Raw genomic sequence first — 214681 nt, forward strand, 5'->3', positions numbered from 1 at the left:
TCGGCGCCTTCGACGAAACGCGCGAGCTGAACCGGATCGAACACGTCGGCTTCGATCACGTCGATGGGTAATAGCGTGAGATGGCGCGCGTTGTAGCGCCGCCGGGTGGCGATGCGCACGTCTTTGCCCATTTCAACGAGCAAATTGACGAGATGACTGCCGATAAAACCGGAACCGCCAATGATCGCAACGGCTTGATGTCGCATTTTCGACTCCCTGGTGGAAGCCGCGGCAAGGGCTGGCGTGGCGCGCCGCTGCTCCGGTCGAACGCGGACCCGAGCGGCGGCGGCACGGCGCTTACGGTGCGATATAACCCAAACGCGCCTTCAGCGATTGCGGACGGCCTTCGAACAATGCCGCGTAGTAGACCGTGTTGGACAACACATTCTTGACGTAGTCGCGGGTTTCCTGGAACGGAATCGCCTCGGCGAAGATCGCGCCTTCCACCGGACGCTGCAACGATTGCCGCCAGTTGCGCGGCCGGCCCGGACCGGCGTTGTAGCCGGCGGTGGCGAGCACGGCGGACCCGTCGAACTGATTGTAGATCATGGACAGGTAGTTCGTGCCCAGCAGGATATTGGTGTTGATGTCGTTCATCTGCTCGCGCGAAATCGTGCCGAGGCCGATTTTCTTGGCGACCAGTTGCGCGGTACCCGGCATCAACTGCATCAGACCGCTCGCGCCGACTTCGGAGCGCGCGTTCATGATGAAACGCGACTCCTGACGAATCAGTCCATAAGCCCATTCCACGTCGAGCCCGTTCGACTGCGAATCGCGTTCGACGATATCGCGGAACGGCGACAGATAACGCAACGAGAAGTCGTGCTCGCTCTTCGTACGGTCCGCCGTGTTGACCGTGCGGTCGTACAACTGGATGCGGCGCGCGTATTCGGAGGCGGCGATCAGTTGCCGGTCGCTCATGTTGCGCAGCGGCCAGTTCCATTCGCGATTGCCTTCGAGCCGCAGATTCAGCGCATAGAAACGCTGAGCCAGATCGAAGCCCGGCGTGTTACCCGCCTGCTGCACTTCGGCGTCGGTCACCGCGGTTTTCGGCGGCACCGTGATCTTCTGGCCGAGCTCTTCCATGGCCAGCTGGCCATAGAAATTGAAGCCCTGCGAGATCGATTCGAATTCTTGGTTCGCGGTGGCCGTGTCGCCGGCCTGCTTCAACGCGCGCGCATGCCAGTAGATCCACGAAGGCTGATTGCGCAGCGCCGCCGGCATCTGCTCGATCGACCAGCGCACCATGGTCCAGTCGCCGGCGAGCAGCGCGGTGCGGGTGCGCCATTCATACGCGGGGTTCGACAGCGGCGCATTCACCGACAGGCGATACCAGTCCACCGCGCTCGGCATCTGCTTGGCGGCGGCCTGATAGGCAATCGTGCCCCAGCCGATCGCGCGCTCGGGCGAACTCAGCGACGGCGCCACCGACGCGAACGTGGCCGCGGCCATGGCCGGGTCGTTGCGCGCCATGCGCGTGATCGCCAACAACGCCAGCTGATGCGACTGCGCATCGGGTCCGACGCCGCGCGCCAGCAGCAACGGCGGCGTGCTGGTGGCTTGGCCGAACAGCACCGGATCGGGCGGCTGGTTGCTGAGTGCGTCGACGAGCTTGCTGCCGGTCGACGTGTAGTTCTGTTCGTAGGCAAGACGGATCTGCTGCCAGATGTCGTCGGTACTGAACTGGCGGCTCACGCCCAGCGAGGTGATCAGATCGACGCAGCCGTCGCCGTACCACTTCGGATCGACCAGCAGTGCACGCGCCGCGTCGGCGACATTTTCGCCACGCGACGCCCGCGATTCGAGCGCATAGCACTTCACCTGCGTGTCGTCGTTCAGGACGAAGCGCGCGTACTGCTGGTCGAAGTTGCGCCAGTCGTGACGCGCGCCGAGCACCGTCAGGTAGTCGTTGCGCAACCGGTCGGCGATCGCCTGGCCGTCGTACTGCTGCAGGAAGGCCAGCACGGGCGCGTCCGGCGCGTCGACGCGGGCGTGGCCGCTCGAATCGAACAACTGCGGCTTGAGCTGGAAGTACGCCAGATAAGAAGGCGCGGGATAGTTCGGGATCATGCTCGCCAGCTGGGCTGCACGGGCCGCGTCGTTATTGCGGGCGGCCTCGCGAAGCTGGACGAAAATCTGGTCGTCGTTCGAGAGCTGCGAAATGGGAATGGGCTTGACGGCGGAGGCCGTGCTGCACGCGACGAGCGCCACAGCGGCGAGCGCCAGACCGGCCGCGCGATATACTCGGTAAAGGCGTTTTGACATCGTTGTTTCTGGAGCGCGAATTGAACCCAAGCATAGCATGCAACCCCGTCGCCGAATCGAAAAAGGCGCTGCGTCGAATGCTATTGGAAGCCAGGCTACAAGCGGCTTCCGAGCCGGCTCACCAGGCCGCGCTCGGACGTCGCATGCTCGACGTGTTGAAGCGCCATGACGTGAACAGCGTGGGGTTCTACTGGCCGCTCACCGGCGAGTTCGACGCGCGCGGCGCGATCACGCTGTGGCTCGCGGCGGGCGCGCAACGCGTGGCCAGTTTGCCGGTGGTCAGGGAGCGCGGCGTGCCGCTCGAATTTCACGCATGGACGCCCGATACACCGATGAAGCTCGGCCATCACAAAATCGCCGAGCCGACTTCCGGGCAGGTGGTGATTCCGGATCTGCTGTTCGTGCCGTGCGTCGGCTTCGACGCGGAAGGCTACCGGCTGGGTTACGGCGGTGGCTATTACGACCGCACGCTGGCGGCGTGGCCGGAGGCGACACCGCCGCTCACGGTCGGCGTCGCTTATGAAGCGTGCCGCACCGACGCATTGCAACGCGAAGCTCACGACATGCCGCTCGACCTGATCGTGACCGAGGCTGGGCTTTATCCGCAGCCGGTGAAGTGAGCATTGCGCTGGCGCGGCGAGAAACGTGAGCGTCGCTCAGGCCGGCGCTCAACGAGAAAGTGATCTGTCAGGCGCTGCCCCGTCCAATCGCCCGCATGCTTAACGCACAACTATAAAGAAGCCGCCGCCCGCGCCGCCGTGTCGTACAAACCGGACGCGTTACGCATCAGTTGCGCGGCCTCGCCGATCTGCTCGTTGGTCAGCCCGCTCTCCTTCAACGTCGAAATCAGGCAGCTCTCGCGCACCTCGCGATACCGCATGCACAACTCGCGACCGGCATCGGTTGCCGAGAAGAACACTTCCTTGCCGGTCTTTTCGCTTTTTACATACCCTCTAGCTACGAGCTTTTTCAACGCGTAGGTCGCGACGTGCGTGTCCTCGATGTTCAGCACGAAGCAGATGTCCGCCAGCTTCTTGCGCCGCTCGCGATGACTGACATGGTGCAGCAGCGAGACTTCGATGGCGGTCATGTCCTTTTCACCGGCCGCCGACATGCAGCGCACCATCCATCGGTTGAATGCGTTGCCCGCCATGATCAGCGCGTATTCAAGTTCGGACAGTTCCGCGCTGCTGTCGGACACGAGATGCTCCGACGAAACGATCTTGGTGGGATGGCGCGACATGATGACGATTCTCGGCAAACAGGATGGGAAGGTGTCGGGAGTGTACGACGAGCCATCGGTCCCGGCGAGCCTGGCAAAAACGCTTATTGAGAAATTGTTGATATTTTATTGATAATGTACGCTTCAATCATCGCGAACCCGGTGCCGTTAATAGGGGCAGCAGGTCCGCCAGATGTTCGACTTCTCCGACTCGACCTGGGCCGTTAAGCCATGAGCCAACCAAGAATCTTCCCGCTCGGCGATGCCGCGCTAGTCTGCGAAGCGCCGCCGCCCGCCACGCTGGACTGCCAGCGGCGCGTGTGGGCCGCCGCCGCGGCCGCAAGCGACTGGCCGCACGTGCTGGAAGTCGTGCCGGGCATGAACAATCTGACGCTCGTGTTCGATCCGCTCGAAGCCGACCCCGACGCGCTCGCCGGCCAGTTGCAGGCGGCCTGGGACGCGGCGGCCGAAGCGCCGACAGCCGGGCGTGAGGTGGAGATTCCGGTGCAGTACGGCGGCGAGTTCGGTCCCGATCTGCAAGCGGTGGCCAATCACACGGGGTTGAGCGTGCGCGAGGTCGTCGAACGTCATTCGAATGCCGAATACGTGGTGTTCTTTCTGGGCTTTCAGCCGGGCTTCGCCTATATGGGCGGACTCGACGCCGCGCTGCACACGCCGCGCCGCGCGTCGCCGCGGCTCGAAGTGCCGGCCGGCTCGGTCGGGATCGGCGGCGAACAGACCGGTATTTATCCGGCCACGTCGCCTGGCGGCTGGCAGTTGATCGGCCGCACCGAGTTGCCGCTCTTCGATCCGGCGCGCCGGCCGCCCACGTTGTTGCAACCGGGCGACCGGGTGCGCTTCACCATCGCGGGGATACACGCATGATCGATGTGATTCGCGCGGGTCTGCTGACCACGATTCAGGACCTCGGCCGTCACGGCTACCGGCATCTCGGTGTGGCGATGGGCGGGGCGCTCGACCGGCTGTCGCTCGAAGTCGGCAACCGGCTGGTCGGCAACCGGCCCGACGCGGCCGGTCTGGAAATCACCTTCGGCCCGACCGTGCTGCGATTTTTGCGCGCCACGCGGGTGGCGATCACCGGCACCGAATTCGGCGCGACGCTCGACGGCAAGCCGGTCTATTCATGGTGGAGCCTGCCGGTCCAGGCCGGTCAGGAACTGGTGCTGAACGCGGCCAAGCGCGGCATGCGCGGCTACGTGTGCGTGGCGGGCGGCATCGACGTCTTGCCGATGCTCGGCTCGCGCAGCACCGATCTGGCCGGCCACTTCGGCGGGCTCGGCGGCCGCGCGCTGCGCGACGGCGACCGCCTGCCGGTCGGCGCCCCGCCGCAGAAAGGCCATCTCGGCTTCACACCCGAGGCGCCGGAATTCGGCGTAAAAGCGCCCTCCTGGTGCAAGTTCGTGCTGGTTCAGGAGCCGCTGCGGCGCGGGCGGCATCCGTCGGGGGTGCCGTGGGCGGTGCCGATCCGCGTGCTGCGCGGCCCCGAGTACGACAACTTCACCGAAGCCGCGCACGAATCGTTCTGGTCCGATGAATGGCTCGTCACGCCGAACAGCAATCGGATGGGTTATCGCCTCGCCGGCACCGAGCTCAAACGCACGCGGAAAACCGATTTGCTGTCGCACGCGGTGTTGCCCGGCACGATTCAGGTGCCGCCGAACGGCCAGCCGATCGTGCTGATGAGCGACGCGCAAACCACCGGCGGCTATCCGAAGATCGGCGCGGTGATCCAGGCCGATCTGTGGAAACTGGCCCAGGTGCGCCTGAACGCCGCCGTCCGCTTCATTCCGACGACGCCTTACGAGGCGCGCCACGCCTTACTGGAAGAACGCACGTATTTGCGGCAGATCGACGCCGCGATCGCGATGCATGAAGAACGCTGCGCGCGCCAGATGGCCGTCGCGGCGCTGTAAAAACGGGTGCCCCGAGTCTGGCGCTGCGAGGAATGGCCTTCGTCGCGACAAACCTGGCGCGGCCCGGCGTTGTCTTGAGAGTAGAGGAACACCATGGAAATCGATTTGAACGCCGACCTCGGCGAAGGCTGCGGGTCCGACGAAGCGCTGCTCGATCTCGTCAGTTCGGCGAATATCGCGTGCGGCTGGCACGCCGGGGGCGCCAATGCAATGCGCGATTGCGTGCGCTGGGCGGTGGAAAAAGGCGTGTCGATTGGCGCGCATCCGAGCTTTAACGATCCGGAAAACTTTGGCCGGAAAGAGATGGACCTGCCGGCCAACGACATCTACGCGGGCGTGCTGTATCAACTGGGCGCGCTGTCCGCGATTGCCCAGGCCGAGGGCGGCCGCATTGCGCACGTCAAACCGCACGGCGCGCTGTATAACCAGGCCGCGCGCGATCCGAAAATCGCCGACGCGATCGTCTCCGCTGTGCACGATTTCGATCCGTCGGTGGCGGTGTTCGCGCTCGCCAACAGCGGACTCGTCACCGCCGCGCGCAACGCGGGCCTGATCGCCGTCGAAGAAGTGTTCGCCGACCGCGGTTATCGGGCCGACGGTTCGCTGGTGCCGCGCAAGGAGCCCGGCGCGCTGCTCGACGACGAAAACCAGGTGTTGGAACGCACGCTCGCGATGGTGCGCGAACAACGCGTGCAAGCCGTGGATGGCCAATGGGTGCCGCTCAACGCGCAGACCATCTGCCTGCACGGCGACGGCCCGCACGCGCTCGCCTTCGCGCGGCGGATTCGCGGCGCGCTGGAGGATGCCGGCATTGAAGTGCACGCAGCCGGCGCGGCGCGCGTCTGATCGGCTGCGCTCCGCGTTGATTCGGGCTAAGCCGATTTAAGCGCCGATCGAGGAATCAACCGGACAGCGCGGATCAACCGTTGCACAACGACCGTTGTCATGCCCTGAACGCCCCGCTCCGAGCGGGGCGTTTGCCAGGCGCACGACGCATCGCAGTATCCGCAGTCAGTCTGCGTCAGCAGACGTAGTAGGCAGGTGTAGCGCAGATGTTGTCGTTCGAAGCAACGCGGCCATGAAGAGCCGCGGCAACAAAACGGCGCGTGAATCACGACGCGCCGGCACACGTTAGCCGTCACAAGCGGCAAGGTTGAAACCCTGTTTGGAGATCCAGATGCAGACAACCGTCAGTCTATGGCCGCTCATCGGCGTGGCCGTCATCATCGTCGGCTTTTTATTACGGTTCAATCCGATGCTGATCGTGGCCGTCGCCACGATCGTCACCGGTGTGGCCGCGCACTTCCCGCTCGAAAAAATCCTGGCCGAAATTGGCACCGGCTTCATCAAAACCCGCAACATCCCGCTGATTATCTTTTTGCCGCTCGCGGTGATCGGCCTGCTCGAACGGCACGGTCTGCGTGAGCGCGCGCAAGCGTGGATCGGCGGTATCAAAGCCGCTACGGCGGGACGTCTGCTGATCGTCTATCTGCTGATTCGCGAATTGACGGCGGCGGTCGGCTTGACCGGCCTCGGCGGTCATCCGCAGATGGTGCGGCCGCTGATCGCGCCGATGGCCGAAGGCGCAACGGAAACCCGCTTCGGCAAGATCAGCGACGCGGTGCGTTTCCGGTTGCGCGCGTTCTCCGCCGCCACCGACAACGTGGGCCTGTTCTTCGGCGAGGACATCTTCGTCGCGTTCGGCGCGATCGTGCTGATGACCACCTTCCTGAAAGAAGCCGGCATTGTCGTCGAGCCGATTCACGTCGCGGTCTGGGGCATTCCCACCGCGATCTGCGCATTCCTCATTCACGGTTTCCGCCTTTATCTGCTCGACCGCAAGCTCGAACGCGAATTGCGCGGCAATGCCACGGCCGCCGCGACGGTCGCACCGACGCAACCCGCCGCAGGAGACAAAGCATGACGCTCACGATCAACTATCTGTTCTGGCTGCTGGGCGTGGTGCTGCTGGTGATCGGCGGCATGATCGTCACGGATAAGGAACACCCGCGCCGTTTCACCGCCGGCGGCTTCTGGATTCTCTATGCGTTGATTTTTCTGATCGGCGACAAGCTGCCGCCCGCCGTGGTGGGCGTGGCCGTGATCGTGATGGCGTTGATCGCGGGCTTCGGCGGCGTCACGGCGGGCAAGGCAAAAACGCTGTCGCTCGAAGCACGCAAGGCTAGCGCCGCGCGTCTCGGCAACAAGCTGTTCATCCCCGCGCTGACCATTCCGGTGATCACCGTGACCGTCACGCTGTCGGCAAGCCATTTGATCTTCGGCGGCACGCCGCTGATCGAGAAGGCCAACGTCACGTTGATCGGCTTCGGCATTGGCTGCATGATCGCGCTCGCGATTGCCTGCGTGCTGACACGCGACACCGTCGGCCAGTCGATGAAAGAAGCGCGGCGCCTCGTCGATGCGTTGTCGTGGGCCGCAGTGCTGCCGCAGATGCTCGGCATGCTCGGCCTCGTGTTCTCGGACGCCGGCGTCGGCAAGGCCGTCGCTCACGTGACCACTGCTTACATCAGTCTCGACTACCGCTTTATCGCGGTCGCCGTGTACTGCATCGGCATGGCGCTTTTCACGATGGTGATGGGCAACGGTTTCGCCGCCTTCCCGGTGATGACGGGCGGCGTCGGCGTGCCGATCCTGGTGGGCGTGTTTCACGGCAACCCGGCGGTGATGGTTGCCATCGGCATGTTCAGCGGCTACTGCGGCACGCTCATGACGCCGATGGCCGCGAACTTCAACATGGTGCCGGCCGCGCTGCTGGAGCTGCCGGATAAGAACGCGGTGATCAAGGTGCAGATTCCGACCGCGTTGTCGCTGTTGGTCGTGAACATCCTCCTGCTGAATTTTCTGATGTTCTTGTAGGGCGGCTGCGTTTCCTGCGCTAGATAGCGATGTATCGCGGAATCTTTCCGCGATACATCGCCAAGCTGATCCGCAGCGCGTGACGAATACGCGTCCCAATTGGGACGCTTCCGACACCTGCTCAACCGAGTGGAACCTAGGATGGTGGATTTGTTTTCCCGCCACGCTTGCCGGCGCGTGCAACGCGCGCCGGCGGCACTCCCGAGCAGGTTTCCATGGATCAGTCTTCCCACGTCGACAACGCGCGTACCCACTCGCCGCCATTCCATCTCGCCGCGTTGATCGACGCCGCGCTCGCCGCACATCGAACCGGGCAGCCGCGCGCCGCCGAATCCCTGTACCGCCAGGCGCTCGCACTCGACTCCGCCAATCCACGCGTGCTGCACTACTTCGGCGTGCTGCACTATCAGCGCGGTGAACATGAAACCGCCGCGCGGTTGATGGGCGAGGCGCTCAGGCTCGATTGCAACGACGCCGCCTGCTGGAGCAACCGGGGCCTCGTGGCTGCCGCACTCGGCCATACCGACGAAGCGCTGATCTGCTACGACGAGGCGCTGCGACGCCAGCCGGATTTCGCCGATGCGCACAACAACCGCGCCGTCGCGTTGCAAGCGCAAGGCGCAGTCGGCGAAGCGATCGACCACTACCGGCAGGCGCTGGCGTCGAATCCGGCGATGGTCGACGTTCATCTGAACCTCGGCACGGCGCTGGCCAGGCTCGAACGTTTCGACGAAGCGCTGGTGTGCTATGGCAACGCGCTGTCGCTCGAACCGCAATCGGCGCAGGCGCACTTCAACGCGGGAAATGCGTACAACGCGCTTGGGCGTCACGAGGCGGCCATCGCCAGCTTCGAGCGCGCGCTGGCGCTGCGGATGGATTACGTGGAAGCGCACATCAACCTGGGCAGCCTGATCGGAAAGCGCGGCGACTATGCGGGCGCCGAATCGCACTACCGGCACGCGGTGGCGCTCAAACCGAATCCGGCACACCTGGTGTGCCTCGGCGGTTCACTTGGCGCGCAGGGCCGACTGGATGAAGAGGAAGTTTTTTATCGCCGCGCGTTGGCGCTCGATCCGGATTACGCGGACGCGCATCAGAATCTCGCGTGGCTGTTGCTCAAGCGTGGCGACTACAAGCAGGGCTGGGCCACCTTTGCGCGGCGCTGGCGGCACAGCGACTACGACGCGCTCGCGATTCCCGGCGTGGCCGAATGGCGCGGCGAGCCGCTCGCCGGGCGCCGTCTGCTGGTGGTCGGCGAACAGGGTTTCGGCGACCACTTCCAGTTCCTGCGCTTTGCGCGCGTGCTCGAACAGCTAGGCGCGACGGTCGACCTTCGCGTGCGCGAACCGTTGCTGCCGCTAGTGGCGCGCATACCTGGCGTGCATCGCGCGTTCAGCGGCGAGCCCGCTTCCCGGCCCGATTCTCACTATGACTTCTGGGTGCCGATGATGAGCGTACCGTCGTGCCTCGGCACGGAGTTATCCACCGTGCCCGCCGAGGTGCCCTATCTATTCGCCATGCCGGCAAAGATCGAGGCGTGGCGCGAGCGCATGGGCGCCGCCGGTCGGACGCCGCGCAAGGTCGGCCTGGTCTGGGCCGGCAGCCCGACGTTCGGCAACGACCGCTACCGCTCAGTCACGCTGACCGAGTTGCGCCGGCTCGGCGATCTGGACAATCTGGCGTGGTACGCGCTGCAGAAAGGCCCGGCGCACGCGCAGCTGGCCGACGCGCCGGCCGCTTTTCGCGCGCACGATTTCACCGCGGAATTGGCGAGCTTCGAAGACACGGCGGCGCTAATCATGAATCTCGATCTGGTGATCGCCGTGGACACGGGCGTTGCGCATCTAGCCGGTGCGCTGGGCAAGCCGGTGTGGTTGTTGCTGCCCGCCAATTCCGATTGGCGCTGGCTGGAGACGCGCAGCGATTCGCCGTGGTATCCCGGCATGACGCTGTTCCGGCAGACGACGCTGGGCGATTGGACGCCAGTGGTCGAGCAAGTGTCTGAAGCGTTACGCAACGGTCGCCACGCCCCCCCACACTGAGTCCGGCACACGCCCGCCCGCCACGTCTATCGACACGCCGCCCAGCCCCACGCGAAGTCAAGGCCGCCGACCCGGCTTAGGATGCCACGTCAATCAGCGATATTTCGCGCCCAGAGCGTGGCGCGAATTCAGTAGGCGTCCACGACGAAACCGTGTTGCCGCAACAATTGCAACACGCCTTCGCGGCCTCCCAGATGCAACGCGCCAATCGCCACGAACACCGGTTTGTTCGGTGCGGCAATCAGCAACATGCGCGACACGAAACGCCGGTTGCGTTCGTAGACGATGCGGTTGTCGATCGAATCGGAGACGCGCTGGTCGCGCGCGAGTTTTTCGGATTTGGCCGCCTGCCAGGCAGCGATCGCATCGGCGTCGCCGACGCGCCACAGGCGGTGCAAGGTCCGCACGTCTTCGACGTTTTCCGCGGGTGTCTGCACGAGATCCTGCGCCAGCATCTCGCGCTGCTGCGCGAGCGAGAGCCCGGTGAAGGCGCGCATCTGTTGCGGCAGGGTTTCGAGTCCGACGATCTTGCCGCGCGTGCGGATATACACGTTCTGCAATTGCGCTTCCGTGCCGTACTCGGTTTGCAATCCGGCGCTCAGCGAATCGTAGGTTTCAACCACCAGCGACGCGAGCCACGGCCGCATCTTCTTGATCGCGTCCAGCGCGGCGGGGTTGCCCCGCAGACGAAAGGCCAGTTTGCGCCACAACGGCTCAGGCAACAGACCCGGCAGACAGTCGCGCCGGCACACGCCGTACTTCGACACATCGTCTTGCGAGACCAGCAGTTCGTCGGGCGAGAGTTCGAGCGCCAAGGTAGGCGACGCCGCCAGAGCGCCGAGGATCGGCGCGCGGAACGGCTGTTTGGCAGGATAGTCGGCGGGGTCGCCGACGTGTAGCGTGCCCAGCACGTAGATCGTCGTGGTGCCGCGTGTCGCCACGTAGAACGGCATGCGAGCCGGCTGCTGACGCACCGGGCCGCTTGCCGTGGTGCCCGGCGAAGCGGGCGGCGAATTGAAACCGGGCAAACTGGCGCGGGGAGGCGCCGGCATGCTGGGCAGCGGCGCCGCCGGACGCCCCGCCTGGCCGGGCGCATTGGCGGCCGCGCCAGCTGCGTGCGCCAGACCGATCGGCACCAAATTCAGCGATATGCCCGGCGGCCAGATCGAGCCGAGGCCGAATGCCGAACAGGCCAGCGCGGCGCCGATCAGCACACGCACCCTCCAGCGCCGCGCGACAGCGGCACGGCGGCCGCCATCACGCGAGCGGCGCGTAAGACGACGCGCCGCCACCCCATCAGGCATCCACGTCCCCCACCTCCTCGGCGCGGTGACACGACACCTGGCGGCCATCCACTTCACGCAGCTTCGGTTCCTCGCTGCGGCAGCGGTCGATCACATACGGGCAGCGCAGGTGAAACGTGCAACCCGACGGCGGATTCAGCGGCGACGGCATCTCACCTTGCAGCTTGATCTTGATGGTGCGATCCGCTTCGAAGATGGACGGCGTGGCCGACATCAACGCGCGCGTGTACGGATGCCGCGGGTTCGAGAAAATCCGCTTTTTGTCGCCGAGTTCCGCCACGCCGCCGAAGTACATCACCATCACGTCGTCGGCGATATGCTCGACCACCGAGAGGTTGTGCGAGATGAACACGTAGCTGGTCTTGAACTGTTCCTGCAGATCCATGAACAGATTCAGAATCTGCGCCTGGATCGACACGTCGAGCGCCGATACGGGTTCGTCGGCAACCACGATTTGCGGGTCGAGAATCATTGCGCGGGCAATCGCCACACGTTGGCGCTGGCCGCCGGAGAACATATGCGGATAACGCTTCGCGTGTTCCGGACGCAGGCCGACGGTACGCATCATCTGCGCGATCCGTTCGGCGCGTTCGGTGGCGCTCAGTTGCGTGTTGATCGCGAGCGGTTCGCCGAGCGTCTGCTCGACGGTCTTGCGCGGATTCAGCGACGCAAAGGGATTCTGGAACACCATCTGCACGCGCCGCCGCAACGCGGCGATCTTCGCGTGATCCGCGCCCGCCACATCTTCACCGTCGATCATAAGGCGGCCCGCGCTGGGTGCTTCGATCATGGTGAGCTGGCGCGCCAGCGTCGATTTGCCACAGCCGGATTCGCCGACCACGGCCAGCGTCTTGCCGCGTTCGAGCGCGAACGACACGCCGTTCAACGCCTTCACGGTGCCCGAGGAGAACATGCCGCGCTTAACGGAGTAGTGACGCGCGAGCTGGTCGGCCACCAGCACGTGATCGCCCGCATGGTTCGACTGGCGCCGCGTTTCGGGTACTGCGTTCATCGTGCGCCTCCATGGGTGTGAACGTTGGCGTCGCCGCTCAGGTTCAGGGGTTTGATGCAGCGCACGCGCGCCACCTCGGCGTGGCCTTGCAGCGGCGCCAGTGCGGGGCGCGCCCTGGTGCAGTCGTCGACCACGTACTTGCAGCGCGGCGCGAACAGACAGCCTTTGGGCCGGTCGTCACGCCCCGGCACCATACCCGGCAACGCGGCCAGCCGCACCGCGCCGACGTTGTGCTCGGGAATCGCCGCCAACAGCGCTTCCGTGTACGGATGATGCGGCGCGGCGAAGATATCGGGCACGCGGTTCGTTTCGATCACTTCGCCAGCGTACATGACCGCGACGCGTTGCGCGACCTCGGACACCACCGCCAGGTCGTGCGAGATCAACACCAGCGCCATGCCGCGCTCTTTCTGCAGCTTGATCAGCAGTTCCATGATCTGCGCCTGGATCGTCACGTCGAGCGCGGTGGTCGGTTCGTCGGCGATCAGCAGCTTCGGGTTGCAGGCAATCGCCATCGCAATCATCACGCGCTGGTTCATGCCGCCCGACATCTGATGCGGGAACGAGCCGATGCGGCCTTTCGGGTCGGGAATGCCGACCTGATCCAGCAATTCCAATGCGCGTTTGTCCAGCGCGCTGCCGCGCAGGCCTTCGTGCAGCTTCAGCACTTCCTTGATCTGATAGCCGACCGTGTAGCTCGGATTCAGACTGGTCAGCGCGTCCTGGAACACCATTGCGATGTCTTTGCCGATGATCTTGCGGCGTTCCTTCGCCGAAGCTTTCAGCAGATCGTGGCCGTTGAAGGTGACTTCGTCGGCGGTGACTTTGCCGGGTGCGTCGATCAGGCCCATCAGCGCCATCATCGTGACGCTTTTGCCCGAGCCGGATTCGCCGACGACGCCGACGACTTCGCCCGGCGCCACGTCGAGGCTGATCCGGTCGACCGCCGGCAGTCCGTTGAAATTCACCGCCAGGTTGCGAATGGTCAATAGATTCGTCATATCACGCCATCCGTTTCAGTTTGGGGTCGAGCGCATCGCGCAGCCCGTCGCCGAGCAGGTTGATCGCCAGCACCGAGATCACGATGGACAGGCCCGGCAAGGTGACGATCCACCAGGCGTTGTCGATGTAATCGCGTGCCGACGCCAGCATCGCGCCCCACTCCGCCGCGGGCGGTTGCACGCCGAGGCCGAGAAAGCCGAGCGCGGCCGCGTCGAGAATCGCCGACGAAAAGCCCAGCGTGGCCTGCACGATCAGCGGTGCGGTGCAGTTCGGCAGCACTTGCGAGAACATCAACCGCAAGGTGCCGGCGCCCGCGACGCGCGACGCCGTCACGTATTCCTTCTGCAACTCGCCCTGCGCGGATGCGCGCGTCAACCGTACATAACCCGGCAACGCCACGATCGCGATCGCCAGCATCGTGTTGACGAGACCGGGACCGATAATCGCCACCACCGCGACCGCGAGCAGCAGCGACGGCAACGCGAGCAGCACGTCCATGATGCGCATGATCGGCGTATCGGCCCACTTCTCGAAGAACGCCGCGATCAGGCCGAGCACGATGCCCGGAATCAACGCGAGCACCACGGAAACGAAGCCGATCCAGAACGACAGCCGCGCGCCGTACATGAGGCGCGAGAGGATGTCGCGGCCCGCTTCGTCGGTGCCGAGAATGAACTTCCAGTTGCCGCCGTCGAGCCAGGCGGGCGGAATCTTCACGTTGTCGCGGTACTGCTCGATCGGGCTGTGCGGCGCGATCAACGGCGCGAAGATCGCGATGAAGATCAGCGCCAGCACGATGATGCCCGCGCCGACCGCACCGCGGTTGCGCGAGAAATTCGCCCAGAATTCACGGACGGCGAGAGCGCGGCCACTGGGCGGCGTCACGGCTTGGGGGACGGTATTTTGAATGTCAGCCATAGTGATTTACCTCGTATGGCGGATGCGTGGATTGAGCACGCCGTACAACAGGTCGACGAACAGGTTCACAACGATCACCAGCGTGGCGATCATCAGGATACCGCCCTGCACCACCGGATAATCGCGCCGGCTGATCGCGTCGATCAGCCACTTGCCGATACCCGGCCACGAGAACAGCGTTTCGGTCAGCACGGCGCCCGCGAGCAGCGTGCCGACCTGCAGACCGATCACCGTCACGACCGGAATCAGCGCATTGCGCAACGCATGCACGACGATCACGCGTGCCGGCGACAAGCCCTTCGCGCGTGCGGTGCGGATGTAATCCTCACGCAGCACTTCGAGCATCGACGAACGCGTCATACGCGCGACAACCGCCAGCGGAATCGTGCCGAGCACGATCGCCGGCAGGATCAGATGGCTCAGCGCGGATTTGAACGCGCCTTCGTCGGTGGACATCATCGCGTCGATCAGCATGAAACCCGTGACGTGCGGAATGTCGTATTCGACCGCGATGCGGCCCGACACCGGCGTCCAGCCGAGCTTCACGGAGAACAGCATGATGAGGATCAAACCCCACCAGAAGATCGGCATCGAGTAGCCGGTCAGCGCCGTGCCCATCACGCCGTGATCGACCACCGTGCCGCGCCGCAACGCCGCGAACACGCCGGCGGGCAAGCCCACGATCAGCGCGAACAGCATGGCGCAAATCGACAGTTCGATGGTGGCGGGAAAGCGCGCGAGGAATTCGCCCATCACGCTGGTGTTGGTGATGATGGAAGTGCCGAGGTCGCCATGCAGCGCGCGGCCGACGTAGTGGACGTACTGCATCGGCAGGGCTTCGTCGAGCCCGAGCCGGTGCAGCGCCGCGGCGTGCATGGCGGGATCGACGCCGCGCTCGCCCATCATCACTTCGATGGGGTCGCCCGGAATCAGGTGAATCAGCGCGAACGCAAGGATCGTGATACCGATGAAGGTCGGAATCACCATGCCGATGCGGCGCAAAACAAAGCGGAACATGGTTTTGTCCCTATGGTCTTGATGAAGAAAAAACGCAACCGGCGACGAGGGCTTGTGACCCCGGTCGCCGGACCATTTCGACCAGTTTTCTAACCGTGCGAAAAGCGTACTGCGTAACTATTACGATTCGCCTGGCGAATTACTTGACGCTGACGCCGTCGAAGCGCGCGTAGCCGAGCGGTTCGATGCGCATGTCGACCACCTTCTTGCTCACCGGTTGATACACCGTGGAGTGAGCGATCGGCGAGAACGGCAGTTGTTGCGCGAAGATCTGTTGCGCCTGCATGTAAGCCGAGGTGCGGCCAGCCTGATCCGACGTGACGCGGCCCTTCTGGATCAGATCGTCGAACGGCTTGTAGCACCACTTCGAGAAGTTGTTGCCGTTCACCGCTTCGCAGCCGAGCAACGTGCCGAGCCAGTTGTCCGGATCGCCGTTGTCGCCGGTCCAGCCGATCAGCATCGTGTCGTCTTCACCCGCGTGCGCGCGCTTGATGTACTCGCCCCACTCATACGTGACGATCTTCGCCTTCACGCCGATCTTGGCCCAGTCGGCCTGGATCATTTCCGCCATCAAGCGGGCGTTCGGGTTGTACGCGCGTTGCACCGGCATGGCCCACAGCGTGATGTCGAAGCCGTTCGGGAAGCCGGCCTTGGCGAGCAGCGCCTTGGCCTTGTCCGTATCGTAGGACGCGCTCTTCAGGTTCTTGTCGTACGACCATTGGGTCGGCGGCATCGGGTTCGTCGCGGCCTGGCCGGCGCCTTGATACACCGAGTCGATGATCGCCTTCTTGTTGATCGCCATGTCCAGCGCCTGACGCACTTCGAGCTTGTCGACCGGCTTGTGCGTGACGTTGTATGCGAGGTAGCCGAGGTTGAAGCCCGGCTGCGACGGCATGTCGAGGTTCGCTTCAGCCTTCAGCGGAGCGATGTCGGCCGGACGCGGATAGCTCATCACCTGGCATTCGTCGCGCTTGATCTTCTGCACGCGCACACCGGCGTCCGGTGTGATCGAGAAGATCAGCTTCGAGATCTTCACCGCGTTCGGCTTCCAGTAATCCGGATTGCCGTCGAAGCGGATCGTCGCGTCTTTCGTGTAGCTGCGGAAAATGAACGGACCCGTGCCGACCGGGAACTGGTTGATGTCGGCGGCTTTGCCGGCCTTCATCAACTGGTCGCCGTATTCGCTCGACAGGATCGACGCGTATTCCATTGCCAGATTCTGGATGAACGGTGCGTTGACTTCCTTCAGCGTGAACTTGACCGTGTACGGGTCGACCTTTTCGACGCCGGTGATCAGCTTGTCGAGGCCCATGTCCGTGAAGTACGGGAACTGGACCGGATAAGCCTTATGGAACGCCGAGTTCGGGTCGAGCATGCGCTGGAACGTGAACAGGACGTCGTCCGCGTTGAATTCGCGCGTCGGCTTGAAGAACGACGTGGTCTGGAATTTCACGCCGTGACGCAGATGGAATGTGTACGTCTTGCCGTCCGGGGACACTTCCCATTTTTCGGCGAGGCCCGGCTCGACCTTGGTGCCGCCGCGCTCGAATTCGACGAGGCGGTTGTAGACGGTGAACGTGTTAGCCGTGAAATCGGTGCCCGTGGTGTATTGGGCCGGATCGAAACCCGCGGGACTGCCTTCTGAGCAGTAAACCAGGGTTTTATTCGGAATCTCGGCGCGCGCGACACTGGCGCCCACCATCGATGCCGCTGCGGCGGCGACGAGCGTCGTAACACGCACGGCGCGCAACAGATTGTTTTGCTTCATGTTTCCTCCAGGATCGGGGCTGGCTATCGCCAGCGTAGCGCGATCTTACTTGAGCTTGGCTCGACGCAACAAGCGGAGGAAATTACCCGTGTTGACGATCGGAAACCTTTAGGGCATAAGGCGCGCCGCCCGTCGGCGCTGTGCGGTGGGCGAGTTGCAGAGGGTGGGATCAGCAAAAAAACGGCCCGGTCGTGCTATTTCAGGGCGACGGCAATAGATCGGAACTGCCGCAGCCAGTCGCGCTGGGGGCGACCGGCCCCGGTGGACGGGCGTCTCCGGCGGTTGGTGCGGCGCAAAAAAACCGCGCGGCTTGCAGCGCCGCGCGGTTTTTCGTCCCCATTCAGGTCAATCGAATCTTATGCGTTCAAGCGTTCGCAGATCGCTTTAGTCGCCGCAGCGCCATTCAGCGTGTAGAAATGCAAACCCGGTACTTTGGCGCCGAGCAGGCGCTCGCACAGGTCCGTCACCACATCGAGCCCGAACGCGCGAATCGACTCGCGGTCGTCGCCAAAGCTTTCCAGCCGGCGCGCGACCCAGCGCGGCACTTCCGCGCCGCACATCTCGGAGAAGCGCATGAGCTGCGAGTAGTTCGTGATCGGCATGATGCCCGGCACGATCGGCACATCCACGCCGAGTTTCTGCGCGTCGTCGACGAAACGGAAGTACGCGTCCGCATTGAAGAAATACTGCGTGATCACCGAATTGGCACCGGCCTTCACCTTGCGCACGAAATTGTCCATATCGTGACGCGGCGAGCGCGATTGCGGGTGGTATTCCGGATAGCCGGCCACCTCGATCCAGAACCAGTCGCCGAATTCGGCGCGGATAAAGCTCACCAGTTCCGACGCATAACGCAGCTCGCCGACTTCGCCCATGCCGGACGGCAAATCGCCACGCAGCGCGACGATATGGCGAATGCCATGCGCGCGGTACTCGTTGAGAATCGCGCGCAGGCTGTCTTTCGACGAGCCGATGCACGACACGTGCGGCGCCGCTTCGATGCCCTCTTTCGCGATATCGACGACGGTGTCGAGCGTGCCCTGCTGCGTCGAGCCGCCCGCACCGAACGTGACGGACACGAACTTGGGCTTGAGCGGCGCGAGCTGCGCACGCGTGGCGCGCAGCTTGTCGACGCCTTCCGCCGTTTTCGGCGGGAAGAATTCGAATGAAAGTTCGATGGGGTTCATGATTCAGTAGGTCAACCGAGACTGCGGTTGCCGAAAATAATCGCGGACAGGATCCACGAAACGATGCTGTACAGAATCGAGCCGATGAACGCCGACCAGAAACCCGACACTTCGAAGCCCTTCAGCAGCGACGCGCACAGCCAGAAGCACAGCGCATTGACCACCATAATGAAAAGCCCGAGCGTCAGAATCGTGACGGGCAACGTCAACAGGATCAGCACCGGCCGCAGGATCGTATTGATCAATCCGAGCACCACGGCGACGATCAGGGCGGTGCCGAAACTGCGGATATGGATCGACGGAACGAGGTAGGTAATGATCAGGAGCGCGAGCGCGTTGATCAGCCAGGTCAGCAGCACGGTCATGTAGAGCTCCTTTTATGCAGGATGTCCGGTAACGGGGAAACGCGCGGTGAACAAGCGCGCAACAGCGAGAAACAGCGCGAAAAAGGCGGCGATGGCGAACAAAGCGGCGCATGATGCGCCGCCCCGTCGTCAAACTGTCATGCCGTCAAACCGCCCGCGTGCTTAATAGCGGTAGTGGTTCGGCTTGAACGGGCCGTTCTTGTCGACGCCGATGTAGCCGGCCTGCTCGTCCGACAGCACGGTCAGGTTTGCGCCAATGCGCGCCAGATGCAGGCGTGCGACCTTCTCGTCCAGATGCTTCGGCAGCACGTACACCTTGTTCTCGTACTTGTTGCCCTGCGTGAACAGTTCGATCTGTGCGAGCGTCTGGTTCGTAAACGAGTTCGACATCACGAACGACGGGTGGCCCGTTGCGCAACCCAGGTTCACCAGGCGGCCTTCAGCCAGCAAAATCACGCGCTTGCCGTCCGGGAAAATGATGTGGTCGACTTGCGGCTTGATGTTGTCCCACTGGTACTGACGGGTCGACGCAATGTCGATTTCCGAATCGAAGTGACCGATGTTGCAGACAATCGCGTTGTGACGCATGGCCGCCATGTGATCGTGGCCGATCACGTGGAAGTTGCCGGTTGCCGTCACGAAGATGTCGGCCTTGTCAGCCGCGTATTCCATCGTCACGACGCGGTAACCTTCCATCGCCGCCTGCAGCGCGCAGATCGGATCGATTTCAGTCACCCACACGGTGGCGCCCAGACCGCGCAGCGATTGCGCGCAACCCTTGCCCACGTCGCCGTAACCGGCCACGACTGCGATCTTGCCCGCAATCATCACGTCGGTCGCGCGCTTGATGCCGTCGACCAGCGACTCACGGCAACCATACAGGTTGTCGAACTTCGACTTGGTGACCGAATCGTTGACGTTGAACGCCGGGAACGGCAGGCGGCCTTCCTTTTCCATCTGATACAGACGGTGCACGCCGGTGGTGGTTTCTTCCGTCACGCCCTTGATGTGCGCGAGGCGCGTGGAGTACCACGTCGGGTCCGCATCCAGATGCGAAGCGATCGACTTGTACAGCGCGATTTCTTCTTCGTTGGTCGGCTTCGAGATCACCGACCGGTCTTTCTCCGCCTTCGAACCGAGGATCAGCAGCAACGTGGCGTCGCCGCCGTCGTCGAGGATCATGTTGGCGAATTCGCCGTTCGGCCATTCGAAAATGCGGTGCGAGAACTCCCAGTATTCGTCGAGCGACTCGCCCTTGAACGCGAACACCGGCACGCCGGCCTTGGCGATCGCGGCGGCAGCGTGGTCTTGCGTCGAGAAGATGTTGCACGAGGCCCAACGCACGTCGGCGCCGAGCGCGGTCAGCGTCTCGATCAGCACGCCGGTCTGGATCGTCATGTGCAGCGAGCCGGCAACGCGCGCGCCCTTCAGCGGCTGCTGCGCCTTGTACTCTTCGCGCGTTTGCACGAGACCGGGCATTTCCGTCTCGGCGATGGTCAGTTCCTTGCGGCCCCAGTCGGCAAGCGACATGTCGGCAACAACGAAGTCTTGGGAAGCTTGGGAATCGATTACTGCGGCGTTCATCACGCCCTCCTTTCTAAGAAATTGACTAGAAATTTGACGTGAGCGCGGTTCGATGCGGCGGTGGCAAAAGCGCATGGCGCATTCGCCCCTCCGATTGAAGCCTTCGAGCCTGGCGGGCGGCCGGCGAATAGCATGATTCGCGGTACCCGTCGCAACGCTCCTCGAAGACGAACGGCGATTGTAGCAAATCGAGATGGCTTGGTGGCGAGCTTCGGTTTTTCGCACGGGCCAGTTTCGGCGAGCGGAAACCGGCGTGCGGCGCGGTGCTTTTTGTGCCTTCGGCGTGCGATTCAGGAGGCGTTGGCCGAGGTGGCTGATGGGGCCGGTATGGTTTGCGTCGCCTTCACGTTCGCGACGAAAGCCGCGCGTAATTGATCGACGCCTGCCCGCGCGCGATCGACGAAGCGCTTTGAAAAATGAAACGCATCGGCGACATCGGCGGGATCCGGCCGCTGCAAGCCCAGCGCGATGCGGAAATAGCGTTCGGCGTGAATGCCCGGGTGGTAATGCATGCGCACGCGTGGCCGGCCGTCGAGACGCCGGTTGCCGAACATCTCGCGCAGCGCCCACGAAAAAGCGCCGTCTTCCCCGCCAATGCGCTGAAACACCGGATCCATCGGAAAACCGCCGAGCGCCGCGAACGCCGCGCGCCGGATGATCAGGCTGCTCGGCACCGTATTGCTGAGCGTCGCCGAGTGCGCGGCGAAATCGGGATGCGTGGTGAGATCGGTGGGGAAACCGGCGTACTCCACGTCGAGGCGCACGGCCATGTCCGCCGGGTTCCGCGCGAGGAAATCGGCAGCCGCCGCGAGCGCGCCGGGCAGGTACTCGTCGTCGGCATCGAGAAAAGCGAGCAGATCGTGCGACGCGTGCAGCGCGCCCCAGTTGCGCGCCCGCGCGGCGCCGCCATTACAAGGCATGGACAGCAGGCTCACGCGCGGGTCGAACGATGCGCAATAAGTCACCATGTCGGCCGACGCATCCGACGAACCGTCGTCGACAACAATGATCTGCGCCGCTTCGGGCTGGTTCAGGCAGCTTTGCAGCGCGCGGGCCAGCGTCGGCGCGGCGTTGTAGCACGGAATGATGATCGAAATCGGTGTCATGGATCGAAACGGAGCCCAGCCGGCTGTCGAAAAAAGAGCCGCCGATGGTATCCCGCTTGCCGCAACGTTCATCCCGAAATCCCCGCGCGTCAACTCGGCGACCCGCGCCCGCTTTTGACGAGCGTCATACAACTTGCGTCGCCGCATAAATGGCATGACTTACAATCCTCAAGATCATTCCAATTTGGAATTCTGGAGCTTGAGATCGTGGAACTACGTGCGTTGCGGTATTTCGTCGAAGTGGTTCGTCAACAGAGCTTCACCGTCGCCGCGGAGCAGATGTTCGTCACGCAGCCCACCATCAGCAAGATGGTGAAGTCGCTGGAAGACGAAATCGGCTCGCCGTTATTGCTACGCGACGGGCGTCAGATGGTACTGACCGACGCCGGCCGGATCGTCTACCAGCGCGGTCAGGACGTGCTGGCGGCACACGCGCAATTGCAGGCCGAACTGAACGATCTCGACACGCTCGGCCGGGGCGAACTCACCATCGGCATACCGCCTATGGGCGGCTCGCTGTTCACGCCCGCCATCGCAGCGTTCCGCCAGCGCTACCCGAAAATCGAACTGAAGCTCTTCGAGCAGGGGTCGCGCGCGATCGAGGCGGCACTGATCAACGGTGAACTGGAATTAGGCGGCGTGCTGCAACCGGTCGATCCGGAAAACATCGAGGTGCTGCCGATCACGCGCCAGTTGCTGTGGCTCGTCGCGCGGACCGGCTCGCGTTGGGACGAACTGCACGAGGTGCCGCTCGCGCAACTGGCCAACGAACCGTTCGTGTTCTACGGTGAGAGTCTCGCGCTCAACGACGTGGTGCTGAGTGCTTGCCGCGCGGCTGGTTTTGCGCCGACTATCGTCGGGCGCAGCGGGCATTGGGATTTCATGGCGGCGCTGGTGCAGGCGGGCGTCGGCATTGCGTTGTTGCCGGCGCCTTATTGCCGGCGGCTCGATCCCACGCAATTCACCTGCCGCCCCGTCTCGGAGCCCGAGATTCCGTGGGAAATGGCGATCGGCTGGCGCCGCAACGGTTATCTGTCGCATGCGGCGCGCGCCTGGCTCGACGTCGCGCGCGAAGCGTTGCCGGGTCAGGCCGCCGACGACTTCATGCTGGGGCCGGGCATCGGCGTGAGCGGTATTACGGTGCCGGTGCCGACGGGCAAGTGACGCTCAACGGCCTGCGCTCTCCGATTCACGCCGCCGAAGCCGCCACCCCGCTCGCCCGCGTTGTTGTCGCGGTGTGCAATGTCTGCCCCGCCTGCGCTTCGCGCCGGCTAGCCGCGATCAACTCGGCCGCGCGCTCGCCTATCATCACCGTCGGCGCATTGGTGTTGCCGCCGATCAGCGTCGGCATCACCGACGCATCGACGATGCGCAACCCCGTCACGCCCCGCACCCGCAATTGCGGATCGACCACCGACCGCGCATCGCCGCCCATCCGGCAAGTCGCCACCGGGTGATAAATCGTGTCGGCATGCTCGGCGATGGTTTGCCGCAGCGCCTCGGCCGTCTGTCCAGGATGCGTGTACAACTCCGTGCCGCCATGTAACGCCAGCGAAGGGGCATCGAGAATGCGCCGCGCCATCTGCGCGCCTTCCATCAGCAGATCGAGATCGCGCGAATCGCTGAAGAAGCGCGGATCGATCACCGGCGCCGTGCGCGCATCGGCGCTCGCCAGCGTGACGCTGCCGCGACTATGCGGCCGCAGCACGCACACATGCAGCGAATAGCCGTGGCCCCAATGCATATGCCGGTTGTGATCGTCGACCAGCGCCGCGCAGAAATGCAGTTGCAGATCGGGGCGCGCCAGCGTCGGGCTGCTTTTCAGAAAACCACCGGCCTCGGCGACATTGCTCGACAGCATGCCGGTGCCATGGCGCATGAAAGTGGCGAACTGCGGCAGCATTCGCGCGATGCCGCGCAGCGAAAAACCCGTCGGTTCAATCGACGACACCCGCTTGTTGATCGTGAAATCGACGTGGTCGATCAGGTTCTGCCCGACCTCGGGCGCATCGTGCAGCACCGGAATGCCGAGCGACTGCAAATGCGCGGCCGGTCCGATGCCGGAACACATCAGCAGTTGCGGCGAATTGAACGCGCCGCCCGCCAGCACGACTTCGGCGCGCGCTTCGAGCGTTTCGCGGCGACCGCCCCGCACGATCTCGACGCCGCTCGCGCGCTTGCCGTCGAAATTCACCCGCATCACCGTCGCATCCGCGATCAGATGAAGATTAGGCCGCTCGCGATCGTAGATATAGGCGCGCGCCACGCTGCAACGGCGTCCGTCGCGTTGCGTCACCTGGTAGAAGCCGATTCCTTCCTGATCCGCGCCGTTGAAATCGCGATTCGGCTTGTAGCCGGCTTCGAGCGCGGCCTGCACGAAGCGCTTCGAAAACGGATTCTGATAACGCAGATCGGAGACGGTGAGCGGGCCGTCGTCACCGTGCCATGCATCCGCGCCGCGCTCGTTGCCCTCGGCGCGACGGAAATACGGCAGCACTTCCGCCCATGACCAACCGTCGCAGCCGAGTTGCGCCCATTCGTCGTAATCGAGCGGATGGCCGCGCGTGTAGATCATCGCGTTGATCGCGCTCGACCCGCCAAAGCCGCGTCCACGCGGCTGATAGCCTTGTCGCCCGTCGAGGCCGGGTTGCGGCGTGGTCAGGTAGCCGTAGTTGGTCTTGAGTTTGTTCGGCACGACGACCGCGACGCCGACCGGCATGTTGACGAACAGATTGCCGTCCGTATGCGGTCCGGCTTCGATCAGGGCGATTGTCGCGTCGGGGCAGCTGTCCGCAAGACGGCTTGCCAGCGTGCAACCGCCCGAGCCCGCACCGACGATGATGTAGTCGTATTGCATCCGCTCCTCCTGTCGACCCGCGCCGGGGCCGCATTGGGGCCGCGTTGCTCGCGGACCCTGTCTCGTGCACACTTGTCTACGTGTGTTTCAACGGCATTGTAGGGAGCGTTGGGAGGTGGCGGCAGCTTCGCGCCAGAGCGATTACTCTAAACGGAAGGCCCATCGCGCCCCTATGATGAAAGACGCGCGACGGTCCGCCGGACGGCCGCGACAGCACGCCACGACGCATTCAAACACGGCACGGCGAGCAACGTCCTCATAGCGTGCGGCACGACACGCGGCGCTCAAACAGCACCCCGCCGATCGGCACCGGCGAACCCGCGGTGAACGGAGACAGCAGATGGAACGGCATAGCTTCGGCCAGACTCACGAGGTGACGAATCAGGTCCCGCCGCTGGCGGACTACAACCTGTTCGCCAGCGACGCCGCGTTGTCCGCCGCCCTCGAACGCGACGGCGCGCAGTGGCATCGCGATGCGTTGCTACGGCACGGCGCCGCGCTCACCACGCCCGACACGCTCGCCCTCGCCGAACTGGCCAACCGCCACACCCCGGAACTGTCCACGCACGATTCGCGCGGCGAGCGTATCGACGCGCTGGAGTTTCACCCGTCGTGGCATACGCTGCTGTCGCTGCTGCGCCGTGAAGGTCTGCACGCGCTGCCGTTTTCCGATCCGCGGCGCGGCGCGATGGTCGCGCGCTGCGCCGGGTATTTTCTGCACGCACAGATCGAGTCCGGCTCGCTGTGTCCGCTGACCATGACGTTCGCGAGCATTCCGGTGCTGCAGCGCGAACCGGCGCTGTTCGACAGACTGCGCGACAAGCTCTACGCCCGCGACCATGATCCGCGCGACGTGCCGCTCTCGCATAAGGGTTCCGCGATGATCGGCATGGGCATGACCGAGAAGCAAGGCGGCTCGGACGTGCGCAGCAATCAGACGCGCGCCTATGCCACCGGCGGTAGCGGCCGCGGCGCGGCGTACCGGTTGATCGGCCACAAGTGGTTTTTTTCCGCGCCGCAATGCGACGCGCATCTCGTGCTCGCCCGCACCGACGAACACGAAGGTCTGTCGTGCTTCTATGTGCCGCGCTTCGCACCGGACGGCCGCAAGAACACCGTGCAGATCCAGCGCCTGAAAGACAAGCTCGGCAACCGGTCGAACGCGAGCAGCGAGGTCGAATTTCTCGACGCGTTCGGCATTCTGATCGGCGACGAAGGGCGCGGCGTGCCGACCATCATAGAAATGGCCAACTACACGCGCCTCGATTGCGTGATAGGCAGCGCGGCGTTGATGCGCGCGGCGCTGGTGCAGGCGATTCATCATGCGCGACACCGCAGCGCGTTCGGCCGTCAGTTGGCCGACCAGCCTTTGATGCGCAACGTGCTGGCCGATCTCGCGCTGGAGTCGGAGGCCGCCACGGTGCTGTTCATGCGGCTCGCGCGTGCGTTCGAATCGACGGCGGATGCGTCGTCCACGTCGTCGGTCGAGCGCGCGTGGCGGCGCATCGTCACGCCAGCGTCGAAATACTGGGTGTGTAAGCGCGCACTGGCATTCACTGGCGAGGCGATGGAAGTCTGGGGCGGCAACGGTTACGTCGAAACCGGTCCAATGGCGCGCTTCTATCGCGAAGCGCCCGTGAATTCGATCTGGGAAGGCTCCGGCAACGTAATGTGCCTCGACGTGCTGCGCGCCATGGAGCGCGAGCCCGACGCGGCGCAAGCGCTGTTTGCCGCGTGGCAGGCGGACGCGCACGCGCAGCCCGCCTTGCGCGCCGCGCTGGGCAAACTCGCCGCCGTGCTCAACGGGCCGGCCGGGCAGCGTGAAGCGTCGGCGCGGCGGATCGCCCAGCAGATCGTGCTGATCGCGCAGGCGGTCTTGCTGGTTCAGCATGCCCCGGCCGAAATCGCCGACGCGTTCATTGCCACCCGACTCGGCGACGGCAGCGGCGAAAGCGGCCGCGTGTACGGCACGTTGCCGGCGAGCGTCGACCACGCGGCGATCATCGAGCGGGCTTTTCCGGCCTGAGAACCGGCAAGGCGCATTCAGACACGCCTCACCGACAGCATCAAAAAACCAATAAAGCGCGATGCCAACGCGCACCGACATCATCAGGGAGTGGACACATATGAAGAACGATCTGCCGGAGGTCGCCGCGCTCGAAGCGCTACTGCGCGAGCAACGTCACGCTTATTTGCGCGCGCCGTATCCCTCATGGGAGAGCCGCGCCGCGCACCTCAAGGCGTTGCGCAAAGTCATGCTCGACAACCGCGACGCGCTCGCCGAAACGATGAACGCCGACTTCGGCAATCGGGCGAAGCAGGAAGTGCTGCTCGCCGAATTCCTGCTGGTGAAAGAGGAGATTGACGCCGCGCTGCGCCACGGCAAGCGCTGGATGAAGGCGCAACGCCGCAGCACCAACAAATGGCTGCTGCCCGCTCGCGCGAAGGTGGTGCCGCAACCGCTCGGCGTGGTCGGCATCATCGTGCCCTGGAATTATCCGGTGCTGCTCGCCGTCGGGCCGCTGATCAGCGCGCTGACCGCCGGCAACCGCGCCATCGTCAAGATGTCGGAATTGACGCCGCGCACCTCGGCGCTATTCGAACAGCTGATCGGCCAGACTTTCGCGCGCGATCACGTCGCGGTGGTGAATGGCGACGCCACGCTCGCCGCCGCGTTCAGCGCGCAGCCGTTCGATCATCTGCTGTTCACGGGTTCGACCAAGGTCGGGCACGAGGTGATGCGCGCCGCCGCCGAGCATCTAACGCCGGTCACGCTGGAACTCGGCGGCAAATCGCCGGCACTGATCGGCGCGCACGCGCGCTTCGACAACGCGGTGGACAACCTGATCGCCGGCAAGACGCTCAATGCGGGTCAAACCTGTATCGCGCCGGACTACGTGCTGGTGCCGCGCGGCAAGGAGCAGGCGTTCGTCGAACGGGCCCGTGCGCGAATGGCGAAGATGTACCCCGGTTTTGCCAGCAATCCGGATTACACGTCGATCATTTCGGCGCGCCACTTCGAACGTCTGGAACGTCTCGCGGACGAGGCCCAGGCCGCCGGCGCGCAACTGCACCCGCTCACCGACAGTTCACCCGATCCGGCGAGCCGTCGTTACCCGCTGATCGCCGTGACGAACGCGCCCGACGCGTGCGCGTTGATGCAGGAGGAGATTTTCGGGCCGCTGCTGCCGATCGTCCCGTACGACACGCTCGACGACGCGATCTCGTGGATCAACGCCCGGCCGCGTCCGCTCGCGCTGTATCTGTATGCGGACGACGCCGCCACGATCGAACGCGTGACGCATGAAACGATTGCCGGCGGCATGGCGATCAACGAGACGCTGATGCATTTGGCCTGCGAAAGCCTACCGTTCGGCGGCGTCGGCGCGAGTGGGATGGGCGCGTATCACGGTTACGAGGGCTTCGTGACGTTCTCGAAGATGAAGCCGGTGCTGACGCAGGCGCGTTTGAACGCGCGCGGATGGATCTCGCCGCCGTACGGCAAGCGGGTAAACGCGTTGCTCAAGCTGATGATGCGGTTTTGACGCAGGCGGATGACTGGGTGAGCAGGCGAGCGAGTGGCCACCATCCACCGGCCGCCTCGAATAAGCCACCCTCAACGCCCTGCCGTGCCGCCTTCTACCTCGGTAGCCACCACATCGGTGACATCGCTCGCGTCGTCGCCCCCGGCGCCTGGCGCGGATTCACTCTCCGCGCCGCTTTCCAACCGGTGCAGCCACGCGAGCATTTCCGCCACCGCCTGATAAAGCTGCGGTGGAATGCGCGAATCCAGATCCACCTGCATCAGCAGCGACACCATCTCCGGCGCTTCGTGAACATACAGGCCGGCTTCCTTGGCGCGCTGCACGATCATCTCGGCCAGCATGCCGTAGCCCTTCGCGATCACGCGCGGTGCGGGATCGCCGCCTTTGGCGTCGTAGACGAGCGCTGCCGCACTGCGGCGGTGTTTGCGGCTCATCACATCTCCCAGTCGAAATCGTCGAGCGCGGGGCTGTTCGACGCACGGCGGGCCGCCGCTTTATCCGCGGCCGCCGACGCCGACGCCGAGCGCGCATACGCCGACGCTGCCGCCTGCGCGGCCGCCGCGGCACCTGGCGGGTTGGCGCCGGTCGACGGCGCGCCGCCACCAATCTCGCGAATCGTCAAACCGTTCAATTCGATCCCCGCCGCCGCCAGCCGCTGACGGAAGCTCTCGCCCTGCATCGCCAGCCGCGCCGCGCCGACCGGGCTCGCCTGCACGCGCGCCACAAGGCGCGTACCGGTCAGCGTCAGTTCCGCGTCGACGGTGCCGAGCGTGGGCAGCGACAACGTCAGACGGGTGCGCCACGGCTGGTCGTCCTCGCTCGCCGCGCCGCCGCCGCTGCGGTCCCATTCGTCGCCGTCCTGTTCGATGGTCCAGTCGAACTTGGCGCCCGGCCACGCCTCGCCGGTCCAGCGGAATTGCCCGGTCGCGAGCATATCCAGTTGCTGGCGCACCAACGGCACGGTCGCGGGATGCACCGCCGCCGCCATCGATTGTGAGTTCTGCGACGCGCTGCCGTCGGCTGCCGGCGACGTCCCGCTATGCAGATTCGCATGCGCCGATTGGCCGTTCAGGTCCGACAACGAGCTGGCCAACACCTCGCCGGCCACGAAGCGCGCGGTTTGTGCATTCGGAATAGGTTGCTGCGCGCGGGCGGCATTCGCATCCTGCGCGCCGTTCGGCTGGCCATTGTTCGGCGCGGCGCCCATGCCCTGGCGGGTCGACGCCGTCGACGCGCTCGCCTCGCCGCCGTCGCTCGCCCAATCGAGCGGCAATTGCGCGGCGGCCACCAGCTTGTTTTGTGCCTCGTCGGCCAGGCTCGCGGGCGAACGCTGGCCCGCCAGCCATTGCGCGAGATGGGCTTCGTAGAAGAGTCCGCTGTCGCCGACCGTCTGCTGGAGCGCGGCCGCGAGCGCCGCGACAGGCACCTGCGCCGCCGCCACATTGGCGGTGGCCACGGTTCCAGCGGTATTCGGATTGGGATTGGCCGTGCCGGAAGCGGCCGGCGTATCGAACAGCGGCAAAGCGCCGACTTCCACATCGAGCGCCGGCGCGGCGGGCCAGATCGGCATCTGGCCGAGCACGGCGGGGGTGGCTTCGCCGCCGGAGCGCACGATCGCGCTCAGGGTCAACGCCACGGCGGACAGCGCGGTTTGCGCGGAAGGCTGCGGCGCGGGTGTCGCGACGGGCGCGGCGGTGGTCGGCGCGTCATCGACGCTCGCCGCACCGGTTTGCGACGCGGTCGCACTGCCGGGGGCGATATTGAGCAGGCTGTCGATCCGGTTCGCTAGCAGCGAAGCGACGGCCGTGTCGATTCCGTTCATGCCGATTCCTTGGTCACAGTGGCGGCAGCGCGCTCAAATACAGTCAATCAGGCGAAGCGGTGAAGAAACCAGCGCAGGCAGGCACACGGACGACAAGTCGGCACGCGGGCGAATTCAGCGCGCCCCGTACAGTTCCTTGAGCACGCGCGTCGGCCGGCCGGCGAACAACGCCGACAGATTGGCCATGCGCGGATTCGCCAGGTCGCGGATCGCGGCGTCGTCGGCGAGAATCTGCCGGATCAGCGCGTATTTGCGTAATCGCTCCGATTCGTCGAGCCTGACGCCGGTCTCGGCGTCCTTCAACGCGTCCACCAGATGGCGGTATTCCTCTTGCAGGTGGACCAGATCGTTCCACAGTGCCCGCCGCGCAGCCGTCAGCATGCGGCAGGAAATCGCTGCGATCGCCTCGTAGCGGGCGAAGTATTCTGCGTTCGATGTCATCTCATGCTTTCCGCGGCCGGCTGGGCCGCCATCCGCGCGATTTCCGGGGCGATCCCGATCCATGCCTCTTCGAGTGTCGCCAGCAGGCCGTCGACCTCGACCAGCATCGCCTCGCTCTGTTTTACGTTGGCTTCGAGCAGCCGGCGCGACATATAGCCATATAGCGCGTCCAACCGCTCTGCAATCTCGCCGCCCGCATCGACATTGAGCGACTGCTGCAGCCCGCTTTCGACGATCTGAATCGCCTTGCCGATCGCCTCTCCACGAGCCGGCACATTGCCCTGCTGCAAATGCATGCGCGCTTGCGCGATCGCCTGACGGGCGCCCTGATACAACATCACGATCAGACGATGCGGACTCGCGCCCATCACCCCTGTCTCGACGCCCACGCGTGCGTACGCATTGGCTCCAGAGTGTCCTGGGGAAAACATCGGCGCTCCTCCTCTCTTGCACAGCGGTTGGTCATGGCATCCCGTCCGGGCACGTTGTCGCACCCGGATTTCTGCCTGTATCTGGTTATCGGATACGCAGCGGGAAAGCTTTAGGCCGGTGTAAGGAGGATTAAGGCGCCAGATGGCGCGGCCCGCCAGGGCCACACGGCAAACGGTGGTTCGGGCGGGCGGGTAAGCCTTGCCGCCCGAACGCGCTTAAACCTGCATCTGCATGATGTCGTTGTAGGCGGACACCAGCTTGTTACGCACCTGCAAGCCGAACTGGAAGCCGATATTGGCCTTCTGTCCGTCGACCATCACGTCGTTCAGCGAGACGTTCGACGCGCCGAGTTCGAACGCTTTCGATTCGTTGGCGGCGGTCATCTGATCGCCGCTGATCTTGTCCAGCGACGCTTTCAGCGCGGACGCGAAGCCGCCCGCCGTAGCCGCACCGGACTGGTCGGCCACCGTGTTATTGCTGCCGGCCGCTTGCGCCGCCATCGACTGCATCTGTTGCAGCGCCGACGAAAGCGCGTTCACGGGCATAGTCATGTTCTCTCCAGGAATGACGACCGGCATGCCAGAACCGTACCGATCTGGGATGAAAGCATAGCAGCGGCGCATACGGGAAAGCCCCGAAACTAGGGGGGAAACCCCGCTCTATTCAAGCAATCGGGTTGAGCCGCGCTGCGGATAATTTCAATGGTGAAAGTCTCTGTCCGTACGCCCGCCGACCTCGGTGCGGTAAAGCGGCAGAACGCAAAGGCATCCCGGAGATACCCGACGCATGGATTCGTCAGCCAACTCTTTGATCAACCCCGACGCCCGCATGGGCCTCGCCGGCGCGCAGCCCGGCGCCGGTGTCCCCGGTGCAGGCCAGGCCGGCGGCGCGGACCTCGGTGGCCTGGGGGGCAACCTCGGCGGCAATTTTGGTCAGCGCCTGTCAGGCCTCGCGCAAATGCGCGGCAACCCGCGTGCCCCGCTGATTTTCGCGGTCGCGCTGCTGATCGCCGTGGTCGCGGGCCTGTTCCTGTGGTCGCGGGCGCCGGACTACAAGGTGCTCTACAGCAACCTGTCCGACCGCGACGGCGGGGCCATCATCACCGCGCTGCAGGCCGCCAACATTCCCTATAAGTTCTCCGACTCCGGTGGCGCGATTCTCGTGCCGTCGGAGCAGGTGCACGAAATGCGTCTGCGGCTCGCGTCGCAGGGCCTGCCCAAGAGCGGCTCGGTCGGCTTCGAACTGATGGACAACCAGAAGTTCGGCATCAGTCAGTTCGCCGAGCAGATCAACTACCAGCGCGCGCTGGAAGGCGAACTGGAACGCACGATCGAATCGATCTCGTCGGTGAAGTCGGCCCGCGTGCATCTGGCGATTCCGAAGCCGTCCGTGTTCGTGCGCGACAAGGAAGCACCGTCGGCTTCCGTGCTCGTCAATCTGTATCCGGGCCGCGCGCTCGACGAAGGCCAGGTGCTGGCGATCACCCATATGGTGTCGTCGGCGGTGCCGGACATGCCGGTCAAGGGCGTCACCATTCTCGACCAGGACGGCAACCTGCTGACGCAGCCGTCCGGCGGCAGCGGTCTGGACGCGTCGCAGCTCAAGTACCGCCAGCAGATCGAACGCAACACCCAGCAGCGCATCGACTCGATCCTGTCGCCGCTGTTCGGCGCCGGCAACGCGCATTCGCAGGTCAGCGCGGATATCGACTTCTCCCGAACCGAACAAACGTCGGAAAACTACGGCCCGAACGGCAACCCGCAGCAGGCGGCGATTCGCAGCCAGCAATCCAGCAGCGCCACCGAAATGTCCCAAGGCGGCGCCTCGGGCGTGCCGGGCGCGCTGTCGAACCAGCCGCCGCAACCGGCCTCGGCGCCGATCAACGCGCCGAACGGCGCGAGCGGCGTGACCACCACGCCGGTCAGCGACCGCAAGGACTCGACCACCAACTACGAACTCGACAAGACGGTGCGTCACCTCGAACAGCCGATGGGCGGCATCAAGCGTCTGTCGGTGGCGGTGGTGGTCAACTATCTGCGGGTGGTCGACGCCAAGGGCCACGTAACGATGCAGCCGGTCACCGCCGACAAGCTCGCGCAGGTCAATCAGCTGGTGAAAGACGCGATGGGCTTCGACGCCTCGCGCGGCGACTCGGTCAACGTGGTGAACAGCTCGTTCAGCACCGAAGTCGATCCGAATGCCGACCTGCCGTGGTGGCGCACGCCGGACATGATCGCGCTCGCCAAGCAGATCGCGACCTACCTCGGCATCGCCGCAGTGGCCCTGTTCCTGTACTTCGTGATGGTGAAGCCGGCCGTGCGCCGCGCCTTCCCGCCGCCGGAGCCGGTCGCGGTCGCGGCGCTGAACTCGCCTGACGAGCCGATCCTGCTGGACGGCATCCCCGCCGCCGAGCGCGCGGGCGGTGTGAGCTCCGTGGCTGAACTGGAAGGCGACGCCGAGATGATGGCGCTCGAAAACGCCAAGCACAAATATGAGCGGAACCTGGAATTCGCCCGCAGCATCGCGCGCCAGGATCCGAAGATCGTTGCAACCGTCGTGAAAAATTGGGTGACCGATGAGCGCTGAAGGCGTAATGAAGAGCGCGCTCCTGCTGATGTCGATTGGCGAGGAAGAAGCCGCGCAGGTATTCAAGTTCCTCGGGCCGCGTGAAGTCCAGAAGATCGGCGTGGCGATGGCGGCACTGAAGAGCGTGACCCGTGAGCAGGTCGACGAAGTCCTGCAGGAGTTCGTGCGCGAGGCGGAACAGCACACCGGCATGTCGCTGGATTCGAACGAGTACATCCGTTCGGTGCTGACCAAGGCGCTCGGCGACGACAAGGCCGGCGCGATCATCGACCGGATTCTGCAAGGCAGCGATACCAGCGGTATCGAAGGCCTGAAGTGGATGGACTCGGCGGCCGTCGCGGAACTGATCAAGAACGAGCACCCGCAGATCATCGCGACGATCCTCGTCCACCTGGACCGCGATCAGGCGTCGGAAATCGTCGCCTGCTTCACGGAACGGCTGCGCAACGACGTGCTGTTGCGGATCGCGACGCTCGACGGCATCCAGCCGGCCGCGCTGCGCGAACTCGACGACGTGCTGACCGGCCTGCTGTCCGGCAGCGACAACCTCAAGCGCAGCCCGATGGGCGGGATCCGCACGGCAGCCGAGATTCTCAACTTCATGTCGAGCAACCATGAAGAAGGCGTCATCGAGAACGTGCGCCAGTACGACGCGGAACTTGCGCAGAAGATCATTGATCAGATGTTTGTGTTCGAGAACCTGCTCGATCTGGAAGACCGCGCGATCCAGCTGCTGCTGAAGGAAGTCGAGTCCGAAGCGTTGATCATCTCGCTGAAGGGCGCGCCGCCCGCGCTGCGCCAGAAGTTCCTCTCGAACATGTCGCAGCGTGCTGCCGAACTGCTCGCCGAAGACCTCGATGCGCGCGGCCCGGTCCGCGTCTCCGAAGTCGAGACGCAGCAACGCCGCATCCTGCAGATCGTGCGCAACCTGGCGGAAAGCGGCCAGATCGTTCTAGGCGGCAAGGCGGAAGATGCATATGTCTGATCAGAACTCCTCGGCGAAGGAAAGCCTCTCGGCCTACCAGCGCTGGGAGATGGCCTCGTTCGATCCGGTGCCGCCGGCGCCGCCCGAACCCGAGGTCGACGACGGCGCGTTCGAAGCCGAACTCGAACGCCTGCGCGACGCCGCTCATGCACAGGGCATCGCTTCCGGTCATGTGGCCGGGCAGGCGCTCGGTTATCAGGCCGGTTACGACCAGGGTCATGCGCAGGGTTTCGAGCAAGGCCAGAGCGAAGCGCGCGAAGAAGCGGCGCGGCTCGCGGCACTGGCCGAGACCTTCAAGGTGGCGCTCGAAGGCGCTCAGGGGGCGATTTCCGAAACGCTGGTCGCGCTAGCGCTGGACATTGCGCAACAGGTGGTGCGCCAGCACGTGCAGCACGATCCGACCGCACTGATCGCCGCCGCGCGTGAGGTGCTGGCCGCCGAGCCCACGCTGATCGGCGCGCCGGCCTTGATCGTGAGTCCCGCCGATCTGCCGGTCGTCGAAGCCTATCTGATGGAAGAACTGCAAACGCGCGGCTGGACCGTGCGGACCGACCCGGCGGTGGAACGCGGCGGCTGCCGCGCGCAAGCCGCGACCGGCGAAGTGGATGCCGGCATCGACACGCGCTGGGAGCGCGTCGCCGCTGCGCTCGGCAAGGTGAGTACGTGGTGAAGCCGACGCTCGAGGATATCCGCGCCAGCGACCTGACGCCGCTTGAGCGCGAACTCGCGCTCGCGTCGTTCGGCGCCGAGGCGCTGAAGGATGGGCCGGTAACGGGCGCCGCTGATGGCGCCTCGGCCGGTTCGGCGCAGCGCGATCCGGCGCTTGCGCATCCGGCGACCGGCGCGGCGGCCAGCCGCGAATCGGCGGCGGCTGCGAAGCTAGCCGCCCATGCCGCGTCCGGATCGGCCTCGGCCGCTGCCGCCGCTCAAGCTCACGCCCCTTACGACCCCGCGCTCGACAGCAACCCGCACATGCAGGCCTGGCGCGGCCGGCTCGACGCACTGCGCGCGCGCAGCGCGATCGCCAAGCCGATGCGTGCCTGCGGAAAGTTGACGCGTGCCGCAGGACTCGTACTGGAAGCCGTGGGTCTGCGCCTGTCGGTGGGCGCCGAAGTGATGATCGAGCTGCCGCCCGGCAGTTCGCTGCCAATGGCAGAAGCCGAAGTGGTGGGTTTTTCCGGCGACAAACTGTTTCTGATGCCGACCACCGAAGTGATCGGCCTGCTCCCCGGCGCACGCGTCTATCCGCTCGAAAGCGCGCCGATCGCCGATCCGATGGCGGGCGCGAAACGCCTGCCGGTCGGCTGGGAGTTGCTCGGCCGCGTGCTGGACGCGTCCGGCCGTCCGCTCGACGGACTCGGCCCGCTTGGCGCGCACGCCGACGCGCCGCTTTCCGCGCCCGTCATCAACCCGCTGCACCGCGAGCCGATTCACAAGGTGCTCGACGTCGGCGTGCGCGCGATCAACTCGCTGCTGACCGTCGGCCGTGGCCAGCGCATGGGGTTGTTCGCCGGCTCGGGCGTCGGTAAATCGGTGCTGCTCGGCACGATGGCGCGCTACACCAGCGCCGAGGTGATCGTGATCGGCCTGATCGGCGAACGCGGCCGCGAAGTGAAGGAATTTATCGAACAGATTCTCGGCGAGGAAGGTCTGGCGCGCTCGGTGGTGATCGCCGCCCCGGCCGACGTCTCGCCGCTGCTGCGAATGCAGGCCGCCTCGTATTCGACGTCGCTGGCCGAATATTTCCGCGATCAGGGCAAGCACGTGCTGCTGCTGATGGACTCGCTGACCCGCTACGCGATGGCGCAGCGCGAGATCGCTTTGGCCGTGGGCGAACCGCCTGCCACCAAGGGCTATCCGCCTTCGGTGTTCGCCAAGCTGCCAGCGCTTGTCGAACGGACCGGCAACGGCCCGGCGGGCGGCGGATCGATTACCGCGTTCTATACCGTGCTGACCGAAGGCGACGACCAACAGGATCCGATCGCCGACTCCGCGCGAGCGATTCTGGACGGCCACATCGTGCTGTCGCGCTCGCTCGCCGAGGCCGGCCATTATCCGGCGATCGACATTGAAGCGTCGATTAGCCGGGCAATGACCGCGCTGATCGACGATAACCATCTGGAAAAGACGCGTATGTTCAAGCAGATGCTGTCGCGCTATCAGCGCAACCGCGATCTGATTAACGTCGGCGCCTATTCGAGTGGGCGCGACGCGCTGCTCGACCGGGCGATTGCGCTGTATCCGCGGATGGAAGCCTTTTTGCAGCAAGGTTTCCGCGAGTGCGCGAACTTTGAACCGAGTCTCGAGATGCTGGACGCGCTGTTTGCCCAAGGAGGCTGACGATGGCGAAACACTTTCCGATCAAGACCCTTATCGGCCTGGCTCAGGACGATGTCGACGCCGCCGCGCAACGTCTGGGCCGCGCGCAGCGCGAGCGCAACGACGTGCAGGCGCAACTCGACGCACTCGTGCAGTACCGCGACGAATATCACGCGCGTTTCACGGCGACGGCCCAGACTGGCATGCCGGCCGGCAACATGCGTAACTTCCAGGCCTTTATCGACACGCTCGACGCCGCCATCGACCAGCAGCGCAATCTACTGGTGACGGCCAACGCGCGGGTCGAGACCGCCAAGCCCGACTGGCAGCGTCAGAAGCAGAAGCTCGGCTCGTACGAAGTGCTGCAGGCACGCGGCGAAGCGGCTGAAGCGAAGACCATGGCGCGGCGCGACCAGCGCGACGCCGACGAACATGCCGCCCGAATTCTGAGGATGCGTGCCGAAGGCGTATGACGCGTCCCGGCACGCTAACCACCTCGACTGACCGAACACCCCGTTTGACGGATTGACAGGATTCCCTATGTCGCCACTTTCACAGATCGGCTCACTGCTCGGCACCGCCAGCAGCTCGTCCACGAATGCGGCAATCGCCGCCGCGGCGAATGTTCAGCCGTTCTCGCAAACGCTGCAGCAGAGCATCGACCAGCAGAGCAGCGCGGCTGCGCAGAGCGCCAAACAGCAGGCCGCGGCGCAACAGGCTGCCCAGCAAGCGGCGCAGCAGCAACAGGCCGCTCAGCAGCAGGCTGCGCAACAGCAAGCCGCGCTGGCCGCGAGACAGCAACAGGCCGTTCCGACGCCGGCTTCCCCGCCGCCGACTCCGCCCGCGTCGACGTCGACGTCGAGCGTGCATGACGCTCCGCCGCCGCCCGATCCGTCCACGAAGAGCGCGAGCGACGCCAGCAGCGGCAGCGGCAGCAATTCGACGGGGACGACGTCGTCGGCTTCGTCGTCGGGCAATGCGCAGCAGGCATCGACGGGCAACACGACAGGCACGCCGGCCAAGTCCGGCAATGCGGCGAACCAGGCCAATTCGAGCACGGCGGCCGCAGCGGCGGCGGCTCAAGCGCAAGCGCAAGCTCAGGCCAACGCGAACGCCGCGGCCACGCCGACCGTTCCGGATCCCACGACGGCCACGACCGATCTGCCGGACACGCTGGCGGGCACACTCCCTGACGGCACGACAACCGGCACGCCGGGCAAGAAAGCGGGCGCAACGGATTCGAAGGCGACGCAGGACGCGTTGCAGGCGGCTTTGGCCGCCCTCGCGAGCGGCCAGGGCGTGGTCCCGCAACAGGCATTGGCCAGCGGCGCGGCGGCTGGTGCGGCGGCGATGGCGGGCGGCACGGCTGGCGCGAACGGCGAGGTGAATGGCACGACGGACGGCAAGTCGCTGGCCACGGGGCTGTTTGGCGACGGCAAGGGATCGAGCGCCTCGAAAGCGGCGCTGACGGCGGCGACAACCGCGGACCCTGCCGCCACGACCAAGGCGGCGGCCGATACGTTGGGCGCGACCGCTGCGGGTGCTGGCGCTCAGACTGACGATTTGAGTTCGTTCAAGAGTGCGGCCGACGCCGCGACGGCGGCGCTGACTGCGACGCAGGCGGCAGGTGCGGCGAGCGCGACGACGGCGTTGCAGAGCACGGCGAACGCGGGTGCGGCGCAGGTCGCGAATGCGTTGGCGCCGCAGGTCGGCACGACGGATTGGGAAGATGCGTTGAGTCAGAAGGTGGTGTTTCTGTCGAATGCGCACACGCAGAGTGCTGAACTGACGTTGAATCCGAAGGACCTGGGTCCGTTACAGGTGGTTTTGCAGGTTGCTGACAATCACGCGCATGCGCTGTTTGTTTCGCAGCATCAGTCGGTGCGGGAGGCGGTTGAGGCTGCTTTGCCGAAGTTGCGGGAGGCGATGGAGCAGAATGGGATTGGGCTCGGCAGCGCTAGCGTGAGTGATGGGTTTGCCCGGCAGCAGAGCGGGCAGCAGTCGGGGCCGTCCGGCGGTGGGGGGGGTGGGCGCAGTGGCGCTTCTTTTGCCTCCGGCAGCGCCGATGATTCCGCTTCTAGTGTCGTTTCTGTTCCCGTTAAACGGACTGTTGGGCTTGTTGATACGTTTGCCTAGGTGGCTGCTTTTTTGGCCTTTCCTTGGTTTCTTAGTGGTCTATTAGCGTTCCCCCTGTGCGGGGGGCACCTACTTTTCTTTGCCTGCCGCAAAGAAAAGTAGGCAAAAGAAAGCGGCTCACACCGCTAACTCTTAAGCGGGTCCCCCGCGCAGTCACGGTAGTGGCTCATCTGGAATCCGTCTTCTCGCGCACTCCGCGCCAGTGACACAGCAATCATTCTTCCCGTCTCGCGCTTCGCGCTCACCGGAACGGTTCGGCCGGTAGCGTTGGTGTCTCCGCGGGGCCATCGGCTTCGCCTCGGCGGGGCGCCGTAAATACCGACGGCCAAACCCGGCCGCCGGTTTGGAAAGTGTCCCGGGGGCGCGCGTAGCGCTGCCGGAAGAATGACTGCTGTGTCACTGGCTTTGAATGTGCGGGGGCACGGATTCCAGATGCACCACTGCCGGTGGTGAGTCACGGGGGCCGCTTAATGGTTAGCGGTGTGAGCCGCTTTCTTTTGCCTACTTTTCTTTGCGGCAGGCAAAGAAAAGTAGGTGCCCCCCGCACAGGGGGAACGCTAATAGACCACCAAGAATGCAAGGAAAGGCCAAACCCAAAGCCAAACAACCCAAAGGCCCCCGCCAAGGCGCTCAACTCTAAAAACCAGAGATAGCCCTCAATAACCCTTCTTTTCGACCCATCGCGCACCGCCCAAATCAACAACAATCACCATCACCAGCACTAAAGGCAAGCAAAGCAAACCTCATGGCAACCACAACCGCAAACCAGCAAGCCGTGCCCGCTTCCCCGGGCCCCTTGAAGCGCATCATCCTGATCGTCCTCATCGCGATCATCGCCGCTGGCGCCGCCGGCGCGGGTGTGTGGTTCTTCATGTCCAAACGCGCGCCCGTCGCCGCCTCGCGAGAAGCCGCCGCGCCGACGCCGCCCGCCGTGCCGCTGTTCTTCCCGCTCGAATCGATGACCGTCAACCTGCAATCGGACGACGGCCAGCAGCACTTCCTGCGCATCGGCCTGACGCTCAAGCTCGGCGACGCCCGCACGCAACAGGAACTCACCGACCATATGCCGGAAGTGCGCAGCCACATCCTGCTCGCCCTGTCGAATAAACACCCGGACGATCTGGCACCGCTCGACGGCAAGCGCGCACTCGCCACCGAACTCAAGACGCTGATCGAACAGCCGACCGACAAGGGCGCCGCGCCGATCCACGTCGACGACGTGCTGTTCACCGAATTCGTCGTGCAGTGACGTTGCATAGCGCTGCCACCATCAACCGCCACGGTACGCACGAGGAATAAGGAATGGGCCACGAAGAGTTCATGTCCCAGGAGGAGGTCGATGCCCTCCTCAAGGGCGTAACCGGCGAAACAGATTCAGAAGCCGACACAAGCGAACGTGTGGGCGTACGCCCGTACAACATCGCGACGCAGGAACGCATCGTCCGCGGCCGGATGCCCGGCCTCGAAATCATCAACGACCGCTTCGCGCGTCTGCTGCGCGTCGGTATCTTCAACTTCATGCGGCGCTCGGCGGAAATCTCCGTCGGTCCGGTGAAGGTGCAGAAATACAGCGAATTCACCCGCAACCTGCCGATCCCGACCAACCTGAACCTGGTCCACGTGAAGCCGTTGCGCGGCACCTCGCTGTTCGTGTTCGACCCGAACCTGGTGTTCTTCGTGGTCGACAACCTGTTCGGCGGCGACGGGCGTTTCCATACCCGCGTCGAAGGCCGCGATTTCACGCAGACCGAACAGCGCATCATCAACAAGTTGCTGAACCTGGTGTTCGACAACTACACGGCGTCGTGGAAAAGCGTGCGTCCGCTGCAGTTCGAATACGTGCGCTCGGAAATGCACACGCAGTTCGCCAACGTGGCGACGCCGAACGAAATCGTCATCGTCACCCAGTTCTCGATCGAGTTCGGCACGACCGGCGGCACGCTGCACATCTGCATGCCGTATTCGATGATCGAACCGATTCGCGACGTTCTGGTGTCGCCGATTCAGGGCGAAGCACTCGAAGTCGATCGCCGCTGGGTGCGCGTGCTGTCGCAGCAGGTCCAGGCCGCGGAAGTGGAACTGACTGCGGACCTCGCCCAGGTGCCGATTACGTTCGAAAAGATTCTGAACATGCGCAAAGGCGATGTTCTGCCGATCAACATTGCCGAACACATCACCGCGAAAGTGGATGGCGTGCCGGTAATGGAATGCGGCTACGGTATTTTCAATGGTCAGTACGCGTTGCGGGTCCAGAAAATGATCAGCGCAGCCGACACGATGAAGGAAGGTGGATATGAGTGATCTGAACGCAAAGCCTGAGACCGAACTGGCCGGCACTGCGCCCCAAATGGCGGCTGACGACGTCTCGGCCGACGATGAAACGGCCATGGCGGACTGGGCCAGCGCGCTGGCCGAGCAGAACGACAACGAAGAAATCAGCCCGACCACGGCGGGCGTGTTCCAGCCGCTGTCGAAGGTCGAACCGACCACGACGCGCAACGACATCGACATGATCCTGGACATTCCCGTCCAGATGACCGTCGAACTCGGCCGCACCAAGATCGCGATCCGCAACCTGTTGCAACTGGCACAGGGTTCGGTGGTGGAACTGGACGGCATGGCCGGCGAACCGATGGACGTGCTGGTCAACGGCTGTCTGATCGCGCAGGGTGAAGTGGTGGTGGTGAACGACAAGTTCGGTATCCGTCTGACCGACATCATCACGCCGTCCGAACGTATCCGGAAGTTGAATCGATGAAACGCCTTGCCGGTCGCGCGTCGGCCTCGATCGCCCTGCTGGCCATGCCGTTCGCGGCGTTCGCGGCCGACATGAACGCGGTCAACAACGCCGCGAAGATCGCCTCCGGCGTCGGTGCCGGCACCGCCGTCCCGGCACTCGGCGTCGGCGCGGTATTGCAAACCATCTTCGCCTTGCTGGTCGTGATCGGCCTGGTGTTCGCGTGCGGCTGGCTCGCCCGCCGCTTCGGCTTGCAGCCGGCCAGTCGCGGCGGCCTCGTGAAAACGGTCGGCGGCGCTTCGCTCGGCGGCAAGGAACGCGTCGCGGTGGTCGAGATCGGCGATACGTGGCTCGTGCTCGGCACGGCGCCCGGCAATGTGCGACTCCTTCATACGATGCCGGCGGGTTCCGCCGCGCTCGATCCCGCCGGCGCCACGGCGCCGGCCGCGCCCGGCGCCAGCGCCGCATTGCCCGGCAGTTTCGGCCAGCGCTTTCGCGATGCCTTGAAAGGCGAAGTGGGCAAACGTTTCAACGGGCAAGGCAACGGGGTTCGTTAATGCAGTTCAGTCTTTCTTCGGCGCGTCACGCGCAATACGCTCGCATGCACTGCACCGCGTCGACAGTCATGGCCGCGCTCGGTCGCGTTGCGCGCCGTGTCGCGCCAGTCGCACTGCCTGCGCTGCTGCTCGCGCTGCCGACGCTGTCGTTCGCGCAAGCCGCCGGCTTGCCGGCCTTCAACACGAGCCCCGGTCCGAACGGCGGTACGACCTATTCGCTGAGCGTGCAGACGATGCTGCTGCTCACGATGCTGTCGTTCCTGCCCGCGATGGTGCTGATGATGACGAGCTTCACGCGCATCATCATCGTGTTGTCGCTGCTGCGCCAGGCGCTCGGCACGTCCACCACGCCGCCGAACCAGGTGCTGGTCGGCCTCGCGCTGTTCCTCACGCTGTTCGTCATGTCGCCGGTACTCGACAAGGCCTACAACGACGGCTACAAGCCCTTCTCCGACGGCACGATTCCGATGGAAACGGCCGTCAATCGCGGTCTCGCGCCGTTCAAGACCTTCATGCTTCGGCAGACCCGCGAAACCGATCTGGCCTTGTTCGCCCGCATCTCGCACGCGGCGCCCATGCAAGGTCCGGAAGACGTGCCGCTGTCGCTGCTGGTGCCGTCGTTCGTCACCAGCGAACTGAAGACGGGTTTCCAGATCGGCTTCACGATCTTCATTCCGTTCCTCATCATCGACATGGTGGTGGCGAGCGTGCTGATGTCGATGGGGATGATGATGGTGTCGCCCGCCACCATCTCGCTGCCGTTCAAGCTGATGCTGTTCGTGCTGGTCGACGGCTGGCAGTTGCTGCTCGGTTCGCTCGCGCAGAGCTTCGTTTAAGCGCGCTATTTAATCGGGGCTAGCGCCCTCCACGTTTTCCGGTTCTCTCGCCATGAATCAAGAATCCGTCATGACGCTCGCGCACCAGGCCATGTATGTCGGCCTGCTGCTCGCCGCACCGCTGCTGCTGGTCGCGCTGGTGGTCGGCCTGGTCGTGAGCCTGTTCCAGGCCGCCACGCAGATCAACGAAACCACCCTGTCGTTCATTCCGAAGCTGCTCGCGATTGCCGTGACCATGGTGATCGCCGGTCCGTGGATGCTGACCACCATGCTCGACTATCTGCGCCAGACGCTCACCAACATTCCGACGCTCGTCAACTGAGCGCGGCACCGGTCCTCGCTCGCCCTTTCCCGCCGTCATGTTCTCCGTCACCTACGCGCAACTGAACGGCTGGCTCACGGCCTTCCTGTGGCCGTTCGTGCGGATTCTCGCGCTGGTCGCCACCGCGCCGGTGCTCGGCAACAAAGCCCTGCCGATGCGCGTGAAGATCGGCCTCGCGGCTTTCATCACGATCATCGTTGCGCCCACGCTCGGCGCGATGCCGCAGTTCACGGTGTTTTCCGGCGCGGGCGTGTGGATCATCATCAACCAGTTTCTGATCGGCATCGCGCTCGGCGTCACCATGCAGATCGTGTTCCAGGCCATCAGTGCGACCGGCGACTTCGTCGGACTCGGCATGGGGCTCGGCTTCGCGACCTTCTTCGACGCGCAGGCGAGTAGTTCGAGCCAGGTGCTGTCGAGCTACATGAACACCATCGCGATGCTCGTGTTTCTCGTGATCGACGGCCATCTGCAAATGATCAGCGCGCTGCTCGCCACATTCCAGTCGGTGCCGGTGTCGGCGAATGTGCTCGGCGCGCCGGGCTGGCATACGCTGGCAATGTTCGGCAACACGGTGTTTTCGGCGGGCCTGCTGCTGTCGCTGCCGGTGGTCGTCGCGCTGCTCATCACCAACCTCGCGCTCGGCATTCTGAACCGTGCGGCGCCGCAAATCGGCGTGTTCCAGATCGGTTTTCCGCTGACCATGCTGATCGGCATGCTGCTCCTGCAACTGATGATCCCGAACATGATTCCGTTCTTCATGCGGCTGTTCGACATCGGGATCGATCAGATGGGACGCGTGGCGGCCGGGCTTCGATAACGAGCGGCACCCGACCGAAGCGAAACGAAACGTCGCCACAAACAGAAAGGGCGGATCCCGGTTCACACCGGGTCCGCCCTGCTTCGTTTCAGACTACCTTGACGCTTAGTTCAGGTACTGGAACAGCGAGATGTTCTGAATCTTCGCGAACGCCTGCTGTGCTGCTTGCAGCGCGTTCTGCGTCAGCGTGTACTGACCGATCGTCTTGACCATGTCGGTCTGCGTCAGATCCGCCAGGTTGCTGGCGGTCTGCAGCGTGTTGGTCTGCGTCACCGTCTGCAGCGCCTGCACTTCGTTCATGCGGCCACCCACGGTCGCCTGCGCCGTCTGCACGTTGTTCATCGTGTTTTCGAGCTGCGTCATGCTGGTGGTCAGCTGGCTCTGGAAGCTGGCCGTCTGCGCGCCGGGCGTGAGCGGCGTTTGCAACGTGGTGATCAACTGGCTCAGATTGGCGAACACGTCCATGCTGCCCTGCGTCGCCGGCGTCACCGTGAAGCTGTCGCCCGAGTTCGGCGCGCCGCTGATCGACACCGACTGGCCGCCGATCGTAATCGCCGAACCCGCCGTGAACGGCTGCGCGCCGCCCGTGGTCGTCGTACCGGTAGCCGGATTGGTCTGGCTCACGGTGTACGTGGTCGCCGACACGAAGTTGATCTTGTAGGTGTCCGCGTTGGTCGGATCGGTCGGATTGGTCAGGCTGACGCTGCTGACCACGCCGGTACCGGTGTTGCCGGCCGTCGCCGCCGGCACCGCGCTGGTGCCGATCGACGCGACGCTGCCGAAGATCGCGAGGCCGTTATCGCCGGTTTGCAGGGTACGCGAGCCGGTGATCTGCATGGCCGGCGCGCCGGTGTCGCCCGAGTAGGTCACGGCGCCGGAGGCGGTCGTCGAGTACGGCTGGGCGCCGCTTTGATAGCCGGCGAACAGGTAGTTGCCCTGCGGGTCGGTGGAATTGGCGAGCGTCATCAACTGACTGCGCAGGCTCGTCAATTGCGTGGCGAGCGCGCCGCGGTCGCTGTCGGTCAGCGAACCGTCGCCGGCGCGCAGCACCAGCGTGTGAATGGTCGTCAGCACGGTGTTGACGCTGCCGAGCGTCGAGTCTTCCTGCTGCATCGACGCAAGCGCGGTGGTCTGGTTCGTCGTGTACTGCGCAAGCGTGGTGGCCGTCGAGCTCAACTGCACGGCCTGCGCCGCGCCGAGCGGATTGTCCGACGGCGTGGACAGACTCACGCCGCTCGAAATCTCGGCGTAGATCTGCGACAACTGAGCTTGCTGGTTGCTCATTGTCTGCACGTTCATGTTGAAGTACTGCGCGCTGGAGATACGCATGTTCAACGCCTCACTGGAAGATGCCAAGCAACGTCTGGAACAGGGTCTGCGCGGTCTGAATGACCTTGCTGTTCGCCTGATAGAGCTGCTGATACTGAAGCAGGTTGGCTGCTTCCTCGTTAATGTTCACACCCGAGACCGACTGCTGCGCGGTGGTGATCTGCGTCACCAGCGCGGTTTGCGCCGTGCTCGCCGTCTGCACCTGGTTGGTCTGGTTGCCGATCTGGTTGACGTAATTCGCGTACGCGCCGCTCAGCGTGACCGTGCCGCCCGCCAACGCCTTCGCGGTGGAGAGGTTCGACAGCGCCAGTGCGTTGCGGCCGTCGCTGGTCGCGCCGGTGTTCGGACCGATCGTGAACTTGTCGCCGGCAGCGGGTGTGCCGCTGATGGTCATCGTGACCTTGTTCATCTGACCGGCGGTCGGATTGGTGATCGTCAACGTCGCGCCGTTGGCCGTCGAATACGGCACCACCGTGGTCGCGTCGGTAATCGGATAGCTGGTCGGCGGCGTGCCGGCCACGGTCACCGTCGAACCTGCCGGGAAACCGGTCAGACCCGTGCCGTTGTACGCCAGCGTGGTCGTCGCGTTCGGCATCGTGTAGCCGGCCGTCACCGACGGCGAGGTGATCGTCGCGGTGCCGGTGTTGCCGGTCGAAGCGGCCACCTGCAACGGCAGCGCGGCAGCGATCGCCGACGGATCGGTCGTCGCGGTCGCGAAGCTGTTCAATGCGCCACGGGTCGGCTCGACCGTGAACGAGTCGCCGGCGTTCATCGTGCCGGTGGTCGAGAAATTCAGACCGTTGATCGGCTGGCTCAGATTGGTTGCCGAGCCCACCACTGCGCCGCTCGAATTGTCGGTCAGCGTGTAAGTGGTGCCGTTGAAGGCCAGCGTGTAGTCGCCGGTGGTCGGCTGCGCGGGGTTCGCGAACGAGACGTTCAGCGACGCGTTGCCGGTGTTTTGCGTGTTTGCGTAGACCGTCGGACTGCCCACCGAGAACAGCGCGCCGCCCTGCGTGCCGCCGAGCGTAATACCCAGGCTGTTTTGCGCGTTGACCTGCGCGGAAAAGCTCACGGCGATCGCGCCGAGTTGCGCTTCACCCGGATCGAGCGTCTGGCTGCGGAACTGCAGCAGGCCGCCCAGCGAGCCGCCTGTGATTTTGCTGTCCGGCAGGTTTTGCGGCTTGGCGGCCGGATTCGCGCCGGCCTGCCCGAGGTACTGCACCGACAGTTCGCTGGAGTCGCCCGTCGACGGCGCGGTGCCCAGGTTATAGCTGTTGGTGGACGACACGAGCGGCTGCCCGTTGCCCATGAACACGCTATAGCTGCCGTTGCTGTTGACGACCTGCACGCCCACCAGTTGCGACAGATTCGACACGGCGAGGTCGCGTTGATCCAGCAGCTGGTTCGGCGGCTGGCCCTGCGTGCTGGCCTGAGCGATCTGGCCGTTCAACTGGGCGATCTGCTGCGTGTAACTGTTGATCTGCGAAACGGTGTTGGTGAGCTGCGTGTTGACGCTCTGGCGCAGCGAGTCGTATTGCTGACCCGCGGCATTGATCTGGTTCACGAGCGTCTGCGCGCCGCTGATCGCGGTCTGACGGGTCGACAGCGTCGATGGGCTGTTCGAGACGTTCTGCAGGCCGGTGAAGTAGCTGGTAATCGCGCTCGAAATCCCGGCGGTCGGGCTACCGATCAGATTGTTCAGCTGCGAGATCAGCGTGTTGTAGGTCGACAGCGAGCTACCCGACGCCTGCGCGTTGTTCAACTGGGTGGTCAGGTACTGGCTGTACTGACGCGTCACCGTGGTGGTCGAGACGCCCTGCGGCAGATAGCCGGAACCCGTGTACTGGCCGCCGCTTTCCGCGTAGACCGGGGTTTCGATCGTGTAGCCGGGCGTCGACGCGTTGCTGATGTTCTGGCCGGTCGTCGTGAGTCCCCACTGGGCTGCGTTCAGTCCACTGAGGCCGAGATTGATGAGATCTGACATGCGTCATCCTGAAGGGCGACATCGACCGCCTGCCGCCGCGTTGCTTGAACAGTCTGTTTAACGGCCTCGATGCGGAAAAATTGAGGCCGTTCCGATGCGTGTTCGACGTTTGTTTCAACGTTTGCGAGGCCGCGCTGCCGGGGCTTCGTGATCCATCCGCGGCAGCTCAGCGCACCAGCGAGCGGCGCTTCATTTCGAGCTGCGTGATCAGGCGTTGCAACGTGTTTTCGGCGCTGCCCGGCAGCGTCAGAAAACGGAAGCCCAACTGGTAGCGCTGCGTGCCGTTCGGTAATGCGGTGGAGCGGTGCGACACGAGTTGCAGATCGAGCGAAAGACGGCCGAGCGCGCCAAGCACCAGCTCGCAATCCACGAGGCGCGTGCCCATCGGCAATTCGGCGACGCGTTCGTCGGTCGTGCGCATGCCGACGCCGCCCAGCGACAGGTCATGCACCTCGAAGCGGAACGTACCGCCCTCCGGCAAAAGGCCGGTACACATGTAGGGATCGAGAATCGGCGCATCGACGCGGAAATATTCGCGCCGCTGCACGTAAAACAGCACCTCGGGGAAGTCGGCTTCGAACGCCGGCAGCCCTTCGTAGCGGGTCTCGCGCGGCGTCGCGGTCGCGAACTCGACGCGCACGCCGTCCGGCTGCGCGTGGAACTGGCAGCGCGGCGCGGCCAGCAGGCCCCGATTCTGTTCGGCGAGCGCGCCCCAGTCGAACGTGAAGGTGCGCCCGCGCACGTCGACGTCGAGCAGCCGCGTGACGAGCTGACCGCCCGCGTATTGCGCAGTGAGGAAATCGCCGCGATTGACGAGATTGCGTAGCTGTACGCCGATCTCCAGCGGATTGCGACGACCGAAGTCGTTGGCACTTTCGTCTAGTGGAGCGTGCGGCTGGCCGGGCGCGTCGGTCTGGCCATTCGACTGGTTCATATCCATGGGCTTGCCGGTATGCATGTTCTTGCGGGCGCGTGCCAAGGCTCCTGCCGGGGCTTTCGCGCGGTCTTCATCGAAGCCGCAGCACGCGCATTCAACCGGACAATACTGCGCTTTCCGGTATCGGGTCTAACTGATTAGCGGCATCGTCAGGCCAAAATTTAGGGGCCTGTAATGAATTATTTGCCGCAAACGTTAAAACCGCCCCGTTCACCCCATCCGTCTCGCGCGGCTGGGCCGGCTGCCCGTGGACAACCGGCCTCGTCCGTCTTGTTATGCACCTGGCCCCGTCGCGTGCATGGGATATCGCTCAGCCCATCTTCTGCATGATGGACATCAGTTTTTTCGCGTAATGCGGGTCGGTCGCATAACCGGCGCGCTGCATGCCGTTGGCGAAACCGCTCACGTCATGCGCCGAGTTGATGACCTGCGCATAACGCGGGTTGCCCTTGAGCAGGCTCGCGTAGTCGGTCATCGCTTCCTGGTACGAGTCGTACGCGCGGAATTTTTCGACGGTGCGCTGCGGCTTGCCGTTCACATACTCGGTCGTGACCGTCGAAACGGTCTTGCCGGTCCAGTCTTTGGTTGCCTTGATGCCGAACACGTTGTGGCTGGTCGAGCCGTCGGTCTTCTTGATCTCGCTCTTGCCCCAGCCCGATTCGAGCGCGGCCTGACCGATGATGAAGCGCGCCGGAATGCCGGTCGCCGCGCTGGCTGCCTGAGCGGGTGCGGCGAGTTTGTCGACGAACGCGTCGACCTTCGGCGAGCTGCCGTCGCCCTTCAACGGCGGCGTCAGCGCGCTGTTGGCCGAATAACCCTTGCCCATGGCCAGCTGGCCGTTGGCTTGCGCATTGCCGTACGCTTTCGCGAGCGCGTTCAGCGCGGCGGTCTGACCTTCGTCGCCGCCGCTGCCGCCGCCGAGCGCGTTGGCCATGCCGGCGAGACCGCCCGCGCCACCGGCGCCGCCGGTCTGAATGCCCTGATTGCGCATCAGTTGCTTGAGCATCGCATCGGCCACGCCGATACCCTTTTGCGACATCTGCTGCGACAACTGCTGATCCATCATCGACGTGAAGGTCGCGCTGTCATGCGAATCGAATGGACCATCTTGCGGTGTCGCGTCGCGCATGCTTTTCAGCATCATCTGCGTGAAGACCGCGTCGAACTGCTGCGCGGCCATCTTCATGCCCGCTTGCGGCGACGCCTTCACCTGCGCGCTCAGCTTGCTGAAACCCTGGACGTCGAGCGCGAAGCGCTGGGTCAGCTCGTTGGCCGCATTGGCCGAGTTGGCGGAATTGATCGTGTCCGAATTCATCTGCTGTCTTCCTTAGATGATTTCCAGGTCGGCGCGCAAAGCGCCCGCTGCCTTCATGGCCTGCAGGATCGACATCAGATCCGCGGGCGTCGCACCCAGTGCGTTGAGCGCCTTCACCACTTCGGCGAGGTTCGCGCCGGCGGTCACCAGTTTCAGCGCGCCGTTGTCCTGCTTCAACTGAATCTGCGACTGCTTGGCCGCGACGGTCTGGCCGTTCGAGAACGCGCCGGGCTGGCTCACCACCGGCTGCGTATTGATCACCACCGACAGATTGCCGTGCGCGACCGCGCAACTCTGCAGCGTGACCATCTGGTTCATGACGATCGAGCCGGTGCGCGCATTCAGGATCACCTTCGCGGCGGCTTGCGCCGGCTTGACGTCGATATTCTGCAATTGCGCCATGAAGGCGACCTGCTGCTCCGGATCGCTCGGCGCGCGCAGCTGGATCGTGCGGCCGTCGAGCGCCATGGCCGTGCCGCTGCCGAACGTATTGTTCACCGCCGACACGACACGCTGCGTGGTGTCGTAATCCATGTCGTTCAGATCGAGCTGCATCGTGCCCGCTTGCGAGACCGACGTCGGCACCGCACGTTCGACGATTGCGCCCCCGGCGATCCGGCCCGCGGCCAGCGTGTTGACCTGCACCTTGCTGCCGTTCGCGCTCGCGCCGGCGCCGCCGACCGCGAGGTTGCCCTGACCAAGTGCGTACACCTGGCCGTCCGCGCCCTTCAGCGGGGTAAGCAGCAGCGTGCCGCCGCGCAGGCTCTTCGCATTGCCGAGCGACGACACCGTGACGTCGATCGCTTCGCCCGGACGCGCGAACGGCGGCAGCACCGCCGTCACCATCACCGCGGCGACGTTTTTCAGCTGAATGTTCGACAGCGACGACTGCTGATTGGTCGAGCCCGCCGCCTGGTTGTTGATCGAGATACCGAGGTTCGCCAGCATGTTGGCGAGCGTCTGCGTGGTGAACGGCGTCTGCGTGGTCTGGTCGCCCGTGCCGTCGAGACCGACGACGAGGCCGTAGCCGATCAGCGGGTTGTCGCGCACGCCCTGAATCTGCACGAGGTCTTTCAGACGCTCCGCGTGCGCGGGCGTCGCGGCCGGCAGCGCCGCGCAGGCGAGCGCGACGAAGGCCAGCGCGCGGCCGAAGTGAGCGAGTCGCGCGAGGCGGCCAGGGCGGGAGAAGACGGTACGCATGATTACCACGGTGAGACGTTGAGGAAGAACCGCTGCAACCAGCCCATGTTCTCGGCCTCGTTGAGATAGCCCTTCGCGGAGTATTCGATCTTCGCGTCGGCGACCTGGGTCGAGTACACGGCGTTCAGGTTCGAGATCGTGTTCGGATTCACCACGCCGGAGAAGCGCACGAACTCATCGCCCTGGTTGATCAGCATCTGCTTTTCGCCGCTCACCGCCAGGTTGCCGTTCGGCAGCACGCCGGTCACGGTCACGGTGATCGTGCCGTTGAACGTGTTCGACGCGTTCGCGCCGCCCGTGCCCTGGAACACGTTGGAACCGGTGGCGTTGATGTTCGCCCGGCTGAACAGGCCGGGCAGGAAACCGGCGGTCGGCACGTTAAAGTTGGTGGTGCCGGAACGGTTGGCGTTCGCGCCCGAGGACTTCGTCGCATTGACGTTTTCCTGGATCACGATGGTCAGGATGTCGCCCACATTGCGCGGCCGTTGATCTTCGAACAGCGGCCGGCCCGCGTAACCCGGGTTATAGATGGAGCCTGGCGCCTGCATCTGCGGCGGCATCGGCGGCATGGCCGTCATCGGCTGCTGCGTGATGGGCTGCTTAGGCACGAGCGCACAGCCACCGAGCGCGGCGAGCAGCGTGAGCTGCACGAGCGCCTCGGCGGTACGCGAATGAACCGGGTGACGAGAAGAGTGCGACATGATGATTACCGCCTTTTAATTCCCAACCCCTTAAACCTGCATCTGGCTCAAGGTCTGCAGCATCTGGTCGGACGTGGTCACGGCCTTGCTGTTGATTTCGTAAGCGCGCTGCGTCTGGATCATGTTCACCAGTTCCTGCACCACGTTCACGTTCGATGCTTCCACGTAACCCTGATTCAGCGAGCCGGCGCCGTTCAGGCCCGGTTGCGCGATGTTCGGCGCGCCCGACGAGGCCGTTTCCGAGAACAGGTTTTCGCCCTTCGCATCCAGACCGGCCGGGTTGATGAAGGTCGCGAGCTGCATCGAGCCGAGCTGCTGGCTATTGGTCGAGCCGGCCACGGTGATCGACACCACGCCGTCGCTGCCGATGGTCAGCGAAGTCGCGTTGGTCGGGATCGTGATGGCCGGAATCACCTGATAGCCGCTCGACGTGACCAGTTGGCCTTGCGCGTTGGTCTGGAACGAGCCGTCGCGCGTGTAGGCGGTCGTGCCGTCCGGCATCTGCACCTGGAAAAAGCCGGCGCCGTTGATCGCGACGTCTTTCGAGTTACCGGTTTGCGACAGGCTGCCCTGCGTGTACAGACGCTCGGTGGCGACCTGTTGCACACCGGTGCCGAGCTGGATGCCCGACGGCAGTTCCGTTTGCTGCGTCGAATTCGCGCCCGGCTGGCGGACGGTCTGGTACAGCAGGTCTTCGAACACCGCGCGCGAGCCCTTGAAGCCGTTGGTGCTGACGTTCGCGAGGTTGTTCGAGATCACGTCCATCTGCGCCTGTTGCGCATTCATGCCGGTCGCGGCGATATAGAGTGAGCGGTTCACTATTCTTCTCCTTGATGCCGGGCGAACCCGGCACACCCTGTTAGCTAAAGCTGAGCAGCTGGTTAGCGGACTGGTCGTTCTTGTCGGCGCTTTCCAGCAGCTTGGTCTGCATCTGGAACTGGCGCGCGTTGGTGATCATCGAGACCATTGCGCTGACCGGATTCACGTTGCTGCCTTCGAGCGAAGCCGGCGCCACCGTGACGGCCGGATCGGCGTCGGCGGGGTTGCCGTCGGCGGTCCGGAACAGACCGTCGTCGCCCCGCGTCATGGTTTGCGGATCCGGATTCACCAGCTTCAGCTGATCGATCGTCACCACCGCCGTCGGCGGATCGCCCGGGGTCAGGGCCGACACCGTGCCGTCCTTGCCGATGGTGATTTCCGCACCCGGCGGCACCGATACCGGACCGCCGTTGCCGAGCACGGTCTGGTTCATCGCGTTCACCAGCTGGCCGTTTTCGTCGACGTGCAGATTGCCGGCGCGCGTATAGGCCTCGTTGCCGTCGGCGGTTTGCACCGCCAGCCAGCCCGGACCCTGAATCGCGACGTCGAGCGGGTTGCCCGTCTGCTGGATCGGGCCGGGCGTATAGTCCGCGCCCGGCGTCGACGACAGCACGAAGGTGCGCGTGGTGTTGTCGTTGACCGTGCTGCCGTCGCCGAACGACATCGGCACGGCACGGAACGTCGCGAGCTGCGCGCGAAAGCCGGTGGTCGACGCGTTCGCCAGATTGTTCGCGACGATAGCCTGCTGTTCGAGCGCTTGCGTGCTGCCCGACATCGCGGTGTAGATCAGCCGATCCATGATGGGAAGTCCCGGTCGCTTACAGGTTGATCAGGGTCTGGTCGACGGTCTGCTGGGTCTTGATCGTCTGCGCGTTCGCTTGATAGTTGCGTTGCGCGGTGATCAGGTTCACCAGTTCGCTCGTCAGATCGACGTTCGAGTTTTCCACCGCGCCGCCTTGCAGCACGCCGTGGTTGGTCGAGCCCGGCGCGGATATCTGCGCGACGCCCGACTGCGACGTTTGCTGGAACTCGTTGTTGCCCAGGTTCACGAGACCGTTCTGGTTCGAGAAGTTCGCCAGTGCGATCTGACCGAGTGCCGCCGTTTGCTGGTTCGAGTAGTTGCCGGTCAGCGTGCCGTCGGCGCCGATCGTGAAGCTCGTCAGCGTGCCGGCTGCGTAGCCGTCGGGCTGCAGCGAGTTCACGCCGTCTTTACCGCCGTACTGCGTCGTGCCGCCAATGTTCAGCGTCAGATTCTGCGGCGTCGACGAACCGTCGGTAGTCGGAATGCTGAAGTTGTAGACGTACGGGGTCGTGGTCGCGGTGAAGGTCGGCGGCGTCGCGATCGGGGTGTTGACCTGAGTCGTGCCGAGCAGCGTGCCCGACGAGTTGAAATTCGCCTGACCGACCAGGTTCGCCGTGCCGGTCGAGGTGCCCGCGTACACGTTCCACGTGCCCGCCGACGTCTTGGCGAAGTACATATTGACCGTCTGCGAGCCGCCCAGCGAGTCGTAAACCGTCGTGCTGGTCGAGTAGTTGTACGTCGTCGAGCTGTTCTGGTTGAACGCGATCGGCGTCGGCGTGATCGTCATCTTGTCGCCCGTGACCGGCGTGCCGTTCATCGTGATCGTCTGACCGTTGCCGAGCGAAACCGCCGTGCCGGCCGTGTAGGTAGCGGGCGCGGTGGTGGTGCCGAGCGTGGTGTCGGTCACCGTGTAGGTGGTCGCGCTCGTGAAGTTGACGGTGTAGCTGTCGTTGTTCGTGCCCGACGCGGTGTTCGTGATCGTCGCGCCCGGCGAGGACAGCGTACTGCCTGTTCCTAGTGTGGGTGCCACGAGCGGCGTGCCGAGCATCAGCGGATCCTGGGCGTTCAGGTTCAGGCCGGCGACGATCTTCGTGGTCGCTTGCGGCGCGATGTTCGCGGTCGGCACGCTCAACGGCACGGTTTGCGCGGTGTTGATGACACCGGCGGCGTTCGCGCCGTAGCCCATCAGCTGCAAACCTTGCGCGTTGGTGATGAAGCCGTTCTTGTCGAGCTGGAACACGCCGTTGCGCGAATACACCAGCGAGCCGTTATTCGACAGCTGGAAGAAACCGTTGCCGTTGATCGCGACGTCCAGCGCCTGGTTGGTGCTGGTAATGGTGCCTTGCGAGAACTGCTGCTGCACTTCGGAGAGCTTCGTGCCGATGCCGACCTGGTTGCCCACGGCCGTCGCCACCGAATTCGCGTACATGTCGGCGAATTGCGCCGCGCCGCTCTTGAAGCCAACCGTATTCGCGTTGGCGATGTTGTTGCCGATCACGTCGAGGTCGCTCGACGATGCCGACAAACCACTCAAACCTTGTTGGTAACCCATGACGGTCTCCGTATCTGGAAAGTCGTAACTGACTGAATCTGAATCAGAGGATGGCGGCGACGTTGGTCAGGCCGACCGTCGTGCCGTTCGACAGCACGAGGCCCGGCGTACCGGTGCTCTGCATGACGACGCTCTGCACCGTCGCGCTCGACAGCGTGGTCGCGGTTGCCTGCTGGCCGTTGATCGTGCCCACGGCGCTGATCGTGTAGGTGCCGTCGGGCAGCGTGTTGCCGGCCGTGTCGGTCGGCGTCCAGCCCACCGGCACCGTGCCGGCCGACTGCTTGCCGAGGTCGATCGTGTTGACGATCGTGCCCGCCGAGTTCTTCACGACCACCTGAAGATCGCTCACCGCGTTGGAGAGTTGCACGCCGAACGAGGTGGCCTTGCCGCTCGCGACCGTCGTCGTACTGCCCGGGGCGAGCACGGTCGAGCCGATCAGCAGCGCGGCTTGCGACTGCTGGCCCGCCGACATCTGCGTCGCGAGCGAGCTCAGCGTCGTGTTCAACTGGCTGATGCCCGACACCGTGTTGATCTGCGCCAGCTGCGAGGTCATCTGCGAGCTGTCCATCGGATTGGTCGGGTCCTGGTTCTGCAGCTGCGCGACGAGCAATTGCAGAAAGGTCTGCTGCAGGCTGCTGGCCGAGGTGCTGCTGCTGCTGGAACTCGTCGAGCTGGTCGCGCCCGTCGCGCTCGAGCTCTTGCCCGTGCCGTTCATGGTATCGAGCAGCGTCTGCGACACGTTCGTGCCGTTGCTGCCGATGGTGGTGTTGGTGGTCAAGGAGCTCTCCTCAGGTTCCGATCGTGAGCGTTTTCAGCATCAGTGTCTTGGCGGTGTTCAGGGTCTCGACGTTGGCCTGGTACGAGCGCGAGGCCGAGATCATGTTGACCATTTCCTGCACCGGGTCGACGTTGGGCAGCGTGACGTAGCCGTCCGAATTGGCGGCCGGGTTGCCGGGGTCGTACGCGGTCTTCATCGGCGTCGGGTCGTCGACCACGCCGGTGACCTGCACGCCGCCGACCTGCTGGCCGGACGCGGTGCGCGCGCCGCCCAGCGGGCTGACCGCGAACACGACCTGCTTGGCCTTATAGGGCTGGCCGTCCGGGCCGGTCGTGCTGTCCGCGTTGGCGAGGTTCGACGCCGTCACGTTGAGCCGCTGCGACTGCGCCGACATCGCGGAGCCTGCAACACCAAAAATGTTCATCAGGGATGACATGGTTTCCTGACCTCTCCCGCCGGTTTTAGCCGGCCTCAAGTGAATTCCCGTAGCGATTGTTCTTGCGTACTGCGCGCTGGCGCGGCGTCGGTTATTACGAGCCCGACTGGATCGCCGCCAGCATCGTTTTGATCTGGCCTGACAGCACCGTCATGCCCGATTCGAAATGCAATGTGTTGTCCGCGAACTGCACCCGTTCGGTGTCGATGTCGACCGTGTTGCCGTCGAGCGCGGGTTGCGTCGGAATGCGGTATTGCAGATTGCCGTAGTCGTCGGACGCACCGCCGGTCGGTGTCAACGTCGCTTTGCCCGACATGTGGCCGGGGGACGTCGACACCATCGACATGCCGCTCGTCACGCCCACGGGCTGCGTCATCGCGAGCGTCGAATTGTTCGAGGCGGCGGTGCCGATGGCGCCGTCGCTCTTCTTCAACGCGCCGGCGAGCGACGAGGCGAAGTCGACGTCGCGCGCCTTATACCCGGGGGTATCGGCGTTGGCGATATTCGACGACAGCAGCTCCTGGCGGTAAGCGCGTACATCGAGCGCCTGGCGGCCAAAGGCGAATTCGGCATCGAGTTTGTCCAGCATAAGAAATCTCCGGAGAACGTTCCCGAGGCTTCCCGCTGCAACCTCGCGTGAGGACTGCGTCGAGCGAGAAGGCCTTTTTGCATGAAGTGCATCTTATGGGCGGCACGCAAGGAGCAATCGGACGAATAACCGGGAAAGGGGGCTTCTATTCAACGTTTGCGCAATGGGGGTGCTCACTAGAATGCAAGGCGTACCGATGCATTCGATGGAGAAACACGATGGACCAGCCCACCTTCGATCCGACGCGCCGCGCCCACCGCGCGGCAGCGCATGGCGTGGGTGCGGGCGTGCCGCGCCGGGCCAGGAAACTGCCGGCCTGGTCGACGCGGCTCGTGCGCCTCGCGCTGGGTTCGGCGCTGTGTCTGCCGGCCGGCGCGCTGCTGATTGCGCCGAGCGCCTATGCGCAGGAAGCCGACGGGCCGATCGTGATTCCCGGCCCGGGCGAAAAGAATCCGGCCGCGCTCGCCGATCTCGCGCAGCAGATGCAAGCCGCGCCGGCCAAACGCGCCGGCACCGCCGCGACGCTGGCCGCGGCCACCGCGCAATCGCTGGGACGCGGACCGGTTTCCCGCACCACGGATGAATTCACCCGCGCCGCCAATGCGAGCGGCTCGATCGTGATTGCCGGCGAAGGCGAAGCGTCTGCCGCGCCGCACATGATCCACACCAACTTCAAACCCGACGCGAACGGCGTCGTGACGATTCCCGCACCGGGCGCGGCAAATGTGCCGACCGGCGTGGTCAACGTCGTGCCCGGCCAGCGCCAGGTCGTGCCGGTCGTGGTCACACCGGCCGCGCGGCAAGCCGTGAGCGTGCAGCCGGTGGCGGCCAATGCGCCGGCCAACGGCGGGTATCGCGGCGTGAATAACGGTGTCGTCAGCAGCGCCAGCGGCGTTAACGGCATTGCCAGCAATACTGCCGTCACCGACGGTTTCGACAGCCTCGCTTCACGCGGCGAACCGCCGCAACTGGACGCGAACGGCAAGCCGCTCGCAGTCCGGGCCATCGCCACGCGACCGGCGATCGCGCCACTTGCCACGTCGACCACGGCAGCCGCCACGGCCGCGAACGTTACGCGGGCATCGGTCCCGGCGCCCGCGACGATCACCCGCGTATCGGCCACGCGCTCCATCGCGCCGGCGATCGCGCAGCAGAACCTGCGCGCCGCCGCCGTCGCGCAACCGGCACCGCTGCCCGGCCAGCAAGATGCGGAGGCGATCCGCGGCGCCGCGCTCGCGTTCCTGCAGCAGCAATCCGCCGGCTTGCCGGGCAAGGTCGAGATCACCGTCGCCCAGGCGTTTCCGCGCGGCCTCGCGGCCTGCACGGCGCTCGAGCCCTTCATGCCGAGCGGTGCGCGCCTGTGGGGCCGCATGACCGTCGGCGTACGCTGCGCCGGCGAACGGCCGTGGACCATCTATCTGCAAGCGCGGATTTCGCTGAACGCCACCTACTATCTGGCAGCCCGCGCCATGTCGCCGGGCGAAGTGCTGACCGCCGCCGACCTCGTCGCGCGTGACGGCGATCTGACCGGTTTGCCGCAGGCGATCGTCACGGACCCTTCGCAGGCAATCGGCTCGGTGACGCTCACGCGCGTCGCCGGCGGCATGCCGCTGCGTCGCGACATGCTGAAAAGCACCTCGGCGGTCTCGATCGGCCAGACGGTGCGGGTCGTCGCGGCGGGCGCCGGTTTCTCGATTTCGTCCGAAGGCAGCGCAATGAACAACGCGTCGCCGGGCCAGCAGGTGCGGGTGCGCACGCCCAACGGCCAGATCATTTCCGGCATTGTGAAAGACGGCTCGACGGTGGAGATTCAGCTGTGAACGGGCATGGAGTGCGCGCCGCTCGGGATTCGCACGGGCGCCAGGCCTCGCGAAGCCGGACGCAGGCAGTGCAAGTGACATGGGTCGGGCCCGCCAAGGGGCCGGATCGTCTTGAATGGCAAGGCAAAACCTGGAGCGATTGCGCTAAAGTTTTGATCAGCGGGTGCCGTTATCAGGATCAAATCGTTCAGGAAGCCAATCGTGAAAGTCGATTCCACAACCAATTCGAATCTGCCGTCGTTGAAAGACGCCCTGTCCCGTTCGCAGCAAAGCGACGCGACGACCGCGAACAGCAACGCGCAGACCGCGAGCAGCGCCTCGCAATCCACGTCCAGCGCCACGTCGGGCGACGCCAGCGTCAGCCTGTCGGGCCTGTCGCAGCATCTGCGCAGCCTCGCGGCGTCCGGTTCGGCAGACATCGACACGGCGCATGTCGAGTCGATCAAGCAGGCCATCAAGAACGGCTCGCTGACGATCGACTCCGGCAAGATCGCCGACGGCGTGCTGAACACCGCACGCGACCTGTTGCAAAGCAAAACCTCGTCGACCGGCAACTGATCGACGCATCGAAGTACGGTGACTTGCCGGGCGACGTTCGACAAACCCGGCTCGCGAATCTAACGCGAGCCGTCGTGTTCAGCGAGTTGTTGAAATGAAAGACGCCCTGCTTGCCACCCTCGTCGAAGAATATTCGGCGGTCGAGGCGTTCGCCTCGATTCTGACGCTCGAAACCAAGGCATTGACCGCCTTGTCGCCGCTGGAATTACTGCCGCCGATCGTCGAGAAGAAAACCGAACTGATCGGGGTGCTGGCCAATCTCGAAACCACCCGCGACGCGCTGCTCGCCGACATGGGTTTGCCGTCAGGCTGGCCCGGCATGGAGCTCGCGGCCAGCACCGACACGCGCGTTGCCGACCAATGGTCGCTGCTGCAGAAAGCCGCCGAACGCGCGCGACGCTTCAACACGAGCAACGGTGAGCTGATCCGCGTGCGGATGGACTACAACCAGCGCGCGCTGGCCGCGCTTCAGGTCGAAGTGCCGCAGAAGGTCGGTTTCTACGGACCGGACGGGCGAATTCCCACCCAACCCGCAGCGTAATGACTGCCTGAACCTGCCTGCGCGGCATCGCTGCGCGCGATCGCGGCGCACGGCTGCCGCCGGCTTCATTGCATTGAACGAAGGGCTCGTCATCTGATTGACGAGCCCTTTCTGTTTTTCCGCTTCACTCCCTTCCCCACCCACGCGTTAGCCATCCGGCCAGGTGGCGCGAACGCGCGCGCCGCGTTGAAATCGTGCCTTCCCCCACTGCGGTTCTTCGCGTTCCGTCTCGCGTGTCGACGCCGATGCGCAGCGCCAGGCGGAACGTCAACCTCTAGCGGAGTTGTGTAATCGTGTGTATGATTTCAGGAGTGAATTATGAACAGCGCCGCGGTAATGAAATGGATTCAGGCAAATGACTGGCAGTTGGTCCGCATCTCGGGCAGCCACCATCATTTCCGGCATCCATTCAGGGCCGGTCTCGTGACCCTCCCTCATCCCAGGAAAGATCTGCCACCCGGCACCTTGAACAGCATCCTGAAACAGGCGGGCCTGAAATGAAAAACCTGATTTTCCCGATCGCAGTCGAATTCGGCGACGACCAGCATGCGTATGGCGTGGTGGTGCCGGACCTTCCCGGCTGCTTTGCGGCCGGCGATACGCTCGAAGAGGCTTTTGTTAACGCGAAGCTGGCGGTGGAGTCGCATCTCGACACGCTGCTCGACGAAGGGCTGCCGGTGCCGCAGCCGCTCAGGCTGAGCGAACATCAGCGCAATCCGGATTACGCGGGCTTTATCTGGGGCTTCGTCGCCACCCGGAATATTCCCGCCCTGAAGAAGGCCGTGCGTATCAACATCTCACTGCCCGAGGTGCTGGTCCAGGATATCGACGTCTACGCGCAAACGCGCGGCTTGTCGCGCTCGTCATTTCTCGCGCTGGCTGCGGAGCATGAGATGGCGGCGTGAAGCCGGCGGGGTTCAGGCTTGCTGCCGGAACCGTCGTGAGCTGAAGCGCCGGGGTAGTGCGATCGGCGCTTCAGGTTACGTGGTGACTTCAGGTGACTTCGCGTGACTTCTAATCGCTTCAGGTCGCTTCGGCATTCGCCCAGGCCATTTCGCGCAGGCGCGTGCGCAAACGCGCCACCGCCTGGCTGTGCAGCTGGCATACCCGCGACTCGCTGACTTCCATCACCGCGCCGATTTCGCGCAGGTTCATGCCGCGCTCGTAATAGAGCGACATCAGCAGCTTCTCGCGTTCCGGCAGGCGGTCGATCGCTTCCACCAGCGCCGAGCGCAGGCTGTCGTCGAGCAGCGCCGACAGCGGGTCCGAATGGTCCACGCAGTAGCGGTCGAGAAACGGCTCGTCGTCCGCCGAACGATCGAAGTCTTCGTAATAGATCAGCTGGCTGCCGTGCAAGTCCTGGAGCATCGACTGATACTCGTCGAGCGGCATTTGCAGGTGCTCGGCGATCTCGGTTTCGCTCGCCGAGCGGCCCAGGTTCTGCTCCACCTTGTGCACCGCCGTTTCGACTTCGCGCGAGGTGCGCCGCAGGCTGCGCGGCAACCAGTCGTTGCTGCGCAGTTCGTCGAGCATCGCGCCGCGAATCCGCTGGCTGGCGTAGGTCTCGAACTGCGCGCCCTGGTCTTCCTTGTAGCGGCTCGCGGCGTCCAGCAGGCCGATCATGCCGGCCTGGATCAGATCGTCGAGATCGACGCTGGCCGGCATCTTGGCAACGAGCTGCAAGCCGAGGCGACGCACCAGCGGTGCGTACTTCGTCAGAACGTCGGCTTGGGAAATCTTTCCCTGAGCGTTATACATCGTGCTCCCCTTGTCCTTGTGCCGCCTCTCAGGCGTGCTGCGCGGACGGTTGGTCGGCGTGTTGCGCCGCTGTAACTGTCGCAGGCGCCATCCATGGCGTTTGCGACGACATCGCTGGCCGCATCGGCCAGTACTGCAATTCGGCGGCGAGGTGCCGGAAGTCGCGCGCAGCCGGTGTCGATGGGAACGCATCGACGACACAACGCGACAACTCCTGGGCTCGCGCCATCCGCGCATCGGCGGTAATGCAACCGGCGTCTTCCAGCGCCACCGTCAGGTAGCGCCCGGCCACGCCGGCCAGGTTGGCGAACGCGGTATGCGCGTCACCGGGACTCTGCACGTGATTCACCAGCACACGGAACTGCGCGAGCGCATGCGCGTAGTGCAGGCGCTTCATGCAGGCGTACGCCTCGGTGATCGCTTGCGCGGCCATCCGCGTAACGATCATCACGTCGTGCGCCTGTTTGGCGAGCGGCGACAGGTGGCCTTGCGGGTCCAACTGCGCATCGATCAGCACCACATCCGCGGAACCGTGCAACACCACGCCGAGCTGCGCGGCCGAATGGCCTTCGCGGTTCGGCCGCGACGCGGCCAGCACCGAGAATCCCAGCGCATGGCGCGCGGCAGCGTCGTCGAGCGCCATCTCGCCGCGCATCACGGCGGCGAAATTACCCGCGCCGCGCAGGCCGCCGAGCATCGCGCTCACCGACAGCTCGCCGAGGCATTCGTCGATCACCAGGACATCCTTACCTTGCTGCGCGAGCGCCGCCGCGAGGTTCACCACCGTCGTCGTACAGCCTGCACCCGTCGAGCCGCCCGTCACCGCAATCACGCGCGAGCCGCTACGCGCCAGCAGGCGCCGCAGTCCTTCTGCCTGATCGGAGATGAGCTTATCCAAAGCGGACCTCGTGAAGGTCGGCGGTCGAGCGGGCGGACAACGACGACAGCAAAGCCGGGATATCGTCTTCGTGCGGCACGAACGGCGAGTTGTCGCGCGGAATGCAGAACGCGCTCTTGATCAGGAATTTCTTCGTCGCGACGTACAGGTTCTCCGGCACCTTCTGACCGGTCGACACGTAGTGGACCGGCAACTTGTAGCGGATCACCGTATCGAGCACGCCGCCCAGATTGGTGGCTTCGTCGAGCTTGGTCAGGATGCAGCCGGCGAGCGGCTGCTGGTCCGGCGAGCGCTGATAGGCCTGCACGACTTCGTTGAGCGTGTCGCCGTGGCTCGTCGCGTTGAGCAGCAGCAGGCGCTGCACCGGCTGACCGGCGCGGCACAGCATGGCGATCTGGTCGGAGACGAGCCGGTCGCGCTGGCTCATGCCGATCGTGTCGATCAGCACGATGTGCTTGTTGCGTAGTTCGGAGAGCGCGAGTTGCAGATCGGCGCCGTCTTTCACCGCATGGACCGACACGCCGAGAATCTTGCCGAAGATGCGCAGTTGTTCGTGGCCGCCGATCCGGTAGCTGTCGGTGGTCAACAGCGCGACCTTGCTGGCGCCGAAGCGCATCACGCAGCGCGCGGCCAGTTTGGCGGTGGTCGTGGTCTTGCCGACGCCGGTCGGGCCCATCAGGGCGAACACACCGCCGCGCTCCATCAGCGCGTCTTCGTCTTCCATCACCGGCAGGTTCGATTCGAGCACCGAGCGCACCCAGTCCATGCCGCCTTCCATGCTGTCGACTTCTTCGGGCAGGTTGTCGACCATCATCTGCACGAGTTGCGCGGAGAAACCGGCGGCGAACAGGTGCTTGGTGAGCGCGGCGCGCGCCGGGTTGCGGCGTTGGCGATCGCCCCACAGCAGGCCGGCGAAGTGTTCTTCCATCATGCCGCGCATCGACGACAGCTCGTTCATCACCGTGTCGTTGACGACCTGCTCCATGCGCGCCTTGATTGCTTCCGCGACGGAAGCCGGGGTGCGGTCGTCGTTCGGCGTCAGCGACGGTGCGATTTTCTGCGCGGCGCGGCGTGCGGCGAGTTGCGCGGCTTCACGCGCCCAGTCGGGGGTGTCGACAGCCGACGCGGCGCTGGCGCTGCCCGGTTGGACGGCGGCGCCGAGGCCCTTGGCCATGGCGGCGGCCGGCGTCATCGCGGCGGGACGCGCGCTGTAGGCCCCTTCCTGCTGCTGCTCAGCGGCAATGCGGCGGGCGTGATCGATCAGCCAGGGATTCGATTCGGCCATCGTGCGCGGTGAAGGCAAATCAGCGACCGGCGCGGCGGACGACGGCAGCACGCCGGCGGCTTTGAGCAGATCGGCGCGGATGTCTTCATTCAGACGCGCGGCCGCGGCGCGTGCGCTCGGCTGCTCGGCGCCAGCTGCTTGCGGCGCGGCGGCGGGCTTGCCCGGCGCGCCAGCCGACAGCGCGTTCGTCGTGCCCGGCAACGCCGCTTTCGGCGTGGCGGACGGCGCCGGTTTCGCGGCCGGCTTCGGCGCGGCAGCCGGTTCGTCGCTCAAGGCGTCGTCGAAGGCGTACGGGCCGGCGGCATTGCCGCTGTCGTTCTCGGCACCGGCTTCCGGGCTCGCGCCGAACACCGACGAGAACACGTCGGGCATGCCGCTCGCATACGGATTGCCCATCGGCAGCGCGCGCGGTGCGGCTAGCGCGGGATGTCCAGCCGTGCCACTCATCGACCCGGCCTGCGCCGCGGCGGCGTTGCCGCGCGGCACCTTGGGCGTGATGGCGGCCAGATCGCTGTCGGCCAAGGCGACGATTTCGACGCTGCCGTCGTCCATCGTGCGATTGGACAGTACGACCGCGTCCGCGCCCAACGCTTCGCGTACGAGACGCAGCGCATCACGACTGGTTGCACCGACAAATTTACGAATGTTCAAGCTGGACCCCCGATGAGGTAAACGGAACTAACGGACCGGCAACATACCGCTTCCCATTGAGATCATTATTGCGAAACCCATCGAGCGACGATCGATGGATAAAGACTGTTAAAGGGGGGTAATTCGGACGATGGAAACGTGCTGCAAGTCCCGCGCACAGCGGTTTTAAACACGCCTTTCAGGGCCGCGCGACGGGCGGTCCGCAGGCGCATCATGAGCGAGGCGGGCGGCTTACAACACGAAAAGTCAGGCGCGGAAATGAAACCGGCGCTCCAAGAGCGCCGGTGGAAAAACAGCCTGCGAGATGAACCGGCGCCGTTATCCGGTTCAATGCGGGATTCGATACTGGGTCGACGACGGCGCTCAATGCGCCCCGATCAGATTCACCACCTTGATATTGCGCGTATCGGGCACTTCCGCATAAGACAGCACCTTCAGTTGCGGCAGACTGCGACGCAGGAAGCGCGCGAGCATGGGCCGCAACGCGTGCTGTACGAGCAGGACGGGTGCGAGTCCGAGGTTCTGCTGACGCGTCATCGCCTTCTGGGTTTCGTTCAGGAGCGTATGTGCAAGACCCGGTTCGAGCCCCGGATTCGCGCCAGTGGAGAGCGCCTGCGAGAGCACGCGCTCCAGGTTCGAATCGAGGCCCATCACCTGCATGTCGCCGGTGCCAGGGAACCACTGCTGCGTAATCGCGCGACCCAGCGCGAGCCGCACGGCCGCGGTGAGATCGTGCGCGTCGGTGACCTTCGGCGCGTGTTCGGACAGCGCTTCGAGAATCGTGCGCATGTCGCGGATCGGCACCCCTTCCTCCAACAGATTCTGCAACACCTTTTGCAGCGTGGTGAGCGGCAGCGACTTCGGCACCAGATCGTCCACCAGCGACGGCGTGTCCTTCTGCATCCGCTCGAGCAGCGACTGCACTTCGCGGCGGCCGAGCAGTTCCGACGCATGCGTGACGACCAGATGATTCAGGTGCGTCGCCACCACGGTGCTCGAATCGACCACGGTGTAGCCGTACACCTGCGCCTGTTCGCGCAGATTCGTATCGATCCAGATGGCCGGCAAGCCGAACGCGGGGTCCTGCGTCGGCGTGCCCGGCAGCGCGGCGGACACCTGACCCGGATTGATGGCGAGCCATTGCCCCGGATACGCCTCGCCGACGCCCACTTCGACGCCTTTCAAGGCAATGCGGTAACCGTTCGGGCGCAGTTCGAGGTTGTCGCGAATATGAATGACCGGCGGCAGAAAACCGATTTCCTGCGCGAACTTCTTGCGGATGCTCTTGATCCGCTTGAGCAGTTCGCCGTCGGAATTCTTGTCGACCAGCGGAATCAGCCGGTAGCCGACTTCGAGACCGAGCGTGTCGATCATCGTCACGTCGTCCCAACTGGCTTCGGTGTTCTCGACCGGCGTCATCGCGGCCGGCGCGACGTCGACCAGCGCGTTGGTGTTCTTGCGCTCGTCCGCTTTCTTCTTCATCGTGCGGCCGAGCTGGATCAAGCCACCGCCGAGCACCAGAAACGCGAAGTGCGGCATGCCCGGAATCAGGCCCATCAACACGAGAATGCAGCCGGTGATCACCAGCACGCGCGGGTTCGTGAACAACTGCCCGGTAAGCTGGGTGCCGATGTCTTCGTTGGTGGCCACGCGCGACACGATCACGCCGGCCGCCGTCGAAATCACCAGCGACGGGATCTGCGCGACGAGGCCGTCACCGATCGTCAGCAGCGTGTAGGTCTTGCCCGCCGAGGCGAAGTCCATGCCATGCTGCACCATCCCGACGATCAGGCCGCCGAAGATGTTGATCACCATGATGAGCAAGCCGGCAATCGCATCGCCGCGCACGAACTTGCTCGCGCCGTCCATCGAACCGTAGAACTCGGCTTCCTGCGAGACTTCGAGACGGCGCTTGCGGGCCTGGTCTTCGTTGATCAGGCCGGCGTTCAGGTCGGCGTCGATCGCCATCTGCTTGCCGGGCATCGCGTCGAGCGTGAAGCGCGCGGACACTTCGGCGATCCGCCCCGCGCCCTTGGTGATCACCATGAAGTTGATCACCATCAGGATCACGAACACGACGATACCGACCGCGAAGTTGCCGCCCACGAGGAAGTGGCCGAACGACTCGATCACCTGGCCGGCCGCATCGGGACCGGTGTGGCCTTCCAGCAGCACGACCCGGGTCGACGCGACGTTCAGCGACAGCCGCAGCAAGGTCGAGAACAGCAGCACGCTCGGGAACGCGGCGAAGTCGAGCGGCTTCATCGTGTACATGCTGACGAGCAGCACCATCACGGACAGCGCGATGTTGAAAGTAAACAGCAGATCCAGCAGGAACGGCGGCAACGGCAGAATCATCATGCCGAGGATCATCACGATCAGCACCGGCCCGGCGAGGGCGCGCAAATTGGTGCTGCTCAAGGCATCCGGCCGTCGGGCGAGGAAACCGGCGCGAGTGTTCATGCAGAGCGTCCTGAAGCGTCGTCGTTAGCGGGGTTGACGGGGTTGAGCACGTCGGCGGCTTCCTGGTCGGCTTCGTCGTCCGCCACACCGCCCTTGTCGAGTTCCGGCGGCACGTCGAAGTCGGTCGGTGCGACCGGCACGGTGCCGCCTTCGGTATTGAATCGCCGCAGCTGATACACCCACGCGAGCACTTCGGCGACCGCGCCGTACAGCGGGCCCGGAATTTCGCGATTCAGCTCGACGTTGTGATACAGCGCCCGCGCAAGCGGCGGCGCTTCCAGCAGCGGCACGTTGTTTTCGGCAGCGATCTCGCGAATCCGCGCGGCCACCAGGTTGACGCCCTTGGCGATCACCTTCGGCGCGCGCATCTCGCCGTCCGTGTATTGCAGCGCGACCGCGAAGTGTGTCGGGTTGGTTACCACCACGTCGGCCTTCGGCACATTCGTCATCATGCGGCGGCGGGCAATCGCGCGCTGCTGCTGACGAATCCGGCCTTTCACATGCGGATCGCCTTCGCTTTCGCGGTGCTCGCGCTTCACTTCTTCCTTCGTCATGCGCAGTTTCTTGTGGAACTGCCACAGTTGATACGGCACATCCATCGCGGCGACCACGAACATGCCCGCCACCGTCATGCCGCAGCACACGGCGATCAGATGCGCGGAGTTGACCAGCGCGAGCTGCAAGGGCTGGGTTGCCAGCGCGAGAATCTCTTCGCGGCGATTCCAGATCGCCGTGCCGCCGATAATGCCCACCACCAGCGTCTTGGCGAGCGACATGCCGAGCTGGACCGGGCCATTGATCGAAAAAATCTTGCCGAGCCCTTCGATCGGATTGAGCCGGTTGAACTTGGGCTCGAGTCCCTTTGAAGACAACTGCCAGCCGCCCAGCGCCAGCGGCGAAAGCAAAGCGGCCGCGCCGGTGAAAGCCAGCACCGGCAGGAGCGTGTAAAGCCCTTCGCGACTGGCCACGCCGGCGCCGATCATCATGCGGCGGGTTTCGAACACGGTGGCGTGATTGAACGTGAAAGCCGTGCGCAGCATGCCTTGCAAGTGCTCGCCGATGCTGCTGGACATGCCCCACACGCCGAAGAACCCCGCCGCCAGCAGCGCAAACGTCGACAGCTCCCGCGAACGCACGATCTGCCCTTCCTCGCGCGCCTTCTGCAGGCGCCGGGGAGTGGCTGATTCGGTTTTTTCGAGGTCGCTGTCCTCTGCCACAAAAGCTCTCCAGTCGGCCGAGGCACGGCGCCTCTTTCCAGTGAGAGCGATTATTCCCGCTCGACGCAAGCGCTGATCGGCGGATAAGGGCGGAGAAAGGGGGGTATTTCGAGAGATGGAGCGGCGCGCGGCCGGCTGCCCAGTGTTACCCGGACAGCCGGTCAGTCACGCCGTCAGACGCGTGCTTTAGAACGCCACGAACGGCTGCTGGCCGCCGCTCGCGGTCTGATCGAGGCCGTAATACACGTAGCGGCCAAAGAAGAACGGCAGACCGAGGTCGAATGCGCTGCTACCGCTGATCTGCCCGGCGAGATCGTTGAACGCGTAACTGTTGGTGTTGCCGAACAGGATCGACGCACTCAGGATACCGATGCTGGCGGTCACTCTCGCGCTGTTCGTGCCGCCCAGCGTTACCGTGCGGGTTTGCGCCGACGACGGACAGTAAAAGCCCTGGAAGTTGCTGCCGCACAGCGAAAGCGAACTATCCGAGAAGAAGTAAGCGTTCGAGCCCGAATCCAGGAAGGCCTGCACCGTCGTGCCGTTGAACACGCTGTTGTTCAGATCGCCGTAGGCGTCGGTGGTGAAGGACTGCGCGGCGGCCAGCGTATTGTTCGACCGCGTGCCGATGCCGAACACCAGCGTGCCGGTGGCCGACGCCGTGCCGAAGTTCGACACGGCCGGCAACTGCACGATCACGCCGTTCTTGTCGACCGGGAAATTCGCCACCGGATTGGCCACCTGCTGCGCGAGCGGCACCGTGGCACGGGCACAGGACGTGCCGCCCGGGCACGCGAAGTAATTGCTGTAGTTCGCGGCCGTCACGGGGTTTGCACAGGTCGCGCCGCAATCGTTCGGTGCGGTGCCGATGCCGAGAATGCCGTTGGCGCCGAGATCGTTGACGGTGTTTTCCGCCGAGCCGCTGCAACCGCGCGCCGGCACCGTGCTGGCGGCCAGGTCGCCGATAATCTGCAGCGGAATGGCCGCCGTGGTCGTCTCGCCGCCAATCGTCACGCTCGCGGTGCGCACGGATCCCCACGTGTAGCCGTCGGCGAAGGTGGCGCACTCGGCGAGCGGGTTACCGCTCACGGTGCTGACCGGCAATGCGCCGAGCACCGACGAGCTGATCGCCGTATTGACCAGCCGCAAACCGAACGACGCGGTATCCACTTGGACGTTATTGATGGTCTGACAGTTGGACGTGGATCCCGGCGCGCAAATCGTCACGCTGACCGTCGGGATATTCACGACGCCGTTCACGCCAGCGCCCACCGTGATCGTTGCCGTGTTCGCGGCATTCGGGGTGATCGGCTGCTGGGTCGGGCTGGCCGGCAGCGTTCCGCCGTTCAGCGAGTTCGAGGAATTATTGCTGCTGCTGTTGCTGTCGCCCCCTCCACCGCCGCCGCACGCAACGAGCGTGGACACCAGCAACACGGCCGCGACGGCCTGGATCCAGCTCTTGAGCTTCACCGCCTTGATAGCACTACGCATGGTTCGCATCGTCGTCCTCGCTCTTACTGGATGTCGGAACCGCTGACGCCAGCGGGCAACGCAGGCGGTAGCCACGCCTGCCCGTTGAATGCGCCCATATGGCCGCCGGAATGCACGACGAGGCTGCTCTGATCGACCGCGACCGGCCCACGGCCACCGCCGCGCCCGGCCTTCACGGTCTTCACGCCGGCGACGTACTGCGGAAAATAACTACCGAGCATCTCGTTCAGATCGGGCATCTGCGGGCCGCGCCACGCAATGCCGAATACGGAGCCGTCGGCCGCCAGATATTCGCGCACCACCGTGCCGTTACCGAGCGTGGTCTCACGCACGGTGTACGACGCGGAAGCGGAACTGGAGGACGCGGCACCGGATGCCGAACGCATTACGCTCAACGCGGCGCTCGCGGCGGGCTGCACGGTGCGGGAGGAAACCGATGCGTCCGCGGGCGGGGTCATCGGGGCGCCGCCCAATCCCGCATAGGCAGACGGCACGACGAACAGCGAACTGGGCAAGACTAGCGCCGTAACGATCCTGGCGCGGCGTACACAACTCCACATGACGAGGCTCCTCCCGAGCTGCGCGCGGTTCGCACAGGGTGCGACCGGCTGCGTGTATGCAGATCATACGGCACCGCCGACGTGGCAAGCGGGAGGGGTTTTCCTCACCTTGCCAGCGCCCGGCGACTGTCGTCACCGGTCGGCCGTACCGCTGCTTGAGCTCGTAGTATGCCTGTGGTTTGTGTCGGTAGACAGCAAGCGCACGCGGGCGCGTGGCTTGCTATGCGGACTGGTTTGTCCAGACGATCGGGCGGCCCGGTAGGCGGGCCGCCGGTTGCGCCGCGGGCTTAGAAGCCGAGGCTTGCCAGCAGGTCGTCGACTTGCGACTGGTCCTGCATCACGTCCGTCTTGCCTTCCGGATTGATCTGCGGACCATTCAGCAGATGCTCCGGGCTGCCGGTCGGCGACACTTCGGCCGCGGCCAATGCCGCCGCGTTCGCCGCGAACTGTTCGCGCCGTTCGAGCGCGATGTTCTCGACCAGCACGCCGAGCAACTGCTGCTCGATCAGATACACGACGTCCGTGATCTTCTTGATGACCTGACCGGTCAGATCCTGGAAGTCCTGCGCGAGCATGATCTCCATGAGCTGCGAATTGGTAGCCGTGGTCGCCTCGGGCACGCCGCGCAGAAACATGCGCGTGTCGTTCATCAGCGCGCGCACTTCCTCGCGCTCGATCGGCGCCGCGTACCACTGCTCCCAACGCGCGTCGAGCACGCCGGCGTCTTTCTGCAGTTGCTCCTGGATCGGCTTGGCGACTTCGATCGACGACAGCACGCGTTCGGCGGCCTGTTCGGTCATGGTCGCGATGTACTTGAGGCGGTCGCGCGCATCCGGCACCGCTTCGGCCGCACGCTCGACATGCTTGTCGAGCCCGAGCTCGCGCATCGAATCGCGCAGCGTGCGGGTCAGTGCTCCAATGCGGGCGAGGATGCGGTCGGACGCGAAGTCGCCGCTCTCATTCACCGCTTCGGCGCCTTGCGCATTGGTCGGCAGAGTCACATCAGCTCCCGGCTTTCGCCATCTTCTCGAGAATCTTGTTCAGCTTCTCGTCGAGCGTCGCGGCCGTGAACGGCTTGACGACATAACCGCTCGCGCCAGCCTGGGCCGCCGCGATGATGTTTTCCTTCTTCGACTCGGCCGTCACCATCAGCACCGGCAGGTGCGTGAGGTTCGCGTCGGCGCGGATTTCCTTGAGCATGGCCAGACCGTCGAGGTTCGGCATGTTCCAGTCGGAAATCACGAAGTCGTAGGTACCGCCGCGCAAACGCGCGAGGCCGGCCTGACCATCTTCCGCCTCGTCGACGTTCGAATAGCCCAGCTCCTTGAGGAGGTTGCGAACGATCCGGCGCATCGTCGGAAAGTCGTCAACTACCAGAATCTTCATTCCCTTATCCATTTCATTCCCTTAGCTTGATCCATGTGCGGCGCTTGACCGTGTCAAACCAGCGCATCAAATTAACGCCTCAATCTCCCGGCCAGCATCATACCCGTTGAACGCGATCGCCCATCGACGACAGGCGCGCCATCACGCGCCGGCTCATTTCCGGGAGCGATGCGATCTCGTCCGCCGCACCGAGCGCAATCGCTTCGCGCGGCATGCCGAACACGATACAGCTCGCTTCGTCCTGCGCAAGGGTATACGCCCCTGCTTTTTTCATGTCCAGCAGTCCCGCGGCGCCGTCGCGCCCCATGCCGGTCAGGATCACCCCGACCGCGTTCTTGCCCGCATGCTGCGCGGCCGAACGGAACAGCACATCGACCGACGGCCGATGCCGGTTCACCGGCGGATCGTCCGACAGGTGCGCAATATAGTTCGCGCCGCTGCGGGCCAGCAACAGGTGAGCGTGACCCGGTGCGATATACGCATGCCCCGGGAGCACGCGTTCTCCATGCTCTGCCTCTTTAACGGTAATCCGGCACAAACCATTGAGGCGTTGCGCAAAAGATTTTGTGAAACCCGGCGGCATATGCTGCGCGATCAGCACGGCGGGCGCATCTGGCGGCAGCGGCACCAGCACTTCGCGAATCGCTTCGGTGCCGCCCGTCGAGGCGCCGACAATAATCAGCTTTTCGGTACTGAGCAGCGGATTGTTGAACAGCGGCGCGGCGCCCACCGGCGCGTGCGCGGCATGCGCCGCCGCGTGCTGGACCGGCGCGGCCTGGCGCACACGGGCGCGGGCGGCGGCGCGGATCTTGTCGGCGAGCTTTTCCGAGTAGTCGAGCATGCCGTCGCGAATCCCGACCTTCGGCTTGGTGACGAAGTCGACCGCGCCCAGTTCGAGCGCGCGCAGCGTGATTTCGTTACCGCGTTCGGTCAGCGACGACACCATCACGACCGGCATCGGTCGCAGGCGCATCAGCTTCTCGAGGAAGTCGAGGCCGTCCATGCGGGGCATTTCGACGTCGAGCGTCAGCACGTCCGGGTTGTGTTGCTTGATGAGATCGCGCGCGACCAACGGGTCGGGTGCGGTCGCCACGACCGTCATGTCCGGCTGGCCGTTGATGATTTCCGTCATCAGGCTGCGGATCAGCGCCGAATCGTCGACGCACAGTACTTTGATCTTTTGCACAGCGCTCACGCCTCCTCTGTAGTTCTGGCGTTGTTTGAGTTAATCGGGCGCGAGCTGGCGCCGAACAGTTCGATGCGCGGCTTCGCTGCGCCCGCACTGCCTGCCGCCGACCCGGCTGTACCCGCTGCTCCGCCGCCGCTCGAGCTGAACAGCTCGACCTTGGGGCGTGCCGCGCCCGTCGACGAAAACAGTTCGACCTTGGGCCGCGCCGCAGCCGGCGTCGAGAACAGCTCGACACGCTTGCGCGCGGCAGCGAGCCGCTCGGCACGGGCCTCGGCGCCCTGCCGCACGAGCGCCTGTTCGCGCTCGGCCACGCCCGCTTCCTGCTGCAGACGCAATTTCTTCACCATCACCTGACCGGTGCGCGGCATGAACGCGACCTTGCGCGGGTGCGAACCCTGCAGGTCTTCCGCGACGATCCGGATCTTCTCGAGCGCGAGGTAGCGGCGCACGAACTCCGAATTGCGGTCGCCGATGTTCATCGTCGTCATACCCGCCAGCACCGCGCCGCCGCCGAACACCTTGGCCTCGAAGCGTTCGCGCCGGCCGCCGGCCTTGATCAGTTCGTTGATCAGCACCTCCATGGCGTACGCGCCGTAGCGCATCGAATCCGACGCGGCTTGCGCAACGTCCGCGCCGTCGTCGGGCAGCATGAAGTGATTCATGCCGCCAATGCCCGCGGTGCGATCCTGAATGCACGCCGCCACGCACGAGCCGAGCACGGTGACCAGCACCATGTCTTCATGCGTCGTGTAAAACTCGTTCGGCAACAGCTTCACGCCGGGGCGCTGGAAGTGGTTGTCGTAATACAGATTGGTTGCGATCGGCAGACGGCTGCTCATACGGTCACCCCGCTCGTCGTGTGAGACGACGTCGATGTCGATGTCGATGCGCGCGCCGGCGTGCGCGTGCCGGTGGCGTCACGCGTCAGTTCGTAGACGGTCTGGCCGCGCAGCTTGAACGCCTGCGTGACGTACGTGAAGTTTTCCGAGTGGCCGGCGAACAGCAAGCCGCCCGATTTCATCAGCGGTTCGAAGCGGCCGAGCACCTGAGCCTGGGTCGGCTTGTCGAAATAGATCATCACGTTGCGGCAGAAGATCGCGTCGAACTGCGAGCGCAACTGGTAATCGCGATCGGTCAGGTTCAGTTGCTGGAAACGCACCAACGCGCGCACTTCCGGGCGCACCTTGACCATCCCGGCATGCGCGCCGGTGCCCTTCAGGAAGAAGCGCTTGAGCCGCTCGGGCGAGAGATGCTTGACCTGGTCGAACTGGTACATGCCGGCTTCGGCTTTCGCGAGCACCTGGGTGTCGATGTCCGTGGCAAGCACCGACGCCTGGCGCGCGCCGCTGTCGCCGAGCGCTTCGATCAGCGTCATCGCGATCGAGTACGGTTCTTCGCCGGTGGAGGCCGCCGAACACCAGACCGACACAGGCTGCGGACGGCGCGGCACGAACTCGGCCAGAATCGGAAAGTGATGTGCTTCGCGGAAGAACGCGGTCAGGTTGGTGGTCAGCGCATTGGTGAAGGCTTCCCACTCGGCCGGATCGTTCTCCGCTTCGAGCAGATCGAGATATTGTTTGAAGGTATCGAGACCGCGGGCCCGCAGACGGCGCGCCAGACGGCTATACGCCATGTCGCGCTTGTGATCCGACAGCGAAATGCCCGCGCTGCGATGGATCAGGTCGCGAATGCGAGCGAAATCCGCCGACGTGAATTCGAAATCCCGTCCCTGTTCACCGGATCTAACCGGCTCCGCCCGATCGGGTCGTTGCTGTGCGCGCGTTGCCATCATGAAAGTTCCTGCCTGCGATACGAGCCATCCCGTTTGCCGCCCAGAGGGTGTCCCTGGGAGGAAGGGATTGTGTTCGCGGGGTCGCGCCCGCCCGCGAGTTCTTCCAACACGCAGTCGGCCCGCGACACGCCTTGTAAGCGTGCTTCGATGATTCGCTCCTCATGGAGCGAGATGTCGAATGACTGCATGTCTTTGTGCCACTTCCTAGAACGTTTCCCAGTCCGCGTCCGAGCCCGCCGCGGTCGCGCTGGACGCGCCCGAACGTGCTGCGGAATCGGCGGACGGACGAACGGTCTTCGGCCGCAGCGCCGGTTCGACGCGCGCCGCGCCTGCTTCGTGCGCGGTGGTCGCCGGTGCTGCGAGTGATGCCGTGTTGCCTGCTGTCGCCGCGCTTGCCGCCGGTGCGGCGTGATTCGCCGCATGGCCGGCGCCGGCTTTCGGCCCGGCCTTGACCGCAGCTTTGCTCTTGCTGCCGTTGCTACTGAAATTCCCGCTGCTACGCGCCACCGCTGGCGAACGCGCCGCCGGCGCGGCGCTGCTGCGCGTCTGCCCGCCAGCCACCTTCCAGCCGGTCAACACCGCTTGCAACTGACGCGTCTGATCTTCGAGCGACGCGGCCGCGGCCGCCGCCTGTTCGACCAGCGCAGCGTTTTGCTGCGTAACTTCGTCCATCTGCACGACCGCGCGATTCACCTGCTCGATGCCGCCGGACTGCTCTTCCGACGCCGCGCTGATTTCGCCCATGATGTCGGTCACGCGCCGCACCGCCTGCACGATCTCGTCCATCGTGGTGCCTGCACGGCCGACCAACGCCGAGCCGCTTTGCACCTTGTCGACCGAGTCGCCGATCAGTTCCTTGATTTCCTTCGCGGCGCTCGCGCTGCGCTGCGCGAGGCTGCGCACTTCGCCGGCCACCACCGCGAAACCGCGGCCCTGCTCGCCGGCGCGGGCGGCTTCGACCGCCGCGTTCAGCGCGAGAATATTGGTTTGAAACGCGATGCCTTCGATCACGCCGATGATGTCGACGACCTTGTTCGAGCTGGTCGCGATGTCCTGCATCGTCGTGACGACCTGGCTCACCACGTCGCCACCGCGCGTGGCGATGTCCGACGCGTTAACGGCCAGCTGGCTCGCCTGACGCGCGTTCTCGGCGTTCTGGCGCACGGTGCCGGTCAGCTGCTCCATGCTCGACGCGGTTTCCTGCAGCGAGGACGCTTGCTGTTCGGTACGTTGCGACAGATCGGTGTTGCCCATCGCGATTTCGCGCGCGCCCGTGTCGATCGATTCGGTGCTGCTGTGCACGGCCCTCACCATCGTCGACATGCTGTCCTGCATCCGCTTGATGCCGGCGAACAGAATGCCGATTTCGTTGCGGCTGAACACATTGATCGACTCGGACAGATCGCCCGCCGCGATCCGCTCGAAACATGCGGTCGCATCTTTCAGCGGTTGCACGATCAGGCCGCGCAGCGCGAAACGGATGCCCACCACCACGACCAGCGCGAACAGCGTGAACGCGATAATCAGCGTCGTCATCAGCGAGATGTTCGACTGCGCGCCGGCCTGCAGATCCACGGCGCTCTGCTGCAACGCCTTGATGACGGCCGACGCCGCGCCGTCGTAGGCGATGAACATCGGGCTGATTTTGGTGTCGGCGATCGCGTGGTACGCGTTCATGTCGTTCGCATTCAACGCCGCGAACTCCGGATCGACGCCGTCGCGCATCACCGCCGTGCGCTTGGCGAGCACGTCGTCGAGCAGCGCCGAATCGATACCGGCCTTCGGCGCATCGAGGTACATCTGCCAGCTTTGATTGCCCTTGACCAGCAGTTCCTGCGCGCGGTCGATCGCCTTCTTCGCTTCGTCCGCATTACCCGCGGCCGACAGCGTGTTGAAACGATCGATCGCGAGACGCGAGCGCAACAGATATGCGGAAGCATCGTCCAGGGCGTGAATCGCCACCAGATCGCCACGCGCGATGCGGTCGAGCGACTGGCTCGCGCGATTCAGCGCGGTTAACCCAAGGGCGCCGACCACCACGGTCAGCGCCGCCAGAAGGATCCCCACCATCGTCAATGACGTGCGAATCGACCACCTGCTCAGCATCTCGATGCTCCCTGTCCCAATCTTTCGTTAAAGCGACTGCTGCTACCGCCGCCGTTAGGCGCCGAGTGCTTCGATCAGCGCCATTTCGCGGCTGGTCATCAGCTTCTCGATGTCCATCAGGATCAGCATGCGGCCGTCGACGGTGCCCAGTCCCGTGAGGTACTCGGTCGTCAGCGTCGCGCCGAATTCCGGCGCCGGCATGATCTGGTCGGTGGCAAGCGTCAGCACGTCCGAGACGCCGTCCACCACCATCCCGACCACGCGATGCGCGACGTTCAGGATGATGACGACCGTCTGATGGTCGTATTCGACGCGGCCCAGATGGAACTTGATGCGCATGTCGACGATCGGCACGATGATGCCGCGCAGATTGATCACGCCCTTGATGAACTCCGGCGCATTGGCGATCCGCGTCACGTTGTCGTAGCCGCGGATTTCCTGCACCTTGAGAATGTCGATGCCGTACTCTTCGGCGCCGAGCGTGAAGACGAGGAATTCCTGACCGCCGGCGTCTGCCTGCTGCGCGTCGCGGCGGCCATTCGTACCGCTCGCGTTCGCGACGCTCGAATTGATGGATTGGACTTCTGCCACGTTAGCCCCCAAACGGTTGGGATGAAATAAGTTGAGTGAGTGTTACGCCGGGTGTAAGCGACATCATGCGAGGCTCATCGCACCGTGCGCGTGGCGCGTTTCGCGATTCAGCGCCGCCACGTCCACGATCAGCGCGACGCTGCCGTCGCCGAGAATGGTCGCCGCGGAAATGCCGTGCACCTTGCGGTAATTCGTTTCCAGATTCTTCACGACCACCTGCTGCTGGCCCACCAGTTCGTCGATCAGCATCGCAAAGCGGCGCCCTTCGGTCTGCATGATGGTGACGATGCCCTGGGTCGGCTCCTGCTTCGCGTCGTCGACGGTGAACACTTCGTGCAACGCGACCAGCGGCAGGTATTCACCGCGCACGCGCACCACGCGTTCGCCATTGGCCACGGTGTAAATGTCTTCGGCTTGCGGCTGCAGCGACTCCATCACGAAGTTCAGCGGCAGAATGAAAATCTCGTTGCCGACCTTCACGGACATGCCGTCGAGAATCGCCAGCGTGAGCGGCAAGACGATTCGCGTGGTGCTGCCCTTGCCGGCGTGCGAGGTGATTTCCACGTGACCACCCATCGACTGGATGTTCCGCTTCACCACGTCCATGCCGACGCCACGGCCGGAGACGTCCGTGACCTGTTCCGCCGTCGAAAAGCCCGGCAGGAAGATCAGGTTCCAGACTTCTTCGTCGCTCATCGTCTCGCTGACCTGCATGCCCTGCTTGGCCGCCTTCGCGAGAATCTTGTCGCGGCGCAGACCCGCGCCGTCGTCGCTCACTTCAATGACGATGTTGCCGCCATGGTGAGCCGCCGACAGCACCAGCTGGCCGGTCGAATCCTTGCCCGCCGCGCGCCGCGCTTCCACGGTTTCGATGCCGTGGTCGAGACTGTTGCGCACCAGGTGAGTCAACGGATCGATAATCCGTTCAATCAGGCTCTTGTCGAGTTCGGTCGCCTGACCGAAGGTGACGAGCTCCACTTCCTTGCCGAGTTTCGCCGCCAGATCGCGCACCAGACGCGGGAAGCGGCTGAACACGTAATCCATCGGCATCATGCGGATCGACATCACCGCTTCCTGCAGATCGCGCGCATTGCGCTCGAGCTGCGCCATGCCGTTGAAGAGCCGGTCGTGCAGCGCCGGATCGAACGTGCTGGTGGTTTCCGCGAGCATGGCTTGCGTGATCACCAGTTCGCCGACCAGGTTGATCAGTTGATCGACCTTTTCGACACCGACGCGAATCGAGCTGCCTTCCGCGCCGCCCGCTGCCGCAGCCGGACGGGCCGCGGCCTTGCGGTCCTGTTCGGCAGGCGCGGCGGCGCTCGCCGCCGGCGCCGTGCTGGCCGCCGGTGCGCTGCTAGCCGCGGCGGGTTGCGCCGCCGCTGCCTCGAACAGACCGTGTGTTGCAGCGGGCGCAGCGGTGTTGGCCACCGGGGCCGACGACGCTGCCTGCACCGCTTCTACTGCCTGTGTTGCTTGCGCCGGGGCCGAATCGGCAGCGTCGGGCGTTCCAGGTTCGCCTTGCTGCGTTTCGTCCGCCGGTGCGGTGCCGCGGCCGATCGAGATCTGACTTTCGTCGATCACGAAACAGCAGACGGCGATGATATCGTCGGAGGTCACGTCGGTCTGGAGCCACAGCGTAAAGTCGCCACCGCTCTTGACCTGCCCGACGATGTTGCCCAGGTTGCCCAGCTCTTCGGCCAGCAGTTCCTGGTCCTTCTCCCCAACGCCCCGTAGCGTAATTTTCAGATGGGGACCGGCGTTATTGTCCGCGCCGGCTCCCGCGGCTTGCCCGGTCTGAGCCGGTTCGCCGTCAGCCCATTCACCCGCCGCCGCTTGCACCGCCTGTTCGACGACGTGCTCCGGCGGGGTACCGCCTTGTACCGCCTGTGTTTCAACCACTGCCGCTGCAACAGGCGCGGCTGCCGTTGCGGCTTGCGCCGGTGCTGCCGGCGCGCCACCCGCGCGGCTTTCCGCGTGCAACTGTTCGAGCTTCGCGCAGATCGCCTTGGCGATCGCGGCGTCCGGCTCGGCGCTCGCCCGGTAGTCGGCAAGCTGGCCGGACAATACGTCCTTGGTTTCGAGGAACGTATCGATCATGTCCTTGCGCAGCACGAGTTCGTTATTGCGTGCGCGGTCGAGCAGCGATTCGAGAATGTGGGTCGTTTCCGTCAGCGCGGTAAAGCCGAACGTCGCCGCGCCGCCCTTGATGGAATGCGCCGCGCGGAAAATCGCCGCGAGGTCTTCCGGGTCCGGATGCGCGATGTCCAGATTGAGCAGCAACTGCTCCATCTGCGCGAGCAGTTCGTCCGCTTCGTCGAAGAACGTCTGATAGAACTGAGTGATGTCGAGTGTCATGCCTGGGTCACCGCGAGAGTTCCTGTCTAGGCTTGGGCTACCGTGCCGCCGCGTCGAGAGCTTCTATAACTTGGTCTAAGGGTGGTGCTTACGCCTGATCCGGTTCGGCCAACGCCGCCACCAGTTCGGTCAGCATGTCCGGGTCGAGTGGCTTTTCGATCCAGCCGGTCGCGCCCGCCGCTCGCGCCGCCGCCTTGAAGGGCTCGCCCGATTCCGTCGTGAGGACGAGGATGGGTGTCGCCTGGTAGGCCGGGTTGCCGCGCAGCGCGGCGATCAGATCGAGGCCGGTCTTGCCCGGCATGTGCTGGTCGGTCAACACGAGGTCGAACGACATGGCGAGCGCGTTTTCGAGCCCTTCGTTGCCGTCCGACGCGAGCGTCACCTCATAGCCGGCCGTCGTCAGCGTCGCGGCGAGAATCTGCCGCATCGATGCCGAATCGTCGATTGCCAGGATATGCCTGATCATGAAAACCTCGCTGCACTTACGCTATGGGCCGCCGGGCGGTCCGCGCCCGTGGGCGCGTGAACCGGCCAGACGACCGCTGTCTGTTACTGGGCCGCCGGCGCCGCCGCCGGCAACTTCGGTGCAGCCGTCACCGGCTGCGCAAGCTTTTGCAGCAGCGGCTTCGAGCCGGCTGCGTCGTCCGACAAGGTGGTCGTGGTGGAGTCGTCGTGATCGAGCGCCTCTTCCGACTTCTTGTTCAACACGATGATGCTGATGCGGCGGTTTTCCGGATCCATCGGGTCCGCCTTGTTCAGGTTCTGCGTCGACGCGAGACCGAGCACGCGCATCACCTTCGCTTCGTCCATGCCGCCGGCGATCAGCTCGCGGCGCGATGCATTGGCGCGGTCCGCGGACAGTTCCCAGTTGCTGTAGCCCTTCTCGCCGCCCGCATACTGCGCGGCGTCGGTGTGCCCCTGCACGATGATGCGGTTCGGGACGTCGTTCAACGTGTGGCCGATCTCGCGCAAAATGTCGCGCATGTACGGCTCCACCTGGTCTTTCGCGGTCGCGAACATCGGCCGCTTCTGCGAGTCGACGATCTCGATGCGCAGGCCGGTCAGCGTCGAGTCGATGCGGATCTGCTGCTTGAACTGGCGCAACACCGGATTCGCTTCAATGGCGGCCATCAGCTTGACCTGCAGATCGTGCAGCCGAACCTGCTCACGGCGTTCCAGCTCGCCTTGCGACTGATTCATCGAGTCGTCGTTGCTGTGCGAAACGGTCCGCTGGGCACGGCTGTTCTGACCGTCCGTGATACGCGTAATACCTTGAGCGTCGGTCGAAATGTCGCGGCCGCCGCCCTTCAGAATGCTGGAGTCTTCCGCGCTGCGATCGCCGCCCCACAGCGTCACTTTCAACGGCTGGTTGAAGTAATCGGCGATCCCCTTCAACTGCACCGTGGAAGCCGAACTCAGCAGCCACATCAGCAGGAAGAACGCCATCATCGCGGTCATGAAGTCCGCATACGCGAGCTTCCATGCGCCGCCGTGATGGCCGGCCTTCTTCGGTGCTGCGCGCTTGACGACAATGGCGCGGTCTTTATCCTTGCTCATCGATTCGGTTCCCGGCGCCCTTTACTTGGCCTTGACGCGGCGCACGTGCTCTTCGAGCTCGGCGAACGACGGGCGCTCGGTCGAGAAGAGCACCTTGCGGCCGAATTCGACGGCGATCGCCGGGGCATAACCGTTCAGGCTGGCCAGAATCGTCACCTTGATGCACTGGAACATCTTGGTCGACTCGGTCACGCGCTGTTCGGCAACGCTCGCAAGCGGCCCGATCAGCCCGTACGAAAGCAGAATCCCGAGGAAGGTGCCGACCAGCGCCTGGGCGATCATCTCGCCAAGCACCGCGGGCGGCTTGTCGGCCGAGGCCATGGTGTGCACCACGCCCATCACCGCAGCCACGATCCCGAACGCCGGCATGGCGTCGCCCACCTTGTTCAGTGCGTGCGCGGGCGCCTCGCCTTCCTGGTGATGCGTTTCGATTTCCTCGTCCATCAGACTTTCAATCTCGAACGCATTCATGTTGCCGCCCACCATCAAGCGCAGGTAGTCGGTCAGGAATTCGATGATGTGATGGTCGGCGAGAATCTTCGGGTATTGCGTGAAGATCGGACTCTTCGACGGATCGTCGATGTCCGCCTCCAGCGTCAGCGTGCCTTCCTTGCGCGCCTTGGCCAGCAGAACGTAGAGGAGGGCCATCAGCTCCATATAGACGTCCTTGTTGTACTTCGCGCCCTTGAACAGGGTTGGAATGACGCGCAGCGTCGCCTTGATCGTCTTCATTCCGTTGCCGAGAATGAACGCGCCGACGCCCGCACCGACGATCATCAGCACTTCAACAGGCTGCAGCAGCGCGCCAAGATGGCCGCCTTCCAGCGCGTAACCGCCGAAAACGGACAACAGCGTCACGAGAGTTCCCACGAAAATCAGCACTGCCGAGCCCTCACAAAGAAGCGACGGTGACCGTCGTTAATCTGGTTTACGGCAACGGAGCAGAAAACTTTGACGGAAAAGCGGCTCGTCGCTCCGGTGTAAACCAGAGGCGGATGCGCCAGACCCGGCAAGGGCCGGCGCGGAACGGGCGGACCGAAGGGTCCGCCGGATAGGGAAGTGGCCGGCGCGCGGTGCGGCGGCGTGCCGCGGGCGGCTGCGGTGGCCGTTGCGGTGGCCGTGGCGGCCGGAGTGGCCGCGTTGGTCGCCCGCAGCCGCCCTGGCTCAGGCTTCGAGTGCGGCAAGGTTCTCGCGGGCGCGAGCGTCGGCGAATTTCTTGGCGTCGGCGAATTTCTTTGTCTTACCGGCCCGCGACGGCGGCTGGCACAGCCCGCACACAAACGCATGCTGCGGATCGTGTGCGTGCGCGACAAAATGTCCCCCGCAACGGCAGCAGGCGGTCATTTGCAGCATGCCGGAATCGAAGAAACGCACCAGCGTCCACGCACGCGTGAGGCTGAGCACCGGCTCGTCGTCGTGCAACTGGACATGCTCCAGATACAGCCGGTAGCTTTTCACGATCGACTGGATCGTCTGGCAACCGCCGTGGCCGGCCATGAAACGGTAGATGTTGTAGAACAGCGAAGAATGAAAGTTCGGCTGCCAGGTCATGAACCAGTCGGTCGAAAACGGCAACATGCCCTTGGGTGGCGACACCCCTTTCAATTCCTTATATAGCTTGATGAGCCGGTCGCGCGACAGACTGGTTTCTGCTTCCAGCAATTGCAAGCGCGCGCCCAGTTCGATCAGTTCGATGGCCAGGGTGATTTCCCTGACTTCGAGCACCACACTTTTATAGGCCATCCGCGTGCCGATCTCCCGTCCTGATCGCTTTGTTTGACGTGCGAGCTGCCATCAGCCGAGTTGCTCGACTGGCTGGCTAGCCATCAGGATCGCGGAATGCGCCTGAGCCACGGCGCTGGTCTTGCCTTTGTCCGCGAGCGCGGACAACACGGCATGGTCGTCGAAACGGAAACGGCACAACACCTGATTGGACGCCGCCAGCTTGACGGTCTGCGCCAGAGACAAACTGGCGAGCACATCGGCTAACTGGTCCGAAATCCCCATGCGAAACATGCCCATCGGCTTGTCTTCGCGCAGCAATCGCTGCGCTAGCAGGAGATACGACAGGTTGACTTCTCTGATCTCATTGAGCATTTCGCTTGTCGCGCTCATGATTCCCCCGGGGTAAATCTGGCTGGTCAGGCCGTTACGGAAACGTTTGCTCGAACGCGCGCACCCAAACCGCACGAATCGGCTCGTTTCTGGTCTTGCGCACATTGTCTCGAAAGGGGCAGCGGACGAAAATCGGACAGACACCCAGCCTGCCTGACGGATAAATCCGTCATTCGTGTAGGAATAATTCCTACAAAGAGACGTGCAGGGGGAAGTGAGCTGGCGCGATATGCGCGCAATTTGTGCTTTCCAATGCGTGTTGAATACGCGCCTGGAAAGGATGAGGAGTGAACGGTGAGTGTTTAGCCACTCTGAATCCGCACCTCTGCTGCGGTGAAAAATAATTATAAGACCATTTCACTTCTGCGCAACGCGTGCTTACGCAGGTGCGTAGTGTCGGCCCTCCAGCGGCCGGGCGCGCGGCTTGCTGGAGCGTGCGCAGCGTTTCATTTCGAATGGCGACCATCGGTTGAATGCCCACGGTGAGCGTCCAGTCGACCTGTAACGCACCATGTTTCGCGCTGTAACAACATTAAGCGTTTGAAAAATAACTCGAATTAGCTCGGCCGATCCCGATAATGAACGCTAAGGGATTACCCGATGCAGGTTCGGAGCACCCCCGGGCGGCGGCTTACCGCGCCCAACCGTCCGACAGGCATTCGCTCTTCGCTCGACTCGAGCGCCGCGTGCGAAGCCGTTCTGAATAGGAGAAACGCATGCGAATCGCACAAATTGCGCCGTTGTATGAAGCCGTCCCGCCGAAGCTCTATGGCGGCACCGAACGCGTCGTGTCGTACCTGACCGAAGCGCTGGTCGACCTCGGCCACGATGTCACGCTGTTTGCGAGCGGCGACTCGGTCACGTCCGCGAATCTCGACGCCTGCTGGCCGCGCGCACTGCGTCTCGATCCGACGATTCGCGACGCGTTGGCGCCGCACGTGCTGATGATGGAAAAGGTGCGCAAGGTTGCGCATGAGTTCGACGTGCTGCACTTCCACCTCGACTACATGCCGTTCCCGCTGTTCACGACCATGGACACGCCGTTCGTGACCACGCTGCACGGCCGCCTTGATTTGCCGGAACTGCAACCGGTGTTCGACGCGTTCTCCAATGTGCCGGTGGTGTCGATTTCCGATTCGCAGCGTCTGCCGTTGCCGCAAGCCAACTGGCTGAACACGATTTACCACGGGTTGCCGGATCAGTTGCTGACGCCGCAGGCGCACAAGAAGCCGGAATACCTGGCGTTCCTCGGCCGCATTTGCCCGGAGAAGCGCGTCGATACAGCGATCAAGATCGCTGCACAAAGCGGTTTGCCGCTGAAGATCGCCGCGAAGGTGGACAAGGTCGACCAGGAATACTTCAAACGCGAGATCGAGCCGCTGCTGTCGATGGCGCACGTGGAGTTCGTCGGCGAGATCAACGAGGCGCAGAAGCCCGAGTTCCTGTCCGGCGCCAAGGCGCTGTTGTTCCCGATCGATTGGTCCGAGCCGTTCGGCCTGGTGATGATCGAGTCGATGGCCTGCGGCACGCCGGTCATCGCATTCAACCGTGGTTCGGTGCCGGAAGTGATCGATCACGGCGTGACGGGCTACATTGTCGAGGACGTGCAAGGCGCCGTGGCCGCGCTGCAGCGTCTGGACGAGTTGTCGCGGACGGAGATTCGCGCGCAATTCGAACGCCGGTTTAGTTCGAAAACGATGGCGCAGAACTATGTGGACGGCTATTCGGCCCTGATCGAAGCGACCCGCCGGCCGATGCTGCGCCAGGTGGCAGTGGGCTGAGATCGGGTTGAATGAGGTGAATAGCGTGGGACAAGCGCGTTGAGTCCCATCGTTTAGCGGCGTTTAAGCGTGGCGCTCACCCGCTTACGCCGCTTTCAGAGACTTTCCCATTTCCCGGCCAAGCCGGCAGTCAATTCAGCATGTGAATCGTTTGCGCGGGCGGGAAGTCAGAGTTATCCCACCTCTTTTGCAGAAAAAGCCGCCTCCCCGGGCGGCTTTTTTAATGCCGGTATGGATACGCTCCCATACCGGATTCGCGTGCGGTCAATAAGTCCGATTGCCGGCTAACCTTCAGTTGGCTTTCGCCGGGCTGCAAATAGACTCACGCCGCGCCAATCAGAAAACGTTCGCGATTCTTGCCGGCAATCCACTTAGGCGGTTTGCCGCGCCCGCTCCACGTATTGCCCGATTTGGGATCCTGGTATTTAGCGGGCAACGGCGCCTTCTTGGGCGGGCGTCCTCGCCGCGCCGCGACCGCAAAGCCCAGGTCCTGCGCGCTTAGACCGTATTCAGCGATCTTTTGGCGGATGTCGGCGACGACATTGTCGATTTCAGTACGGCGCGCTTCTTCTGCTTGCGCCTGCAATTTGGCGATCTGCGCCTTGAGATCTGCGTATTGTGACATTCCGGCTCTCCCCTTTTCTAGAACTCATTCGCTCGCAGACTAACTGCAATTATAAAAATTCGCAATGGCCAATAATACCGATTTAGGAAGATATCCTCTGATAATTATTAAACTTCGATGAATTGTAAAACGCCATCTTTATCCGGCAATAATAGGTAAAGCAGACTCCTCTTTTGACAATTCTTGACACCCATTCTGGCTGCCCTTCCTTAGAATTGCGCGTCTCAAACCTCTACGCGCGGCTTGTGCCATCTGTGCCGTGTAAAGCGCCATTCTTTTTAGGATTACCGATCATGCCGTTGTCAAAACGCCTCGCCGCCGAGCTCTTCGGCACCTTCTGGCTCGTACTCGGCGGCTGCGGCAGCGCCGTCCTCGCCGCCAACTTCGCCGGCCCGGTTCATGGTCTCGGCATTGGCTTCGTGGGCGTGGCGTTCGCGTTCGGGTTGACCGTGTTGACCATGGCTTATGCGATCGGCCACATTTCCGGCTGCCATCTGAATCCGGCGGTGAGCGTCGGCTTGACGGTCGCCGGGCGCTTTCCAGCGCGTGATCTGCCGTCGTATATCGTTGCGCAGGTAATCGGTGCGGTGCTCGGCGCGTTGGTGCTGTCGCTGATCGCGTCCGGCAAACCCGGTTTCGACCTCGTGGCCAGCGGCTTCGCCAGCAACGGCTATGGCGAACGCTCGCCGGGCCACTATTCGCTCGCGGCGGCGTTTATTTGCGAAGTGGTCATGACCGGCGTCTTCCTGTTCGTCATTCTGGGCGCAACGGACAAGCGCGCGCCGGCCGGCTTCGCGCCGATCGCCATTGGCTTGTGCCTGACGCTGATTCATCTGATCTCCATTCCGGTCACCAACACGTCGGTCAATCCGGCTCGCTCCACGGGGCCGGCACTCTTCGTCGGCGGGGCGGCAATGGATCAGCTTTGGCTGTTCTGGGTGGCGCCGATCCTCGGCGCGATGATTGCAGGCGTGCTGTATCCGGTTATCGCCGAAAACCGCCGCGGCAATTCGGCGACGCTGGCAGTCGACTGATCGGCGGATGCGGTTGAGCAAGCAGATTAAGCGGGCGCCTCGGCGCCCGCTTCGCTTTGTTTCGGGTCGTTCCGTTGCCGGTTCACCCTTGCATCGCGTTCGGCATGCCGCGAAGGGCGGGCTGAAAGTCCGCTGCTAGAATCGTGCGACTTCCCAAGCTCGCACAGGTACTACCAATGAACCGTTTCCGCGGATTTCTGCATGGCATCGCACTCATTGTCGGCGGCTTGTGCGCCGACGCGCTGGCTTTACCCAATGCGCATGCGACCGACAGTCATACCGAAACGCTCGTGTTCGTGCGGCACGGCGAGAAACCCGCAGCGGGCTACGGGCAACTCAATTGCCAGGGGTTGAACCGGGCGCTGGCTTTGCCGGCGGTGATCGCGGCCAAGTTCGGCAAACCGGATGCGATCTACGCCCCCGATCCCGGCCAGCAGAAAGACGACAGCGGCCACCCTTACTACTACATCCGGCCGCTTGCCACGATCGAGCCGACGGCCATTCAATTCCAGATGCCCGTACAAACGCCGTACGGGTTTGCGCAGATCGACCAGTTGGGTGCCGCGCTCGTGAATCCCGACAATCGCGGCAAGCTGATCGTCGTTGCCTGGGAGCACAAGCTGATCGTGAAGTTGTTGCGCCAGATGCTGAGCGCGCACGGCGGCAATCCCGCCGATGTCCCGAACTGGAAGAGCGACGACTTCGACAGTATTTATATTGTTCGCCTCAACTGGCAGAACGGCGTCGCCCAGGCGACTTTCAAGCATGACCGCGAGGGCCTAGATGGCCGTTCTACCGATTGCCCGTGCGCGGCGCTGCCCGGCGCGCCATCGGCGGCTGCATCGGCGGCTGCATCGGCGGCTTCGTCGAACGCGGCGGATTAATTCGGTAATACAGATGTAAGCCACGATTACGAACACGGCGGCCAGGTTTCCGGCAAATCGTTTCTGGCAACTCATTACGCCGGCGTCGTTCTTTCTTCTGGGTGGTAGGGAAACCGTCTATAGAACAGCGAGTTGGCGGAGGCCGCCATGCTGAGCAGCGCGTCATGGACCCGGCTTCAGCGAGCTTTCAACCCTGTGAAGATGCTTGCAGTCCGTAACATCTCGTCGCAGTCACCTCGGGCCGGCATGCGTACATTGATCCTGTGCGACAAACACTCGTCGCCTCACAGGAGAACAACATGAAACGCATCGTCACTCACTTGCTCGTTGCCGCAGGACTCGCGGTCGGCGTATGCGGTGTCGCGCAAGCGCATACGAATCTGAATATCGGCCTGTCGCTCGGCGTACCGGTCTATGCGCAACCGGCTCCGGTCTATGCAGCGCCACAACCGGTCTACTACCGCGATGGCGGATGGGACCATCGCTATGATCGCGGTGACTACTACCGCCGTGACCACCGCGATGGGCGTGGTTGGGATCATAACGACCGCCGCTGGGGCCATGACGATCGCGGCGGTTACCGCGGTGGATGGCACGGGTGATCGTTCAGCACACTAACGCGCTCCAGGATGCCGCTGAGCGATCGCGAATGATTGAGCGTGCGCTGCCTGGGCTTTTCAAATAGCTTGCGTCGCAAACCGGCCCGCTTCCATGAAACTGGAACCGGGCCGGTTTCATTTCAGCTCAGGACATGAGTTCGTCGTTAAGCGAGAAAAGCTTACGCAGATGGTGCGCAACTCCCGCCTCGAAATTGTTGCCGATACGCGGCACATTCGGCAGGCGCGTGATGAGATCCGGGTTGGCGTTGTTCATCATGAACGGATGGCCCGCCGTCTCCAGCAGATCGATGTCGTTCATGTTGTCGCCGAACGCCACGCACTGCGCGGCATTCACGCCCAGGCGCCCGAGCACGATCTGTAACGCTCGCCCCTTCGATACGTTCGACGTCATCACTTCCAGACAGTCCGGCAGCGAATACGTGACGTACAACGCGTCGCCGAATTCGCGCTCAAGGTTCGTTGCGACTTGCGCGAGATCGGCGGGGTCGCCGATGTAGAGAACCTTCGCGATGTCGGCGCCGTTGTGTTTCGGCAGATCGGTCACCTCGTAGGTGAAGCCGGAATCCTGATGGAATTTCAACAGATCCGGCGCATCGCGATCGATCAACCACGCCTGGTCCGCGAACAGGTTGACGATGATGCGGCCATGCTCGCCGACGATTTCCGGCAGCACCAGGCGTTGCACGATCGCGGGCGGCAGGTCGTCGGCGTGGATCACGGTGTTGTCTGGCGCATGAATACGCGCGCCGTTCGACGTAATCAGATACGGGCTGATGCCCAGCACGTCGCGAATGCCTGCGACGTCGCAATAATGACGGCCCGTTGCGATCACGAAGTACAGCCCGTCGCTTTCCAGCTTGCGTACGGTGGCGACCGTGAACGGGTCCACCTGATGATCCGCATTGAGCAGAGTGCCGTCGAGATCCGTGGCAATGACTTTGTACATGGTGTGAGCAACCGGGCAGCGTCGAAGCGCGTATTTTACCGTTGCCTGACGAAATCGCGGCTGCGGTCCGCACCGCCGCCGGTGAAACCTGGGCTGCGCGCTTAAACGGCGCGCTCAGCCAGCACTTCAACCAGCGCACTTCAACCAGCGCGCTCAGCCGGCAATGCGCCGGGCTTCGCGCTGCGCAAGTTGCAATCCACCATGCGCGGAGTCGGCCAGCGGCTCGCGCAACCTTGCCTGACAAGCCTGCGGCACATGCTCGCGCAAAGGCGCGCCAAGGCCACCGCACAAGGCGACCGGCAAGCTCGCCGACGGATCCAGCGCGGCTATCATCTTGCCCACTTCCGCACCCGCCTCGTCAAGCAGACGCGCCGCAAACGGATGCGTGCGATACGCGATGACGATCGGCGCCAGCCTCGCATAAGCGGTCTGATTGGCCTCGCAGAGCCAGACGACCAGGCTGTCTCGGTCGTGCGCACCGGTGTGGGCAAGCAGCGCCTGCGCGAGATCGTCGCGGGGAACGCGCCCGTCGAGCGATTGCTGCGCGTGCACGATGGCGCGCAGCCCGAGCCACGCACCGCTCGCTTCGTCGCCCGACGGATAACCGAAGCCGCCGATGATGCGGCATTCGCCGTCGCCGTCGAGCACAGCCGCCACGCTGCCGGTGCCCAACGCCACGATCACGCCATGCGCGCCGCCGTGCGCGCCGAGCAACGTGGTGTAGGCGTCGCTTTCCACCGCGAGCCCCGCGACAGCGGGCGCCTGCGCGCGAAACGCGGCGAGCCATTCGCGATTGTTGACCCCGGCCAGACCACAACCCAGCACGCAACGCGACCAGTCGAGCGCGATCCCAGCGCTCGCGAATGCGTCACCGCAGCCGGCCGCGATGGATTGCCACGCGCGCTCGACGCCCAGCCCCAAACCCGACGGCCCGCTTGCCGCCTGTGCCAGTTCGCGACCCTGCGCGTCGCCGAGCACCACGCGCGTGCCGCTACCGCCACCGTCAACGCCGATCAGAAAGAGGTCTTGGCTCATCGAATTGAAAGAGTTCAGAGGGTGAATAACGCGTAGCGTGGCAGGTCCGTTTCAATCCCGCAATCGGCCGAATGGCCAGCTTGCGCGACATGCGGCTTCGGCTATGCTTGCGGGCGACATGACAACGCAGGAGCACGACGGTGACACAGCGATGCAACTGGGCGTCGAGCGAATCGCTCGCACACTATCACGACACCGAATGGGGCGTGCCCTCGCGCGACGACCAGCATCTATTCGAGATGCTGGTGCTGGAAGGCGCTCAGGCAGGCTTGTCATGGTCGACGATTCTTAACAAACGGGCCGGCTACCGCCGCGCCTTCGCCGATTTCGACATCGACAAGGTGGCCCGCTTTACGCAGAAACACGTGGAGGCGCTGGTTGCGGATGAAAGCATCGTGCGCCATCGCGGCAAGATCGAAGCGGCCATCACCAATGCACGCGCCGTGCAGCAGATCCAGAGCGAGCACGGCTCGCTGGCGAACTTCGTGTGGTCGTTCGTCGACCAGACGCCGATCCAGAACGATTGGGCGTCGTACAAGCAGGCGCCTGCCTCGACCGAAGTCTCGGACGCGCTCAGCAAGGCGCTCAAACGCTACGGCTGCAAGTTTGTCGGATCGACGATCTGTTATGCATTCATGCAGGCGGTCGGCATGGTGAACGACCACGAGACGAATTGCATGTGTCGGGTGCAATGCGCGGCGCTTGGCAAGAAGGGACGCAACCGCAAGGCGGTTTGACGCGGCCGGCGCGCCAAATCCGCGAATTGAGGGTCTTTCGCCGCGCTAGTCCGGGCTTCGTTAATCGGTGCGCGCCTGATACTGATCGTCATGCGCACTAACAACGAATAACCGCTGCGTAACGCGTGGGAGACCAACCATGAAAACGCTTAACTTCCTGACGCATCAGGATATTTTCGATCAGGCCGTCACTCATCTGCTTGGCCAGAAGCGCGCCGCGCTGCTGCCGCGCGGCGGGGGCGCCTACCGCGGTTATTGCGGCGGCTGTCCAGTCGGCAGCTTCATCAAACCGCTCGACTATATGAGCGCGATGGAGGGCATTCCCGTGCGCTACATCGGCAAATCACTCGTGCAGGTGCCCGCTTACATGGACGTCGGCGTGTCGGCGCTAAAGAAAGCGCTGCTGCGCGCGCGCCTCAACGTCTATGACCCAGCCACCATCGACCTGCTCAGTTGCCTGCAGAACGTCCACGACGTATTCGGCACCTGGGAATGGCATGAGCGATTGAGTTCGATCGCCCTGCAATTCAGCCTGTCATCTGAGCGACTGAAAAGCGCCGCTTAATCCCCGTCAACTCACCTTAAACCACCGCGCTCAACGGTCTTCGACGGCCCCAAAAGCAAAACGGCGATGTGGCTTCTTTCGAAGCTCACACCGCCGTTCGGCCGTGCTAAAAAAGCGTGCTTAGTGCAGCTTTTTCGGCAGCATCTGGCTGCGCAGGCGCTTGTGCAGGCGCTTCACAGCAGCAGCCTTCTTGCGCTTACGTGCCGTAGTCGGCTTTTCGTACGATTGGCGCTCACGCAGTTCAGCGATCAGGCCATTCTTTTCGATTGCGCGACGAAAGCGGCGAATCGCCACTTCGAACGGCTCGTTTTCCTTCAGAAGAATCGTCGTCATGTAATTCCTAACTCAATCACTTGATACGGGTTAATTTGCGTGGCGGGAAACCGCTCACGCGCCGGCCCTCCGGTCGTTTCGATTCATGGCCAGTAACAGGCAAACGCGGGCAGAACCCGGCCAAACCACGAATGAAACGAGAGGCAAAGCGGCCACGGAGGCCGGAAAAGAGAGGTGGGGAGTTCACCGCCGAACGCGGACAGACGTTAATGCAAAAGCCGCGTCTGTTGCCGTTTCGCCAACCTTTCATCAACGGAAAACATTGACGAAACAGGCAAAGATCTCAATTCACTCCCGATGATATCAGGAAACTCCCCATCCTACCAGGGGTTTAGCGATTGCGCCAGGCCATCCGCGCGTCAGGCGCTCGCCTCGTCCAGCTCGCGGATATCGGCGCCCGTGAGCATCAAATGGACGGCGGCCGCCAAGCTTTTAAGCTGTTCGACCGAAGTCGCGCTGGCAATCGGCGCCGTTACGCTGGGCCTCGCGATCAGCCAGGCGAGAGCGACGGTGGCGGGCGTGCTGCCGTGCTGGTCGGCGACGCGGTCGAGCGCGCCGAGAATCCGCAAGCCGCGTTCGTTCAGATATTTCTCGACGCGGCTGCTGCGGGCTTTGCCCGCCAGATCCGCCGACGAGCGGTATTTGCCGGACAGAAAACCACTCGCCAGGCTCCAATACACCACCACACCGAGCTGATTGGCCAGCGCCACCGGTTCGACGTCGCGTTCATACTCGGCGCGGTCATACAGGTTGTACTCCGGCTGCAGCAGTTGATATTCGGGCAGTTGGTGCTGGCGGGACACCGCCAGCGCTTCCTCGATCCGCGCGCCGCCGTAGTTTGAAGCGCCGATCACCCGAACCTTACCGGCCTCGATCAGCTTCTGGTAAGCACCGAGCGTTTCGGCGAGCGGCGCGGCAGTGTCGTCGTCGTGGGAAAAATAAATGTCGATGTAATCCGTTTGCAGGCGCCGCAGCGAATCCTCGACCGCCGCCTGAATGTTCGCCGCCGACAACCCCAACCGCTGCGGATGCTTCGAAACCTTGGTCGCCAGCACGATCCGGCTGCGCTTGCCGCTCCGCTGGAACCATTTACCGATAATGCTCTCCGACTCGCCGCCCTGGTTGCCGGGCACCCAGGCCGAGTAGACGTCGGCGGTATCGATGAAGTCGAGACCCGCGTCGACGAACGCATCCAGAATGGAAAACGAAGTCGCTTCATCGGCGGTCCAGCCGAAAACATTGCCGCCAAACATAAGCGGCGCGACCTGCAATTCGGTTCGTCCAATCCTGCGTTTCTGCATGATTTCTCCCGAGTTTGTTACAAGATAAAACGAGAATACGTCACCTTTTCAATCCCTGCAGTGCGCCCGCCAAGCAAGCCAGCAAGCGGCTTCCAGCGATGTGGCGCAGCGTCGCGGCGGCAAAACAATTGGGAAGGCATTGAACAAAGTGCCTCAAGTTTTTTTTAGGGGCGCCGTCAACCTTCACTGAGGCGGCCAGCAATGAACGAGTGCTTCCGCCGATGCCAACGTGGCGTATTGGGCTCAAGGCTTATTTAGGAGATTTTCATGCTCGGAATCAATAGCAACATCAACTCGCTGGTTGCACAGCAAAACCTCAATGGCTCGCAAAGCGCCCTCTCGCAAGCCATCACGCGTCTGTCTTCGGGCAAGCGCATCAACAGCGCGGCCGACGACGCAGCAGGTCTGGCGATCTCGACGCGTATGCAAACGCAGATCAACGGTCTGAATCAAGGCGTGTCGAACGCCAACGACGGCGTGTCGATGATTCAAACGGCATCGAGCGCACTGTCGTCGCTGACCTCCAGCCTGCAACGTATTCGCCAGCTGGCTGTGCAGGCATCGACCGGCACGCTGTCGTCGAGCGACCAGGCCGCACTGCAACAGGAAGTTTCGGCACAGATCTCGGAAGTGAACCGTATCGCGTCGCAAACGACGTACAACGGCACGAACATTCTGGACGGCTCGGCAGGTAACGTGACGTTCCAGGTCGGCGCTAACGTTGGCCAGACCATCAGCCTGAACCTGAGCCAGTCGATGTCGGCAGCGAAGATCGGTGGCGGCCTGGTGCAAACGGGTCAAACCGTCGGCACGGTGTCGGTCAGCGTCGACGCAACGGGTACGTACACGTCGGCAGCTAGCCCGGCCATCACGGCAATCAACGTGTTGTCGGACGGCAAGGGCGGCTATACCTTCACCGACCAGAACAACCAGGCAATCGCCGCAACCGTCGCAGCTGCAGTGTTCGGCGCAGGCGCAACGGCAGGTACGGGTACGCAAGGTACGGCACTGGCACTCCAGGCCGCTGCAACGACGACGGCAGGCGCAGGTTCGGCAGCTCAGGCTTCGGCAGTGGCGCAGATCAACGCGATCAACAGCCCGCCGACGGTCTCGAACCTGAACATCAGCACGGTGACGGGCGCGAACGAAGCGATGGTCTCCATCGACAACGCTCTGCAAACGGTCAACAACCTGCAAGCATCGCTGGGCGCCGCGCAAAACCGTTTCACGGCAATCGCTACGTCGCAGCAAGCTGAGTCGACCGATCTGTCGTCGGCACAATCGCAAATCACGGACGCCAACTTCGCACAAGAAACGGCGAACCTGAGCAAGGCGCAAGTGCTGCAACAAGCAGGTATCTCGGTGTTGGCGCAAGCTAACTCGAACCCGCAGCAAGTTCTGAAGCTCCTGCAATAAGAGCTGACGTAGTACTGGCTGCGCGCCGCGCTATCAAAAGACGGCGCGCAGCCGGGTTTCAAGCAACGGGAGGCACGCCTCCCGATGTGCATTTGCAACACACGATGCTGTAGCATCCCGCACTACCCAATTTCAGATTCCTAGACGCCTGGAGCCTCAGCATGTCCTCGATCTCAACCACGTCTTCTACAGCGAGCGCCAACGCTGCGCTGCAGTCGGCCGCTCAGTCGATCATCAGCGGCTCGACGGGCAATTCGTCGATGGACGTGTCGTCGCTCGTCACGGCGCTCGTGAACGCAAAGACCGCGGGACAAGCCGCGGCGCTGTCGGCGCAACAAACCACCGACAACACCAAACTCTCCGCGTACGGCGCACTGAGCGCCGCGCTGAGCGCGCTGCAATCCGGTATTGCCGGTCTGGCGAGCGGTTCGACGTTGTCCACCTTCACCGCCACCGCCACCGGCACCGGCCTGGCCGCTACGGCCGGCAAGGGCGCCGTGGCCGGCAGCTATACGGTCGCCGTGCAACAGATCGCCGGTTCGCAGGCGTTGTCGTCGGCGGCGTTCGGCGCGACCACGCAACTTGGCACCGGCACGTTGACGATCGGGCTCGGCAGCCAGTCGGTGAACGTCAGCATCGACAGCACCAACAACACGCTGTCCGGCATTGCGGCCGCGATCAACGGCGCCAGCGGCAACCCCGGCGTGACGGCGACGGTCGTGACCGGCACGGACGGCGCCCACCTTGTGCTGCGCTCGGCGAACAGCGGCGCGGCCAACGTGATCAACGTGACGACCAACGTCACGAGCGACAACGGCTTGTCGAGCCTCGGTGTGACGTCGACGGCCAGCACGACGGGCGGTCAGTCGACCATCACCTCGGCGAATACGAGCAGCGCCTGGTCGCAAAGCACCTCCGCCCAAGACGCGGAGTTCTCGATCAACGGCATCGCCGCGACCAGCGCAAGCAACTCGGTAACGAGCGCCATTTCGGGCGTCACGTTGAATCTGTCGGCGGCAGCGGTCAACACGTCGCAGACGCTGAACGTTACGCCGGATACAACGGCGGAAAGCAGCGCGATCAACACCTTCGTGAGCCTGTACAACACCGTCGTCACGACGATGGCCACGCTCACCTCGTATAACTCGTCGTCATCGTCGCAAGGCCCGCTGCTGGGCGACTCGACGCTGTTGACCATTCAGAACGCCCTGGCCTCGGTGGTGGGCGGCGCGGTCGGCTCGGGCAGCACCGGCACCACGCTGGCGTCGATCGGCATCACGCTGAAAGACGATCCGGCGGACGGCACGCTCGTGGTCGACAGCCCGACACTGACCACCGCACTGACGGCCAACCCGGCGACGGTCGCTTCGCTGTTCAACTCGACCAACGGCATCGCCGCGCAGTTGAACAACGACATCACGACGTTCACGCAGACCGGCGGCATCATCGATACCCAGAACACCGGGCTGAACACCGATCTGAAGAGCGTCGCCACGCAGCAAAGCGCGCTCGCCGACTACACGGCGCAATTGACGAGCCAGTATCAGGCGCAGTTCACGGCGCTGAACACGTTGATGGCGAGTGCCAACAGCAATTCGCAATACCTGACCGCGCTGTTCGGCGGCGCCAACAGCGCTGGTGCATTGGCCAGCGCCAACAACTCGTAATCGCCGAGCCTGACGGAGGCGCTCAACATGAACCAGACGGAATTAGTCGATCGCCTGCTGGCAATGACGCAGGAAATCGCCCAGGCGGCGTCGCTGGCAGACTGGCCGGAAGCGGCCCGCCTTACCGAAGCGCGCTCGCCGCTGCTAATGTCGCTGGTGGCCGAGCAGGAACCGGCCGCGCTGGAAAAGATTCGCCAGATCCAGGCCATGGACGCGGCGCTGCTGGTGGAAGCCGAAACGACGCAGAACGAACTGCATGTCGAGTTCGAAGCGGCCATGGGACGCGCCAAGGCAGCCGGCGAGTACCAGCGCATGGCCCGCATGTAAGCAGATTTACCGCGGAACCTGAAAGCCGCCGCTTTGTCGCGAGGCAAGCGGACACCGGCACCAGGTCCTCGCGTACAACCCGACAATAAGAACTACGCGTCGAAGTGGGACGCGCTCGTTCCCTCAGCCCGCCTAGTGCGGGCTTTTTTCTGTCATTCGGCGCCCGCGCCTGCCCGTCCATACGCTAAACAGGCGGCGTTTTTACCGTCATCTCCGCGCATCGGAAACCCCTGCCCCGTCGCACAATTTCCGTCATAGACCATTCCGCGCTGAGACCATGACTCTCCTTCACGACCAGCCGACCGCTGAACCTTTGACGCCCGAGCAACAGCTCGAGCAAGACATCGCTCTGGTTTTGCAGACCGCGCTGGCGCATCACCACAAGGGTGAGCTCGACGACGCCGAAGCGTTGTATAGCGCGATCCTCGACGCCGTACCCGGCCACGTCGATGTGCAATACAACCTCGGCGTGCTGTACGTGCAGCGCAGCCGTCCCGCCGACGCCCTGCCGCATCTGGAAGCCGCGCTCGGCGGCGCGCCGAACAACGGCCAATTCTGGGTCGCTTACATCAGCGCCTTGATCGACGCGGACCAGATTCAGGCGGCCTGGATGGCACTGGAAATGGGACAGCAAAGGGGCTTGAAAGGACCGGCCGTCGACGGACTGATTACACGCATGGCGCACGGCGGTACCCGCTACGCCACGGCTGCGGTCGCACCGGTGGTCGTCTCGCCCGAACCGGCGCCGGCGGAGGTCGTGTCGACGCACCGTGACGCGACAGACGCCGCGCCGGCGACGCTCGATACGCGCCGCCCCACCCCGCAAGAAATCACCCGTTTCAACACGCTCTTTGCCAAGGGCCACATTCCGGACGCGATCAAACTCGCCCAAGGCATGACGGAACGGTGTCCGTCGAACGGTCTTGCATGGCGCTGCCTCGGTATCGCGCTTCATCGGGCTGGCCGCTATGCCGACTCGCTGCAGCCTTTGAAAAACGCCGTCGCGTTCGGCAGCGACGATTCCGAAGTGCGTAAGGCACTCGCCGATCTGCTGCGCTTGCTGGGCAAGCATGCCGAAGCGGAAGCCGAGTGCCGGAAACTGCTCGAACTGCATCCGGATCATTCGGAAGGCCACCGTATTCTCGGCATGGTGCTCTCCGGCCTCGGCCGCGCACGCGAAGGGGTCGCCGAGTGCCGTCGCGCCACCGAACTGACGCCCGACTACGCGGAGTCCCATAGCACGCTGGGCGTCGTGCTGCTCGACATCGGCGCCACGGACGAGGCCGAGCAATGCTTTCGCCGCGCACTCGAACTCGATCCGAAAAATTCGCCGACGCGCAGCAATCTGCTCTTCACCATCGCGCACAATCCGCAAATCGCCCCCGAGCAGATCTACGTCGAACATCGCGAATTTGCCCGGATTCACGAGGCCTCGCTGCGCTTGCAGAAGGTGCGTCACACGAATAGCCGCGCGCCCGGTCGCCCACTGAAAGTGGGCATCGTTTCCGGCGACCTGTTCCGTCACGCGGTCGCGTCGTACCTGATGCCGATCATCGAGCCGCTCGCGAAAGACAAGAGCCTGTCGCTCCACGTCTATTACAACCACGTGCACGACGATGATTACACGCACTGGCTGACGACCCAGGTCGATCAATGGACCCGCACGGCCGGCATTTCGGACGAGCAATTCATCGACAAGGTGCGCGCCGACAAGATCGACATTCTGATCGACCTGAGCGGGCACACCGGCCGCAACCGACTGCAGGCGTTTGCACGCAAGCCCGCGCCGATCCAGGTCAGCTGGATCGGCTATCCGGCGACGACCGGTCTCGACGCGATGGACTACTACCTCAGCGACCGTTTCTTCACGCCGTTCGGCGAGATGGAAAAGCAGTTCTCCGAGAAGCTGGTCCATCTGGCTTCCATCGGGCCGTTCCTGCCGGACAGGAACGCGCCGCCGGTCAACATCCTGCCGGCAATGCATAACGGCTACATCACGTTCGGCAGTTTCAACCGGCTGAACAAATTGCGGCCGGACGTGATCGCCGTGTGGGCAAGGCTGCTTCGCGAGTTGCCGACGTCGCGCATGGTGCTCGGCTCGATGAACGGCGACGAAGGCGACGAGAACCTTATCAGCTGGTTCGTCAACGAAGGCATTTCGCGGGACCGTTTGACGTTCCGTCCGCGTTCGCGCGTCGAGGTCTACCTGCAGCAGCACTTTCAGGTCGACATCTGTCTCGACACGTTCCCCTACACCGGTTCGACGACGGTTCTGAACTCGCTGTGGATGGGTGTGCCCACGCTGACGATCGCCGGCAAGACAATGGCGAGCCGGGCCGCCACGGCATGGCTGTCGCATTCGGGCCTCGATGCTTTCGCGGCGGAAGACGCGGACGACTTCGTCGCCAAGGGCATCCAGCTGGCGTCCGACATTCCGGCGCTCGCGAGCATTCGCACGGGCTTGCGCGAGCGCTGCATGCAGTCGGCGCCGTTCCAGCCCGAGGTCGTCGCGCAAAGCCTCTCGCGCGCGTTTCACACGATGTGGCAGCGCTGGAGCGACGGTCTCGCTCCGGCCGCCTTCAGCACGGACGAGCCGCAAACCGTACTCGCCCGTCATCCGGACTAAAAAACAGCAACGAGGAAACTATGGGCTCTAGCGCTCCTCTTCGTGCGATCGCGTCGCTGGACGACGAACGCATCTACGTCACCCAGCCGCATCTTCCGCCGCTGGAGGAGTTCCTGCCGTACCTCGAAAAGATCTGGACGAGCAAGATCCTGACGAACGGCGGGCCGTTTCACCAGCAACTCGAAAAGGCGCTCTGCGAGTACCTCGGCGTCGAGCACCTCGCGCTCTTCACCAACGGCACGCTGGCCCTCGTTACCGCGCTGCAGGCGCTGCGTATCAACGGCGAAGTGATTACGACGCCGTATTCGTTCGCCGCGACGGCGCACTCGTTGCTGTGGAACGGCATCAAGCCGGTTTTCGTGGACGTCGATCCGGACACGCTCAATCTCGATCCGCGGAAGATCGAAGCCGCCATCACGCCGCAAACGACCGCGATCATGCCGGTGCACTGCTATGGCCATCCGTGCGATGTAAAGGCCATCCAGAAGATTGCCGACAACTACAATCTCAAGGTCATTTACGACGCCGCGCACGCGTTCGGCGTGCAGACCGAAGACGGCAGCGTGCTTAAACACGGCGATCTGTCGATCGTCAGTTTTCATGCAACCAAGGTCTTCAACACGTTCGAAGGCGGCGCGATCATCTGCCCGGATGCGAAGACGAAACAGCGCATCGACCATCTGAAGAACTTCGGTTTCGTGGATGAAGTGACGGTCGTGGCAGCCGGCATCAACGGCAAGATGAGCGAGATCAACGCCGCGTTCGGGCTGCTGCAATTGCAACACGTCGACAAGGCGCTGGCCAAACGCAAGGCGATCGACGCGCAGTACCGCGCGCTGCTGGCCGACGTGCCGGGCATTCGCTGCCTGCAGGACGCAGGCGAGAAAGTCGCGAACTACGCGTACTTTCCCGTGCAGGTCGAAGACAGTTTTCCGATCAGCCGCGACGCGCTGTATGAGCGGCTGAAGGAACACGACATCTTCGCGCGCCGCTACTTCTATCCGCTGATTTCCGAATTTCCGATGTATCGTGGGCTACCATCGGCGCATAACGCCAATCTGGCGACCGCCAGCGCTGCGTCGAAACGAATCTTGTGCCTGCCGATCTTTCCGGACTTGAGCCCGGTACAGGTTGAGCGCATTGTGAGCATCGTTGCCAGCGTCAATTGAAAGCGGTCGGCCTTCAACTGGAACGCATGCAATGCAAAACATCGTGCTCGTGGGGTCGTCCGGCCACGCGAAAGTGGTGATCGACATCGTCGAACAACAGGGACGTTACCGGATCGTCGGGCTGATCGACGCGTTTCGGCAGGTCGGCGAAACGACCCTTGGTTATGCCGTTCTGGGTGGCGAGCCCGATCTTCCGGCGCTTGTTGCAGAACATGATCTGAAGGGCGTGATCGTCGCGATCGGCGATAACAGCGTTCGCGCGCGAGTGACGGCAAAAGTGGCCGACGTCTGCGCGTCATTGCCGTTTGTCAGCGCGGTGCATCCGTCCGCCAGCATCGGCAAGGAAACGACTATCGATGGCGGCTCGGTCGTCATGGCTGGCGCGGTGATCAATCCGGCCTGCCGGATTGGACGCGGCTGCATCGTCAATACCCAGGCCTCGCTCGATCACGATAGCGTGATGGAGGATTTTTCCAGCCTCGCGCCTGGCGTGACGACCGGTGGAAACTGCCATATCGGCAACCACGCCGCCGTCAGCATCGGCGCCGTGCTGCGTCATGGCATCGCGATTGGCGAGCACAGCGTGGTGGGCGCGGGGTCACTCGTTCTCAACGCGGTGGAGGCGTTCTCGATTACATACGGCTCGCCGGCCAGGAAGGTCCGCGATCGCCAGCCCGGCGACAAATACCTCTAGCCGCTAGCTGGGTCCGCCGGTTTGAGGCGGCGTCGCCGGTAGCCGGACCGCCGCTGGCGACGGCCCGCTCCGTGCTGACCAATCAGGCGTTCGCCGCGGCCCGCAGTTCAAGCCACTCTTTTTTCACGCGCAGCAACTCGGTCAGGATTTCGATCGATTGCCCCTCGTCCGCCGTCAGGTCGGCCAGAAAATGGTTGTTATGTTGGCGGATCCACAGCCCGGGCATGTCCCACCACGCCAGTTCAACCAGCATCTCCCGGATTTTCTCGGGAAACCGGAACCGGACGAGGCGTGCCGGGGAGCCGACGTAGATACCGTACGGCTCGCTTTTGAAATTAGCCGGTACGAGCGTTCTTGCACCGATCACGCAGCCGTTCTCAACGGTCGACCCGCCGAGAAACATCGCTTCATCACCAATCCACACGTCGTTACGGATCACCGTGTCGCCGTATTGCGGCGGCGGAGAATTCCGCATGCCATCGCCGCCGTATACGCTCAACATCGACGTCGAAATGGTCCGCAAGTCGTGCTGCCCGTTCAATAGGAATTTCAGTCGCAGACCGCCGGCGACGTATTTCCCGATCACCAGCTTCTGAAACTCGCCGTCGTATTTAGCAATCGAACCGACACCGATACCCGAGCCCTTGCCGATCACGAAAGTGCCCACTGTCGCTTCCTCGTCCATCCAGTTGCGAAAGAAGTTATTCGGGATCGTCGAGATCGCTCCGTCGGAATAGCCCAGCACAATGAAGGCTTTCGACAGGGAGTGATTGGCCTGGACGCCGGTAAAGTCGTCTGATGTGGTGACGTTCATGGTGCTCCGATAGGGTCGTTAGCCTGACGTCGCCCGTCGGTCCCGAACACGCGGACGCAACGGCGACAATCGCTCAACAAGGAGCATATCGATCGGCGCGCCAAACCACTCGGTCGAACAAGGCCCGATATCGCTACCACTTCAGCGCATAACAGGCGTTCGTGAATCGATGCGGCGTGGGTCGCTTTATCTGGTCACGATCGCGTCTGTCGCAACAATAGGGGCTGCAACAATAGCCGCGCCCCATTAGACTGACGCTCCCTTCCAGTTCGCCGCACCTCTTTCGATGAGGAATTCATGATTCGCACGATGCACCGGTACTGCATTGCCCTTACCGTCGTAGTTCTTTCCGCTTGCTCCGTCACGCCGCACCATGAGGTGAGCGAACCGGCCGCCGGTGCATCGACGGCGGCGCTGGCATCGTGGAACGACACCACGGCCAAGCGCTCGATCGTCGACTTCGTTCAACTGGTCACGACGCCCGAGTCCAAGGATTTCATCCCCCGTGCGGACCGGATTGCCGTATTCGATAACGACGGCACGTTGTGGCCGGAACAACCCGCGTCGGTACAGCTGGTATTCGCGTTGCAACGCGTGAAGACGGTGGCCGGCAAGCATCCGGAATGGAAGCGTCAGGAGCCGTTCCGCTCGATTCTCAAAGGCAATCTGAAAAGCATAGCGGCGAGCGGCGATACGGGTTCGATGCGTGTGTTGGCCGCAGCGCATGCCGGCATGACCAGCGATCAATTCGCCGCACTCGTGCACGAATGGTTCGACTCCGCGAGCGACCCGCGCTTCAACCGGCTATATGCGGATCTGGCGTATCAGCCCATGCTCGAATTGCTCGCCTATCTGCGCGCCAACGGCTTTAAGACTTATCTGGTGACCGGCAGCGACGTCGAGTTCGTGCGCGACCTGGCGCAGCGCGTGTATGGCATTCCGCCGGAGCAGGTGATCGGCAGCACAGTCAAATACCGCTACACGCAGACCAACGGCGCGGTCTCGCTGACCCGGCTTGCGCAGGTCGACAACCTGGTCGACGGGTCGGCCAAACCGCTCGCGATTGATCGCGTGATCGGGCGGCGTCCGGTGATTGCGTTTGGTAATTCGGATGGCGACGTGCCGATGCTGGAGTGGACCTCGGCCGGCGATGGGCCTCGGCTGGCCGCGCTTGTGCATCACACGGATGCGGAGCGGGAGTATGCGTATGACCGCGCGTCGAAGAGCGGTAGGCTCGACAAGGGTCTGGATGAGGCCGGGACGAAAGGTTGGCTGGTGGTGGATATGAAGGCGGACTGGAAGACAGTTTTTAAGGCGGATGCGGCGGCGGGTGCGCCCGTGAACTAAGCATGAATTGACCGTGAAATGCCCGCGAATGTGACAAAGGCCGCCTTAGGGCGGCCTTTTGCGATTTTGTTTGCGTCGTTTGCGTTGGGCGGTGCGGCGCAAACTAATGTTGAATTAAAAAATAGTTAAAGCAGGCCTATTTTAACGACCGGTAAATATGACGCTATTGCGAAAACCAAATTGGGCTAATTGGAGTTGCGCTGACCGAAATGGCTAACAAAAGGATCGGCGGAGGCATCGCAGCGAAACTGACATAATTCCAAGAAGCCGTCGGCCGGGCCAATTCTTGGCGTCCGAGACGCTGAACGGATTCGAAAAGGACGTGCGAATCCCGTTCTGGGGTACTTAGTTTGGTGTGTGATTTCGCCCGTCGAGCTGACGCGCTTGGAAAAAGCCTGACACGATCGCGTCCCGTAGATGCTAAGGACGCGGATGGCGATTCGGAAAATGACCGAAGCGCTGGAATTCACTTGGTGCGCCCGGCTGGGATCGAACCAGCAACCCCTGCCTTCGGAGGGCAGTACTCTATCCATTGAGCTACGGGCGCTTCAACACAAAAGCGCGGCAACCGGAGCGGAAGCGACGCCAAAGCGAGACCGAGAGAATACCCGGTTTCGGCCCAAGCGTCCACCGGGCGGCCTCGATAGCCCCATCCGACGCGCTCGGCCCGCCCCCGCCGATGCGGGTAAACGCCTGCTGAACACCGCGCCGCGCCGCTCGCCGCCGTCGAAAGCTTGCGTCTATAATCGTCCGTGGCTGATATAGAACAAGAAGTTGCCGTCACGCTGTACCGCTCACATACCCACGGAGACGAGACAAGCATGAGCGAAGCACCACACGGAGCCCCGATCAAAACCCCAGGACAGCTCATCGCCGCGATCATCGCCAGCTTTGCTGTTCCGATCGTCATCATCGTTCTGCTGGTTGCGTACGTCGATAATTCGACACGCACCGGCGCCGGCACCGACTCCCTCTCCGAAGCCGAAGTCACCGCCCGCATCAAGCCGTTCGCCCAGGTCGACATTCGCGACGCCAACGCGCCGCGCGTCTACAAAACGGGTGAGGAAGTCTACAAAGCCGTTTGCTCCGCGTGTCACGCGTCGGGTGCGGCAGGCGCGCCGAAATTCACCAATACCGCCGACTGGGCTCCGCGCATTTCGCAAGGCTTCGACACGCTGTGGCATACGGCGCTCGCCGGTAAAGGCGCCATGCCGCCGCGCGGCGGCACCAGCCCCGACGACTACAGCGACTTCGAAATTGCCCGCGCCGTGGTCTATATGGCGAACAATTCCGGCGCGAGCTTCCCTGAACCGGCACAGCCGGCGGCAGGTGCGCCGGCGGCAGCGGCATCGGGCGCAACAGCAGCAGCGGCCCCGGCCGGCGCGTCCGACGCAGGCGCGGCCCAAGCCGCAGCGGCCATGGCTGCCATGGCGAGCGTGCCGCAAGCGGCCGCACCGGCAGCCGGTGCTCAAAGCGCGGATGCTTCGCAAGCCGGCAAGGCGTTATATACGCAGGTCTGCCAGGCCTGTCACGCGGCCGGCGTGCTGAACGCACCGAAGTTCGGCGACAAGGACGCTTGGGCGCCGCGCCTGAAAGATCCAATGGACACGGTCTACAACTACGCGCTGCATGGCAAGGGCGCGATGCCGCCAAAGGGCGGCTCGAACGCCTCGGACGCGGACGTCAAGGCCGCCGTCGATTACATGGTCAGCGCGGTGAAGTAACTCGCTCGACGGGCAGCGACCGCCCGCAGCGGTTGCTTGCTGCGGCACGAAAAATCCCTGCCTCACGGCAACGTGAGGCAGGGATTTTTGCTTATGACTCGTGGCGCGAGGCACTCGCCGGCCGGCTGAACGCGTCGACAAATGCCAACGCCGGCATGTCACGAGCCAGCGCGGCGAGATGCGCATGCAAAACAGCGGGCGTCAGCCACGGATACGGCAGCCCCGCTTGCAGCGCGTGGAGCAAAGCGCCATCGGCATCGGGCACGACGTCCATGCGCGCGATATGAATATGAAAGCCTGTAACGACCGGTGTCTCGTCGAACGTCCACCGATACACGCCGTGACCGACGCGCAATGCACCCGTCGCCGGTTCGCGCATCACCACCAGCCAGGGCAGCGCGTCGATCGCGTGGTCTTGCACGGCGAGCTCATCGCAGACGTAATAGGTCCTGCACCGCGTGTACTGGGCGCCGAAATCGGTGACAAGCGTTTTAGCGATTGCATCGGCGCCGACGGTGCGCGCCGGAAACGCGATATTCGACGTCGCAAGCGACATGGTAAGCACGGCGTCGGCAGCGAACGCCTCCGGGATGCGCTCGGCCCGCGTGTTGTCTTTCGCGTCGATGTAGGTTTCAAGCGCGCGGCGATAGGGGGCGAGCGGCAGCGAGGTCATGCGAGCGGTCTCCAGTGAACGGCAACACCCGCAGACTTTCACCGTCGACGAGCCGCGTCACTCTAGCGCGAGCGTGCCGCCAAACCGTCGAAGCACCTGTCGCTCGCGGGGTCTTGCGCACCCCGCGCATCGCGACACGACACACCGCTGCAAGGCACGGCGAAACGCCACGCCGCATCACTCAAGGCTTCTGCAACAGCGCCTTCAAACTCGCCAGCCGATCCTTCGGCGACATCGGCGCTTCTTCCGCGGTAGGCGGGGGCGCATCATCGAGCAACATCTCGGGGATGAAACGCGACGGCTCGCACACCACCGTCTCTCTCGCGCGCTTGCGCTTCTTGCACCAGTTCAGATGCAGACTGCGCTGCGCACGCGTAATCGCCACGTACATCAATCGACGTTCTTCCTCGATGCGCGCGTCGTCGATCGGCTCGTCGTCGGGGCCGCCGCGGTGCGGCATGATGCCCTCCTCGACGCCCACCAGAAACACGTGCGGATACTCCAGCCCTTTCGACGCATGCACCGTCGACAGCCGCACCGCATCGGGATCTTCCTCGCGGCCTTCGAGCATCGACATCAGCGCGACCGTCTGGATCAGGCCGAGCAGATTCTTGCCGGTGTCGCCGAGACCGTCGGCGGTGTCGTAGCCGGTCGCCTCGCTATTCGCGGCGCCTTCCGGCTCAGCCTTGGTGCCCTTGCGCTTCAGCCATTCCATGAACTCCAGCACGTTCTGCCACTTCGACTGCGCCTGACGCTCGTCGAACGCGTCGTACAGATAGGCCTCGTAGTGGATCGCGTCCATCAGTTCATCGAGCAGCGGACCCGCGGCATCTTTCTCCGCGCGATCGGTAAGGCGCTGCATGAAGTCGCAGAACACACGCATCGGTTCGATCTGGCGCGGCGACAGCCGCGCTTCGATGCCGCCCATATACACCGCCTCGAACAGCGACACCTTCGCCTGGCCCGCGAACGAGCCGAGCGCTTCGAGCGTCGTATTGCCGACGCCACGGCGCGGCGTGGTGATCGCGCGGATGAACGCGGGGTCGTCGTTCGCGTTGGCAATCAGACGCAGATACGCGCAGATGTCCTTGATCTCGGCCTTGTCGAAAAACGATTGGCCGCCCGACAGCACATAGGGAATCCGTTCCCGGCGCAGCACCTGTTCAAAGATCCGCGCCTGGAAATTGCCGCGATACAGAATCGCGTAGTCGCGGAAATTCGCGCGGCGCTCGAACTTGTGCGCGGACAGACGAAACACCACGGATTCGGCTTCGTGCTCTTCGTCGTTGCACGGCGTGACGGTGATCGTGTCGCCCATGCCGTGTTCGGACCACAGCTTCTTTTCGAACAGCTTCGGGTTGTTCGCGATCACGTTGTTCGCGGCGGTCAGAATACGCACCGTCGAACGATAGTTCTGCTCGAGCTTGATCAGATGCAGCTTCGGAAAATCCTTGCTCAGCTGGCCGAGATTTTCGAGCGTGGCGCCGCGCCAGCCGTAGATTGCCTGATCGTCGTCGCCCACTGCCGTGAAGGCCGCGCGCTTGCCGGCCAGCAGCTTGACCAGTTCGTACTGGCACGCGTTGGTGTCCTGATACTCGTCGATCAGCAGATAGCGCAGCTTGTTCTGCCAGCGGTCGCGCACCTGCTCGTTCTTCTCGAACAACTCGGCGGGCAGACGGATCAGATCGTCGAAATCGACCGCCTGATACGCGTGCAGCGTCGCCACGTAATTGCGGTAGACGATCGCGGCCTGATGCTCGTCCTCGTTCGCCGCGATCGCCATGGCCTGCTCCGGCATGATCATGCCGTTCTTCCACAGCGAAATGATCGACTGGATCTTGCGGATGAAACCCTTATCCGTCGAGCCGACCTGCTCCTGAATCATGCCGAAACAGTCGTCCGAATCCATGATCGAGAACTGCGGCTTCAGGCCGACGTGTTCCGCTTCCTGACGCAGAATCTGCACGCCAAGCGAGTGGAAGGTGCAGACCGTCAACTGGTTGACGGGCACTTTGCGGCCTTCCTTGCCGGGCGTGGTGAGCGTTTTGCCTTCGAGCAGCTTGCCCACGCGCTCGCGCATTTCCAGCGCGGCCTTGTTGGTGAACGTGACGGCGGCGATGTGGCGCGGCTCGAAGCCCTTGGCCTCGATCAGGTGCGCGATTTTCTGCGTGATCACGCGTGTCTTGCCGCTGCCGGCGCCGGCAAGCACGAGACACGGGCCGTCGAGATAACGGACCGCTTCATTTTGGGCGGGGTTCAGGCCTGCGGACATCGTGTGTGGATGGGTAATGCGGTTGAAGGCGGCGGTTGAGGACGCGGCGGCTCGGCGTTGCCGGCCGGCGGTCTGGCTGCCTCGGGGTCATGCCTCGGGATCATGCCGCACGGCACAGGCGGCTGAACCGCGCACCATGCATGCTGCGCGGTTGTTCCGGCCCGCTTGGGTTCGCGCGAGAGGAGCGATGTTAACACGGATGACCTCTCGCAACGCCCGTCGTCCGCCGCGCCGGCCCGCTCGCCGAACATGCCACAATTACGGCGTTGCGCGCCGACGCCGCGGTGGCCAGGCGGCGCGCCGTTTTGCAGGAAGACACGCATGTCCGCATCGCTGAAGATTGGATTGATGGGTTACGGTTTTGCTGGCGCCACCTTTCATGCGCCGGTGCTCGACCACTGCGGCCGCGCGAGCGTCGCGGCCATCGCGACGGGCCGGCCCGAGCAGGCGCTCGCCGACTATCCGCACGCGAAGGTGGTGGCCGATCTCGACGCACTGCTCGCGCTCGAGGAAATCGACTGCGTCGTGATCGCGACGCCCAACGACACGCACTTCGACCTTGCGCGCCGCACGCTGGAAGCCGGCAAGCACGTAGTGGTCGACAAGCCGGTCACGCTCACCGCCGCCGACGCGCACACGCTCGCCAACATCGCACTGGCTCGCGGCAAACGGTTCGTGCCGTTCCACAACCGCCGCTGGGACGGCGATTTCCTGACGGTGCGCGACCTGCTCGCCGCCGGGACCTTGGGACGCGTCACCCAATTCGAATCGCATTTCGACCGCTTCCGGCCGGAAGTAAGGCAGCGCTGGCGCGAAGAGGCGTCGCGCGGCGGCGGCCTGCTGTTCGACCTGGGGCCGCACCTGATCGATCAGGCGCTGGCATTGTTCGGCGCGCCGCAGACCGTGTCGGCCACCGTGCGCACGCATCGCGACCAAGCCAGCGCGCCGGACTACGTGCACATTCAACTCGGTTACGGCGAGTTCGAGGTGGTGCTGCACGCCAGCGCGCTCACCATGCTGCTCGCGCCGCGGTTTGCGATTCACGGCACGCGCGGCAGCTACGTGAAATACGGGCTCGACACCCAGGAAGATCAGTTGAAGGCCGGCCTGCGTCCCGGCGACGAGGGCTTCGCCGCTGGAAATACGGCGGGCGTGCTGCGTGTGCTGGAAGGTGATCAGGAAGTCGAACGCGAACTGCCGACGCTTAACGGCGATTACGCCGGCTTCTACGTTGCCCTCGCCGATTCGATCCAGAACGGCGTGAAATTCCCCGTCAGCGCCCAGGAAGCCGTCGACGTCATGACGATTATCGAACTGGCCGCGCGCAGTTCGGAGGAAGGCGTCCGCTTGCCGTTCGAGCGGATTCGTTAAGGCGTTGGCCAGCGGGTTGGCCGGCGTGCGGCGACGATCTGTGTACCTAAAACCCGTCTCATAACCGTCGCCGCGCCGCCTGAAACTGACAAGCCCGAAAGGAACATAACGTTACAAATAAGCGCCGCTGTCCGGTCAGCGTTAACGCCGTCTGATCCGTTGCTACCCGGGTAGCACCAGAAAACGACAACGACTTCCGGAGAGTCCATGCCCCGTATCATTCGCGCAGTAGCAGCATGCGCTTTGCTCAGTTCGCTCGCCGCTTGCGTGGTGGCGCCCCAACCGGCGCCGGCCCCGCGCCCCAACCCGCAGCAGATCGCGTATGAACGCCTGCATCAGGTCGATGGCCGTATCGACAACCTGAGCCGCCGCATCGACGCGCACGTCAACCAAGGCTACTATCCGCCCCCGCAAGGCGGCGCGCTGCATCATCGCCTCGACGTGATCCGTCAGGAAGCGCACGACATGGCCGCGCAACACGGCGGCGGGCTGTCCGGCGACGAACAGCGCGTGCTGAACCAGGAACTGGACAACGCGGCACACGCCATCGGCGAATAATCGCGCCAGTTCAGGCAACGCAGCGGCAAAATTGCGCGGGCATCACGTCCCGCGCTTTTTTTTGACAGGCGTAATCGCGCTGCGCCAACCCCCGCGCCGCTCGCGCGCCTTTATTTGACAAGCCCGAGGGCGTCGCGTACATTCGCCGCACGCGTCGGGAGAGCGTGCTGGCCGCTGAAAATCGCAGGCCGCACCGCCGAAGGGGCACACCCGCAAACTCTCAGGCAAAAGGACCGACCGCGTCGAAAAACCCGCCTTCAGGCAACATCGAGGCACCGGTTTTTCGCACTCTGGAGAGCGGCAGTAGCCATCTGCAAACGCAGATTCCGGCAGGCTGCCCACCGAAGGGGCGCGCGTTTCACCACGACACGTCAAAGTGTTCGCGGCAACGCAATCTCTCAGGTATCGAGGACAGAGGGGCCATGCAGCGCATCGCTCGCAGCCATCAGGCCGCGAGGCGTAGCGCCGCATGGCCTTTTTTGTTTCGCGAGACGCCCGAGGCCCCATGACCGAACTCAAACACACCCCGCTCCACGCCACCCATCGTGCGCTCAACGCCCGCATGGTCGATTTCGGCGGCTGGGACATGCCCGTCAACTACGGCTCGCAGATCGACGAACATCGCGCCGTGCGCACCGACGCCGGCATGTTCGACGTCTCGCACATGTGCGTCGTCGATTTCACCGGCGAGCGGGTGCGCGCCTTCTTCGACTACGCGCTGGCCAACAACGTCGGCAAGCTGCAAACGCCGGGCCGCGCGCTCTACTCCTGTCTGCTGAACCCGAACGGCGGCGTGATCGACGATCTGATCGTCTACTACTTCGGCGAAGATCACTTTCGCGTGGTCGTGAACGCCGGCACCGCCGACAAAGACATCGCCTGGTTCGGCCAGCTCAACGCGGAAGGCAGCTTCGGCCTGACCATCACGCCGCGCCGCGATTACGCGATCGTCGCCGTGCAAGGCCCGAACGCGCGCGACAAAGTCTGGCAAACCGTGCCGGCCGCGCGCGCCGCGACTGAAACTTTGAAGCCGTTCAACGCCGCCCGTATCGACGACACGCCGTTCGGCGAATTGACCGTCGCACGCACTGGCTACACCGGCGAAGACGGCTTCGAAATCATCGTGCCGGCGGATCACGTCGCCGCGCTGTGGGACGCGCTGCAGGCGCAAGGCGTCCGCCCGGCCGGCCTCGGCGCGCGCGACACGCTGCGCCTCGAAGCCGGTATGAACCTGTACGGCCAGGATATGGACGACAACGTCTCGCCACTCGACGCCGGTCTCGCGTGGACCGTCGACCTCACGTCGCCGCGCGCCTTCGTCGGCAAGGACAAGCTGGAAGCGAACGGCTCGCAGGCTGCGTTCGTCGGTCTGATCCTGCTGAAGGACAACGGCAAGGCCGCAGGCGTGCTGCGTGCTCACCAGAAAGTCGTCACGCCGCACGGCGAAGGCGAAATCACCAGCGGCACGTTTTCCCCGACCATGCAGGAATCGATCGCCTTTGCGCGCGTGCCGAAAGGCGTGCAGCCGGGCGACACCGTTCACGTTCAGATTCGTGACAAAAACGTTCCCGCAAGCGTGGTAAAACTGCCGTTCGTGCGCAACGGCAAAGTGCTCGCGGTTTAAGCAGGCCGGCGCGTACGCCCCCCCCCCTTTATTGAATCACTACCGAACACCGCACAGGAGCATCCGATGAGCATCCCGGCCGATCTGAAATATACCGAATCGCACGAATGGGTCCGCACCGAAGCGGACGGCACGCTGACGGTCGGCATTACCGACCACGCGCAGGAAGCGCTCGGCGATATCGTCTTCTTCGAAGTCCAGGAACTGGGCAAGAACGTCGAAGCCGGCGACACCGTCGCCGTGATCGAATCGGTGAAAGCCGCTTCCGATATCTACGCGCCGGTCTCGGGCGAAATCATCGAAGCGAACACCGCCGTCGCCGACACGCCCGATTCGGTGAACACCTCGCCGTACGAGAGCTGGCTCTTCAAGATCAAGCCGTCCGACGACGCCACGCACGATCGCCTGATCGATGCCGACGCATACGCCAAGGCCATCGGCGCCTGATTCACCCTTACGTTTAACCCGTCAGGTGCGGCGGCTTTTCAGATGCCGAAGAGACAGCCGCACCGCCAGGAACACCCATGAAGCTCGAACACCCGGATCGTCTGATGAACCGCACTCCTCTCTCGCTCGCCGCGCTCGAAGTGCATGACGCCTTCGCCGAACGGCACATCGGCCCGGATGCGGCCGACCAGCACGCCATGCTCGAAGCCCTCGGCTTCGCGTCGCGCGCCGCGCTGATCGACGCCGTCATTCCGAAGACGATCCGCCGCACCGAAACGCTGCCGCTCGGCCCCTTCGCGCAACCGAAGAGCGAAGCCGAAGCGCTCGCCGCGCTGCGTGAACTCGCGGACAAGAACCAGGTGTTCCGCTCCTACATTGGGCAGGGCTATTACAACGCGCACACCCCGACGGTGATTCTGCGCAACGTGCTGGAAAATCCGGCGTGGTACACCGCGTACACGCCGTATCAGCCGGAAATCTCGCAAGGCCGTCTCGAAGCGCTGCTGAACTTCCAGCAGATGATCGTCGACCTGACCGGCCTGGCGATCTCGAACGCCTCGCTGCTCGACGAAGCCACCGCCGCCGCCGAAGCGATGACGCTGCTGCAACGTGTGGGCAAGCCGAAGTCGAACGTGTTCTTCGTCGCCGACGACGTGCTGCCGCAAACCATCGAAGTGGTGAAGACGCGCGCCACGCCGGTCGGCATCGAAGTGAAAGTGGGCCCCGCCGCGGAAGCCGCGAACGCGAATGCGTTCGGCGTGCTGCTGCAATACCCCGGCGTGAACGGCGACGTGCGGGACTACCGCGCGCTCACCGAAGCAATCCACGCCGCAGGCGGCCATGTGGTGGTCGCCGCCGACCTGCTCGCGCTGACCGTGCTCACGCCGCCGGGCGAATGGGGCGCGGACGTGGCCGTCGGCAATACGCAGCGGTTCGGCGTGCCGGTCGGTTTCGGCGGCCCGCACGCGGCTTACCTCGCGGTGCGTGACGAATTCAAGCGTCAGATGCCGGGCCGCCTCGTCGGCGTGACCGTCGACGCGCAAGGCAATCCCGCGCTGCGTCTCGCGCTGCAAACGCGCGAACAACATATTCGCCGTGAGAAGGCGACTTCAAACGTGTGTACCGCGCAAGCACTGCTCGCGATCATGGCCAGCATGTACGCGGTGTATCACGGCCCGCACGGTCTGAAGACGATCGCGCTGCGCGTGAACCGCATTGCCGCGCTGCTCGCCGAAGGCGCGCGGCAACTCGGCTATACGCTCGCCAACGAAAACTTCTTCGACACGCTCACGTTCAACAGCGGCGCGCGCACGCAAGCGCTGCACGACGCGGCGAACGCCAGGCGCATCAACCTGCGTCGCGTGAGCGCCACGCAAGTGGGCCTGTCGATCGACGAGACCACGTCGCGTCGCGATTTGGCCGATCTGCTCGCGGTGTTTGCCGAAGCCGCCGGTTCGAAAGACGTGCCGCAAATCGACACGCTCGACGAAAAACTCGCGGCCTCCAACACGGCATCGGTGCCGGCCGCGCTCGAACGCACCAGCGCGTACCTCACGCATCACGTGTTCAACCGTCATCATTCGGAAACGGAAATGCTGCGCTATCTGCGTAGCCTCTCCGACAAGGATCTCGCGCTCGATCGCTCGATGATCCCGCTCGGCTCGTGCACGATGAAACTGAACGCGACGTCGGAAATGCTGCCGGTCACGTGGCCTGAATTCGGCCAGATCCATCCGTTCGCACCGGCTGAGCAAACCGTCGGCTACCGCGAAATGATCGATCAGCTCGAAGCAATGCTGGTCGCGGCAACGGGTTATGCGGCGGTCTCGCTGCAACCGAACGCCGGCTCGCAAGGCGAGTACGCGGGTCTGCTGATCATCCACGCGTATCACGCGTCGCGCGGCGAAGCGCATCGCAACGTTTGCCTGATTCCCGCTTCGGCGCACGGCACGAACCCGGCATCGGCGCAAATGGCCGGCATGCAGGTGGTCGTGGTGGCGTGCGACGCACAAGGCAACGTCGATATCGAGGATCTGAAGAAGAAGGCCGATCAACACGCCGACAAACTCGCGGCGATCATGATTACGTACCCGTCCACGCACGGCGTGTTCGAGCAGAATGTGCGCGAAATCTGCGAGATCGTGCATGCGCACGGCGGCCAGGTGTACGTGGACGGCGCGAACATGAACGCCATGGTCGGTCTGACCGCGCCGGGCCAGTTCGGCGGCGACGTCTCGCACCTGAACCTGCACAAGACGTTCTGTATTCCGCACGGCGGCGGCGGACCGGGCGTCGGCCCCGTCGCAGTCGGCGCGCATCTCGCGCAGTTCCTGCCGAACCAGATTTCGTCCGGCTATGAACGCGCGCCGAACGGTATCGGCGCGGTGTCGGGCGCACCGTTCGGCTCGGCCTCGATCCTGCCGATCTCGTGGATGTACATCGCGATGATGGGCGCGAAGAACCTCACCGCTGCAACGGAAACCGCCATCCTCAACGCGAACTACGTCGCGAACAAACTGGCGCCGCATTATCCGGTGCTGTATTCGGGCCCCGGCGGACTGGTCGCGCACGAATGCATTCTCGACCTGCGTCCGTTGAAGGAAACCAGCGGCATCAGCGTCGACGACGTCGCCAAGCGTTTGGCCGACTACGGCTTCCACGCGCCGACCATGAGCTTCCCGGTGCCGGGCACGCTGATGGTCGAACCGACCGAATCGGAATCGAAGGAAGAACTCGACCGTTTCATCGAGGCGATGATTGCGATCCGCGACGAAATCCGCGCGGTCGAAGACGGCCGCTCGGATCGCGAGGACAATCCGCTGAAGCACGCGCCGCACACTGCGGCCGTCGTGATCGCCGACGACTGGAAGCATGCGTATGCGCGCGAAGCCGCCGCGTATCCGCTGCCCACGTTGATCGCGAAGAAGTACTGGCCGCCAGTCGGCCGTGCGGACAACGTGTACGGCGACCGCAATCTGTTCTGCTCCTGCGTGCCGATCGCCGACTACGAGTAAGCGTGACCGTCCCTGCGCATCGCCTGCGTTTATAAGGAGGCGGTGCGCGGTTCAGTTCGCATTTCTGTCGCGAGTGGCCGCAAACGGCTAACATCACACACCGAATCAGCCTAACGAGGAGTTTCGCATGGCGCGAAAGGTGCGATCGATGCATAGCCGGACCGGTATCAGGCAAGCCCAGAGGACGTGGCAGCAGGCCTGCACGTTCGCGCTGGCGAGCGCGGCGTTGCTGCTGCCGTTGCGCGAGGCGCAGGCGGCGATGAATTTTTGCGCGGCGCCCGCGCTGCAAACCAGCGAACGCACGAATGCCGATCCCGGCGTGAAAGCGTTGGTCGGCAATGTGCAGGCGCATCTGAACGATGCGCCGCACGCGCTCGCGAAACTGCACACCGAAGGCACGCTGCCACACGAGGGCATTCACGATCAGAGCGTCGAAGCGGAGAAAGATCTCGATCTGCTGCGCGACGCCGCGCTCGCCTGGCGCGCAACCAGCGACGACCGTTATCTGAAGCTGGTCGACCGTTTGCTGTATGCGTGGGTGACCACCTATCAGCCGAGCTTCAATCCGATCGACGAAACGCATTTCGAAGGTCTGATCCTCGCGTACGACATGACCGCGAGCGCGTTGCCCGTGAAAACGCGCAATGCGTCAATGGCGTTCCTGACGAAACTCGCGAACGGTTACATCGGTCAGATCGACGCGCAGCCGCGACCGCTCAAAGGCACGTTCCGTAACAATTGGCAGAGCCACCGCATCAAGTTGATTGCAATGGCCGCGTTCACGCTCGACAACCGCAAGATGATCAACGCGGCGCAACGGTTGTTCGTCGAGCATATCGGCGACAACATCGCGCCGGACGGCTCGACGATCGACTTCAGCGAACGTGACGCGCTGCATTACGTGACCTACGACTTGCAGCCGCTCGTCACGGCCGCGCTGTCCGCGCGCCGCCACAACCGTAACTGGTTGCCGGAGAAGGGCCCGAACGGCGCGTCGCTGCAGGCCGCGCTCAACTGGCTCACGCCGTACGCGACCGGCAGCAAAACGCATGAAGAATTCGTGCATTCGAGCGTTCCGTTCGATGCAACACGTCGCGAGGCCGGCTTGCCCGGCTATTCGGGTCAATGGGACCCGAAGAACGCGACAGAACTGTTTCACCTGGCGGCGCGTCTCGATGGACGCTATACGCCGATCGCGCTACAGCTCGCACCGACGCCGCCCGCGTGGCTCGCCGTGTGTTTGCCGCTACCGGCGCGATAAACCCACACCCTTTAAGCATGGAGCAGTAAATGGCAGTCAGCGTGTTCGATCTCTTCAAAATCGGCATTGGTCCGTCCAGTTCGCATACGGTCGGGCCGATGCGCGCGGCGCTGATGTTCGCTCAAGGGCTTGAACGCGACGGACTGCTCGACAACACCGCGTCGGTGAAGGTGGATCTGTACGGTTCGCTCGGCGCCACCGGCAAGGGTCACGGCACGGATCGCGGCGTGATGCTCGGCCTGATGGGCGACGCGCCCGACACCGTCGACCCCGATACGATCGCGCAACGGCTCGAAGCCGTGCGGGTCACGCGCAAGCTCGCGCTGCTCGGCACACACGAGGTGCCGTTCGTGCTGAAGGACCAGATTTCGTTCTATCGCCAGGCGCTGCCCGAGCATCCGAACGGCCTGAAGCTGCGCGCGCTCGACGCGCAGGGCGAGACGCTGCGCGAGTCGACCTATCTGTCGGTGGGCGGCGGTTTCGTGGTGACGGCCGGCGCGCCGAACACGAAGGTGCTGAGCGCCGTCGATCAACTTCCGCACTCGTTTCGCAGCGGCAACGAGTTGCTCGCGCTGTGTGAATCGACCGGCAAGAGCATCGCTCAACTGATGTGGGAAAACGAGCGTGTCTGGCATACGGAAGAAGAAACGCGCACGGGCCTGATGAAGATCTGGGACGTGATGCAGTCGTGCGTGTCGCGTGGTTGCGGCATCAACAATCCGGATGCCGACGGCAACCTGCCGGGTCCGTTCCAGGTGAAGCGCCGCGCGCCGCAGTTGTATCGCGCGTTGTCGGGCAATCCGGAGCTCGCGCTGCGCGATCCTTTGTCGATGGTCGACTGGATCAATCTCTACGCGATCGCCGTCAACGAAGAAAATGCCGCGGGCGGCCGCGTGGTCACCGCGCCGACCAACGGCGCGGCCGGCATCATCCCGGCGGTGCTGCATTACTACGTGCGCTTCATGCCGGGTTCCAACCAGCAAGGCGTGATCGATTTTCTGCTGACGGCGGCGGCGATCGGCATTCTGTACAAACTGAATGCGTCGATTTCGGGGGCGGAAGTGGGTTGCCAAGGCGAAGTGGGTGTCGCCTGTTCGATGGCGGCGGGCGCGCTTGCCGCAGTGATGGGCGGCACGCCGAGGCAGGTCGAGAACGCTGCGGAGATCGGCATGGAGCACAACCTCGGACTCACCTGCGATCCGGTCGGCGGCATGGTGCAGATTCCGTGTATCGAGCGTAATGCAATGGGCTCGGTCAAGGCGGTCAACGCCGCGCGCATGGCGCTGCGCGGAGACGGCACGCATTACGTGTCGCTCGACTCCGTCATCAAGACGATGATGCAGACCGGCGCGGACATGAAGACCAAGTACAAGGAAACGTCGCGCGGCGGGTTGGCGGTGAATATCGTCGAATGTTGAACGCGATGTTGTACGGTGAATGACGAGGAACGCGGGCTACGGTCCGCGTTTTTTTATGGGCGCGCGGTTCTGGCGCGATGGACTCGCCATGACTGCACGGTTTGCGTTGTGCATTGTTGACGCCTCGCCGCGTGTCTGCGCCCATTGCGCCGTGACAGTGCATGCGCTGTCGGCGTAAGCTGTCGAAGCGCCGATCGGCTTCCCTCTTGCCGATGCGGCAATTTCAGATCGCACTCACGCACTGCCTGGAGGCTTCATCGCAATGTCGCTGCCGAATGCTCCCGTTTCAGGTTCCGTCGCCGCTCAAACCACTGGCGCGCGTCTCATTGTCGATGCCTTGCTCACGCATGGTGTCGAACGTGTTTTCTGTGTACCCGGCGAAAGTTTTCTCGCGGTGCTGGATTCGCTGCACGATGAGACGGAACGCATCCAGACCGTCGTGTGCCGTCACGAAGCCGCCGCCGCGAATATGGCCGAAGCAGTCGGCAAATTGACCGGCCGCCCGGGCATTGCGATCGTCACACGCGGACCGGGCGCCACGCATGCGTCCATCGGCGTGCACACCGCGTTTCAGGACTCCACGCCGATGATTTTGCTGATCGGCCAATGCGCGCGCGAGCATCTGGATCGCGAGGCGTTTCAGGAGATCGACTATCGGCGCATGTTCGGTCAAATGGCGAAGTGGGTCGCGCAGATCGACGATCCGAAGCGCATTCCCGAATATCTGAGTCATGCGTTTCACACCGCGACGTCGGGCCGGCCTGGCCCGGTGGTGTTGTCGTTGCCGGAAGATGTCTTGAGCGACGCGTGCGATGCCGTTGCCGGCGCGCCGGCATATCAGCGCGTGGCGGCGTCGCCGTCGGTCGCGCAGATCGAGACGTTGCGGCAACTGCTGGAAGGCGCGCAACGGCCCATGGTGATCGCGGGCGGCAGCGGCTGGACGCCGGCGGCCTGCGCGGATTTCCGGCGCTTCGTCGAGAACTGGCAGTTGCCGGTTGGGCTCGCCTTCCGCTTTCAGGACACGCTCGACAACGAGCATCCGAATTACGCGGGCGATGTCGGCCTCGGCATCAATCCGGCGCTCGCTCGACGTATTCGTGATGCTGATCTGCTGCTTGCGATCGGGCCACGCCTGGGCGAAGCCACGACGAACGGCTATACGTTGCTGGACCTTCCGAAGACGAAGCAAACGCTCGTTCACGTGCATCAAGGCGCGGACGAATTGGGACGTGTGTATGCCGCGGATTTGCCGATCGTCTCTGGCATGCCCGAGTTGGCGGCGATGCTTGCGGCGATGCAACCCGCCTCTAACGACGCGCTGGCCTGGCGCGGCGCGGCGGACGACGCGCATCGCGCGTATCTCGACTGGCGCAAGCCGCGCCCGATTCCGGGCAACGTGCAAATGGGCGAAGTGATCCAGCAATTGCGCGCGCATCTGCCGGACGATGCGATTCTCACGAACGGCGCGGGCAATTACGCGACGTGGCTGCATCGGCATTTTTCGTATCGGCACTATCGCTCGCAACTCGCGCCGACGAGCGGCGCGATGGGCTACGGCGTGCCGGCGGCGATCGCGGCGAAGTCGCTTTACCCGCAACGCGCGGTAGTCGCGTTAGCCGGCGACGGCTGCTTCATGATGTCGGCGCAAGAACTCGCGACGGCAATGCAGTACGACCTGCATGTGCTGTTCATCGTCGTGAACAACGGCCACTTCGGCACGATCCGGATGCATCAGGAGCGGCATTATCCTGGGCGCGTGCATGGCACGGGATTGACCAATCCGGACTTCGCGGCGTTCGCGCGGTCGTTTGGCGCGCACGGTGAAACGGTGGAACGCACGGAGGATTTTCTGCCGGCCTTGCAACGCGCGATGCAAGCGAAGCGCGCGGCAGTGATCGAGATTCGCATGCCGCAGGAGGCGAGTACGCCCGGGGCGACGTTGGAGCAGATACGCGAGCAGGGGAGGAAACTGCGCGGGGAAGCGTAGCGCCGGTTTGGCGTGCTACGCCCGAAACGGAGCCCCCAATAAAAAGCCCTGCGATTCAGAGAATCGCAGGGCTTTTCGCAATGCGCGTCACGTCAAATTACGGCACGGTACGCAAATGCCCAACGGAAAATTACTTCCCGCCCACGCTTTGCAGCGTCGTCCACTTGCCATCAACCACCTTGTACAGCGTGATGCCACCGTTCTTCAGGTCGCCCTTGCCGTCGTAAGCCAGGTTCGACGACGTCACCGCCGGCATCGAGGTCTTCGCGAGCAGCGGCAGGTACTTCGCCGGATCGGTCGAATTCGCCTTCTTCATTGCGTCGAACATGGCCATTGCGCCGTCGTAAGCGTACGGCGAGTACGTTTGCACGTCTTCGTTGAAACGCTTCTTGTACTTTGCAACGTAGTCCTTGCCGCCCGGCATCTGTTCCAGCGGCAGGCCGGCGAGCGATGCCACCGTACCGTTCGCCGCGTCACCCGCGATCTGGATGAACGTCGGCGTGTGGACCATTTCGCCGCCCATCAGCGGCGCCTTGATGCCCAGTGCCTTCATCTGCTTGACCATCGGTGCCGCTTGCGAATCCGCGCCGCCGTAATAGATCAGATCCGGCTGGACCGACTTCAGCTTGGTCAGGATCGACTTGAAGTCGACAGCCTTGTCGTTCGTGTATTCACGATCGACGATCTGGCCACCCGCAGCCTTCGCTGCCTTCTCGAACTGATCCGCCAGACCCTGGCCATAAGCCGTACGGTCGTCGACGATCACGATCTTCTTCATGCCCAGCGTCTTGACCGCGAACGTGCCGGCGACCGAACCTTGCTGCGTGTCGGACGTCATCATGCGGAACGTGGTCTTGAAGCCTTGCTGGGTGTATTCCGGCGCCGTGGCCATGGCGATTTCGGGGATGCCCGCGTTCGCGTAAATGCGCGACGCCGGAATCGTGGTACCCGAATTGAAGTGGCCCAGCATGCCCTTGATGCCGTCATCCACCAGCTTCTGCGCGACGGTCGTGCCGGTGCGCGGGTCAGCCTGGTCGTCGGCCGAATCCAGCACGAAACGAACCTGCTTGCCGCCGATCATCGGCTTGGTCGCGTTCATGTCTTCCACGGCCAGCACGATGCCGTTCTGGAAGTCCTTGCCGTAGTGCGCCTGCGCACCCGTCATCGGGCCGGCGAAACCGACCTTCACGTCTTCCGTCGATTGAGCGTTGGCCGTCCCCGCCAGCGACATTGCCGCAACCAGCGCTGCGCCTGCCAGCTGTTTCATCTTGTGTTGCATAGCTTCTCCTTGGTACCAGGTGGATGGAGCGGTTTCGGGGTCGCCGTACCGCTTCCGTTTTATTGAGCAATTGAACTGAGGTTCGCTCAACCAATCGTCATCAAATTCGCATTACCGCCGGCGGCCGCGGTATTCACGCTAACCGAGCGTTCCGTCAACAGACGCTCCAGCGCGTAGTCCTCGTCGCCGCTTTCCAGCGCGCGCGCCGCGACGCCTTGCACCGACACGATCGGCCCGGTGCGCTTCGCGACTTCCTTGACTAGCGCCAGCAATTCGTCGCTATCGCCTTCAAACAACACGGCGTCGAACGCTGTGTCGGCACTCTTCTTCACGCTCGCATGCGACTTGAGCGTTGCGGGCAGTTGCGACACCAATTGTTCACCGGCCGCACCTTCGAACAACGCGCGATTTCCCGTAGCCAGCGCCGCAGCGAACTGCACGCGCGCGCCGCTCGCCGTCGACGCCACACACAGCACCGTGCCGCGCGCGCCCAGCGTGTAGGTGTTTCGCTCGCCGGTGGGCCCCGACAATACCGCGGTCGCGCCCGCCGGCACATGCGACAGATAGCCGTCGCAACGTGCGGCCAATTGCGGCTGACGTTCGGCGATCAGCCAGTCACGCAACGCGGTCAACGCGGCGGACGGATTGTCGCTGTTTTCGCCGCCTTGCGGTACGTCGGCGATCAACGACTGCGCCAACGACTTCGGCAAACCCGCCGGACGCGTGGCCAGCAGACGCTGCAGATACAGCGCGCCGCCCGCCTTCGGACCCGTGCCCGACAAACCCTCGCCGCCGAACGGCTGTACACCCACCACCGCGCCGATCACGTTGCGGTTCACATAAATATTGCCGACATGCGCACGGCTGATCACGTGAGCGATCGTTTCGTCGATCCGCGTGTGAATGCCGAGCGTCAGGCCGTAACCCGTCGTGCGAATCTGTTCGAGCAACTTGTCCAGCTGGCTGCGGCGATAACGCACCACATGCAGCACCGGACCGAACACTTCACGCTTCAATTCGTCGATGCTGTCGAGTTCGATCAGCGTCGGCGGCACGAAGGTGCCTTGCGCGCAGCCTTCCGGCATCGGCAGTTGTTCGACCTTGCGGCCTTTCTCGCGCATCGCCGCGACGTGCGCGTCGATACCGCGTTTCGCGTCGAGGTCGATCACCGGGCCGACGTCGATCGACAAACGGTCCGGATTGCCCACCGCCAGTTCGCGCATCGCGCCGGTCAGCATTTCGAGCGTGCGGTCCGCGACATCGTCCTGCAGACAAAGAACGCGCAACGCGGAACACCGTTGACCGGCCGAATCGAACGACGACTGCAGCACGTCCGCCACCACCTGTTCGGCGAGCGCCGACGAGTCGACGATCATCGCGTTCTGGCCGCCTGTTTCGGCGATCAGCGGAATCGGCTTGCCGTCCGGATCGAGGCGGCTCGACAGCGTCTTGTTGATCAGACGCGCGACTTCGGTCGAACCGGTGAACATCACCGCGCGGGTGCGCGGATCGGCCACCAACGCGGCGCCAACCGTTTCGCCGTTACCCGGCAGCAATTGCACCGCGCCGGCCGGCACACCGGCTTCGCGCAGAATCCGTACGGCTTGCGCGGCGATCAGCGGCGTTTGTTCAGCCGGCTTGGCGAGCACGGTGTTGCCGGCAGCCAGCGCCGCGGCCACCTGGCCCATGAAAATCGCCAGCGGGAAATTCCACGGGCTGATACAGACCACCGGGCCGAGCGGGCGATGCGTGTCGTTCGAAAACTCGCTGCGAATCTGCGTCGAGTAATAGCGCAGGAAATCGATCGCTTCGCGGATTTCCGCGACCGCGTTCGCCAGCGACTTGCCGGCTTCGCGCACCACCAGACCCATCAGCGTGTGCATCTGCGCTTCGAGCAGATCGGCGGCACGAGAGAGGCAATCGGCGCGCGCATCCACCGGCGTGGCTTGCCAGATCGGTGCGGCGGCCACCGCGTGAGCCAACGCGGCGCTCACGTGCTCCGGCGTTGCTTCGACGACGGTGCCGACGAGGTCGCGCTGATCGGCGGGATTGCGCACGTCGCGCGCGGTGCCCACGGCTATCTCGTTGTCCTCGAGCATCGGCGCGGCGCGCCACGGATGATGCGCGCTCGCCAGCAACGCCGACGACAGGGACGCCAGTCGGTGTTCGTTGGACAGATCGAGGCCCATCGAATTGAGACGCTCGGCGCCGAACAGATGGCGCGGCAGCGGGATCTTCGCGTGCGGCGCGCCGAGCGGCGTGATCTTCGACGCTTCGTCGGACGGATCGGCGATCAGGTCTTTGATCGCGACGCTTTCATCGGCGATACGATTCACGAACGACGTGTTCGCCCCGTTCTCCAGCAGACGGCGCACGAGGTACGCCAGCAGTGTTTCATGCGTGCCGACCGGCGCGTACACGCGGCACGGACGGTTCAGTTTGTCGCGGCCGGTGACTTCTTCGTACAGCGGTTCGCCCATGCCGTGCAGGCACTGGAACTCGTACTGGCCGGGATAGTAGTTGTTGCCCGCGAGGTGATAGATCGCCGACAGCGTGTGCGCATTGTGCGTGGCGAATTGCGGATAGACCGCGTCCGGCGCGCCGAGCAGTTTCTTCGCGCAGGCGAGGTACGACACGTCCGTGTAGATCTTGCGCGTGTAGACCGGATAGCCTTCGAGGCCGTCCACTTGCGCACGCTTGATTTCGGTATCCCAGTACGCGCCCTTCACGAGGCGCACCATCACGCGGTGACGGCTGCGGCGCGCCAGATCGATCACGTAATCGATCACGAACGGGCAGCGCTTCTGATACGCCTGGATCACGAAACCGATGCCGTTCCAGCCCGCCAGTTCCGGATCGAAACACAGCGCTTCGAGCAGATCCAGCGAGATTTCGAGGCGATCGGCTTCTTCGGCGTCGATGTTCAGGCCGATGTCGTAGCGGCGCGCGAGGATCGCGAGCGAGCGCACGCGCGGCAGCAGTTCGCTCATCGTGCGTTCCTGCTGCGAGCGCGAGTAGCGGGCATGCAGCGCGGAAAGCTTGATCGAGATGCCTGGACCTTCGTAGATGCCACGGCCGCCGGCGGCCTTGCCGATGGCGTGGATCGCCTGTTCGTACGACGCGTAGTAGCGCAGCGCGTCGGCTTCGGTGGTCGCCGCTTCGCCGAGCATGTCGTACGAGTAGCGGAAACCGCGCGCTTCGTATTTACGGCTGTTGGCCAGCGCTTCGGAGATGTTCTCGCCGGTGACGAACTGCTCGCCCATCAGGCGCATCGCCATGTCCACGCCCTTGCGGATCAGCGGCTCGCCGCCCTTGCCGATCAAACGCGTGAGCGCCGACGAAAGACTCGTTTCGCTATTGGTCGTGACCAGCTTGCCGGTGATCATCAAGCCCCACGTCGCGGCATTGACGAACAGCGACGGCGCCTGGCCGACGTGCGATTTCCAGTCGCCCTTGCTGATCTTGTCGCGAATCAACGCGTCGCGGGTCGCGCGATCGGGAATGCGCAGCAGCGCTTCGGCGAGGCACATCAGCGCCACACCTTCCTGGCTCGACAGCGAGAATTCGTGGATCAGCCCTTCGACGCCGCCGCCCTTGCTCTTCGTGCGCAGCGTCTCGACCAGTTTGTGAGCCATGGCTTGCACGTCGCCGGCGAGGTTGGCCGGCAAACGCGCCTGCCCCAGCAGGAACGGCACGCACTCCGGCTCCGGGCGACGGTACGCCGCCGTGATCGCCGCGCGCAGCACCGACTGCGGTTGCACGTTTTGCGCAAAGTCGAGGAACGGATGCGCGGCACCGTCTTCTTCCTGCTCGACGGCGGCGCCATCGGCCAGATCGGCGGAACCCGTCACCCCGGACAACTCGGGCGGCAATTGACCGTGCTCGATCTTTTCGAGGTAAGCGAAGATCGCCTGCTTGATGAGCCAATGCGGAGTGCGTTCGAGGCGAGTGGCGGCATCTTTCAGCCGGGAACGCAGGAGGTCGTCGACCTTGACGCCAAGGGTGGTGCTAGCCATGTTTCCTTCTTCGGATACCAGACGAATGCCTGGCGAAAGACTAAAAGTTGGCGAATCGTACGCCTCCCAATAAAAAGGTGCAACCATACTCGGCATATGGTTGCACCTTCTTGAAATCCTTGCGGGACGGGGGTTTGCGCCCGATGGCGCCGCGCGTGGCGGAGCGGGTTGCGATCAGTACTTTCCCTGGCGTGATTCTTTTTGCATTTACCCTTATCAAACGGAACGGCGCGCCGTTATAGAGAACATGGCGGCAAGCGGCCTCGCGGCACGCACATAAAACGAAACGGGGTTTGGCGTATTAGAGGATCGGTGAAATGGAAAAGTGGCTGGTGGTATTGGGTATCTGGGCAATGTGTGCGACTTGCGCGGTGTTGTTCATCCGTGGCGCAACGGGCGGTGCGGACAAACGCGCGGAGGTCGAGGGACGCGCGCGCGCGTCTTCGCGGGCATCGACCGGCGATACGCGGACCGCATTGAACGATTGATTTGACTGGTGCGGGTGGTGTGACGCGGTCGTCAGATGTCGAGTGGGTCGACTTCGACACTCCAGCGCAGCACGCCTTTCAACCCGCGCAGCAGCGGCTGCCAGGCACGCAACGTCGCCTGCAACGCCGCCCTCGACGCGCTTTCGATCAGCAATTGCGCGCGATGCACGTGCATCACCTTGACGATGGTAAGCGGCACGGCGTCGTAGACGGTCACGCGCTCAGCGGCCGGAATGCCGGACAGCGCTGCGGCGGCCTGTTGCAGGAACGCGATCGCGGCCTCGAGCGTGCGCCCTTCGGCGCGCAGCAGGGCCTGATAAACGAACGGTGGTAAATGCGCGTCGCGGCGCTCGGCCAGGGTCGAATTGGCGAAACCGACGTAGTCGTGACGACCCAACGCGTGATACAGCGCATGGCGCGGATAGCGCGTCTGCACCAGCACTTCGCCTGGCAAACCGGCGCGGCCGGCGCGGCCGCTCACCTGCATCAGTTGCGCGAAGAGACGTTCGCTCGCGCGGAAGTCGTGCGAAAACAGCGCGGTGTCCGCGTTCAGCACGCCGACCAGCGAGACGCGCTGAAAATCGTGCCCCTTCGCAATCATCTGCGTGCCGACCAGAATATCGACTTCGCCGGCGTGGACGTCGGAAAACAGCGCCTGCGCGCTGCCTTTGCGGCGCGTGCTGTCGGCGTCGATGCGCAACACGCGGGCGCCGGGCACCGCGCTCGCGAGCGTTTCCTCGACGCGTTGCGTGCCGCGCCCCATCGGCTCGATGTCGACGTTGCCGCAATCCGGGCACGAGCGCGGAATGCGCGATTCCCAACCGCAGTGATGGCAGCGCAGCGCACGCTCGGGTTTGTGCAACACCACGTAAGCGCTACAGCGTGGACAACCGGCGACCCAGCCGCAGGCGTCGCAGGCGAGTTGCGGCGCGTAGCCGCGACGATTCAGGAACACGAGGCTTTGCTCGCCGCGTTCGAGCCGGGCCTTGAGCGCGGCGATCAGCGGCCCTGACAGACCTTCCACCGAGCCCCGGCCGCGCCGCCGCTCTTCTTCCAGATCGATCAGCCGGACCGTAGGCAGCACAGCGTCCGCCACCGCGCGACGCGACAACGTGAGGCGTTGGTAGCGCCCTTGGTCGGCCTGCCACCAGCTTTCCAGCGACGGCGTCGCCGAGCCCAGCACGACCGGCAAACCGAGTTGCTTGGCCCGATAGATCGCCAGATCACGCGCCGAATAGCGCAAGCCTTCTTGCTGCTTGTAGGCTGGATCGTGTTCTTCATCAACGACGATCACCGCCAGCTTCGGCAGCGACGCGAGGATCGCGAGTCGCGTGCCGAGCACGATCCGGGCGCGGCCGGTGTGCGCGGCGAACCAGTTGCGCGCGCGTTCACCTTCGGCGAGACCGCTGTGCAGCGTGACGATCGACGTCCCTTCGAGCGCGGCGAAGCGGGCGCGGAAAGCCGCCTCGAACTGCGGCGTCAGATTGATTTCGGGCACGAGGACGAGCGCCTGCGCATCCGGCCTGGTCGCGAGAATCTCGGCCAGCGCGCGCAGATAGACCTCGGTCTTGCCGCTGCCCGTCACGCCGTGCAACAGGAACGGCGCGAAACCGCTGGCGTCGCGAATGGCTTCGACGGCGGCGGCCTGTTCGTCGGTGAGTTGGGGTAGCGTGGGCGCTGGCGTCTCGGGCGAAGCCGCTGCGTCGACTATGGCGGCGGCTTCGATCACTTCCAGCGCGACCCAGCCTTGCGCTTGCCACGCTTCAAAGCTTGCGATTGCTTTGGGATGCAACGCGCGGGCGTCGGCGGCGAGCAGGAAATCGGCTTCGGTCAGTGCCTGCGCGAGCTTGCGCAATGCGCTGGCGCGCGACGGCAATGCGTCGGGTAACGCCGCGCGCCCTTCGGGCGTGAGGCTAAAACGCTCTTCGGGCGCAAACAGGCGCGACCACCGCGAGGCGTCGCGCAGAGCTTGAGGCAATGCGGGCAGCGCGACTTCACCGAGGCCGCGTTGATAGTAGTCCGCGGCAAAGGCGGCCAGCGCGAGCCATTCCGCCGACACCGGCGGACACGCCGTACACAGGGCGCTCACCGCGCGGAGCCGGTCGGCGGGCACGTCACTGTGAGCGGTTACTTCGCAGACAAGCCCCACTACGTGGCGCTTGCCGAACGGCACGCTGACCAGCATGCCAGGCTCGGCGAGTTCGGGTGTGTCGCACCGGTAGTCGAACAGGGTCGGCAGCGGATGATCCAGCGCAACGCGGACGAACACGTCGCTCACGCGGCAAGCCGAAGCGGATGTGCCGGCGCGGCACGACGCCGCATCTCCCTGCACGTCGAGCCCGCGCCGAACCCGTCGAAGTTAAAGTAAAACTTCAATTTCGGCGCTAAGTTTTGGATTCGGCTGAACAATTGCAATCGGTCCGCGTGCCTGTGGATAACTTTGTTGAGAACTTCGCTGGAAAGGGCCGCGAAGCGCGCCGCAGCGGCCTTCTGTGGGATTCCGCACAGTTTGCCGCGTACCCCTGAAACCCTTGCCAGACAAGGCTTAGATCAAATGCGCCGGCAATGTGCAAGGGCCACGGTACGACGAAAGCTTCTACCGCGCCGCAGCGTGAAGAATGTGCATAAGTCAAGTCTTGACTTTCGCAGGACCGCCATCTGACGGCCTGTGGCATGCCTATTTTCCCTTAGAGCGAGAGCCCACTTCGCCGCGTTGCAGCAAAAACGGTAACGATTACAGCATCACGCCGGTGCATGCGCGCCGCTTCGAATCGCCCGACTATGACGATGCACTTCGTCGACCAACTCGGCGACATTTTCCGGCGGCGTGAATTGCGAAATGCCGTGGCCCAGATTGAAGACGTGGCCCGGATGGTTGCCGAAGCTGTCGAGCACGGCACGCGCTTCCATGCGGATCGCCGCCGGCGGCGCGAACAGCACGGACGGGTCGATATTGCCCTGCAGGGCCACCTTGCCACCGACACGCTCGCGCGCTTTGGAAAGATTCACGGTCCAGTCGAGCCCGACCGCGTCCACGCCGATCTCGGCGATCTCGTCCAGCCACAAGCCGCCGCCCTTCGTGAACGTGATTACCGGCACTTTTTCACCGTCGTGCTCGCGCTTCAACTGGCTCACCACCTGCTGGATGTACTGCAGCGAGAAACGCTGGTAGATGCCGTCGGCCAGCGCCCCGCCCCACGTGTCGAAAATCATGACGGCTTGTGCGCCGGCTTCGATCTGCGCGTTCAGGTACGCCGCGACCGAGCGTGCATTGATCTCGAGAATGCGATGCATCAGGTCCGGACGCGCGTACAGCATTGATTTGACGGTGCGGAAGTCGGCCGACCCGCCGCCTTCGACCATGTAGCACGCGAGCGTCCACGGGCTGCCGGAAAAGCCGATCAGCGGCACGCGCTGGCGGCCTTGCGCGTCGGTCAGCGCGGTGCGGATTTCACGCACGGCGTCGGTTACATAGCGCAACGTGGCGTCGATGTCCGGCACCGCCAGACGCGCGACGTCGTCTTCGGTACGCACCGGGCGGGCGAATTTCGGCCCCTCTCCCGTGACAAACTCAAGGCCGAGGCCCATGGCGTCCGGCACCGTGAGGATGTCGGAAAACAGAATCGCGGCGTCCAGCGGATAACGTTCGAGCGGTTGCAGCGTGACTTCCGTTGCGAAGGCCGGGTTCTTCGCGAGCCCGAGGAAACTGCCCGCGCGGCCACGTGTGGCGTTGTATTCCGGCAGATAGCGGCCAGCTTGCCGCATCAGCCAGATCGGCGTGTAGTCGGTCGGCTGGCGCAGTAGCGCGCGCAGGAAAGTGTCGTTCAGGAGTTTATGGGCCACGATGCGTACGACTGAGGGCAAAGGGGTATTTTACCGGACCCGGCTCCCGGCATCGCGCTTGATGCGGGCAATAACTGTTGCGCGACCCGCCGGTGGGCGCACTCGGCGGCGGCCAATGCCCAGGCCGACCTGGCTGAACGGCTAATGTTCAAGCCAGGAGTGCAGGGCTATTATCCAACGGCCTTACCGGACAATTACACGCAAACAAGGAGACTCCATGAACAAAGCAGCACTCGCACTGCTCGGCGCGTTGGCCGGCGTTTTGATGCACACAGGCGTGGCCGTGGCGCAGACCACCACCGCTGCCGCGCCCTCCCGGCTCGACGAAATTCTCGCGCGCGGCACGCTGCGGGCCTGCACGACCGGCGACTACAAGCCGTACTCGTTCTATAAACCGGACGGCCAGTTCGAGGGCATCGACATCGATATGACGGAATCGCTCGCCAAGTCGCTCGGTGTGAAGGTGGAGTACGTCAAAACGTCGTGGTCGAATCTGATGAACGACTTCGTCGCCAAATGCGATATCGGCGTGGGCGGCGTGTCGCCAACGCTCGAACGGCAGAAGCGCGCGTTCTTCACGCAGGCATACATGGTGGACGGCAAAACGCCAATTGTTCGCTGCGACGACGTCAACAAGTATCAAACCGTCGCGCAAATCGACCAGCCGGGCACGCGCGTCATGGTCAATCCGGGCGGCACCAACGAACGGTTCGCGAAACAGTACTTCCCGCACGCGAACCTCACCGTCTATCCGGACAACGTGACGGTCTTCAAGCAAATCCTGGCCGGCAAAGCCGACGTGATGGTGACGGATGCGTCGGAAACCTTGCTGCAGCAAAAACTGAATCCGGGTCTGTGTTCGGTGCATCCTGACAAACCGTTCCAGTACGGCGAAAAAGCCTGGTTGCTGCCGCGTGGCGACGTAACGTTCCAGCAGTACGTCGACCAATGGTTGCACCTCGCGCGCGCAACCGGCGAATATCAGGCAATCTCGGATAAGTGGCTGAAGTAAAGCCGCCTGATTGAGCGAAGCGGGCTGGTCTTCTCGAAGGAAGGTCGCCCGGCTTTTTCGGTTCGCCGTTCCGCAATGCAGCACGCCACCGTTCGTTTTATCTGATTAATTTTTCGACGCGGAAAAGCCCGTGTAACACAGGCGATTTTTGGGAAAAAGGATGAGGATGCAACCATTTCATGCGGAATTGACTAAACGGATTGCGCCGCATCATGCGTCACGAATAGCATCAATCAGGCGTATGAAATTGCGGGCAAGTCATCGGTCATAATTACGTTTAAAACATTTTTATTTGGCAATATGTCCCGCAACGCCTTATCTGGCGGGCGTTACAACCTGAAACACTTTGTTACCGCGCTCGTAGGTTAATTCGCCCACAATGCCCTCAACGGTTTCAACACGGATGTGGCTGGGTGTGTGGTGTGAGCGGATACGATGCACTTGCCGGTCGGCGTATGCCGAAGCCCTGTGAAGGGGCATCCCTGCTGGGGCCGTAGTCGACGCTGGGGCGTCGTCTCAGTGGTTCCTTCTTTGGTCTCCTCGCGCTAACCCCGTAGCGTGTGGTTTTTAGCGGGCTCCAGGCCCGCTTTTTTTTCGCCCGGTCAAACGTTTGCGCGGTGCGGTATTGCGCCGGTTGGAGTCTGTTCGCAGCCCGTTATCGGCTCGGCGGCCTTGCACGGCAAACGGTTTTGACCAATCTCCCGTCCGGAAGCCGCGCCGCAAGATGACTTGCCGGCGCGGCCTTCTGTCGATTGGCCGGCTTCAAGTTAAGCCGTCTTGTTCTCCTTCAGCTTCAGTTCGCTCATCATCCGCTCGCGCATGATGAATTTTTGCACTTTGCCGGTCACCGTCATCGGTAGTTCGTCGACGAAACGAATGTACTTCGGCACCTTGTAGTGCGCGATTTGCCCCTGACAGAACTGCTGGATATCTTCCGCGGTGGCCTGCTCACCGGAACGCAATACCACCCACGCGCAAACCTCCTCGCCGTATTTCGCGTCCGGCACGCCGAACACCTGCACGCTCTGGATCTTCGGGTGACGGAACAGAAACTCCTCGATCTCGCGCGGATAAATGTTCTCGCCGCCACGAATCAACATGTCTTTCAGACGGCCGACGATGTTGCAGTAGCCGTCGGCGTCGAGTGTTGCCAGATCGCCGGTGTGCATCCAACCGTCCTCGATGCTTTCTCGCGTCTTCGCCTCGTCGCCCCAATAGCCTTGCATTACCGAATAGCCGCGCGTACAAAGTTCGCCGGTCTCGCCCACCGGGACGATCTCGCCGAGCGGATCGACGATCTTCACTTCGAGGTGCGGCTGGATACGGCCGACGGTCGTCGTTCGCTTGTCCAACGGATCCGTGGTCGAACTCTGGAACGACACCGGGCTGGTTTCCGTCATGCCGTAGGCTATGGTGACCTCGCTCAGATGCATTCTGGACACGACCTTCTTCATCGTCTCGATCGGACACGGCGAACCGGCCATGATGCCGGTACGCAAGCGCGACAAGTCGTAGGCGGCGAAATCAGGGTGGTCGAGTTCGGCGATGAACATGGTCGGCACTCCATGCAGCGCGGTGCATTTTTCTTCCGCGACGGCGGCCAGCGTCGCCGCCGGGTCGAAGCCTTCGCCCGGGAACACCATGTTGGCGCCGACCGACACGCACGCCAGCACGGCCAGCACCATGCCGAAGCAGTGGTACAGCGGCACCGGAATGCACAGGCCGTCCTGCTCGCTCAGGCGCATTGCCATCGCGATATAGCGCGCATTGTTGACGACGTTCCGGTGCGTCAGCGTGGCGCCTTTCGGGTTACCGGTCGTGCCGCTGGTGAACTGGATATTGATCGGCTCGTCCGCATGCAGCGTCGCGGCTGCCGCGTCGAGTTTGGCGAGGTCGAGCGTCGCACGCCCTTGCTCGACCACCTCTGAAAACGACAACATGCCGGGCGTCTCGGTATCGCACATGCGGATGACAATCCGCAGCCCCGGCAGACGCGCGGCATGCAGGTCGCCGGGCGCGGCGCTCGCCAGTTCGGGCGCGAGCTCCTGCAGCATCTGCAAATACATCGACGACTTGAAGCGCTCCGCCGCAATGATCGCCTTGCAATCCACCTTGTTCAGCGCGTATTCGAGTTCGGCCAGGCGATAGGCGGGATTGATATTCACCAGTACGGCACCGATCCGCGCGGTGGCGAATTGAGTCAGCAGCCATTCGACTCGGTTCGGCGACCAGATTCCGACGCGATCGCCCTTCACAATGCCCAGCGCGGCCAGGCCCGACGCGAGCACGTCGATCTCGTCGGCGAATTCCCGCCATGTCCAGCGGATGCCCTGCTCCCGGAAAACCACGGCCGGCCGGGTTGGAAAGCGCTGCGCGGTATCTCGAAGAAACTGACTCACCGTCGCATCGCTAAGCGGCACCTGCGTCGAGCCGCGCACGTATGAGATGCCGTCGCGGGGCTCGATGAGCGCGCTTTCGTCTGTTACTTGACCAGCCATGGTGAAGTCTCCGAGAGGCAATCGTTGCTCTATTGAAATGAATTTGAAGCCGATTGTGCCATTACCGCCTCGCACGGCGGCATCAAGTCTTACCCGCACCGCCGGCCCGCGGTGGTATCCGGTCATGCTCACTGGCGAATTGTCTTGCGTTGTCGACCGTGGTCATGGCGCGCGCGGTTTGAGTCCCCGGTCGCGGCGAACGCGGCGAAGATGGTGACGCGGAATCCGGCGAAGGCCAACGATCATCGTCGCTGTCCCGTTCGCTAACGGAAACCGAACGATCGCGGTGCGCTAGTCGCTCGCGACCGGGTGGCGCCCCACATCATCGCGGTTGCTTCACGCCGGCTTGTCCGGCAGCGCGATGATCGACGACGCCGTGCACTCGACGCTTCGAAGGAAATTTAAATGAGAGTAGTCAGCAACATCTGTCATCCCGCTGCAGACATGGCGCACACAGAAAGCCGACCGGCTGCGTCGGGGCCAACGCCGGCTTTGAATCAGCGCGACGCGACGAGCGGCGGCGCCCCGCACGAACCGGCACTACACCTTCCGGCCGCCTATGCGATTGAACGCCCCGTCGGCGCACTATCGCCGGTCACGCAGCAACCGAACCTCTATCGCGATGCGGGCGGCGCTCAATACATCCATCACGATTCCGCGTGGTATCCGGTGCGCCATGACGCCGACAACGGTACCTTGCGCGTCTGGCAGCCCGACAAACCCTATAAACCCCAATACCCGATCCGGCGTGATACCGACGGCAACTTCACGCTGCATAACAACGTGGGACTCAAGGGCGGCGGTCTTTTCGACGACGCACCGACCAGCTCGTCGCGTTACGGCGAGGCGGACCGCAACGCCAATCGCCAGGCGCTCGGCACCCAACTCGGCGTGATCCGAAGTGTCAGCGAGCCGGGAAGCTATGCGAACAGCGTCAATCTCGTGAACAATGGACTCTCACGATTGCGGGTCGGTCTATCCGATCAAGCCCTCGACCGGATATCCACCAATCTCCATCGCGTTCAAAACGGCAAGATGACGAATGCCGAAGCGTCGTCGTCGGAATATCGGACCTTCATGAACGACGTTCACGACTCGGCGCTTTCGCAAAGCGATCGGAACTGGTCGCGCTTCGGCGCGTATCTGAATCGTTACGCGGGCGTGCCGTATCACGCCGAGACGGATATCGCCAACATGTATTTGAATCGAAATCAGGATCAACTGACGCGCCTGAACATGCAGGCATTCGTTCAGAACGATCCTAAAGCCTGACGCGCCTCACCGATCAGCAAGCAGACGTAAAAAAGGGCTCCTATCAGGAGCCCTTTTTCATTCTTACCGTTCCGCTCAAAGTAGCGACACGCGTCGCTACCTTGGGAAAACGCTTAACCGCTTTTAGTTCTGACCGCGCAGCTTGCGCAGGCGCTGGATTGCAGCGAGCTGTGCCGTCGCGTAAGCCAGTTCCGCTTGCGCGGTGGCGTACTCGAGGTTCGAACCCGTGTTCTGCAGCGCTTCTTCCGCGCGCTTGCGTGCATCTTCGGCCTTGGCTTCGTCGAGATCCTTGCCACGAATCGCGGTGTCGGCGAGAACCGTCACAGCGCCCGGCTGGATTTCGAGGATGCCGCCGGCGACGAACACAAATTCTTCTTCGCCGTTTTCAGCTTCAATGCGCACCGCACCCGGACGAATCCGCGTGATGAGCGGCGTGTGGCCCGGCAGAATGCCGAGTTCACCTGCTTCGCCCGGCAGCGCGACGAACTTCGCCTGGCCCGAGAAGATCTGCTCTTCCGCGCTGACGACGTCTACTTTAATAGTTGCCATAAGTGTCGACTCCTGTCGACGGAAGTGGGCGCTTTAACGCTTGCTCCCGTCTCATGCAAGGCTGGGTTGAACGTAGTAAGAGGCGCCGGTTTTGCGTTCCGCTACCGTTCGGTAGCGATACGCGCGAGGCCGGCGCCCGCTTCGTTACACCCGACCTTTACTGGATCTTCTTGGCCTTTTCGAAGGCTTCGTCGATCGTGCCGACCATGTAGAACGCTTGTTCCGGCAGGTGGTCGCACTCGCCTTCAACGATCATCTTGAAGCCACGGATCGTTTCCTTCAGCGGCACGTACTTGCCCGGCGAGCCCGTGAACACTTCAGCGACGTGGAACGGCTGCGACAGGAAACGCTGGATCTTACGAGCGCGCGCAACGGCGAGCTTGTCTTCCGGCGCGAGTTCGTCCATGCCCAGAATCGCGATAATGTCGCGCAATTCCTTGTAGCGCTGCAGCGTTTGCTGCACGCCACGCGTAATCGCGTAGTGCTCTTCGCCGATCACGTTCGGGTCGATCTGACGCGAGGTCGAATCGAGCGGGTCGACCGCCGGGTAAATACCCAGCGAAGCGATGTCACGCGACAACACGACGGTTGCGTCCAAGTGGCCGAAAGTCGTAGCCGGCGACGGGTCGGTCAAGTCATCCGCAGGGACGTACACGGCCTGAACCGACGTGATCGAGCCGGTCTTGGTCGACGTAATACGCTCTTGCAGCTTACCCATTTCTTCAGCCAACGTAGGCTGATAGCCCACTGCCGACGGCATACGGCCGAGCAGTGCCGACACTTCCGTGCCTGCCAGCGTGAAACGGTAGATGTTGTCGACGAAGAACAGCACATCGAGACCTTCGTCACGGAAGTGCTCAGCCATCGTCAGACCAGTCAGCGCAACGCGCAGACGGTTGCCCGGCGGCTCGTTCATCTGGCCGTACACCAGCGCGACCTTGTCGAGAACGTTCGAGTCCTTCATTTCGTGATAGAAGTCGTTCCCTTCGCGGGTACGCTCGCCAACACCGGCGAACACGGAGTAACCACCGTGTTCCTTAGCGATGTTGTTGATCAGTTCCATCATGTTCACGGTCTTGCCCACACCGGCGCCACCGAACAGACCCACCTTGCCGCCCTTAGCGAACGGGCAGATCAGGTCGATAACCTTGATGCCGGTTTCGAGCAGTTCGGTCGACGGCGACAGTTCGTCGAACGCCGGAGCCTTCTGGTGAATACCGCGAACCACGTCCGAGTTGATCGGGCCGGCTTCGTCGATCGGGCGACCCAGCACGTCCATGATCCGGCCCAGAGTCGGCTTGCCGACCGGCACGCTGATCGGATTGCCCGTGTTCTTCACGACCGTTCCGCGACGCAGGCCGTCCGATGCACCCAGACAGATGGTACGGACAACGCCGTCGCCCAGTTGTTGCTGGACTTCGAGGGTCAGTTCCGAACCTTCGAGAATGAGCGCGTCGTAAATCTTCGGCATGTCCGAACGCGGAAATTCCACGTCGATCACCGCGCCGATGCACTGTACGATCTTGCCTTCTACCAAAGCAGTAGTACTCATCGCTTTTCCTTTAGATACTCAATTCTTCACTCGCGCAAAGGCGCAGTTTCGGTGGGCGCGCCATACCGGCGCACACGAAGCGGTGTGCTTGACCGTCACGGTCAGACAGCCGCCGCGCCACCGACGATTTCCGACAGTTCTTTCGTGATCGCGGCCTGACGGCTCTTGTTGTACACGAGCTGCAGTTCGTTGATGACCGTCTTCGCATTGTCCGAAGCGGCCTTCATCGCGACCATGCGTGCCGACTGCTCCGATGCCATGTTTTCCGCGACGGCCTGATAGACCAGCGCTTCGACATAACGCACCAGCAGTTCGTCCACCACTGCCTGCGCATCCGGCTCGTAGATGTAGTCCCACTGCGTGCTCGGCGTCGTGCCGTCTTCTTCCTTGCGCTCGAACTGTTCTGCCGACAGCGGCAGCAGTTGCTCGATCACCGGCTCCTGCTTCATCGTGTTGACGAAGCGCGTGTACGCGAGGTACACCGCCGAAACCTTGCCTTCCGAGTACAGGTCGAGCTGCACCTTCACCGCGCCGATCAGCTTTTCCAGATGCGGCGTATCGCCCAGATGCACGACGTTCGACACCACCTTGGCGCGCAAACGGTTCAGGAAACCCAGACCTTTGGTGCCGATCGCAGTGGCTTCGATCGTCTTGCCCTGGCCTTCCAGTTCCTTGAACTTCTGCAGCGACGCACGCAACACGTTGGTGTTCATGCCGCCGCACAGACCCTTGTCGGTCGTCACGAGGATGATGCCGGCCGCCTTCGCGCCTTCGTTCGACACCATGAACGGGTGACGATACTCCGGGTTCGCACGGCTCATGTGTGCAGCGATATCGCGGACCTTGTCGGCATACGGGCGAGCAGCGCGCATGCGCTCCTGAGCGCGGCGCATCTTCGATGCGGCCACCATCTCCATCGCTTTCGTGATCTTGCGCGTGTTTTGCACGCTCTTGATCTTGCCGCGAATTTCCTTCATTCCAGCCATTGCTTGCTCCTTGTCGGCCCGAGAGAGCGCTTTAGCGCTTACCCGGGTCCCATCGAAGTAGCGCGGGAGCATTCTCATGCGGCCCGCGCCGCTTCAAGGTCCGTTTATGCCTTGCGGATCACTCGCGGATCAATAAGCGCCGGACTTCTTGAAGTCTTTGAGGGCCGTGTGCAGCAGGCCTTCGTCGTCCTTCGAGAGTTCCTTGGTATCTTCGATGCGCTTGACCAGGTCAGCGTGGCTCGCCTTCAGATATTCGCGCAGGCCCTTTTCGAACGGCAGGACTTGCGAAACTTCCAGATCGTCGAGGTAACCGTTGTTCGCGGCGAACAGCGAGATAGCCAGTTCCCACACTTGCAGCGGTTGATACTGGGGCTGCTTCAGCAGTTCCGTCACGCGGCGGCCGCGCTCCAGTTGCTTGCGGGTCGCTTCGTCGAGGTCCGAGGCAAACTGCGCGAACGCAGCCAGTTCACGGTACTGCGCGAGGTCGGTACGGATACCGCCCGACAGCTTCTTCACGACCTTGGTCTGAGCCGCACCGCCAACGCGCGACACCGACACGCCGGCGTTAATTGCCGGGCGGATACCTGCGTTGAAGAGGTCGGTTTCCAGGAAGATCTGGCCGTCGGTAATCGAGATCACGTTCGTCGGAACGAATGCGGTCACGTCGCCGGCTTGCGTTTCAATGACCGGCAGTGCCGTCAGCGAACCGCTCTTGCCCTTCACTTCGCCGTTCGTGAACTTCTCGACGTACTCTTCCGAGACGCGAGCCGCACGTTCCAGCAAACGCGAGTGCAGATAGAACACGTCACCCGGGTAAGCTTCACGGCCCGGCGGGCGGCGCAGCAGCAGCGAGATCTGACGGTATGCCCAGGCTTGCTTGGTCAAATCGTCATAAACGATCAGCGCGTCTTGACCGCGGTCGCGGAAGTATTCGCCCATCGTGCAGCCGGCGTACGGTGCGAGGTATTGCATGGCGGCCGATTCCGAAGCCGAAGCGGCCACGACGATCGTGTATTCCAGCGCGCCGGTTTCTTCCAGCTTGCGAACCACGTTCATGATCGACGAAGCCTTCTGGCCGATCGCGACGTAGATACAGAAGAGGTTCTTGCCCTTCTGGTTGATGATGGCGTCAACAGCGACTGCGGTCTTGCCGCACTGGCGGTCGCCGATGATCAGCTCACGCTGGCCACGGCCAACCGGCACCATCGCGTCGATCGACTTCAGACCGGTTTGGACCGGCTCCGAAACCGACTTACGCCAGATCACGCCCGGCGCAATCTTTTCGATAGCGTCGGTCTTCTTCGCGTTGATCGGGCCTTTGCCGTCGATCGGGTTGCCGAGTGCGTCGACCACGCGGCCGAGCAGTTCCGGACCCACCGGCACTTCGAGAATACGACCCGTCGTCTTGACGATGTCGCCTTCCGAAATGTGTTCGTACTCACCCAGAATCACGGCGCCGACCGAGTCGCGCTCGAGGTTCAGTGCGAGACCGAAGGTGTTGCCCGGGAATTCGAGCATTTCGCCCTGCATCACTTCCGACAGGCCGTGAATACGCACGATACCGTCGGTCACGGAGATCACGGTGCCCTGGTTGCGAACGTCTGCGCTCGCGTCAAGGCCCTGGATCCGGCTCTTGATCAGCTCGCTGATCTCAGAGGGATTGAGTTGCATTATTCGCTCCTGATAGTCAATTCTGTTGCGTGCCAGCCGCTTCAGCGCGTTACGCGCTTCAGGCCGTCAGAGCCGTCTGCATGCTGGCAAGCCGCGCGCGGACCGAGGTATCGAGCACTTCGTCGCCAACCGTCACGCGCACACCGCCGATCAACGACGAGTCGACTTCGACCGTCGGCTTCAGCTTGCGATGGAACTTGCGTTCGAGACTTGCGACGAGGTCGTTCAACTGCGCGCCTTCGAGCGGGAATGCGCTGACGATCAGCACATCGGCCGCCCCTTCGCGGGCGTTCTTCAACTCTTCGAACTGCGTGGCGATTTCCGGCAGCAATTGCAGGCGATGGTTATCGACCAGCATTTGCACCAGATTCTTCGCTTGCGCATTGTCCTTGAGCGGCGACTTGACCGCGGCCAGCAGCAGTTCGCTGACCTGGGCGCGGCTTACTTTCGGGCTCGAGGCGATCGACAGCACTTCGGGCAGACGCGCAACCTGTGCCAGCTCCTGCACGAGCGTGGACCAGGCGGCGATGTCACCAGCTTCGGCCACGCCAAACAGCGCTTCTGCGTACGGACGGGCGATGGTTGCAAGTTCGGCCATGATCAGAGCTCGGCTTTCAGTTGATTCAGCAGGTCAGCGTGAGCTGCCTGGTCGACTTCGCGCTTCAGGATCTGTTCAGCGCCCTTCACAGCGAGTGCAGCGACTTCGCCGCGCAGCGTTTCGCGCGCCTTCACGACTTGCTGGTCCGCGTCGGCCTTCGCTTGCGCGATGATACGAGCGGCTTCAGCGTGTGCTTGAGCCTTGATTTCGTCGGCGACTGTCACAGCGCGCTTTTCTGCGTCGGCGATACGTTGCTGACCGTCGTTGCGTGCCTGAGCGAGTTCCTGGTCGACGCGCTTGTGAGCGGCTTCGAGTTCAGCCTTGCCCTTTTCAGCAGCCGACAAACCGTCAGCAATCTTCTTCGAGCGCTCGTCGAGGGCGTTGATCAACGGCGGCCACACGAACTTCATCGTGAACCACGCGAGGATCAGGAACACGACCATTTGCGCAAACAGGGTTGCGTTGAGATTCACGGTGTTTCCTTAAACGTTGCTAGTTCGGAAAGTGAAACGGCAAGGCGCTCATCGATTCTGTATTCGATCAGCGCCCAAGTGCCCGTTCCGCCCTGCGCCCTCACTAGTTATAGCTCAGGCGCAAACTTCCGAGGAACCTCAGCCTGCCAGCTTCGACAGCAGCGGGTTCGCGAACGCGAACAGCATTGCCACACCAACGCCAATCAGAAACGCCGCATCGATCAGACCAGCCAGCAGGAACATCTTGGTTTGCAGCGGGTTCATCAATTCCGGCTGACGTGCACATGCTTCGATGTACTTGCCACCCATCAGGCCGATACCGATACAGGCGCCGATTGCACCCAGGCCGATGATGATGCCGATACCGATGGCGGTCAGACCCTGGATGTTGGCGATGAAAGCTTGCATGATCACTCCTTTGTGAAAAGTCTTTTAGAACTGGTTGGAACTGGGATTTAAAAACTAAAGCTAAAACCAAAAACTATTCGCGACGCGCAGCCGCTACTAGTGGGTATCGTGAGCCTGGCCGATGTACACCAGCGTCAGCATCATGAAAATGAACGCTTGCAGCAGAACGATCAAAATGTGGAAGATCGCCCAGACCGTGCCTGCGATCACATGGCCGATAAAGCCAAGCACCGTCACGTCCGCGCCGAAACCCCACATGCTGCCGAGCAGGGCAATCAGCAGGAACAACAGTTCGCCCGCATACATGTTGCCGAACAGCCGCATGCCGAGCGAGACCGTCTTGGCGACGAACTCGATGATGTTCAATGCAAGGTTCGGGATCCACAGCAGCGGATGCGCACCGAACGGAGCGGACAGCAGTTCATGCACGAAGCCGCCGGCGCCCTTGATCTTGAAGTTGTAGTAAATCATCAGCGCGAACACACCGAGGGCGATGCCGAGCGTGCCGTTCAGGTCGGCGGTCGGCACGATACGGTGGTGCGGGATGACTTCGGACAGACCCAGCAGGCCGATCACCTTGCCCGGCAGGTCCACGGGGATAAAGTCGAGCGAATTCATCAGCGCAACCCAGACGAACACGGTCAGGGCCAACGGTGCGATGAAGGTGCGCGAGCCGTGGATCATCGACTTCGATTGATCCTCGACCATTTCGACCAGCATTTCGATTGCGCACTGGAAACGACCCGGCACGCCGGACGTTGCCTTGCGGGCAGCGAGATGCAGAATGAAGATGGTGGCCAGACCGCAAACGATCGACCAGAAAAGGGTGTCCAGATTCCACACGTGAATGTCGAAAATCGACGTCTGATGCGCGGTGGAAAAGTTCTGCAAGTGGTGCGCGATGTACTCGGACGGATCCATTGCGCGCGTGCCTTCGCTAGCTGCCATATCGTTAAAGCCACCCAAATTGTCGAAAATCGTCTTAGACCGTTCTCGCAGCAATGCTGTATTGCGGGAACACGCCGGGTGCGGATCGTGTCATATCCGCACTCCTGATGCCGGCGCTGCGCGCCAGCCTGAATTTTGTACTGCTTTTGTTCCAGCGACCTTAGCGCCAGGCTAAGGCGATCCAGTACGTCTTGAGCGCGACGAGGTAGGTCACGAGCAGCGGAACCCAGCTTACGTCGTGATACCAGAAGGCGATGACTACAAACATCGCGATCGTTGTCCCCATCTTGAGCGCTTCGCCAATCATCCAGCTCATGGCTGTTGTGGCGCCGCTCAGCGTTCTAAGTCGTGCCGCGAACAACGCGCTCGGCACCCAGCAGATCGCTCCCCCCAGGAACGCGGACAGCGCAGCATCGCCCGGAGGCTTGTAGAACAGCCACCATAAGAGCGTTGCACCCAGGGACAAAACCATTTGCGCCGCCACGACCTTGAAAGGCGTAACGCGCGATGGACGACTCACATTCGGACCAAACAGCTTTTCAGCTTCGGTCCGCGTGAGCGGAACGATATTGTTATCTTGCTGCTCGACATCCCACGCTTCGTCAGAAGGGACTCGCTGACCGGTGGACGCAACGGAAGCGATGCGTTCAGCGGATTCGTCGTGCCCATTCTTCGGCGCTTGATTCGACGTTTTGACCGCCATCGCAGTGTTCCGAAAGTCTTGTTCCAGCCCGCCAGCTTACGCTGCGCTTACGGGGTTGCCGTGCAATTAAATCCGGGCGATTGTAAGCGATAGTTGCAGGCAATTCAAGACTTTAGGCCGTTCAATAAGCTGCGTGAAACCGGCCCTCACGATACGGGAATGGCTGTCTGGCGGGGCAAAACGCGCCAAATGTAAGGCGGCTGGGGGGTGGCAAAACATGCGCCTTGAATCGCGCCAATTTGCGCTCGCGCAAACGGGCTTTTAACGCTGTAACGGCCGTCTCGAAAATGCAACAAACGCTGATTTTTGCGCGCGTGGGTGGACAGGTAGGGCGACGTTGGGTAAGCAATCGGCTTCGTGAGCTGCGTTAGCTGATAACCATGCGCGGCGATGAGGATTCCAACACGCGGTGCAACGCGATCACATGGAAGTCTCGGCAAAGACGACGCGGTCAATCCGTACACATCTGCAATCCTGATTATCCAACCCTGGATTTAGTTAGGATTCCAGCACGCTTTGACAGGCGACATAGCAATCACCGTTGCATCGCAAGTGCACGCCTGGCCCTACCCCGTCGCTGTTGATAACCCGACACGCGCCAAATAGCTTGCGTACGCGAAATCTCGCCCGATATTCGCGTTGCAAGCCACGACTTCAACTCGCCCGTCAAACAGCCGCAGCGTTACCGCGCAGCCGCACGAGAATACCTTCCAGCGCATCCAGATCGCCGAAGTCGACCAGCACCTGCCCTCGCCCGCGTCGGCCGAGTTTGATCTTCACCGTCGCCGCCAGCAAATCGGACAGCTCTTCCTCGAGCCGCCGCGTGTCGCGACCGCCATCGGGATTCGCGCGCGCCTTCACGGCCGGCGCGGCTTTGGTGGTCGTCGTGACCAATTTTTCTGTCTCACGGACCGACATGCGCTTGTTGACCACCTGATTGGCCAACGTGATCTGCGTCGCGGCGTCCACGGCCAACAGCGCGCGCGCATGGCCCATGTCCAGATCGCCGGCAAGCAGCATGGTCTGTACCGGCGACGCCAGGTTGAGCAGGCGCAGCAAATTCGACACCGCGCTGCGCGAACGACCCACCGACTCCGCCGCCTGCTCGTGCGTGAAATTGAACTCGTCGAGCAGGCGTTGGATGCCCTGCGCCTCTTCCAGCGGATTCAGGTCTTCGCGCTGGATATTCTCGATCAGCGCCATCGCCGCGGCGGCCTGATCCGGCACATCCTTGACGAGCACCGGCACTTCGCTCAGGCCCGCAAGCCGCGCCGCGCGGAAGCGTCGCTCGCCGGCGATGATTTCGTATTTGTCCGCCGAGACGGGGCGCACCAGGATCGGTTGCATCAAACCCTGAGCGCGGATACTCGCCGCCAACTCCTGCAACGCGCCTTCGTCCATGCGCGTGCGCGGCTGATACTTGCCCGCCTGCATCTTGCTAAGCGGCAGCACGTTCGGCGCGCCTTCAATGGTAACGGCCTCGGTGATGTCCGCGCTGCCACCCAGCAGTGCTTCTAGGCCGCGACCCAATCCCTTCTTTCTCGCTACTGCGTTCATCGTGCTTCCTCGATCCGCTTAGGATGCCTGGGGCGCGTCGTTCAACGCGCGCACCCGTTCAATCATTTCCGCGCCGAATTGCACGTACGCCTGCGCGCCGCGCGATGCCCGGTCGAACACCACGCCCGGCAATCCGTAGCTGGGCGCTTCGGCCAGACGCACATTGCGCGGGATCACTGCGTCGAATACCTTGTCGCCGAAATGCTCTTTCAATTGATCGGACACTTGCTGTTGCAGCGTGATGCGCGGGTCGAACATGACGCGCAACAGGCCGATCACTTTCAGATCGCGGTTCAGGTTGGCATGCACCTGCTTGATCGTGTTGACCAGATCGGACAGCCCTTCGAGCGCGAAGTACTCGCATTGCATCGGAATCACGACGCCGTGTGCGGCGCACAGGCCATTAAGCGTCAGCAGCGACAAAGCCGGCGGGCAATCGATCAGCACGAAATCGTATTCGCCTTCGACCGCGGCAAGCGCGTTCTTCAATTGCCGCTCACGGTTCTGGACGCTGACCAGCTCGACTTCAGCGCCGGCGAGTTCGCGATTCGCCGGCAGCACGTCATAGCCCACCGCCTCGGGCCGTACGCGCGCATCGGTCACGGCGACGCCATCCACCAGCACTTCGTAGACCGTATTCGCGCAGGCGGCTTTGTCGATGCCGCTACCCATCGTGGCGTTACCTTGCGGGTCCAGATCGATGAGAAGGACACGCTGTCCCTGCGCTGCCAAGCTCGCGGCCAGATTGACTGTGGTCGTCGTCTTGCCGACGCCGCCTTTCTGGTTCGCAACGCAGAAGATTTTTGCCATCGTTGGTGTGTCCCTTTTGCTGCCTGGATGAAGTAAGTAAAGCGCACTACTGGTACGGGGTGCGGCTAATTGGCTAATCGCCAGTGGCTAGTGGCCACGCCGCGAAGCCTGCGGCTGTCAGCCGGCCGCATCCACCCGAACCTTGATCAGATGCCGCTCGGCATCGAGCGACGGCACATTCAGCCGGATGATCTGTTCCACATGGGCGCCTGCGGGCAAGCGCTCGATCTCGCCGTCCGGGCGCACACCTTTCATCGCCCAGATCGCGCCCTGGTCCGCAACCAGATGACGGGCCAGTGTAACGAAATCCGAGAGCTCTGCGAATGCGCGCGAGACGATAACGTCGAACTTTGCGGGTACTTCGTCGCCCGGCTGCAAAGTCTCGACGCGGCCGGTCACCACCGACAGATTCGCCAAACCCAGTTCGGCCTTGGCCTGCGATTGAAACGCCGTCTTCTTATGAACGATGTCGTTCACAGTGACAGTCCATTCAGGCAGAACGATGGCGAGCACGATACCCGGCAACCCGCCGCCGGAGCCGACGTCGAGCACCGACGACGGACCACGCGGCGCCAGATGCGGCACGATCGAAAGCGAATCGAGAATGTGCTGGATCAGCATCTGTCGCGGATCGCGGATGGCCGTCAGGTTGTAGACGGCATTCCACTTCGACAGCAACGCAACATAGTCGAGCAGCTTGCCAAGCTGGGCGTCGCTCAAATCAAGGCCGAGTTCGCGGACGCCCTCTTCCAGCAACGGCGCCAACGCTTCCCGACCGCTTCCCTTCTGACTTGCCGTCATTGCGTCACCGGCGTGCTGTCGGTGCCGGGTTCGGTGGGTTTCGTCGAACGACGCCCCAAGCCGCGCTTCAGATGAACCATCAGCAAAGAGATCGCCGCCGGCGTAATGCCAGAAATGCGCGACGCTTGACCGATGGTTTCGGGACGGAATTGCGTCAGCTTCTGGCGCGCTTCGAACGACAGTCCTCGCACGTCCGCGTAATCCAATCCTTCCGGCAGGCGGGTGCTTTCGTGGGCTTCATTGCGCTCGATCTCGCCGGCCTGACGGTCGATATAGCCCTGATATTTGATACCAATTTCGATCTGTTCCTTGATCTGAGCGAGCAGCACCTCATCTTCCGCCAGGATTTCCGGCGCAGCGCAGGCACCTGCACGCAGGCCGCAGACGCCGTCGTACGAGACACCCGGGCGACGCAGCAGATCGGCCAGGCTGTACTCATGGTCAATTGGCTTGCCGAGCAGCGCGGTTGCGTCGTCGGCCGATAACGTCTTAGGATTCACCCACGTCGTGCGAAGGCGTTCTGTTTCACGTGAAACAGCATCGCGCTTGCGGCTAAACGCGTCCCAACGGACGTCGTCAACCACGCCAAGCTCGCGGCCCATCTCCGTCAAACGCATATCGGCATTGTCTTCACGCAGGCTCAGACGATACTCGGCGCGGCTCGTGAACATGCGATACGGCTCCGACACGCCGCGCGTGACCAGATCGTCCACCAGCACACCAAGGTAAGCCTGATCGCGACGCGGGCACCATGCTTCCTTGCCTTGAACGAACAGACCTGCGTTGATACCAGCCAACAGGCCTTGCGCCGCAGCCTCCTCATAACCAGTCGTGCCATTGATTTGACCAGCGAAGAACAGACCGTTGATTACCTTCGTTTCCAGCGATGCCTTCAATCCACGCGGATCGAAGTAGTCGTACTCAATCGCATAGCCGGGACGCAAGATGTGCGCATGCTCCAAACCGCGCATCGACCGCACCAACTCCAACTGCACGTCAAACGGCAGGCTTGTCGAAATACCGTTCGGGTAGTACTCGTTGGTCGTCAGGCCTTCCGGCTCCAAGAAAATCTGGTGCGATTCCTTCGACGCAAACCGATGAATCTTGTCCTCGATCGATGGGCAATAACGCGGCCCCACCCCCTCGATCACGCCGGTGTACATCGGCGAACGATCAAGACCGCCGCGGATGATGTCATGCGTCCGTTCATTCGTATGCGTGACCCAGCACGGCACTTGCCGCGGATGCTGCTCGACCCGACCGAGAAACGAGAACACCGGCACCGGATCCAGATCGCCCGGTTGCTCTTCGAGCTTCGAGAAATCGATCGTACGGCCGTCGATACGCGGCGGCGTCCCGGTCTTGAGGCGCCCTTGCGGCAGCTTCAATTCCTTCAGACGCGCGGACAGCGACACCGAAGCCGGATCGCCGGCGCGGCCGCCGGTGTAGTTGTTCAAACCCACGTGAATCTTGCCGTCGAGGAACGTCCCCGCCGTCAGCACGACAGCGCGCGAGCGGAACTGAATCCCCACTTGCGTCACCGCGCCGACCACGCGATCACCCTCCACCATCAGATCGTCAACCGCTTGCTGGAACAGCCACAGATTCGGCTGATTTTCCAACCGATGCCGGATTGCCTGCTTGTACAACAGACGGTCCGCCTGCGCGCGCGTCGCCCGAACGGCCGGTCCTTTCGACGAGTTGAGGATACGGAACTGGATACCGCCCTCGTCCGTCGCGGCCGCCATCGCACCGCCGAGCGCATCGACTTCCTTAACCAGATGGCCTTTGCCAATGCCGCCAATCGACGGATTGCAGCTCATCTGGCCGAGGGTTTCTATGTTGTGGGTCAGCAGGAGCGTGGTGTTACCCATGCGCGCCGAAGCCAATGCGGCTTCGGTACCGGCATGTCCGCCGCCGACGACGATTACGTCAAATTCTGTGGGAAAGAGCATCGCGGATCTCACGCCAGATCGTCGCGTGAGCCTTCAAAGGAAAATGTATGGGCGAATTATAACGGGTTCGGTTTAGGCCCGAATTTCGCCCGAATGACCAGCCCATAAAAAAAGCGGTGTGTTTCACGTGAAACACACCGCTTCAGACATCCACACCCGACTAAAGCGAAGAACTAAGCCGCCTTTTTCGCCAGGCCAAGGTACGTCTCGATCACGCGCGGATTCTGCGCCAGATCCGCCGCCGGGCCTTCCAGCGCCAATTCGCCGGTCTCAAGTACATAGCCGTAGTCGGAAATCTGCAGTGCCGCGCGGGCGTTCTGTTCGATCAGCAGTGTCGCCACGCCCGTCTGTCGCAGCGCGCTAATGATATGAAAAATCTCCTTCACGATCAGCGGTGCGAGACCTAGGCTCGGCTCATCCAGCATCAGCAGATCGGGCTTGCCCATCAGCGCCCGGCCGACCGCCAGCATTTGCCGCTCGCCGCCGGACAATGTGCCGGCCGCCTGTTGACGACGCTCCTTCAATCGCGGAAAAAGCGTGAACACCGGTTCGAGCTGATCGAGGAAGTTGCGCTCCCCTGCCCGTTTGCGACGATAGGCGCCGAGCACGAGATTGTCTTCCACCGTCATCGACGCAAACAGCTCGCGCTTCTCCGGCACCAGACACATGCCACGCGCGACCCGCTTCTCGACCGGCACCGCGCTCACGTCCTCACCCCGATAGAGAACCGTTCCTTTCGCATGGCCGGTAGTGGGCAGCGCGCCCATGATCGCGTTCAGCAACGTCGACTTGCCTGCGCCGTTCGGCCCGATCACCGACACGATCTGCCCCGGTCGCACTTTGATCGCCGCGCCGTGCAGCGCCTCGACCTTACCGTAGCGTACCGAGAGACCATTCACGTCGAGAATTGGGCCCGCTGCATTCATCGTGTTTTCCATCACTCCACCCCACCCAGATAAGCTTCAAGCACGGCCGGGTCTTGCTGGACTTCCTGCGGCAAGCCTTCCGCGATCCGCGTGCCGAACTCCATCACCACCAGACGATCGGTGAGATTCATCACGAAATCCATGTCGTGCTCAACCAGCAGCACACTCATGCCCTCGGCCTTCAGCCGGCGCAGCAGATCCGCGAGTTGCAGCTTTTCCTGATATCGCAGACCGGCAGCCGGCTCGTCCAGCAGCAGCAAGGTCGGGTCGCAGCACAACGCCCGGGCGATTTCCAGAATGCGCTGCTGTCCCAATGCCAGGCTGCCCGCCTCTTCGTACATGTACTGCTCGAGCCCGACTCGGCGAATCTGGCGCGCGGCCTCCGCCATCAGACGCGCTTCTTCGGTGCCGTTCAGGCGTGCGATGCTGCGCCAGACACCAGCCTGGCCACGCAGATGAGCGCCGATCGCGACGTTCTCCAGCACCGTCATTCCCGGCAGCAGTTTGACGTGCTGGAACGTGCGCCCAATGCCGCGTTTGACGATTTCACGTGAACTCAACGAATCGATGCGCTCGCCGCGGAACGTAATCTCGCCGCTGGTGGCTTGCAGCACGCCGGTCACGAGATTGAACGTCGTCGATTTGCCGGCGCCGTTCGGACCGATCAAGCCGATGATCTGCCCTGCCTTGACCTCGAAGCTGACGTCGTTCACCGCGACCAGACCGCCGAACTGCTTGCGTGCCTTGTTCACCGTCAACAGGTTTTCGCCTGCAGTCGGCTTGCTGCGCTGCGGCAACGGCTCCGCATGATCCGCCAGATGCGCACGCGGACCGCGCGGGAAAAAGCGCGCGACGAATGGCCAGACGCCTTGTCGAGCGTATTGCAGCAGCAGCACCATCAGAATGCCGAACACGATCACTTCGAAGTTGCCGTTCTCGCCGAGCAGTTTCGGCAGCAGGGTTTGCAGATAGTCCTGCAGCACGGTCAGGATCGCCGCGCCGAGCACCGCGCCCCAGACGTGCGACACGCCGCCGACCACCGCCATGAACAGAAACTCGATGCCGTGATTCAAACCGAACGGCGTCGGATTCACCGCGCGTTGCAGGTGGGCATATAGAAAGCCCGAGATCGACGCCAGCACGGCCGCGTAGACGAAGATCACCACGCGCATCCAAGCCGTGTTGACGCCCATCGCCTCGGCCATCATGCCGCCGCCGCGCAACGCGCGAATCGCCCGCCCCGGCCGACTATTAAGCAGGTTTTGAACAGAGATCACCGCGCCGAGCACGACGAGCCAAATCAGGTAATAGATATGGCGACCGGACTCCAGGTTGATACCGAAAACGTTCAGCACCGGAATTCCGTTGATACCGTCGTATTTGCCGAGCATTTCCAGATTGCCGAACAGGTAGAACAGCGCCAGCCCCCACGCGATCGTGCCGAGCGGCAGAAAGTGCCCCGACAGGCGCATCGTCACCAAACCCAGCATCAGCGCGATCAGCGCCGTCACCACCACGCCCGCGATCAGCGCGAGCCACGGCGAAACGCCATACGTGGTGGTCAGATAAGCGGTCGCATACGCGCCGATCCCGACGAACGCCGCCTGCCCGAAACTCGTCATGCCACCGATACCGGTCAGCAGCACGAGACCGATCGCGACGATCGAATACAGGCCGATGTAGTTGAGCAACGTCACCCAATACTCGGGCACATGAATCGGGTGCGGCAAGACCGGCAACGCGAACAGCACCACGAGGAACAACCAGAAAAACTTGTTTTGCATGATCCGTTTCATCGTGTCACTCCTCGTCCTCTTCGCTGTGCGGGCTGGCCAGACTTCGCCAGAGCAGCACCGGGATAATCAGTGTGAACACGATCACTTCCTTATAAGCACTCGCCCAGAACGACGAATACGACTCCAGCAGGCCGACCAGGATCGCGCCCGCAGCCGCCAGCGGATAGCTGACGAGTCCGCCGATAATCGCGCCCACGAAGCCCTTCAGACCCATCAGGAAGCCCGAGTCGTAGTAGATGGTGGTCAAGGGCGCAACGAGAATGCCGCACAGCGCGCCTAGCCCCGCAGCCAGCGTGAACGCGAGGCGCCCCGCCTGCGTCGTGCCGATGCCGACGAGCCGCGCGCCGAGCCGGTTCACCGAGGTCGCGCGCAAGGCCTTGCCCGAAATCGTGCGGTCAAAATACAGATACAGCCCACCGATCAACACCGCCGCAGTGACGATCACCCACAAGCTTTGTTCGGAGATCGACAGGCTGCCGAGGTTGAACGTCGCGTCGGAAAACGCCGTGGTCCGCGAGCCTTCCGCGCCGAACATCACGAGCCCGACGCCGACCATCGCGAAGTGCACTGCCACCGCCACGATCAACAACAGCAACGTGCTCGCTTCCGCGATCGGCTCATAGGCCAGCCGGTAGACGAACGGCCCCATCGGAATCACGATCAGCAGCGTCAATGCGATCTGCGCGAGCATCGGCAGTGGATGCAGGAAAAGACCCTGCGTCAGCGCGTACACCGCGATCGGGAACAGCAGGTATTTGCTGACCAGCGTCACCAGCGCGCGCGCCGCGTGCCGACGTCGCTCGGCATGGCGCACGAGACCCGCGACTTCGACGACGAAACACGCCGCGCCCATCGCCATCAGCAGCCAGCAGGTGGCCGGAAATTTTTGTGTCTGCAACGCGGCGAGCGTGAGCGCGCCGTACGAAACAAACTCCCCCTGCGGGATAAAAATCACCCGCGTCACGGAGAACACCAGCACCAGCGCAAGCGCGAGCAGCGCGTAGATCGCGCCGGTGGTGATGCCGTCCTGCGCGAGGATCGCCGCAATTGATAGATCCATACTTCCTCATCCTGAAGCGTCGAAATCGAAACCGGGAAACAGTCGTGGCGGCGCCGTAGCGGCCGGCGACCTGCAAGTCAGAAAAGGCGACCGCCGCGCCGGGACACGGCGCGGCGGTCGATGCCATTCTCATCGACCAGAATGGCAATGCGGCGTCATACGCCGCACATTGCGCGAGAGGCGCGTACCGCTTTTGTTATTAGTCGTTCTGCAGCTTCCACTTGCCGTCGACGATCTGCACGATCACGCGTGCACGCTTGTCGAGGCCGTTGTGGTCGGTCGGCGTGGTGTTCATGATGCCGTGCGAGACCGGCAATTCCTTGATGTTTTCCAGCGCCCCGCGCAGTGCCACGCGGAATGCTTCCGTGCCCGGCTGAGCGGTCTTCAGCGCGACCGGAATCGCCGCTTGCAGCATCTGGCCGGCGTCCCATGCGTGACCGCCGAAGGTCGCCACCGAACCCGCGCCGTAGGCCTTCTCGTAAGCCGTCTTATACGCTTCCGACGACTTCTTTACCGGATTCGATTCGGGCAACTGATCCGCAACGAGAATCGGGCCGGCCGGCAGGAATTCGCCTTCGCAATCCTTGCCGCACACGCGCAGGAAGTCGTTATTCGCGACGCCGTGCGTCTGATAAACCTTGCCCTTGTAGCCGCGCTCCTTGAGCGTCTTGGCCGGCAGCGCCGACGGAGTGCCCGCGCCCGCGATCAGCACTGCGTCCGGGTTCGCGCCCATGGTCTTCAGCACCTGGCCCGTCACCGACGCGTCGGTGCGGTTAAAGCGCTCGTTGGAGACGATCTTCAGATGGTGCGCGGCGGCGGCCGCCGTGAAGACGTTGTTCCAGCCGTCGCCGTACGCATCCGCGAAGCCGATGAAACCCACCGTCTTCACACCATGGCGTTCCATGTAGTCGGCAATGGCGTCGGCCATCAGGCTGTCGTTTTGCGGCGGTTTGAAGGCCCACGCGCGCTTCGCGTCCATTGGCGAAATGATCGCTGCCGACGCTGCCAGCGAGATCACCGGCGTCTTGCCTTCCGCAGCCGGGTCGAGCATGGCGAGCGAGTTCGGCGTGACGGTCGAGCCGATGATCGCGTCGACGTGGTCTTCGTCGATCAGCTTGCGCGTGTTCTGCACGGCTTTGCCGGTGTCGGATGCGTCATCCAGAACGATGTACTGCACCGTCTTGCCGCCGATCTCCTTCGGCAGCAGCGCAATCGTGTTCTTCTCCGGAATGCCGAGCGAAGCTGCCGGTCCGGTGGTAGACAGCGTCACGCCGATTTTCACCTGCGCAAACGCGGCGCCCGCGCCGCACATGAGCGCCATCGCGATCCCAGTGCGTACCCATTGCTTTGTCTTTTTCATTGCCAGTCTCCAAACGCTTTGAAGCGCGTATCTGTAATCCGGCTCGCGGGCCGGGTGTCTGAATCTAGTTATAGGGTTCGGGCATGCCAAGCATGGTTTTCCCTGCTCGACGCGAGTTGCCTTCACCGCGTTGGTGCCACTTCCCTGCTACGTGCCACGACTGCGGACTGCTGCGATTCCCAAACTGATTTTCTCGCGATCTTCGTCGCGATTTAGTGCTGCAATTTGCCGCGAGCAAAACACTAACATGTTAGTAGTATTGCGTTCTGCATCATCGACGGTCAAGCGGCTGCGGCCCAAATGCGGGTTTGTCCTGAAGCCACGACACCACACTTATTCACGCGACGTCGGGCGAATTCACGTGAAACGGCCAATAAAAAAGACGCGTCAACTGCACGCGTCTTTTTGAATGGGGCTCCGTATCGCTTCGCCTTCGCTCAGTCGCCGGACAACTGCCACTTGCCGCCGACAATCTCCACCATCACGCGGGCCCGCTGGTCGAGGCCAGCGTGGTCGTTTGCGCTCATGTTGAAGATGCCGTGCGACGCGGGCATGTCTTTCGTGCTTTCAAGCGCTGCACGCAGCGCCTCGCGGAACGCGGGCGTGCCCGGCTGCCCTTTCTTCAGCGCCAGCGGAATCGCGCGTTGCAGCAGCAAGCCGGCGTCCCACGCGTGGCCACCGAAGGTCGACACCGAGCCGACGCCGTAAGCGGTTTCATAGGCTCGCTTATAGGTCAGCGCGGTCTTCTTCGCCGGATTCGAATCAGGCAATTGATCGGCGACCAGCAACGGACCGGCGGGCAGATAGGTGCCTTCGCAATCTTTGCCGCACACGCGTAGGAAGTCGTTATTCGCGACGCCGTGCGTCTGATAGTACTTGCCCTTGTAGCCGCGTTCCTTGAAGGTTTTCTGCGGCAACGCGGCCGGCGTGCCCGCACCCGCGATCAACACCGCGTCGGGATTCTGCGACATGATCTTCAGCACCTGCCCGGTCACCGATGCGTCGCTGCGCGCGAAGCGTTCGTTCGCGACGATCTTGATCCTGGCAAGCTCGGCGGCTTTGCCGAATTCCTTGAACCAGCTCTCGCCGTAAGCGTCAGAGAAGCCGATAAACGCGACCGTCTTCACGCCGTGATTCGACATGTGCTGCGCGATCGCGGTGGCCATCAGGATGTCGTTTTGCGGCGTCTTGAAGACCCACGCGCGCTTGGCATCCATCGGCTCGACGATGCTTGCCGCGGCGGCCATGGAGATCATCGGCGTGGTGCTTTCGGCGGCGACGTCGATCATGGCGAGCGAGTTCGGTACCACGGTCGAGCCGATCAGCGCATCAACGTGGTCTTCGCTGGTCAGCTTGCGGGCGTTCTTGACCGCCTGGGTCGAGTCGGTCGCGTCGTCGAGCACGATGTAGTCGATTTTCTGGCCAGCTACCTCTTTAGGCAGCAGCGCGATCGTGTTTTTTTCCGGAATACCGAGCGACGCCGCCGGGCCTGTTGCCGATACCGTCACGCCGATTTTCACGTCCGCGAATGCAACCCCGCTCCATGCCGCGAATACCCCGGTGGCGACTAATGCCGCGCTTATCCAACGCAATGCCGACTTCATCCCGCTCCTCTGTCTACCCCGTTATTCATTTGAAGTTAAATACGCGAATGCCATTCCGCGGATTTAATCCCGACCCAGCGGTCGGTGAATAGCGAGTGTAGCGGAGCGCAGCCCAGCGCTGCAAGCGTTTTGCAGGGAAACGGCGTGCGCAAATGGAATGACTCGGGGAATAAAAAAAGGGCCGGGAAGTTGGCATCAAAATGGTGTTGCGCCATTTCGAAAGTGCAAATAAAAAGCGCTGTTGGATATCAATCCAACAGCGCTTTCGTCTGGGCACTGAGTGCCTCATTGTCTCCTCGTTCTCCACCTGCAAAATTCGTGGTGCATCAGAACTGCATGAAGATTAAACGAGCACATGGCGTACTACAACTAGCAATTACCCTAGTGGTGCACTGCCGCACTGAATTGGGGCGCCTATGCGCGGGTTTGGCCGTGTGCGTCGAACGGGTGGCGGACTTCGGCGTTCACCTCGCCACATCAACCGCCGACGGATTATATCGGATGCCGAATCAGTTGCGCAGATCAATCGGAATCACGCGCGCAACGGCTTCACGCGCGCGACGATCTCGCCGACAATCCCGCGCCGGAACGCCAGCACGCACGCGATAAAAATCAGGCCCGTCACGATGGTGACCGACTCACCCAGCGAGCGGAACCAGTCGATACCCGTCGTCGACGCAAGCGCGGTGCCGATGTCGCCGAGACGATCCTCGAGCGCCACGATCACCGCCGCGCCGAGCAGCGGCCCAAACAGCGTGCCCATGCCACCGACCAGCGTCATCAGGATCACGAGGCCGGACATGGTCCAGTACGCGTCGCTCAAGGTTTCGAAGCCCTGCACCAGTACTTTCAGCGAACCCGCGAGACCCGCGAGACCCGCCGACAGAATGAAGGCGAGCAGCTTGAAGCGATCCGTGTCGTAGCCGAGCGAGATCGCGCGCGGTTCGTTTTCCTTGATCGCCACCAGCACCTGACCGAACGGCGAATGCACGATCCGCACGATCAGCAGGAAGGCCAGCACCATCACCGCCAGGACGACGAAGTACAAGGTCACGTCGGACGAGAGATCCAGCAGGCCGAACAGCTTGCCGCGCGGCACGCCTTGCAGACCGTCCTCGCCATGCGTGAACGGCGCTTGCAGGAACACGAAGTAGACCATCTGCGCGAGCGCCAGCGTGACCATCGCGAAGTAGATGCCTTGCCGGCGAATCGCGAAGAGTCCCACCACGAAACCGAGCAAGGTTGCCGCCACCGTGCCCGCCAGCACGCCGAGTTCCGGCGAGAAGCCGAGCGTTTGCATCGCGTAGCCCGTCACGTAGCCCGCCGAGCCGAGGAACATCGCGTGGCCGAACGACAGCAGGCCGGTGTAGCCGATCAGCAGATTGAACGCTGCCGCGAACAGCGCGAAACACAGCACCTTCATCACGAACAGCGGATAGATGCCGAGCACCGGCACGGCGAGAAGCACGATCAGCAGCAGACCGTAGAGCATTTTTCTCTGCATCATTTTTCCTTGCCGAAGAGACCCGCCGGGCGCACCAGCAAGACGAGCGCCATGATCACGAAGACGACGGTCGCCGACGCTTCCGGGTAAAACACGCGCGTCAGCCCTTCGATCACGCCGAGCATCAGACCGGTGAGAATCGAGCCCATGATCGAGCCCATGCCGCCGATCACGACCACCGCGAACACGGTGATGATCATCGGCTGCCCCATCAGCGGCGAAACCTGAATGACCGGCGCGGCGAGCACACCCGCGAACGCCGCCAGCGCAACGCCGAAGCCGTAAGTGAGCGTGATCATCAGCGGCACGTTGATGCCAAACGCTTCGACCAGCTTGGGGTTCTCCGTGCCCGCGCGCAGATAGGCGCCCAGGCGCGTCTTCTCGATCACGAACCACGTCGCGAAACAGACCACGAGCGAGGCCACCACGACCCACGCGCGGTAATTCGGCAGGAACATGAAGCCGAGATTGGTAGCGCCGGAGAGTGCCGACGGCACGTCGTACGGTTGGCCGGACGAGCCGTAGATCGAATGGAACACGCCTTCCACCAGCAGCGTGAGCCCGAAGGTCAGCAACAGCCCATAAAGGTGATCGAGCTTGTAGAGCCAGCGCAGCATGGTGCGTTCGATCACGATACCGAACAGCCCCACGATCAGCGGGGAAAGCACCAGCATCACCCAGTACGGCAGGCCGAAATACGAAAAGCCCATCCACGCGAGCATTGCGCCGAGCATGAACAACGCGCCGTGCGCGAAGTTGATCACGTTGAGCAAGCCGAAGATCACCGCGAGCCCGAGACTCAGAATCGCGTAGAACGAGCCGTTCACGAGCCCCAGCAGCAGCTGGCTCAGCATCGCCGGTAGCGGAATGCCAAAGATTTCCATTGAAGCCTTAACCCCTGAAGCTATCGCCAAGGTGAGATCGGTGACGCACGATCCGGCCGGCGCGCGATCGGCGGCAATAACGCCGAACGCGCGCGGCATGTGAAACGATTGACGGTCCGCGGAGAGCCGGCGACCCGACCCGCCGCATCAGGCCCTCAGCCCGCGCTTACTTCCACAACGCGCAGCGTGTTTGCGCCTTGGTCGTGAACGCCTGCTCGCCCGGGATCGTCGCCATGATCTTGTAGTAGTCCCACGGCTCTTTGGACTCGGCCGGCGTCTTCACCTGCATCAGGTACATGTCGTGGATCATGCTGCCGTCCTGACGGATGTAGCCCTTCGCGTAGAAGTCGTCGATCTTGGTCTTGCGCAGTTGCGCCATCACCTTGTCGGTGTCGGTCGAACCGACTGCCTTCACCGCGTTCAGGTACGTCATGGTCGCGGAGTAGTCGGCCGCCTGCAGGCTCGACGGCATCTTCTTCGTCTTCTCGAAGTAACGTTGCGCCCACTTGCGCGTGTTGGCGTCCTTGTTCCAGTACCAGCTATCCGTCAGCACCAGACCTTGCGTGGTTTCCAGACCGAGGCTGTGCACGTCGTCGATGAACATCAGCAGCGCGGCCAGCTTCATTGTCTTGGTCAGGCCGAATTCCTTCGCGGCCTTGATCGAGTTGACCGTATCGCCCCCCGCATTCGCGAGGCCGAGAATCTGCGCCTTCGATGCTTGCGCCTGCAACAGGAACGACGAGAAGTCGGACGCCGACAGCGGTGCGCGCACGGCGCCGAGTACCTGGCCGCCATTCGCCTTCACCACGTCCGACGTCGCTTTTTCCAGCGCCTTGCCGAACGCGTAGTCGGCGGTCAGGAAGTACCACGTCTTGCCGCCCTGTTTCGTCACCGCCGAACCCGTGCCGTTGGCGAGCGCGGTGGTGTCGTACGCGTAGTGGATCGTGTACGGCGTGCATTGCTCGTTGGTCAGCGTATCGGCGCCCGCGCCGATGTTGATGTAGACCTTGTGCTTCTCGCCCGCGACCGTATTCATCGACAGGCCCGTTGCCGAGTTCGTGCCGCCAATCAGCATGTCGACGCCGTCGCGGTCGAACCACTCACGCGCGCGCGATGCGGCGATGTCCGCCTTGTTCTGGTGATCCGCGTAGACCAGCGTGATCGGCTTGCCGTTGACCTTGCCGCCGAAGTCCGCGATCGCCATCCGGATCGCTTCGAGTCCGCCCGGGCCATCGATATCCGCGTACAGTCCGGACAGATCGGTGATGTAGCCGATCTTCACCGCGTCGTCAGCCGCTTGCGCGCTGCCCATCGTCAGAGCGGCGCCGGCGGCGACCGCGAAGCAAAGGGTGGCGAGTCGCGCGAGTGGGTTCTTTTTCATTCCTGTCTCCTGTTTCTTCACTTGTGGTTATCAGAGGCAATCGGGCGGTTTTTTATACGCCCAGCAGATCGTGCAGCACCGGCATCTTGCTTTCGAGTTCACCCGCCCCGAAGTGCTCGACGATCGTGCCGTGCTCCATCACATAGAAGCGATCGGCAAGCGGCGCCGCAAAGCGGAAATTCTGTTCGACCATCACGACCGTATAGCCCCGCTCTTTCAGCGTGATGATCATGCGGGCCAGCGCCTGCACGATGACCGGCGCCAGCCCTTCGGATATCTCGTCGAGCAGCAACAGACTCGCGCCGGTACGCAGAATACGCGCCACCGCCAGCATCTGCTGCTCGCCGCCCGAAAGCCGCGTGCCCTGGCTCATGCGGCGTTCCTGCAGATTTGGGAACATCGAATAGATTTCGTCGAGCGACATCATGTGCGCCTTATCGCCGATGGGCGGCGGCAGCAACAGATTTTCCTCGCACGACAGGCTCGAGAAAATCCCGCGCTCTTCGGGACAGTAGCCAATACCGCAGTGCGCGATGCGATGCGTGGGCATATTGATGGTCTCGCGTCCGCCGACCCGGATCGAGCCCGTGCGCCGCCCCGTCAGACCCATGATCGCGCGCAACGTGGTGGTGCGGCCCGCACCGTTGCGACCGAGCAGCGTGACGACTTCGCCGCGATTCACTGTCAGGTCGACGCCATGCAGAATGTGCGACTCGCCATACCACGCCTGCAAACCCGCAATCTCCAGCGCGGGAACGGCGTCCGCCGTGCCGCTCACCTCGAGGCTTTCGCGCTCGGCAATCGTATTCATGCGTGGGCTCCGGCGAGCGCCGCGTCGGCACTGCCCATATAGGCTTGCATCACGAGCGGATTCTTCGACACTTCGGCGTAGCTGCCTTCGGCGAGCACTTCGCCTCGTTGCAGCACCGTGATCGTGTCGGAGATGCCGGCGATCACATTCATGTTGTGCTCGACCATCAGGATCGTGCGGCCGCTCGAGACTTTCTTGATCAGCGCCGTGACACGATCCACGTCTTCGTGGCCCATGCCTTGCGTCGGTTCGTCGAGCAACATGAGCTCCGGTTCCATGGCGAGCGTGGTGGCGATTTCCAGCGCGCGTTTGCGGCCGTATGACAGTTCCACCGTCAGGACATCGGCGAAATCGGTCAGGCCGACCTGGGTGAGCAGATCCATCGCGCGGTCGTCCAGTTGACGCAGCGTGCGTTCGCTCTTCCAGAAATGAAATGCCGTGCCAAGCTGGCGCTGCAGACCGATGCGCACATTCTGCAATGCTGTCAGATGCGGGAACACCGCGGAAATCTGGAACGAACGGATAATGCCGCGCCGCGCGATCTGCGCGGGACGTTCACCGGTAATGTCGATACCGTTGAAGACGATCTGACCCGCGGTCGGTTCGAGGAACTTGGTGAGCAAATTGAAGCAGGTGGTCTTGCCTGCCCCATTGGGGCCGATCAGCGCATGGATCGAGCCACGGCGCACGCGCAGGTTCACCCCGTTCACGGCAATGAAGCCTTTGAACTCACGGGTGAGGCCGCGCGTTTCGAGAATCGTATCGCCGAGAATCATGTTCCCTTCCATACGGAGTGAGGCGAAGCACTACGATCTTACGCGCGGAGTTTTGCGCGACTTGTTATGACGGCGGCACCCCATGCCGCTCGTTGGCGTACTGCACCAATCCGGACGGTAATCCATGGGGCGGCACGCAGCATGGCTGCCATTGTCGCGCCAATGATGCAGCGCATTCATTGGGATTTGCACTTAGTGGATGATGTCGATCTGTCGCGCGAGACGTGCCGGCGCGCCAAATAGCGGACGTGCGCAGGCCGCCCAGCCTGACCATGGCAGGCGGCGGGCACTCCATGCAATCACCGTGCCGTTGTCACACCGCCGACATCGACGCGCCCGCCATGCCTTGCACCACGCGACTACCGGCCGCACGGGCGCGGCGGTCTTCGCGAATCATCTCGCTGGCGCGCTCGGCAATCATCAATGTGGGCGAGTTGGTGTTGCCCGACGTGATGACTGGCATGACCGATGCGTCGACCACGCGCAAGCCGTCAACACCGATAACACGTAGACGGCTATCGACCACGGCGGCCGGGTCGTCGGTTGCGCCCATGCGGCAGGTGCCGACCGGATGGAAGATCGTCGTGCCGACCGCGCCGGCGGCCTGCTGCAGTTCTTCTTCGGTCTGATACTGGACCCCCGGCAAAATCTCCCGCGGTTGATAGCGGGCCAACGCGGGCGCGGCGGCGATCCGTCGCGTGAGACGTAATGCGTTGGCGGCGACGTGACGGTCGTATTCGGTGGAAAGATAGTTCGGCGCGATCAACGGCGGCGCCGATGCATCCGCGGACTCGATATGAACGCTGCCGCGGGACGTGGGCCGCAACTGACACACCGACGCCGTGAACGCGTTGAAGCGATGCAACGGTTCGCCAAACCGATCGAGCGACAGCGGCTGCACGTGATACTCGAGGTCAGGCCGCGTCAGCGAGCGATCGTGCGGATCGGACTTCGCGAACGCGCCGAGTTGCGATGGCGACATCGACATGGGTCCGCTTTGAAACAGCGCGTACTGCATGCCGATCATCAGCTTGCCCCACCAATGCGCGGACGCCGTGTTGAGCGTGCGCACACCGTCGACCCGATAAGCCATCCGCAATTGCAAATGGTCCTGCAGATTTTCGCCGACGCCGCGCAGATCGTTGACGACATCGATACCCAGGTTCTGCAGACGCGCGCCGTTGCCGATGCCGGACAGTTCGAGCAATTGCGGCGAATTCACCGCGCCCGAACTGAGGATCACTTCGCCGCGCGCCTTGGCGAGATAGTCGGTGTTATCGCCGCGATATTCGACGCCGGTGCAGCGGCGTCCTTCGAACACGACGCGCTGTGTCTGCGCGCCGGTAATGACCGTGAGATTCGGGCGTCTGAGCGCGGGACGCAAAAACGCTTTCGATGCATTCCAGCGAATGCCGCGTTTCTGATTCACGTCGAAATAGCCGACGCCGGTGTTGTCGCCACGGTTGAAATCGTCGGTCGCGGGAATGCCGGTTTGCTGCGCGGCCTGTGAAAACTCTTCGAGAATTTTCCATTTGAGGCGCTGTTTTTCGACGCGCCATGGACCACCCGCGCCATGCGATTCATTCGCGCCGGCGTAATGATCCTCGCTGCGTTTGAAGACCGGCAGCACCGCGTTCCATGACCATGACGAGTCGTTCGTGACGCGCGCCCATTCGTCGTAGTCTTCGCGCTGACCGCGCATGTAGATCATGCCGTTGATGGAGGAGCTGCCGCCCAGCACGCGTCCACGCGGATATGACAACGCGCGTCCATTCAAACCGGCTTCGGGCTGCGTTTTGTAAAGCCAATCCGTGCGCGGATTGCCGATGCAGTAGAGGTAACCGACCGGCACGTGAATCCAGTGATAGTCGTCTTTGCCGCCGGCTTCGAGCAGCAGAACCTGCACGTCCGGATCTGCGCTCAGGCGGTTAGCCAGCACGCAACCGGCCGTACCCGCGCCGACGATGATGTAGTCGAATTCACCTTCCAGACGCCGGCCTTCTGATCCGGCTTTGGTGTGAGTGTCGCTCATGGTCTAGTCTCCTAAGCTTCCCTGCCCGCAGACAGGCGATGCTTCCCTGCGCCTGCGGCGTCGGGCTGATTTTATTTTCTCGTTGCGCCGTCTCGCGTCGGCCTTCGGTGCGCGATGAGAAAACCGCAGCGAAGGCCCACACGTCACACTATTTAGCCACCGGCATCGTGAACTCGGCGCCCTTCGCGATGCTGTCGGGCCAGCGTTGCATGATGCTCTTGTAGCGCGTGTAGAAGCGCACGCCTTCTTCGCCATACGCGTGATGATCGCCGAACAGAGACTTCTTCCAGCCGCCAAAAGAATGCCAAGCCATCGGCACCGGAATCGGCACGTTGATGCCCACCATGCCGATCTGGATCTGCCTGGAGAAAGCGCGCGCGACGCCGCCGTCTGACGTGAACAATGAAACACCGTTAGCGAATTCGTTGGCGTTGATGAGCTCCACCGCCGACGCAAAATCCGGTACACGCACCACGCACAACACCGGCCCGAAAATCTCTTCGCGGTAGATCTTCATGTCGGTCGAGACATCGTCGAACAAGGTGCCACCGAGGAAGAAGCCTTTCTCGTGTCCTTCGACCTGGTGACCGCGTCCGTCGACCACGAGCTTCGCACCCGCCGCGATACCCGCGTCGATATAACCGACCACTTTGTCGCGATGCACGCCCGTCACCAGCGGTCCCATCTCCGCCGCCGACTCCATGCCGTTGAGAATCTTCAGGCTCTTCACGCGCGGCGTGAGTCGTTCGATCAGTTCATCGGCGATATGTCCCACCGCAACCGCCACCGAAATCGCCATGCAACGCTCGCCGGCCGAACCGTAGGCGGCACCGATCAGGGCGTCGACCGCCTGGTCGAGATCGGCGTCCGGCATCACCACTAGATGATTCTTCGCTCCGCCCAACGCCTGCACGCGCTTGCCGTGCTTCGTGCCTTCCGTATAGATATATTCGGCGATCGGCGTCGATCCGACGAACGACAATGCGCTCACGTCCGGATGCACGAGCAGCGCATCGACCGCAGTTTTGTCGCCGTGCACGACGTTGAAAACGCCATCCGGCAAACCGGCTTCCTTCAGCAATTCCGCGAGACGGTTCGCGCACGACGGATCGCGTTCCGACGGCTTCAGCACGAAGCTGTTGCCGCACGCAATCGCGACGGGGAACATCCAGCACGGCACCATCATCGGAAAGTTGAACGGCGTGATGCCGGCCACCACGCCCAACGGTTGACGCAGATTCCAGTTGTCGATGCCGCCGCCGATCTGATCGGTGAAATCCGTTTTCAACAGATTCGGAATGCCGCACGCGAACTCGACGATCTCGATGCCGCGCATCACCTCGCCCTTCGCGTCGGAAAACACTTTGCCGTGTTCGCGCGTGATCAGTTCCGCGAGTTCGTCGTGATGACGGTCGAGCAATTCCTTGAACTTGAACAGCACGCGCGCGCGTTTGATCGGCGCGGTTTCGCTCCATGCGGGGAAGGCGGCCTTGGCGGCGGCAACCGCCGCGTCCACTTCGGCGACGCTCGCCAGCGGCACGCGCGCGCTGACGCTGCCAAGCGCGGGATTGAAGACGTCGCCGAAACGGCCGCTCGTACCCTCGACCGGCTTGCTATTGATGAAATGGGTCAGCGCGCGCGCTTGGGTTTCACTGCGCGCAGCCGAATCCTGATCTGTCTCGCTCATGATTTTCCTCTTCCTGTGAAGTCTTCCGCCCGGCGTGCTGCGCCTGTTCAAAGGCGTCGTGCGGGCGTGTCGAAGGGCAAGCGTACGGCGCTTCGGGACACCAAATCCAATGAGTAATGCTCAATTGCGATATAAGGCGCGCTAATATCAAGATATGGATCTGACTCTGCTACGGGCCTTTGTCACTGTTGCACGCGAGGGCAACCTCACGCGCGCGGCGGTGCAACTGCACCTGACCCAACCCGCCGTCAGCCTGCAAATCAAGCATTTGCAGGAGACGCTCGGCGTGACGCTGTTCACCCGCACCTCGCACGGGCTGTCGCTCACACGCGATGGCCAGGCACTGCTGCCGCACGCCGAACGCGCACTCGGCGCGGCCAGCGACGTCCAGCGCGCGGCGCAATTGCTGCGGCACGAAGTGCGCGGGCGCTTGCGGATCGGCACGATCCTCGACCCGGCGTTTCTGCGTCTGGGCGGCTTCCTCAAGCAACTGGTGGAAACGTGGCCGCGCATCGAAACGGCGTTACGTCACGGCATGTCGGGCTGGGTGCTGGAGCAGGTGCGCGGGGGTGAGCTGGATGTCGGCTATTACATCGGTCTGCCGTCGGAAGACGAACCGCGCGACGGTGCGGCTTTTCACGCCGTCACGTTGACGCACTTCCAGTATCGCGTGCTGGCGCCGGCCGGCTGGAAAGATCGCGTGAAAGGCGCGCGTGACTGGCGTTCGCTCGCGACGCTGCCGTGGATCTGGACACCGCCCGCGTCCGCGCACAACCGGCTGTTGTCGCGCTGCTTCGACGAAGCGGGCGTGAAACCGGTGAAGGTCGCGGAGGTCGACCAGGAGCCGTCGATGCTCGATCTGGTCAAGTCGGGCGTCGGCCTTACGCTCGCACGCGACGCCACCGCGATCGCCGAAGCGCATGCGCACGCGTTGACTATCGTCGAAGGCGTGACGGTGCCGACGCAGCTCAGTTTCATCACGCTCGACGCACGCAAGGACGAGCCGGCGATTGCCGCGGCGTTGAAGTTGATCGAGCAGCAGTGGGTGACGTGATGACGTGCTTGCTGCGTAGCGTGGTGTAGAGACGCTTCGCGGCGATATGAGCGGTTCTCATGACAGTCGAGCCACCGGTTCGAGCGTCACCGCTGAACCGACCCACAGTGCGGCCTTTCGCCACCTGCGCACGCTCGAGTTCACCCTACTCGCCTTACGCATCGCCGCTCGCCGGCAAACCGCCAGGAATTGCCCGCGCTTATCTCCTCATCTGAAACCACGCCGTCACGCAGTTTTTGTTAGATTGAGGGTCCGCGCTGACGCGCCGGTCCGCATCGTTGTTCGTTTCGCCTGACTCTGTCCTTCCCGGCAGCTTCGCCCCGGCCTCGCCGGAAGCCGCCGACCACGCCACCCTTTCGACAGGAACCTGACATGGCACGCAACATTGAAATCAAAGCCCGCGCCCAGCATTTTGAGCAACTCCGTGAACGCGCGGCCAAGCTCGCGCCGGACGCGCCGCTGATCTTCCGCCAGCAGGACTTTTTCTACGACGTGCCGCGCGGCCCCCTGAAGCTGCGGCAGTTCGACGACGGCACACCGGCCGAGCTGATCTTCTATCAGCGCGACGATCGCGACGGTCCGAAGGCCTCGTACTACACCCGCAGCCCGGTGACAAACCCCGAAGCCATGCATGCGCTACTCGCCACCGCACTGACCACGCGCGGCATCGTCACGAAGGAACGCCATGTCTACCTGACCGGACGCACGCGAATCCATCTGGACCGGGTGGACGGTCTGGGCGACTTCGTCGAACTCGAAGTGCTGCTCGCGCAAGATGACGACGAAGAAGGCGGCCACGCCGAAGCTCACGCCATGTTCGAAACGCTCGGCGTGGCAGAGTCGGATCTGGTGGCGGTGGCTTACGTGGATCTGCTGAGCCCGGCGAACGAGCCGAAGCAGGCTGCCTGAAATTTAAGCAGAGAGACTTTTCCCGGCGTAGGACGCGTACCCACGCCGCGCTCTTCAAACGGCCGCCGCATCAAGCGGCGGCGCCTCCCGGCGACAGATGCCCGAGCGGCAACGGCCCATTACGCTTGAACGTGGTCAGCACGATATTCGAGCGCACGCTGTCCACGCCCGGCACGCGCATCAGCTTCTTCATCACGAACGTCGACAGATAATTCAGATCCGGCGCGACGATCCGCAGCAGATAATCGGCGTCGCCCACCACCGCGTGACATTCGAGCACTTCGGGCAGCACGTCGATCTGCTGCTGGAATTGCTCGATGATCGAATCGCCGTGGTGCTTCAACTTCAAGCTGGTAAACGCGGTCACGCCGAGACCGAGTTTCTCCGGTCGCAGCACGACACGATAACCGTCCACCACGCCGACCTGCTCCAGCCGTTGCAAGCGCCGTCCGATCTGCGACGGCGACAGCGGCACCTGCTCGGCCAGTTGCTGATGCGTGGCCCGGCCGAAGCGCTGCAGCACGTCGAGCAACGCGAGATCGAAGTGATCCAGTTCTAGCATGTTAGATATCCGCATGTAATGGCTATTTTATGCACGATTATTGCATATCAGACTGATAATACGCCATTTTTGCGCCCAATCCGCACGTGTGCCGCCCTACACTCGCATCACTGATTTTGATCGGCACACGCCGTAGAGCCCCAGCACCATGTCCACTGCGAACACTGCCAAACTGAAAGAGCAATTCGACGCCGGCCTTGCAACCCGCGCGGACTTCACCATCGATCAACCGACGGAACGCTACGGCGCGGTCGATCACGCCGTGTGGCAACAACTTTATGCCCGCCAGACGGCGCTGCTCAAAGGCCGCGTCTGCGACGCGTTTCTGGAGGGCGTGGAACGCATCGGCATGCCGACCGATCGCGTGCCGTCGTTCGATGAGATCAACGCAAAGCTCACGCCCGCCACCGGCTGGCAGATCGTCGCGGTGCCGGGTCTCGTGCCCGACCAAGTGTTCTTCGAGCATCTGGCCAACCGCCGCTTTCCTGTGACCTGGTGGATGCGCCGTCCGGACCAGCTCGATTACCTGCAGGAACCCGACTGCTTTCACGATCTGTTCGGCCACGTGCCGCTGTTGATCAACCCCGTGTTCGCCGATTACATGCACGCGTACGGCCGTGCGGCGTTAGCCGCTAGCGACGCCGGCGCGCTGCCGCTGCTGGCGCGTCTCTATTGGTACACAGTGGAGTTCGGACTGATCCGCGATGCCGCAAGTCCGAACGGCGTGAAGATCTACGGCGCGGGCATTGTCTCGAGCAAAGGCGAGACGGTCTACAGCCAGCACGACGCGGCACCGAACCGGATCGGCTTCGACCTCGAACGCGTAATGCGCACGCGCTATCGCATCGACACGTTCCAGAAAACCTACTTCGTGATCGATGACTTCGCCCAACTGTTCGGCGTTGCGCAGACTGATTTCGCGCCGCTTCTGGCGAAGCTCGTCAGCGAACCCGCGTTCGCAGCCGGTGCTGTGCTCGAGCACGATCGCGTCATCACGCGCGGTTCGCAGCAAGGCTGGGAAACCGACGGCGATATCTGATCGAACGACCGAAAGCGCTCGTCGAATGCACCGGCAACGGGCTGACGGCATCCATGGAAAAATAGCGGAGGGACCTGCTGGCCGGCAGGTCCGTTCAGACCTGAGAGGTAACCATCATGATCAACAAACTGACTTCCGAAGAACGCGCCACGAAGATCGCCCAGTTACACGACTGGCAAACCGTGGCCGGCCGCGACGCGATTCAGCGGCAGTTCAAATTCGCCGACTTCAACGAAGCATTCGGCTTCATGACGCGCGTGGCCATCAAGGCGCAGGAGATGGATCACCACCCGGAGTGGTTCAACGTCTACAACAAGGTGGAGATCACACTGTCCACGCACGACGCCAATGGACTGACCGAACGCGACATCAAACTGGCCACCTTCATTGATAGTATTACCGCGTAATACACGCGATCAAAGGCGCTTCTACGACGTTTATGCCCGGTGACTCAAACAATGGGACGCAATGAAAGGGCATTGCAGGCAATCCCTTATCGAAACCTTCAGTTCTACAGGCTATTATTAAGGCGCACGTAAGATTCCCATGCTTGCCTGGCAATCGCGTCCAAACGTTCCGGTGATAGCGTGTGCTGACGCTGTACAATCATCAGCGCATACGGCTTGGAGAGCGCGCTTGCCTCCTTGCACAGAACGAGTTCGTCGCCGCTTGAAGGTGAGCGGGCGCGCCAGAAGTTGATCGCGGCTTCCAGTTCGTGAATGCTTATTTCGGACATGACGTCGTGGTCGCTCTCCAGGTCTGTGCAGCAGGCGCCCCGGCGAACCGCTTGCCCAAACGCCTAAACCCATTGTACTTGAGCGAAATCCATGCGACTCCTTCTGATCGAAGATGACCGCCCCATCGCACGCGGCATCCAAAGTAGTCTCGAACAAGCCGGCTTCACCGTCGACATGGTCCATGACGGCATTTTCGCCGAGCAGGCCCTGACCCAAAACCGCCACGAACTGGTGATCCTCGATCTGGGCCTGCCCGGCATCGACGGCATGACGCTGCTGTCGCGTTTTCGCCAGAGCAACCGTCATACGCCGGTGATCATTCTCACCGCGCGCGACGAATTGAACGACCGTGTCCAGGGCCTGAATTCCGGCGCCGACGACTACATGCTCAAGCCGTTCGAACCGACCGAACTCGAAGCACGCATTCGCGCGGTCATGCGCCGCAGCGGTCCGCATGGCGATATGCCGCGTCCGGAAGTGTCGCTGGGCGGCGTGCGTCTGTCGGGCGTCGACCGTCGTATTTTCAACGACGACAAGCCGCTCGAACTGTCGCCGCGCGAATTCGCGGTGCTCGAAATGCTGTTGCTGCGCCACGGCCGCGTGGTCAGCAAGGCGCAACTGCAAGACCACCTCACGCACTTCGGCGGCGATCTCGGCGACACCGCGATCGAAGTCTACGTGCACCGGGTGCGCAAAAAGCTCGAGAATTGCCGTGTCGAGATTGTCACGGTGCGCGGCTTCGGTTACCTGTTGCAGGAAATCCGTCAGGCCGCATAATCGTCACGAAGGCCGCCATTGTCATGGTGGCCTGACGGCGCCGGGCTGGCGCCGCGCACTTGGTGCGCAATGCGCCGGCATCCGGCGGAATTTCACGGCGTCTGTGCCGTAGTCACTTTCCCGCGCGTTCGATCATGCCCCAGCCGGCCGCCAATAGTCTGCGCCGCACGCTGCTGCGGCGCCTCGCTGCTCCCCTTTCATTGCTCGCGCTGATGAGCGGCCTGATCGCTTACTGGCTGGCGTGGCAATACACGCAACACGTGGTCGACCGTTCGCTGGCCGACCTCGCCACTGCGATTTCCAAACAGATCCAGATTGCCGGACCGGATGCACGCGTCACGGTGCCGCCGCTCGCGCAGGCCATGTTCTCCGATCCGACCGAAAATCTCGTCTATCGGATCAGCAACGGCGACACCGAAATCGCCGGCGACCATAATCTGCCGCTGCAAGGCACCAGCGTGCGCCGCATGCACTACGCCTATGTCTTCGAGACGCAACATGAGGGCACGACCGTGCGCGTTGCACAGGTGCGCGTCGATCAGCCGAGCGGTAATCCGATCGTCGTCGAAGTCGGGCAGCCGGTGCATCACCGCTTCAGGATCGCCGCCGAGTTTCTGGTCGCGATCATGATGCCGCTGCTATTGCTGCTGCTGGCCGGTTGGGTGATCGTGTGGCGTGTGGTGAATCAGCAGCTCAATCCGCTGACGGATTTGGCCGACTCGTTGAATCGCCAGACGCACACGTCGCTCGAACCGGTCGACGAAACCTATGTGCCGGTAGAAATCCGGCCACTAACCGGCGCGCTGAATGCGCTGCTCGATCGTCTGAAAACCGCGCTCGACGGACAGCGCAAATTCATCGCCGACGCCGCGCATCAGCTGCGTACGCCGCTCACCGCCGTCAAGCTGCATGCGGAGCAAGCTGCCGTGGCACGCGACCCGCAGCAGACGCTGACGGCCGTGCGTGAACTACGCGCCGCGGCCGACCGCGCGGTGCGGTTGTCGAATCAGTTACTGTCGCTTGCGCGCGCCGAGCCGGGTGAACAGGCAGCACGCTTCGTCAATGTCGACATGGCCGCGCTCGCGTTCGACACCGGCGCGGAATGGGTGCCGCGCGCACTGACCTTCCAGGTCGACCTCGGCTTCCAGCGCCTCGACGACCCCGCCAATGCGCAACCGTTGATCGCGCGCGGCAATCCGGTGTTGTTGCACGAAGTGATCGCCAATCTGCTGGATAACGCGCTGAAGTACGTGCCGCCTTCGCGCTTCGACGGCGGACGTATCACCGTGACGGTGTCGCAAACGGTGATCGACGAATTGCGCATGGCGGAAATCATCGTCGAAGACAACGGACCGGGCGTGCCCCTCACACAGCAAGCGGATCTGTTCAAGCGCTTCTTCCGCGGCGACGGTCAGGCCGAAGCCGGTGTCGACAGCGGCGCCGGTCTCGGCCTTGCGATCGTTCACGACATCATGGTGCTGCATCACGGCAGCGTGCATTACGAAGATGCGCCCGATGGCGGCGCACGTTTCATCGTGCGTATTCCGCTCGTGCCGATCACGGTGCAGAACGATCCGGTCGCCGACGAACGGCGTCCGGTAAAAAAATCGGCGCACTCGGCGCCGATCGACATCTAAGGTAGGGACAGTTCACGCCGGCTGCCGCGCACTCACTCCAGTGAGCGAGCGCGGCAGCCGGCGTTTTCATTTCTTCTTCGCTTTCCTGGTCGCTTTCTTCTCGGACTTGCCCTCGCCCTTCTCTTTCTCCGGCGGCGCCAGCATCGTGCCGCGGCACTTGCGCGCGCCGCAACGGCATTCGTATTCCTTCTTCAACTTCCGGGTCTGACGCGCGTCGATCACGAGGCCGTAGTCGTAAAACACTTCCTCGCCTTCCGCGATATCACGCAACGCGTGCACGTACACGTGACCGTCGAGTTCCTCGGCCTCGCAATTCGGTGCGCACGAGTGGTTGATCCAGCGCGCGCTGTTGCCGTCGACCTTGCCGTCGATCACCTTGCCGCTGTCGAGCGCGAAATAGAACGTGTGATTCGGTTCGGCCGGATTGTGCGGATGCCGACGCAGCGCTTCTTTCCAGGAGATCCGCTCGCCCTTGTATTCGATTAGCCGCTCGCCGGCTTTGATCGGTTCGATGGCAAACACGCCTTTGCCGTGCACACCCGAACGGCGCACGGCGATCCTGCGTGAACTCATTGAATGAATCCTTGTGAATAACGGGGATGAGGTCCGGCAGCCGCCGGACATGCCCGCGTCTGACGCGCTGCTTTTTTCCGACGCGGATAGCAAACGCGGCGCCTTGCGAGCGCCGCGTCGACTTGCGGCGCACCTACGCCACATCCGGCATCCTACACGCTCCAGACGGCTTCCTTCAACCGTCAAAAAGACGTGATCGTGTCACACGCGTCACGCGCTTCAACGTTGTCCGAACGAAATGTCACCGAACAGCGCTTTTTGCTCGCGCGGTTGCGAACGCCAGTATTGCGGCGGCGCCTCGACCGTCGCGCCGAGTTGCGCCGCGGCGTGCCACGGCCAACGCGGGTTGTACAGCAACGCGCGGGCCAGTGCGATCAGATCGGCGTCGCCGGCTTCGATCAGTTGTTCGGCATGAAGCGGGTCGGTGATCAGGCCCACGCCGATGGTGGTCAGCCCGGTGGCCTCCTTGACCGCCTTCGCGAAGGGAATCTGATAGCCGGGTTCGAGCGGAATCTTCTGCAACGGCGAGACGCCACCGGACGACACGTCGATCCAGTCGCAGCCGCGCTTTTTCAGCTCTTGCGCGAACGCGATCGTGTCTTCCAGGGTCCAGCCGCCCTCCACCCAATCGGTTGCCGAGACGCGCACGCCGACTGGTTTGTCGGCGGGGAACGCGGCGCGCACGATGTCGAAAATTTCCAGCGGAAAACGCATGCGGTTTTCGAGCGAACCGCCGTAGTCGTCGGTACGTTGGTTAGCGATCGGCGATAGGAATTGATGCAGCAGATAACCGTGCGCCGCATGCACTTCCAGACCGTCGATGCCGAGACGCGCGGCACGCCGCGCGGAGGCTGCGAACGCTTCGCGAATCCGGTTCAGCGCGGGCGTATCGAGCGCCAGCGGCGGCTCTTCGCCGGCTTTGTGCGGCAGCGCCGACGGCGCATGCGGCAACCAGCCACCTTGCGACACCGGAATCAGTTGGCCACCTTCCCACGGTGCATGGCTCGATGCCTTGCGCCCGGCGTGCGACAACTGCATCGTCACCTTGATATGGGAATGCTTGCGGATCGCGGCCAGCACCGGCACGAGCGCGGCTTCGGTCGCGTCGTCCCACAGGCCGAGATCGCCGGGGGTAATGCGGCCGTCCGGCTCGACCGAGGTCGCCTCGATGCACAACATGCCGGCGCCCGACAACGCCATGCTGCCGAGGTGGATCATGTGCCACGCGGTGGCCTCGCCACGATCGGCGGAATACTGGCACATCGGGGACACGACGATACGATTGGGAAGCGTCACGCTACGCAGCGTGAGCGGGGAGAAAAGCGCGCTCATGGATGTCGCCCAGTAGAAACCCGAGAGCGATCGAGCATAGCACCGCGGCGGATTTACTGCAGACAGGGGCGGCTCGATCTTAGGGCTTAGGGCTTAGACCGTAGACCTCAGGGCTTAGGCTCGACCTGATCGAGCCACTCACCGAACATCCGGCAGGCGGCGGCTTCCAGTGCCGGACCGAATTGCGCGGTTTCAGCCCGCAACTGGCGTGCATCGATACCATGGCCGACAAGCTCGCCGGCATTGCCGATCAGCCAGGGTTCGAAGCGATCCGTGCGAATCTCCGGATGACATTGCAAACCGAGCACATGGTTGCCCCAACTGAACGCCTGGTTTTCGCAGGCCGGCGTGGAGGCAAGACGCGTGGCGTTGTCAGGAAGATCGAAGGTATCGCCATGCCAATGCAGCATGGAGGTCTGCGCGGCGTCCAGATGACGCACCGGCGAAGCGCGACCGGCAACGGTCAGCGTGAGCGGTGTCCAGCCGAGTTCGGTATGGCCGGCGGGATACACCCGCGCGCCGAGCGCACGGGCGATCAGCTGAGCGCCGAGGCAGATGCCAAGCGTCGGTAAACCGGCGGCAATGCGCTTTTCGATCAGCGACAGCAGCGGCACGAGCGTCGGATAAAGCGCGTCGTCGGTGGCGCTGATCGGGCCGCCAAGTACCACCATCACCGATGCGGAAACCGGATTCGGCGCCTCGATACGGCCCAAGCCGACGTCGAGATAACGGACTGGACGGCCGCGCTCGCCGAGCACCAGCTCAAGACTACCCAGATCCTCGAAGTGCACATGGCGAATGGCCAGAACTTCGCGATTCATCGGCCTGACCCACCTTCAGGTTGACTAAAGACTTGCCGCTAGCGGCGCCTAGCCGCTCGGGGTGGCTCAACCCGCCCCAAGCCGGCTTGGCAGTGTAGCGGATTGTTCCGGAAGAAACCGCCTTACTGGGCGAAGATCTTCCAGGTCTTTTTCTGGGTAGCGACGTCGGCGATTTCGTAGACCGAGCAATCCAGACGGACGTTCGTGTCCGACATGTTCATGTCGAGCAGCGAGCAGTGATGCGGCGTCTTCTTCGGATTCTTGCTGGGTTCGAAGTGCGCGCAGCTTAGGCACATGCGATGCGGCGGAATCGTGCCTTGCGCTTCCAGCTGATGGACCGTCTTGAGCAACGTGCGGTAGAACACCGACTGCTCGTCGTCACGCAGCGTGCCAACCGCCTTCGCGAGGAAGTCAGGCCATTGTGCGGCGCGCTTCGCAGCGGTCCGGCCACGTGCGGTCAGACGAACCGCGAGGGCGCGGCCGTCGTCGAGCGCGCGGCGCTTTTCGACCAGACCCTTGGTTTCGAGCGTGCTGACGGCGTCGCTCGTGGTCGCCGCGGTCAGGGCCGTTTCACGGGCGATTTCGCCGAGGCGCATCGGGCCTTTGCGTTGCATCAGCAGGACGAGAATTTCGCCTTGCGTCGGGGTGAGACCCGCGCCTTCGGCCCATTCCCAAGCCTGGCTTCGCATCGCCGTGCTCAATCGCAAGAGGCTGTGGGTCACCCGCCCGGCTGCCTGTTCTCCGTATACGCCTTCGCTCATAATCTTCGATTCGTTTATTTACAGCTTTGGTTCACGACCGGCGACTTGCTCGCCGACCGCGCCCGCGGCCTGTGGGGGTAGCCTTGCCCAACTGCGGACAAGACGGTTTCTACTATCTCAAAAATTTGCCGCTTGATCACAGCCAAGGCAGCGAAAACGACATTCTATGCGAGAGCGGCGAATCGTACAGCTAACTTATCCAAGGCAAGCTGTGGATAACCACGGGAAAACCTGGGGACGGCTTGTGTACCGATTCTTGATAAGCATCCAGGCTGTCTTTTCGCCTGCTGAAGTTGTCCTCGTATTCCGGCGTCGATGCGCTCGCGTTCCATCCAGTTATGGTTTACGCAGCGCGTTGACTTTGCAGGGAATTATTCAGTTGTCCACAGGCCTGGGCGAAGCTTGTTAACTATTACTACCTTGGTATACGTTAACTTTATAAAAACCTAAGACTCGTGCCGCTGGAAAAATAAATTACATAAAAAAACCCGCACGAGGCGGGTTTCCTTACGGTTTGACGTAAGCCGTTCCGTGCCCGACTAGGCTCGCCATTGCAGACATTGCTGACGGACAGCTTCGTGCAAGGATTTTTCTTTGTCGAACACGCCACGCAACCAGGTCGCGTCGTTCACCTGGCCTCGCGCAATGGCGCCGATCTCGGCCAGCGCATTACCCGAACCCAATGCTTCGGCATGCGGTGCAATCAGATCGAGCGTTTCGAGTATGTCTTCGGAAATCGTCTTGCGTTCGCCGGTTTGCGGATTGATGCAGGTGCCGGCCAGACCGAAGCGGCACGCTTCGAAGCGGTTGAAGGTGTAGACGAGGTAATCGTCTTCCTGCGGCGTGATCGGTTTGTCGAGCAACAGGTGCCGCGCCAGCGTCTGGATGTAGCAGGCAATCGCCGCCGCGCGATCCACCGATAGCGGCGTATCCATCACGCGTACTTCGATCGTGCCGAAACCTGGTTTCGGTCGAATGTCCCAGTAGAAATCTTTCATGCTGTTGACCACGCCCGTGTGGACCATCTTCGAGAAATATTCCTCGAAGCTGTCCCACGTCAGCACGAATGGCGCGCGGCCCGACAGCGGGAACGCGAACACGGAATTCAGGCGTGCCGAATGAAAACCGGTGTCGACGCCCTGCACGAACGGCGACGAAGCGGACAACGCGATGAAATGCGGAATGAAGCGCGACATGGAATGAAGCAGATACAGCGCGCTGTTCGGATCCGGACAGCCGATATGCACGTGCTGCCCGAACACCGTGAATTGCTTGGCCAGATAGCCGTACAGCTCGGAAAGATACTGAAAGCGCGGCGTGTCGACGATCTGCCGTTCGCTCCATTGCTGGAAAGCATGTGTGCCGCCGCCGCACAAACCAACGTTCAGATGATCCGCCGCGGACACCAGCGTGTCGCGAATCTTGCGCAAATCGGTGACGGCCTGCTCGTGCGTCGTGCAGATACCCGTCGAGAGTTCGATCATGCTTTCGGTGATTTCCGGCGTGATGTTGCCGGGAATTTTTTCGTCCTTGATGAGACGCAGCAGATCCGAGCCAGCTTTGGTCAGATCATAGTCGTGCGTGTTGACGATCTGCATCTCGAGTTCGACACCGAAGGTGAACGGTTTCGAATCGATGAAGGGTTCGAGCGACATAGCGTCCCCTGTGTCAGTCGGCTGGGAAGTTGTCGCCTGCCCAGCCGTTTTTGAATCGAATAACTCGAGTAAGTCGAATCAGACGGATGAAATATCGAGTAGCGCCGTGCGCTTACTCTTCACGCCGCTCGGCCACCAGCGCGAGACTGCGATAGACGAGCCACGGCCCGAGAATCTGCAGCACGAAAATCGAACACATCACGATCGCGCGCAGTTGCGGATCGAAATTCGGATACAGGTTGTAGGTGTCGTCGACCAGCAGATACGCGAGCGCCGACATGGGCGACAACGATAAACCGAGCGCTATGCCCTGCTTCCAGTTCAAGCCGCTCGGTTTCGCGAAGGCCAGCACGCCAACCAGTTTCGCCACCAGACGAGCAACGATCAGGCCCAATGCCGCCACGCCACCCAGCGCGATATCTTTCCATTCGAACGAAGTCAGCGTCAGCACGAACAGAATCACAGTCAGCAACCAGCCGGCAGTGCCGAAATGTTCCGGCCACAACTGCGGACGCGCTTCATGATTTTTCACGATGATGCCGGCCGCGAGCAGCGCCAGAATCGTCGACAGCTTGAACAGATGCGCGATCGCGATCGCCAGCAACACCAGGCCGAACAGCGCAACAAACGAGTGCTCGTCCTGCATGTTCAGACGGCGATAAAAAAACGTGCAGGTACGCGCCAGCAGATAGGCGAGCACAAGCGAGCCGACCAGCAGATACAGCGGTTGCAGGATGGTGGCGAAAACATTGCCGTAAGCCTCCTGATGCAGCCAGCTCGACACGAGCTTTTCGATCACCACGGCGTACATGCTGTTCAACGCGGTCAAGGTCAGCATGCGTTGCGTGACCTGGCCTTCCGCGCGCAATTCCGTTTTGAGCTGGATCACCATCGCGGGGGAAGTCGCCATCGCGATCGCGGCGAGCACCGTTGCGACGATCACCGGCACGTTCAGCAACAGCAAAACCGGCAACACCAGCGCGAACGTCAGCGTCGCTTCCGCCACGCTCGACAGGATCAGCCACGGGTTGCGGCGGATCCAGCGCAAATCGAGCCGGCTGCCGAGTTCGAACAACAGCAAGCCGAGCGCGACGTCGAGCAAAGGTCGCGCGGCACTGGCGGAATCGGCGTCGATCACGCCCGAACCGGCCGCGCCGGCGACGAGACCAATCACCGCATAGCCGGAAATGCGTGGCAGACGCCATGCGCGAAAACACAGCTCACCGCACAGACCAGCGGCAAGCAAGGCGAGACCCGCCCAAAAAATGGCGTCGGGTGCGAGAGGCCAGGCTGGGAAGAATGAAAACGCCGACTTCATCGTGATGGGTTCTCCTTGGCAGCAACGGCAGGCGACACGAACCGGCGCGAACACCGGCGAGCGGGCGGGCGCATGAAGCGCTCACAGTCGCGATCGCTTCGCGTGACCCGCGTTGCGAGTTTTTCGACGATCGGATGATCTGAATGCACCGCAGCCGCTGGGAGCCCGGCGCATTCCTGAGTGCGGCCGTAGCAACCGGCTCGGCACGGTGAAGAACGCCGGCGACTTTGAATCAGATTCTGATTGACCGGCACCGTTCCGTTGCAGCGTCTGCCGCTAGAGGCGAGGCACGACGCGGAAAAGAACGGCGATTGTGCCATAGCTTTTTCAGAGTTAACCGAAAAGGCGCGAACATGCAGGGAAAACGGTAAAAACGTACGTTATCTCCACCTCATGAGGAAAAAGCGACCGTTTTGAGATGTGCTTGGGGCGTCTGGATGTTCAGCTTGAAGCGGAGAGATGTGTTTTTCGGGAAGGTTAACCGAGATTTTTTTGGCGGCTTGGGAGGCCATTGGGCCCGGCTTTTCGATGACGACCGCTTTCCAGCTCGGCTCGGTCTTTCTGTTTACAGGTTTACCGTATGTATACGTAGTAACAGTTAACAAGCTGCCTCGGTTTCTGTGGATAACTCTTGTTTACCGAAACGAATCATCAGCTTGCCGACGGCATAACCCGATGCACAGCTTGTGCGGGAGCGGCGGGTATACAGGGGTAACTTTTGGCGATTTTCGTCGGCGGCAAAGTTACCCCGTTTACGTCCACAACGGTTCCACATGAGTTTCGCTGGTTTACCGCAAGCTTATCCACAGGTTCTGGTGGATAACTTATCCACCGGTTAACACGGCTCGACGCGCGGTTAACTCACGGTGCCTTGGCGCAAGGCTCGTAGGAGGAAGCGGGCCGGGTCGATGTCTTCGGCCAGATCCCGTTCGATCGGCCATGGCTCGCCTTCCAGCTGCGACGCGATCAGTTCCGCGCCGAGCGCCGCCCAAACCAGCCCGCGGGAACCGTAGGCGAAGGCGCTGTATAAGCCGTCCGTGCGCGGCAGGTCGAGCGGCCAGGCGCCACGCAGGCGTTGAGCGTCGCGTGCCGCGAGGGTTTCGTCGGCAAGCTGGCCGATCATCGGCATGCGGTCGCTGGTGACGCAGCGGAACGCGACGCGACCGGTCAATGTGCCCGACGGCGCGTGCCCGGCTTGAGCGGCTCGTGAGGCTTGCGACGCAGCGCCCGCGAACGCCGGCAACATCTGCGCGACACGCTCGAGGTTTTCCAGATGGCCGTCCGCGCGCAGCGACGGGTCGGGATCGTCCAGCTCGTAGGTTGCGCCGGTCAGCGTGACGCCGTCGGCGAGCGTCACCGCGTAACCTTCGCCGATAACCGGCAGCGCCAGTGGCGCGACCGTGCCGGCCGGCAGCAAGGTCAATTGGCCGCGGATGCTGCGCGTCGGCGCATGCCGTAAACCGGCGATGCGTGCGGCATCATGCGCACTGGCGACGATCACTACCGGCGCGCGCGCCACGACCTGCCCCGAGGTATCGAACACGGCCCATTGACCGCCATCCCGTTCGATTCGCGCGACGTCCACGCCAAAACGGCGTTCGAGCGAGCTGCCTGCCGCGGCGCACTGCGCGGCACAAAGCGAAGCTGGGTCGATCCAGCCGCCTTGGGGAAAGAACCAGCCGCCACGCGCGAGCGGCATACCGGCGAGTTTTTGCGCCTCTTGCGCCGACACAGGTGTCACGTACTCGGATGGATAGCCGAACGCGGCGATCGCTTCGCCGATCGAGCGGGCTTCTTCGTCGTTCGCGGCGATTTGCAACAGGCCCGGCGCGCCGCGTGACGGTCGGTGGCCGAGCCGTTCGAGCGCGGCCCAGCGCCTGAGCGTGTACAGAAAGCCCGCCCGCGTCACGCGGGAGGCCACGCTGTCGTCGCGCGAAATCATCGGATGGAACACGCCGGCGGGATTTCCCGACGCCTCTTGCGCCACCGACGCATGCCGCTCCAGCGACGTCACGCGCCAGCCGCGCGTCGCGAGCCGCTCGATCACGGCGCAGCCCGCAAGCCCCGCGCCGATCACGACCGCGTGCCGCTCGTCTATCGCGAGCGGTGCGGGCGGTTCATAACGCCGCACGCGCCAGCGCGGCGCGAAATGGCCGACCAGCATGGCCCGTTTCCAGCCGAAGCCATCCACCTTGCGATACTCGAAGCCGCATTGCGTCAACGCGCGTTTGATGTCGCCGGCGCTGCTGTAAGTGGCGAAGGTCGCGCCCTCGCCTGCCAGGCGCGCGAGAGACTTGAAAATCGCAGGGGTCCAGAGTTCGGGGTTTTTGGCCGGCGCGAAACCGTCAAGATAGAACGCGTCGGCGCGTAGTCTCAACGCCGGCAAGCTCTCGAGCGCATCGCCGAACACCAGCGTGAGCACGACGCGGCCGTCGTCGAATTCGAGACGGTGCGTGCCGGGAACTAGCATCGGCCAGGCGTCGGCGAGCGTTTCAGCCATCGCGGAGATGGTCGGGTCGGAGAGGGTCTTCGCGTAGACGCTGCGCAGATCGTCCAGAACGAACGGATGCTTCTCGGTCGACACGAAATGCAGCCGCTCGCAGCGCGCCGGATCGGCGCGCCACGCGGCCCATGTCATCAGAAAGTTGATGCCCATGCCGAAGCCGGTTTCGAGCACGGTGAAAACGCGGCGCTTTTGCCAGCGTTCCGGCAACGCATTGCCACGCAGAAAAACGTATTGGGATTGCTCAAGACCGCCGACGACGCTGTGATAAATGTCGTTGTAGAGCGGTGAATAAAGCGAACCGTTGTCGCGAAAAGCGACGACGGCGGGGATCAGCGGATCGGTCATGCGGGACGGAATTGGACGCTCGCAAGAGCGGGTCGAACGTTACCGTCCGCGCGCGCCGCTCGCCGGACGGCGAAAAGGACGCGCCGAACGTTGGCAAAAACCAACGCGAGGCCCCGCCCATACTGGGTTTCAGCCATCCGCGTGAGGCGCGGACGGCAAAAATTGCGGTTTCCTTGCGATATCGGCCCCGGAACCGCGTAAATCTTCGAAACCCTTATCCTGATTGGGTTTGCGCTGCGCTATCATAGCAAGCGCCGCGAAGGGAGCGGCAGCACGGCCGCCGGGCAGTCATCTGCCGGGTGCTCAGGTCCGGAGGGGATCCGGAGCCGCAGCTGCTCGACGGCGCGGCCCGCGCACGTATAATCGGCGCGTTCGCGCTGTTCGTGTCAACCTAAACTCAGAAAGGAACCTTAATGAACAAACAGGAACTGATCGACGCCGTCGCAGGACAGACGGGCGCCAGCAAGGCTCAAACCGGTGAAACGCTGGACACGTTGCTTGAAGTCATCAAGAAGTCTGTGTCGAAGGGCGACGCGGTCCAGTTGATCGGCTTCGGTAGCTTCGGTTCGGGCAAGCGCGCAGCACGTACGGGTCGTAATCCCAAGACCGGCGAAACTATCAAGATCCCGGCCGCCAAGACCGTCAAGTTCACGGCTGGTAAGGCGTTCAAGGACGCAGTCAACAAGCGCTAAGCAGATTACTGCCCGGCAGTTGACACCCGCCAACGGCGGGTTTTTTTTCGTCTGCTGGTTTTGCAGCGGTTGAACGGCGACGACGCGTGTCGCCATTCAACCTCCAGGTGCGGGCAATCAGGCGCGACTAGTCGTGGCGGTGGATGATTTCGCCGTGGCCGTCGTGATCGTGGTCATGCCCGTGATGGTCATGATGATCGTGATCGTGGTCATGATCGTCTTCATCGAAGTCCCATGCCGGGAACGGGTCCGTGAATTGTTGCCACGCTTGCGGCCCCGACGCGTATTCGTCGTCGGTCAGCAGGCAGGCGTCGAACTTCGCTTTCCACACAGCCGGTTCGATACCGACGCCGATCATCACCAGTTCCTGGCGACGGTCGCCAATGCTGAGATCGTCCGGATCGCCGTGCCAGTCGGCGGCAATTTCCGCGGCCAGTTCGTCGTCGCCGTCCGGCCATTCGCTACGATCCTGAGCCGCCCACCACATGCCTGCCGGACCATGCCGGCAAGCGCCGCCGGCCTGCGACAGCGAGCCGGCGATATCGTTACGCGTCGCCAGCCAGAAGAAGCCTTTGCTGCGCAGAACGCCCTTCCACTCCTGATGCAGCAGTGCCCACAGACGCTCCGGATGAAACGGCCGGCGGGCCCGGTAAATGAAATTGCCGATGCCGAATTCGTCCGCCTCGCCGTGATGTGCGTGACCGTGTTCGTGGTCGTGATTCAGTGACGCCAGCCAACCCGGCGCGCTCGACGCTTCGTCGAAATCGAAGCGCCCCGTGTTCAGCACTCGCGGGAGCGGCACTTCGCCGAAACGGCTGACCACTTGCACCGCGCGCGGATTGATGCGGGCGAGGATGCGTTGCAAACGCGTGAGCTCGTCGGCGCTGACGAGGTCGGCCTTGTTCACCACCAGTACGTCGCAGAACTCGATCTGCTCGATCAGCAACTCGACCAGCGTGCGATCGTCTTCTTCGGTCGCGGCAATGCCGCGCTCGGCGAGCGCGTCGGCGGAGCCGTAGTCGCGCAGGAAGTTGAACGCATCGACCACGGTCACCATCGTGTCGAGTCGCGCGACGTCGGAGAGCGACGCGCCGTCGTCGTCGACGAAGGTGAAAGTCTCGGCGATCGGCATGGGTTCGGCGACGCCGGTCGATTCGATCAGAATCGCGTCGAAACGCTGTTCGCCGGCTAGGCGCTTGATCTCCTTCAGCAGGTCGTCGCGCAGCGTGCAACAGATGCAGCCGTTCGACAGTTCGACCAGTTGCTCTTCGACATGCGAGAGCGCGGCGGCGTCGCGCACGAGGGTGGCGTCGATATTGACGGCGGCCAGATCGTTGACGATCACGGCGACGCGCAAACCGGCGCGATTCGCGAGGATGTGATTCAGGAGCGTGGTCTTGCCGGCGCCCAGAAAACCGGAGAGCACGGTGACGGGCAATAGCGGCTGGTTCATCGCAGTACGGGAAACAAAGAGATTGGAAGGCGTGCCGGGCGTGGTTCGCATGACCGCGCGACCGCGATAGCGGTCGCATCGCGACGGCAGCACGAAGCCGCATTGTGCATCAAAACGGACGACGGCCTCGTGGCGAGCCGGATTGGCGCGCGGCTGAAATGACGCAGAAGCTGAAGTTGAAGCGTATGACCGAACGGCCACACGAAAGATCGCCTATATAAGAATAGCGATCCAATACGGATAAGACGGACTCACGCGCCTAGCGTGCGGCCGGCATCAGATTCCACTTCCGCAGGATCGCGGCGATCTGCATCGCATACTTATCTCGCAGAGCCGGCGTTTCCGAGTGGTACGCGCCGATTGCTTGCCAGGTATTGCCGTACTTGTTCATCTGACGGCGCAGATGCCACGCCGCGATGTAGACGTTCTTGCACGGCTCCATCAGCGTGCCTTGCGAGATGCCGTATTGCGCAAGTACCGGCAGATGAATCGAATTGATCTGCATAACGCCGTAGTCGGTCGAGCCGTTGGCGTTCTTATGCTGGGCATCCGGCCGATTGTGCGACTCCTGCCAGGCAATGGCGCGCAGAATCAATGGATTGACCTTCTGATATTTCGCCGCTTCGTCGAAACAATCGGCGCGCGCCTGCCCTGCTGCGACCAGCACGGCAAGTCCGGTGACGACAGTGACGAAGGCTCGTTTCATCGGTCAAGATGCCTAATTAAAGCGCAAGGGTAAGGTTTGGTAAGGCGTTTCGTCGGCCATACTTCAGCCGCTTGCAGCCGTCGAGCCGCGCTGGCCGGGTGTTTGTCCGGCATCGGGGAAAACCCGCGTCGGCAAGCCGCAACCGCTGACCCGAACGGCTCGTATCATACCGGCAGGCAGACTCGCGTCAAGTTAGCCAACAGACATAAGCATGTGAAAACAAGGCGCTGCGTCATTCGCGCCCAATCTTGACATGAGCTTTCATTTGATTGACGGCAGCGAATGGGCTTTAGAGTATTCGCACGGCGCCGTTCGTTTTGTGACAAATCCGACATGAAAAACTGTTACTGTTCATTTTTTTCGGACATAGGGTGGCCGGCAAAGCGGACGAAGTCTGTTCGTGAGGCGGCCCGGCAGACCGATAGGGCGGCGGCCTGTTCCCATGTCCGCACGGCGTGACCGTCGGCAGTTTTGGCTGCCGGCATCGAAACCACATTCCATGAGAATAAATCGTATGGCATTGCGTCGCGTCGCAACGGCGCTGCTGGTGGCTGGCTTGATCACCGCGCAGACAGCACAGGCACAGGTGACACTGAACTTCGTGAACGCAGACATCGACCAGGTGGCCAAGGCGATTGGTGCGGCCACCGGTAAAACGATCATCGTCGACCCGCGTGTGAAGGGGCAGTTGAACCTGGTGTCGGAAAACGCAGTGCCTGAAGATCAGGCACTGAAGACCTTGCAATCCGCCTTGCGCATGCAGGGCTTCGCCCTGGTCCAGGACCATGGCGTACTGAAGGTCGTACCGGAGGCCGACGCCAAGCTGCAAGGCGTGCCGACCTACGTCGGCAATACGCCGGTCGCGCGTGGCGATCAGGTGGTCACGCAGGTGTTCGTGCTGAAGAACGAATCGGCCAACAATCTGCTGCCGGTGCTGCGTCCGCTGATCTCGCCGAATAACACCGTGGCCGCTTATCCGGCCAACAACACGATCGTCGTCACCGACTACGCCGACAACGTACGCCGCATCGCGCAGATCATCGCGGGGGTGGACACGGCGGCGGGCCAGTCGGTGTCGGTCGTGCCGCTCAAGAACGCGAACGCGATCGACATCGCGCAGCAATTGACCAAGATGCTCGACCCGGGCGCGATCGGCAGCACCGACGCCACGCTGAAGGTACAGATCACCGCCGACCCGCGCACCAACTCGCTGCTGATCCGCGCGTCGAACGGCGCGCGTCTCGCGGCGGCGAAGACGCTGGCGAAAGAGCTCGACGCGCCGACCTCGATGCCCGGCAACATCCACGTCGTGCCATTGCGCAATGCGGACGCGACCAAGCTCGCCAAGACGCTGCGCGGCATGCTCGGTAAAGGCGACACGGGCTCGTCGGCCAGTTCGAACGACGCCAACTCGTTCAACCAGAACGGCAGTGGCGGCGGTGGCGGAGGCTTCGGCAACAACTCGACGGGCAACTCCGGTACGCCGCCGTTGCCCTCGGGCGGACTCGGCGGCGGTGGCTCGCTGGGGTCGTCGTCGTTAGGCGGCGGTTCGGGTGGTGGCGGCTACGGTTCGAACGGCGGCGCCGGCTCGGCCGGCCTGCTCGGCGGCGACAAGGACAAAGGCGACGACAACCAGCCCGGCGGCATGATTCAGGCGGATGCCGCATCGAACTCGCTGATCATCACGGCGGCCGAACCGGTGTACCGCAACCTGCGAGCGGTAATCGACCAGCTCGATGCGCGTCGCGCGCAGGTCTATATCGAGGCGCTGATCGTCGAACTGAACTCGAACACGAACGCCAACCTCGGTATTCAGTGGCAGGTCGCGAACAGTTCGATCTATGCGGGCACCAACCTGACCACGGGCGGCACCGGTAACAGCATCGTCAATCTGACGGGCGCGGCCGCGTTGGCCGCGGCGACCGGCGGTGCCGGCGCCGCCGGGCTCGCCAGCGCGCTCGGAAACAGCAATACGGGGCTGCAGCAAGGGCTTAACGTGGGCTGGATTCGCAACATTTTCGGGGTGCAGGGCCTGGGCGCCCTCCTCCAGGCGTTGTCGCAAACCGCCGACGCAAACGTGTTGTCCACGCCTAACCTGATTACGCTCGACAACGAAGAAGCGAAGATCGTCGTCGGGACGAATGTGCCGATCCAGACGGGTTCCTATTCGAATCTGACGAGTTCGACCGCGAGCTCGGCGTTCAATACCTACGACCGCGTCGACGTCGGCCTGACGCTGCACGTCAAGCCGCAGATCACCGAAGGCGGCATTCTCAAGCTGCAGCTCTATACCGAAGATTCCGCGATCGTGAACGGCACGACCAATGTCACGACCAACCCGTCCGGCCCGGAATTCACCAAGCGTTCGATCCAGTCGACGGTGCTCGCCGATAACGGCGAGATCATCGTGCTGGGCGGCTTGATGCAGGACAACTACCAGGTCAGCAACAGCAAGGTGCCGCTGCTGGGCGACATTCCGTGGATCGGCCAGTTGTTCCGTTCGGAACAGAAGACGCGTAACAAGACCAACCTGATGGTGTTCCTGCGTCCGGTGATCATCAACGACAACGCCACGGCGCAGGCCGTGACGTCGAACCGTTACGACTACATCCAGGGCGTGCAGGGTGCGTACAAGCAGGACAACCGCGTGATCAAGGACAACGACGATCCGGTGATGCCGCCGATGCCGATCGGTCCGAGTCAGGGCGGTTCCGCGCTGAACCTGTTCGATCTCGACCAGATGCGTCGCCAGCAGATGACGCGTCCGCCGCTCAATTTGCCGCCGCCGGCCAACGGTGGCGCGGTGCAAACCAACCCGGTGCCGAGCAATAGCGGCGCGGTGCAGACCAACCCGGTGCCGTCGAACAACGGCGCGGTGCAAAGCAGCCCGACGCCGTCAACGGCAGCGCCTGGAGTGCAGCCGTGAGCACGCCGTCCACGCCGCCGTCAGCGTCGCGTGCTGCTGCGTCGGCTCAAGCGTCGGCGATGCCAACCGGCGCCGCCGTGGAACACGCCGAACGTAGCGCGCCCTCGCCGCTCGCCGCGCGTCTCGTGCCGTACGGCTTCGCGCGTAGCGGACAGATTCTGGTTGCGCATCAGCATCCCGACAGCCTCGAAGTCTGGATCAGCGAACGTACCAGCGAAGCCGCGCTCGCCGAAGTGACACGTAACTTCGGCGCGGTATCGGTCGTGCGTTTGTCGGCCGACGAGCTCGCGCAGGCGATCAACCAGGCGTATGCGCGCCAGGACGGCAGCGCGGCGCAAGTGGTGGGTGAAGTGGAAGGCGAAGTCGATCTGTCGCGCCTGATGCAGGACATTCCCGAGGTCGAGGATCTGCTCGAATCGGAAGACGACGCGCCTATCATCCGCATGATCAACGCGCTGCTCACGCAAGCGGCGCGCGAACAGGCGTCGGATATTCACATCGAGCCGTTCGAGACTTCGTCGGTCGTGCGTTTTCGGGTGGACGGCACGCTGCGCGACGTCGTGCGGCCGAAGAAAGCATTGCACGGCGCGCTGATCTCGCGGATCAAGATCATGGCGCAACTCGACATCGCCGAAAAGCGTCTGCCGCAAGATGGCCGGATCACGCTGCGTGTGGGCGGACGTCCGGTCGACGTGCGGGTGTCGACCTTGCCGACGGGGCACGGCGAACGCGCGGTGCTGCGTCTGCTGGAAAAAGATGCGTCGCGCCTGAACCTCGAAGCGCTCGGCATGGGGCGCGACACGCTGGTCAAATTCGACAAGCTGATCGGCAAGCCGCACGGCATCGTGCTGGTGACCGGCCCGACCGGTTCGGGTAAGACGACCACGCTGTATGCGGCGATGTCCCGGCTCGAAACGGCGACCACCAACATCATGACGGTCGAAGACCCGATCGAATACGACCTGTCCGGCATCGGCCAGACGCAGGTCAACGAACGGATCGGTATGACCTTTGCACGGGCGTTGCGCTCGATTCTGCGGCAGGATCCGGACGTCATCATGATCGGTGAAATCCGCGATCTCGAAACCGCGCAGATCGCGGTGCAGGCCTCGCTGACGGGCCACCTGGTGCTCGCGACCTTGCACACGAACGACGCGGCGTCGGCGGTCACGCGGTTGACCGACATGGGCGTGGAACCGTACCTGCTGGCGTCGTCGCTGCTCGGCGTGCTGGCGCAGCGGCTGGTGCGGCGCCTGTGTCCGGTGTGCCGCGAAGAGCGCACAGAAGAAGACGGCAGCGTGCGCTGGCATCCGGTGGGTTGCGACAAGTGCGGGCAGTCCGGTTATGCGGGACGGCGCGGCGTGTACGAACTGCTGCTGATCGACGACGATATCCGCTCGCTGGTTCACCGCAACGCCGCCGATTCGGAAATTCTCACGGCAGGCCGCGCGCAAGGTATGCGCACGCTGCGCGAGGACGCGGACCGTTGGCTCGAATCGGGGCTGACATCACTCGAAGAAGTGATCCGCGTAACGGGCGGAGCGTAAGCGCATGCCGGCATTTCGTTTCGAAGCGATCGACGCGGCGGGCAAGGCGCAAAAAGGCGTGCTCGACGCGGACAGTGCGCGCGGCGCGCGGACCAATCTGCGTTCGCAGGGACTGACGCCGCTCGTCGTCGAACCGGCGGCGTCGCGCACGCGCGGCGAACGCAATCAGCGGCTGTCGCTCGGGCGCCGATTGTCGCAGCGCGAACAGGCCATCCTGACGCGGCAACTCGCGAGTCTGCTGATTGCGGGGCTGCCGCTCGACGAAGCGCTCTCCGTGCTGACCGAGCAATCGGAGCGCGACTACATTCGCGAGCTGATGGCGTCGATTCGCGCGGAAGTGCTCGGCGGGCATTCGCTCGCCAATGCGCTGACGCAGCATCCGAAAGATTTTCCCGAGATTTATCGCGCGCTGGTCGCGGCGGGTGAACACACCGGCAAGCTTGGTCTCGTGCTGTCGCGGCTCGCCGACTACATCGAGCAACGTAACGCGCTCAAGCAGAAGATCGTACTCGCGTTCACGTATCCGACCATCGTCACGATTATCGCGTTCGGCATCGTCACGTTTCTGTTGAGCTACGTGGTGCCGCAGGTGGTGAACGTGTTCGCCAGCACCAAACAGCAACTGCCGATTCTCACCATCATGATGATGGCGTTGTCCGGTTTCGTCCGGCACTGGTGGTGGGCGATGCTGATCGGCGTGTTCGTGCTCGCGTATCTGGTGCGCTCGGTGCTCAGACAGCCCGGCCCGCGTCTCGCGTTCGACCGCTGGCTGCTGACCGCGCCGCTGCTCGGCAAACTCGTGCGCGGTTATAACACCGTGCGCTTTGCCAGCACGCTAGGCATTCTGACCGCGGCGGGCGTGCCGATTCTGCGCGCGCTGCAGGCCGCCGCCGAAACGCTCAGCAACAATGCGATGCGCGAGAACATCGACGATGCGATCGTGCGAGTGCGCGAAGGCACGTCGTTGTCGCGCGCGCTCGGTAATACGAAGACGTTTCCGCCGGTGCTGGTTCACCTGATCCGCTCGGGCGAAGCGACCGGCGACGTGACGACCATGCTCGATCGCGCGGCCGACGGCGAAGCGCGCGAACTGGAGCGTCGCACGATGTTCCTGACAAGCCTGCTGGAGCCGTTGCTGATTCTGGCGATGGGGGGCGTGGTGCTGGTGATCGTGCTGGCGGTGATGCTGCCGATCATCGAGTTGAACAACCTGGTGCAGTAAGGCTGGGAGAGCCTGGATTGCGCAGCGACGGAGACTGCGTGACCGGGCTCGCGGAAGCGCTCGGTATTTGCGGCCACCGTTGCGGCGGCCGCGCGATTCGCTGAGACATCGACTGAAACATCAGCTGAAGCGAAGCGGTGATTTGATGCGTTTCGCTTCAGCGCACGTAGATCGTGGGGCCTGCGGGGTTGGCCGGCAGAAATACTTCGGAATGCGCGCCATTGCGGTTGATGATGATGGAGCGGGCGCGGACTTCGCCGAGTGTGGCGCCTTGCATCAGCGTGCTACCGAGCGACACCGCATGCGGCGGTTCGCCGCCGACGCTGACAATGGCCGCCGCGCCTTCCGTTAAAGCGAGGATGCCGAACAGATGCACGTCTTGATTGGCGTTGCGCGTGAGCTGTCCGCCGAACAGCGTGGCGGCCTGGTCGGTCGAGACCTGCGCATGCGCGGCGGCAGCGGGCAACGGCGCACCGGACAACGTGCTGAGCGTGATGACCCAGTAGGTCACCGTCGCGCAAAACACGGCGAACAGTGCGAGCGACAGAAGGCGGATTTGGATAGCGTTCATGCGCATCATTGTACGGACTATTGTGAAAATTGCGTTGGTTGAAAGCGTCTCGGTGTTTTCTCACAACCCTTCAACTGCGTAACATTAAAATGACCGGCCGGGCGTGTTCAATGGTTGCCTGATTGCAGACACCCGGATCCCGCCCCGTCAAAAAAATTCCACCTGATAAGAGGTAGCAAGCTATGCAACTGTCGACCACTCGCCGCACTGAAATCGCGGGTTCGCGCAGCCGTCGTCAACGTGGATTCACGCTGATTGAAATCATGGTCGTGATCGCGATTCTGGGCATTCTCGCGGCATTGATCGTACCCAAGATCATGAGTCGTCCGGATGAAGCGCGGCGTGTTGCCGCGAAGCAGGACATCGGCACCGTGATGCAGGCCATGAAGCTTTACCGTCTTGACAACGGCCGTTATCCGACGCAGGAGCAAGGTCTGCGCGCGCTGATCGAAAAGCCGAGCACGGACCCGGTGCCGAACAACTGGAAGGACGGTGGTTATCTCGAACGTCTGCCGAACGATCCGTGGGGCAATGCCTATCAGTATCTGAATCCGGGCGTGCATGGCGAGATCGACGTGTTCAGCTACGGCGCGGACGGCAAGCCGGGCGGCGAAGGCAATGATGCCGACGTCGGGTCGTGGCAGTAATCGGTCGGCGTAGAGAAGATTTTCATGCGAGGTCCACTGCCGAACGGCCGCCGCCGCACCGCGGGTTTTACGCTGCTGGAAATGCTGGTGGTGCTGGTGATCGCGGGTTTGCTGGTGTCGTTGACCGCGCTGACGATCACGCGCAATCCGCGCACCGATCTGAACGAGGAAGCGCAGCGTCTCGCGCTGCTGTTCGAGTCGGCCGGCGACGAAGCGCAGGTGCGCGCGCGGCCGGTTGCATGGCAGCCGGTGGACGGCGGTTTCCGTTTCGATCTGCGTACCGAAGACGGCTGGCGTCCGCTGCGCGACGATCTGCTCGGACCGCGCCGCTGGGAAGGTGGCGTGACGGGTGTGGCGATCAACTATCCGGGTTCGGATACGCAACCGAGCCGGGTGGTGTTCGGCACCGAGGCGATCGACGTGCCGGTGCAGATCACGCTGTTTTCGGCGGCGGGGCGCGCGACGATCGTCGGCACCGGCAATGGCCGCTACGAGGTGCACTGAGATGCGTCGTTGCAGGAGCAGGATGGCTCAAGAGAAGTTCGACCGCGCGCAACGCGGTTTTACGATGATCGAGGTGCTGGTGGCGCTGGCGATCATCGCGGTGGCACTGGCGGCGTCGTTGCGCGCCGTGGGTAGTCTGGCGACCGGCGAGGCCGATTTGCACAAGCGTTTGCTGGCCGGCTGGAGCGCGGACAACACGTTGGCGCAATTGCATCTGACGCATGGCTGGCCGAATGTCGGGTCGACGAGTTTCGATTGTTCGCAGGGTAATTTGCAGTTGATCTGTACTGAGCGTGTGACGGCGACGCCGAACCCGGTGTTTCGCCGGGTGGAAGTGATGGTGACGACGCCGGGCGGTAGCGGCAATCTGGCGCAGATGGTGACGGTGGTCGCGAATGAAACCAACCGTTCGCTCTGAGCGCCGCCGCCGATCGGGCGGGCGTGGATTCACGCTGATCGAGCTGATGGTCGCGATTGCGATTCTGGCGGTGATTGCCGTGCTGTCGTGGCGCGGGCTCGACCAGATCATTCGTGGCCGGCAGACCATTACCAACGCGATGGAAGACGAGCGCGTGTTTGCGCAGTTATTCGATCAGATGCGGATCGACGTGCGTCAGGCGGCGTCGGACGACGAAGCCGGTCAGGCGGCGGTATCCGTGTCGGGTAACGTGTTGCAGGTGGTGCGGCAGATCATGTTGCCGGGCACGGCGCCGCGTTTGCAGGTGGTGCGGTATCGGATTTCCAATGGTCGGGTGATTCGGTATGCGTCGCCGCCGTTGGGGAATGCCGGAGATTTGCGGCGCGCATTGCGCGGTGGTGAAGGCGACGGGTGGAGTGCGGTGCCGTTGATGGGTGGGGTTGGCGCGATCAATGCGCGGTTGTATGTGCCTAAGGTTGGCTGGACTACCCAGATGGGCGACGTGCAGAGCGCGATTACCGAGGCGGATAACAATCTGAAGGTTCCCCAGTTGGGGAGTGCGCCGCTGCCGCGGTCGGTTACGGGGCTTGAGGTCAGTATTGGGGCGACTTCGCTGGCGCGGCCAGTGACGCGCGTTTTTCTCGTCGGAGAATGACATGAGGTTCTCTTTTTTGTCTTCGCGACGCTTTTCGGTTTTTCGTTCTTCTTCTGGACGGGTTTTTTGGTTTTGTCGGTGTTCTGGCTGTGTTGGCCTTTCCTTGTTTTCACGGTGGTCTATTGGCGTTCCCCCTGTGCGGGGGGGCACCTACTTTTCTTTGCCTGCCGCAAAGAAAAGTAGGCAAAAGAAAGCGGCTCAAACCGCTAACCATGAAGCGGGGCCCTTGCACAGCCACGGTAGTGGCTCATCTGGAATCCGTGCCCTCGCACATTTGGCGTCAGTGACAAAGCCGTCATTCGCTCCGGCGCCGCTGCGCGCGCCGACCGCCAGCTCCGAAAACCAGCGGGGTGCTTTCGCTCCACGCCAAGGCGAAGCCGACGGCCCCCCTAACCCTAACGCGCAAACAAACCCGCGGGTTTTCGGGGGCGACCGTTCCGACGAGCACGCAGTGCAAGACGGGATGAATGACGGCTTTGTCGCAAGCGCGGAGTGCGCGGTAACACGGATTCCAGATGCACCACTGCCGGTGGTGGACCACGAAACCCACTTAAGAGTTAGCGGTGTGAGCCGCTTTCTTTTGCCTACTTTTCTTTGCGGCAGGCAAAGAAAAGTAGGTGCCCCCCCGCACAGGGGGAACGCCAATAGACCACCGCGAAAACAAGGAAAGGCCAACAACAGCAACAGCACCGGCTTGACCAGAAAAAACCACCAAACCGGCGTGGCGATAATCAGCGCGCTGCTAGTCGTCGCGCTATCAGCGATTCTGGTCTCCGGCATGCTCTGGCGCCAACAAGTCCAAATCCGGCGGATCGAGAACCAGCGCCTGCTGTCCCAGGCCCAATGGGTCTCGCGAGGCGCGCTGGACTGGACGCGCTTGATCTTGCGCTCAGAAGGCGACACTTCAGCGGGCATAACGTACCTCGGGGGCCTATGGGGCGTCCCCATTGCCAAAACCCGCCTATCGGATTTCCTGGGCCAGATCGGCGAAGCCCGCGCCGCCCAAGGCGCCGAAACCTATCTATCCGGCTCGATAGAAGACGCCCAATCCAGGTTCAACCTTCGAAACCTGGTTTCAAGCCCAGCCCCAGGCGTCATGCAACTGAACGTGGAGGAAATCGCCTCCTACCAGCGGCTCCTGGTCTCACTAGGCATTAGCGGCCAACTGGCCAAAGCAACCGCCCTGCAAGTCCGCGCCAGCCTGGGCCAATCGGCGACCCGCTTCCAGACGATCACGTCGACCAACGGCACGGCACCGACCCCAACACCCCAAGGCGGTGCCACCGGCGGCACGTTCACCGACAAACCCGGCATGGAAGACAGCAACGACAACTCGGCGCAAGCGCCGCTGCAATTATCCAGCGTCGACTCGCTGCTCGACGTCCCCGGCTACACGGCGGAAAACGTCGCGCGCCTGCGCCCGTTCGTCACCGTGCTGCCGACCGTCTCGGCCGTCAACATGAACACGGCCTCCGCCGAAGTGATCGCGGCCGTCGTGCCGGGCATGAGCCTCTCGTCCGCGCAAGCATTCGTCGCGCGTCGACAGACCGTGTTTTTCCATAACGTCAGCGACGTGCAGCTCGCGCTGCAAGGCGCCGGTGCACAGCAGGTCTCGATCGACCCGAATCAGCTCGACGTCAACACCAGTTATTTCCTGATCCACGGCCGCGTGCAGCACGAACGCGCGGAAGTCGATCGCACCACCCTCGTATATCGCGATCCATTGACTCACACTACGCGTATCGTGCGAGTACAAGACCAACTATGAATAACGCCTTTCCCAGAGAGAGTGGCCTTTGAGCACGCTGATCGTCCTACTCCCGCCGCGTGATCCGGCGGTGCCATCGCAGGAATGGCAACTGCCGGAGCTGCCGTTCGTGCTGCTCGACAAGTCAGGCCGCACCCAGCGCGCCGGACGCTCGTCGCTCGCGCTGCTGCCGCGCGCGTCGTCGACGGTGCTGATGGTCGCCGCCCGCGATCTGCTGATGATGCCGACCACGCTGCCGCCGCTACGCGGTCCGAAGCTGCGTCAGGCGTTGCCGAATATCGTCGAGGATCAACTGATCCAGGATCCGCAAACCTGTCATATCGCCGTCGACCCGAAACCGCTCGCGGGCAGTAAGCAGATGCTCGCGATCATCGACCGTGGCTGGTTCCGCTTTATCTGCGAAGCTTTCTCGACCGCCGGACACCGCAGCCTGCGCGCCGTGCCGGTCACGCGCTGCCTGCCGCAAGCCGTCTCGTCCGACGTGCCCGCCGAAGTCGCCGAGCTGGTCAGCGCGGGCGAGCCCGGCGTAGGCGGCGCCCAGGTGGCCACGTCGCTGCCGGGTGTGGCGCCCGTGGTCGCGCCCGGCGTGGCCTCGGTCATGCCAATGGTGGCCACCGTGCTCGGCGCCGTGGTCCAGACCGCACCCGCGCTGCTGCTCGAAAGCGTGGTGGACAGCGGCGTGCCGCGCGTCGAACTGGCCATTGCTCGTGGCGTGCAAGGCGAAGGGCTGGCGGTGCCGGCCACCGCCGTCAACGCGACACTCGCCGCGCTCGCGGGTGCGGCACCCGTCTCGCTGTACATGCTGACCGAACTGCCGGGCAATGAGCCTAGCCTTGCCGCCAGGAGCCCGGCGCGGCTGGCCGCGCACATCCACGGCGCGAGTCCGTTGCCGTTCGAGCAACTGGCGCGGCGCGCGCTGGAATGCCGCTTCGACCTGTGCCAGTTCGAGTTCGCGTCGCAGCCGTGGCGGCTCGATCGCGCGACGTTGCGACGTCTGCGCCTGCCGCTGCTGCTCGCGGTCGGCGCGCTGGTGGTGGCGATCGTCGGCATGAACGTGCAGTGGCTGATGCTTGCGCATCAACGCGACGCGATCAACACGCAGATGACGGAGCTGCTGCTCAACACCTTCCCGAAAACGACCGTCGTGCTCGACGCGCCCGACCAGATGTCGCGCCAGTTGCAGCAACTGCGCGTGGCGGCGGGTGAGCTGTCGCCGGACGACTTCCTGTCGCTCGCCGACGGCCTCGCTCGCTCGCTGGCGCCGGTGCCGGTCAACGGCATTGCTGCGCTCGATTATCACGACCGCCGCCTCGACGTAACCTTCAAACCCGAGGTGAAGCTCGATCCGGACTTCGCCAAGCGCCTCGCGCGCAACGGCCTGACCGGCGAGATCGACAGCAACACCGGTAAGTGGACCATCAGGAACGGACAATGAAAGCTGAACTCGCTCAAACATGGGCCGGATTCTGGGACCAGCGCTCCGAGCGCGAAAAAACCATCCTGGCGTGGGGCAGCGGTGTCCTCGCGGTGGTGATCGCGTGGTCGGTGCTGTGGGCGCCGGCGCAGGAGGGCCGCGCGCATCTGAAGGAGTCGCTGCCGAGTCTGCAACGGCAACTCGCGTCGATGACCGCGCAGTCGAACGAAGCGCGTCAGCTGTCGGCGGCCGCGCAAGGCGTCGCGCCGACCGGCGCCGCGTTGAAGGACGCGCTCGCCGCATCGCTCACCGATCACGGTCTCGCCGCGACGCAGGTGCAGGTGGTCGGCAATGCCGTGCAGATCCAGATGAAGAACGCGTCGTTTCCGGCGTGGACGAACTGGGTCGACGACGCGCGCAAGCAGTTCAAGGTGCAGGTCGCCGAAGCGCATGTGACCGCGTTGAAGGACGACGGCCAGGTGGATCTGACGGCCTCGTTGCAGCCGTCCACGGCGAAATGATCGCAGCGTCGTCACAGGATTTTCTCGCATGACTTACTGGATGCGGCGCCTACGCGTCGCGCTACCCTGGTTGCTGGTCGCGGTGCTGTCGGCCGCGGTCGTAATGCTCACGTTGTTGCCAGCGGCCTGGATTACTCCGCAGTTCGCCAGACAGACCGGCGGTCACGTTAATCTCGTCAACCCGGCGGGCTCGCTGTGGCACGGTTCGGCCACGCTGATGCTGGCCGCCGGCGCCGACACGAGCGCGGCGACGCTGCTGCCCGGACGGATCGAATGGCAGACGGCGTTCTGGCCGCTCTTCACCGGTCGCGTGCGCATGACCATGCGGCACAGCGAAGCAATGCCGGTGCCGATCACGGTCGACGCCACCTTGCGCACCGCGACAGTGACGCCCGGCACGATCGCCGTGCCAGCTTCGTTGCTGAGCGGCTTGGGCGCGCCGTTCAATACGCTCGATTTGCAGGGCGACGTGCAGCTCTCGTGGTCGGACTGGCGGCGCTTCAATCACGAAGCGTTCGGTCAGATGACCATCCTGCTGACCGATGCCAGTTCGCGCGTTTCGCTGGTCAGGCCGCTGGGATCGTACCGGGTGGTGTTTCAGGCGCAGGGGGCGTCGTCGACGCTCGATCTGACCACCATCAAAGGGCCGTTGATGCTATCGGGGAACGGCACGGTGTCGGCGGTATCGACGGAGTTTCATGGCACGGCGAGCGCCGCGCCGGAAGCGCGCGATAACCTCGCGGGACTGCTGAATCTGCTGGGACGGCCGAGCGGCCCGGATACGGTGGCGCTGACGTTTGCGCATTAATTGGCATGGCGGACGGCTATACGGCTAACGGGCCGGTGGGCGCTTAGCGAACGCGCCTTGTTCTAGCCCCCTGACCCGCTGTATTTCTCGCGCCGAAAAAAGCCTGGCCGCATTTCGCGGCCAGGCTTTTTTGCTTCATTCAACGTTTGCGCTTACTTGTTCTGCGACGCCTGAATCTCCGGAGGCGTCGGCCCGCTCTGCGCAATCGGCACGGCCGACGCCGCCGGCGCCGGCGCCGCGACATCGCCCGTTTCGCGGTTCATCTGATCGATGTCCCAGCCGCCGCCCAGCGCCTTCACCAGACCGACCGACGACACCATTCGCTGTCCGGCGATGGTTTCGAGCTTCTGCTCCGCCGTGAACGCGGTGGTTTGCGCGGTCAGCACGTTGACGTAGCCGACCGTGCCCGCCTTGTACTCGTTGGTGACGATGGCGAGTGCCTGACGCGCCGAATCCACCGCTTGCCGCTGCACGGCAATTTCCTGTTCGAGGATGCGTTGTGACGCGAGATTGTCTTCGACATCCTGGAACGCGGCGAGCACCGTTTGACGGTAGGTCGCGACGTCCTGGTCGTAGGCCGCGCGCGCGGCGTCGGTCTTCGCCTGACGCAAACCGGCGTCGAACAGCGTCGCCGCGAGTTGCGGACCGACCGTCCAGAAACGTGACGGCATGGTCAGCAATTGCGAGAACACCGAATTCTCGTAGCCGCCCGTGGCCGACAGCGTCAAGGTCGGGAAGAACGCGGCGATCGCGACGCCGATCTGTTCGTTCGCCGCCGCGGCCTTGCGTTCCGCCGACGCAATGTCCGGCCGCCGTTCGAGCAGCGCCGAGGGCATCTGCGCGGGCACGGCGGGCGGCGTGGCAGTGAGTGGCGACGCCGGAATCGCGAAGGTCGAAGCCGGTTCGCCGACCAGCACGGCGATTGCATGTTCGTCTTGAGCGCGCTGCACGCCGTTGTCGATCGCGGCGGCCTGCGCCGATTGCAATTGCGTTTGCGCCTGAATCACGTCGGAGCGCGCCGCGACGCCGGCAGCGTACTGATTCTGCGTGAGCTGCAGCGAGCGCTGATAGGCCGCGACGGTATCGTCGAGCAGCTTCTGGCTGGAGTCGAGCGCGCGCAGCGAGAAGTACGTTTGCGCAAGCGTGGCCTGGGCGGATAACCGCGCGTTCGCGAGGTCGGCCGCGGCGCCTTGCTGACCGGCTTTCTGCGAATTCACCGAGCGCGCCACCGAGCCCCACAGATCCGGCTCCCAGCTCGCCTGCAATTGCACATTGAAGCTATTGTTGACGCCGGAGCGGCTCGTTGCCGTCGTCGAATTGCCGCTCGACGACGAACCGTTGCCGGAACGCGTCGCGCCCGCCGATGCACCGAGGGTCGGGAAATACGCCGCCTTCGCCTCGCCGACCAAGGCGCGCGCCTGCCGGTAAGCGGCGGCGTATTGGGCGACGGTCTGGTTCGCGACGTTCAGCTTGTCTTCGAGGGCGTTGAGTTGCGGGTCCTGATAAATCGTCCACCAGGCGCCACGATCCTGCTGATCGGCGGGTTCCGCGACTTTCCAGCCGGGTGCCGCTTCCTTATACGAAGCGGGGATTTCCGCCGCCGGCCGCTTGTAGTCGGGGCCGACCGCGCAAGCGGCCAGCAGGCTGGCGAGGGCAGCGGCTACCGCGATAGTCAGGGCGCGAGGCGCATAGGTCCGCGCGCGCGAGATTCGATCAGACTGCATGCAATGGATTCCTTCAGGACGCCGTGGCGCCGGCAACGGCGGCACCACTGGCCGGGCGAGATCATGGTCTGCCGGAATGTTAGCGTATGAGCCCGCCTGAACGCGGGAAACTGAAAGGGTAATGCGGGGAAGAGCGCAGGTGTGTTACCGAGGGTGCCGCAATGGTTACGTGCCGTTACTGGCCGCGCGTCAAACGCGCGATTCCGTCGACTTCGTTTGACGGGCCTGTTTGCCGGCGGCCGCGCGACATGGTGCTTCGCCACGCGCCAGACACGGACCGGCGGCCGCCACCACCAGATGTCCCGGCTGAAGCGCGGAGCCCGGCGCTGCGGCGGAATGCCCGGCATGAGCAACACTCGCCGAGGCGGCCGGCGCGCCAAGCAGCTTCACCGCGGCCAGCTTGCCGCCCTTACGCGCCCGCCGATGCTCGACCCATGCCAATACCGCCACGCCCACCGACCCGCCGGGCAGCACGAACAGCACCGCGAATAGCGCCAGTTTCCACCAGCGGTGCGGGCCTTGAAAGCTGTTCAGCGCGGAATCGGTCAGGGAGCGGCTCAAGCCGCCAAGCGTGTTTTTGAGGTACAGCATGAGGGAAATCCTTTTTTGCACGACGCATTTGCGGCGTGCAGACAATCGGTCAGAACATGGTCTCGGGTGGCGCGGATAGCGCGTAACTCGTTGCCTATAATAATATTGACTATGCAATTAAATTTCAAGATACTTTGCTCCGGACGAAACCGTACCGTTGTTTTTTGACGGTTTGCCCTACGCGAAATCAGATTTGACTTGTCTGCTTAGGCAGCTAAAATTCGGTCTGTTCGACGATGTCCCGAAAATACGATGACTGAAGGTCCCTACAAGGCAGACGAGATTCACCTCGAATCGAGTCTTGGCTATTTCCTGTCGAAAGCGCGGAATGTGCTGGTCGAGCGGACCGACCGTGCCGTCAAGCCGCTGGGGCTGACCGCGCAGCAGATCGGCGTGGTCCTGATGTTGTCGTCGGGGCGGGCGAATACGCCGTTCGAGTTGTCGCGCGCCATGTCTTACGACAGCGGATCGATGACGCGTTTGCTCGATCGTCTTGAAAAGAAAGGCTTTATTGTGCGCACGCGCAGCGATGCGGACCGCCGCATGGTGAAGCTGGAGTTGACGCCGCAAGGCCACGAAGCCGCGCGGCAGTTGCCGGGACTCGGCGCGCAAGTGCTGAACGAACAGTTGCACGGTTTTTCCGCCGCCGACCTGGCCACGCTGATCGACCTGCTCGCGCGTTTCATCGCGAACGGTATCGGCGAGGGCGCCAGCGCGGGCTGCGGGTTGGGCGCGCACGATGAATTGCAGCAGGCATCACCCGAAGAATCGTCGCCGGAGTGCGGCGAAGCCTAACCACGCGGCGCCTTTCGAGGGCGCCGATGTAAGAGGATATCTGTCTGGGCAGAGAGTGATCCGGCATACAAGCACACCGGTCGATGGGTGCGATAAAGCTGCCGCGACAAGCTTTCCCAGCTGAGGAGAAGAACCTATGAGCGCCACAGCTCCCGCTGCCGCCCTACCCGCCGCCGAACCCGCGCAACTCGCGGGTGGCACGCTGGCCCTGCTTACCGTCGGCCTTGCGCTTGGCACCTTCATGGAAGTGCTCGACACGTCGATTGCGAACGTCGCGGTGCCGACCATTTCGGGCAGCCTTGGCGTGGCGACCAGCCAGGGCACCTGGGTGATCTCGTCGTATTCGGTTGCTTCGGCGATCGCGGTGCCGCTGACCGGCTGGCTTGCGCGTCGCGTGGGCGAAGTGCGGCTTTTCACACTGTCGGTGCTGCTCTTCACGATTGCCTCGGCGCTCTGCGGCTTCGCGCACAACTTCGAGTCGCTGATCGCGTTCCGGCTGCTGCAAGGGCTCGTGTCCGGGCCAATGGTGCCGCTCTCGCAGACCATTCTGATGCGCTCGTATCCACCGGAGAAGCGCGGCCTCGCGCTCGGCTTATGGGCGATGACGGTGATCTGTGCGCCGATCTTCGGCCCCGTGATGGGCGGCTATATCACCGACAACTACACGTGGCCGTGGATCTTCTACATCAACGTGCCGATCGGTTTGTTCTCGGCGGTGTGCGCCTTCCTGCTGTTGCGTGGCCGCGAGACGAAGACCACCAAACAGCGCATCGACGCGGTCGGCCTCGCGTTACTGGTGATCGGCGTGTCGTGCCTGCAGATGGTGCTCGACCTCGGCAAGGACCGTGACTGGTTCAACTCCACCTTCATCGTGACACTGGCGATCATCGCGGTGGTGTCGCTCGCGTTCATGCTGGTGTGGGAGACGACGGAGAAAGAGCCGGTCGTCGATCTCTCGCTGTTCAAGGATCGCAATTTCGCACTTGGCGTGGTGATCATTTCGTTCGGCTTCATGGCCTTCTTCGGCTCGGTCGTCATTTTCCCGCTGTGGCTGCAGACGGTGATGGGCTACACCGCCGGGCTCGCCGGACTCGCCACCGCGCCCGTCGGTTTGCTCGCGCTGTTTTTGTCGCCGATGATAGGCCGGAACATGCACCGTCTGAATCTGCGCGTGGTGGCGAGTTTCGCGTTCATTGTGTTTGCGTTCGTCTCGATCTGGAACTCGACCTTCACGCTCGATGTCCCGTTCAATCACGTGATCTGGCCGCGCATTGTGCAAGGCATCGGCGTGGCGTGCTTCTTTGTGCCGATGACGACCATCACGCTCTCGAGCGTCTCGGACGAGCGGCTGGCGAGCGCGTCTGGTCTGTCGAACTTTTTCCGCACATTGTCGGGCGCGATCGGCACGGCGATCAGTACGACGTACTGGGAAAACGACATGATTCGCCATCACGCGATGCTGACCGATTCAGTCAACGTCTATTCGGACAATACGAATGCGTATACGAATGCGTTGGCCGGCATCGGTTTGTCGGGCGACAGCCTCACCGCGCAGCTGAATCAGGTAGTGACCGCGCAGGCCTACATGATGGCCACGAATGATTTCTTCCGGATTTCCTGCGCGGCGTTTCTCGCGCTGGCGGTGCTGGTCTGGTTCACCAGGCCACGCAAGGGCGCTGGGCCTTCGCTGGGTCATTGAACCCGGCCTTCGCGTTAAAACGAAGACGCGCGACGAAGCGAATTCTCCTTACGCTTACCGTCGCGCGTCTTCGGTTTCGGCGTCAGCCTTAGCCTCGGCCTCGATCTCGGCCAACGCCCTGCTTCACTGCGTCAGCGCTTCACCATTCGTCGGCGGGACCGACTGACCCTGCGAAACATCCGGATGTGCCGCCGGTTTCGCATCCTCCCCACTCTGCGGCGCACCGCTCGCGTCACCGCGCACATATTCCTTGAAATCGGCGCCCGCTTCCCATGGATTCGGCTTGCAACCCATCGCACCGTCGCAATGCGCGGCGAAGCCGATCGTCGCCGTGCCGTCGGGGTTCGCGGTGCGCGTGATCTGATACGCCAGCGCGCGTTTGCCGCCGTCGGGGCCGGCGGTTTGAATCAGGGTGTCGGTGGCGGATTCGATTTTGTACTTCGAGTGACCCGACACCCACGTTTGCGCGCGTTGCCACCAGACATCGCACTGCGCTTTGCTCGTGCAGGTCAACGGCGTTGTCGCGATCTGCATCACGTCCGGGTTGACCTGCCCTTGTGTCGAACACCCCGCCGCTGCCGCACACAACGCAGCCAACAGACTTTTTTTCATCACGTTGATTCCTCCCTCGCTGGAGTGCGTCATGCAAGTTTGGACCGTGCGGTCGATGCGGTGTTTCATCTGCGTCAGAGAATCGTCAGAGCGTGCGGAGAATTTGCCGATATCGCGTGGCATCCAATCGTTTTTGACGTAGACGTTACCTGCGCGCAAAGAAAAAGCGGCCAGTGGGCCGCTTTTCGTCGTACGGGTTGAGCACCCGTTACCTACACGCTGAAGCGGTTCAACGTGTAGGCCCGATAAGCCGCGACGAATGCATCGAACGAACCGACCTCTTCCTGTTCGAGCTTGGTTTGCTCCGCGAGCGATTGTGCGGCGAGGTCGGTGAAACCCTTCGTTTCCTCGGCATCCAGCGGACGCGAACGGAAATGCGCGGCATGCGCCTCGCTCTGCTCGAGGCCGAACGCGAGGAAGCTCTGCTGCTTGTCGCGCATGGTTTGCAGCACGCGTGCCGACGGTGTCAGCGACGCATCCGCGAGCTTCGCGCGTTGCGCCGCGACCGAGCGGGCATGGGCGTCGCCGCCGTGCAAAGCGTCGAGCGTTGCCGCGGCCGCGTCGATCTTGAGCATCAACTCATTGGCCCAGTCGAGCATGGCGACCGGCTGACCTTCGCGGGTCAGTTCGAGGCCGGGCTTGCGGCCTTCCATCGTCACGCGGCCGAAGTTCTGGTTCGCTTCCGCGTACGCGTCCGGCGGCAGCAACGCGCTGTCGTCGAGCGCGCAAACCAGCAGGTAAGCGTCGAGAAAGCGCGACGTCTCCAGCGAAATACCGGTCGGCTCGAACGGGTCGATGTCCATGCAGCGCACTTCGACGTATTGCACGCCGCGTGCGGCCAGCGCATGCAGCGGACGTTCGCCCGGATAGGTGACGCGCTTCGGACGGATCGTCGAGTAAAACTCGTTCTCGATCTGCAGCACGTTGGTGTTGATCTGCACCCACTCGCCGTCGCGTTGCGTGCCGATCGCCTCGTACGCGGGGTACGGCTGGCTCACGGCTTTCGCGAGCGCGTCGAGATAGCCCGGCAGCGTGTCGTAGTCGGCATGCAACTCGGCCTGCGCCGTGGTGTTCGAGTAGCCGAGGTCGCTCATGCGCAGGCTGGTCGCGTACGGACGGTACAGCGTGTCGGCGTCGAAGTTGTCGAGCGTGTGCTGACGATCGCGCAGGAAGCGCCGATCCAGCGCCGGCGACGCGCCGAACAGATACATCAGCAGCCAGTTGGTGCGGCGGAAATTGCGGATCAGCGCGAGGTAGCGTTCGGACTGATAGTCGACGGCGCTCGCGGTGGATTGCTGATCGGCATGCAGCACACGCCACACTTCTTCGTTCAGCGAATAGTTGTAGTGGATGCCCGCAATACACTGCATCGTGCGGCCATAACGCAGCGCGAGACCAATGCGGTACACGTACTTCAATTTCCCGATGTTCGAGTTGCCGTAACGCGCGATCGGAATACCTTCGTCGGTGTCGGGCAGCAGGCCCGGCATCGAGTTGTTCCACAGCATCTCGCCGTCGAGTTCCGCGTAGACGAAACGATGCAGCGTATCGAGCTTCTCCAGCGTCAGCGCGACGTCGTGCTCAGCCGGCGTAATCAGTTCGATCAGCGCTTCGGAATAGTCGGTGGTAAGCGATGGATGCGTGAGCGCCGAACCCAGCGCGCGCGGATGCGGCGTCAAGGCGAGCTGGCCCCCGTGCGTGACGCGCAGGCTTTCCTTTTCGATGCCGCGCAAGCCGCGCAACAGCGCGTCGCGCTGCGGGCCTGAGGTCAGCACGGACAGGCGGTGCGAGAACGCGTCGGTCGTGCGGGAAGATGTGGTGTTTGGCATTGAGGCGAGTCGGGCGTTGTCGGCCGCCATGTGCCGCTGCGCTGCTCGCTGGCAGCACGGCGCGGTCGACAACGTTCGGCGGAATTTTCAGTAGCGGGCACTTTAACATCTCGCCAGAACGGCTGCTTGAGGCCGCTTCGGCGGGCGTTTTCAGCGCCTGGACTCGCCCACTTCCCGCCCCGCTCGCGCTGTTAGCCGCCGCGTGCCGCGCCCGCCCGATCCGCAATCTCGTTCCACAGATGCATGGCCGCATACGCGCGCCAAGGCCGCCACGCGTCGGTTCGTTCGCGCTGTTGCGCGGGCCGCGCGAGCGACGGATCGCGCGCCATGATTGCCTGCATCAGCACGAGGTCCGACGCGGGCCACGCATCGGCGTCCCGCCATACGCGCATCGCGACGTATTCAACCGTCCACGGTCCGATGCCGGGTCTCGCGAGCAATGCGGCGCGCAGCGTGGTGGTGTCGACGGTCGTGCTGTCGAGCGGTACTTCACCGGTGGCGACCGCGTGCGCGAAGCCCTGCAACGCGGCTACGCGTTTACCCGGCATGCCGATCAGCGCAAGGTCCACCGCAGCCAGCGCGGCGGGCGTCGGAAAACGCCACGCGGTGTTCTCATGCGGATGCCCTTCGATTCGCTCGCCGGCACGTTGCACCAGCCGACCGATGATCGTGGTCGCCGCTTTTACACTGACTTGCTGGCCGACGATTGCGCGCACCACCAGTTCGAAACCCGACCACGCGCCGGGAACGCGCAAACCGGGCACGGCGTCGACCAACGGCGCGAGCCACGGGTCCGCGGCCAGGTTGGCGGCGATCTTTTTCGGCTCGGCGTGCAGATCGAACATCTTTGCAATCGGCGCGGCGAGTGCTTCTGCGTGACGGCTTGCCGGCCCGTCGATGCTCGCCATCAGACAGCGTTTGCGCGGATGCAGTCGCACGCTGAGCGTGCCGCTGTCGCCGGCCCAATCGATCGCGCGGCGATACGCGCCATCTTCGACGGCTTCGACGCCTGGCGTCGCGCGTCCACCGAAGAAACGCAGCAGACGCGGCCAGTCGAAGGGAGGTTTGAACGGGAGTTCGAGAGTTGCTACGTCTTCAAGCGTGCTCACGCGACGTGATCCAGTTTGGTATGTGTGGGTTTGACGCCGGCACCCGAGCTTGCGCCGTCGGCAGCGGCTTGCTGGCGCAGGCGTGCACTGGACGAAGCGTCGCCCGCATGCTGCGCTTCATTATCGAGCAAAGCCGCCTTGCGCGGCAGACCCCAGCGATAACCGGCCAACGCTCCGCCCTTCTGCACCACCCGATGACAGGGAATCGCCAGCGCGACCGGATTCGTCGCGCACGCGCTCGCCACCGCGCGCACGGCACGCGGCGAGCCGACCGCTTCGGCGATGTCCGAATAGCTGCGCGTCTCGCCGTACGGGATGCGTCGCAGCGCATCCCAAACGCGCTGCCGGAACGCCGTGGCGGCGACATCCAGCGGTAGATCGAAGTCCTGACGGCTGCCGCGCAAATACGCGTCGATCTGCGCGATGAACGGCGCGAGCCTGTCGGCGTCTTCCAGCAGATCGGCGTTGGCGAATTCGCCGCGCAGATCGTCGGCGAGCGTGGCTTCGTCGTCGCCGAAGCCGATCTTGCAGATGCCTTTGTCCGTCGCGGCGACCAGCACGAAACCGAGTGACGTCGACGCGCACGCGTAACGCACGGTGAGCCCCGCGCCCTTGCGGCGAAACGCGGACGGCGCCATGCCCAACTCGGCCGACGCGCTGTCATACATGCGCGACGGCGAGCCGAAGCCGGCGTCGAGCGTGGCGCGCGTGACGTCGGAGCCGCTTTGCAGCGCGTTGCGCAAAGCCGCGCCGCGTTGCGCTGCCTGATACTGACGCGGCGACACGCCCACCACCCGCTTGAACAGGCGCTGGAGGTGAAACGGGCTGACGTGCACGGCGACGCTCAATTGCGAGAGCGTCAGACGCTGCTGTGGGTCGGCATCCAGCGCCGCGCAGGCACGATTGACGATCGCCAGTTCGCGCGGCAGGCCGCCGGGCTGACAGCGTTTGCAATCGCGAAAGCCGGCGTCGCGCGCGGCCTCGGCCTCGGTGAAAAACACCACGTTCTCGCGACGCGGCTGGCGCGACGCGCACGACGGGCGGCAGAACACGCCGGTGGTCCTGACGGCGTAAAAGAACGCGCCGTCGGCCTGCGGCTCGCGGTGCGTGACGGCGTCCCAGCGGTCATCGTCGGAAGTCCAGCTCGTGGGGCCGGCAGCGTGCTCGATAGGATTGCGGGTCATGATGGTTCCGAATGGGCGGTGTCGATGGTCACCAATGTAGGCCGCCTGCCCAAACACTACGCCTCGGTTCTTGCTCTGTCATCGCGCTTCCCCGTCAGCGGAAACGCCCGCCGGACGGCCGTTTTGCCGAAAACTGCGACAATTTGGCCCAATATCGGGTTTTCCCTTAAAAAGTTATTGCGTCGCACCAACCCTATGTGTATATTAGTCCTTGTCTCCTCCATGTCTCCTCCTGATATGGATTCAGCCCGCTCCACATAGAGCGGGCTTTTTTTTGTCCACAGTTTCCCGATCCGGCCCTTCAGGCGGGTTTCACGCCCTCCGCTCGCGCCTACGCCCTTTCTTCTACACTGGCAATTCCTCCGTTCAGCGAACCAGCCAAGGGGCGTTCGACATGAAAATCCACATTCGCGAGATCGACCATGTCGTCATCCGCGCGACGAATGCCGAGGTAATGGCGCGCTTTTACTGCGACGTGCTCGGTTGCAGCCTCGAAAAGGAACAGCGGGATCTGGGTTTGACGCAGTTGCGCGCCGGGCATTCGCTGATCGACCTGTTGCAGGTCGGCGCGCGGCTCGATCACGCCGAAAACGGCGTGCCGGGCACGGGGAGGAATATGGATCACCTGTGTCTGCGCATCGACCCGTTCGACGCCGACGCGCTCAAGGCGCACCTCACGGGGCACGGCGTACGGCTGGGCGAACTGGGACTGCGTTACGGCGCGGACGGCTTCGGGCCGTCGCTGTATCTGTTCGACCCGGAAGGCAATATGGTCGAACTCAAAGGGCCGCCCGAAGCGACGCGTATGACGTCGCTCTGAACTTCAGACGCCGGCGTTATGCGTTGGCGGGTTCTTTCAACACCGTCCAGTCGATTTTCACCGCATCGGCGTCGGCGCTGCCGAGCCAGGCTTCGCCGTCCTGCACCGTGCATTGCAGCCGCATGGTGCGGGCGGCGAGCGAGCCGAGGGCGGTGGCGATGTCTTCGCCGAGCGACCACACCGTGACGTTGCGCAGGCGTTCCACCTTGTTACGCACGCCCTGCCACCAGATATCCGACGTGCGGCCGCCGTAGGCGATCACGATCACCTCGTTCGAGCGGCCGCTCGCCTTGGCAATGCGCCGTTCATCCGGCTGGCCGACTTCGATCCAGGTGTCGATCGCGCCGGTCAGGTCCTTCTGCCACAGGTCGGGTTCATCCACATCCGACAAACCTTTGCAGAATTCCAGGCGTTCCTGCGCGAACAGCGCGAACGCGGCGACGCGAACCATCATGCGGTCGTCGGTTTCCGAGGGATGGCGAGCGATCGTGAGTGAATGGTCGGCGTAGTAGTGCCGGTCCATGTTGGCGATCTGCAGTTCCGCCTTGTAAATCGTCGATTTAAGAGCCATGCCGTTGCTAAACCAGGCGCTCGCTCCACCGGAGCGAACAGAAAAAGAATCGTCGACGGCGCGTTGCCGTTTTCCGTGTTTGTTGTACATCGCATGGTCCTCCCGCGCCGTGAGCCGGCTTCTGATACCACGGGAGAAGCATTTATCGCGCCACGCCTGGCTCGAAAGCCGTGCCGTAGACCTCGCCGGCCGCGTCCCGTAAGGCGTCGAGCACGACGCAGGCTGCCGGAGAAAGGAGATGCGACTGGCGCGTGATGATACCGAATGTATCCATTCTGTACGGTAAATCGATCGGTATACGCTTCAGGACACCGTACTGTTGGTACTGACGCGCCACTTCTTCCGGTAAAACCGCCAACATGTCGCTTTGCAACAGTAAGCTCGAAATCGCCAGAAAATTGTTCGTATTCACGACGTTTTGCGGCGGATTCAGTCCAATGTGCGAAAACATCAGATCAAAGCGATGTCGCAACACGCTCCCCGGCGGATGCAAAACCCAGCTTGCGTTGACGATTCCCCGTAGTGTCAAACCTGTCTCATTTTCGAGAGGATGGCCGGGGCGTGCGACCACGCATAGCGGTTCGTCGGCGAGCGGCTCGTAGCTGACCTCGGTCTTGAACTGGTTCTGCCGCTCCAGAACACGGCCGATCATGATGTCCAGCTCTCCTTCCGCGAGTCGCGGCAGCATGACGTCGGAGGTTTCCACTTCGGCCCAGATCTGCAGTTGCGGGTAGCGCTCCTTCACGCGGGAGATCGCGCGCGGCACCATCGTCGCGGCGGCGGCCGCGATCACGCCGATACGCACCTGCCCCGCCAGGCCGGCGCGCAACGCGGAAATCTCGTCGTGCGCGTGGCTCAGATTCGACAGCACCATGCGCGCGTGGCGAATCATCACCTCGCCGTACAGCGTGGCGCGCATGCCGTGCGGCGTGCGGTCGAACAGGCTGACCTCCAGCATGTCCTCCAATTCCTTCAACAGACGCGACGCCGCCGGCTGGGTCATGCCGAGCATGTCGGCGGCTCGGCGGACGTTGCCCTCCTCTTCCATGGCCGCGAGCAGCTGTAATTGCCGCGTCTTCAGGCGTGCGCGTACGAACCAGTTCGAGTAGTTACGCGTCATGGCATGTCTCCCAGATTCCCGGACTTCCGGATGATTTGTATCGAACGGCCAAACGCCGTCCGCCGGCTCGTCAGGGCCGATCCAGGCTTCATGATGCCATACCGGAATTGGTATAGGGTTGGCCTAAAAAGGGATTGGAAAGTTATTGGGGCCGCTCATACCATTCGTGGACTTTCTGAGCCGTTCCGCTTCGCCTCGCTGCCCAAAAATCAAATCAACGCAGCATTACAACTTCAGGAGACAACCATGACCCGCAAGCTTCGTCGTTTGACGCTATCCGCGATAGCCGCTGCCGCGCTCGCCGCACCCTTCGCCGCCCAGTTTTCCGCGCACGCGGATCAGCCGCTCAAGGTCGGCTTTCTCGTGAAGATGCCGGAACAGGCGTGGTTCATCAACGAGCAGAAAGCGGCCACCGCGCTCGGTCAGAAGGACGGTTTCTCAGTGGTCAATATCGGCACGCCCGACGGCGAAAAAGTGCTGGCCGCGATCGACAACCTCGGCGCGCAAGGCGCGAGCGGCTTCGTGATCTGCGCGCCCGACGTGCGCCTCGGCCCGGCGATTCAGGCGCGCGCGAAGCGCTACAACATGAAGTTCGTCACCGTCGACGATCAACTGGTCGACTCCACCGGCAAGCCGCTGCCGAATGTGCCGCATCTGGGCATGTCCGCGTTCAAGATCGGCAATCAGGTCGGCCAGGCGATCAGCGACGAAATGAAACGCCGCGGCTGGAAACCCGAAGAAGTCGGCGCACTGCGCATCACGAACTACGAATTGCCGACCGCCAAGCTGCGCACCGACGGCGCGACGCAGTCGCTGCTGGCCGGCGGCTTCAAGAAAGACAACATCTTCGACGCCCCGCAGAAAACGACCGACGACGAAGGCGGTTTTAACGCGTCGTCGCCAGTGCTGGCGCAACATCCGAACATCAAAAAGTGGGTGATCTTCGCGCTCAACGAGGAAAGCGTGCTGGGCGGCGTGCGCGCGACCGAGCAACTGCATATTCCGGCGGCGGACGTGATCGGCGTCGGCATCAACGGCGCGGGCGAAGCCTTCGCCGAATTCCAGAAGAAAGAGCCGACGGGCTTCTACGGCACGATCGCCGTGAGCTCGACAATGCACGGTAAGGAAAGCACGGAGAACCTCGTCGAGTGGATCAAGGACGGCAAGCAGCCGCCCGCCGATACGCAAACCACCGGCAAGCTGATGGTGCGCGGCAACTGGCAGGACGTGCGCAAGGAACTCGGCATTTAAGCGGGTTTCGCGTTCGCACGCGGTGGGCCGTTTCGCGCCAGGACGCGAGCGCGGCCCGCCCAGCTTGTTTATCAGTTCGAGGTTTCGAGGTTTTCGATGACGGCTTCACCCAGTGAGTCTCACCTCGGCGAGACAGCGCTGCCGACGCAAGCGCCCTCGCCCGCAACGGCATTGGCCTCCTCGCGTCCTTATCTGCGACTCGACGGTATTACCGTGCGCTTTCCCGGCGTGCTCGCGCTCGATCAGGTTTCGCTCGAAGTGCGACGCGGCGAGGTGCACGGTTTGATGGGCGAAAACGGCGCCGGCAAATCGACGCTGCTCAAGGTGCTGTCCGGTGTGAATCAACCGGCTGCGGGTACGTTGTCGCTCGACGGCGTCGAGCAGCAATTCACGACGACGAAAGCGGCCATTGCGGCGGGCGTGGCCATCATCTACCAGGAACTGCATCTGGTGCCCGAGCTGACCGTCGCGGAAAACCTGATGCTCGGCGCACTGCCCAATCGTTTCGGCGTGCTCGACGAAAAGGCGCTGGTGGCGCGGGCGGTACGCGAACTCGAACGGCTCGGCGAGAAAATCGATCCGTCGCAACAGGTGAAGAATCTGTCGATCGGCCAGCGGCAAATGATCGAGATCGGCAAGGCGCTGATGCGCGACGCGCGCGTGATCGCGTTCGACGAACCGACCAGTTCGCTGTCGTCGCGCGAAACCACGCAACTGTTCCGGATCATTCGCGCATTGAAGGCCGAAGGCCGGGCGATTATCTACGTCACGCATCGCATGGACGAAGTTTACGAGCTTTGTGATCGCGTGACGGTGTTCCGCGACGGCCGTCGCATCGAGACGTTCGACGCCGGCGAAGGACTCGATCGCGATCGCCTGATCAGTTGCATGGTGGGCCGCTCGATTGCCGACGTGTACGGTTACCGCTCGCGCGAACTCGGCGACGTGCAGCTCGATGTCAAAGGCGTGATGGGACGCGGCCTGCGTGAACCGGCTTCGTTCGCCGCGCGTCGCGGTGAAATCGTCGGCTTCTTCGGCCTCGTCGGCGCGGGGCGTTCCGAGTTGATGAAGCTGATCTACGGCGCGGTCAAACCCACCGCGGGCGACATCACGCTCAAGGGAAAACCGGTGCGCTTCGGCACACCACGCGACGCCGTGCGCGCCGGTGTCGCGCTATGTCCGGAAGACCGCAAGCAGGAAGGCATCGTCTCGATCGCGTCGGTGTCGGACAACCTCAACATCAGTTGCCGTCGTCACTTCAGCCGCTTCAACGTGCTCAACCGTCGCAAGGAAGCGCAGACCGCGAAAACCTTCATCGGCAAGCTCGCGATCAAGACGCGTAATGGCGACACGCCGATCGGCACGCTGTCCGGCGGCAATCAGCAGAAGGTGATTCTGTCGCGCTGGCTCGCGGAAGAGATCGACGTGTTTCTGATGGACGAACCCACGCGCGGTATCGACGTCGGCGCGCGCAGCGAAATCTACGGCTTGCTGTATGGCCTCGCCGAAGCGGGCCGCACGGTGATCGTCGTGTCGAGCGATCTCGCCGAAGTGATCGGCGTGGCCGATCGCGTGATCGTGATGAAGGAAGGCCGCATTGTCGGCGATCTGCCGAAGGCGCAGGCCACGCCCGACGCGTTAATCAAGCTCGCGCTGCCACGCTGACGGCAAGCGGCTGTCGCGACGAAACAAAGCAAGCGCATCACGCCATTGAAACGGAACACACATTATGCAGACACCTTCAACCGACACCTCGACCTCCCCCGTCGCTTCCGCGGGTCTTAGCGCGCGTGCCGCGCGCACCTGGGATCTGATCAACAAGTCCGGCATCGTGATGGTGTTCGTGATTCTGTTCGCGGTGCTGTCATTTACGGTGCCGGATTTTCTGAGTTCGCGAAACATCCAGGGGCTGCTGCTCTCCGTCACGCTGATCGGCTCGATCTCCGTGACGATGATGTTCGTGCTTGCGCTTGGCGAAGTAGATCTGTCGGTGGCGTCGATCGTTGCATTCGCGGGCGTGGTGGCGTCCACGCTGATTACCGCGACGCACAGCGTGACGCTCGGCATTGCGGCCGGCGTGCTGGCGGGTGGCGCGGTCGGGCTGGTGAACGGTGTGCTGGTCGCGCGTTTCAAGATCAACTCGTTAATCGTCACCCTTGCCATGATGGAGGTGGTGCGCGGCCTTGCCTACATCACGTCGAACGGCGACGCGGTGATGATTTCCGAAGAGCGTTTCTTCGATCTGGGCGGCGGCGCATTCCTTGGTATTTCGTACCCGATCTGGAGCAACATCGTCGGCTTCGTGCTGTTCGGATTCCTGCTGAAGAAAACCGTGTTCGGCAAGAACGTGCTGGCGGTCGGCGGCAATAGCGAGGCGGCGTCGCTGGCGGGCTTGCCGGTCACGCGGATCAAGATCACAGTGTTCGTATTGCAAGGCCTCGTCACCGGTTTTGCGGGCGTGATGCTGGCGTCGCGCATGAGTCTGGGTGACCCGAAAACTTCGGTCGGGCTCGAACTGGGCGTGATTTCCGCGTGTGTGCTCGGCGGCGTGTCGCTAACGGGCGGCGTCGCGACGATTTCCGGTGTGCTGGTCGGCGTGCTGATCATGGGCTCGGTGCAGGACGCCATGAGCCTGATGAACGTGCCGACCTTTTATCAGTACCTGATTCGCGGCGGGATTCTGCTGCTCGCGGTGCTGTTCGATCAGTTCCGCCGCAGCAAGCGCGTGCAGTGACGCACGCCCTGCTCCCCCTCTTTGCCAACAGGAGATTTCATGGCTGATTCGAACCAGACTAAAAAGCCGCTACGCAGCCAGGCGTGGTTCGGCCTCAAGGACCGCGACGGTTTTCTGCATCGCTCGTGGATGAAGAACCAGGGCATTCCGCACGACGAGTTCGACGGGCGTCCGGTGATCGGTATCTGCAATACGTGGTCGGAGCTGACGCCATGCAACGCGCACTTTCGCGAGCTCGCGGAGTACGTGAAAAAAGGCGTACACGAAGCGGGCGGCCTGCCGCTCGAGTTTCCGGTGATGTCGCTCGGCGAGACCAATTTGCGGCCCACCGCGATGCTGTTTCGCAACCTCGCGTCGATGGACGTCGAGGAGTCGATTCGCGGCAATCCGATGGATGGCGTGATCCTGCTGGTCGGCTGCGATAAGACCACGCCCGCGCTGTTGATGGGCGCCGCGTCGTGCAATCTGCCGGCGCTGGCGGTGTCGGGTGGGCCGATGCTCAACGGTCGGTTTCGCGGCAAACATATCGGCTCGGGCACGGGCGTCTGGCAGATGTCGGAGGAAGTACGCGCCGGCTCGATGACGCAGGAAGAATTCACCGAAGCCGAGTCGTGCATGAACCGCTCGCGCGGCCATTGCATGACGATGGGCACGGCGTCGACGATGGCCTCGATGGTCGAATCGCTCGGCATGGGCTTGCCGCACAACGCGGCGATTCCCGCCGTCGACGCGCGCCGTCAGGTGCTCGCGCATCTGGCGGGCCGACGTATCGTCGACATGGTTCGGGAGGACCTGACCATGGACAAGATCCTCACGCGCCAGGCGTTCGAAAACGCGATTCGCACGAACGCGGCGATCGGCGGATCGACCAATGCGGTCGTGCATCTGATCGCGCTGGCCAAACGCATTGGCGTGACGTTGTCGCTGGAGGATTGGGAGCTGGGTTCGAACGTGCCGTGTCTGGTGAATCTGCAGCCCTCGGGTGAATATCTGATGGAGGATTTTTACTACGCGGGCGGCTTGCCGGCGGTGTTGAAGCAGATGGGCGAGCAAGGCTTGCTGCATCGCGAGGCGCTGACCGTGAACGGTAAAACGATCTGGGACAACGTGCGCAACGCGCCGAATCACGACGAAAAAGTCATCACCACGTTCGCCGAGCCGTTCAAGCCGAAGGCCGGTATCGCCGTGCTCAAGGGCAACCTCGCGCCGAATGGCGCGGTGATCAAGCCGTCCGCGGCGACTGCGGCGTTGCTCAAGCATCGCGGCCGCGCAGTGGTGTTCGAGAACATCGAGGAACTGCACGCGAAGATCGACGACGAGTCGCTCGATATCGACGAGCATTGCATCATGGTGCTCAAGGGTGCGGGCCCGAAGGGCTATCCGGGCTTCGCGGAAGTCGGCAACATGCCGCTGCCGAAAAAGGTGCTGCAGAAAGGCATCACGGACATGGTGCGGATTTCCGACGGTCGCATGAGCGGCACGGCCTACGGCGCGGTGGTGCTGCACGTGTCGCCGGAAGCGGCCGCGGGCGGTCCGCTCGCGTTCGTGCAAACCGGCGACATGATCGAGCTGGACGTCGAAGCGCGCCGTCTGCACCTCGACGTTTCCGACGACGAACTCGCCCGCCGACGCGCCGCGTGGCAGCCGCCGGAGCTACCCAAACGCGGCTACTACAAGCTCTATGTCGAACATGTGCTGCAAGCGGATCAGGGCGCGGATCTGGACTTCCTCGTCGGTTCGAGCGGCGCGCCGGTGCCGCGCGATTCGCATTGATCGACGTGACGTGCTGCCTGGCGAATTGATGGATTGAACCTGCGCTTTGCGAGAAGGCGTACTGCCGATGCCGGCCGATAGGCCGCATCGGTTTTTTTTCGTGCGCGTCCGCTTCGGCTTCGAATTAGCAGCCCGTAAAGGTCCTGCGCAAAAAATAAATCGGCCAGGCACATAATGCCCGGCCGATTTATGACTCGCAGGTCCACCGCCTCCGGCTTTTATCAGTCAGAGAATCTGATTTTATACACAGCAACTCATTCCGGCGCGAGGCCGGAATGACGGCGTTCAGCTTATTTTCAGTTTATTGTTTGATAAAGCGATCGTTTGCCCAGAGGCCTTCCGTATCGCTATTGCCGGAATTCACGAATTCCACGTCGTGGCCGACTACGCGCACCACGCGGAAGCTCGAATTTTCCGGTGTCGAAACGCATTGATATCCGGAGAAGAATTCCTGCATCTTCTGCTGTTCGCCAGCCTGGGCATGCACGTCGGCGGCGTCGAGTTTATCTTTCGACAAACAGCCGTACGCATTGGCTTTGAACTGGATGGTTTGCTGCGGCTTGATCATGACGTCTTGCGCCTGAACAGTCGCGGCAGCCAAACCCGCTATGGCGAAAACAAGGGCGATTCGCGTTTTCATATTTTCCTCCGGTGCGGGTCGGGAATACTCAGGTTAGCTATGTATTTAACTTTAACGTCCCACCCGCAACTTGCACTTTAGGAGAATGGCGAAGAACGACAAGCACATTTTGTGTGCGGTCGCAACAGTGGCGAATTGTCGCACCATGCGTTGTGGCTGCTTAAACATTGAGCAACCGCTTAAATGGTCGGAATGGCGATGGATAACTGACCGACCGGAAGAGCACGCCGCTTTAACCAGTAAAGCTTTGCGGTGCGTATTGGCGTAAACGAGCACCATCAATTAAGCGATTTACTACATTTAATGGGCGCGCTTGGTGCATTGCACACAAAGTCATTCAGCCGATCAAAGGAGAATCGCGAAATAACGGTGTACGTGCAGAAGATAAACGATGCCAGGCTGGGTCGCTGGCACGCGTGAGCGAGGTCCGGCGCTCCTCAAAAGCTTACTTTTCGCGCTGCTTCGACGCGAAAAACTCCGCCTGGAACAGGCACATGCGCAACGCGTTGTGATAGCTGCCGTTGCCGAAAAACTCCTCGATCAACTCGGCCTCGTGGCGAAAACCGCACTTCTCGTAGACGTGGATCGCCGCGGTATTCGACTTGTCGACGATCAGATAGACCTTGCGCAGATTCAGCACCGAAAACGCATAGTCGATCGCCAATTGAGTCGCGACGGTCGCATACCCGCGACCCTGTGCGTGCGGCGCGATGATGATCTGAAACTCGCCGCGTCGGTGGATATAGTCCAGTTCGATCAGTTCGACGACGCCGACGGTTTGCCCTTCGTTGTCGATCGCGACGAAGCGGCGCTCACGCAGATCGTGCACGTGCTGGTCGTAAAGTTGCGTCAGTTCGGAGAAGGTTTCATACGGCTCCTCGAACCAGTAACGCATGATTTTCGCGTTGTTGTTCACTTCGTGAACGAAGCGCAGATCGGTGCGCTCGAGCGGGCGCAAGGTGAGGTCGTTGCTGCGTTCGGTGGTCATGAGATTCCCCTTGAGAATTATTGGTCTAGGCGCGCGAGGCCGGTGACGGCGCTTCAAGCGCGCTCCAGTTAGTCATGGCGTGCAGCCGGGAGTTCGGGCAGCGTGCCGGTCCGGTGCGACAAGCGCGGCGGCGAACCGTGTCGGGGTAAGGGTTTGGCACGGGCGGGGCGTCGCGTTGTCGCAGGCGGGGCACCGCCGGTTTATGCGTGGCGCGACACCGTTCGGGCACATGGGGTGCTCTACAATGAAATCATGCTCCTGCGATCGGAGGCCACCGTGATCGAGCACTTGATTCTGGGCGTTTTTCTGGTGATTCCACTGCTTATCGTCGCGTTTCTTTTCTCCGACGAATTGTGGCAAGAACACCGGCATCTACACGATATGCGGCCCGCGCACGTTAAACCGCGGCGCATCGACTGGCGGCATCCGTTGCGCCGCTCGCGGCGTCGGCTTTAACTCGCCGTTGTTGACGGAGCGCGGATCCTTCCAGGTGCTGCACAGCACGAATCGACGGTGCCGTTTTAGAATGACGGCCCGTTGAACAGGAGGTGTTGTGCGCAAACTGATGTCTTTGATGCTGCTGGCGGCCACCGCTGCGGCCTTCGTGCCGGCGGCTGCCGAGGCGCATTCCCATTCCCGGGTGGTGTGCAAACGCGTGTGGGTACATGGCCGACTCGTGAAGCGCTGCCGCCGCGTGCCGCCGCCGCATCATTACCATCGTCATCGTCGGCCGCCGCCGCATCATGGCCCGGCGCCGTATCATCGTTGATGAATCACGAACCCGCCGCGCGCGGGTTTTTTTACGCATGACCCGTCCTGCTATAGGTTGACAGGTTTTGCCGGGGTATCCGGCTGGTAAAGATACCCCCTTAACGACGCCCGATGAACTTCATCGGGCGTTTTGTATTTGAGCGAGTGATGTGGCCGTTCGCTGTTGTAGATCTGCACCGACTGTCTGACCATGCGCACAGCCTGGGCCAGATTGGCAGGACGATGCAGCAACAGTTCCGTTTTCAGAATGCCGTTGATGCGCTCGGCCAGTGCGTTCTGGTAGCAGTCATAGCCGTCGGTCATTGAGCAGGT

At 63.2% G+C, this 214681-nt stretch carries 190 protein-coding genes, 1 tRNA gene and 3 riboswitches (1 of these 194 cut by a window edge); of the genes, 78 read left to right on the forward strand and 113 right to left on the reverse strand.

Going from position 1 to position 214681, the window contains the following annotated elements; translation table 11 throughout:
• Together B0G83_RS24830 and B0G83_RS24835 are read right to left on the reverse strand one after the other, a co-directional pair.
• A protein-coding gene (locus B0G83_RS24830) for a complex I NDUFA9 subunit family protein (protein WP_105510053.1) crosses the window boundary here: on the reverse strand, positions 1-206 show its beginning. The gene continues 748 nt to the left of window position 1, outside the view; only the first 206 of its 954 coding nucleotides appear in the window; it begins with the start codon at positions 204-206; the stop codon falls past the left edge of the window.
• 91 nt (positions 207-297) lie between these two features.
• Positions 298-2265, reverse strand: a complete 1968-nt coding sequence (locus B0G83_RS24835; protein WP_105510054.1) for a lytic transglycosylase domain-containing protein — start codon at positions 2263-2265, stop codon at positions 298-300.
• Positions 2266-2342: 77 nt separating this feature from the next.
• On the opposite strand from B0G83_RS24835, the gene B0G83_RS24840 reads away from it, so the two are divergent.
• A complete protein-coding gene (locus tag B0G83_RS24840; RefSeq protein WP_258168204.1) occupies positions 2343-2885 on the forward strand; it encodes a 5-formyltetrahydrofolate cyclo-ligase in 543 nt (180 codons plus the stop codon).
• 110 nt (positions 2886-2995) lie between these two features.
• Here B0G83_RS24840 and B0G83_RS24845 read toward each other — a convergent pair whose 3' ends face one another.
• Positions 2996-3508, reverse strand: coding sequence for a winged helix DNA-binding protein (locus tag B0G83_RS24845; protein WP_035554587.1), 513 nt, complete (start codon positions 3506-3508; stop codon positions 2996-2998).
• Between the two features lie 210 nt (positions 3509-3718).
• Here B0G83_RS24845 and pxpB point away from each other — a divergent pair, with 210 nt between their 5' ends.
• The 6 genes from pxpB (at position 3719) to B0G83_RS24875 (ending at position 10340) form a co-directional block, all read left to right on the forward strand.
• The gene (gene pxpB / locus B0G83_RS24850; RefSeq protein ID WP_105510055.1) at positions 3719-4372 is read left to right on the forward strand and encodes a 5-oxoprolinase subunit PxpB; all 654 of its coding nucleotides are present in this window, start codon (positions 3719-3721) and stop codon (positions 4370-4372) included.
• The gene (locus B0G83_RS24855; RefSeq protein WP_105510056.1) at positions 4369-5421 is read left to right on the forward strand and encodes a biotin-dependent carboxyltransferase family protein; all 1053 of its coding nucleotides are present in this window, start codon (positions 4369-4371) and stop codon (positions 5419-5421) included. The genes pxpB and B0G83_RS24855 overlap by 4 nt, the downstream gene beginning before the upstream one ends.
• A 93-nt stretch (positions 5422-5514) precedes the next feature.
• Positions 5515-6267 (forward strand): 5-oxoprolinase subunit PxpA, encoded by a 753-nt coding sequence (pxpA, locus tag B0G83_RS24860; protein ID WP_105510057.1) that lies wholly within the window; start codon positions 5515-5517, stop codon positions 6265-6267.
• A 331-nt stretch (positions 6268-6598) separates the two neighbouring features.
• Entirely contained in the window at positions 6599-7345 is a 747-nt protein-coding gene (locus B0G83_RS24865) for a DUF969 domain-containing protein (RefSeq protein WP_105510058.1), read from the forward strand.
• Complete coding sequence (locus B0G83_RS24870; RefSeq protein WP_105510059.1) at positions 7342-8298, forward strand: DUF979 domain-containing protein; 957 nt, start codon at positions 7342-7344, stop codon at positions 8296-8298. The genes B0G83_RS24865 and B0G83_RS24870 overlap by 4 nt, the downstream gene beginning before the upstream one ends.
• 215 nt (positions 8299-8513) lie before the next feature.
• On the forward strand, positions 8514-10340 hold the full coding sequence (locus B0G83_RS24875; RefSeq protein WP_105510217.1) for a tetratricopeptide repeat protein: 1827 nt from the start codon (positions 8514-8516) through the stop codon (positions 10338-10340).
• A 128-nt stretch (positions 10341-10468) separates the two neighbouring features.
• On the opposite strand, the gene B0G83_RS24880 is transcribed toward B0G83_RS24875, so the two are convergent.
• The 10 genes from B0G83_RS24880 to B0G83_RS24925 all read right to left on the reverse strand — a co-directional run bounded on the left by B0G83_RS24880 (position 10469) and on the right by B0G83_RS24925 (position 21603).
• Positions 10469-11644 (reverse strand): TraB/GumN family protein, encoded by a 1176-nt coding sequence (locus B0G83_RS24880; RefSeq protein ID WP_105510060.1) that lies wholly within the window; start codon positions 11642-11644, stop codon positions 10469-10471.
• On the reverse strand, positions 11637-12656 hold the full coding sequence (locus B0G83_RS24885) for a peptide ABC transporter ATP-binding protein (protein ID WP_105510061.1): 1020 nt from the start codon (positions 12654-12656) through the stop codon (positions 11637-11639). Before B0G83_RS24885 ends, B0G83_RS24880 begins: the two co-directional genes overlap by 8 nt.
• Entirely contained in the window at positions 12653-13657 is a 1005-nt protein-coding gene (locus tag B0G83_RS24890) for an ABC transporter ATP-binding protein (protein ID WP_105510062.1), read from the reverse strand. Before B0G83_RS24890 ends, B0G83_RS24885 begins: the two co-directional genes overlap by 4 nt.
• Before the next feature lies 1 nt (position 13658).
• Entirely contained in the window at positions 13659-14576 is a 918-nt protein-coding gene (locus B0G83_RS24895; RefSeq protein ID WP_105510063.1) for an ABC transporter permease subunit, read from the reverse strand.
• Between the two features lie 6 nt (positions 14577-14582).
• On the reverse strand, positions 14583-15593 hold the full coding sequence (locus B0G83_RS24900; protein ID WP_105510064.1) for an ABC transporter permease subunit: 1011 nt from the start codon (positions 15591-15593) through the stop codon (positions 14583-14585).
• A 139-nt stretch (positions 15594-15732) separates the two neighbouring features.
• On the reverse strand, positions 15733-17361 hold the full coding sequence (locus tag B0G83_RS24905; protein WP_105510065.1) for an ABC transporter substrate-binding protein: 1629 nt from the start codon (positions 17359-17361) through the stop codon (positions 15733-15735).
• A 356-nt stretch (positions 17362-17717) separates the two neighbouring features.
• Positions 17718-18548, reverse strand: a complete 831-nt coding sequence (gene metF, locus B0G83_RS24910; protein WP_105510066.1) for a methylenetetrahydrofolate reductase [NAD(P)H] — start codon at positions 18546-18548, stop codon at positions 17718-17720.
• A gap of 11 nt (positions 18549-18559) precedes the next feature.
• Positions 18560-18913, reverse strand: coding sequence for a phage holin family protein (locus tag B0G83_RS24915; protein WP_105510067.1), 354 nt, complete (start codon positions 18911-18913; stop codon positions 18560-18562).
• A 162-nt stretch (positions 18914-19075) separates the two neighbouring features.
• On the reverse strand, positions 19076-20497 hold the full coding sequence (gene ahcY, locus B0G83_RS24920) for an adenosylhomocysteinase (protein WP_105510068.1): 1422 nt from the start codon (positions 20495-20497) through the stop codon (positions 19076-19078).
• A 33-nt stretch (positions 20498-20530) separates the two neighbouring features.
• Positions 20531-20666: riboswitch (S-adenosyl-L-homocysteine riboswitch) on the reverse strand.
• Between the two features lie 121 nt (positions 20667-20787).
• Positions 20788-21603: a glycosyltransferase family 2 protein gene (locus tag B0G83_RS24925; RefSeq protein WP_105510069.1), complete on the reverse strand. Its 816-nt coding sequence runs from the start codon at positions 21601-21603 to the stop codon at positions 20788-20790.
• 207 nt (positions 21604-21810) lie between these two features.
• Here B0G83_RS24925 and B0G83_RS24930 point away from each other — a divergent pair, with 207 nt between their 5' ends.
• Complete coding sequence (locus B0G83_RS24930) at positions 21811-22767, forward strand: LysR family transcriptional regulator (RefSeq protein WP_105510070.1); 957 nt, start codon at positions 21811-21813, stop codon at positions 22765-22767.
• A 25-nt stretch (positions 22768-22792) separates the two neighbouring features.
• On the opposite strand, the gene B0G83_RS24935 is transcribed toward B0G83_RS24930, so the two are convergent.
• Positions 22793-24460: a GMC family oxidoreductase gene (locus B0G83_RS24935; protein ID WP_105510071.1), complete on the reverse strand. Its 1668-nt coding sequence runs from the start codon at positions 24458-24460 to the stop codon at positions 22793-22795.
• A 340-nt stretch (positions 24461-24800) separates the two neighbouring features.
• Between B0G83_RS24935 and B0G83_RS24940 the strand changes: the two genes are divergently transcribed.
• Both B0G83_RS24940 and B0G83_RS24945 read left to right on the forward strand, forming a co-directional pair.
• Entirely contained in the window at positions 24801-26486 is a 1686-nt protein-coding gene (locus B0G83_RS24940; protein ID WP_105510072.1) for an isovaleryl-CoA dehydrogenase, read from the forward strand.
• A gap of 100 nt (positions 26487-26586) precedes the next feature.
• Positions 26587-28005, forward strand: coding sequence for a coniferyl aldehyde dehydrogenase (locus tag B0G83_RS24945; RefSeq protein ID WP_105510073.1), 1419 nt, complete (start codon positions 26587-26589; stop codon positions 28003-28005).
• Between the two features lie 71 nt (positions 28006-28076).
• Here the strand turns inward: B0G83_RS24945 and B0G83_RS24950 are convergent, their stop codons facing one another.
• From B0G83_RS24950 to fliE, 5 genes are all read right to left on the reverse strand, one after another.
• Positions 28077-28439 carry an EscU/YscU/HrcU family type III secretion system export apparatus switch protein gene (locus B0G83_RS24950; RefSeq protein ID WP_105510074.1) on the reverse strand — a complete coding sequence of 121 codons (363 nt, stop codon included), beginning with the start codon at positions 28437-28439 and terminating at the stop codon, positions 28077-28079.
• Positions 28439-29827, reverse strand: coding sequence for a flagellar hook-length control protein FliK (locus tag B0G83_RS24955; protein ID WP_105510075.1), 1389 nt, complete (start codon positions 29825-29827; stop codon positions 28439-28441). The genes B0G83_RS24950 and B0G83_RS24955 overlap by 1 nt, the downstream gene beginning before the upstream one ends.
• Positions 29828-29941: 114 nt before the next feature.
• Positions 29942-30268 (reverse strand): flagellar protein FliT, encoded by a 327-nt coding sequence (locus B0G83_RS24960; RefSeq protein ID WP_035554537.1) that lies wholly within the window; start codon positions 30266-30268, stop codon positions 29942-29944.
• Positions 30265-30699: a flagellar export chaperone FliS gene (gene fliS / locus B0G83_RS24965; RefSeq protein WP_105510076.1), complete on the reverse strand. Its 435-nt coding sequence runs from the start codon at positions 30697-30699 to the stop codon at positions 30265-30267. Before fliS ends, B0G83_RS24960 begins: the two co-directional genes overlap by 4 nt.
• Positions 30700-30915: 216 nt before the next feature.
• On the reverse strand, positions 30916-31251 hold the full coding sequence (gene fliE, locus B0G83_RS24970) for a flagellar hook-basal body complex protein FliE (protein ID WP_105510077.1): 336 nt from the start codon (positions 31249-31251) through the stop codon (positions 30916-30918).
• A gap of 235 nt (positions 31252-31486) precedes the next feature.
• Between fliE and fliF the strand changes: the two genes are divergently transcribed.
• From fliF to fliR, 13 genes are all read left to right on the forward strand, one after another.
• Complete coding sequence (gene fliF / locus B0G83_RS24975) at positions 31487-33286, forward strand: flagellar basal-body MS-ring/collar protein FliF (RefSeq protein WP_105510078.1); 1800 nt, start codon at positions 31487-31489, stop codon at positions 33284-33286.
• Positions 33276-34271 (forward strand): flagellar motor switch protein FliG, encoded by a 996-nt coding sequence (gene fliG, locus B0G83_RS24980; protein ID WP_035554529.1) that lies wholly within the window; start codon positions 33276-33278, stop codon positions 34269-34271. The genes fliF and fliG overlap by 11 nt, the downstream gene beginning before the upstream one ends.
• A complete protein-coding gene (gene fliH, locus B0G83_RS24985; protein WP_181157064.1) occupies positions 34258-34941 on the forward strand; it encodes a flagellar assembly protein FliH in 684 nt (227 codons plus the stop codon). The genes fliG and fliH overlap by 14 nt, the downstream gene beginning before the upstream one ends.
• Positions 34935-36611, forward strand: coding sequence for a flagellar protein export ATPase FliI (gene fliI / locus B0G83_RS24990; protein ID WP_105510080.1), 1677 nt, complete (start codon positions 34935-34937; stop codon positions 36609-36611). The genes fliH and fliI overlap by 7 nt, the downstream gene beginning before the upstream one ends.
• Positions 36612-36613: 2 nt before the next feature.
• Entirely contained in the window at positions 36614-37063 is a 450-nt protein-coding gene (fliJ, locus tag B0G83_RS24995; protein ID WP_105510081.1) for a flagellar export protein FliJ, read from the forward strand.
• Between the two features lie 67 nt (positions 37064-37130).
• Positions 37131-38726, forward strand: a complete 1596-nt coding sequence (locus B0G83_RS25000) for a flagellar hook-length control protein FliK (protein ID WP_105510082.1) — start codon at positions 37131-37133, stop codon at positions 38724-38726.
• Positions 38727-39471: 745 nt separating this feature from the next.
• Positions 39472-39975, forward strand: a complete 504-nt coding sequence (fliL, locus tag B0G83_RS25005; protein WP_105510083.1) for a flagellar basal body-associated protein FliL — start codon at positions 39472-39474, stop codon at positions 39973-39975.
• A gap of 53 nt (positions 39976-40028) precedes the next feature.
• A complete protein-coding gene (gene fliM / locus B0G83_RS25010) occupies positions 40029-41027 on the forward strand; it encodes a flagellar motor switch protein FliM (protein WP_035554514.1) in 999 nt (332 codons plus the stop codon).
• Positions 41020-41484: a flagellar motor switch protein FliN gene (fliN, locus tag B0G83_RS25015; protein WP_105510084.1), complete on the forward strand. Its 465-nt coding sequence runs from the start codon at positions 41020-41022 to the stop codon at positions 41482-41484. The genes fliM and fliN overlap by 8 nt, the downstream gene beginning before the upstream one ends.
• Positions 41481-42020 carry a flagellar biosynthetic protein FliO gene (fliO, locus tag B0G83_RS25020; RefSeq protein ID WP_105510085.1) on the forward strand — a complete coding sequence of 180 codons (540 nt, stop codon included), beginning with the start codon at positions 41481-41483 and terminating at the stop codon, positions 42018-42020. The genes fliN and fliO overlap by 4 nt, the downstream gene beginning before the upstream one ends.
• Positions 42020-42856 carry a flagellar type III secretion system pore protein FliP gene (fliP, locus tag B0G83_RS25025; protein ID WP_105510086.1) on the forward strand — a complete coding sequence of 279 codons (837 nt, stop codon included), beginning with the start codon at positions 42020-42022 and terminating at the stop codon, positions 42854-42856. Before fliO ends, fliP begins: the two co-directional genes overlap by 1 nt.
• A 52-nt stretch (positions 42857-42908) precedes the next feature.
• Entirely contained in the window at positions 42909-43178 is a 270-nt protein-coding gene (fliQ, locus tag B0G83_RS25030; protein ID WP_035554507.1) for a flagellar biosynthesis protein FliQ, read from the forward strand.
• 37 nt (positions 43179-43215) lie between these two features.
• Positions 43216-43998, forward strand: a complete 783-nt coding sequence (gene fliR, locus B0G83_RS25035; RefSeq protein ID WP_105510087.1) for a flagellar biosynthetic protein FliR — start codon at positions 43216-43218, stop codon at positions 43996-43998.
• Between the two features lie 105 nt (positions 43999-44103).
• On the opposite strand, the gene flgL is transcribed toward fliR, so the two are convergent.
• The 12 genes from flgL to flgB form a co-directional block, all read right to left on the reverse strand.
• A complete protein-coding gene (gene flgL, locus B0G83_RS25040) occupies positions 44104-45327 on the reverse strand; it encodes a flagellar hook-associated protein FlgL (protein WP_105510088.1) in 1224 nt (407 codons plus the stop codon).
• 10 nt (positions 45328-45337) lie between these two features.
• Positions 45338-47311: a flagellar hook-associated protein FlgK gene (gene flgK / locus B0G83_RS25045; protein ID WP_105510089.1), complete on the reverse strand. Its 1974-nt coding sequence runs from the start codon at positions 47309-47311 to the stop codon at positions 45338-45340.
• Positions 47312-47477: 166 nt separating this feature from the next.
• Positions 47478-48251, reverse strand: coding sequence for a flagellar brake protein (locus tag B0G83_RS25050; protein ID WP_181157072.1), 774 nt, complete (start codon positions 48249-48251; stop codon positions 47478-47480).
• 307 nt (positions 48252-48558) lie between these two features.
• Positions 48559-49563 (reverse strand): flagellar assembly peptidoglycan hydrolase FlgJ, encoded by a 1005-nt coding sequence (gene flgJ / locus B0G83_RS25055; protein ID WP_105510090.1) that lies wholly within the window; start codon positions 49561-49563, stop codon positions 48559-48561.
• Between the two features lie 12 nt (positions 49564-49575).
• Positions 49576-50763: a flagellar basal body P-ring protein FlgI gene (locus B0G83_RS25060; protein ID WP_105510091.1), complete on the reverse strand. Its 1188-nt coding sequence runs from the start codon at positions 50761-50763 to the stop codon at positions 49576-49578.
• Positions 50764-50765: 2 nt separating this feature from the next.
• A complete protein-coding gene (flgH, locus tag B0G83_RS25065; RefSeq protein ID WP_105510092.1) occupies positions 50766-51464 on the reverse strand; it encodes a flagellar basal body L-ring protein FlgH in 699 nt (232 codons plus the stop codon).
• A gap of 30 nt (positions 51465-51494) precedes the next feature.
• The gene (gene flgG / locus B0G83_RS25070) at positions 51495-52283 is read right to left on the reverse strand and encodes a flagellar basal-body rod protein FlgG (RefSeq protein ID WP_105510093.1); all 789 of its coding nucleotides are present in this window, start codon (positions 52281-52283) and stop codon (positions 51495-51497) included.
• Positions 52284-52323: 40 nt separating this feature from the next.
• Positions 52324-53082 (reverse strand): flagellar basal-body rod protein FlgF, encoded by a 759-nt coding sequence (gene flgF / locus B0G83_RS25075; RefSeq protein ID WP_105510094.1) that lies wholly within the window; start codon positions 53080-53082, stop codon positions 52324-52326.
• Positions 53083-53101: 19 nt separating this feature from the next.
• Positions 53102-54637: a flagellar hook protein FlgE gene (locus B0G83_RS25080; RefSeq protein ID WP_105510095.1), complete on the reverse strand. Its 1536-nt coding sequence runs from the start codon at positions 54635-54637 to the stop codon at positions 53102-53104.
• Between the two features lie 43 nt (positions 54638-54680).
• Entirely contained in the window at positions 54681-55415 is a 735-nt protein-coding gene (locus B0G83_RS25085) for a flagellar hook assembly protein FlgD (RefSeq protein WP_105510096.1), read from the reverse strand.
• Between the two features lie 10 nt (positions 55416-55425).
• A complete protein-coding gene (gene flgC, locus B0G83_RS25090) occupies positions 55426-55851 on the reverse strand; it encodes a flagellar basal body rod protein FlgC (RefSeq protein WP_105510097.1) in 426 nt (141 codons plus the stop codon).
• Positions 55852-55945: 94 nt separating this feature from the next.
• The gene (gene flgB / locus B0G83_RS25095; RefSeq protein ID WP_105510098.1) at positions 55946-56440 is read right to left on the reverse strand and encodes a flagellar basal body rod protein FlgB; all 495 of its coding nucleotides are present in this window, start codon (positions 56438-56440) and stop codon (positions 55946-55948) included.
• Positions 56441-56658: 218 nt separating this feature from the next.
• Here flgB and flgA point away from each other — a divergent pair, with 218 nt between their 5' ends.
• The 5 genes from flgA (at position 56659) to B0G83_RS25120 (ending at position 60264) form a co-directional block, all read left to right on the forward strand.
• Complete coding sequence (gene flgA, locus B0G83_RS25100) at positions 56659-58260, forward strand: flagellar basal body P-ring formation chaperone FlgA (RefSeq protein WP_105510099.1); 1602 nt, start codon at positions 56659-56661, stop codon at positions 58258-58260.
• A 201-nt stretch (positions 58261-58461) separates the two neighbouring features.
• Entirely contained in the window at positions 58462-58818 is a 357-nt protein-coding gene (gene flgM, locus B0G83_RS25105; protein ID WP_105510100.1) for a flagellar biosynthesis anti-sigma factor FlgM, read from the forward strand.
• A gap of 94 nt (positions 58819-58912) precedes the next feature.
• A complete protein-coding gene (locus tag B0G83_RS25110; RefSeq protein ID WP_105510101.1) occupies positions 58913-59359 on the forward strand; it encodes a flagella synthesis protein FlgN in 447 nt (148 codons plus the stop codon).
• 318 nt (positions 59360-59677) lie between these two features.
• Complete coding sequence (locus B0G83_RS25115) at positions 59678-59860, forward strand: type II toxin-antitoxin system HicA family toxin (RefSeq protein ID WP_105510102.1); 183 nt, start codon at positions 59678-59680, stop codon at positions 59858-59860.
• Positions 59857-60264 carry a type II toxin-antitoxin system HicB family antitoxin gene (locus B0G83_RS25120; protein WP_105510103.1) on the forward strand — a complete coding sequence of 136 codons (408 nt, stop codon included), beginning with the start codon at positions 59857-59859 and terminating at the stop codon, positions 60262-60264. Before B0G83_RS25115 ends, B0G83_RS25120 begins: the two co-directional genes overlap by 4 nt.
• Before the next feature lie 118 nt (positions 60265-60382).
• Here B0G83_RS25120 and B0G83_RS25125 read toward each other — a convergent pair whose 3' ends face one another.
• From B0G83_RS25125 to flhD, 20 genes are all read right to left on the reverse strand, one after another.
• Positions 60383-61117, reverse strand: a complete 735-nt coding sequence (locus B0G83_RS25125) for an RNA polymerase sigma factor FliA (RefSeq protein ID WP_007179960.1) — start codon at positions 61115-61117, stop codon at positions 60383-60385.
• Between the two features lie 28 nt (positions 61118-61145).
• The gene (locus tag B0G83_RS25130) at positions 61146-62015 is read right to left on the reverse strand and encodes an AAA family ATPase (protein ID WP_105510104.1); all 870 of its coding nucleotides are present in this window, start codon (positions 62013-62015) and stop codon (positions 61146-61148) included.
• On the reverse strand, positions 62008-63951 hold the full coding sequence (gene flhF, locus B0G83_RS25135) for a flagellar biosynthesis protein FlhF (RefSeq protein ID WP_105510105.1): 1944 nt from the start codon (positions 63949-63951) through the stop codon (positions 62008-62010). Before flhF ends, B0G83_RS25130 begins: the two co-directional genes overlap by 8 nt.
• 363 nt (positions 63952-64314) lie before the next feature.
• The gene (flhA, locus tag B0G83_RS25140; RefSeq protein ID WP_105510106.1) at positions 64315-66414 is read right to left on the reverse strand and encodes a flagellar biosynthesis protein FlhA; all 2100 of its coding nucleotides are present in this window, start codon (positions 66412-66414) and stop codon (positions 64315-64317) included.
• Complete coding sequence (flhB, locus tag B0G83_RS25145) at positions 66411-67631, reverse strand: flagellar biosynthesis protein FlhB (RefSeq protein ID WP_105510107.1); 1221 nt, start codon at positions 67629-67631, stop codon at positions 66411-66413. The genes flhA and flhB overlap by 4 nt, the downstream gene beginning before the upstream one ends.
• A gap of 186 nt (positions 67632-67817) precedes the next feature.
• Positions 67818-69119 (reverse strand): DUF3443 domain-containing protein, encoded by a 1302-nt coding sequence (locus tag B0G83_RS25150; protein WP_105510108.1) that lies wholly within the window; start codon positions 69117-69119, stop codon positions 67818-67820.
• Between the two features lie 23 nt (positions 69120-69142).
• Complete coding sequence (locus B0G83_RS25155) at positions 69143-69679, reverse strand: DUF2844 domain-containing protein (protein ID WP_105510109.1); 537 nt, start codon at positions 69677-69679, stop codon at positions 69143-69145.
• Between the two features lie 287 nt (positions 69680-69966).
• Complete coding sequence (gene cheZ, locus B0G83_RS25160; protein WP_105510110.1) at positions 69967-70680, reverse strand: protein phosphatase CheZ; 714 nt, start codon at positions 70678-70680, stop codon at positions 69967-69969.
• A gap of 1 nt (position 70681) precedes the next feature.
• Complete coding sequence (gene cheY, locus B0G83_RS25165; protein WP_007179968.1) at positions 70682-71077, reverse strand: chemotaxis response regulator CheY; 396 nt, start codon at positions 71075-71077, stop codon at positions 70682-70684.
• A gap of 85 nt (positions 71078-71162) precedes the next feature.
• Positions 71163-72251, reverse strand: a complete 1089-nt coding sequence (locus tag B0G83_RS25170) for a chemotaxis response regulator protein-glutamate methylesterase (RefSeq protein ID WP_035562579.1) — start codon at positions 72249-72251, stop codon at positions 71163-71165.
• A 5-nt stretch (positions 72252-72256) separates the two neighbouring features.
• A complete protein-coding gene (gene cheD, locus B0G83_RS25175) occupies positions 72257-73093 on the reverse strand; it encodes a chemoreceptor glutamine deamidase CheD (protein WP_105510112.1) in 837 nt (278 codons plus the stop codon).
• The gene (locus tag B0G83_RS25180) at positions 73090-74046 is read right to left on the reverse strand and encodes a CheR family methyltransferase (RefSeq protein WP_105510113.1); all 957 of its coding nucleotides are present in this window, start codon (positions 74044-74046) and stop codon (positions 73090-73092) included. Before B0G83_RS25180 ends, cheD begins: the two co-directional genes overlap by 4 nt.
• A gap of 204 nt (positions 74047-74250) precedes the next feature.
• Entirely contained in the window at positions 74251-76152 is a 1902-nt protein-coding gene (locus B0G83_RS25190; protein WP_105510115.1) for a methyl-accepting chemotaxis protein, read from the reverse strand.
• A gap of 54 nt (positions 76153-76206) precedes the next feature.
• A complete protein-coding gene (locus tag B0G83_RS25195) occupies positions 76207-76743 on the reverse strand; it encodes a chemotaxis protein CheW (RefSeq protein ID WP_035562576.1) in 537 nt (178 codons plus the stop codon).
• 63 nt (positions 76744-76806) lie between these two features.
• The gene (gene cheA, locus B0G83_RS25200) at positions 76807-79098 is read right to left on the reverse strand and encodes a chemotaxis protein CheA (protein ID WP_105510116.1); all 2292 of its coding nucleotides are present in this window, start codon (positions 79096-79098) and stop codon (positions 76807-76809) included.
• A gap of 88 nt (positions 79099-79186) precedes the next feature.
• Positions 79187-79564 (reverse strand): response regulator, encoded by a 378-nt coding sequence (locus B0G83_RS25205; RefSeq protein WP_105510117.1) that lies wholly within the window; start codon positions 79562-79564, stop codon positions 79187-79189.
• Between the two features lie 83 nt (positions 79565-79647).
• Positions 79648-80655 carry a flagellar motor protein MotB gene (motB, locus tag B0G83_RS25210; protein ID WP_035554444.1) on the reverse strand — a complete coding sequence of 336 codons (1008 nt, stop codon included), beginning with the start codon at positions 80653-80655 and terminating at the stop codon, positions 79648-79650.
• A 21-nt stretch (positions 80656-80676) separates the two neighbouring features.
• Entirely contained in the window at positions 80677-81537 is an 861-nt protein-coding gene (gene motA, locus B0G83_RS25215; protein WP_006050895.1) for a flagellar motor stator protein MotA, read from the reverse strand.
• Between the two features lie 282 nt (positions 81538-81819).
• Positions 81820-82398, reverse strand: coding sequence for a flagellar transcriptional regulator FlhC (gene flhC, locus B0G83_RS25220; protein ID WP_105510118.1), 579 nt, complete (start codon positions 82396-82398; stop codon positions 81820-81822).
• Positions 82399-82449: 51 nt separating this feature from the next.
• Positions 82450-82770, reverse strand: a complete 321-nt coding sequence (gene flhD / locus B0G83_RS25225; RefSeq protein WP_035562573.1) for a flagellar transcriptional regulator FlhD — start codon at positions 82768-82770, stop codon at positions 82450-82452.
• Between the two features lie 716 nt (positions 82771-83486).
• On the opposite strand from flhD, the gene B0G83_RS25230 reads away from it, so the two are divergent.
• Positions 83487-84551: a glycosyltransferase family 4 protein gene (locus tag B0G83_RS25230; protein WP_035554440.1), complete on the forward strand. Its 1065-nt coding sequence runs from the start codon at positions 83487-83489 to the stop codon at positions 84549-84551.
• Between the two features lie 322 nt (positions 84552-84873).
• On the opposite strand, the gene B0G83_RS25235 is transcribed toward B0G83_RS25230, so the two are convergent.
• The gene (locus B0G83_RS25235; protein ID WP_035554438.1) at positions 84874-85176 is read right to left on the reverse strand and encodes an H-NS family nucleoid-associated regulatory protein; all 303 of its coding nucleotides are present in this window, start codon (positions 85174-85176) and stop codon (positions 84874-84876) included.
• A 293-nt stretch (positions 85177-85469) separates the two neighbouring features.
• Here B0G83_RS25235 and aqpZ point away from each other — a divergent pair, with 293 nt between their 5' ends.
• The 3 genes from aqpZ to B0G83_RS25250 all read left to right on the forward strand — a co-directional run bounded on the left by aqpZ (position 85470) and on the right by B0G83_RS25250 (position 87696).
• Positions 85470-86210, forward strand: a complete 741-nt coding sequence (gene aqpZ / locus B0G83_RS25240) for an aquaporin Z (RefSeq protein ID WP_105510120.1) — start codon at positions 85470-85472, stop codon at positions 86208-86210.
• A gap of 176 nt (positions 86211-86386) precedes the next feature.
• Positions 86387-87094, forward strand: coding sequence for a histidine phosphatase family protein (locus tag B0G83_RS25245; RefSeq protein WP_105510121.1), 708 nt, complete (start codon positions 86387-86389; stop codon positions 87092-87094).
• 299 nt (positions 87095-87393) lie between these two features.
• Complete coding sequence (locus B0G83_RS25250; protein ID WP_105510219.1) at positions 87394-87696, forward strand: PXPV repeat protein; 303 nt, start codon at positions 87394-87396, stop codon at positions 87694-87696.
• 142 nt (positions 87697-87838) lie between these two features.
• Here the strand turns inward: B0G83_RS25250 and B0G83_RS25255 are convergent, their stop codons facing one another.
• Both B0G83_RS25255 and B0G83_RS25260 read right to left on the reverse strand, forming a co-directional pair.
• Positions 87839-88660, reverse strand: a complete 822-nt coding sequence (locus tag B0G83_RS25255) for a Cof-type HAD-IIB family hydrolase (protein ID WP_105510122.1) — start codon at positions 88658-88660, stop codon at positions 87839-87841.
• 153 nt (positions 88661-88813) lie between these two features.
• Entirely contained in the window at positions 88814-89695 is an 882-nt protein-coding gene (locus B0G83_RS25260; protein ID WP_105510123.1) for a BadF/BadG/BcrA/BcrD ATPase family protein, read from the reverse strand.
• 140 nt (positions 89696-89835) lie between these two features.
• On the opposite strand from B0G83_RS25260, the gene B0G83_RS25265 reads away from it, so the two are divergent.
• Both B0G83_RS25265 and B0G83_RS25270 read left to right on the forward strand, forming a co-directional pair.
• A complete protein-coding gene (locus B0G83_RS25265) occupies positions 89836-90432 on the forward strand; it encodes a DNA-3-methyladenine glycosylase I (RefSeq protein ID WP_105510124.1) in 597 nt (198 codons plus the stop codon).
• A gap of 139 nt (positions 90433-90571) precedes the next feature.
• The gene (locus B0G83_RS25270) at positions 90572-90997 is read left to right on the forward strand and encodes a hypothetical protein (protein ID WP_105510125.1); all 426 of its coding nucleotides are present in this window, start codon (positions 90572-90574) and stop codon (positions 90995-90997) included.
• A 120-nt stretch (positions 90998-91117) separates the two neighbouring features.
• Here the strand turns inward: B0G83_RS25270 and rpsU are convergent, their stop codons facing one another.
• Together rpsU and B0G83_RS25280 are read right to left on the reverse strand one after the other, a co-directional pair.
• On the reverse strand, positions 91118-91330 hold the full coding sequence (gene rpsU / locus B0G83_RS25275) for a 30S ribosomal protein S21 (protein WP_006050883.1): 213 nt from the start codon (positions 91328-91330) through the stop codon (positions 91118-91120).
• 359 nt (positions 91331-91689) lie between these two features.
• On the reverse strand, positions 91690-92631 hold the full coding sequence (locus tag B0G83_RS25280; protein ID WP_105510126.1) for an aldo/keto reductase: 942 nt from the start codon (positions 92629-92631) through the stop codon (positions 91690-91692).
• A gap of 267 nt (positions 92632-92898) precedes the next feature.
• On the opposite strand from B0G83_RS25280, the gene B0G83_RS25285 reads away from it, so the two are divergent.
• The 6 genes from B0G83_RS25285 (at position 92899) to B0G83_RS25310 (ending at position 100530) form a co-directional block, all read left to right on the forward strand.
• Entirely contained in the window at positions 92899-94047 is a 1149-nt protein-coding gene (locus tag B0G83_RS25285) for a flagellin (protein ID WP_105510127.1), read from the forward strand.
• Positions 94048-94208: 161 nt separating this feature from the next.
• Positions 94209-95714 carry a flagellar filament capping protein FliD gene (gene fliD, locus B0G83_RS25290; protein WP_105510128.1) on the forward strand — a complete coding sequence of 502 codons (1506 nt, stop codon included), beginning with the start codon at positions 94209-94211 and terminating at the stop codon, positions 95712-95714.
• A gap of 27 nt (positions 95715-95741) precedes the next feature.
• Complete coding sequence (locus B0G83_RS25295; RefSeq protein ID WP_105510129.1) at positions 95742-96041, forward strand: flagellar protein FliT; 300 nt, start codon at positions 95742-95744, stop codon at positions 96039-96041.
• Between the two features lie 277 nt (positions 96042-96318).
• Positions 96319-98667: a tetratricopeptide repeat protein gene (locus B0G83_RS25300; RefSeq protein ID WP_105510130.1), complete on the forward strand. Its 2349-nt coding sequence runs from the start codon at positions 96319-96321 to the stop codon at positions 98665-98667.
• Between the two features lie 20 nt (positions 98668-98687).
• On the forward strand, positions 98688-99836 hold the full coding sequence (locus B0G83_RS25305; protein ID WP_105510131.1) for a DegT/DnrJ/EryC1/StrS aminotransferase family protein: 1149 nt from the start codon (positions 98688-98690) through the stop codon (positions 99834-99836).
• Between the two features lie 31 nt (positions 99837-99867).
• On the forward strand, positions 99868-100530 hold the full coding sequence (locus tag B0G83_RS25310; RefSeq protein WP_105510132.1) for an acetyltransferase: 663 nt from the start codon (positions 99868-99870) through the stop codon (positions 100528-100530).
• A gap of 82 nt (positions 100531-100612) precedes the next feature.
• Here B0G83_RS25310 and B0G83_RS25315 read toward each other — a convergent pair whose 3' ends face one another.
• On the reverse strand, positions 100613-101344 hold the full coding sequence (locus tag B0G83_RS25315) for an acetyltransferase (protein ID WP_105510133.1): 732 nt from the start codon (positions 101342-101344) through the stop codon (positions 100613-100615).
• A gap of 297 nt (positions 101345-101641) precedes the next feature.
• Here B0G83_RS25315 and B0G83_RS25320 point away from each other — a divergent pair, with 297 nt between their 5' ends.
• Positions 101642-102691 (forward strand): HAD family phosphatase, encoded by a 1050-nt coding sequence (locus B0G83_RS25320; protein WP_105510134.1) that lies wholly within the window; start codon positions 101642-101644, stop codon positions 102689-102691.
• Between the two features lie 471 nt (positions 102692-103162).
• On the opposite strand, the gene B0G83_RS25325 is transcribed toward B0G83_RS25320, so the two are convergent.
• A tRNA-Arg gene (locus tag B0G83_RS25325) sits at positions 103163-103238 on the reverse strand.
• Positions 103239-103512: 274 nt separating this feature from the next.
• On the opposite strand from B0G83_RS25325, the gene B0G83_RS25330 reads away from it, so the two are divergent.
• On the forward strand, positions 103513-104415 hold the full coding sequence (locus B0G83_RS25330) for a cytochrome c5 family protein (RefSeq protein WP_105510135.1): 903 nt from the start codon (positions 103513-103515) through the stop codon (positions 104413-104415).
• A gap of 91 nt (positions 104416-104506) precedes the next feature.
• Here the strand turns inward: B0G83_RS25330 and B0G83_RS25335 are convergent, their stop codons facing one another.
• Complete coding sequence (locus tag B0G83_RS25335; protein WP_105510136.1) at positions 104507-105088, reverse strand: hypothetical protein; 582 nt, start codon at positions 105086-105088, stop codon at positions 104507-104509.
• A gap of 181 nt (positions 105089-105269) precedes the next feature.
• Positions 105270-107360, reverse strand: coding sequence for a UvrD-helicase domain-containing protein (locus B0G83_RS25340; protein WP_105510137.1), 2091 nt, complete (start codon positions 107358-107360; stop codon positions 105270-105272).
• A gap of 321 nt (positions 107361-107681) precedes the next feature.
• Between B0G83_RS25340 and B0G83_RS25345 the strand changes: the two genes are divergently transcribed.
• The 8 genes from B0G83_RS25345 (at position 107682) to B0G83_RS25380 (ending at position 119040) form a co-directional block, all read left to right on the forward strand.
• Positions 107682-108731 (forward strand): oxidoreductase, encoded by a 1050-nt coding sequence (locus B0G83_RS25345; protein ID WP_105510138.1) that lies wholly within the window; start codon positions 107682-107684, stop codon positions 108729-108731.
• A gap of 207 nt (positions 108732-108938) precedes the next feature.
• Positions 108939-109289 (forward strand): hypothetical protein, encoded by a 351-nt coding sequence (locus B0G83_RS25350; protein ID WP_105510139.1) that lies wholly within the window; start codon positions 108939-108941, stop codon positions 109287-109289.
• Positions 109290-109434: 145 nt separating this feature from the next.
• Positions 109435-109536: riboswitch (glycine riboswitch) on the forward strand.
• Between the two features lie 33 nt (positions 109537-109569).
• Positions 109570-109714, forward strand: a riboswitch (glycine riboswitch).
• Positions 109715-109794: 80 nt separating this feature from the next.
• Positions 109795-110913: a glycine cleavage system aminomethyltransferase GcvT gene (gcvT, locus tag B0G83_RS25355; RefSeq protein WP_105510140.1), complete on the forward strand. Its 1119-nt coding sequence runs from the start codon at positions 109795-109797 to the stop codon at positions 110911-110913.
• A gap of 66 nt (positions 110914-110979) precedes the next feature.
• Positions 110980-111360, forward strand: a complete 381-nt coding sequence (gcvH, locus tag B0G83_RS25360) for a glycine cleavage system protein GcvH (protein ID WP_105510141.1) — start codon at positions 110980-110982, stop codon at positions 111358-111360.
• 77 nt (positions 111361-111437) lie between these two features.
• On the forward strand, positions 111438-114374 hold the full coding sequence (gene gcvP / locus B0G83_RS25365; protein WP_105510142.1) for an aminomethyl-transferring glycine dehydrogenase: 2937 nt from the start codon (positions 111438-111440) through the stop codon (positions 114372-114374).
• A 127-nt stretch (positions 114375-114501) separates the two neighbouring features.
• Positions 114502-115635, forward strand: coding sequence for an alginate lyase family protein (locus B0G83_RS25370; RefSeq protein WP_105510143.1), 1134 nt, complete (start codon positions 114502-114504; stop codon positions 115633-115635).
• A gap of 29 nt (positions 115636-115664) precedes the next feature.
• Positions 115665-117053 carry an L-serine ammonia-lyase gene (locus B0G83_RS25375; RefSeq protein WP_105510144.1) on the forward strand — a complete coding sequence of 463 codons (1389 nt, stop codon included), beginning with the start codon at positions 115665-115667 and terminating at the stop codon, positions 117051-117053.
• A 262-nt stretch (positions 117054-117315) separates the two neighbouring features.
• On the forward strand, positions 117316-119040 hold the full coding sequence (locus tag B0G83_RS25380) for a thiamine pyrophosphate-binding protein (RefSeq protein ID WP_105510145.1): 1725 nt from the start codon (positions 117316-117318) through the stop codon (positions 119038-119040).
• A gap of 130 nt (positions 119041-119170) precedes the next feature.
• On the opposite strand, the gene B0G83_RS25385 is transcribed toward B0G83_RS25380, so the two are convergent.
• Together B0G83_RS25385 and putA are read right to left on the reverse strand one after the other, a co-directional pair.
• The gene (locus B0G83_RS25385) at positions 119171-120319 is read right to left on the reverse strand and encodes a branched-chain amino acid ABC transporter substrate-binding protein (protein WP_105510146.1); all 1149 of its coding nucleotides are present in this window, start codon (positions 120317-120319) and stop codon (positions 119171-119173) included.
• An 86-nt stretch (positions 120320-120405) separates the two neighbouring features.
• A complete protein-coding gene (gene putA / locus B0G83_RS25390) occupies positions 120406-124335 on the reverse strand; it encodes a trifunctional transcriptional regulator/proline dehydrogenase/L-glutamate gamma-semialdehyde dehydrogenase (RefSeq protein WP_105510147.1) in 3930 nt (1309 codons plus the stop codon).
• 317 nt (positions 124336-124652) lie between these two features.
• Here putA and B0G83_RS38725 point away from each other — a divergent pair, with 317 nt between their 5' ends.
• A complete protein-coding gene (locus B0G83_RS38725) occupies positions 124653-124823 on the forward strand; it encodes a hypothetical protein (RefSeq protein WP_181157066.1) in 171 nt (56 codons plus the stop codon).
• A 31-nt stretch (positions 124824-124854) separates the two neighbouring features.
• Here B0G83_RS38725 and B0G83_RS25395 read toward each other — a convergent pair whose 3' ends face one another.
• Entirely contained in the window at positions 124855-127101 is a 2247-nt protein-coding gene (locus tag B0G83_RS25395; RefSeq protein ID WP_181157067.1) for a primosomal protein N', read from the reverse strand.
• Between the two features lie 464 nt (positions 127102-127565).
• Complete coding sequence (gene hemE / locus B0G83_RS25400; RefSeq protein ID WP_105510148.1) at positions 127566-128666, reverse strand: uroporphyrinogen decarboxylase; 1101 nt, start codon at positions 128664-128666, stop codon at positions 127566-127568.
• Between the two features lie 217 nt (positions 128667-128883).
• Here hemE and B0G83_RS25405 point away from each other — a divergent pair, with 217 nt between their 5' ends.
• Positions 128884-129678 carry a transporter substrate-binding domain-containing protein gene (locus B0G83_RS25405; protein ID WP_105510149.1) on the forward strand — a complete coding sequence of 265 codons (795 nt, stop codon included), beginning with the start codon at positions 128884-128886 and terminating at the stop codon, positions 129676-129678.
• Between the two features lie 767 nt (positions 129679-130445).
• Here the strand turns inward: B0G83_RS25405 and B0G83_RS25410 are convergent.
• Entirely contained in the window at positions 130446-132176 is a 1731-nt protein-coding gene (locus tag B0G83_RS25410) for an AMP-binding protein (protein WP_105510150.1), read from the reverse strand.
• Positions 132177-132581: 405 nt separating this feature from the next.
• On the opposite strand from B0G83_RS25410, the gene B0G83_RS25415 reads away from it, so the two are divergent.
• Entirely contained in the window at positions 132582-133448 is an 867-nt protein-coding gene (locus tag B0G83_RS25415; protein WP_146120290.1) for a hypothetical protein, read from the forward strand.
• Positions 133449-133571: 123 nt separating this feature from the next.
• Here B0G83_RS25415 and B0G83_RS25420 read toward each other — a convergent pair whose 3' ends face one another.
• The 25 genes from B0G83_RS25420 to B0G83_RS25540 form a co-directional block, all read right to left on the reverse strand.
• Positions 133572-133997 carry a F0F1 ATP synthase subunit epsilon gene (locus B0G83_RS25420; RefSeq protein WP_012434800.1) on the reverse strand — a complete coding sequence of 142 codons (426 nt, stop codon included), beginning with the start codon at positions 133995-133997 and terminating at the stop codon, positions 133572-133574.
• A 157-nt stretch (positions 133998-134154) separates the two neighbouring features.
• Complete coding sequence (atpD, locus tag B0G83_RS25425; protein ID WP_105510152.1) at positions 134155-135549, reverse strand: F0F1 ATP synthase subunit beta; 1395 nt, start codon at positions 135547-135549, stop codon at positions 134155-134157.
• A gap of 101 nt (positions 135550-135650) precedes the next feature.
• Positions 135651-136535 carry a F0F1 ATP synthase subunit gamma gene (gene atpG / locus B0G83_RS25430; protein WP_105510153.1) on the reverse strand — a complete coding sequence of 295 codons (885 nt, stop codon included), beginning with the start codon at positions 136533-136535 and terminating at the stop codon, positions 135651-135653.
• A 129-nt stretch (positions 136536-136664) separates the two neighbouring features.
• Complete coding sequence (atpA, locus tag B0G83_RS25435; protein WP_105510154.1) at positions 136665-138206, reverse strand: F0F1 ATP synthase subunit alpha; 1542 nt, start codon at positions 138204-138206, stop codon at positions 136665-136667.
• A 58-nt stretch (positions 138207-138264) separates the two neighbouring features.
• Positions 138265-138804, reverse strand: coding sequence for a F0F1 ATP synthase subunit delta (locus B0G83_RS25440; RefSeq protein WP_105510155.1), 540 nt, complete (start codon positions 138802-138804; stop codon positions 138265-138267).
• Positions 138805-138806: 2 nt separating this feature from the next.
• Positions 138807-139277 (reverse strand): F0F1 ATP synthase subunit B, encoded by a 471-nt coding sequence (locus B0G83_RS25445; protein ID WP_105510156.1) that lies wholly within the window; start codon positions 139275-139277, stop codon positions 138807-138809.
• Positions 139278-139415: 138 nt separating this feature from the next.
• Positions 139416-139685 (reverse strand): F0F1 ATP synthase subunit C, encoded by a 270-nt coding sequence (atpE, locus tag B0G83_RS25450; protein ID WP_007180033.1) that lies wholly within the window; start codon positions 139683-139685, stop codon positions 139416-139418.
• 96 nt (positions 139686-139781) lie between these two features.
• A complete protein-coding gene (gene atpB / locus B0G83_RS25455; RefSeq protein ID WP_105510157.1) occupies positions 139782-140633 on the reverse strand; it encodes a F0F1 ATP synthase subunit A in 852 nt (283 codons plus the stop codon).
• A 160-nt stretch (positions 140634-140793) separates the two neighbouring features.
• Complete coding sequence (locus B0G83_RS25460) at positions 140794-141336, reverse strand: ATP synthase subunit I (protein WP_105510158.1); 543 nt, start codon at positions 141334-141336, stop codon at positions 140794-140796.
• Between the two features lie 666 nt (positions 141337-142002).
• Entirely contained in the window at positions 142003-142893 is an 891-nt protein-coding gene (locus B0G83_RS25465; RefSeq protein ID WP_105510159.1) for a ParB/RepB/Spo0J family partition protein, read from the reverse strand.
• A gap of 18 nt (positions 142894-142911) precedes the next feature.
• Positions 142912-143703 carry a ParA family protein gene (locus B0G83_RS25470; RefSeq protein WP_105510160.1) on the reverse strand — a complete coding sequence of 264 codons (792 nt, stop codon included), beginning with the start codon at positions 143701-143703 and terminating at the stop codon, positions 142912-142914.
• A 117-nt stretch (positions 143704-143820) separates the two neighbouring features.
• Complete coding sequence (gene rsmG, locus B0G83_RS25475; protein WP_105510161.1) at positions 143821-144504, reverse strand: 16S rRNA (guanine(527)-N(7))-methyltransferase RsmG; 684 nt, start codon at positions 144502-144504, stop codon at positions 143821-143823.
• A complete protein-coding gene (mnmG, locus tag B0G83_RS25480; RefSeq protein ID WP_105510162.1) occupies positions 144501-146459 on the reverse strand; it encodes a tRNA uridine-5-carboxymethylaminomethyl(34) synthesis enzyme MnmG in 1959 nt (652 codons plus the stop codon). Before mnmG ends, rsmG begins: the two co-directional genes overlap by 4 nt.
• A 173-nt stretch (positions 146460-146632) precedes the next feature.
• Complete coding sequence (locus B0G83_RS25485) at positions 146633-147385, reverse strand: ABC transporter ATP-binding protein (RefSeq protein WP_181157068.1); 753 nt, start codon at positions 147383-147385, stop codon at positions 146633-146635.
• An 11-nt stretch (positions 147386-147396) separates the two neighbouring features.
• Positions 147397-149181, reverse strand: a complete 1785-nt coding sequence (locus tag B0G83_RS25490) for an ATP-binding cassette domain-containing protein (RefSeq protein ID WP_105510164.1) — start codon at positions 149179-149181, stop codon at positions 147397-147399.
• A 4-nt stretch (positions 149182-149185) separates the two neighbouring features.
• The gene (locus tag B0G83_RS25495) at positions 149186-150241 is read right to left on the reverse strand and encodes a branched-chain amino acid ABC transporter permease (RefSeq protein ID WP_105510165.1); all 1056 of its coding nucleotides are present in this window, start codon (positions 150239-150241) and stop codon (positions 149186-149188) included.
• A gap of 199 nt (positions 150242-150440) precedes the next feature.
• A complete protein-coding gene (locus tag B0G83_RS25500; protein ID WP_105510166.1) occupies positions 150441-151601 on the reverse strand; it encodes an ABC transporter substrate-binding protein in 1161 nt (386 codons plus the stop codon).
• A gap of 437 nt (positions 151602-152038) precedes the next feature.
• A complete protein-coding gene (locus B0G83_RS25505) occupies positions 152039-153205 on the reverse strand; it encodes an ABC transporter substrate-binding protein (RefSeq protein WP_105510167.1) in 1167 nt (388 codons plus the stop codon).
• Between the two features lie 532 nt (positions 153206-153737).
• Positions 153738-154709 (reverse strand): branched-chain amino acid ABC transporter permease, encoded by a 972-nt coding sequence (locus B0G83_RS25510; RefSeq protein ID WP_181157076.1) that lies wholly within the window; start codon positions 154707-154709, stop codon positions 153738-153740.
• Positions 154709-155593, reverse strand: a complete 885-nt coding sequence (locus tag B0G83_RS25515; protein WP_105510169.1) for a branched-chain amino acid ABC transporter permease — start codon at positions 155591-155593, stop codon at positions 154709-154711. Before B0G83_RS25515 ends, B0G83_RS25510 begins: the two co-directional genes overlap by 1 nt.
• Positions 155594-155759: 166 nt before the next feature.
• Entirely contained in the window at positions 155760-156974 is a 1215-nt protein-coding gene (locus B0G83_RS25520; protein ID WP_105510170.1) for an ABC transporter substrate-binding protein, read from the reverse strand.
• A 52-nt stretch (positions 156975-157026) separates the two neighbouring features.
• Positions 157027-157785, reverse strand: a complete 759-nt coding sequence (locus B0G83_RS25525) for an ABC transporter ATP-binding protein (protein ID WP_105510171.1) — start codon at positions 157783-157785, stop codon at positions 157027-157029.
• On the reverse strand, positions 157782-158561 hold the full coding sequence (locus B0G83_RS25530; protein ID WP_007180049.1) for an ABC transporter ATP-binding protein: 780 nt from the start codon (positions 158559-158561) through the stop codon (positions 157782-157784). Before B0G83_RS25530 ends, B0G83_RS25525 begins: the two co-directional genes overlap by 4 nt.
• A gap of 313 nt (positions 158562-158874) precedes the next feature.
• A complete protein-coding gene (locus tag B0G83_RS25535) occupies positions 158875-160593 on the reverse strand; it encodes a GMC family oxidoreductase (protein ID WP_105510172.1) in 1719 nt (572 codons plus the stop codon).
• A 148-nt stretch (positions 160594-160741) separates the two neighbouring features.
• Entirely contained in the window at positions 160742-162280 is a 1539-nt protein-coding gene (locus B0G83_RS25540) for a CoA-acylating methylmalonate-semialdehyde dehydrogenase (protein WP_105510173.1), read from the reverse strand.
• A 154-nt stretch (positions 162281-162434) separates the two neighbouring features.
• Between B0G83_RS25540 and B0G83_RS25545 the strand changes: the two genes are divergently transcribed.
• Both B0G83_RS25545 and B0G83_RS25550 read left to right on the forward strand, forming a co-directional pair.
• Positions 162435-163334, forward strand: a complete 900-nt coding sequence (locus B0G83_RS25545) for a LysR family transcriptional regulator (protein WP_105510174.1) — start codon at positions 162435-162437, stop codon at positions 163332-163334.
• A gap of 372 nt (positions 163335-163706) precedes the next feature.
• Entirely contained in the window at positions 163707-164243 is a 537-nt protein-coding gene (locus B0G83_RS25550) for a class IV adenylate cyclase (RefSeq protein WP_105510175.1), read from the forward strand.
• Between the two features lie 70 nt (positions 164244-164313).
• Here the strand turns inward: B0G83_RS25550 and B0G83_RS25555 are convergent, their stop codons facing one another.
• Positions 164314-164805, reverse strand: coding sequence for an Lrp/AsnC family transcriptional regulator (locus B0G83_RS25555; RefSeq protein ID WP_035554313.1), 492 nt, complete (start codon positions 164803-164805; stop codon positions 164314-164316).
• A gap of 148 nt (positions 164806-164953) precedes the next feature.
• Here B0G83_RS25555 and phhA point away from each other — a divergent pair, with 148 nt between their 5' ends.
• Both phhA and B0G83_RS25565 read left to right on the forward strand, forming a co-directional pair.
• Positions 164954-165844, forward strand: a complete 891-nt coding sequence (phhA, locus tag B0G83_RS25560) for a phenylalanine 4-monooxygenase (protein ID WP_105510176.1) — start codon at positions 164954-164956, stop codon at positions 165842-165844.
• A 116-nt stretch (positions 165845-165960) separates the two neighbouring features.
• Positions 165961-166251, forward strand: a complete 291-nt coding sequence (locus tag B0G83_RS25565) for a 4a-hydroxytetrahydrobiopterin dehydratase (protein WP_105510177.1) — start codon at positions 165961-165963, stop codon at positions 166249-166251.
• 104 nt (positions 166252-166355) lie between these two features.
• Here the strand turns inward: B0G83_RS25565 and B0G83_RS25570 are convergent, their stop codons facing one another.
• The gene (locus B0G83_RS25570) at positions 166356-166580 is read right to left on the reverse strand and encodes a DUF3717 domain-containing protein (RefSeq protein WP_105510178.1); all 225 of its coding nucleotides are present in this window, start codon (positions 166578-166580) and stop codon (positions 166356-166358) included.
• A gap of 91 nt (positions 166581-166671) precedes the next feature.
• On the opposite strand from B0G83_RS25570, the gene B0G83_RS25575 reads away from it, so the two are divergent.
• Together B0G83_RS25575 and B0G83_RS25580 are read left to right on the forward strand one after the other, a co-directional pair.
• Positions 166672-167358 (forward strand): response regulator transcription factor, encoded by a 687-nt coding sequence (locus B0G83_RS25575; protein ID WP_013590077.1) that lies wholly within the window; start codon positions 166672-166674, stop codon positions 167356-167358.
• 134 nt (positions 167359-167492) lie between these two features.
• The gene (locus B0G83_RS25580) at positions 167493-168995 is read left to right on the forward strand and encodes a sensor histidine kinase (protein ID WP_105510179.1); all 1503 of its coding nucleotides are present in this window, start codon (positions 167493-167495) and stop codon (positions 168993-168995) included.
• Positions 168996-169061: 66 nt separating this feature from the next.
• On the opposite strand, the gene B0G83_RS25585 is transcribed toward B0G83_RS25580, so the two are convergent.
• The 7 genes from B0G83_RS25585 to mnmC form a co-directional block, all read right to left on the reverse strand.
• Positions 169062-169568, reverse strand: a complete 507-nt coding sequence (locus B0G83_RS25585) for an SET domain-containing protein (protein WP_105510180.1) — start codon at positions 169566-169568, stop codon at positions 169062-169064.
• Positions 169569-169787: 219 nt separating this feature from the next.
• Positions 169788-170900: an NADH:flavin oxidoreductase/NADH oxidase gene (locus B0G83_RS25590; RefSeq protein WP_105510181.1), complete on the reverse strand. Its 1113-nt coding sequence runs from the start codon at positions 170898-170900 to the stop codon at positions 169788-169790.
• Between the two features lie 107 nt (positions 170901-171007).
• Positions 171008-171721 (reverse strand): glutamine amidotransferase, encoded by a 714-nt coding sequence (locus B0G83_RS25595; protein WP_105510182.1) that lies wholly within the window; start codon positions 171719-171721, stop codon positions 171008-171010.
• 122 nt (positions 171722-171843) lie between these two features.
• Entirely contained in the window at positions 171844-172482 is a 639-nt protein-coding gene (locus B0G83_RS25600) for a MarR family winged helix-turn-helix transcriptional regulator (RefSeq protein WP_035554298.1), read from the reverse strand.
• A 539-nt stretch (positions 172483-173021) separates the two neighbouring features.
• A complete protein-coding gene (locus B0G83_RS25605; RefSeq protein ID WP_105510183.1) occupies positions 173022-174137 on the reverse strand; it encodes a YbdK family carboxylate-amine ligase in 1116 nt (371 codons plus the stop codon).
• A gap of 112 nt (positions 174138-174249) precedes the next feature.
• Positions 174250-175455 (reverse strand): cation:proton antiporter, encoded by a 1206-nt coding sequence (locus B0G83_RS25610; protein WP_105510184.1) that lies wholly within the window; start codon positions 175453-175455, stop codon positions 174250-174252.
• Between the two features lie 856 nt (positions 175456-176311).
• On the reverse strand, positions 176312-178306 hold the full coding sequence (gene mnmC / locus B0G83_RS25615) for a bifunctional tRNA (5-methylaminomethyl-2-thiouridine)(34)-methyltransferase MnmD/FAD-dependent 5-carboxymethylaminomethyl-2-thiouridine(34) oxidoreductase MnmC (protein WP_105510185.1): 1995 nt from the start codon (positions 178304-178306) through the stop codon (positions 176312-176314).
• Positions 178307-178719: 413 nt separating this feature from the next.
• Between mnmC and B0G83_RS25620 the strand changes: the two genes are divergently transcribed.
• Positions 178720-178998, forward strand: a complete 279-nt coding sequence (locus B0G83_RS25620) for an HU family DNA-binding protein (RefSeq protein ID WP_006050811.1) — start codon at positions 178720-178722, stop codon at positions 178996-178998.
• A 127-nt stretch (positions 178999-179125) separates the two neighbouring features.
• On the opposite strand, the gene B0G83_RS25625 is transcribed toward B0G83_RS25620, so the two are convergent.
• Positions 179126-180451, reverse strand: coding sequence for a GTP-binding protein (locus B0G83_RS25625; protein ID WP_105510221.1), 1326 nt, complete (start codon positions 180449-180451; stop codon positions 179126-179128).
• 259 nt (positions 180452-180710) lie between these two features.
• Complete coding sequence (locus tag B0G83_RS25630) at positions 180711-181157, reverse strand: lytic transglycosylase domain-containing protein (RefSeq protein ID WP_105510186.1); 447 nt, start codon at positions 181155-181157, stop codon at positions 180711-180713.
• 514 nt (positions 181158-181671) lie between these two features.
• Between B0G83_RS25630 and gspD the strand changes: the two genes are divergently transcribed.
• Genes gspD through gspF form a run of 3 tightly spaced genes read left to right on the forward strand, consistent with a single transcriptional unit; the run spans position 181672 to position 186852 of the window.
• A complete protein-coding gene (gspD, locus tag B0G83_RS25635) occupies positions 181672-184083 on the forward strand; it encodes a type II secretion system secretin GspD (protein ID WP_105510187.1) in 2412 nt (803 codons plus the stop codon).
• Positions 184080-185630 carry a type II secretion system ATPase GspE gene (gspE, locus tag B0G83_RS25640; RefSeq protein ID WP_105510188.1) on the forward strand — a complete coding sequence of 517 codons (1551 nt, stop codon included), beginning with the start codon at positions 184080-184082 and terminating at the stop codon, positions 185628-185630. The genes gspD and gspE overlap by 4 nt, the downstream gene beginning before the upstream one ends.
• A 4-nt stretch (positions 185631-185634) precedes the next feature.
• Positions 185635-186852: a type II secretion system inner membrane protein GspF gene (gspF, locus tag B0G83_RS25645; protein ID WP_105510189.1), complete on the forward strand. Its 1218-nt coding sequence runs from the start codon at positions 185635-185637 to the stop codon at positions 186850-186852.
• A 157-nt stretch (positions 186853-187009) separates the two neighbouring features.
• Here gspF and B0G83_RS25650 read toward each other — a convergent pair whose 3' ends face one another.
• Positions 187010-187423 carry a type II secretion system protein N gene (locus B0G83_RS25650; protein WP_035562549.1) on the reverse strand — a complete coding sequence of 138 codons (414 nt, stop codon included), beginning with the start codon at positions 187421-187423 and terminating at the stop codon, positions 187010-187012.
• Between the two features lie 182 nt (positions 187424-187605).
• Here B0G83_RS25650 and gspG point away from each other — a divergent pair, with 182 nt between their 5' ends.
• From gspG to B0G83_RS25690, 8 genes are all read left to right on the forward strand, one after another.
• Positions 187606-188070 (forward strand): type II secretion system major pseudopilin GspG, encoded by a 465-nt coding sequence (gene gspG / locus B0G83_RS25655; RefSeq protein ID WP_035554286.1) that lies wholly within the window; start codon positions 187606-187608, stop codon positions 188068-188070.
• 24 nt (positions 188071-188094) lie between these two features.
• Entirely contained in the window at positions 188095-188574 is a 480-nt protein-coding gene (locus tag B0G83_RS25660; RefSeq protein WP_244146979.1) for a GspH/FimT family pseudopilin, read from the forward strand.
• A gap of 1 nt (position 188575) precedes the next feature.
• Complete coding sequence (gene gspI, locus B0G83_RS25665) at positions 188576-188992, forward strand: type II secretion system minor pseudopilin GspI (RefSeq protein ID WP_105510190.1); 417 nt, start codon at positions 188576-188578, stop codon at positions 188990-188992.
• Complete coding sequence (locus B0G83_RS25670; RefSeq protein ID WP_105510191.1) at positions 188970-189647, forward strand: type II secretion system protein J; 678 nt, start codon at positions 188970-188972, stop codon at positions 189645-189647. The genes gspI and B0G83_RS25670 overlap by 23 nt, the downstream gene beginning before the upstream one ends.
• Positions 189648-190341: 694 nt before the next feature.
• Positions 190342-191415, forward strand: coding sequence for a type II secretion system minor pseudopilin GspK (gene gspK, locus B0G83_RS25675; protein WP_181157069.1), 1074 nt, complete (start codon positions 190342-190344; stop codon positions 191413-191415).
• Between the two features lie 28 nt (positions 191416-191443).
• Positions 191444-192850 (forward strand): type II secretion system protein GspL, encoded by a 1407-nt coding sequence (gene gspL / locus B0G83_RS25680; protein WP_105510192.1) that lies wholly within the window; start codon positions 191444-191446, stop codon positions 192848-192850.
• Complete coding sequence (locus tag B0G83_RS25685) at positions 192847-193350, forward strand: type II secretion system protein M (protein WP_105510193.1); 504 nt, start codon at positions 192847-192849, stop codon at positions 193348-193350. Before gspL ends, B0G83_RS25685 begins: the two co-directional genes overlap by 4 nt.
• 28 nt (positions 193351-193378) lie before the next feature.
• A complete protein-coding gene (locus B0G83_RS25690) occupies positions 193379-194158 on the forward strand; it encodes a type II secretion system protein N (protein WP_105510194.1) in 780 nt (259 codons plus the stop codon).
• A gap of 152 nt (positions 194159-194310) precedes the next feature.
• Here the strand turns inward: B0G83_RS25690 and B0G83_RS25695 are convergent, their stop codons facing one another.
• Together B0G83_RS25695 and B0G83_RS25700 are read right to left on the reverse strand one after the other, a co-directional pair.
• Positions 194311-195882, reverse strand: a complete 1572-nt coding sequence (locus B0G83_RS25695; RefSeq protein ID WP_105510195.1) for an efflux transporter outer membrane subunit — start codon at positions 195880-195882, stop codon at positions 194311-194313.
• A gap of 189 nt (positions 195883-196071) precedes the next feature.
• Positions 196072-196473: a hypothetical protein gene (locus B0G83_RS25700; RefSeq protein WP_105510196.1), complete on the reverse strand. Its 402-nt coding sequence runs from the start codon at positions 196471-196473 to the stop codon at positions 196072-196074.
• Between the two features lie 252 nt (positions 196474-196725).
• Here B0G83_RS25700 and B0G83_RS25705 point away from each other — a divergent pair, with 252 nt between their 5' ends.
• Positions 196726-197268: a MarR family winged helix-turn-helix transcriptional regulator gene (locus B0G83_RS25705; protein ID WP_105510197.1), complete on the forward strand. Its 543-nt coding sequence runs from the start codon at positions 196726-196728 to the stop codon at positions 197266-197268.
• Positions 197269-197404: 136 nt separating this feature from the next.
• A complete protein-coding gene (locus tag B0G83_RS25710; RefSeq protein ID WP_105510198.1) occupies positions 197405-198967 on the forward strand; it encodes a DHA2 family efflux MFS transporter permease subunit in 1563 nt (520 codons plus the stop codon).
• Between the two features lie 123 nt (positions 198968-199090).
• On the opposite strand, the gene B0G83_RS25715 is transcribed toward B0G83_RS25710, so the two are convergent.
• The 4 genes from B0G83_RS25715 to ada form a co-directional block, all read right to left on the reverse strand.
• Positions 199091-199579: a hypothetical protein gene (locus B0G83_RS25715; RefSeq protein WP_181157070.1), complete on the reverse strand. Its 489-nt coding sequence runs from the start codon at positions 199577-199579 to the stop codon at positions 199091-199093.
• Positions 199580-199791: 212 nt separating this feature from the next.
• Positions 199792-201408: a glutamate--cysteine ligase gene (gene gshA, locus B0G83_RS25720; protein ID WP_105510224.1), complete on the reverse strand. Its 1617-nt coding sequence runs from the start codon at positions 201406-201408 to the stop codon at positions 199792-199794.
• 191 nt (positions 201409-201599) lie between these two features.
• Positions 201600-202517 (reverse strand): DNA-3-methyladenine glycosylase, encoded by a 918-nt coding sequence (locus tag B0G83_RS25725; protein WP_105510199.1) that lies wholly within the window; start codon positions 202515-202517, stop codon positions 201600-201602.
• Complete coding sequence (gene ada / locus B0G83_RS25730; protein WP_105510200.1) at positions 202514-203701, reverse strand: bifunctional DNA-binding transcriptional regulator/O6-methylguanine-DNA methyltransferase Ada; 1188 nt, start codon at positions 203699-203701, stop codon at positions 202514-202516. Before ada ends, B0G83_RS25725 begins: the two co-directional genes overlap by 4 nt.
• A 394-nt stretch (positions 203702-204095) precedes the next feature.
• Here ada and B0G83_RS25735 point away from each other — a divergent pair, with 394 nt between their 5' ends.
• Positions 204096-204521 (forward strand): VOC family protein, encoded by a 426-nt coding sequence (locus tag B0G83_RS25735; RefSeq protein ID WP_105510201.1) that lies wholly within the window; start codon positions 204096-204098, stop codon positions 204519-204521.
• Between the two features lie 16 nt (positions 204522-204537).
• Here the strand turns inward: B0G83_RS25735 and B0G83_RS25740 are convergent, their stop codons facing one another.
• Together B0G83_RS25740 and B0G83_RS25745 are read right to left on the reverse strand one after the other, a co-directional pair.
• Positions 204538-205092 carry a YaeQ family protein gene (locus B0G83_RS25740; RefSeq protein ID WP_105510202.1) on the reverse strand — a complete coding sequence of 185 codons (555 nt, stop codon included), beginning with the start codon at positions 205090-205092 and terminating at the stop codon, positions 204538-204540.
• Between the two features lie 142 nt (positions 205093-205234).
• Positions 205235-206212: a LysR family transcriptional regulator gene (locus tag B0G83_RS25745; RefSeq protein WP_105510203.1), complete on the reverse strand. Its 978-nt coding sequence runs from the start codon at positions 206210-206212 to the stop codon at positions 205235-205237.
• A gap of 246 nt (positions 206213-206458) precedes the next feature.
• Here B0G83_RS25745 and B0G83_RS25750 point away from each other — a divergent pair, with 246 nt between their 5' ends.
• The 4 genes from B0G83_RS25750 (at position 206459) to B0G83_RS25765 (ending at position 211970) form a co-directional block, all read left to right on the forward strand.
• Positions 206459-207463 carry an arabinose ABC transporter substrate-binding protein gene (locus tag B0G83_RS25750; RefSeq protein ID WP_105510204.1) on the forward strand — a complete coding sequence of 335 codons (1005 nt, stop codon included), beginning with the start codon at positions 206459-206461 and terminating at the stop codon, positions 207461-207463.
• A 96-nt stretch (positions 207464-207559) separates the two neighbouring features.
• On the forward strand, positions 207560-209128 hold the full coding sequence (gene araG, locus B0G83_RS25755; protein ID WP_105510205.1) for an L-arabinose ABC transporter ATP-binding protein AraG: 1569 nt from the start codon (positions 207560-207562) through the stop codon (positions 209126-209128).
• Positions 209129-209192: 64 nt separating this feature from the next.
• Complete coding sequence (gene araH, locus B0G83_RS25760; protein ID WP_105510206.1) at positions 209193-210197, forward strand: L-arabinose ABC transporter permease AraH; 1005 nt, start codon at positions 209193-209195, stop codon at positions 210195-210197.
• Positions 210198-210236: 39 nt separating this feature from the next.
• Entirely contained in the window at positions 210237-211970 is a 1734-nt protein-coding gene (locus B0G83_RS25765) for an IlvD/Edd family dehydratase (RefSeq protein ID WP_105510207.1), read from the forward strand.
• A gap of 301 nt (positions 211971-212271) precedes the next feature.
• Here the strand turns inward: B0G83_RS25765 and sap1 are convergent, their stop codons facing one another.
• The 3 genes from sap1 to B0G83_RS25790 all read right to left on the reverse strand — a co-directional run.
• The gene (gene sap1, locus B0G83_RS25770; RefSeq protein ID WP_035554244.1) at positions 212272-212610 is read right to left on the reverse strand and encodes a surface attachment protein Sap1; all 339 of its coding nucleotides are present in this window, start codon (positions 212608-212610) and stop codon (positions 212272-212274) included.
• Positions 212611-213055: 445 nt separating this feature from the next.
• Positions 213056-213598 (reverse strand): spermidine N1-acetyltransferase, encoded by a 543-nt coding sequence (speG, locus tag B0G83_RS25775; protein WP_105510208.1) that lies wholly within the window; start codon positions 213596-213598, stop codon positions 213056-213058.
• A gap of 819 nt (positions 213599-214417) precedes the next feature.
• Positions 214418-214681 (reverse strand): integrase core domain-containing protein (locus B0G83_RS25790; RefSeq protein ID WP_146120291.1); only part of this gene is annotated, 264 nt, incomplete at its 5' end.

The organism is Paraburkholderia sp. BL21I4N1 (assembly GCF_002973525.1).
GTDB lineage: Bacteria > Pseudomonadota > Gammaproteobacteria > Burkholderiales > Burkholderiaceae > Paraburkholderia.

Excerpts from the sequence above, each read along its gene's own strand:
- B0G83_RS24835 (WP_105510054.1), bottom strand. The coding sequence starts at position 2,265 with ATGTCAAAACGCCTTTACCGAGTATATCGCGCGGCCGGTCTGGCGCTC.
- B0G83_RS24840 (WP_258168204.1), top strand. The coding sequence starts at position 2,343 with ATGCTATTGGAAGCCAGGCTACAAGCGGCTTCCGAGCCGGCTCACCAG.
- B0G83_RS24845 (WP_035554587.1), bottom strand. The coding sequence starts at position 3,508 with ATGTCGCGCCATCCCACCAAGATCGTTTCGTCGGAGCATCTCGTGTCC.
- pxpB (WP_105510055.1), top strand. The coding sequence starts at position 3,719 with ATGAGCCAACCAAGAATCTTCCCGCTCGGCGATGCCGCGCTAGTCTGC.
- B0G83_RS24855 (WP_105510056.1), top strand. The coding sequence starts at position 4,369 with ATGATCGATGTGATTCGCGCGGGTCTGCTGACCACGATTCAGGACCTC.
- pxpA (WP_105510057.1), top strand. The coding sequence starts at position 5,515 with ATGGAAATCGATTTGAACGCCGACCTCGGCGAAGGCTGCGGGTCCGAC.
- B0G83_RS24865 (WP_105510058.1), top strand. The coding sequence starts at position 6,599 with ATGCAGACAACCGTCAGTCTATGGCCGCTCATCGGCGTGGCCGTCATC.
- B0G83_RS24870 (WP_105510059.1), top strand. The coding sequence starts at position 7,342 with ATGACGCTCACGATCAACTATCTGTTCTGGCTGCTGGGCGTGGTGCTG.
- B0G83_RS24875 (WP_105510217.1), top strand. The coding sequence starts at position 8,514 with ATGGATCAGTCTTCCCACGTCGACAACGCGCGTACCCACTCGCCGCCA.
- B0G83_RS24880 (WP_105510060.1), bottom strand. The coding sequence starts at position 11,644 with ATGCCTGATGGGGTGGCGGCGCGTCGTCTTACGCGCCGCTCGCGTGAT.
- B0G83_RS24885 (WP_105510061.1), bottom strand. The coding sequence starts at position 12,656 with ATGAACGCAGTACCCGAAACGCGGCGCCAGTCGAACCATGCGGGCGAT.
- B0G83_RS24890 (WP_105510062.1), bottom strand. The coding sequence starts at position 13,657 with ATGACGAATCTATTGACCATTCGCAACCTGGCGGTGAATTTCAACGGA.
- B0G83_RS24895 (WP_105510063.1), bottom strand. The coding sequence starts at position 14,576 with ATGGCTGACATTCAAAATACCGTCCCCCAAGCCGTGACGCCGCCCAGT.
- B0G83_RS24900 (WP_105510064.1), bottom strand. The coding sequence starts at position 15,593 with ATGTTCCGCTTTGTTTTGCGCCGCATCGGCATGGTGATTCCGACCTTC.
- B0G83_RS24905 (WP_105510065.1), bottom strand. The coding sequence starts at position 17,361 with ATGAAGCAAAACAATCTGTTGCGCGCCGTGCGTGTTACGACGCTCGTC.
- metF (WP_105510066.1), bottom strand. The coding sequence starts at position 18,548 with ATGAACCCCATCGAACTTTCATTCGAATTCTTCCCGCCGAAAACGGCG.
- B0G83_RS24915 (WP_105510067.1), bottom strand. The coding sequence starts at position 18,913 with ATGACCGTGCTGCTGACCTGGCTGATCAACGCGCTCGCGCTCCTGATC.
- ahcY (WP_105510068.1), bottom strand. The coding sequence starts at position 20,497 with ATGAACGCCGCAGTAATCGATTCCCAAGCTTCCCAAGACTTCGTTGTT.
- B0G83_RS24925 (WP_105510069.1), bottom strand. The coding sequence starts at position 21,603 with ATGACACCGATTTCGATCATCATTCCGTGCTACAACGCCGCGCCGACG.
- B0G83_RS24935 (WP_105510071.1), bottom strand. The coding sequence starts at position 24,460 with ATGCAATACGACTACATCATCGTCGGTGCGGGCTCGGGCGGTTGCACG.
- B0G83_RS24940 (WP_105510072.1), top strand. The coding sequence starts at position 24,801 with ATGGAACGGCATAGCTTCGGCCAGACTCACGAGGTGACGAATCAGGTC.
- B0G83_RS24945 (WP_105510073.1), top strand. The coding sequence starts at position 26,587 with ATGAAGAACGATCTGCCGGAGGTCGCCGCGCTCGAAGCGCTACTGCGC.
- B0G83_RS24950 (WP_105510074.1), bottom strand. The coding sequence starts at position 28,439 with ATGAGCCGCAAACACCGCCGCAGTGCGGCAGCGCTCGTCTACGACGCC.
- B0G83_RS24955 (WP_105510075.1), bottom strand. The coding sequence starts at position 29,827 with ATGAACGGAATCGACACGGCCGTCGCTTCGCTGCTAGCGAACCGGATC.
- B0G83_RS24960 (WP_035554537.1), bottom strand. The coding sequence starts at position 30,268 with ATGACATCGAACGCAGAATACTTCGCCCGCTACGAGGCGATCGCAGCG.
- fliS (WP_105510076.1), bottom strand. The coding sequence starts at position 30,699 with ATGTTTTCCCCAGGACACTCTGGAGCCAATGCGTACGCACGCGTGGGC.
- fliE (WP_105510077.1), bottom strand. The coding sequence starts at position 31,251 with ATGACTATGCCCGTGAACGCGCTTTCGTCGGCGCTGCAACAGATGCAG.
- fliF (WP_105510078.1), top strand. The coding sequence starts at position 31,487 with ATGGATTCGTCAGCCAACTCTTTGATCAACCCCGACGCCCGCATGGGC.
- fliG (WP_035554529.1), top strand. The coding sequence starts at position 33,276 with ATGAGCGCTGAAGGCGTAATGAAGAGCGCGCTCCTGCTGATGTCGATT.
- fliH (WP_181157064.1), top strand. The coding sequence starts at position 34,258 with ATGCATATGTCTGATCAGAACTCCTCGGCGAAGGAAAGCCTCTCGGCC.
- fliJ (WP_105510081.1), top strand. The coding sequence starts at position 36,614 with ATGGCGAAACACTTTCCGATCAAGACCCTTATCGGCCTGGCTCAGGAC.
- B0G83_RS25000 (WP_105510082.1), top strand. The coding sequence starts at position 37,131 with ATGTCGCCACTTTCACAGATCGGCTCACTGCTCGGCACCGCCAGCAGC.
- fliL (WP_105510083.1), top strand. The coding sequence starts at position 39,472 with ATGGCAACCACAACCGCAAACCAGCAAGCCGTGCCCGCTTCCCCGGGC.
- fliM (WP_035554514.1), top strand. The coding sequence starts at position 40,029 with ATGGGCCACGAAGAGTTCATGTCCCAGGAGGAGGTCGATGCCCTCCTC.
- fliN (WP_105510084.1), top strand. The coding sequence starts at position 41,020 with ATGAGTGATCTGAACGCAAAGCCTGAGACCGAACTGGCCGGCACTGCG.
- fliO (WP_105510085.1), top strand. The coding sequence starts at position 41,481 with ATGAAACGCCTTGCCGGTCGCGCGTCGGCCTCGATCGCCCTGCTGGCC.
- fliP (WP_105510086.1), top strand. The coding sequence starts at position 42,020 with ATGCAGTTCAGTCTTTCTTCGGCGCGTCACGCGCAATACGCTCGCATG.
- fliQ (WP_035554507.1), top strand. The coding sequence starts at position 42,909 with ATGAATCAAGAATCCGTCATGACGCTCGCGCACCAGGCCATGTATGTC.
- fliR (WP_105510087.1), top strand. The coding sequence starts at position 43,216 with ATGTTCTCCGTCACCTACGCGCAACTGAACGGCTGGCTCACGGCCTTC.
- flgL (WP_105510088.1), bottom strand. The coding sequence starts at position 45,327 with ATGCGTATCTCCAGCGCGCAGTACTTCAACATGAACGTGCAGACAATG.
- flgK (WP_105510089.1), bottom strand. The coding sequence starts at position 47,311 with ATGTCAGATCTCATCAATCTCGGCCTCAGTGGACTGAACGCAGCCCAG.
- B0G83_RS25050 (WP_181157072.1), bottom strand. The coding sequence starts at position 48,251 with ATGGATATGAACCAGTCGAATGGCCAGACCGACGCGCCCGGCCAGCCG.
- flgJ (WP_105510090.1), bottom strand. The coding sequence starts at position 49,563 with ATGAATTCGGACACGATCAATTCCGCCAACTCGGCCAATGCGGCCAAC.
- B0G83_RS25060 (WP_105510091.1), bottom strand. The coding sequence starts at position 50,763 with ATGCGTACCGTCTTCTCCCGCCCTGGCCGCCTCGCGCGACTCGCTCAC.
- flgH (WP_105510092.1), bottom strand. The coding sequence starts at position 51,464 with ATGTCGCACTCTTCTCGTCACCCGGTTCATTCGCGTACCGCCGAGGCG.
- flgF (WP_105510094.1), bottom strand. The coding sequence starts at position 53,082 with ATGGATCGGCTGATCTACACCGCGATGTCGGGCAGCACGCAAGCGCTC.
- B0G83_RS25080 (WP_105510095.1), bottom strand. The coding sequence starts at position 54,637 with ATGGGTTACCAACAAGGTTTGAGTGGTTTGTCGGCATCGTCGAGCGAC.
- flgC (WP_105510097.1), bottom strand. The coding sequence starts at position 55,851 with ATGTCATCCCTGATGAACATTTTTGGTGTTGCAGGCTCCGCGATGTCG.
- flgB (WP_105510098.1), bottom strand. The coding sequence starts at position 56,440 with ATGCTGGACAAACTCGATGCCGAATTCGCCTTTGGCCGCCAGGCGCTC.
- flgA (WP_105510099.1), top strand. The coding sequence starts at position 56,659 with ATGGACCAGCCCACCTTCGATCCGACGCGCCGCGCCCACCGCGCGGCA.
- B0G83_RS25110 (WP_105510101.1), top strand. The coding sequence starts at position 58,913 with ATGAAAGACGCCCTGCTTGCCACCCTCGTCGAAGAATATTCGGCGGTC.
- B0G83_RS25115 (WP_105510102.1), top strand. The coding sequence starts at position 59,678 with ATGAACAGCGCCGCGGTAATGAAATGGATTCAGGCAAATGACTGGCAG.
- B0G83_RS25120 (WP_105510103.1), top strand. The coding sequence starts at position 59,857 with ATGAAAAACCTGATTTTCCCGATCGCAGTCGAATTCGGCGACGACCAG.
- B0G83_RS25125 (WP_007179960.1), bottom strand. The coding sequence starts at position 61,117 with ATGTATAACGCTCAGGGAAAGATTTCCCAAGCCGACGTTCTGACGAAG.
- flhA (WP_105510106.1), bottom strand. The coding sequence starts at position 66,414 with ATGAACACTCGCGCCGGTTTCCTCGCCCGACGGCCGGATGCCTTGAGC.
- B0G83_RS25150 (WP_105510108.1), bottom strand. The coding sequence starts at position 69,119 with ATGCGTAGTGCTATCAAGGCGGTGAAGCTCAAGAGCTGGATCCAGGCC.
- B0G83_RS25155 (WP_105510109.1), bottom strand. The coding sequence starts at position 69,679 with ATGTGGAGTTGTGTACGCCGCGCCAGGATCGTTACGGCGCTAGTCTTG.
- cheY (WP_007179968.1), bottom strand. The coding sequence starts at position 71,077 with ATGGATAAGGGAATGAAGATTCTGGTAGTTGACGACTTTCCGACGATG.
- cheD (WP_105510112.1), bottom strand. The coding sequence starts at position 73,093 with ATGAGCAGCCGTCTGCCGATCGCAACCAATCTGTATTACGACAACCAC.
- B0G83_RS25180 (WP_105510113.1), bottom strand. The coding sequence starts at position 74,046 with ATGATGGCAACGCGCGCACAGCAACGACCCGATCGGGCGGAGCCGGTT.
- B0G83_RS25190 (WP_105510115.1), bottom strand. The coding sequence starts at position 76,152 with ATGCTGAGCAGGTGGTCGATTCGCACGTCATTGACGATGGTGGGGATC.
- cheA (WP_105510116.1), bottom strand. The coding sequence starts at position 79,098 with ATGACACTCGACATCACTCAGTTCTATCAGACGTTCTTCGACGAAGCG.
- B0G83_RS25205 (WP_105510117.1), bottom strand. The coding sequence starts at position 79,564 with ATGATCAGGCATATCCTGGCAATCGACGATTCGGCATCGATGCGGCAG.
- motB (WP_035554444.1), bottom strand. The coding sequence starts at position 80,655 with ATGAGCAAGGATAAAGACCGCGCCATTGTCGTCAAGCGCGCAGCACCG.
- flhC (WP_105510118.1), bottom strand. The coding sequence starts at position 82,398 with ATGGCCTATAAAAGTGTGGTGCTCGAAGTCAGGGAAATCACCCTGGCC.
- flhD (WP_035562573.1), bottom strand. The coding sequence starts at position 82,770 with ATGAGCGCGACAAGCGAAATGCTCAATGAGATCAGAGAAGTCAACCTG.
- B0G83_RS25230 (WP_035554440.1), top strand. The coding sequence starts at position 83,487 with ATGCGAATCGCACAAATTGCGCCGTTGTATGAAGCCGTCCCGCCGAAG.
- B0G83_RS25235 (WP_035554438.1), bottom strand. The coding sequence starts at position 85,176 with ATGTCACAATACGCAGATCTCAAGGCGCAGATCGCCAAATTGCAGGCG.
- aqpZ (WP_105510120.1), top strand. The coding sequence starts at position 85,470 with ATGCCGTTGTCAAAACGCCTCGCCGCCGAGCTCTTCGGCACCTTCTGG.
- B0G83_RS25245 (WP_105510121.1), top strand. The coding sequence starts at position 86,387 with ATGAACCGTTTCCGCGGATTTCTGCATGGCATCGCACTCATTGTCGGC.
- B0G83_RS25250 (WP_105510219.1), top strand. The coding sequence starts at position 87,394 with ATGAAACGCATCGTCACTCACTTGCTCGTTGCCGCAGGACTCGCGGTC.
- B0G83_RS25255 (WP_105510122.1), bottom strand. The coding sequence starts at position 88,660 with ATGTACAAAGTCATTGCCACGGATCTCGACGGCACTCTGCTCAATGCG.
- B0G83_RS25260 (WP_105510123.1), bottom strand. The coding sequence starts at position 89,695 with ATGAGCCAAGACCTCTTTCTGATCGGCGTTGACGGTGGCGGTAGCGGC.
- B0G83_RS25270 (WP_105510125.1), top strand. The coding sequence starts at position 90,572 with ATGAAAACGCTTAACTTCCTGACGCATCAGGATATTTTCGATCAGGCC.
- rpsU (WP_006050883.1), bottom strand. The coding sequence starts at position 91,330 with ATGACGACGATTCTTCTGAAGGAAAACGAGCCGTTCGAAGTGGCGATT.
- B0G83_RS25280 (WP_105510126.1), bottom strand. The coding sequence starts at position 92,631 with ATGCAGAAACGCAGGATTGGACGAACCGAATTGCAGGTCGCGCCGCTT.
- B0G83_RS25285 (WP_105510127.1), top strand. The coding sequence starts at position 92,899 with ATGCTCGGAATCAATAGCAACATCAACTCGCTGGTTGCACAGCAAAAC.
- fliD (WP_105510128.1), top strand. The coding sequence starts at position 94,209 with ATGTCCTCGATCTCAACCACGTCTTCTACAGCGAGCGCCAACGCTGCG.
- B0G83_RS25295 (WP_105510129.1), top strand. The coding sequence starts at position 95,742 with ATGAACCAGACGGAATTAGTCGATCGCCTGCTGGCAATGACGCAGGAA.
- B0G83_RS25300 (WP_105510130.1), top strand. The coding sequence starts at position 96,319 with ATGACTCTCCTTCACGACCAGCCGACCGCTGAACCTTTGACGCCCGAG.
- B0G83_RS25305 (WP_105510131.1), top strand. The coding sequence starts at position 98,688 with ATGGGCTCTAGCGCTCCTCTTCGTGCGATCGCGTCGCTGGACGACGAA.
- B0G83_RS25310 (WP_105510132.1), top strand. The coding sequence starts at position 99,868 with ATGCAAAACATCGTGCTCGTGGGGTCGTCCGGCCACGCGAAAGTGGTG.
- B0G83_RS25315 (WP_105510133.1), bottom strand. The coding sequence starts at position 101,344 with ATGAACGTCACCACATCAGACGACTTTACCGGCGTCCAGGCCAATCAC.
- B0G83_RS25320 (WP_105510134.1), top strand. The coding sequence starts at position 101,642 with ATGATTCGCACGATGCACCGGTACTGCATTGCCCTTACCGTCGTAGTT.
- B0G83_RS25330 (WP_105510135.1), top strand. The coding sequence starts at position 103,513 with ATGAGCGAAGCACCACACGGAGCCCCGATCAAAACCCCAGGACAGCTC.
- B0G83_RS25335 (WP_105510136.1), bottom strand. The coding sequence starts at position 105,088 with ATGACCTCGCTGCCGCTCGCCCCCTATCGCCGCGCGCTTGAAACCTAC.
- B0G83_RS25340 (WP_105510137.1), bottom strand. The coding sequence starts at position 107,360 with ATGTCCGCAGGCCTGAACCCCGCCCAAAATGAAGCGGTCCGTTATCTC.
- B0G83_RS25345 (WP_105510138.1), top strand. The coding sequence starts at position 107,682 with ATGTCCGCATCGCTGAAGATTGGATTGATGGGTTACGGTTTTGCTGGC.
- B0G83_RS25350 (WP_105510139.1), top strand. The coding sequence starts at position 108,939 with ATGCCCCGTATCATTCGCGCAGTAGCAGCATGCGCTTTGCTCAGTTCG.
- gcvT (WP_105510140.1), top strand. The coding sequence starts at position 109,795 with ATGACCGAACTCAAACACACCCCGCTCCACGCCACCCATCGTGCGCTC.
- gcvH (WP_105510141.1), top strand. The coding sequence starts at position 110,980 with ATGAGCATCCCGGCCGATCTGAAATATACCGAATCGCACGAATGGGTC.
- gcvP (WP_105510142.1), top strand. The coding sequence starts at position 111,438 with ATGAAGCTCGAACACCCGGATCGTCTGATGAACCGCACTCCTCTCTCG.
- B0G83_RS25370 (WP_105510143.1), top strand. The coding sequence starts at position 114,502 with ATGGCGCGAAAGGTGCGATCGATGCATAGCCGGACCGGTATCAGGCAA.
- B0G83_RS25375 (WP_105510144.1), top strand. The coding sequence starts at position 115,665 with ATGGCAGTCAGCGTGTTCGATCTCTTCAAAATCGGCATTGGTCCGTCC.
- B0G83_RS25380 (WP_105510145.1), top strand. The coding sequence starts at position 117,316 with ATGTCGCTGCCGAATGCTCCCGTTTCAGGTTCCGTCGCCGCTCAAACC.
- B0G83_RS25385 (WP_105510146.1), bottom strand. The coding sequence starts at position 120,319 with ATGCAACACAAGATGAAACAGCTGGCAGGCGCAGCGCTGGTTGCGGCA.
- putA (WP_105510147.1), bottom strand. The coding sequence starts at position 124,335 with ATGGCTAGCACCACCCTTGGCGTCAAGGTCGACGACCTCCTGCGTTCC.
- B0G83_RS38725 (WP_181157066.1), top strand. The coding sequence starts at position 124,653 with ATGGAAAAGTGGCTGGTGGTATTGGGTATCTGGGCAATGTGTGCGACT.
- B0G83_RS25405 (WP_105510149.1), top strand. The coding sequence starts at position 128,884 with ATGAACAAAGCAGCACTCGCACTGCTCGGCGCGTTGGCCGGCGTTTTG.
- B0G83_RS25410 (WP_105510150.1), bottom strand. The coding sequence starts at position 132,176 with ATGGCTGGTCAAGTAACAGACGAAAGCGCGCTCATCGAGCCCCGCGAC.
- B0G83_RS25415 (WP_146120290.1), top strand. The coding sequence starts at position 132,582 with ATGAGAGTAGTCAGCAACATCTGTCATCCCGCTGCAGACATGGCGCAC.
- B0G83_RS25420 (WP_012434800.1), bottom strand. The coding sequence starts at position 133,997 with ATGGCAACTATTAAAGTAGACGTCGTCAGCGCGGAAGAGCAGATCTTC.
- atpD (WP_105510152.1), bottom strand. The coding sequence starts at position 135,549 with ATGAGTACTACTGCTTTGGTAGAAGGCAAGATCGTACAGTGCATCGGC.
- atpG (WP_105510153.1), bottom strand. The coding sequence starts at position 136,535 with ATGGCTGGAATGAAGGAAATTCGCGGCAAGATCAAGAGCGTGCAAAAC.
- atpA (WP_105510154.1), bottom strand. The coding sequence starts at position 138,206 with ATGCAACTCAATCCCTCTGAGATCAGCGAGCTGATCAAGAGCCGGATC.
- B0G83_RS25440 (WP_105510155.1), bottom strand. The coding sequence starts at position 138,804 with ATGGCCGAACTTGCAACCATCGCCCGTCCGTACGCAGAAGCGCTGTTT.
- atpE (WP_007180033.1), bottom strand. The coding sequence starts at position 139,685 with ATGCAAGCTTTCATCGCCAACATCCAGGGTCTGACCGCCATCGGTATC.
- atpB (WP_105510157.1), bottom strand. The coding sequence starts at position 140,633 with ATGGCAGCTAGCGAAGGCACGCGCGCAATGGATCCGTCCGAGTACATC.
- B0G83_RS25460 (WP_105510158.1), bottom strand. The coding sequence starts at position 141,336 with ATGGCGGTCAAAACGTCGAATCAAGCGCCGAAGAATGGGCACGACGAA.
- B0G83_RS25465 (WP_105510159.1), bottom strand. The coding sequence starts at position 142,893 with ATGAACGCAGTAGCGAGAAAGAAGGGATTGGGTCGCGGCCTAGAAGCA.
- B0G83_RS25470 (WP_105510160.1), bottom strand. The coding sequence starts at position 143,703 with ATGGCAAAAATCTTCTGCGTTGCGAACCAGAAAGGCGGCGTCGGCAAG.
- rsmG (WP_105510161.1), bottom strand. The coding sequence starts at position 144,504 with ATGACGGCAAGTCAGAAGGGAAGCGGTCGGGAAGCGTTGGCGCCGTTG.
- mnmG (WP_105510162.1), bottom strand. The coding sequence starts at position 146,459 with ATGCTCTTTCCCACAGAATTTGACGTAATCGTCGTCGGCGGCGGACAT.
- B0G83_RS25485 (WP_181157068.1), bottom strand. The coding sequence starts at position 147,385 with ATGAATGCAGCGGGCCCAATTCTCGACGTGAATGGTCTCTCGGTACGC.
- B0G83_RS25490 (WP_105510164.1), bottom strand. The coding sequence starts at position 149,181 with ATGAAACGGATCATGCAAAACAAGTTTTTCTGGTTGTTCCTCGTGGTG.
- B0G83_RS25495 (WP_105510165.1), bottom strand. The coding sequence starts at position 150,241 with ATGGATCTATCAATTGCGGCGATCCTCGCGCAGGACGGCATCACCACC.
- B0G83_RS25500 (WP_105510166.1), bottom strand. The coding sequence starts at position 151,601 with ATGAAAAAGACAAAGCAATGGGTACGCACTGGGATCGCGATGGCGCTC.
- B0G83_RS25505 (WP_105510167.1), bottom strand. The coding sequence starts at position 153,205 with ATGAAGTCGGCATTGCGTTGGATAAGCGCGGCATTAGTCGCCACCGGG.
- B0G83_RS25510 (WP_181157076.1), bottom strand. The coding sequence starts at position 154,709 with ATGCAGAGAAAAATGCTCTACGGTCTGCTGCTGATCGTGCTTCTCGCC.
- B0G83_RS25515 (WP_105510169.1), bottom strand. The coding sequence starts at position 155,593 with ATGGAAATCTTTGGCATTCCGCTACCGGCGATGCTGAGCCAGCTGCTG.
- B0G83_RS25520 (WP_105510170.1), bottom strand. The coding sequence starts at position 156,974 with ATGAAAAAGAACCCACTCGCGCGACTCGCCACCCTTTGCTTCGCGGTC.
- B0G83_RS25525 (WP_105510171.1), bottom strand. The coding sequence starts at position 157,785 with ATGAATACGATTGCCGAGCGCGAAAGCCTCGAGGTGAGCGGCACGGCG.
- B0G83_RS25530 (WP_007180049.1), bottom strand. The coding sequence starts at position 158,561 with ATGATTCTCGGCGATACGATTCTCGAAACGCGCGGCCTCACCCGTGAG.
- B0G83_RS25535 (WP_105510172.1), bottom strand. The coding sequence starts at position 160,593 with ATGAGCGACACTCACACCAAAGCCGGATCAGAAGGCCGGCGTCTGGAA.
- B0G83_RS25540 (WP_105510173.1), bottom strand. The coding sequence starts at position 162,280 with ATGAGCGAGACAGATCAGGATTCGGCTGCGCGCAGTGAAACCCAAGCG.
- B0G83_RS25545 (WP_105510174.1), top strand. The coding sequence starts at position 162,435 with ATGGATCTGACTCTGCTACGGGCCTTTGTCACTGTTGCACGCGAGGGC.
- B0G83_RS25550 (WP_105510175.1), top strand. The coding sequence starts at position 163,707 with ATGGCACGCAACATTGAAATCAAAGCCCGCGCCCAGCATTTTGAGCAA.
- B0G83_RS25555 (WP_035554313.1), bottom strand. The coding sequence starts at position 164,805 with ATGCTAGAACTGGATCACTTCGATCTCGCGTTGCTCGACGTGCTGCAG.
- phhA (WP_105510176.1), top strand. The coding sequence starts at position 164,954 with ATGTCCACTGCGAACACTGCCAAACTGAAAGAGCAATTCGACGCCGGC.
- B0G83_RS25565 (WP_105510177.1), top strand. The coding sequence starts at position 165,961 with ATGATCAACAAACTGACTTCCGAAGAACGCGCCACGAAGATCGCCCAG.
- B0G83_RS25570 (WP_105510178.1), bottom strand. The coding sequence starts at position 166,580 with ATGTCCGAAATAAGCATTCACGAACTGGAAGCCGCGATCAACTTCTGG.
- B0G83_RS25575 (WP_013590077.1), top strand. The coding sequence starts at position 166,672 with ATGCGACTCCTTCTGATCGAAGATGACCGCCCCATCGCACGCGGCATC.
- B0G83_RS25580 (WP_105510179.1), top strand. The coding sequence starts at position 167,493 with ATGCCCCAGCCGGCCGCCAATAGTCTGCGCCGCACGCTGCTGCGGCGC.
- B0G83_RS25585 (WP_105510180.1), bottom strand. The coding sequence starts at position 169,568 with ATGAGTTCACGCAGGATCGCCGTGCGCCGTTCGGGTGTGCACGGCAAA.
- B0G83_RS25590 (WP_105510181.1), bottom strand. The coding sequence starts at position 170,900 with ATGAGCGCGCTTTTCTCCCCGCTCACGCTGCGTAGCGTGACGCTTCCC.
- B0G83_RS25595 (WP_105510182.1), bottom strand. The coding sequence starts at position 171,721 with ATGAATCGCGAAGTTCTGGCCATTCGCCATGTGCACTTCGAGGATCTG.
- B0G83_RS25600 (WP_035554298.1), bottom strand. The coding sequence starts at position 172,482 with ATGAGCGAAGGCGTATACGGAGAACAGGCAGCCGGGCGGGTGACCCAC.
- B0G83_RS25605 (WP_105510183.1), bottom strand. The coding sequence starts at position 174,137 with ATGTCGCTCGAACCCTTCATCGATTCGAAACCGTTCACCTTCGGTGTC.
- B0G83_RS25610 (WP_105510184.1), bottom strand. The coding sequence starts at position 175,455 with ATGAAGTCGGCGTTTTCATTCTTCCCAGCCTGGCCTCTCGCACCCGAC.
- mnmC (WP_105510185.1), bottom strand. The coding sequence starts at position 178,306 with ATGACCGATCCGCTGATCCCCGCCGTCGTCGCTTTTCGCGACAACGGT.
- B0G83_RS25620 (WP_006050811.1), top strand. The coding sequence starts at position 178,720 with ATGAACAAACAGGAACTGATCGACGCCGTCGCAGGACAGACGGGCGCC.
- B0G83_RS25625 (WP_105510221.1), bottom strand. The coding sequence starts at position 180,451 with ATGAACCAGCCGCTATTGCCCGTCACCGTGCTCTCCGGTTTTCTGGGC.
- B0G83_RS25630 (WP_105510186.1), bottom strand. The coding sequence starts at position 181,157 with ATGAAACGAGCCTTCGTCACTGTCGTCACCGGACTTGCCGTGCTGGTC.
- gspD (WP_105510187.1), top strand. The coding sequence starts at position 181,672 with ATGGCATTGCGTCGCGTCGCAACGGCGCTGCTGGTGGCTGGCTTGATC.
- gspF (WP_105510189.1), top strand. The coding sequence starts at position 185,635 with ATGCCGGCATTTCGTTTCGAAGCGATCGACGCGGCGGGCAAGGCGCAA.
- B0G83_RS25650 (WP_035562549.1), bottom strand. The coding sequence starts at position 187,423 with ATGAACGCTATCCAAATCCGCCTTCTGTCGCTCGCACTGTTCGCCGTG.
- gspG (WP_035554286.1), top strand. The coding sequence starts at position 187,606 with ATGCAACTGTCGACCACTCGCCGCACTGAAATCGCGGGTTCGCGCAGC.
- B0G83_RS25660 (WP_244146979.1), top strand. The coding sequence starts at position 188,095 with ATGCGAGGTCCACTGCCGAACGGCCGCCGCCGCACCGCGGGTTTTACG.
- gspI (WP_105510190.1), top strand. The coding sequence starts at position 188,576 with ATGCGTCGTTGCAGGAGCAGGATGGCTCAAGAGAAGTTCGACCGCGCG.
- B0G83_RS25670 (WP_105510191.1), top strand. The coding sequence starts at position 188,970 with ATGAAACCAACCGTTCGCTCTGAGCGCCGCCGCCGATCGGGCGGGCGT.
- B0G83_RS25685 (WP_105510193.1), top strand. The coding sequence starts at position 192,847 with ATGAAAGCTGAACTCGCTCAAACATGGGCCGGATTCTGGGACCAGCGC.
- B0G83_RS25690 (WP_105510194.1), top strand. The coding sequence starts at position 193,379 with ATGACTTACTGGATGCGGCGCCTACGCGTCGCGCTACCCTGGTTGCTG.
- B0G83_RS25695 (WP_105510195.1), bottom strand. The coding sequence starts at position 195,882 with ATGCAGTCTGATCGAATCTCGCGCGCGCGGACCTATGCGCCTCGCGCC.
- B0G83_RS25700 (WP_105510196.1), bottom strand. The coding sequence starts at position 196,473 with ATGCTGTACCTCAAAAACACGCTTGGCGGCTTGAGCCGCTCCCTGACC.
- B0G83_RS25705 (WP_105510197.1), top strand. The coding sequence starts at position 196,726 with ATGACTGAAGGTCCCTACAAGGCAGACGAGATTCACCTCGAATCGAGT.
- B0G83_RS25710 (WP_105510198.1), top strand. The coding sequence starts at position 197,405 with ATGAGCGCCACAGCTCCCGCTGCCGCCCTACCCGCCGCCGAACCCGCG.
- B0G83_RS25715 (WP_181157070.1), bottom strand. The coding sequence starts at position 199,579 with ATGAAAAAAAGTCTGTTGGCTGCGTTGTGTGCGGCAGCGGCGGGGTGT.
- gshA (WP_105510224.1), bottom strand. The coding sequence starts at position 201,408 with ATGCCAAACACCACATCTTCCCGCACGACCGACGCGTTCTCGCACCGC.
- ada (WP_105510200.1), bottom strand. The coding sequence starts at position 203,701 with ATGACCCGCAATCCTATCGAGCACGCTGCCGGCCCCACGAGCTGGACT.
- B0G83_RS25735 (WP_105510201.1), top strand. The coding sequence starts at position 204,096 with ATGAAAATCCACATTCGCGAGATCGACCATGTCGTCATCCGCGCGACG.
- B0G83_RS25740 (WP_105510202.1), bottom strand. The coding sequence starts at position 205,092 with ATGGCTCTTAAATCGACGATTTACAAGGCGGAACTGCAGATCGCCAAC.
- B0G83_RS25745 (WP_105510203.1), bottom strand. The coding sequence starts at position 206,212 with ATGACGCGTAACTACTCGAACTGGTTCGTACGCGCACGCCTGAAGACG.
- B0G83_RS25750 (WP_105510204.1), top strand. The coding sequence starts at position 206,459 with ATGACCCGCAAGCTTCGTCGTTTGACGCTATCCGCGATAGCCGCTGCC.
- araG (WP_105510205.1), top strand. The coding sequence starts at position 207,560 with ATGACGGCTTCACCCAGTGAGTCTCACCTCGGCGAGACAGCGCTGCCG.
- araH (WP_105510206.1), top strand. The coding sequence starts at position 209,193 with ATGCAGACACCTTCAACCGACACCTCGACCTCCCCCGTCGCTTCCGCG.
- B0G83_RS25765 (WP_105510207.1), top strand. The coding sequence starts at position 210,237 with ATGGCTGATTCGAACCAGACTAAAAAGCCGCTACGCAGCCAGGCGTGG.
- sap1 (WP_035554244.1), bottom strand. The coding sequence starts at position 212,610 with ATGAAAACGCGAATCGCCCTTGTTTTCGCCATAGCGGGTTTGGCTGCC.
- speG (WP_105510208.1), bottom strand. The coding sequence starts at position 213,598 with ATGACCACCGAACGCAGCAACGACCTCACCTTGCGCCCGCTCGAGCGC.